Here is a 230686-nt window from a genome sequence, read left to right on the forward strand (position 1 = left end):
CAGTTGAACATTGTGGAAGGACTCTGGCAATGGCTTAAATCCAGTGTGATCAACAATGTGTTTTATTCCACCGTTGCTCAAATTCGACTGCGTGTCAGGCAATTCATGGAAGAAATTATGAAGCATCCTCATGTAATCATTGATCGCCTATGTGTTCGGCTTTGATTGCTAGTTTCTTTCGTTCAACTTATATAGATACTATTCCTGGTGAATTATTAAACCGTTTAGACATAGAACTTCGTCTGACAAAAAGTTTAAATGCTGTTATAGCGCTTGTAGACAAGGCTTTAAGCGATTCAAATAGTAAGCATGTCCAATTTGTGCAGATTGAAGCTGACATCGAAATAAGGGGCATTCACAAGCCCTATGGCTTCTATGAGAGCAGGAGGGAATGGCATTCCTCTGAACCTCAATATTGGATCAACACAATTGGAAGAGAAGGATATCAGGTCTGCAGATTAATTGAGGAGAAGATAAAAATTGAGGAGGTTATAGACACGTTTCAATCCTTAGAAAAAGCTAAAGCCGTATGTAAAGCATTAAAAGAGGGTTACTTTTACAGTAAAGATAATGGAATCGAATGTTATATCGAAAGAACCGAACGTCTTTATAATAGTTAAGTGCAGTACTCTTACGCAAAGGGGAACACTTGGTTTCCCTTTGTGTTTAGATTATGATTTATTACTAAATCCATTAACATTTTCCCCTTGAGCTTGAGAAAGTCCACCTATTATCCTTTCAAAATCTGGGTTTTGATTAAAAAAACTGAGCTGATGAGTTTTCAGTTCAGTTAACTCTTCCACATTACAAAGTTCAAAATATCGTGCCCAATTTTTACGTTTTTTCAACAGCTTGTGATTTTTCATATGTGCAATGTACTTCCCCATCCATTCTAAACCATCTATATGCTTTAACCAGGTTGAACTCCAATCGTTTAATTTGTTTGCCTTATCAGCGACTAATAGACTGATCAGGAACATACTTCTAGAAGAGACTGAAGTTAAGCTGAAATATTTATAGATTTTTAAGATCTTTAATGTTTGGTTATCATATACATCGAAGTTAATTAGGACCTTAATTACTCTTTCAAGTATGTTCATTTCAGTTCGTACCTTCTCTAAATCATGGTCAGTACTAAGTTTGATAGCCGACCTTATTGCTTTCACATTTAATATTTCTTTCATGTCATCAAAAATAGAATCATCTGTCGAAGAATTGAATGATGATGTCCCCATGGTTTTATGTAAAATCTCACCAGCTGCCAGTTCACCTGTAGTTGTTTCTAATGAAGATCCGTGCCATATGCGGTCTTTCAAATCTGGTGAAAGGATGCTGAATATGACGTTGATTGAGGTTGAAACGTCAGACATTTTCTCTGACGAGAAAATTGTCTTTTTTTTATTAAATCCGTTAATCAAGGACTTCTCTATTTTTAAAAAGCTTGCTACCTTTGTCTTTAACGCCTCTTCAATTTGTTTGAAAACACCACCTAATAAAATTTCTTTTATAAAGTGGGATTCAATCTGTCCTCCGCGTAACCATACATCTAACAACAACCCATTTAGGTTTCTTGCACTTTCCTTGGAAGTCAGCAACAACTGCAAATTATCTTTTGCGGATTCTGGATATTCTGAAATTGATCCATTTACTTTTAAAGTATACTTCTGTTTTGGAGCAGGCAATATACCGCATTTGTGCCAGCGTTCGATCTGTGAGTTTGTAACTTTATACCCCAAACTCACTCCGTAATTAGTAAGTTCTTCTCTATTCAATTCAGTCACCTCTAGGGGTTTACTAGGCTGCGGTACGCGAAACTGGTCAAGTTTAGAATCCACCTCTGGTATACTCATGATATGTCGAAGGAGGTGAGAAATGATGAAATACTTAATTGGGGCACTGATCTTAATTGGAGCAATAATTAAAATAAGATCTGCTTATTCAGATTTTAGTAAGTTAAGCAAACTGTTTTAATGAAACCGCCTTTTCTACCCACGGAGTATCTTCGTGGGTAATCTTTTATTTGAGATATATGCTGTTGAAACAATAGTCAGGTTACATATTAGTATTCTCATAAATGAAGTCAGGTATTGTAAGATAATTAATCCCTAACTCAGCAGCAACCTCATCTCTACTCTTCCCTAGCTTTATCTGTTCTACCATATAAGTGTTTCTTAGTTTTCTCGGATGCACATGGATACCTAACCTTTTTGAAAGAGTTTCGAATATAAGATGTATTGTTCGAGGGCGAATCTGTGTACCTTTACTTGTGACAAATAGATACGGACTCCGTTCACCCTCTTGTTCGCAAATTTTCAAATAAGTCATGATTGGTTCAGCAACATCAATCGACATTGAGATATGACGAGTATGGCCTGCCTTCACAACGAAAACTATACAATCATCGTTTACAATTACATCATCTCGTAACAAATATATAGCTTCCGGCAAGCGAAGACCTGCTTTTAAATATAATGTTGTTAAAGCAACATCTCTAAAGTATTTTTGTGTATCCATCTTGTCCCTTAACAATCTCATGCCTGCAATTAATTTCTCCAAATCATCGTCGCCTAAATAAAATCTTTCCTCATCCTTACTCAATTTTCGATTGCGTTTTATTTTTACAGCTGGATCATAACCAGCGAGATAATTTTTCTGCCAAAGAAAATCAAAATAGGATTTTAATATACTGATTTTTTTATTGATAGTCGTTTCTACTTTACCATCTTCTTTTTCATCATTTAGATAATCTTTGATCATGGATTGGGTAATACGATAATACTCAAGGTGTGGATACTTCCTACTAAACCACCCCATAAAGCAGGCCACTTCATTTATATATCCATAGACAGTTAAATCCTTCTTCTTTTGCTCTATCTTAAGATAATGTTCATATTCATTCTGCTTATATACTGTCATGTTTTCACCCCACTCTACTGTCTCCAGAGCTTCTTATTAAGTATAAACCAGTACAAATCAAGCGTAAAGAATAAGCTGCGTAGGAGTAAATAGGTGATTCTAACGTGGGGAAATTCTAGATAAAACAAAAAAAGCATAAAGCTGAGAAAAACAAAAAAGGTAATGTCAGATGACATCACCTTTTAAAAGTAATCTTATTGTTTCAACCAACCGTCCCCAACATTAGGCTGATTCACTTCAGGATCAATTCCTCCTGAAGCTGTTGCATCCATACCATCAAGAATAGTTATGCCGCTTGATTTCATATACTGTGCAACCAGGAAGGATACTCCTACCGCAAGCGCAATCCCTCCCAGCATCAACATCCCATTTTCCGTCGTTTGTGATGCCGATCGCTCCTTTTTCATCCACCGTAAAATATATCCAAACATAAACCTCAATCCTCTCTTTTAAATTAAGTAACAATGGGTAAATGACTAATGGTCAGAAGAGCCATTTCAACACTAATCCCAGAACACCCAGAACAATCGAAATAAGGGGCAACATTAATAATGCATGTTCATTTGCTGCTGAAGACGAGACTTCATTTTTTATCCAATTAACGACAAATGCCGTCATCAAATTTTGTCCTCCCTCTTTTAGTGCTGAATTTTATAAAAAAATGGCTCCCCGATCTCAGTGATCAGCGGAGCCATTTTTTCACAAACTATTGCTTCAGCCAACCATCGCCGGTGTTCGCTGGCGCAGAATCGGGATCAATGCCGCCCGCTGCTGTCGAATCCATACCATCGAGAATCGTTGTACCGCTCGATTTCATATATTGCGCAACCAGGAAGGATACCCCTACTGCCAGCGCAATGCCGCCCAGCATCAACATCCCATTTTCCGTCGTTTGCGATGCCGATCGCTCGTTTTTCATCCACTTCAAGATTTTGTTCTTCATTTCCTTACCTCCAGGTCTACTTGCTTTATTCCCTCTCGCTACGATAGCGCCAGAGGTAACCGTGCTTTTCTCGATGCCGTTAAAATTATTGCTTCAACCAGCCATCGCCGGTGTTCGCTGGCGCAGAATCGGGATCAATGCCGCCCGCTGCTGTCGAATCCATGCCATCCAGAATCGTTGTACCGCTCGATTTCATATATTGCGCAACCAGGAAGGATACGCCTACCGCCAGCGCAATGCCGCCCAGCATCAACATCCCATTTTCCGTGGTTTGTGATGCCGATCGCTCGTTTTTCATCCACTTCAAGATTTTGTTCTTCATTCTTCTCACCCCCTACTATTCTGCTTCATGTATCTCGCACACGTGGTTCGAACCGCTTTCGCCGTTTCGTGTGTTTGTGCGTTTCGTTTACATGTATTATCATATCGCGTTTCGTTTTTTTTGTAATTACCCAAATGGGTACTTTTAGTTACCCGTTTGGGTAAATAATAATGGATTTCATACATAATCGCTTCTGGATGAGGAAGTCAGTCGATCTAGTTATCACAAATAACCTCGACCATCCGCTTGCCCATGAGTTTACAGTCTTCAAACGTTAAGTTGATTTGTTCCAGTTCTATTCTCAGCCTTTCCAAAGAACTTCTGCAGCAACCCGCTTACTAAGTCTACTGTTAACCTCAATACGTTAAGTTCGAACTCTCGAACGAGGTACTTAAACCAATAAGAACGCGCAACTGCAGGATGAACCTAAAAAGGTTGGTCATTTGACCAACCTTTAAATTTCACTCAAGCTGTTATAGATGTAATGAGCACATTCAAAGTAATCCTATAAACGACATCCCTTAAAATTGGTGTAGAAATTTGCTAGTGTTGCACATCCTCTATTGTGATGCACAATCATGCAGCACAATAAATTTCGATAATTAGGGCTTGCAACAACTTATCATTACAATTTAATCATTAAAGAGCAGCTCCTTAAATAGATACCCCGCAGACACCTTCATCTTCCCTCTTATTTTTTCATCCGAAAATGTTCTTGTCAAAGCTGCTTCATATGCGTGATAAACGAGAACTTTGGGCCCTTTACTTGTGACTAGCAAAAGGTTTATTATATCCCGTTCATTTATTTTTTTGCATTTACTAATTTGCACATGGTTATTCCAATCCCAATTGGAGATAGATAATGCCGCTTTTATTTCCTCCGGAGACAACTTCACTTTTAACGCCTGCAAAGAGTAACCAACTTTCAACATTGCTTCACCTGCATATTTTCCGTTATCACTCATAAAATCAAGCTGCTTATCCATCCATTCATATTCCGATTTAAGTAAATTATCATCCCTACTTTTAATTCTTTCTCTTTCAATGTATCTCAATCCCAAGACAATATCATCAAGAATTTCCGCTACAGTGAAGCTGTACATCTTTATGATTACTATCGCTTGTGTCCATATCCTACGTTGCATTTGTCTTTTTTCAATATCGTTCATCTCATATAAATTCGCTTCAATATCGATATGTCTATGACAAAAAGAAAGCATTAATCCCTGTATTCGATCTAACCTTAAAAATCTCTTATCACGTTCAATGACATTTATGTTTTCACTAGTAGGTGACATAACCAACACTCCCTGACGAAGAATTATATATTAATTATGATACTATATTTATCAAACATGTAAACCAAGATATACAATTTTTGCACCATTTGATAGAATTGTCCCGAGCATTCTATCAAAAACCAGTGAATCATGTAAATCTTAAAGAACAAAGGAGTGATTTGAATTGAAGACACTTATTTTAGCTGAAAAACCTGATATGGGAAAGAAAATAGCTCAAACCTTAGGACAATTTAGCTCAAAGAATGGTTATCTGGAGAACGATAGTTACATCGTAACATGGGCTATTGGCCATCTACTCGGTCTTGCTGAGCCAGAAGCATATGATGATCAATATAAACGATGGGATATGCAGCATTTGCCCATTATTCCTAAAACATTTCTTCTAGAACCAAACCAGAAAACGTTGAAACAATTAAAGATTATTCAAACTGTGGCAAAACAGTGTTCACAAGCAATAAATTGCTGCGACGGAGCCCGTGAAGGGGAATACATTTTCAGACTCATTTATCAATACCTGAGACTTACAATACCAGTCAGAAGGCTGTGGATCTCCTCTCTCACCCCTGATGCAATCAGAAAAGGATTTAAAGAACTACGAAACGGAAGTGAGTATAACAATCTATATATGGCAGCACGATCTCGAAGTGAAGCGGACTGGTTAATTGGAATGAATGGTACAAGAGCCTTCTCTACTAAATTTGGTGGTCATGGGAATGTTCTTTCTATCGGCCGCGTTCAAACGCCTGTTTTAGCAATGATAAGTGACCGCCATGAAAGTATTGATAAATTCCAGCCCCAAAACTACTTCGAAGTTGAGGCCATGTTTCAACAGGAATCACTTAACTATAAAGGCATTTGGCAATATAACGAACAAAAAATTCTAGATCGCACTGTTACCGATGCCATCGCTCGAAAGGTGCAATCTCAAATCGGAACGATCATATCGTGTGTAGTGAAAGAAATTAATGAACATCCACCGGCCTTATATGATTTAGGAGCATTACAGTCTGAAGCAAATCGAAGATTTGGCTTCTCAGCTCAAAAAACACTAGATATTGCTCAAGAACTTTATGAAAAGCATGAAGCAATTTCTTACCCAAGGACAACTAGCAATTATGTTGCTGAAGATAACATTCCAGTCATGCATTATGTCTTCAATCAATTTAGCGTTACTCAATATGAGGATTTAGTTGCCGGCGGAAACATAAACTTAGTTCACACTAAAAACAAGAATCTTTGTAGACCTGATAAAATTGAGGATCATCATGCCATATTTCCAACAGGCAAAATCCCATCAGACTTAACAAAAGAACAAGAATTACTGTTCGACCTTATTTGCAGGAGATTTTTATCACACTTTTATCCTGCAGCTCAGTACCGCGATCATACCGTTTATACGGAAGTAAAAGATGAAAAATTTAAAACTAAAGTAAAAGAATTAAAAGACATCGGCTGGAAAATCATTTACGACAAAACTGAAAGTGAAACGAAAGAAAAAGATGATCCAGAGGAAATCAAAACTAATTTTAATATAAATACGGACCAATTAGCATTTTGCGTGAAGGCAGAAACAAAGGCTAAAGTAACCTCTCCCCCATCTTGGTATACAGAAGGAACACTAATTGATTCTATGAAGCGGGCTGGTCGAAATATAACGGACGAAGAACTTCGAGAAGAACTCAGTAGCTTACAATTAGGCACTCCAGCAACGCGGGCTAATATAATCGAAAAACTAAAGACTCAAAAATACATCTACCTTGAAGGGAAAAAGTTGAAAGCAACTGATAAAGGAAAAAATCTAATTGCAATTATTCGGGGTATGGACCTCCATGTGCTCACTAGTCCAGAAATGACCGCAATGTGGGAAAAACGCCTAAATGAGATATCCAAAGGTCAAGCATCCGAAGAAAAGTTTATGGTTCAGGTCCAACAATTTACAACTAAGATTATCAACAAAGTCAAAGAATCAACAGGAATTTCTCAAGATTCATTTGTAAATAGTATAGGAAATTGTCCGGCTTGCGAAAATGGGAAGCTTATTGAGAGTAATAATGGATACGGCTGCTCTCGATTTAAAGACGGATGTAAATTTACAATACGGAAAATTCAATTCGGAAAGACACTATCCATAAAACAAATTAATGAACTACTAACCAAAGGAAAGACTGGCGAACTAAAATTTAAGAGCAAAAAAGAAAACGCTTCGGATTACACAGCAAGATTAGTGTTAAAAAACAAAGGTACAGGAGAAATAGGCTTAGAGTTTTCAAACAAACGAAAAAATAGTAACACTAACAAATCACCAAAGCCCAACCGAAACTAGAATCAACAAAAATCCATGTAGTCTACGTTTCTGGAACTCAATTCACAAAGATCTTTGAACGTAGACTACAAAAACAAAAAGAACAGACTTATCGTAGATTCAATCTACGCAAAAACGTCAGCAACGTAGCAATACCACCCCGAATAAACCGCCTAAAACAGTATCCCTTAATCACGCCACATCGAATAAGCAGAAAAGATCTTTGCAACACTTAACGTAGATTACGATATAGTATAGTTTTATAAATACAGCGTAGCCGTAGTCATTGTATAGTTTAAACTGCAATTTTACACGTAGACGTTGCTATCTGATAGCTACTTCATCACATTATACGTAGATAAATGTCATCGTTATATTTGAAACGACATTCTTACCGTAGATGAAGCTTTCAAACATCTACGTTTGCGAAATTAGCAATTTTATTGCAAAGATTATTATCTACGTTATAATACTGATAGTCTCCGGTCCGATAAACTCTATTTCTTGTTCAATTAACGTAGACTACCATTCAGAAATCGCGATGAATCATCACGTAGTCGTTGTATTCCGAACGTTTGAGTAAGCTATCGTCAACGTTGATGTAGATAAAACTATAAAATAGGGTATAATTATTAATAAGGCGTTATTCACGGACCGTGTTAAGAGGAGGAGAGGTGGTTATTATGCCGGAAAATGGAGATTTAGGAACCAATTTAGTGAACGACACTAAATTAAAGCTAAAAGAAGAGCTGCTTGATTACTTTTCTAATCAAGATCCTTTATACTCGCTAATCAAAGGGTTTGAGCATGAAATAGTTTCTGATGACATTATTGAACTAGATCCGCAAACTAGGTACTCTACTAATGATGTGACCGCCATACTTCAAAAATACACATATCTGTATGATGTAGAAAATGAAACATCATACATTGCCGATCCCAGTCGGTTGCGTTGGTGGTTGCTTGAAAAACAAGAAGATAATTTATTGGCTTATTTAAGCGTGGCAAAGACCGGAAAGAATTGGACATGGGACATTCACGCGATAGTTAGAGCAAAGATTGTCAGCATTTTGAGGTATATTCATGGCTATACTCAAAAAGAAATTAAAGTATTTGCGCTAGGAGTGTCCGCTAAAACAACATCAAGAATTACAGATACTAATATCGAGTCACTAATTAAAACTGGTGAGCTTAATAACATACAGAATTTTGACGTTTTAAAAGATGCACTTATTCAATATATGAATTTCAATCAGAAGCGTTTCGAAGAATTAGCTCAATCCATTGAATACTTTGCTACTGAGTACAGAAAAGATCATGAATCAACATTATCTACGATTAAGAATTCTGAAAATGAGTTGAAACGTAGAACTTTGTTAACGGATCTACGGTTAAGAAAGATTCATCAGAAAAGACTAATCGCATTGGAAGCAGAACAAGCCTGGATCAATCGTGGTAGATTTAAAAACATGATGGCTTCTAAAGAAGCTAAAAGATCTTTTATCGAATCATACATTGAACAAGGAATGAAAACCTTTCTAGAGGAAGAACAGATACTTACTAACGATGAGCTGCATAATTTAAACGTAGAAGGAAATAGAAACACTTCTTCAGATGAATAGATGCAAAAAAGACCATCTACTTAACCGTAGATGGTCTTTTTTGTGTTTCAGTTTTTAAATCTCAGATTAAATCTTTAGAAATCGTCATCAAGATCTGAGTAAGAAGCAAGAGGAGCGGGATTTTTGTTTGATCCACCATCATCCAGATCAGAAAGAGTAGCTAAACCGGAATTTCTGATCTGATTTCCATTTGTCGTGAAGAAGTCATCAAAACCACTCAGCTCCGATGAATTTTCCTTCAAGGCTTGCTTCTGACGCTTCTCGATCTCAATCCATTCATTTAATTCCGACTCCAATTCTTTAATTCGTGACGGAGGATTCGGAACTACTGCTAATCCAAACAATAACAGTTGATCTTTCATATTATCATTTTTAGCAATAGCATGATTTACCCTTGTATTTAATATCTCAGAGGCAATACTATAGATTTCATCAGCAACTTGCGGTGAGATAAGTCTGTTATTCGGAAACAGCACAGCCACAGCTCCTGTTAGAACATTTTCAATGGAATTATTGGCCAAAACCTCATTCTTCTTGAATAAATCATTCAGTTCTCCGTAGTAATCAATCGTTTCAAACCCATTAGCGATAATCTTTCTGGAAATTGACATCCAACCAGGTGTAGACCAAGCAGATAAGAGCTCTGTTTTATCAAACACTGATCTACCTTCCAAGAGTGGAAGGGCGGAGGTTTCGAATAAAGTAGATGCTACAACCATATTAGTATAGGAACGAGCGTCTATACCCATCCCAACCTTTGTAACAAGAGGCGTCTGCTCATAATAATCTTTTAATTTCTCATTATCTATAACGAGAGCTGCCCCCATCTTACCTTCTTGCATAAATTGCTGAATCAAGTTAATACCAGCTAATGCATTCCTCCTGAATGCCGATCCTCTTTCATCCTTTGAAGGCAAAGAACAAATTATGCCGAAAGGCACCTTACCACCTGGTAACGCTCTACGACTTCGAATTTGAGAGAGATACTGCATAGCTACTTTTAAAGCTCCGTTACCAGATCCGCCACCGAGAGAAACATTAATCCAAACAAAGTCCGCTTCTTGAATCTCCTGTTCAACAGCAACTCTTTTATAGAGTTCCTTGTTTTCTACAGCAATTTCATATCCAAGTTGAGCATTTTTGTCTGTCCCTTCTAAACCTGCAAATTTAATAGATTTTGTTTCAATTCTTCTAGCATCAGGTATGAGCCCCTTATGCTCATTTAAATCACTTTTAGAACTGTTAAATAAATAAGTCGGGTATCCAAATCGCGAAAACTCAGCAGCCATTCTTCCGCCGCCCTGTCCCAGTCCAACAAAAGCCATGGTTGGTAATCGATGCATCTCATCCTTTACACTTTGTGACTCAACAAAAGGGGAGAGCAATAAACGCAGAGCACCTAACTGTCTAGTATTATCAATTTTCAATTAAATCATCCTTCCCATAAGGGCATAATTTATCTTTTTCTTTCATCCAGGAGAAGTTGTACAAGCTGCATACCTCTCTTAGTGACATAGTAGGGGGCCATAGTGCCATTATTCTTCTTTTCTATAAAACCTTGGGCATCTAAAATTGTAAATGACTGATCATAAAAGAATCTCTTTCCACGATAGTTTTCAAGTCTCGTTTTAACTGTGCCAATATGATTACGATTATCTCTAACTATCGTTCTGAACACATTTAGAGTAAAATCATCTAACTTTTCTCGAAAGAATTGTAGTTCCCTTAAATTAAAAAGAAGTTCTGAGGAATCCTCACCTTCAGAAGATGACTCCGAATTCACCTTTATCACCCCAAATCCATCCAATTTAGATGCACATTATGTGCCTATTATAGAGTATATAGCGTGAAATAGTAAAGAACTTTATGCAGCACAATTGTGCTTCTTTATTGTGATGCACTTAAAAAAATGAGAAATTTTATTCAGTAAACCCTTATAAAATAAGGGATTTACCCGTCCCTATTGTGCAACACGATTGTGCGGCACAATAGGGACGGGGTAATTATAATAAAAAACTGTTGGATTTCTCCAACAGTTTTATTTTAGGGCATTCTTATATCTTTCAATGGCCAGAATACTAATTCTGCTTTACCTATAATCTTATCTTTAGTAATCGAACCAAAGTCTCTACTGTCATAACTATTGTTACGATTATCTCCCATAACAAAAATCTCGTCGTCTGGAACAACATATGGTCCGAAATTATTCATAAACTTTTTCCTACCTTCGTCAATCGCTCTTTGACGCAGCAGCTCAATATAAGATTCTTCTACTAGAACCGAATTCACATAAAGTTCATCGTCAATGATTTCAACTGTTTGACCTCCAACTGCAATTACTCGCTTAACGTAATCCTGAGATTCATCTCCATGAAACGTGATAATATCCCCAGCTTTAGGATCTTTGAAATAATATATGAACCTGTTCGCAAAAAATCTTTCCGAATCAGACAACGTAGATTTCATTGAGTCACCAATCACTACGGTTGGTAAGATAATAAAATTTTGAATAATAAGGACGACAACAATACATAAACCAACCGAGCATATCCAATCTAATAATGCTTTGAATCTCTTAGGCGTATTGATTTGATTATCTTTGGCTACGGTTTGATGGACATCTTTATCTTCGTCTACTTGGAATTTAGAGTAATTCATCTGAGTATTCTCCTTATGCGCAATCAATAACTACGCGTAGATTAAAAATGCTTACCCATATAATATCCTACATTTGTTTCTTCACAACTAGTGATTTAAAAACAATCGTCAGTTTAAGTTTCAACGCCAATCTACGCATGATCTTAACTAATGACCAACTATAATAGTTTGACAATCCCATTAGAATCCATTAGTCTAAATTTCAACATTTGAATTAAAAGGAGAGACTACCGATGCCGGTAATAAATAGCCAAGGCCAAATTACATTTCCTTCAGAGTGGAAAAAATTTATGGGAGGAATTAAAGTAGGGGAATATATCTATTATTACATTCAACAATCAGAGCAAAAAATTATTATCTCTAAGAATTGCGTGACATTTGATGCACGCGCTCCATTTTTAAAGAACAACTTAATCACAATCCCTCATAACATTCGTAAAGTTTGTAATTTGCAAAATGGAGATAGATTAACATTCACATATGACTTAATAAAAGATACTGTTTATATTATGAAAGCACAAGATACATTTGAATGTGAAATTTGTAATGAAGAAGGAAATCTTCAAGGATATCCATGTATCGTCTGCGAAGGTAAAGGGAGGTTCAAACTAGAAACTTGGTCGAATGAACTAACCAGGCTTTTTAGGATGGGTTACAAGTATGGCATCAATATCTCCATAATAAACACAAATACAATACACCTACCAGATAATGAAGTTGCAAACATTTTCCCTGTCATACAAATAGAAAGCTCTAATTTCCCCATAGAAGTGCTAGAAAAATTTCAAGACTATTATCAAAAGAGAGCTATCCGCGTGAGGGGAGAAGAAGAGAGTCAAGATTTTTAAAATCTCCTTGAATTAATTCATATTCAAAAAAGATAAAATTATCTCATAGCGAATTTCGTCCATAACGGATACTTTATCATTAATCCGGAGCAATCGAACAGAGCTAAACCGCCATTGTGATAGTATAAACCCCAAAAGCTATTAGTAGGATCAGTTTTAAACAGGCAGTACGTGAGCAAGGAATCTCACTTGTGACTGAAAGCCAGTGACGACCCAGAAGCAATGCATCCGACAATTGGTAGAGTGAGTAAAGTTTGTGCATGACGATGGCTCGATAAGTGCTACCATCGAGCCATCAGGCAAATTTCAAGAAGCAAGCGATATGTACCACCTATACGCGGGTATACTCGTCGAGCTTGACGACCAAACACCTTTCGCGCCTCGTTTGTTGTACAGCTGCATATTAAAAAATAAAATGAACAATCGATGTGCAATGAATAGATAGATCCTCTCAGGATGCGGATAGCCGGGCAGTAAATGAACTGATTTATCGACCAGATTAATAAGCAAAGGATGAAGAATAATGAGCACAAATTATTATTTTAGAATCGATATTAACACCGGGTCTTATCAAAGCACACAAGATATTCATATTGGTCAATACTCTGCCAATTCTTGTTTGCTTATGCGTCAAGATCAGTGCTACAAAACTGTTGAGGAAATGCATACTTTCTATAATCACAATAAGGAAAAATTGAGCATCGTCAATGAATACGATTTAGTACTAACCTGGGAAGAGCTACAAAATAATCTTTTAAGCCAACCCGCACGTATTAGCGCTCGATATCATTTGGACTCTTTTGGTTATGCTTGGTCTGATGAACCCTTTTGCTAAAAAAGTTTCACTTGAATCAGATAAAAAAACTTTATGCATCGACTAGATCTATAAAATAAGATTTAAAATCATTTTACTCTTGCTCAAATTAACAGGGAGGCAACAAATCAAATATGGATATAACGTCCGTAATAACAAGTAGTAAAAATAAAATAAACAATAAGCCGCAAAGAAGAGTTTTCTTCAGATTTTCTCTTGTAGGCTTATTGATTCTTTTTATTGTATTTATCCTCAGCTTGATTCCAATTGCCAACCCCAAAATATATGAACTACCTGATAAATTGTATCCTGCACAAACAATGTTTAAAAATGTTTATGATGATGGAATTTTCATCCCTTCATCTGTAGATAAGAAAACCGATAACATATTGTCATATTTGCATTTGCGTTTTTTCTATGATAAAGAAATACTTCGGTTGTTTGAGAAAGCTACAGTTACCACTGAAAATCACTTAAATGGTTTTTCACCAGGACATGTGTATATAAACAGTACAGAAGAGGGGCTGCTGTATTCAGTGTTACCAGCATATATAGCAGGGCATAAAGAAGCTCATGTTTATAAAACCTTTTACTATCAATACGAAATAATTTCAACTCCAATTGATAATAAAGAATTGGAATGGGTATCAGGCTATACAATTCAAAAGGTAGATGGACATCCCATTAATATCAATGAAATTAATAGTTTGGTGAAAGATAGAGAAATACACGAAATTGAACTTAAAACAATTGAAGGAGCACTAACCAATGTTAGTACATCATTATATGGTGTCAATATTAAAATACATTATAGCATTGATGATCTCTGGCGCTTAAATGATATGCTTCACTTGGATGTAGCAGGTGTAAAAGGTAACTCTGGTGGAGCCGCGACTGCTTATGAGGTTTTTCTAAAAGCAAAAAGTGAATACAATCAGAATGGGAGATTTGTTATAACTGGGACAATAGATATTGAAGGTAATATTGGCAGCGTTGGATCTATTAATGCAAAAACGTATCTAGCAGATCAGCATGGAATACCCGTTATGTTTGTGCCAAATGGCGAGAATCATAAGGAAGCATTAAAAATGAAGGAACAATTAGATAGCGATATTGTTATTGTCCCCATACATAAATTGGGAGACATCGCAGCCTATTGGAGGGATTTGCACAATCATTCAGATAATTAATATCCAATGAAAATAAAGTTGTTAGCGACGAAGCTGTAGCTCGTGCTACTGTTTGTCCTACTGGAAGAACCACCATTAAAGTTCTATTTGTCCCTTTTTATTATTATGGTCCCTTACATGTATATGGGAGTGATCATTATGTCAAAGTTGGAAAATAGTTTTGTGATTATGTGGGATGACTGCCACCTTAGAATTGCTTATGCTTGTAAGGATGAGGTAGAAATGCAACGACTGCTAACTGAGGAATCATGGAGAAGCACTGAGTATCTTTGTGTTGAATGCGATGACAATTCGGAATTAGATGAAGAGTAGAAAAAAAAGCACCATTCAGACTGGAAGATCCTTAACGGTGCTTTTTTTGTACAAACAAAAAAAAGTTGTTGAATTATGTTTTGAATAGATACAGCAGCAGGAATAAATTGACGACCACAACGGCCGACTGTCCATTGTCGCTGACATAAATTGTGACCACCGGCTCTGTCCCACTTATGTCACATATAATCAATAAAGAAAAAAATTAAAGGCGTCTGATAATTAGATTATCAGGCGCCTGCCAGGGCATCTCTTCTTAGCGAAGAGTAGCTATTTAAATAATATCACAACAATCAAATGAATTCCAACATTAAATAAAAACAAGTATTTGATATCCATAGAGCAGCTGCTCATAACAGCAACTTCCAAGAGAACGACTAGGAGCAAGCCAAGATGCCCGTGTACTTTTGATACCAAAACGAATCTTCAGAAATAACCAAAAGCAATACAATCTGCAGGTTCACCCTAAATCTTTAACGATAATACCCTACAGAATATTGCAGAAGGGATGGATCAAAAAGATCTAGTTTCTAACGTGATATGGGGAATAAGCCTTAATTTTAAGCGAAAAAACTGCAATATCAATTATTCCTATAGAAAAAATGCATGCATGCAAGACACCTAGTATATCTGAAATAATCTCACTTTCTACATTTGGATACAAGAAAAATAAAGCAAAAGATAATATTGTATAAACAATGCAAAAAGTCCTACATTTTTGTAAAGCTGAAATAGATAAGTTACTCTTAAGTATTTCGAATATGATCACCAACACGCACCACTCCATTTTCCACAAATTATTACTGAACAAATTAAACAAATCAGCAACAAATCAATCTTAGCATAAATTCTTGTAAATAGGATATCTGTATGGTACTTTTGAAGTATTCAAAGAACGAAAGAATGATCATTAAAATTATCCTCCGTTAATTATCCGGAGTCATACATTCGCTCATCTTCGAGAAAAATGAGATTAAAGTGTAGTTTAGCATTATATAAAACAGGGCAAAAATTAGTAAGAAAACTGCTCCTAAAAAAGCAGTATATCTTTTTTTGAATCAAGTATACTAAGAGAATACTAATATACTTAAGAATACCTATTAAAACGAAGGATGTGGAGTATACAATGAATGATACAACAATAAAGTGTTCGACCCCGCAAAAAGAAGCTATTAATAATATTGTAACTGAGCTGGGAGCCAATATGACTCAAAAAGATGCAATGGAGTATCTTCTCGGTCTGGATAGAATAAAAAAAGAAGAAGCAGCGGGACGTGCGATCCCCAGATTAGATGATATTAGACATTTATTCAATAGAATCGAGGGGATTTATGTTGAATCCGTCTTAAGTGCTCGTGATATTGAACAACAATCCCAGGATATAATTTCTCTTAATAAGAACCAAATTGATGATTTGAAAATTACATTATATGAACTGAGGAACGAATCGGAGAAGTATAAAATCCTTGCTGATGAACAAGTTGAAGAAATGAAGAAAAAAGTTGAAGTAATTGTAGTAGAGAAAGATGCAGAAATTTCAAAGGCATTAGCTGAAGCAGCTCTATTTAGGGAACAGGCTACCAAGGAGCTCGCACAGATGGAGCTTTTGGTTAAAGAGTCGAATAACTCAAAGGAACAAGCTACTAGGTTGGTAGCTCTAGCGCAAGAAGCTGCTGAGACTTCAAAACAGAAAGCAAATGATCATGAAAAAATGGCCAGTCAAGCTGCGCTTCTTTTAGATGAGAATAATAATTTAAAATTGGAATTGGAACGTATAAAGCATACAATGCATTCGCAAGTAGAGAGCCATACTCAAGATGTTGATAAACTAATATCAAGTAATGAAGTCGCTATGGCAAAATCGTTACTTGAGGCAGAGAAGCAATACATGAATGAAATCCGTCAATTAATGGGTGACATATCAAAATTAAAAGAAGAAAAAGCAGAACTCCAAATCGCACTTGAAAGAAAAATACAAGAAAAATAATAAGACTAAAATTAAAATCTCCATCTTGATATGTCACTGAATAAATGAATACCTATAAGGAAATGAAAAGAACGCACCCACTTCATTTTGAAGTAGATGCGTTCTTTTCATTTCCTTATCAGGTTCGAATTTTAGAAACCAAGAAGGGCGAGAATTTTAAGGGAGAAGGTACATCTTAAGTTCATTCCACATCAGATACCAAAGAAAGTCAAAGTTTATTTACTAGATTTCTTACTAAATCAATAGAAAATTCATAAATATAGAATACTAAAGAAGAGTATTGAACACACTTTCCATTAAAAGTCGCATAGTTGCGGCTTTTTCGTTATTATAGGCTTTAAAGGATAACTCTCTCATTAGGACCAAGAGTTTCTATTTCAAATTAATCATTTTTGAAAAGAGGATTTTAGTGGACGAATTCATTTATATGCCGAATCGGATCTCGCCGGGCGAACCAGAAGTCATGAGTTGCTGCAGCGCAGCGACCCTGCCGCCGCCGTCCGGCCGCGGCCGACACCGGCGCGCTGCTCGAGTGCGGCTTGCAACCGTTGCCGATCTGAACCGATCCAGAATACTTGCATGCAGTGTCATACATTCGCTGATTCCTTGGCCAATGAATTGAGGTGGGGTGGATGAGACGGAGTCTGAAAGGCACCTGGGGCATCGCCCAGAACGGTATATCCAGAAATTAGTAAGAATTACTACATAGCTATCCTTGGAGTTTGAGGACGATTAAGGAGTATTAATTGATGAAAGAATTGCCTAACGTTACGATTGGATCTGAAGCGATCCGTAAAACTTTGACAGCACTTATTAATGAATTTATCCGTGTGGAAAATTCAGAAACTGGATTGGAGTATCAGGTACGTTCAAATTATATTCGTGGGCAGATCGATTTACTCACCACAATGATAAATGAAAAATGGCAAGTTAAAGATACAGGACAATCATATTATGAGCACTTAAATACTTTGGTTCAGGTTTATTCATTGATGGGAGTGTGGCAGATTGATAAACTCCAGCCTGCAGCAGTTACAGGGAAGCATAAATTTAGATGGAGAAAATAGCGGAGACTGAGCGGATAAGACGAACCTCAAAAATGTGACACTACAGCGAGGAAGTAGATAAAAAAGTGATTGTGATTCATGGAAACGGGGAATTTTATGAAAGGTATATCGATTTGTTGTAGCTGAATTTAGAAAGGGGGCTAATTATGGTAGAAACAAGCACTATCTATATAGCCAGTGTAGTTGCAATACTAGGGCTTCCGGTATTTATCAAGTCTTTTAAAAATAAAAAGGCAGCTATTATTTCAATTAGCATTCTTTTTTATGCCACCTATATATTTTCTTTAATTTGGTACATTGCGGAAAAATACTCTTAACCTATTTTTTGAGTCATCGATAGCCGCTGCTTTACTAATAACTATGAAATAGGTGAGCATTTGTCAACTTTGAATAAAGCAATTGAAATAGCTGCTAAAGCACATGAGCAGCAAAAAGATAAAGCCGGCCATCCGTATATATTGCATCCTCTACGAGTAATGTTGTCACTTAATACAGAGGAAGAGCGTATTGTTGGAGTTTTACACGATGTATTGGAGGATTCCAGAATAACAGCAGATGATCTAAGGACGACTCTTCCTTGAAACCGTTTATTCTGTTTTGATCCTGTTTAAGGTGCATGGAATCGAAATCTTCTAATTTTACAACCTGCTGGTCTGTCGCTCGGAATGAAACTCATCGCTTACACATGATTATCTGCATTGAAGGAGCAAATTCTGATAAGACTGCCAACAAGAGTTCCATGTGTGGCTCTTCATCCGAATTTACTTGAATCACAGATACGGGGAGCTCTAAAACCTTCATACATGCAGACCAGAACGCCCAACCCATTGCAGACTGATCAGAAATCGTCAAATTATCTGGCAAACCTTCAATCGCAATGCCTGTAGATTCAAGATCATTCGGTTGTGTTAAAACTAGTGAAGCATTCCAATTGGTCCAACGTTGTATTTCATACAAGAATGCAGCGGATAACCGCGAAAAATCCTCTTCAAATTGGTTACTCAGCGTTTCTTTAAAGTTCAGAATTTCTCGGTTTAATTTCTCTATAGTTGCAAATTGCTCAGACTGTAGATCCTGTAAAAATTTCAATCGTTCTTCTAACCTAATTTCTTCATTTTCACTAAAGATCAAAAGTTTCCCGATTTTTGTATCCTGGAGCTGCAGGAGCAGTTCTTCAATCAAATTGTTCATTCGATCTTGATTCTCTTTCGCTACTTTATGTTTGGTTCCCAATACCTGAAGCTGCTTTCGATACTTCATGCAATCTGCGGATGCGTCCCACAACCGACGACGCAAGGTTGAAGATAAGTCAGTAAAGCTAAATCGATCAGCAATTCCCCAAACTGCAACTCCGTCAACGTTCAGAATATCGCTCAGCAACTCACGAATATCTTTTAATCGGCATGGCATCCAATTGAGACAAAATTCGCTTTCCCTAGTTCTAAAGTATCGCCGTTTGATGTTAACTGAAAACCAATCCACAGGTAATTTCTTTTTTGTGTTGTCAAATTCGATATTAACTTCGGTGAAATTGAGAGCAACGTGCTCATTATCTCCAGCAAAAATTAACTCTTCCAGCTTACGACAGCCAAGTGCATTTAACCGGTTGTCCATGAGTGCCCAACGGAGTGCAGTAAACAAATCTGAGGTTTTGTTATCAAGCAATATCTCTAAGCCAGGATGTAGGTTAATCACTGACCGTTCAAAATATGTACGAAAACCATAGAGGTCAAAACATTTAATGTACATAATTTTTCTCCTTAAATTTAGGGAATCATTTCATGTAATCAGCAGGTACTAAAGACAAGATCTATTCAATGACAATTCGGAGAAGTATGTCGCGTATGTTGTGATTACCAAAGCCCCTTGCGAACCCAATTTGCCAATCTAATGGAATAAAGGATCATGGACTCCAATTATACTGTGGTTAGTGTTGAAATGCTAATAGAAGCCACTAGAATCACTTGAAACACGATATATGCTACTATCTCCATCATTAAAATAAACATGCAAGCCAACGTCACGGATCGGCTGGTTCCATTGGCTACGACGAACAGATAGGGGCAATCGGTACTTCCGAAAGAACAATTACAACTAGGAGCGCGAGTTGTAGTTTCACCGCCGGTTGGAAGTCGGATTTTTTGGAGTCAAATTCTTTATTTTTAGGAAGTGCTTTGAATCGGAGCTTCAGGATTCCTATTTATTAATGGTTCATACTCAAATATTCTGGGAAAGATTAATAATGTTTGAGACAAATAAAGGAGATGAACTTATGTGCGGACGTTTTACCCTGGCTGCTGAACAGCATCAAATTATAGAAACATTTAAAATTGAAAAAGTAAATTATATACATTCACCACGATATAATATTGCTCCAACACAAAATATTGCTGGAGTTATTTTAAACGATGGTAGACGCACTCTAGACAGCTTCTATTGGGGGTTACTCCCAACATGGGCTAAGACTCGTAAATTAGCATATAGCACATTTAACGCCCGTTCTGAGACGTTACAGAGCAAACCTGCATTCCGCTCTATCTTTACTAAAAAACGTATGATCATTATTGCAGATGGTTTCTATGAATGGTCTCACGAAGGAAAGGAGAAACAACCCTATCGATTTAAGGTTAAATCGACAGAAGTATTTGGATTTGCCGGGCTTTATGATAGATGGCAAAGTCCTGAAGGAGAAGAAATTCAAAGTTGTACCATTATTACTACAGAGCCAAATCAACTTACTGCAAAAGTTCATAATCGTATGCCGGTTATACTAAGTGAAGACGCGATGAATCTCTGGTTGGACCCTAGCATTGAGGATAAAGAAATACTTCAAGGCCTTCTTAAGGCTTATGATCCGGAAGATATGTATGTTTACCCGGTAACGAAATCAGTTGGTAACGTACGAAATAATTTATCAAACCTTATCGAGGAGATTCCACTAAATTCAAAGTGAAAAGCAGATTTTCAAGTATTAAAACGAAATATAAAAAGTATTAGACTGGAGCAGCAGGCGGCGAACAGGAACTTAGTAAGAACAACCTAAATGAGAGTTTGGGCTTCATTCAGAGAAGAGGGAGTTCCATTTCAGTGTGGCGGGTTAAACCGAGAAATTAAAGAATGTTTGATGATACGCGGTTTACAGCTTTTGAAATAGTCAGCCCGGCGAGCAGCTGACGGCTAGTGCCCCCGTCAACAAACCAGTACAGTTGGAAAGATAACCAGGAACATGAGATGCGGATTTCCTAGGCAGTCGCCCGCTCATGAAACCGACTCATCTATTTCAGGTTCGAGTCAATATTTCATGTGAGAGGTATGCAGAAGCTGCAGGAATCGTCAGCTTTGCAGAAATAAGATTTAGACTGGATTACAAGGTTCCAACCTGATTGCCGTCGCCGGCAGCGGTGCCTCACGCACCGAAAGAGGTCGCTTTCAGATCCACACGAACTGAACGGCTGCTCTTCGCCGGCGACCTGATCGTGGTATCCCGGATTCCAGGTGTCATTCTGAAGCACGAGCTTTATCTGCACAAGCCAGAGAACTAGTACCTTGACCGCGCCAAACACAAGGTTTGGCTTCACCATAATAATGCCCAACAAAAATTGACACGTTAACCTCCATAATCCTATAGTGAATACATGGATAGAGAGAGCGGCGATCCTGCAGTCTTGAGTACTACTATAGATTATTGAAAGGGTGCATAAGACAATGGCTGGACCATGCCCAGCTGGATGGAAAAATATGCAGAGCGTTTCGTTCGTAACAAGATGATTGGAGCATAACGTCATGAAAATACCGGACATTTTAATAATTTTGGACGATTGCAACTATTGCGGAAAAGAAGCGCTGTGCATGGTAATAAATCCTATTGGCTGCGTTTGTAAGGACTGCATGAATAAAACTTTTGAAGAAGATGAGAAAGATCGTCAAAATATGCGAATCAAGTAAGACGAATATGGTGGAGCATGTGATGTACGGGCTCGAAAGGGCCAATTTCAAAACACCCTTAGTTTAATACATTGCTAGACAAACACGACCCGCATCGGCTAACAGCTGTAGCGGGTCGTGTTATTGATCCAAACGATAATTAGTATTAGACGCTGTAGTAGCAACAAGCAGCTGATTTGAGATTAATATTACTCGAAAAAACACTTCTATGGTATTTACAACGCTCCCCTTGGAAACGAACATAAACGAATGCCAGTTATATTAAAGGAGTTACCACAATTGGGCAACTCCTTCGACATTCCTTATTACTTATACTGTTCTGGGTAGAGCTCTTGGTTAAGTTCGCTTGTTGCTGACATGAACTGATCAACCAAGGACTCACCATCGGCAGATTTGTTCAATGCCTGACTTTGTGCCTTGAGCTCAAATTGAGCAATCAATTCACCTTTTTGCTCCAGTTCCTTTAAAACCCTTTGAACGGCCGGATCTTCAGAATCCTGCTGGTCAGCATAATAGGCACTTTCAATTGCATACAAATCTTTGTATCCCGCAAAAACTTGGTTAAATTCGTCAAGCGCACTTTGCGGATTGAGCTCAGCCTCTAAATCTCCAGATTTGCTCGCCAGCTCCTTTAACTTCTGTTCTTCTGCAGTTGTTGCTCCTGGGGCATCAGCAATCTTCTTTTGTGCTTCATAGCTTTCAGTTGCATAGTCAACCTTCTCTTGAAGGGAAGGGACATTAGCTTCAGCATGGTTAGAACCGATGTTCCCCCATACAAAACCTCCAACCGCTAACACACCGCAGACAGAGAGAATCATCCACGTTTTTTTATTCAACGTTTCCCAGCTCCTTTATAACTTAATTTTGATGGAAACAATCCACGAGCCGTATGCTACGTATGATTTTAAAGAGATGTCCTTATTCCAAGTCCCGCTATTAATAGAATGTTGAGCAACCTTTAGATCGTTGCCAGGGCCGTAGCCATTAACAATCTGAGAATGAATAGTATGTCCGCCAGAGTTAACATGTTGGACAATATCTCCCCGGTACAACTCATCATATATCGGCTGGAAGTCATTGCTTAATTCCTGAGAAGTATATCTTGTTGCTTTGTATGCTTTCTTCCCACCAACACCATTGATAACGGCAAAATGCTCCCTGAATTGATGTGCTCCTGTCCAAGAAGAAGTTCTCGGATTAGTAGCAGGTGGAACATTTGGTCCATAATAGTACCAGTCTACTGTGTTTCTGTTGTAGCCTTTGGTTCCATTAAAAGCTAACCCACCTCCTTCATACAATGCTTGAGACACGAAGTTCGTGCAATCACCACCATCACTGTTACTACCATAACTGGCGTAAGCAGGATTTGATGACGTTGCCCATGTTTCTGCGTAATCGGCGGCGCTTGCACGACTAAATGTACTGTTAGTAGTGGATGAGTTCGTGAACATTACGTCTGCAGCGAATGCTTGTGAAGATGTTAAAAGAGTGGCACCAACTACAGTGGCAACAATTGCTGACTTCAACTTTCCCTTCAACTAAAATTCAGCTCCTCCTGCTACTCTTGGTTTTGCTGTGTCGTAAAGTTAGATAAGTTAGGTTATTCAGGTTGTATGCCTCACTTTAGCCAAACAAAGAGTGCTAAAATTTTTATCATAACAGATGGAGGGAGGTTGTTTCCTTGAGGGAATCAAACTCCTAAAATCTGATACAACCAGTCTTCCTATTTATATAGACGCACAAATCAGTAAAAAGTTACAGAAATTTCTTTTTTAGATTAAAAAAAGTAAATCGGCTAAAAATACGACTTAGTGACAATATAGACAATTGCATTTACTGTGCGGGGAAGTTGAAGTAAACGCATAGTTATTCCTCTGAAAGAGTCTGTGAGGAGTGATCGGTACGTTGGTTACTTGATACTCAAACTGAATTTGTGAAAAAGAAAAGTTGGCGGAGTGGAACACCCTTGAAGAGTTTGAATTGACGAGGTCCGCCAACAAGTGCTGGAGATTTTAGCTTTGAGGGCCCGTGCAATACAAAAATTGAAGAATGGGGTAAAGAGAGGCTTTAAATTAGCTGGCCGACAGGAAGAGCAGGCAGACGAAGCCACTGCCGGCTACTTCTGGCCTAACGAGAAAAAGCATTAGCCTGGCACGCCAACTGCAGCAGCGCCGAGCAACTGATAGTTAGTGAACCCGGCTTGACCGACTGCACTAAACTGGCGAAAGTAGCCGGCGGCTACAGGAACTTTCGGGAGGAACAACCAGGAAGCGTGTTCCTCAGCTAGCAGCAGCATTCGCTGGTATGCCGATCGAACGGGTCCCGAAGAAAAACAGGCGCTGGCCAAGGCTTAGCCTTCGTCTCAGTCTACAACTTTTTTGCCTATAGAATACATGTGCCCAGCAAGCCAACGGCACCTTCACTTGCCGACTTGAGTCGTTGATTAACCGCTCACGCTGAATCAGTCTTCCGAGAACAATCGGGAGTACGTGCTGCGGATTTACCGCCCAGGAATCGCTTTGAATCGGCCCATCGGCTGGCTGGTATGCCCATCGCACCGATATGTTTGTACATGCAGGCACACGTCCACAGCTTTGCCTCCGTCTTCGTCTAAGGGTAAGCGTGAGAAGACGCTCTCCAGTCTACTTATATATCTTAATTGTAATTTATCTTAATTGTTCAATTGGCCGATATAGATATAAAGGAGATGGGGAAAATGGAAAATATGTTCATTAATAAGCAAATCACTGCTAATATCGATACAAGTAAACAGCGGGAAGAGTGGAGAATCTTTGTGAATGGAAACAGGGAGATCATTCAGAAAGTGTTTCATCAATATAATATAAAAAAAGGGGGGAGAGCACTCTTACTAGGAGCTGGGAATGGAAACGACATTGATATTCTGTTAATGGAAGAACTGTTTGACGAAATCGTATTGGTTGATATCGATGAATATGCATTGGACAGATTTTTGTTGAAGACTAAAAACAAAAGCAAATTCAAAAAAGTAGTTCTTGACCTTAGTGGTGTAGGGGCTAAAGCCCAAAATATTTCTAATATGACGGAGCAAGACAGGATTACATATTTAAATAATCTGCAGTCAGATCTCGATTTTCCAGATTTTCCAAGTGATTTCGACTTTGTAATGAATTGCAATTATACAACACAATTGATAAGCCCTTTTTTTATGAGCCAATTAAATACGAGAATTTCGAGTGAAGCAATAGCTGCTATTAATTTATGCGCAGAGAGAGTTATTACAAAAATCTTCAAAGAGATTTTTAAAATTTTAAAACCTGGTGGGGTCTTAATTCACTCTACCGATGCTATTGAATACAAGCATGACAAAATTAGAGGATCATTAAACCCAGCCGGGCAGATTATTAATGAAACCACTCATGGAAAAATCTTCGATTTGCACAATCATCCTCAAGTGATGTCGGAGATTATGGCCCGAGGCTTAGGGATTTCAGGTTCTACAGTTCCAAAAATTGCTTTTGAAAAATTCATAAAAACCCCTCATATATTTTTCAATTACTGGCCTTTCACTAATACTCCAGAAGAACTTAGAGTTTACGTAGTTTGTATATATGTGTTTGTAAATTGATATGGTTAAATATCCATTAGCAGCCGGCTGACGAACGGCTGCTTTTTTTACACAAAATACTGAAATTGATTTGTGCAAAAAAAGTTGGCGGAGACTAACACCCTAGAAGAGTTTGAATTGACGTGGGTCTGCCGACAATACAGTGCTGGTGATTTTAGCTTTGAAGACCCGTGCAATATAAAAATTGAAGAATGGGGGTAAAGAGAGGTTTTAGTTTCGCTGGGGGACAGGAAGAGAAGCCGATAAAACTTGAAATAAAGTAATTGCACAGGGATTTGGCCACACTGTTCGAATCCATTAAGAAACATAAGAAAATATAATCTTACGGACACTCTATGTTTGATATAATAAAATGTACCCATTTACTACAGTTGCAGAGGTGTATATTATTGAGCCACATTTTCCCGTTTGATGAGTTCTCCGAGATTTGGAAGCAAGAACCGATCGTTTACCTGATACAAACGCCATTTTGGATCTATACCGCTATTCATCTACTACCTCCCAATATGTTCTAGATATATTGATCCGAATATCGGAGCATGTTTGGATTACAAACCAAGTCAATGCCGAGTATCTGAAGCATTACCGCGGAGTGATTGAGCGGGAGAAGATCAAATACCACGATGTCACCAACCAGGTTCATTTGATTACGCAGAAAGCGAAAAATGACATCATAAACCGATTCCATCAGTACAAGGGTTTTCTGTTCAGAGAAAATAAAGTAGTAGACTGTCGGTCTTGCTACTAAGCCATATTTTCAAAACAATGAACGTCAGCTTCTGGAAAATAAGTATTAGACTCAGCTCATTTTCTTTCCCTCAATCACTCGAAAAAGAAAAATAAAGTATTAGATTTAGCACAACCGTTATAACAATCTATTTAGAGGGTTTTGTCCTAAAGAATCTGTCTAATGCAGTCGGTCAATGGCTCTTGCCATACACCTTTAAATCCCTTAGATCACGATCCCTCATCCTCTGATGGAAAAACTCTTTTGGTATATTTATCATGACTGAATTCAGGCAATAATCTATAGGAAATTGGGCAACCAATCTACCTTCCCAAAGCTCGTTAACCGTGTAATCCTCGAAAAAAGTACACTCATCATCGCGCCACACAAAAATTCTCGTAGTATCCTTAGCTCTAAAACTATCTATATGCAGAGAACCGCACTCCCCCTTGTCAAGACGAGCTAATGATATCTTCTCTCTCCAATGTTGAGGTATCCTTTCTTTTATACCATCGTTACGACTAGCAGTTCCTATGTAAACTTGACAATACTCATCTAAGACCATAACATAGTGCCCGTAAATACCAGCTACAGAATTAAGATCTTTAATTTCATAAAACTTATTTGAAGCTACAAACTTATGCAGTTCTTCATTAAATTTCTCTCGAGACAGTGACTTAAAGTATTTCATATTGAGATCAAAACGAGTCATAACCTTCTCTAACTTAAGCTTTGATTCTTCAAACGAAGTGGCATTATCTTTATCACTCGTCTTCACATAATTATCGGCGGTTAGTTTATATCCACCGTCTTTATTGTGTACCTTCACTCCAAAATGCGGGATCATATATATTCCGTCCTCCTATCTCTATCCCTAAAAAAGCCCACCTAAACAACATTATATATTGTAGATGCTGGATAGAGGAAACCCGAGGTTTTATGTGATTCTTTGCTTGCCTGATGTCATTATCTTTCCTTATCATTTTCCCGACATCTCGCTCGAAACATGCTTACACATTGGGCTAAACTCAGAACATTCGAGTTAAAAAGTCTGCCACAAGAGAGTCAGTCTAATACTTTATTTTCTCAGTCTAACACTTTATTTTTCTGTCTAGTACATTATTTTCTTCTGACATTTTCATTTTCCGAAAATTAATGAACTCACTGACATCATTGAGACTAAGCTTGCTGAAATCGAAACCGAAGCTACCCAATTTCAGGATGTCATCAAGGATGAAATTGAGATGAACAAGTCCATGCTTGATACGGGGAACGTTAAATTGTTTATGGATCAGCTGGCCACACAGGAAAAGGTCGGTCAACCGTTTTCCTATCGCGAAAAACTGGCTCTTTTCACAGAAGGAGATTCTAGATTTTTACGGAAACTCCCTCAAGGCTACATGGATGAAAAAGAAAAAGATAAAAAAGACGAGACCAAGACGCAAAAGTTCGGAGATTTAATCGTTTGGAAGCAACAGCTATTGTTTGCGGAAGAAAGCGGGCGCCCCGTAGTTTTCATAACAAACGATAACAAACCCGATTGGTGGAAATTAAACCAGGATGGCAGACCCGAGTCACCACGGCCCGAGCTTATCGAAGAGTTCAGCTGCTACAGCGATCAATCTTTTATCATGGTCGGAATGGGTGAGTTCTTAGATCACCTTTCTCAAATATTCGACTTTGAAAACTCACTCGCTTATCTCGAACTTAATGCAGAGGAACTCGTCGATGATCTGATGACTTCTGCAGGGTGGCAGGAAACGCTGGACGAAAATGTGAATTTCACCAGCTATCTTATCCATAGCGGCGATCTGCAATTTGCAGTCGGCAACCCATTGACAGATGTTGAAGTGATAGAGTTTTCCCAAGGTGTGATTGACATCGAGAGTGTTGTATATGACGGAACAATCGCTTCGCTGGCTGGTACTTTTTCTATTGAGGCGGAGGTCACAATCGAACAGTACGGTGATCAACCAGTAGAAGGCGAAGTAAAGGTGAGTGGCATGATTAACGTGCAATTTGAGCTTGATGCTGAGAATAAAGAGGACAAAATCAAGCAGGATACCGTAAAACTTCAACTTGGCGGATTCGAAGTAACGAAATTTGTCGAATATACTGATGCTGAAGATTCGGTGTGGGCAAGTGTTGTACAGTGACACAAACTTTACCTCTTGCTGAATCCTTATTTTATAAGGATTTTTTATTATTTAGTGAATCTTTGTGTCGCATATTTGTGACACAAAGATTCACCCTTTCGAGGATAATGACACAAAGTTTATCCCTATAGAGGAGTTTGTAATATTTCGAGCGGCGAAAATACTATTCGAGTATATTACGATCGTGATATGCATAAGCCTAAGTAGGACGTGTTTGTTGCTTACTTGTCAAAAGAAAATAAAGTATGTTCTTAGTGCTTAGCTTAAGATAAGTCCCCTGTAAAGGAACCAGGAACGTGAGCGGCAGTCAACCCTAAGGCACAGCTCGCTCCTTTAACCTGGTCTATTGCACAATGTAACGAACTCCTTCCCCGATTTTTGATCGCTTCCTTGTTCAAGATTTGAAAATATCGGCTCATAGGTGGCTCAAGCTGCTGAAGACATGAGGGATTTTACTAAGCAGCGTCCAAATATCGTTCACGACATTCCATTTTGAACCCTTTTCTGTTATAATTTTGTAAAAGTGTGAGGAGGGGAAGGTAATTGAACAAAAACAAGCTATTTTTGTGGAGCTGTATTTTTCCGCTTTCTTCAATTTTTTGGAGCCAACTTTATCAAGATGGGTATCGATTATTTAAATTGGGGTTTCCATTTAATTTTATTACGTATCATGGTTTAGAGGCTCCCGCTTACAACATTCTCATTTTTAAAAATTTCTTTACTTTAACGTCATTTAGATTAGATATCTATACATTATGTGTGTTAGCCACCTACTTTTTCCTCATTTTATTAACTAAAATGAGGAACCGAATCAAATCACACACTACATGATTTACATTAGATATTGGTAACTAAAAAAGACGATCACACCTCAAAATCGAGCTGTGATCGTCTTAACTTTTTAATAGAGACGTAAACTAGCATTCCATTCATCATTCAACGTAGCTCCAATAGGTATGTTGTTCCAAGTAATACCTAATAGATAATAACCCAGTGTTTTAATCTTCATCGTGTCGCCAGGGCTATTTGTAGTAGTAAAATTATATGAGTGATTAGTCCCGACCCACGTATATATGTGTATACCGCCTAAGTAAGAGGTAAAATTGGAGGCACTTGTAAAGTAGGCATTTCCGTTAGCGTAAGAATAACTATAATCATAAGCAATATTACAAGTAATAGTTATTGCAGTGCCTCCCCATAACGCATTACCTGGACACCACCATGAATTCACGTGAGAATCATTATAAGTTGTAGCAGCTAGACTACTAAATGAGTTCAATTTACTTTGTGGGCTTACAGGAATAAGGATTTCCTCTTCAGCATTGGACTTTGCGGACTGAATGGATTTTTTAAATTCTTTAAGTTGGATTTCCAATTCTTCGAGGTTGTTTATCTTTAGTGTTTCATTCGCCGTTGCAATAATCGAACTGTCTTGGGTAGCTTCGAAACCATACTTATTAAGTAAATTAATCAGATCTTGCTGTGAACTAGCTTCTTCTTTCGCACTTGCGACAGAAACGCTGGAAAAGAGAAACATTAAGGTGAACATAATAGAAGCAAACTTTTTCATAATAACCTCCATATAATATATTGTGTTAGGCGTCTGGATATTCTATGAAGTAAGAGTTTCTAATTTGTGGTTCCTTTGGATAATACCTCCTTACTAATAACATATCACATTGCATCAATTTTGTTAACATTTTTTTACATCTAGATGGAATAAGTTTTTCAGAGATGCTCCGCTATAGAAATTGCAAGTACAAAGTTTTTCATAATCGCAACGCAATATATACGATACTCTTAAAAAGCCATTCGAACATAGACAGGTGGTAGGAGGGAGGTGCTCAAAATTCTGAATAAAATAAAGAGGCTTCCTAATTGGGAAAGTGCATTGTGTTCTGAATAGGGTACACCTTCAATAACAAAGAAAGCGTACTGAGTTTAAAGCGAGTAGTTTGCAGTATAATTAAGGGATGAGAGGCTTCATTGGATTAGGCATTAACGCAGCTGCCGGCGCAATTCGCTGCCCGCCGCTTAGCTGAAACGGATAACTACTATAGCCATGCTCTGCTGGAACGCCCACTCGATCTAGCCAGCTCAAACTATTTACACCAAGGTAAGCACCGAGAAATTGAGGAATATCATTATTTCAAATCCATTAGAAACTACATAATAATCAGATAGGATGTTTAACGATTCAGACTATGTTATCTTTTAATAAACGTGGCATACACACATCATTAGGAAATTTTTGAACCAGACTTCGATTAAGTTTGACACTTTGTTTAATGACACAAAGATTATCCCTTATGAGGACAGTGACACAAAGTTTATCCCTAAGTAGGAAATGTTGGTGCAACTTTAATTTTATGCTTGAAATACGGGTGAATAATTGTGTCATTTTATCTAAAGGGGTAAAGTTGCTGTCAATATAGGGATAAACTTTGTGTCACTGGACAAGTGTTGTGGACTGACGTTGATGGTAGACTGGTACGTCAGCTACAGTTGCACCGAGAACTGATGGTGTGAAGTAAGGCTGAAATGCTCTCCACAAACCATTGAAGGCACTTCAAACGTTTTGTAAGCATTCTCCGCAATCTGACTATGGCGAATAAACAATCCCGCTACCAATGGTAGCGGGATTGTTTTGTATAAATAATATTGTAGACTGGCGATGTTTATATTAGAATGGGAAGGTTTGACCGCTAAGGAGGATATATGTTCATGTCCTTGAGGAGAGAGAAAGAAAATATATCATATCCCTAAAAAGAGTGGAAACACAGAATTATATTTTACTTCCCAAAATAACGGTTTCGAGAAGTAAAATGTGTGGTATTATGATATAGAGGTGATTTTATGGAAAATGTTGAAAATAACAATATGGAACAACTAATTGACTCATTCACTATTTATCTAGAAGTAAATAAAAACTATTCTCCAGGAACAGTCCAAGCATACAATGGTTCTTTAATTAAATTGTATATCTGGCTCAAAGACACTCGTAACATAACATTAATACAAGATATAAATACAAATGATCTTCAATTGTTTTTGGGAACCTTACGCCATCCTCAGAAGATTAATAACAGTAGTAAAAACCATCCTAAGGCCGGGAAAATATTTGAAGCTACCACACGAGCTCGAAATATATCAGCTATAAAACAGTTCTTCAAATGGGCTATTAAACAACGCTACATCCAGTATGATGTATCACAATACATTGAAAATCCAAAAATGCCATCACGTCTACCTAAAAGTCTTACGCTGCAGGACGCAGTTAAGTTCGAGGAATCATCAACCAATCGAAAATTCAAAGAGCGAGATCATCTCATAACAGTGCTTTTTTTACTCTTAGGTATACGTGTCTCCGAATTAGTTAATATTGATCTTCACCATATTAATTATGATGAAGGTACAATCTCAATTATCGGAAAAGGAAACAAAGAACGGCGTTTGGCCATTACACCAAAAATTATTAATGGCTTAACAGTTTACTTACCTTTAAGAAAGGAAGTTTTAATTAAACGAAATAATATTAAAGAAACTGCTTTATTCATATCGTTGAAGCGTGGTCAAAGACTTAATAGGAGATCTATTGCTCTTATCATTGAGGATATCGCTGCAGAAGCGGATGTAAAAGCAAACAACTTAAAAGTATCTCCACATAAACTAAGACATACCTGTGCGACGGTTTTATATAACGACGGTCAAGGGGCAGATTTATTAGCCTTAGCCGACCTACTAGGTCATGCAGATCCAAAAACAACAACAATCTACACAAAAGTTAATACAGAAAAAATGAGAAATATAATTACTTCAAATCCGTTAGAGTTAACCTAATGGATGTACATGCTAGGGAATAATAAAGACAAGAACGCACTTATGTTTGTAAATGCGTTCTTTTGTCTATCCATGCATAACAATACTTTATCGCTTTAACGCACTAATGAACAAAATTGGTTTTTTGTTCATATGTATATTTATTCATATATTTGATTTTTTATTCATAGATTTAAACCTATCAGCATTCCGCCCGGCTAGCTTCTACGCCCTCTCTGCTACAATTTTCTTAAGACTGCACATTAAATTTTATCTTAAGCCCCTTCTCCCTCCTGCAAAAGAAAGTGATTGTAGCAGTAAGGAGAAAATTAAGTTATAGAATTAGGAGTTCATGAACACAACGTCTGGCTGCGCGGCCCGCTTTCATACCTCACCTATCCTTTTGCCTGTTTGACGGAAATGTCATTAAAATAAAGAGAGACAGCACATTGGTGCTGTCTCCAAACTCCTTCTGATATATGAAATGTGATGGATTAGCCTTCACAGTAAAGAAAACCGTCTTCTGTGTACCAGAAGGCGAAATCAGTGCCTGCTTCCATTTGTTCATGAATGTATGACATCCCGCCGATGGCGTGGATGATTTTAGGATTAAACAGGTGTGACACCGATTCAAGCGCATCCAGCTAACAAATGATAAGCTTGGGGCGTTGTTCTGAATTATCGGTATTCCAACGTGCATTTTCTAATATGTATGCGTCTGCAGCTGACATGTTTTCTCTCCCTCATATTTCAAGATGAATTTGCTGACCAAAGAAAATAAAGTTGTAGACTGACATAAACGTCCTTATATTATTTATACCCCTTGGATCTTATGCTATTCTTGTACTGATTAATGGTAGCTGAAAGCGTAACTAATGACAATATCCAAAGAGGAATATCCTGAAAAAATCTAAAGATGGCTGTAATAAAAATCAGAACGCCAATTATGAATTTTCCTGTTGTATTGAACAAATATATCGCCTCCTTAAATAAATTCGGTCCGCACTTCCCCCGATTGAGAAAAACAATAATAGAATTATCGAGGAAGTGCCCTTCTCTTCAATTGGCTACCTATTGCGGCTTCCTTCATCACCGAGAGAACCTGATACGTTAGCTGCAGTTGCTCGTGCCGGCCGCCATCGATGTCGTTCAGCAGTTCATTTATAGCAGATCATAAAACTCACTACTTTGGATCATTACAATTCGCTCTTTATCAATTTCGCAATCTATCATACTATCAAGCATCTTCTTTTCTTCTCCTGGACCGTGGTAATAAACCTTCCAATTTGCCTTTTTAGAAGTTTTAAGATCTATTTCTTTAAAATAAGGAATGTCTACACCAGAGAGTGAATGTCCTATAACAATGATTTCTTCAATTTCTTTACCTCGCAGACTGCTGAGCTCATGCATATACTCGCTAATATCCTTATAGGTTTCTGTAAGGTAATTTATCAATGTGCGAAGAATGCTCATTGCCTTTTCATGCTGTGAACCTTCTGCTTCATCGCAATCCTCTCTCATGCGATCTATTTTTCCTCGATTACCATGTCCTAAAACAGGAGCTATATCGCCTTCACGTATAGAGCCATGGATGTGAATGACTTCATATGGGTCAATTTGATAGACATTTTCCAGAACCTCCGTATAGTTAAATGTTATATAAATGGCTTCATTATCTGGATTTATTAAAGTCGTTCTAGGTCTAGCATTATCAAGGTTAATAGTTTTTGCCCATTCTAATAGATAGAGGGCTAATTCTTTTATGTATTGATATTCAATTGCGTGATGTTGTTCCAACGTATCGAGAATGTCATATTCATTCTCCAATCCCAAGTTCATGTGAACTGCGTCTTCAATAATCCGGTCTGAATCAATGTTTGCCAAATTTGTTTCCAAGTCATTCCAAAACATTTCACCTACGCTTTTTGTATGTTTCTCCTTTTGATAATAGGGATCAGATAAGTCAGGTTGGTATATAGAATAGGTTTCTTCGAAGGACATTAAAAATTCCCAATGCTTCTCTTCAAGATATGTTCGAAACTGCGAATAAGTCGTAGGTAAACCATGCCCTCGATCAAAACCATTCCCAATAATAAAAAGTTTCAAGTTTAAATGCCCCCATTTGATTTTCTCAGATCAATTGTTTTAAATACACTTGTTTTGCAATTGGATAAGGCCTAGCGCTCATCTATAGTGTAATTTCCATGGTTCACGCATGCTGCCTCTCGTTTAACTCTAATTATACTATATCCCCTATTTTCTAGTCCTGCTTAACAAGATACTTTTTCAATCCCCGGTCCGTTCAGTCGCATGGTCAGCGAGCGACAGCAACTAAGCCGTTAAGCCGCTGTCACCGAGGTATTATTAGTCCAATAAGTCACGAGAATCTTTGATTGATTACTTCGTATCTAGAGAAATCTCATCTAGCAGATCGGATGAATGATTCCGAACATTTCCTACTATTTTCGATACTGGGTAGGCATACATATCATTTGAATCATAAGGTTTAAACAGCCTTTGGAGTAATTCTTTATCAACAATCTCAGAGTCCAACCAAATTCTCATCTCTTCTTCGCTTAATATGACCGGCATACGGTCATGAATTTTACCCGTTAGTTCGTTAGGTGTTGTTGTGATGATTGTACAACTCTGTATTTCATCACCTTGATCACTTCTCCACCTGTCAAAAAGTCCGGCAAATCCAAATACTTCACTAGATTTAACCCTTATTCGATATGGTTGTTTATTTTTCCCATCTCCAGACCATTCATAAAATCCATCCGCAACGATAATTACTCTGTTTTGGGGAAACACTGAACGGAATATTGGTTTGCTCTGTAACGTCTCTGAACGGGCATTAAACGTGTTGTAACCAATTTGCCGAGTCTTTGCCCATGATGGCAACAGACCCCATTGAAATCCAGCTAGAGTGCGTTTCCCATCGATCGAAATAATTCCAGCAACCTCTTGGGAAGGAGCTATGTTAAATCTTGGTGAATGTTCATAATTCACAGTTTGAATTTTCATCGTATCAAGAATGGTCTTCTCTTCAACTGCTAATGTAAAGCGTCCACACATAGAGTTACCTCCCAATTGTTGTTTATTATCTGAAAATCGAATACTAATATTGTTTCCTGCTGCTGGAACTTAAAGTTCATCATCTACTTTCTTTTTAGTATAAAGGATTATTTATATGGCAATGATAGAAACATACCTAGCTATTGGATGAAATCAAAGTGGCGGTGGCATTATCACAGAATAGACGGCAAAGTTCTATGATTGCTACCGCACATTTTTCACAAGCTTCAGACAATCAAAACGATTACTTTATTTTTTACCGTATCCTAAAATCTTTCCTTGGCGAAGTAATCCTGTATCAGTCAGTTCAAGTGCTGATATTTGTACTGAAAATGAACCCTTTAACCACACTACATTAGAGTTTTTCAATCCACTCGGTACTGCCTCAAAAGGGCAATTTCCTTTATTGATGATTAAATATTCTTGTAGAATTCTTTTTGATGCTTGATCCAATACCGAAACTTGGCCAATATATCTATTGTCATATCGAAGAATTAAGGTAGATACTCGATCCTGTTTGAGCTTGATGCCCACAGCTTCAGCAAACAATCGTATTTCCTTTCTTTTTTTATACCAATATTGATGATCCTTTCCTTCTACATATGGACTATCAAGTCTTTTTGAGATTATGCCCTCCCAACCTCTCTCCAACACCCAATTCCACAATCCAATACCATCACGATGTAAATCTGAGACAAACACCCGAGGGTAATTAACTGGAAATTTGGATTGCAATCGTAAGTAGCGCTCTTCAAATTTTAATTTTCGGATGTCTTCTCCGTCATCTTGAAGCAAATCAAACATGACATACATCAAAGAATCATCAAATTTTTTTCTATTTTTCCCTACTAATACACGTTGAAAGTTTGGCTTTTCCCCATCGAAATAGAATATTTCACCATCAGTTATGCAAGATCGGTTTTTTATTCCGCTTAGTAGCTCCACGATTTCTGGAAAACGATCATTACGTGGCTCTACTTTTTTTGAAAAGAGTTCGATTTTTTTTCGTTATCCCATCTTGCCAGTGTACGGACACCATCCCATTTGATTTGGTAACCCCATTCTGGCCCAATAGGAATAACCGGGGAACTAACTGGCGCCATAGGTACGTTCGGTAGATTGAAGATCATGAGACATTTCCTTTAGTATTCTTACGTCGTTTATTTTTAGACGCAGCGGGAGTTGTATTCTTTTTCGTTGCTAATAAGCTTTCTTGCAAAGCGGTCATCAAATCAATTACATTTGACTTTCCTTCAACAGATGGCGCTTCAATAATATCCGGGCTTTGACCCACAATTTTGGATTGAATAAGCTCAGTTAATGCGGAGCGGTAATCATCAGAATATTTTTGAGGATCAAATGGCTCACTAAGTTGCTCAACAAGCATTTTAGCCATACCGAGCTCTTTTTCATTTACCTCTATCTTAGAAGGTAGATTTGGAACCTGACTTATGGCGCGGATCTCATCAGGAAAAAACATCGTCTCAAGAGATAAACAGTTATCAATAACTCTGACAGCTGCTAAACTGCTCTTACTTCGAATCGATATTTTAGCAATACCAATTTTATTCGTTTCTTTAATTGCAGTAAGCAACAAACCATATGCCCCCGCTCCGGCTAAGTCTGGAGATAAGAAATATGTTTTTTGAAAGTAAAAGGATCAATCTCGGTCAAGTCAACAAAATCAAGAATTTGTATAAGCTTTGCTGATGTAGGAGCGATCGCTTCCAGTTCCTCATCTTTAATAATTACGAATTTGCCCGGTTCATATTCATAACCTTTAACTATTTCATCCGAACTAATAGCTTTATCACAGTGCTGGCATTTTTTCTCGTTTTTTATGGGCATACCGCAGCTTTTATGTAAGGTACGAAAGGAAATGTCTTTATTTTCTGTTGCTGCATGCATCTTTATTGGGACATGAACAAGCCCGAAACTAATAGCACCTTTCCAGATTGTTTGCATACTTTAACACTCCTCATTTTTGTTCATATCATGCCAGTCAGATAGATTATTTAATCGAAGGATACCCATTTAAAAGCAGAGATATACAATTAGTTGAATATTATGGAGCTATAAATTACCCGTGAAAATTCGGTTGCTACTTGATGTAGACATAAGAAAAAGTTGAAACAGGGAGATGGTCCGATGCACATCTCCCTGTTCAAGATTAATTGTTAGATTTGAGTTGTTCTTTAATAATGAAATAACTATGAATTGCTTCATATTTGAATTGAAATTACGTATTTGAAACGATCCATTCCGTATATTCGTGTAGATCCTACATGTCCACCATTATATCGATGTAATCAAGTTAGAATCTCTTTTGATAATAATTCAAGATTTTCAGCCAAGTGTGGTCATTATTCAGTTGTTCAGTTAACTGCGCTTCACTTATCCCAATCTTACGAGAAATGATCCAAAAACATATTAATTTCAAGCTATGGTTCAATCCAATCATGGCATAGTCGCTAATCAAATTATTAGGCCTATCCCCAAAATGCGTATAATAATTCCTTTCAGCTGTTATCATTTTTGCGAAATCCTGAATTTGCTTACCTAAAGTAGCTTTCTCAGCAAAATAATGTGGTAATGCCCCCAAGGTATCTTTAATTCTTGTACTAAAATAAGTATTCTTACCAGATCCAGGATTTTGGAATCGATGTAAACTCTCTATAACCCTCGCATAACCCAGAAATTTTTCTTGAATTGTTTTTCTGTCATTCGGAATGTTTCCAATATAGGTGTAGAGAATTTCTTCATGCTCGAATTGATACCAATTATTTAAAATGTCAGAAATATTTTCGTACATGATTTTAATTGGCATTTTAAAGGCATTAAATTCTCGATCAGTTTTATGATAGTCTGGTAAAGGAATCGTACATATTGAGACAAATTTAGATTTATCACCATAAAATCCTTGCATAGAAAGAACGTAGTCTAATGAGTCCGTATAAATGGATAAAAAGTGTTTGAATTTATTGATTCTCTTTAAGAACCACCCTAATGTTTGAGGTACTTTCGTTTCAAATAAAACTTGAAACGTATATCTTAAACCAACTGTATCGTGCCGATTAGTAATATCCTCATAAGAAATACCTGATTTAATATTCATATTAAACTGTTGTATTTGTAGATTAATATTATCGATTTCATGTTCTTTATACTCTAACTTACCGAAATAATGGAGAGAAAAAGGTGCTTGGTCCATCCAGTGATTTAGGTTAGAAAATTCAACGTACATGGACTGAAAGCACAGATCTGCAGGTGAATAAAAATGTTCGCCAAACAGTGCAAATTCAAATACCATCGAAACTTTCTTTTTTTGAATGCCCGCAAAAACATCAAATCTCATTCCTATCGATTGATCTAGACATGAAACTAAAGTGACTTTATCGTCATAACAATCTCCGAGTACAATTGGAAAATCAGTAGACTCTGAATTTAACAGAGAGCTTTCAATTGGAGCATCACCTATAACTTCTAGCTTAATTTGTTTTCGTTTCGAAATTATTAATACACCATAAACCTTCTTATCTTCTTCTCCAGGCACCCACCAACTGCCTCTGTATTCAACGTTTTCATATATCCCAACTTTTTTGCCCATTCGTTGTTCACCTCTTCATTTATATAGAAATATCGTTGATTAAAAATCCAAAGAAAACGTCCGAAAAAATAAAGGATTAGACTAAGGATGCTGAATTGACGCGGAACGTCAGCATTTGGAAAATTAGACTGGAACTTATATATCATACTCGTGCCAATCGAAAAAGAAAACTAAAGGATTAGACTACAGTCGCCCGGGCGCGGTCGTCACCGGCGCGCTTCTCGAGTGAGGCTTGTCCGCCAGTCTACAACTCTCGACCGACTCCGGACTAGAGACCCTGAAGAAACAACCAGGATCGTTCCGCTACTCCGCCGATCGGCTAGTCGCCGCCTTCGCAGGCCTGGCAGATCGTGCCAGACTGCAGTGCCTTCGGTAAGAACAATAGGAAGCGCACCGCAGAGCATATTATTTGTATGATCCCTAGCCCGCCTAATACACAATCATTACCTTGTTTCAATTTCCCATTGAGGTTGATGCATATTTAGTGTTAAGGCGCTACAAAATATTCAGGTAACAATCAATAAACACTAAATAGTATCAAGGAGGAACAACCGAATGTCATGGAAAAAACTTAAACCACCGAAAAAATACCGGAAATTCACTAAGCCAAAGTGGGCAAAGGATGTACAAGAATCTGTTTCTAATGAATTTGCAAAATTAGGTATTGATATTAATACTTTAGACGATTCATTCAACAACAAGGTAAATGATCTGGCAGCAGCGTACAAAAATGAAAAAGGTGCCAGTGGAGATTATGATGATTGTGTTACCGTAGTGGCTGCAGGAGCAGCAGCAGCTGGTGCAGCATATGGTGGACCTTTAGGTGCAGCCCTAGGGGCCGGTGCTGGAGTTCCATCGGCTAGAATAGCTTGCCGCAGGATTTTTCCAGAATAAATTCTCTTTGTTTGAGGGGGGATTTGATGGCTAAGCCTGAAGAAGTGTCAAGAATGAATGCTTCAATGTTCAAAGCAATTAATGGAGAAAATGGTACTTATCATGAATGCGTTGATGAAGTAGCAGAAAGAAATACTTTAATGGCGAACATTTCTCCTGATCTGATCCATTTGCGTATTGGGAAGGGTATTCCATATGCAGAGAAAGCATGTCGTAATGAATACTCAGAATAAATACACAGGAAAATCCGAAGCAGTTGGTCGTGACTGAGGAGCTTCGAGAGGTTACTGTCCTATAATGACCAATCGCCGTGATGGGCTGCCATCCGCGCTTCTGGTTGTTCTTTTAATACCTTCGGTTTGACGCGGTCTTTTCTCCTCAGACTGCTCTAAGGAGTAAATGAAGTATTAGACCGGAGCTATTGACCACAACGGCCGGAAGCCTATATCCGTGCCCGGTACGTACCAGGAGTGCGAGCTGCAGCAGATCGCGACAGCTACCGTCTCCGTCTTGCCGAGGTTTATGCATTTTGAAAAAAGACAAAAAAAAGAACCCTTTTATCAAGGGTTCTCTTCCAAGTATTTCGAAGCGCTTATGCCTACCTTTTGAACTCAAACTTTAATCTAAAATCATTTTATATTGTTATCACTCTTTATTGCATTAATAGCCAATTCGACATTTTCAAGTTCTTCTGTTAGCTTGCTGATTTTGTTTTTTGCTCCAAGAATATCAGTTGAGGAAGCATAACCGCCCCCTAAAATAGCTCCACCCATATCAACGATTTCTCCCTGGAGAGTAATCAATTTATGTTGTGATTCACTACAATTAGATATCTTTAAAGCATTCTCTAACGTATCAACAATGATGACGTCATTGAATAGAAAATTGAATAACGGCTTATATTTATTTTCGTAAGAAACAAGATCTACCGCATGCCCTAAAAATCCTTCGTAGGTTACTAGAGAATGATAAGAATCGTTTGGGACATACTTTTTCAAGCGATTCAGTGGTATAAAACCTGCACTCGTCAAATTCAGTTCCTTCAAATGGTTAATTGCGGCAAGAGCATGCTCTTGCCCTTCAACAACGATGTACTGAACTGATTCATTAAGTAACGCTGAGTAAGAAATTACGTACTTTTCACTCACGCAGCACAATTCTCCTACAGGACCAAGTATCCCAGTTAAGTTAGAACGTTTTTTTGCGATCATAATTCTCTTTACTGAATTTGAATAGTAGGAAAATGATTCAACATCTTCATTAGTGGTATCTCTTCTTGATCTAAGCGAGTCTCTTCTCCTAAGGAGATTTGAGAGATCTTTTAATTTGTCGCTCTGCAATTGTATTTCCCCCTTAATTTATAGTTTCAATTATGACGAATTCAAAAGTAAAGGCTAAATGTGACTCTTTAGCATTCTCTAAACATCTTGACAAGGCTATTTATCGTGAAGATCCAATAAGAACGTACATATTGTAAATGGTAAATTTCCTCTCTCTCTTTTTGTTTAATAATTCCAATAAATTGGCACTTTCCTTTTCTCCCCAAGAACTTATTTTCCCGGCAAGCTTTATCAACTTAGCGTCGATTTTTGCAATTTCTATCTCTAAGTTCTTGATTAGACTTCGAATACTTTGCTCACTTAACATACCTGTATCCTGTAATTTCTCAAGCTTCTCACCTTGAAAAACTACAAGTTCAGATAGACTTCGATTTATTTGTTCGTTTAGATTTCCTTTATCAAGATCCTTAAATTTCGCAAACAATTCAGCTCCAAATTCTGCAACATCAATAAGGTTAAAGGAATCTACATTTTCTCCATCAATACTCCAAACGTTAACTCCCCATTCCTGTGTGACCTCGATTGCGAACCTATCGTACTTTTTTAGACTATCCAAATAAAAAATAACATCACTATATTGAACCCCTTTTTCGGAAGGTTCCGCTTCTTCATAAGTAAATAGATTAATTCCGAACAACTCTTGTGTATATCTTTCCATAACTTCACCCTATTCTCTGAAATTTTCAATCAAATTTAATAAACAAACCAATCGTCGAAATGTTAATTTCAATAATTACTTTCTCATTTCCTATGCAGTTTAATTAAACTATCTAAACTTGTCATATTTCGAATTATTCCAATGACTCTTAGGAATTTGGAGTTCCATTATCCAACCATTTCTATAAGGACAATTCGTGAAAACACGAATATAATCTCCCCATTTTATCACCTTTCTTGAATCCAAAACATTTTTTAATGCTGCCAAAAATATCACTCCTTCGTTTTGAAAAACTCATACGTATCCAATAGGATTAAATGAACGTTGCATCTGTTCATTTAGACATAATTGTACTTAGAAAATGACCATTGAGAATATCATCCTCAATGGTCTCCGTAACAGAAGGTTTTAGTCTGAAATTTTCTACTTCATAGTAAATATAGTCTAATATACAATCGATTTCAATTAGCTATGAATTTAACTATCTAAAGCGCAACGTTGATTGGCCAGAAGAGAATGCCGCTTCCCAGCGATCATGTAATGCCATTTTCCTTTCTTCTTTTGATAGAGTCTGTATTTCTAGTCTTCCTTGTACTTCTTTTGATACTTTTTTAGCTAAGGCTACCGCCTTTGCTTTATTTAATCCACAGTCGCGGCTCTCGTTCTCACCTTCTACTTCAACGGTCCATTTATAACAACTTTCATAATAGACGCGTACAATGGGCTTAAACACAGTTGCAGGGTCATTCAGAATCTCATTCTCTGCATGATTAAGTTTTTGTGATGCCAATTCCAATGAATTTTTAGCTTGCAGAAATTCTACAGGTTCGATAATTTCATCACAGTTATGCAAGGCTTTTAAATCTTCTAGCTTGCGTTTATAAGATGTTACTAATGCCATTAATAATGAGTAAGTAATCATTATAATTTCTCCTTTGGTAGTACGATGATTCTATCATCGTCATGTTTTTTTATACTGCATTCAATTGATTTTTCAGCAAGACTAAGTTTAAGGCTTGTTGCGTTGTTAAAAATGGTTGCCGGTCATGTATCGCTTGAAAATTAGTACAAGCTTGAACCGGGTGTGGGTAACCATAAGCCACCTCTCCCTGCAACCATTTATCCGTACAGTCCTTAATATTTTTACAAACATCTAATGGCATCGAATCCATTAAATTCTGAATATTTCCGCTTAATACAGGATTAAGCCCCATTAAAATCATCCCCTTCTTATTGGATAAAACAGCCGCAGCCACCAATATCAAAAAGATCTAATTGATATGGTTTCTTTTGTTCGTCAATATGGAATTGATACAGTGAATAAGGAATTGATCTAGCCATTCCAGATTCCAGAAATAATGCTCCTGTATCATCGTATAAAGGTGAAACAAATTCAGGATTAGCTTTCTTCATGAAACTGTACATTCGCATCTCCATGTTCACTGAGGAAGCCGCGGGATGAATGTACAATTTAGGCCGTTCTGCGCGGTCGTAGAAATAATCACGGTACGCATCATCCAGCTCTTGCAGCTCCCTTTCTTGCACATCTAGAGGAATAATATCGTCTGGATGTATGGTATCTTTCGGGCTGTTTCCGTAAATAATGTATCTATAGCTCGATACACACATGCTCAAATGATATTCCTGCTCCATAAGTTTTTTATAGACTTCAGGCATCTTTCTTTTTAAGTTCCTATAGTGCCCTTGCCCTGCTTTCACACATCTACCATTGCAGTTGTTGTGTGAGAATTCGAGGTCATACAATTCGGGTTGTTTAATATTATAGGTCTTCAAACTTTTTCGAATATCAATACTTTCCTCTATTAAGGGCATCCGCACTTTGAAAGGTTTCCAATTCTCGACGATCGGTCCCTCACGGTGTAATTCCTCAATTCCAATTCCAAAATAAACCGTTGCGTTAGTTATGAAGTCAAGGTTTTTCAAAGAGGCTTTATTACGCCAGGTTTGTATTTTGGGAATTTTATTTTTCTTTAGATAATCGGCAGCTACTCTCATTTTTAGGTATTTAGAACAATCTGCCATTCGACTGTTATACATGATCTTCTTTTCAAACATTAATTGAATGGGATTAATCCCTATGGAATGCGTTAGCAACGGTAATTCTAATTTATCAGAGGATTCATTAATAAAACGATAGGAGTCCTCATTTTCCCATAACGTATCCGTAAAGTAGAGCAGGATGTTGTCTGCTGGGTATCTCTCTTTCACATATGCCGCGACAGCAAAAGAAGCCTTACCTCCGCTAAAAAAAATAATATGGTTTCTAATTTTCGATGTCTCCTTTCACATAAAAGAAAATGGTTAATCGCATTGATCTGCAATTAACCATTCTTAAAATCCTAATTAATAGTTTTTTTTCTTAACTCGTAACCTTCAATACGATATCATCCTTTTAAAAACACATCTCAATTTGTTTCACACTATTACCTTCAATCTCTCTTTGAATTTCCTTTTGTCGGGCTGACAAAAAGAAATGGAGTAGTTCTGTTTTCGAACAGTAGTCAGGTAACCATACTCCCGTAAACTGTTTAAACATTTCTCTCCAGTAAGGATAGCTAGCAGCTTGGTTCATCCAATTGTATTCCTCACGAGTCACCAACATATGTTCCCGCTTATTCAAATACAAATAGAGCGGTTCATAATGAAAACGTGATAAATACCTAACCGCATCACTTACTTTAGCTGATAGATGATTGGGATAAGTTCGAAGATATTGTTCAATATTTTTTAGCGGAATCTCCGCTGGTTTCTCACAATCATCAGATGCAAGAACGAGCTGAGATTCTGAAACACTCATCGCCTTCAAATCATATTCCATACGAACTACTAAAACGTTATCGTTGTATCCGCATGATATTGCAAACGATTCTTCGCCGTCTTCTTGCTTAACCAGTACACGTACTCCTGGTGTAGAAACGGAAATCACATCTTCTTGACCCCATAAATCGACTTGGATAACATCCTTAGAAACCTCAGTAAAGTTCAGCATTTTATTTAATCTTCCTCTCTAGTTGGCATAATAAAAACCCCTATTCAGCTACGAGAGCTTCATACGAGTGTCCTCTTTAGATATCCAGTACAAGTTGTCTACCTTCGATTAATTTATCCTTAAATGTGACAGCCTCTATATCGTGTATGAAGGCAAGGGATATCGTGACTGATTCTCCAGATATATTGAGAGATAATTGTTGAATATGACCAAATTCATTCCTAATTATCTCTGTACACTCCCCATAGAAGGACGTCATCTCTGTTAATATACGAACTGATTGGCCCACTTTTAAAGTAGCTGCTACGCGAGAAACACCTTCGAAACGTTTAATCCAGATGTTGTCATTCTCCGTCATTCTGTCTATTCCTACAGATTTTGATTTAATTTTTGTACCATCATTGTCTACCAGATAATCTGGCTCCCATACAGGGTGAAATAAAGACGATGTAAATGGTCCAGGTGTAATGGGCAACAATTGAAATAAAGCCTCCCAAAATCGATCTGGAATCGCCAATCCCTCTTTTATTTCACGTTGTCTAACCAACTTTGTGATAGCTAAAATTTCTTCTTCCTTCATTGGTACTCCTAGTCGAGACCAGTGATTCAGAAGAATCGTTCGCATATCAATGGTCAGATCACCATATCCAGGTTGGAAAGTGCCTGCTTTCCTACTTCTCTTGTAGCCTGTAAAACCACCATATCGTATATCCTGAGCTGATTTTAGGATGTTTCTCATCTCATACAGGTGACTTAATTCTTCTGGATAAGCCTCTACAAGATTTTTTAGCGAGATATCTTCCTTAACAACCGTACAGGACCAACATCCAAAACGTGCTGCAGATCCTGAGCAACTCTTTATGGCATCATTATCGTTGGTTATCATTGCACCAATCGGACATTCCATCATGCCGGCTGCAAAGCCGTAGATGTTGATCAATTGATAATTTGAATATTCTTCTGTCCATGGTGAAGGATGCCTAGCTAAAAATGTAGCTACATCCGTAGCAGACCAGTGACGAATAGGTGGAGCTGTTCGAATACAGCGAATAACATGGACTCCATAAAAATCATCTCCAAAATGATGATTGATGGATCGTGTTCGATTAGATGATTCACTCGATCTAACACCAAGCGCCTGAACAATGATCTCCTCATCTGAGAAGCGCATAAGATCAGTCCGTGCCGGCCCGACTTTGAGCCGTGAAATGCACCAGCGAAAGCTTTGAGTTGGCGGTGAAAAAGATTTACCGAAAATACAGGTAACAAAGTTATCCTCAATGAGCGGTTCTACAATGACATACCGCTCTTCTCCAAACCCATTCTTAAACCGCTGATTTAAGGTGCGAAGGATAACGTCTTTCATCCTCCGAACATGCTGCTCGATAATTGGATTTTCAACGCCTGTACTCGCACTGATAATGTGTAACTTGTCTTGATATTCAGGATTTTCAAGGGCAAACTCGACACACATCTGAACAATGACCGTAGAATCTTTCCCTCCCGAATATGCACAAATTACTTTTTCATTCTCTTCGAACATTTTACGTATAGCCTGCCTGGATACTTCCAGAACTTCATCAGGCACCTTATCTTCAATGCCCATGTATTCCTGATTGCCACTGTTGTGTTGATCAGAGTTTATAGGGTCCATCGATACATCAAAATCAAAAATGGATTGTTTAATGTATTCCGTTTTCTGTGTAAGATCTGGCCATTCAAATGGTTCCTTTACGCCATAAGGAGAAATTTGCTTTTGCCCGATATATACTTCGAGCAGCAAACAAAATTCATCAGACTTGCACCATATCATTAGCTTGTGCTTGGGTGAGAATAAACTCTGACTTACCTTTCCGGACAATACTTCCTGCTTAAAGGCATCCGTGAATGCTTGCTGCGGAATCGTAACACTCATCCCAAAATGGTTTTCAAGGCCATATAACAATGAGGCAACTTGAAGATTAGATTCACTCAATAAGAGCTCCTTCCAATTAAACGCTAGCTCTGGAGCTCCTATCATCTCATCCTTAGGTTGATCAGTAATAAAGTGATGAACGGCCACATAGTGTGTGTCACATCTAAATACAGCTGTCCATTTGCGTACTACACCATAATAAAACCACCCCTTGCTTTGTAGGTGTTTCCAAATTTTTCGAGTCCGGTTGTTATGCTTTTTCAAATTTGCTTCAGGGGAAATTTTATTATCCACCTGAATGAACTGATAATGAGAAGATTCAATTGTTGATTCTTCAATATCATCTTGATCATCTTTAAGCAACGTTTCTCAGCTCCCTGATGTATTCAGAACAACAAAAAAAGCTCACTTCATCTTAAAGATGAAATGAGCTTTTCGTTAGAGTCCTGAAGGACATTTATGAATTTTTAAATAAAAACAAATCTTTCAAAACTAAACCAATGTCATCAGAATGGCTGAGTACGTAGCAAGCTACCATCACATACCTAAACTAACAACATCTGTTCCATTACCAGCTTCACATCGTAGTCAGGATTATAAAAGTCTACGCTGCGTTCAAGGCCTCATTTCAAGTTTCTTCTAAAACGAATCAATTCTTGATTCATCGAAGTCCGCTGCTAATACGTTTGAACACTACCATCGCAAAATGCGTACATAGCTCAAGCATCAGCTCTTAAAATGAAAATGTATTGCATATAGATATATTGTACAACTTCTTATTAAAAAAAGAAACATACAAACATAAAATGAACGGGACACACCTTTTAAGTGTGTCCCGTCCCGTTCTGTACGGCAATTCGTTCATGAAGTTTAATTATTCTTCCGATAATACGTCGCTTATGATTTTTTATCTTGTATCCTTCATCGTGGCCAATTACTTTCCAGCTGGTTTGCGGGTACTCCTCATACCCTGTGGAATTTGTTAATTTAATACAATGGATCTCATCAGTACCTTGAATATCGAAGAAATACAACCAATATTTTGGTGCAATTTTCTGATAACCTAAATAAGGACGTTTTGCTGTTTCACCGTTCAGTCCATTTACAAACAGGACAATATCGCCTTTATTTAGTGAACTGATTTCTAAAAAAGGCAGCTGTTCCATCGGTAGCTGTTCTTTAGATGATTCATTTTCCCCAGACAAATTTTTTATAATGAAAGTTAACAGATCAAGAAGCGTTCGAATAAAGCAATAAGTTATTGTTGCAATTGCAAGAAACACTCTTTCCATTTTCATATTTCACTATCACTCCAATACTATATTTTCTTGGCCATAAAGAAAGGAACCATGAGAATTGAGCTTCTCTTGGTCCCCTATTAAAAAATATTTTCTTCAAAAGCAATACCTTCATTATCTATTCACATTTAAAACATTCTCTATATAAACTAAAATATTGTAACTTATAGGATCTTTCCTTTCATGAAGGATAATATAATCCCATTCCCCTTCTTTCACAAGATCAGAAACAGTATTTCTTATAAAATCTGAGTTATTTAGATGTGTTTCAAATGCATACTCCAATCCAAGCAGAGCTGTTATGCAATGCTCCTCGAACAAAATGTCACTATAAATTTCCTCTCGAAAGATTTTTGCAGTTGGACTATTCTCTCCAAATCCATTTTCATAGACAAGAGTTATCCGATTTTCTTTTGCAATCTCAGTCAATGCCTCTTCAGGCGTTAATTTCATCATTACACATGACTCCATTCATCTTTTTATAACGTATATGGTCTTCATATTCTCCTATAATTTGATTTTCTTAATCGTTCCATTTGCTGCTTCTAATTGCAATCTATAGGTTTCAATTTGAATAGCCTCTCTTAGATCGAGGTCATCCTTAGCTTGCTCCCCTAGTTCTACAATTAACTCAAATAGTGAGCGGTTCTTCAAAATGACATTTTCATCAGTTGGAAACTCAGTTAAAGAATTCTTTAACCAACTTAATCCAATTTTATTTTGATTCGATCGCAAAAAAAACTCTAGCCCTTCAAAATTATTCTCCCCAATGAATGCTAAAATTTCCGATGACCTATTTTTCTCTTTCATGATTTGCTCCTCGAATCAGCGGATTAAATCCAGCTATCATTTATTTTACTTAACTCCTCAAAAACAATTTTGAACGTATACATAAACCACTTAATATTTCTAAAGATCATTTTTAATTATTTGGAGCATACTCTCTTACCTGCCTTGTTTATTATAACCTTTAGGCCACACACAAATAGAAAATATTTAATACCTCTATCGTTAAAGCGACTCATAAATTGAAAAAGATTAAAATCTCACGACAGCACCAGGGTCAATCACCTTAAGCCTGCCATTCGTATCTTTCCCGATATTGTCGGTACCAGGGTCAATGAATTGAATCATCATCGAGCTCAAAAGTACCGTTAACTTAGTGACATCCGAATCTGAAATATCCTTAGTTATAAGTTTTGGATAAATTTCTACTCTTATCAAACCAAACTGTTTTTGACATATAGGTTGATTGACGTATTCGGACTCAATAACTGGCTTAAGGATTCCCACACCGAGCCGCAAGATCATTCCTTCAGTGATTTCAAACACTACACTGCCGGTTCCAGCACCTAGAGGTTTAAGATACAAACATCCTTGCTCGATTAAATATGATCCAATCGAAGCTGCTAAGTTATCCCTTTCTATTACTTTAAGAATTTCGTGAGCGACGACATCTGGAACCAAGCCCCATCGGACTGAACGTTTCATTTCTGATAAACCTTTTTTTAATTCAATAGACATTGTAATCTTCCTCTTATTTACCTGTCTCCAATTCTCACTATACCGTTAAATCACTAATTCTTCTCCAAGTCTCAGTAATATAAATTTCATATTTATGAGGTATTGGTCGATTGGACTTAAGATATGAAAAAAGAGAATTTAACAGATCCCTTTCTAAGGTTGTTAAAGCTTTCCGGTTTCGGTGCTTTTTGAATTTTGCAATCCATTGTAACCAATCAACGCCTTCGTTCTCGCTTCCTGACTTGGACAGTGTTTTAATCAGACAATATCCAATCGCTCTCCCCAAACTTACTGGGACAGCATTACCAATTTGGCGGTATTGATCTTTCATATCTCCGATAAATACATAATCATCAGGAAACCCTTGTATTCTTGCACATTCCCTGATACTTAAACCCCTTGTTTCTTCAGGGTGAGTAAGTGTACCATGTTTTTTAGTTGTTAAAACCGTGCAAATTGTAGGACTTGGTTTATCCCACGACAGCCTTCTGTAATAACTTGTTATGACACCTAACGTGTTACGAAAATCCCTAACACCGCAATTTGGACATACGTTATCATATTGAGGTTTATACTCCTTTCTACAGTTATTGCATGTCCCTCGGTAGTCCTTACTTAGGGCAAACATCGCCGTATCAATATCAAGTACATTCCAGCACTTTCCTGGGGCGATTTTATTCATAATTATGCCATCTTGAGCATCAAATGCTGCATACGCAGACGGCTCAATACCCTTAAGCTGCTCACGCAACGTTTTAGGTCCACTAATCGGTTCTAGAAAGGAGAAAGGATTTGGTTGCCAATCTTGCCGTCCAATCATAATTACTCTCTCCCGATTTTGTGCAACGCCATAATCTAATGCATTTAGTACTTTATGTTCTAATTTTAGTCCCGTTTGTTCATGTAGTAATTTTTTAAATGTATTAAATGCAGGCAGATGCTTGGCACCAACCATATAACTTACGTTTTCAAATACGATAATTTCTGGTTTTAATTCACGAACCACTCTCAAATATTCGTAAATTAGCTTACCTCTTGAATCTTCTAATCCTTGTTTACCACCCGTCTCCGTTTTGAATGTACTCCAGGATTGACATGGGCTCCCGCCGGCTAGAATAATTTTGACACTATGCCCGATTTGATCACGAATCATCTTTCCAGTTATCAATTTAATATCCGTGCACCATACAGTTGTTTCTGGATGGTTCGCTCGATAGGTTTCCGCAGCCCGCTCATCTATCTCTATAGCTAAGGCAATATGAAGGCCGGCTTGCTTTAAGCCCTCACCTAATCCTCCAGCACCTGCAAATAAATCGACTACAACCACTTCTTGCACATTTTCCTTACTATTCATTTCTTATCGCCCTTTCGATTCTCAATTTATTTGAGTCGAAAGGGAAAACCATGAAACGTGCGTCATACGCTAGCTAAGCGCATTGAGGGACGAATAGCGAACTTATGCATTGGCCCATACCTGATTTCATGTTTTTACGAATGCCTGAGTTAAGCATAACAAGAGCTAATCCTTGTCTATCGTCCACGTTCGATATCAACCCGCTACCGCGGGAATCGATAAGAAATTGAGGTGTTTTAGATGCAAATTAATCCCTCCACACGCTAGTGGTAATTTGTAGCCCAAAGATGCGTTTTTAGAAAAAGATTCGTTTCAAAGGTTTTTGCATAAATAATTTGTCCGCTTTCCATACGTAAAAACAACTTATACCCCTCGTTACTCCCCGTATGGAAACGAACTTCCTGAATTATACCTTCCTTTTCTTTTTTCAACTCATGCATTTCATCTATGGAATACTCCCAATTTTCCAAGATAGCCTTACCATCCTTCAAGGCCTGATTGATAAGCATGGAGAGCTGTATGCCATTTTCTTCAAATGCCATGTTGACCCATTCACTTTCTTTTCTTAAAAATTGAATGAGATCCGCATAGCAAACCTTTGTTCCTATCATGAGAAGTTCCCTCTCTTCAGTTATTTAAGAATTTTCCTGCATCAAAGATTGTAGTCACTTTTAGATCACTATCTGGCGTTGACTCAATACTGTTTATAATGATTAAATCTCCATCAATTGGTCCATCACCAGCTACACCGCGAAGCAATTCCTCATCAGTTACTTGATTCGCTATCACACTTTGAATACCGTCTAATGTGAGATCCTCACTTTCTACCTCAATACTTCCTACAAGCATGTAAGTCACGATTACTTTCACTTTTGTCATCATGTTTTCTTCCTTTCCGAATATTGCTAGTTTTTTTATATAAAAAAAGGCACCCTTTAAAAGAGGCCACTGAAAAAGTCCCCCTTTTCTAAAAATAACTAAATAGCTGAAAAAACGAGCCTCTAGAATCGCTTCTAAGGCTCGTTTTATATGTAGGGGGCACACTTTTTCAGTGGCCTCCCTTTAAAAGGCACCTTTTCTTAATATTATTCAACAAGATATGACTATAAAATAAAGGGGATCTCATTTGCTTTTACTTCAAATACCCAATTAGTCTCCAGCCATTCACATGTTATTTTCACATTATGACTTTCGTTAGTGAAAATAATTATTTTCTCTCCGGTGGTATATGGTCTAACATTAAAGGTTAATGATCTGGCCTCTCCAGCCTCATAAAGATCAAAAACACAATTTTTGTACCAACCTAGTTGAGCAGGTGGAAAATTCTCTAATGAAAACCAACCCTCTTTATTCGTATCTAAACGAATAATTATTGATTTTTGAAAAGGTTTAAGAAACCGTTTCAATTCCGAATTTTGAATTGAGTATAGAGTTGTTATCTGTTTAGGATGATATTTTCTTATTTTAAGGACCAATATATAAGAACAAAAATTAAACAGACCTTTAATTTCTTTATCTATTTCCTTCGTGTCCCAGATATCAGATTCGTTCTTAAGCAAGTCGTGTTCTACCACAACAAACTTACGACCAAATCCTCTATCAATACAGTAAACATCCATTTCCCTTTCATAGCCCACAAGTAAGGTAACATTCATCCCCACTTGCAGTTCATTTAATAAGGTCATTATCTGCTCCTTATTTGATATCATCGATATTCGCCTCCAATTCTATTTAACACTAGTAGCAATAATCGTTGTAAGACACGACAGCATACTTGTTTAAATCACTTATAAAGAAAACATGAGAATAATAGTCGCGAACGCCGAATGTAGATCCATACGTGTCGCAAGTACTATGGTAGGTATTCCCATTTTCATTAATGCAAACACCTACTTCTGGCAGAAATGATCTGGACAAAGTAAGTTCAGCACTTGAATCAGACAAGAATATGGAGTAATTGGGCCCGTCTGCATCCGCAATTCTCTCGAATTCAATAAATTTATTCAATACATACCACTCAAAATTGGTGATATGATTAGCTTTGACAGTAGTACGCTTCAACTCTGGTAGAATTTTCCCCCTAGCCCCTATAAGTTGAATATTTACTTCAACCTCATGTTCTAATGGGGATGGGTTCCTAAGCATTCCATATAAGCATGCGCTTCTATCATTTTCAAAACAGGTGCCCTTAATAAGCGCTTGTTCAATGATACTGTTGAAAAATACAATGGAACTCGGAATATTATGTTCGGCCATGTATGCAGCGAAAATTGGTCTTTCACGCATATCCTTTTTATATTGAACTTCAACTGTATCCGTGTAGGATTCATGATGAAGGACTCTTGCGAAATAGTCGGAACTATCCTTAATATCCAAAAAAAACTCTTCCATGAACTCATTTTCCATTACGCTACAACTCCCTCAGTTTTCTTAATGTGGTCAAGAGTTTTGTTATTATTCCATGTCGGGTAAGATGTCATAAGACACCACAGCATACTTGTTTAAATCACTTATAAAGAAAACATAAGAATGATAATTTCGGACACCATATGCTAGTCCATATATACTACAAGTACTGTGGTAAAAATTCCCTTCTTGATAAACACAAACCCTTTCTGGTAGAAAGGATCTGGATAAAATAATAGCAGCACTTGATTCATACAAACATACTGAGAAATTTGCTGCGTCTTCATCCCTAATTTGTTTGTTCTCAATAAATTTTTTTAATACATAAAACTCAAAGTTAGTAATGTGACTGGCTTTGATTGTAGTGTACTCTTTCTCGGGTAAAACTCGACCTTCTGTACCCATAAGTTGAACAATTACTTCAACATCATGAGCTGTTAGGGATGGGTTTCTAAGCATATCAAATAGGTATGCCTTTTCACCATTATCGAAACATGTATTCTTGATAAGCGCTTGTTCAATGATACTGTTGAAAAATACAATGGAACTCGGAATATTATGTTCGGCCATGTATGCAGCGAAAATAGGACGCTCACACATATCCTTTTTAAACTGGACTTCAACTGTATCCGTGTAAGGTTCAAAATGAAGTTCTTCAGCAAAGAGTTCTGCTCTTTTATTCATTCCTACCAGAAATTCTTTGATAAAATCATTTTTCATAGCAAATCAACTCCCTCTTATTTGATCAAAGGTTTTTTAAGTCAGCTTGTCAGTCAACTAAAAAGATTTTTGGAGCTCCGAAAACAAAAAAAAGAGCAAAAAACCCTGAAATACAAGGTTTCTTGCTCTTTTAGAAAATGATTATCGGTTATTACATTTTAAGAGAAAATCGATCAATCACGTAATGATTAACTTTGCCGGACAAGGTAGCTACGCTACTGCTGTTATCCATAATAATTAACCAAATGGTATCTTCGCAAAAAATTGCGTTCATACCTGCACATCCCAATCCTTTAATCTCGTTGTTCAAAATGAGAATTAAAGTCCACTTCAGACAAGCGTCCCCATCTTCGAAAAAATTATCGTACATGGGATTTGTGCTGAACAAAATGTGCTAAAAATAAATGATATGTATATTGTACCTTATAATTAATATCTCCTCAATACCTCTATTTAAAGATCTAAGCCTCCTCTTGATTGCATGCCTCTTTCCCTCCTGAAATCGATAAAAAAAACCCTCGCTATAAATATAGCGAAGGCTTCTACCTTTATTCAGACGATTATTTTGTTTTATTCAACAGCTACTTTAATTACCACTGGTTCACTGAACAATGAAATACCACGTTTCCCTTTTACAAGAACGGTATATTCACCAGCCGGTGTAATTGAGCTGCCTCTACGGTTTGTGAATTCCAAACGGTTCTCCTTAGCCGATCCCCAGCCAATAGCGAGGCGCTTATTCGAGGAATCATAAATCTCAAACTGATAGCTTTCAATTTCGTTTACGAGATCATTCAGGACAGATGCACGGAAAACAACATTTGTACCTTCACGCGTAACGGTAACTCGAAAATCCATTGGAGTAGGTGCAGCCAACATGATTTCAGATACTTGTACCGGCTCCGTAGTGCTGTATGATGATACTTTATTTGTAGAATCATACGCCTCAATTTGCACTGTGAAATTTCCTCCCTTTGCGAAACCATATGTCTTTTCTTGCAGACTGGTGATTGACGTGCGTGATACTAATGCACCTTTATCACTTTTTACTACAAGATAAAGTTTGTAAGCGGCATTACCTTTCCCAACCGCTTTAAGGATACCCTGCTCGTTAACGGATGCAGAGATTAGGGTTGGTATTTCTGGCATCACGACTTCAAAGGTAGTGCTCTCCAATGAAGTTGGTTCCAGATACAATGTTCCTTTTTTAGGAGTGATGCGGTATTCATATACCGTATTCAGACTCAAGTTCGTGTCTTTGTACTTAATTGTCGTTCCAGTTAATGTGAAGGTTTTCATGACTACGCCATTCACAAGTCTTTCAAGTTTATAATAGTTAGCACCTTCGACTTTATTCCAACCAAGCTGGATCGAATTCTTAGTGGTAGCAGTAACTTCAAATCCTAAAACATTATTGTTCGCGGTAACCATTTCTTTCTTTACTGCAACAATACGTTTAACTAGGTTGCGTTTTTCCATAGTTTCCGGAAGAGCGTTCACTAGAGCTTCAGCTGAAGTTACATCGGCCTGGAGAAGTGATGCTTCTGCAATCTCCACTGCCTCTGTCGCTACCACTAAAGCATTATCTTGATCATCGATTTCGGCTTGAATCGCATCCAAACGTGTATTTAGAGGTCCTTTTTCTGTATCCTCCAATGCATTTACTAATAGGCGAGCTGCATCTACATCATCTTGCGTTCTTGTTAACTCGGCTTTTTCCACCGCTTCAACAGCAAGTGTTAATTTGGCCTGATAAGCATCAGCATCGATTTCCTCTTGAATCGTATCTAGTCGAGCTCCAAGAGCAGCCTTATCTACTGCATTTAATGCGTTTACTAATGGTCGGGCAGCATTTACATCATCTTGTGTTTTAGTGCTTTCTGCTTTTTCTACGGCTTCAGTAGCCGCAGCCAGCTTCAACACATAATCATTTAAGGCGTCAATCGCGGTCTGTACCGCATCTAATCGAGTATTAAGCGACGATTTTTCTGCTGTATTAAGTGTATCAACCAGTATACGTGCTGCATCTACGTCGTCTTGCTTTTGCGTTCCTTCTGCCTTTGCTACAGCTTCCGTAGCAATAGAAACTTTTAGACCGTAATTAATGCTTTCCTGGACTCTAACTAAACGATCGTTCAAAGCAGCCTTATCTGAATTGTTCAGTTCATTTACCAATGTACGAGCTGTATCTAAATCTACTTGACGCAAAGAGCCTTCTACTTTGACAACGGCTCCAGTTGCTTCAGTTAATCGCAATTGATATGCATAGGCATCAATCATAGCTTGAACGATATCCAATCGCTCGTTTAAAGATTCTTTAGCTGCAGGCTTTAGCGAATTCACTAAATGACGTGCAGTCTCTACATCATTTTGAGCAATTGTCATTTCCGCCATAGCGACAGCGCTTATTGCCTCATCCAACAACAATTGATAAGCACTTTCCTCATCAATCAGCGCTTGCACAGCATCGAGGCGCAGACCGTATGCTTCTTGATACTCAATAGCTATATAATATAAAAGAGCACGAGCGTCTGATACATCACTTTGTAATAATGATTCTTCAGCTTTAACTACAGCTGCGTAGGCTCTTGCGAGATGTAATTCACTGCTTAATCCGCGAACCGTCACCTCTACCACTTCAGACACATTCCCAGCAGCATCCGTACTTCTTGCTTTAACATTACTATCTTGTGACAATGTAATTGGTCCATTATATACTGACCAAACATCTCTGATTCCATACTCTTTGATAAACGCGTCAGAGGGATAAGTAATGGTCACGGTTGCGAGCCCATCCATCGGATCGCCGCGGTCAACTGTAAACGTTGGGGCTGCTGGCGGAGTTTTATCGATGTTTGTTATAGAAATGGTTTTTAAAGACTGATTTCCAGCTGTATCCTTTGCCCATACAGTAAAAACATTATTTTTAGTTGCCACAAAAGATCTCGCAGCTGTAATATCCGTACCATTTGCAGCAAAAAAACTTTCAGGTACAATTCCGTTAGACCATTTAATAATTTGAACGCCAACATTGTCCGTTACATCAACGTTAACCTTCACATCTTGATTTGTTAAAGTTGTTGTATAAGGAGTCAAGAGAATTGTTGGAGGTTCAGTATCAGGAATAACTTCCTCCAGTGTAACACCTGTAATTAGGGTTGGCGTATATTTATTTGTTCTATCGCCAGAACCAAGTTGCCCTCCGACATTATATCCCCAACCCGCAATTGTTCCATCTGTTTTCATAGCCAAAGTAAAAAGGTAACCAGATGAAACTTGGCTTACATTTGTAATACCAATAGACTTCGGTATGTTAGAATCAGTTGTACTACCATCACCTAATTGGCCATAAGTGTTAGAACCCCAAGTCCATACCCTACCGGTTGTGTCCAAGGCACTACTGTGCATAACATCAGTACTAATAGAATTAATAACCGGTAAACTAACTTGGACAGGTAGATTTCTGTTTACATACGTACCGTCGCCTAGCTGCCCATTCGCATTCCAGCCCCAAGCCCATACCGTTCCATCTTTTTTCAAAGCTAATGAATGACTTTGGCCGGCACTAATTGATTTGACATTCGTCAACCCAATCTGAATGGGCGTGGTTCTGTTTGTATACGTACCGTCGCCAAGCTGACTAGCACTATTGTATCCCCAGCTCCATACCGTTCCATCTGACTTTAATGCTAAGGAATGCTCAGCCCCACCAGATACAGCTATTATATTTGTTAACCCACTGACTTGAGAAGGAGTTGATTTTGACTTATCAAAGCCACTTTCACCATTACCGAGTTGGCCTCTAGAGTTAGAGCCCCAAGTCCAAACAGTCCCGTCACTTTTCAGTGCGATAACATGTCCCGTTCCGGTCGAAATCGAAATTACATCAGAAATTCCAGTAACTTTTACTGGATTGCTTTCCTTGTTATTAAATGAAGCAGCGCCCAATTGATGATCAGCATTTTTCCCCCATGCCCAAACCGTACGATCAGACTTTAATGCTACTGAGAATCCAGCACCTGCAGTTACATAAGTGACATCTGATAAGTTAGGAACATACTCAGGGGAAAGCTTACGATCAAGTTCACCACTTGATGGAACTCCAATTTGTCCGTATTCGTTGCTTCCCCAAGATAATACCGTACCATCAGACTTCAGCGCGATGCTATGATCTGCACCTGCGTCAATCATCGGTGTTACATTCGAACTTGCAAATGCTGAAATAGGAGAAAAATTACTAACAGATACAATTATTGCTGCAATTGTTACAATCGCAGTCCACTTTTTTAAAAATTTTCTCATTCCGATACCTCCAGTTTGTTATGTTCTACTTTCTCTTACTTACGGTTTCACTAGACATAGAAAAGGCTCTGATCATTTTCCCAAGATCAGAGCCCCTTTCTTCAAGCCAGCTGCTTTGCGCAATTATTGCTTCAACCAACCATCGCCAGTGTTCGCCGGCGCAGAATCGGGATCAATGCCGCCCGCTGCTGTTGAATCCATACCATCCAAAATTGTTGTGCCGCTCGATTTCATGTATTGGGCTACCAAGAATGATACCCCAACCGCCAGCGCAATACCGCCAAGCATCAACATGCCATTTTCCGTTGTTTGCGAAGCTGATCGTTCGTTTTTCATCCATTGCAAGATGTTGTTCTTCATTTTCTTTACCTCCCGGTCTAGTTGTTTGATTCCCGCTCGCTTACGATAGCACCGGAGGAACCGGTGCTTTTCTCGCAGCACATAAACCATTATTGCTTCAGCCAGCCGTCGCCGGTGTTCGCCGGCGCAGAATCGGGATCAATGCCGCCCGCTGCTGTTGAATCCATGCCATCCAAAATCGTTGTGCCGCTCGATTTCATGTATTGCGCTACCAGGAAAGAGACGCCTACCGCCAGCGCAATACCGCCAAGCATCAACATCCCATTTTCCGTTGTTTGCGAAGCCGATCGTTCGTTTTTCATCCATTGCAAGATTTTGTTCTTCATCCTCTTCACCCCCCATTATTCATCTTCATGTATCTCGCACACGTTGATCGAACCGCTTTCGCCGTTTCGTGTGTTTGTGCGTTTCGTTTACATGTATTATCATATCGCGTTTCTTTTTTTTTGTAATTACCCAAATGGGTACTTTTAGTTACCCATTTGGGTAATATTTAGAGAGAAGAGTATATTAAACATAAAAAAAGACACTGTTACAGGGAAAATAACTGTAATAGTGTCTTTTTAGCTTACCATTTAAACATTGCTGTAACATATGTTGCTGCCGCTGAGGTCAATGTCTCTTTGACAGCATAATGCTCTTCTTTCATGATGACATTTTGTTTCACTAACATTTGAAACGCTCTTTTGCTTGCATCAATTTCAACATATATTGTTAGAACATGAAATACGACTATAATCAACACTAAGCATATAAATAACAGAAAAATAGCACCTCCGAAAATTAGGGCACTTATGAGCAACACCGGCATAATAGCGACTAGAAAACTAATGTATGGACCCAGGCGGGATCTAACTTTCATTATCATCTTATTTTGCTGATCACATTTGGCGTGCCCTACTTCATGCGCCGCTATAGCCACTGCTACCAATGAATTACCGTAGTAAATATCTTGTGATAATCCAATTGTTTTTTTATTTGGATCATAATTATCTGTAAACTCCCCATCTGCTATGATAATCTGAATACCCGATAACTCATATTTTAACAGTAACTGTTTGGCAATTTCTGCACCCGTCATACCAGACTGAGATACGAAATAAGACCATTTTTTCATCTTAGCCAAGTAATTATGATCTAACCATATTAATAGGAGTATGACCAGAAAAATTAACAAGATAAATATCATTTGTATTCCACCTTCTCCGGATTTTTGTACCCGCCCTTCAGTTGAATATTTAAAGATTGTGCTATTGCTCTCGCAACAGGAACAGCAACAGCATTGCCAACCATACGATATTGTTGGGAAAGTTTTATTCGATTTGGAATAACAAAAGAATCTTCAACCCCCATAAGTCGTAAACATTCACGGACGGTTAACCTTCTGTTCTCTTCTGGATGAAGATGTTCTCTCCCATCTTTAGAAATATGACTTGTTATCGTAGGACTCAACTTATCCCAAACTAATCTTCTCATTCCTCTCCACTGGTTACGTGAAGTAGCGATAACGTCTAATAATCGCTCTGGAGTTGGGCTTGTCCAAGTTGCAATATGGTTAGGTACATTTTCGATTTCGTCCACTTTCGTGGGCAATGGTAAGTCGCTTATTGCATCTCGAACAGATTTCGATCCAGAGTCTCCACTAGGAAATTCATATTTGAATCCCAAATCATCACGAATTCCAACAACAAATAATCTTTTCCTCGATTGTGCTACTCCGTAATGAGCAGCATCTAAAACACAGGTTGTAACTTTGTATCCACAAGACTCATATCCTTGAATCATCCGATCCAGGGTGTGCTTGTGGCGGTTACTTAGACCCAATACATTTTCAAAAACAAATGCTTTTGGACGATTATATTTGATTTTATTCTGATAGTCCCATACCAATTTCCCCGTTTCACCTGTTTCCCCATCCCCTTTACCATTACTGGAAAAGTCGATACAAGGAGGTCCCCCAATATAAACATCGCAAGAAGGAATCTGCCAAGGTGGAATTTTTTCAATATCTTCTACAAGAATATGATCAGCCACGTTATGCATATAACAGGCTGCAGCTGAAGCATTTATTTCGTTTGCCCAAATGATTTCAAACTCTTCCTTAAATCCAAGATCTAAGCATCCCGCTCCTGAGAAAAAACTACAACAAGATAATTTAGGTTGCTGTTCAATGAATTGCATTTATGAGCCCTCGTCTCAAATGAAGCTCACAGCTCCATAGAGGGCAACCAACAAAGAATAACGCTGGGTACGCTATCCTGCACTTGCTAAAAGAGGCATTCGCCGCCCGGCCTCCAGCTGCAATGGTTTTATGGACTACTCAAGATCCAAATAACATCCACATTTATTGTACTGTGGCAGAGAATGCTATTTGTTCACCCAACCTGTTAACCAGGAAATGCAATGTTACTCTTCCGCTCTTTTCGTTTTGCTTTTTGCAATTCAAACCAGGAACTTTCCTTAAAACGATCCCGATCTTCTTCACCACATGCAAAATTCGCATAACATGCGGCTTCCCCATATACTTCACAGTCCAAACAATAATTCTGTATAAACGAATCTGCTTCTCTGGCTTGAATGAGATAGGTCTTATCTAATGAAATTACACCGGTGAATAATCCTTCGTTTATATATGAATCGACATCACATCTTTTTATCGCAAGAACACCAAGCACATTCTCACAATGAAAGAAACCACCTTTCAATAGAAGGCCATGCCTTCTACCATCTATTAGACCCCTGTTAAAGAACTCTGTTTTCTTCTTGCCATCCATTTCACAGAAATAGTATTGATTTTCACTATGAATGATTTCTTGAAATTTTAGATATTTATTCTTAGCAAAACTATTCACATGAAGTTCTATAGGTCTAGGTTTGGTCAAGCCCTTCACCTCCTTTCGTGATCCTTTTTAGATCTAACCATTAAATGATTTCTTTTATCTCAATCACAATAACCTCTTCCATTTCTTTATCATCAGAGATAGGATTGAGTAATTTTGAATGGACAGGGATATTGTTTAAGGCTATCAGATTAAAATCACGTAACGCTTCTAGTCTACGAACCGCCATATCCATTGAGTGGCCCCACCCAGGCATGATATTACTATCCTCTGAAATATACTCAGCACGAAAATAATTTTCCGCAACTTCAATGATTCGAATTCCTTTTTCCCTCAATACTTTTCTATTTGTTGAGTGTTCTAACCGGTTTTTTATAGATATTAGACTGCAAATAAGTCCATTCTTTTGAGTACGTTTGGTTCTTTGAGCAATTTTCCACTTTGCATGTTCTAACGAATACATCTTTCTTATCGTTTTTCTAAGCAGGTATCCTTCATACGTTGGTTTTATTTGATAACTTTTAGCAAGATCCATTAGAAGTTCTGTCGTAGCATTAAGTGGTGAATTGCTTTTTTGAAGTATCATTGTTACCGTGCTATCTATGAATTTGGCAAGTTGATCGATAAACAATTGTGTTGATTCTTTTTCAAATAAGTGTTTATCCGTCATCTCCAATCCTTCCATTTCAAGAGTAACGGATTTAAATGGCCAAGCTTTATCGTAACCTGGGACAAAGACGTTCCGATCTAAATTTAATGATATTTTGCCTAATGCTATGCGATGGGATTGGTCGCCATCCACTATATTTGCTCCAAGCTTAATCAAAATCGCTACTAGATTTTTAATTTCTTCTTTTATTTGCTCCATGTCATTTCCCACCTTTTTTATAATAGAAAAGCGGACGCTCGATTGAGCATCCGCTTACTGATTAAATGAATAGAATTATATCGTATGATATATATTATATTGCAGCTGAGATTGGCGTAATTGCTCCTTTATAAATGAAGCAATATCCATTTCCTGATCCGTTACTTTTGACATGGCCAACCAAGAATCCCTGTTAAGGATAGCCTTCTGACTACTCCAATCTTTCATTGCTTTCATGAGGTAAAGATTGGAGCGGGGTGATCTGCTCTTCTTCAATCCGAAAATTGTACTTGGTCCGCCACCCAGCGCCAAATAATCATTGTCAATCCAGTCGTTGGAAGACCCTCTTAAAAAGAAATGATTAATCCCATCATCAAAGGAAATAGTAAATGGCTCACTTATTTTCAACGTATCTTTGAGCTGCACGCAAAAATCATCTCGTGCTATTACATCCTCCGGCATATTAATATCACCATATAAGACAACGTGAAACAATGAAAACATTTTGGATATGAACTCTTCCTTCTCATCATTTTTGAAACGAGAATAAAGATGAATACAAACCGATCCGAGATATAGCTGCTCTAATAGAACATCCTCACAGATAAGAAAACTATACATATCAATACTCAAATGAGGTTGTAACAGTTCCGTTAGACTTACATCAGGTATTACATGATAATTACCATTTTTAATTTCCATTACGACATGGGGACTTACTAATCCAATCCGAAATTCGCTATAATAGGAAACTTCAATCGGGTAACAAGATTCAAACGACATTTCATTAGGAAATCCCATAAATTTTCACCTCATATGAATTTTATATTGATACACTTCGAGTTTGATACGCCATACCTTCTCGAAAAAACGGTTGTTTTATATGGTTTTTAATTTCTCTTCGCTCTTTTTCAAGCCGTGCATTTTCAGCTTCTTTAATCCGTTTTTCTTTAAGCATCTCTTCTTGAGATTTTTCAGCACGTCGGAATATCTCATAGAGATATAATCGATTTACACCTGCAACTTTACCATTCAAGCGTTTGTACTGATCAACAGGATGTAAGTGCTCTGTATCCAGGTTCCCGGTAATTTCGACCCAAGGTCGCATTATATCGTTTAGTTCTGAATGATAACGACTGTACCAAATGGAACCATCAGACTCATGCTTTATTAAGAAATTTTGCTTCGATTCATCTTCTCTTTGAAAGCCAAGATCATTCAAGCCCGCAAAAATAATGACAGAGATATCGCACAGGAATAATTTAAAACCTAAATCAGACATGTAAATCCCTCACTTTTTTTATTTTTATATATAGATTGAATTTCCCGGAGAGCCTTTGTTTAAGTAAATATATATAAAAAAGACGCCAGGCTGCTGAATACAGCAACTAGCGTCTTTGGATATCCAATGGATAATTAATGTTCATTTCGTGTTAAATGTTAGCAGGCATATTGTGCGAGTGGTTCAATTTGATCGAGTGTACATGGAAAGAACTCCATCATCATTATCGAACAAATTGGCACACTACAAATCGTGTCATCTTAACCATTAATAATGCATAGTAGAGTACACACGTGCTCTCTCCATCCTAATAAGTCCACCGCACCTTATGTTTATCCGTCATCATATCAGAATGTACACGGATTTTATAACGTACAAGGAAAGAAGCATGATTCACTAATATAGTTAATTCTAACTCAATTTATATAAATTCTCAACATAAAAAAGCCGTCCCTGTAAGGAACGACTTATCATTTAAGTTTGATGTCATTTAGCTTGCCGGTGACGAGCCTCTTCGTTGGCATATGATAGCCTGAATCTTCTCCCCATGGCATAACTTCTCATGTTCTATCTGCTACCACATAGGAAATGACGAGGTGTTTCTTTCTCCTTTCAACATTTCAAGCAGATCGTCGTCGAACGCCCAGCCTTTTAAACATCCTTCGTCCTGCTCCACTTTTACTCTATCTAAAACTTTGTGCACCAAAGTTTTAGTAACTGCTAAGGACCAATATACCGATGTTTGATTGGCGTATTCGATTTGAGGGCCTTCGTCATAATGTGTTTGCATCTTTATACGGTCAATCAAATGGATCTTATCAAACACTTTGAAACTGAACGGTTCACTTAACATGAAATCAATATCATAATAGCTATGCCATTCACCTTCAATATCGGGAGAGCTGCTAAGTTGATTCACTATTACTTCGGTAATTTGCAGCTGCTTAACCTGACGTTTATCCACTCGATTTCCTCCTTAATTTTTGTACTATCGAATCATTCACAGTACGGAATGTTCTGGTGCCACCGAATCTTTCCGTACTCCATAATTCCCAATCAATCACGATCTTTCATCAGCTTTCTGTTCCAAACGACGTGCCAGAGCCATAAGCTGCATCGCCTTTGTTCGGTTATTGCCAGCTCGATTAAAATTACCTCTCACCGATGCTTACTTTGATCTCGTTTCCCATAAGCCAGCCCTTTCGTATTCAAGAAATTTCGTATTCAATCGGCTCCCAATCACCAATGTCCATTTTCATCAGTTGATCGAACTTACCAGTCTTTCGAAAATAATCCACCTTAGACCGGAGACAATGCTCTGTTCGTCCAACCAAGAAAGCCAAGTTCTTAACGTCACCGCGTCGGTAATTCTGAACGATATATGCACATTCTTTCAGGCTGTAAGGCTTCTTGTGGTTGAAGTGATAGTCTGGGTGGTATTTCATTCTTCCCCATTTGTCATACTCAATCGGTGCTTCCTCCACTGCTGGCATTTCCAGCACCTCCCTATGCAACTTAATATTCAGCGATTGTTCGCCGCTTCGCAGTCCTTGCAAATGCTTGAATCTTCCCCATGACGGCACATATATCCAGCGCGTACCTTCGATCTTGCCCATCGTGCGAATGTTTTCTTAGAACAGCCTAACGTTGCTCCTGACGAAAACCATCTGCCTTTATCGGTAATAAACCCAATCTCGTACTTCAATCGTTCCTCGCCGCCAGTTCCTTCAAAGAAACGAACAATCTTTCTCATCTGATCATTGTCATTCGAGTAGATCGAGAATATGAACATGTCTAAAAATTTCAAATTTGCACCTCCTCATGTCCTTCCGTATTCAGACTGTTCCTTGTAATCTTGTAGCAGCGCCCTAATGTCGCTTATTTGCCTCTTTTGATTGCTTGAATCCTCGTCCTCCATAATGACTTCAAGCGACATACTAAGGGCATCTCTGTAAGTAATTTTATTTTTCTGTACATCTGTATATAAATTGAATGCTTCATCAAACTGAGCATCTGTTACTTTTATATAGCCGTTATCAGTCATTTCTTGATCCGTTTCATCTGGATCGCTAACCATCCTATATTCTTTATTATTTATTTTCAAAAAATTTCTTCCCATGATTGACCTCCTTATGTACGGTAATATTCATTGAAGAACCTGGCTGCTAATCAAGTTCTTCTTCGTTTTCCCATTCATCTTGACTCATGGGAACAGTATTACTTTCTTGGCAGCTAATCAGGTATAACTTAAACTGCTCCTCTAGCTCCAGTTCCTTCAGGCAGACGATGCACACATCATCATCGTCATCCTTACTTACAAAATTACAGCCACAACGTTCACATTCCATTATGATCACCGACTATTCATTTTGTTTCCTTGCAATGCGGATAGCACCATTTGCCTTTCTTCATTCCCCATCCACGTAAGCGGACATAATATATAAAGGCTCGTTTGTTACTCGCAGACTCTTGGTGCCACTTGCTACAATAACCACACCAAACAGTAAATTCTGTTGAAATTTCACCTTGCACCAGCTCACCGCCCATGGTCAATTGCTATTCAGATACTTAGTCTTCATAATCGGACCATTCATCCATATCAACCTGTTCATCACATTTACCGCAGTAAATTATATCCTTAAAAAAATTATCGCGATTATCCGGCTCAACTGCATAAGCCTTTCCATGTCGAGCACCCTTTTTTAAGTCGATTCTTTGTTTAGCTTTTACGGATATATCGAAGTAAAAGAGTCTAGTTTCACCGCATTTTTGCAGGTGTATTCCATTGAAATTCCCCCATCTTCAAAGATATTCATTGACGAACTTGAACTACTGTTTTGCCATAATATATTGCATCGGCTGTAACTAAAACACCGTCTTTTAACGCATTTTGCATCGTGTTTTTCAAATCTTGGGCACAAGTGTCACATTCGCCAGCAACATTGGAATTGAATGTTTTTTTACTGATTCTCTTCCCACAAATTTCACATTTCATATAAACACCTCACCAACTGATTTACTCACTGTATTACTTGATCGTTGTGAAGTGATACAAGAGTTTGCACTTTACTCTTTGTGGCTACAATGTCCATTGCAAGTGGAGCATTAACAACGACATTAGTTTTATGGTCATTCATGTGCCATTCACATGTTTCTTTATCTGGAATGTTCTTCCCAGCATATTTATTCATCCATTCAGGCATAGTCCATTTATCCACTTTATTTCCTCCTAATGATCAAAGCTATTTATTTTGTTGCAAGAGAAGCGGCAAGCTTTTTGACTTCATACTTCTGCATAGCCTCAACTTGCACACGTTTGTATCCCTTACCTAGTAAAAGTTGATATGCTCCTCAATAACTAAAATTCGGCATTTGATTACACACTCCCAATTTATTCAGATAGTTTCTTCTTTAAACGAACCCCTAGGAAATAAAGCGAAATTACAACTGGAGTATATCATAAGATCTTAGAAATAAAAGGGTATCATCAGCGATTTGCCACAGTACATAGTCCTCTGATAATTCAAGCTTCAAAATAAGAAAGGTTCCCCATTATCTCCTTGCGGAGATAAGATATTTTTGGAATCATCTACTAATGCTTCACCATTTTGCAGCACTGTACTGTTACTCTCGGTGTCATTTATGGTTTTACCATCAGAAGATAAACTTGATGACACAGCAGTTAAACTATTAACTTGCTCCTCTGATGACTTACGTTCCTTGGCCGCGTGAATCCTTTGTTCAATTCGGAGATCCTCATTTTCTTTTTCTTGCTTATCTCTTCGTTTCTTATTACCAATAATAATCCACTTTGGATCATCATCAACGATCTCCCAGCGACCTTCGGCATTTTTAGAAGCATAAACATGTATTGTTTTCCCGATGGAATGCCAGAAAATATCTACAAGATCCCTTATTTCTCTTTTACATTCGTTAATAATACGTGTCTCTAAGTTATTAAAGACATTCTTGTGATTTGAATTATTAAGATACCATAGTGCAATATCACCTATCTTATCCTCCATGCTGGCTAACGTCTCACCATCACGTTTCGGAAGTACAGCTGCATCTTTTTGCCCATCTCCCTTATTCACACCGTAGGTAAAGTACCAACCTTCTTTTCTTTCCTCAATAAAACAATACATGCTTTCACCGATTCTATTTTCCATATCATTCTCCTTTCTTTATTCAAAATTGGGAAATGTCTTTCCTTTTTCTTTGATAGATGAGAAAGAGAGAGGGAATCCCCTCTCTCTTTACGTAGTCACTATTATTTAAATGTAGCACTTGTAATTTTTAATTGAACAATTTCTTCATATGCCTTTTCAACAACCTCCCATTCACTTGAATTTAACGGATACATCTTAACTCCGTTTTTATAGCGGTAGAAAAATACATCATATTCAGGTTCTTTTTCATCTTTAACAGGAACTAGAACGACATAATTCTTGTTCCTAACAGTCATTTTAACCAAAATACGATATTCAATAAGACTCGTAGATGATTCTTCTCTCATTGTTAAGAGATCCCCTTCCTCCAAATGACGAAGAGTTTCTTCTGTAACTTTGGGAAGAGCAGGGAGACTTATTGAGTTACTCACGATCATTTCATTTACTTCACGAATGAGCTGATAAACCTCTTTCCCTTCAAATGGAAGGCCTAATTCAGTTGCCATATTTTTTGCTTCATCATAGGTTTCTACAATGGATACTAATTGCATGGGAGTAACCACCCTTTCTTCTTTATTAGCTTTTTTGAGTTAATGTTAGCTTTTCACAACCAGTATCAGTAAATTGATATACACTAATCTCGTTCTCACTAAACTGACCCAAGTATTTATCACGCATCGCTTGAAGCGCTTCTTCAAGCGATGCGAATTTTACTATGGCATTACTATCTTCATAATCCTGAATAAATATTTGTACCGCCATTTTCCCTTCCCATGGATACGTATAGTCCCAAACAAAAACATTAGATGTATTGAGGCTAGGGTCTGTATATGAGAGCAATAGGTAACCGCCATCATCACGCGCAGTAATTCCAGCAGCCAAGAGATTAGAAATATTCTCTTCATAGGAGAGTGCCATAAAGTCAATGATAAGTTCATTTCCTCTATAAAGTTCACCCTCCACATTAATACAGTGCCTTACGGCAGTTAGTAGATCGAGAGATTTGATTGGATAAGGAATAGAACCTTTTTGTGCAATTTTATACATGATTTATTTCTCCTTTTATTTAAAATATGAAGCCAAATTGACCGCTTTTTTCAAGTGTGATCGCTGTATCATGAATTTCATTTCTCACTTGAATTGAACAATCATCACCACCACCAATGCATTTGACCTTATACCACATGGTAGCCAGTGTATTGGCGATGGATTTTATTATGCGGCAGTCAACACTTTGACCTATCATCTCATACTGACGAATCTTACCTATATAATCTGGATATTCAAACCAATCGGGTACTGATAGGATTCTTCTGATTTCATCAATAGAGAAAAATCGGAAACTTTGTTTATCCTCCGATAATAGATAAGTCGAAGACGCCGACTGCCCAGTATATCGTTTAGGAATACATTGAATCTCCGTTGCATCACGATCCACGAATGTTTTTGTTAAACTTCGGTCTTTCCAACTGTTCCCTTTTTCCACCTTTTCGCTGAAACTTTTCATCCATTTTTCTAAAGGCTTCCAAGCATGTTGAACGTTTTTGCCATCTAGATATTCCCTTAACTTTTTTCTGCGAATATTTTTAGGAGGTTTTGGAAACTGGAAGTTCAAAAAGTCTTCCCTGTGCCTGAAAGCGACCGCATATGTTCGATTTCTTCGAGCTATTGATCCAAAATCCAGGGCTTCAATATTTTCTTCCTGCCAATATAGAAAATCATTTTTCAATAATTCCTTCATGCTTAAATAAGCATCAGTCTTATAAAAACTAGGAACATTTTCGAAAAAGATGGTTCTACACTGAGTAGCCCTTATTAGATCTGTTGCTGCAAGCGATAGATTGTTAAATACCCCACCCTCAGCGTTGCCTAAAGAAGAAAATTCATTGCAGGGCAAAGTAACAATTGCCACATCCGCCTTAGCAACGGTGCTACAGTCCAGTAGGTTCCCATTAAACAAGAATGTTGATGGGAAGTTGAAATTATAAACCGCTGCGCTATCTTCTTCGAGTTCAACTGCACCCACAGATGAAAAATAACCTGTGTCCTGGAACGCGGCACTTACGTATCCGGCTCCACTGCAAATCGTAAAGGTCGTTATTCGTTCATCATTAGGTCGCACCATTATTTCTTTTTCAAACATTTGAAACTTTAATGGTTGAACTACAACCATACTTTCTGCTCCATCACGATAAACTGAGATTTCTATTTTTTGCTTGATATCAATGATTGAACGATAACTTTCTTTTGCTGTGTCCACGATAGGCCGCAGCTTCCCTGATGTTTCATTTTTACGGGAAGAGACATGAACCTTATCATCCGCACTGCCTATAGGTACATTTTTAATAGTAATTTGCTGATTGCTTTGATCTGAAGCTATGAACAATTCATCTCCAGGCTTAAAGCCCGCAGCTTCACAAATTAATTCATAAAGCCATATCCTTGGTCGTTCTTGTTTTTTGGTGACAGTATAAACTTTCTTCAGAGCTAATAACATATTGCTCTCCTCCTTTATATTTTGGAAAATAAAAAAACGTGTTTGCCATATCGGCAGACACGTTCTCCATTTGTATATAAAAAAAGCTTGGACCTTGTAGCCCAATCTTCTTATATCTATTACTATTTAAAAAAAGTGATACAGACAATCATCTTCCACATCCGATTTACAGTAGTACGAGTAGTGCTCGAAACAGCGCTATTAGAAGTACATACTAGTTCATCAGAATATCAGCGTTTTCATTGGCACAGTAATGAATGTATACGCCCCTCAATTACTATCCTCATCAAGTGAGTCCGATGCTTAGATTATTAAGAACCATCCTCATCTTTTAGATGTACATGGCAAACCTAAAGCTTAGTCATGAGTAAATAAAATGTATAACTCCATATTACTTTATTTCTCGCAACATAACAACAAAAAACCCCATCTACAATTTAAATGGGGTTTAAATGAATGTGAGCGTTGAGCGATGTCCAATTCTAAAAATTCACATTGACTTTTGGTTGCTAATTCAATACAGTTACATTTATAGACCCTGCATTTGGTGTTTTATCGTTCTCGCTAAAAACCTTGCGACTTTATAATCTACAGCATTTTTTAACATTTCAAATATCGCAGTCCTGCTACCAATAAATGCAAACTCATCAGGTAAACTAAATAGTCTTGCTGTTTCTCGCACGGATAAATACCTATTTAATGAAGGATGAAAAAAAATATCATCCTGAACGTGAGTAATAACCGGTGCACAAGTGTTAAAGTTAAGCCTTTGGCAAAAATTTGTAAACTTTTTGTTAGGTGCTCTAAGATGTTCTGGAACATCTTTTATGTTACCACCAGGAGGGACATGTTTCATTCTCTCCAACGTTTTATCTGTTGGTGTAAAATATATATCTTGTTGATTTACCCCCTCTAACCCTTCAAACGCCTTCCCTACTGTCATACATTCACTTATATAAGGTAAATCTAGATTTGGTAGTGCATTCTTAAATCCTAGAATAAAGGCACGCTTGCGGCGCTGTGGCGATCCGAGTGCAGTGGCATCGATAACCTTAGAAACTATTCCAAAATCCGGAAGCATTTTTTTAAATCTTTCAAGCAACACTCCTCCTTTTACCGTCAGAAAATTTTCAACATTCTCAATTAAGAATCCCTTCACATTGCTCCATTTAATAATATCGATCGTCTTTTCCACAAGCGGATGAAAATCAGACAAACTATCTCTAAAATTATTAATTGTATTTAACGCTGATAGTTTGACACAAGATATCCCTGCTGTTAAAAAGTTCGCTTCAGGTATATCGCTTTCCTCAAAATGCATTACATCCCTCATGAGAATGTGATCTCCAATATTGTATCGGTACGTCTGAATATGTGAATCTTTCATGGTTCTTTTATCATAACGATCATTAGCAAAGATAATTTGATAATCTTCGTCCAAAAAGCCTTTATCTAGTGCTCCACAACCTGAAAACAAAGAAAGCATCTTAATTGATTTCTCTTCTAATGTAGGTGGTAAGGAACTGTTTTCTGTTTTAGTTCTGGTTCTAAATAAATCAAATAGATCTATTTGTTCATAATTAACAACCTTAGCGAACTCACTTACGTCTACGGCATACTTCTTTTGCTGTAAAAGAACCTTTTCGTTCCTGATACTCTCTAAATCAATAACTTTTTCTACTATTTGAACGGCTTCCAATACAGTAAAAATGATCTTTCCATTTTTGATTTCTACTTCAACATTCTTATTATTTGCAAAAAAGGAACGCACTTCTTCGGCCTTTATATCTATAACTGGTACTGTCTTGCCTGTCTTCTGTGTTGTTTTGGCTACATGTTTCTTGCTTGTCTCAGTCTTAAAGACTGTAATCGTCTTTTTCTTATGATCAATCCTATAGCTAATTGGCTGTCCAATAGCAAAACCAAATTCGGTTAGATACTGGGCCTCTAAATATAATCTCTCTTTTAGCTTGTATAGCCTTTTCATTACCGTTTTCATTCTCAAAATCACCAACCTAGTTTTATATTAAACGTCCTAAACAGAGAATACTCGACTAATTTTTTCAATTGTTGGGTACCAATAAATATCCTCTATAAAAGGATCGTTATCATAGAACAGAATGATGTCAGCACCAGGCATTCCGTGATGCAAAGAATCCAACAATTCATTGAGCTGAAGATGCTGCTCTTTTGTATAATACACACGGTATAAATTTTTTCCCTGCTTATAATATGGCGGATCAACAAAGAGCGTCGCCCTATCTTGATAGTAAACTTCTTCAATTAGTTCACATGCATCAAGATTTGTAATTGTAATACGGTCACTCATGGAGTGAATAAGATTGATTCTCTTACAAAGAGAATCCGGGTTCCATCGTGATAATAGTTTTGAAGAATCTCCATTCCGCCCACCTAATGGATTTGCTTTAAATATTCCAGAATAGGCTAAGCGGTTATTCAGAAGCAGAGCCCAAGCAGCATCTAGAATGGTGCATGAGTTGTAATCTGATTTGAGAACCTCTTGTGCACAAAAATAATCCTCGTGGGTTGGCTTGCTTGTTTGAATCCGATAAATTAAATCATATGGTGCATGTTTAATCGTCCAAAATAACGCATATACTCCGAAATCAAAATCGTTTAAAATTAAATTTTCAACGATACCTGCATTTAGCATAGCTAATTCAATACTAGCTCCTCCAGCAAAAGCTCCAACTAGTGTTTTAACAGCGTCTTTTTGCATTTTCGCGTAAACATACGGGATTATTTTGCTTTTACCTCCAGCCCACCGTAACGGCGAGATTCTTTTATTAAATTTAATATCACAAGCAGGCATTTCCACATTTTTCGCTTGTTTATCTTCAAGCAATAAGGTGAATTTGTGCTGGTTACCCTCGTTAGATAAATAGGTATATCCATCACAAACACACCAAAAACCCCTTTGATACTCATCAATCTCCGCTTCTTCCAGCTCAAATTCAGCACCGCAAAATTGGCATATTAACATATAATCCCCTCTAATCAAAGTCACTTATAAATAATAAGCACCGCAGGTAATCCCTACGGTGCTCTTACTTATTAATTTAGGTTTGGCTATCACAAGTTTCAACTTAACCATCAGTAAGAAGTATTAATCGTCCCTGTTATTTTCCAGAATCGAAAAATACTATTGGAGCGATCACTCGCTCATTCTTTTTTCATATTCAAGAATTCCTTCGTAAGTCAACCGTTCCGGTTTCTGCCCTTCAGGAAAGGAATTGTAAATCGCCTTCATCCTCTCGATATGCTCCTTCACGTTCCCGCAGCATAAATGCTTCTCATTCCTATTTCCAAACCCAAGGTAGTAGTCACAGTCGCTTCTTAACCTGCTCAGCATCATGTAGTTAAACCTGTGCGGGTTCTCTGCATACTTCGAAATGAAAATCACAACCAAGTCGCTCTTGATTGGGGAGCACGGTTCGCCACCGAAGTCATTCTCACAACTATACAATACAGGTTTGTCGCTCTTGCCTAACTCTATGTCCTTCCATAGAGAGCTATTTTCGATGCACTTATATACGGGTCTTTCCCAGAAGTCTAGACCGATATATTCCATCGTTCTTACGTTTGCTTTTGCTTCCATATTACCATCTCCATTCAGTCGATTTAGAGGAAGACTCCTCTTATCAAAGACGTTTATAAATAATAAGCACAGAAGGTATAATCCCTACGGTGCTCGTATTTAATAAATTATGATTGGCTACCATTTTTTTTAGCTAGTTTATCGCGTAAACCCTTTATCTCTAGTTGCTTCTGATTAACAAGCGATTGCAATACACGATTGTCAATCAATAGTTGCAAATTTTCCTTAAGCAGTTCGTCATTCTCTTTGATTATTTTTTCAATCCGAAATGAACGCATTATTTTGATTTTAAAAATTTGTTTTATTTTTTTTAATCCTTTCACGAATGCAACATCCTCTCATGTTATTTTCCACTATATGTGCTGCGTAATTCGATACGCTTCAATCCGTTTAACTCACGATCTGCCGGCAAGGTAAGTACCTGACCCATAAGTTCGAAAAGTAATGACTCGCACCACACTTTTTCACATTGATCGCAGTAATACGTATATCGCAGGTCATATATCCTTTCGACAATAGGGCGTACAATATTCCGCGGGGAACAATAATAACACTCTTTTATCACATAATACTCAATGGGATGAATAACAATATTAACGGAATTAGGCGTCTCGACTTCCTCTAATTCTGCAATATGATACTCTGTACCATATTCGTACCTACATTTACTAAATGACTTTACAGTCACCACATCGCCTTCCGCATACAAGTTCCTGAGGCAATTTATTTTATGGATACGATGGATACCTTTATGAATTATTAACTTTTGTCCTACTTCGGTAGCAAGTGTATCCATATACGCAACAATTTTGGCCAAATTAAACCCTCCAAAGTGATTCAGCATTAGTGTCTTCAAAATGGCATTGAGCCCAATGAGAATTTATCTCCATTCCAAACATACATATTTGGTGTTATTTGCGGGGTTATCAGATCCCAAGCTCTAAAATAGTGGGTTAGCTGGCTTATCGGCCGCGTTAATTGATCCGTATTTCCTTTTTCCTCAGCAGCCAGATAATCGTACATTGAAGTAAGAATCCTTTTCACCCTGTTGTCGTGCAACGATATGTCAACAGACTTTAAAAAATGTATAACTTCAGCGGCTGCTAAATCATGACTTTTCTTACTAACGTATTCCCACAGTTTTTCGAGCACTGATTGATACACATTTTCCGCTTGAATATCTATCACATCATCAATGCAATAAGACCAGCCCGTATTATGCTCTATACGGAACAGCAAGGCCACATTCTGATTTGGAAAGACAACAGTGTCGAGACGATATGGAATGCCAGAATTAACAATATCCTCTCCTAAAACGAGAGAACCCGTCTTGACAAAGTAGTCTTTGTAATAAATAGCATTTTGCCACAACCAGCGTTTTATAACTCTTGATGTATCCGGGTATTTCACTGAATTGCAAATAACACTATTTTCTGCTTGCTTATACTTTAAGATTGTTGCCTTTAACAACTCGCTCAATTTTCGTTGACCTCCTCTTGTGTATCGCTATTCATGATGAAACTAGCATCACCAGAAACTTTGACCCAAACGGAATCGACATTTGCAACCGCAATAAGCTCATATGTAACATCCATAAGCAGCGGAGAGCCAATAAGTTTTTCACTTATTAAATCTAAGAATTCATCCAGGTTAAGTTCAAGCATTTGATTGAAATCAACCTTAATAATTCCTTTGATCATATTATTTGCACCAATACGATCTTTTATCTGGGACAATGTCAATGGATAAAGTGTGCCCAATCGGTTAATCATGTCTTGGGCTATCTCCCATAGTATTCGTTTGACTTGTTCCCGATCATTATGGTTTTTGTTCCCTGATAGATAATCATGTTCGTTTTCTTCCATGACTATCTTCATACAGATTTCTAGATCCCTTGGCTGGGATATATCGATATAAAAACTATTCTGAGCACCTGCAGCTTGACACAACCAATAAACCTTAATGCCGGTAACTGTAGGTATAAAAACAAAACCAACCATGTTTTCGCCACTTATACTCTCACGAGTTTTGTAGTCGATTAAATAAACTGTATCAAAGCGGATTCCATCTTCCAAAAGCCTCTGTAATAAAACGACTTGACCTTGGTATTGATCTAATGTTTGCATCTTTATTCCTCCTAAATAGATTTTTATATAATCAGCCTCAGAAACAAAAAAAACGCATTCCCCTGATCGAGGAAATGCGTCTTTAAGTTTGCTGCAGCAAGATTAGCAGCTTATATTTTCTCTCTTTAAAATAATAAAAGCACACTTCTCCTATTGTTCAGGAGAAAATGTGCTTTTTAGACAACGATCAATAACTTTCAAAGTGAAAATCCATCAGTAATTACAGTGTTCATCGCTAATAGTCGATCATCACCCATAAAAATCAATGGTTTTACCTAATAACGTCATCGCTTATTATTGATAGCGTTCACGTTCACTCCTCAACTTCCACCCCCATGGGAATGTCCTTCATTTGTATAATGTCCGTGTCTTCTTATAGATAAGTACACGCGAATAAACAAATCATAGTCGGGAGTATAAATGTATTACATACTGTAATTATACTTTGACTCCCCCTAGTAAATCAATAAAAAATCAATCATTCATACATTAGAATAGATAATTGATTTCAGGATTTTTCAATCTTCCAGTGAAAGTAGATCCATCATTTCACATGGAATCCAGTCATCGCCTGTCATTTGAAGTAATAAATCATAAGAATCTATCGTTGACTCGAAACAATTCCACTTATTCTTTTTCATACGGTGTTTTGCACTCTTCAGGGCTAAAAGATACTCTTGTTTCTTTTTTGCCTCTTTATAAAACCAAATTGCTTCCATGTAGTCCCCATCACTTAGGGCCAAATCGATGCTGTTTTGACATGCTTCTAAATACTTGACCGCATAAATCTCTTCTAGGGGTAGAAATTTTTTATCAACTGACAATTGTAGGAGTAGCAGCTTTCCACTCTTGTTATACCCTACTCTTGCAAAACCCGCATTCAAATAATTGCATCCAGGGTTATCACTTCTGAGTGCGGATGATTTCACATAAGTAATGTATCCATCCTTTGGTAGTTGACTTCCCCACTCACAATAGGTGGCAAAGATAGCCCATTTCACCAGATCTGAGCTCATGTATGATGATTCATTTCTAAATAAGCTGTTCTCCCAAGCATCTAGACCATCTTTTCGCCATTCGCCATAATAACTCACCCATACAGCGTCCCCTTCAGCTGTTCGCAGCACTAAGTTTCGTTTACCGGGACGTGTAAAATGAGGAGAACCTACTGTTTTTCGTGAGTAATGGCGATCGGCAAGTGCAGCTCCAGCTTTATCTGCACGTTGCGTGACAATCCAAGGTCCATATTGATCGAAATTTGAATCAAATTCCATCATTAATTGCGTGTCAATATTCATGCTTTGCTCCTCCAAATAAAAAAACAGAGAGCTCACTTTCAAAGTGGCCCTCTGTTTATTAGTTTACGTTTAACTTGATACATTTTCTTTAGGTTTATTTGTCAGCTGACTAAACTCATTTAACAGTTTATCGAGTTCTACTGATTTTTCCAAGACTTCATCTATATTAAAATTAAACTGATGAGATGAAGCAATCTTGTGCATTTCTTCCCGCTTAATAGCAATTAACTCCTTTAATTCATCTTCAGAGGTATTACTCATAACAAGACCCATTTGCCGTTTATTTCAGTAATACTGAAACTTACATTTTCACCAATTGATAAATCTTCTAGTTTAAATGTGTTGCCAGATTCAACCGATTGAATCTTATGGCCGTCCTGGTACCAAAGAAGCGCCTCCGAGATATCTAGTGTTGAGTCTAAAATATCACAGATATACTTATAAAGTAGGTTGTGTTTATCCTTTGCTTCAACAAAGAGTGAAAAGTCATTACAAAATGAATCTTTTCCATCTACTAGGTAGTCTCCTTGTCGTAATTCCCTTCGCAAATCTTCTTTAACAGCCATTACTTCATCTCGTGTAGCATCCTGTCCAAAAACAGGCATCCACTCATCCAGAGCTGTTGCTACTATTCTGAAAAATTCGTAATTAGCTATGTTTTGTTTTTTGTTTTTTCTACAGAACATTGTGGCCTGCAGTGCAAAATATATCATCGTATTAATTGAATATTCCCCTAATTTTGTTTTCATATATTTTCTCCTTTTGGCACTAAACAATCATAGTGCTGATTTTTTTATAATTCGATATTGTTCTCTACTCGTGTCGTACGCACTTTCACCTTACTCTGAAGAGTCACATACGAGTAATGATTAGATATGGTTCCCTCACTAAAGAGTTCATTGAAGTATGAAATTACTTCTAATGCAGCAAATTTATTAGTCAGCAGCCGTTGAGGTTCTGACATTACAATTGCTGAACAACTCAACTCTGAAGGTGCAATGGAATCGGTCATCTCTTGAGTATCAGGAAACAAATCACCAACAGGGGATAACAAAGTCTCCCCATTCCATCTCACACCACAGACGACCTGGCCAACCCAACCAGAGTTCTTAAACTCATCATTTTCCTTTTCTGTCCAATCCCTTTTAACACGTCCATCTTGAGGCACCTTAGCTCCCTCAATACCAACGTCAATATAGATAAGACGTTCAGATCTTAGAAAATAGTTATGCATGATCTGCCGGCTAAAGTTATTATCTACACACCCTATGAGAATGGGAACAAACATTGATGATCGATAGGTTCTACTGTAATACTCCTGGGTAAATAAATTATGAATCATCTCTTCATTTTCCACATACTCATCCGTATAACTGGAAATTTGGAGATTATAGTGGCTGCTATACCTACGAGCGAGCACAGAGGCTTTCTTTTTTCCGACATCTCCAGGAATAAACAATTGGTTTCCCAGATTTTTAGTTTCAACAATGTCAGGATCTGCTATAATATAGCGTCCATCACAATTGAAAATATTCATCATCTGCGCAATCTGCTGCAGGATATAAGATCCATTGCCGCCTGCACCAAGCTGTGAGAGAGCAAAATAAGGCTCATAGTCTTTAGGAAGAGTTATCATAGGATGTCCTCTATTCCTGACTCTTGATTTGACCCAATTACAACACTATCTGGTAAGGGGTTATCTCCCCATACAGATAGGGAAGGAAACGGAGTTTCAAAGATTGACGTTGTTTTTATATCCATAAAATCACCATCAATATGAATACGACAAGTAACCTGCGGCATAATTTCATCTAATTTGCCCACTATAGCATAAAGGCAATTCCCGGTTTCACTTCTATCATCTTGAGCCGATGGTTTTGCATCCCAAAAATGATGTGAATGAATTTCCATCACTTTTTCCCACTCCCAGCTCTCTGAAGCAATATTAGATAAATGTTCTTTATCAGGTAATACATGGCCTTTTGTGACAATTTGTTTTGGATATACGATTCTGTATTTTTTTTGAGTGTCATTCCAATGGATTTCTCCATAAAACTCGACGCAGTACTTAACTGCGTAATGCCGAGCAAGTGAAATAAAAGTATGCAAAAAGGTCCACGGAATCAACGGCAAATTAAACGTTACTCCTTCTCTAATTGAATCAACTAAGGGAACAACTTTCGCAATTCTACATACAGTGTATATACTACCTTGTCGGACTTGATATACATTTCCGTCTCTACTTGGAATGTACATATTTCTACGTCTGTTTTGCGTAGCATCATACATAGAAAGATATACACCGTTTCTATTATCTGTAGCTGCATTCCCTTTCTTTCTGGCATGTATAATGGGTATCACCAAATTCGGTGTTTTAAAAAACTGCATCGTGACATATTCCTTTTCGCTCATTTCACCGAATTCATCCATTAACCGAAGACGTAAGTCCTCAGCGTTAATTGGCCGCAGTGTTATCGATTCTTCATTATCCTTATCAGGAATACCTTCATCAATCTCTTGGGGAGTAAAATATTCTGTAAGAGCAATATGATCCCCATCATATTTGATACGTGTTTCGACATTTACTTCAAACTTTTCTGTTTCCGCTTTTGCCGCTTTACTTCCAACGTTCTTTGAGGTGTTTGGTGGGTTGACTACTTTCCCTTTAGGCTTATTTGTAGGTGGATTTATTGGTACAGATCCAATTCCAGCTGCATCTACAAAAGCAAATAGATCAGATTGCTCAAACTTTTCATTACTCATGATGTTGCCTCCTAGTTTTTAGATATACAAAAATAACCCCATCTAATTGACGGAGCATATGCAAACCGATTTTTATTCTTTAGAATTTATCAAAAAAGTTCTCTAAAGTAAGGTTTTCAGATATTAACCATTCATCCGGAAACTCTTTTCCTTTCATGCTTTTGTAGAGTTCTCTTAAATCCGTAATCTTAGACAAGTTACGGCTTGTATAAAAACAATTTGAACTTGGAGATCCAAAGAATAAGTTATGCATGGATAGACACTGAGAAAGACCATTTACTGTAGGTAAAACATTACTACCCATACAGATTAGCCCGGTACCTTCATACACATTAGCATAAGGATATTTCCATAGCTTAGTATCGGATTTAATCCTTTCTTCACCTTTCAATGCAAAACAGTACATGGAAATAATTTTCCCCACTTCAGAGACTTTGTAAGCAAATATCATCCTAGGATGCCCAACAGTCTCAAAGGGCGTATTATAGTAGTATATATCACGATGTTTTTTTGGAATCTCACAAACCACAATATGATATTTTTGATCCTTCCTGTGAATATGTTTCATCCAAGAACCAACCATTAATGGTGATTCTACACGAACTAAAGGAGAACTCACTCGCTTCCATCCAACAATGGTACTCGGTGAACTCATTTTTTTATGTCCTACTACAGTTTGAGGTTTCAGCTCACGCATTTCTGAATCAATAATGATTTCAGCGAAATCATTAAAACTCATTTCATATTCACCAATGTTAATGCCATTATCTCCTGTAACTTGCACTCTGCAAGAAGGGATAACTTCTCCAATTTGTTCATCCCAATTAACTTGGAAGCTTATCATTTTTTTTTTGCTCCTTCCAATAAACTGGCATTGCCAAAACTAACAATTGATCAATCGTTTGGGCAAGTTGCAATATTTTTTGTAGAAACTGACCATAATAGTATATGGATTCATGTATTTCAAAGATTATTGAGTCGTTTTCAATTTTCATTATCAGTTCTCCAGAACCAAAATCGCAGTACTGGATTTTATAAGGATTTAAGATTTTATTCAACCACATTGGGTCAAACATACTGGAGATGATTGAAATATCTTCAGTCTGACAGGTTAACGTAAAATACCTGTACCTATCTGATGTGACTTCATTAAAAATACAATCACCGAATATTCTAGCGAGGCAATCACAGAATAAATCCTTACCACCAGTATAAATATTAAACTGGTATGAACTAATCCACATCCCCATATTTTTAACATTGTAACCGGCATCATGTAATGTTTTCATCATTAATAGATTATCCATGGAAGTACGGATATCTTCCATCTCATCACTGCCCATAAGCTCCCCCTTTTATTAGATGAAATCATCATCGTTTTTAAAAGATTTATGCTTTGTAAGAAATAAGTGGCATGATACTTGAGTAAATTTTGTATATTGATAAAACAAATTCTCGGAATTTGATTTATATATATCCCAAGTATCGTCGTCTCTATAACAATTATCTGTTGATTCAAGAACAGTAGCTTCGTTAAATGCCGTTTCAATATCTTTTAATGTAAAGGCATCAAAATCAATATCTGAGGCCATTTCGTAATTATTGAAATAATACATGGGTAACAAAAACTGTTTAGGAGTGGCTCTTTTGAATGGATTAAGAGCGTTCTTCTCTTTTAGCCCATTAATAAAACGGTTTGTATTAATAAGAACTCTACTCATTTCCAATATCATCGCCTTCTGTTTTATTTAAGAGAGAGTGCTTTGCACCCTCTCATGATTATGACGATTAATTAGAACTCCGAAAAGGAAGGATGATTTGATAATCTAAATCATCCTCGTCATCCGGGCGAATAACGATAGGTTGGACATTGCTTGTAAATGAAAAATGTACATTTGGCGTAGTCTTAGCTTCTAACGCTTTTATCATATATTCGGTATTGTAGCAAACCTTCAATACCTCACCAATCAAGCCCTTCACAAATATTTCTTCTTTTATTTTTCCGACATCAGAGTTGTCATCCTCCACAAGAATTGATTCAGCAGCTGGCTGAATGGTCAAAGTGGATGCAGCTGATCTCTTTGTTCCTTTTGCAATCAAATTTATCCTTTCTAAGGATGCAATGAATTCTTTCCTATTTAAAATAAAGTGATATTTTGCTTGGTCTTTAGGTACCAGGATCTTAGAGGTATCTGGATAAATTCCTTCAATTACAGTCGTACAGAACGTCATGCATCCTGTCTTAACAATGAATTTATTATCCAAAAAATAGAGATCCGCAGAATCTTCTTCGTTCACAACTTTCGAAAAGTCGTCCAATACTGAAGCCGGTACCACGATACCGTTACCTAGCTCTTCAATTGTATCGACTTTCGTAGAAACAAAGGCCAGACGATGCCGGTCAGTCGAAGTAAAATTAAGGGAACCGTTCTTTATACAGATATGCACACCAGTTAGGATTGCCATAGATTCATTAGTCGAGGCTGCAAATACCGTCCGTTTTATCATAGAGGTTAGTACAGCTCCACTCATAGTTAAGGTTGGCTTCTCATTTGTGCTAATGGATATTGGATATTCATCAGTACACAAACCCTGAAGCTCTATTTGTGAATTGATTTTTTCATCGGTGGAACAAATTTTTATTAATTTACCAATATCACTTGTAGTGTTATTTCGGACCTCAATCCGAACGCCTTTTCCTAATTTCTTCACCATTTCCATGAAGACTTTAGGGACCAGAACGCTCCCTTCTTGTTCTATGCTCACAGATTCGCCATCTCCCACTGGAACTTCATAGGAAGTCGAATTCTTACTGTCATCAGTCGTGAATGTCACAACCGAATCGGTAGCACAGATCTTTATCATATTGAGTACGGGTATGTGACTAGATGAAGGTAATGTTTTTTGGACTTTTGTTAATGCTCCTGTTAGTTGTTTAGTAGAAATTTCGATAATCATACGATCTACTTCCTCTCATGTTGTTTTTTTATATGACACCCTCTCGGGCTAGTCAACGAGATAAAAAAAAGGACTTTAACTCTTAACGAGTCAAGTCCTTTTCGCTTTTAGGAACATCATGCATCAATCGTTTTACCGATCTAAACATCCCTAAAAATTTTATGATTTCAGTTACGGTAATGAAATAATGCGTATACCGTATCAGCAAACCATTTTCACGGCTAGTCGAGAAGACCAGTCTACCTCTGTCTAAAGCAATACCAGAGTAAATAAGTACACCCTGGGGTAAGTTATATTTGTTTTCACAAATTACTTTCAAACAATTAACGGTGTAAATATCATCTTCCGTTAAGAGTTGAATTGCTTTCGATTTCATCTTAGTAATCACCAGTCTACCTCCCCATTTTGAAATCGCATAAACGCAAAAAAACGCATGACCTTCGCTGTAAAAGCGAATATCATGCGTTTTGGATGGTCTAAGCGATTTGAAATTTTTGTTGTGGTTCTATAGGAGAAACTAAGATGTACGAGGTTAGACAGGGGATGCTCCAAAAAGATGCATCTGCTCAAGTCACCAACGACAATCCAAAGCTGTCCTCGCTACATAATAATCCGTGCGTCCACAACCAACCATCTTCTTCCTGAATAACTCAGTCCCGTGCTCCAGTAAGAGATTGTTATCCTCACATATAAATGTGTACATAACCTACAAGAGCTAGAAGATGTGTCTTTAAAATTTAATATGATTCTAGTTTACTGGATTTTGAGCAAAAAATAAAGCCCTATCTAAATAATAGGGCTTTATGGTAGTAAAAACACTTAAATTGCAGGTTCTCAGGTTTTGCTCTAGAGAACTTTTCGTTTTCTCTCGTTGATAGTTAACCAATCTATATCCACTTCTTTACTGATTATAAATGTTCTTTAAATCAGCTGATAACATATTTAATATTCTTCTCAGCTCATTTTCATCTTTAGCCGGCGAATCAGTCAGGATCTTAGTAAATTCGTCAACTTTTTCTGCGGCCTCTTGTTTAATTATAGCTTTTCTTGCTTTTTCTAATTGATCTATCTCGTATTCGATTTGAGACTTAGACATAGTACTTGTTTCACTATTGGGCATTTTGTTCTCTCCTCAGATTATTTTTAGTAAAGAAATGAATCAACCATAGCCTCTTGATTTTCATTAATTAGTTTCCTTTAGAGTGGCTTAGCACTCTCTGTACCCAAGGAATGCACCTCTTCACGATTCAAGATACTTATCAATATCAATCATATCAGATAGATCACATAAACGGCTAGACATAGCATCCTGTAATGCGATTTCCTGTTGTTCGTTAGACAACCCATTATTAAGTAATTTTTGCCTTACATCTTTTTCAATCGCTTCCTGAACATTTGGAGGAAATAGATATATATAAGTTGCTTTGTTTAAGGAAGACATAATAAGCTCCTTTGAATAGTTTGTTATTATAAATATGAGTCCGCCAAAGCATCACGATCTTCACAAATTTCCCCATCATAGTTTTCATAAATGGGAAGACCATTCTCCCAAATCATGAGTTTATTTCTCTTATGTGAATAAGTCGCATATCTCTTAACATCATATGAGTTAATAGGGTATTCTTCACTCGCATATTTCGGTTCCCCATTTTGTTCATAAGCCGTATAAGTCGTGAGGTCGAACTTCAAGTTAGTTATTTCTTCCCCCTCACGTAAATTCACTATGGCTAATATCTTTTCGTAGATAACCTTAGCTTCTTCAAGTGTTATCCTGTAGTTTTCAATAAGAACAGTATATCTTAGTTGTGAAAAGGTAATCATCCCATCCTTCACAATGTAAGATTGATTTTTCAACTCCTCATCTGTTGCAAACCTTTTTAGAGCATAGTTTACAGGCGTTAGCCTGCATTCAATTTCCTTTATATCTTCGCGCTCATTCATTTGCTCCAAAATGAACTGCAAACCCCATTCAGAAATTTCTTTAACGGTCATGCTTTTGGGATCTAAAGTCGCCCCATTACTCTCCGAAAAGGTTTTTTCAAGCATAAATTTCCCATATTTGAGTTGAGTAAATTTTTCTCCATCAATTAAGAACATTCTCATTTATATTCTCTCCCTTTAATAATTTTATTTAGGTAACTGGAAGTGTGGCAAAACAATTTGTACCATATTCCGCTTTTTCTGACCGTTCTATTTGTTCAATTATAGCATTAATTTTTGGAATTTCTCTATTTAAAAAGAGAAGGCTAACTGACGAGAAGAAACATTTTTATTTGCCGTTGCTGGAACAAGTTGAATAGGTTTTACTGCATCAAACCCACTGACTTCTCCAGGGCAGGCGTACCAAGGTGCGTACCAATACATCTGAATACGACATAGCTTAAGAGCAATACTGGATATATCCTGAGCGTATCCTCGAAGATAATAGTTTGAGGCCGGTAGCAACAATGCTCCGCAGCCTACAGATGGATCTAAAACCGTTTTACGCTTCAAATCCTCTCTATCTCCACCCAAATTAGTCATTTCTACTAACATTTCGGCTACGCTAAACGGTGTTGGGAAATAACCTAAACCCGATTTATAACCCTTTCCGGTTTGGTCACATAATAGATATGACATATGGTCATATGGATTATCCAAAACTAGAAACAAATCGAATTTACGATAATAGTGCTCATTTAATTTCTCTGATATACGTGGTACCTCGTTACTAGCAGCCATGCCCCATAAGAGCCAGTCTGAAAAGCTGTCTATACTGGCATCATGGTGATTAAGGCAATTTTCAAGCATTTTTACCGTCTCTAATGAAGCTTTTGAATGGTTGTTTTTCCATTCAATTTTCGGAATAGGACCACTTCCTTCTAGTGAACCTTTCTGGAGAATATCAGTCCAGTACGCCCACCGACCCCAAAGGAGATCATCATATGAAAATAGATATGGTAGTAACCATCCCCTCTTCTCAAAAACCTCTTGGTGGTTTTTTGGTAAGCCGCCAATCGCTTGTGCGCATGACACTACTGATTGCGATAACTTTTCAAGTTGCTCTACCGAAAAACGACCAACACGATAAAGATTATCTTTATCTTCTTGTTTAGGCATACTCTTTTCCTCCTATTAATTCCCCTAACAAGGGGATAGATATTTTTCGCAGCATCATAATTCATTTTTTGTTATCAGCAAAAGAGCTGCGGGGTAGATTTAAGATCAGAAACAATCTGCTCTTCCAAACCGATTTAAATAAAAAAGCGTGTTCTGCCGTTACTCGGCATGAACACGCTTTTCTTGTGGTCTAGGACCATTTTCATATTCTATTCGTTCTCTTAGAGGAATATATCGATCAAGCCCCCTGGGTTCGATTACGTCCTCTTCATCCTGGAGTTCATTTGGATTAAACACCCCCTTTAATTGGCCAAGCCTCATTTGAAGATTCGTATTGTTGCATTTTTTCAAGTATGTCATTTATCATGAAGGCTTCGTATAATACCATCCAATCTTTCCTCCCTCAACATACCTTCATTCCCTTTTCTGAATGGGCACTCCTTACATGCCTTTTTAAGTGAAAATAACCTTTTGACATCCATAATTCATTACCTCCCGTGTTTTGAGCATAAAAATAGCGCACCCCGCCTCAGTCGGCATGAATACGCTTTTGTTTAAGGTGAAGGACCTATTTCTACAAATTTAAACCACTTGAATAAGTGAAAGTGTTACTGCATTAAGGTTAGAGTAAGATAATTGGGACTCGTCAAAAATTCGTCTGCACAATTATCATAGCTCATAACTATACTGTCTTCGTTATATGAAATAACGTTCACAGCAAACATCTATGCTCTGGTCAATAAAGCAAACCGTCCGACGTTCATCTTTCCCTATCTTCACTAGTATGTGTGCATAGGCATTTTTGAACAGCAAGATGTTGAATATGAATAACAATCCCTAAATTATACACTTTATTCTAGCTGATTAAAAGAGGCCAATCCAATTACAGTTCATTCAAAAACAATAACCAACGCTCTCAGTTAATCATTTTAATCATTTATTCGTACATGTGCTCGCTTAACAGCTGCTCCACTTTTCATTTTATTAACCCATGGTATGCTTAGCTCCTTAGTAAATCTATAAAATTGGAGGCTTACTTATGCATTCATATAACAAGCAAGATTATATATACAACCAAACAAAAAGGCTTTTAAGAAACTTTCGTCGTCTCATTCATACTGGTAATAATTTTTTTACAACGGGTATGGGCAGTATCATTCAAATTGTGATGATAACAAATAATAAGGTAGTGTATGAAGTTGCATCAACTAAGAAACAGCACACCATTAAATTAGAAAAGTTTCGCATGGCTATATGGCATATGTTCTTACATCGAACAGCAACAAGAAAAGAATTAGAAAAATTCTTTAATTTTAATACTCACCTTATGGCATTGCTAAATGCAGCATTTGGTTCAAAACTTTCTAAAATTCATAAGATGCCTAATCGCATGTTACGCTTAACATTAAAGGGGACACGTTATTACTTTTCGGGAATGGAATACTCTACCGCCGATCGCATATTAGTTAGTCAGAATGGTGGACGTTTTGTTCTTTTCAGTTACTTTACACTACGGGATTTAAAGCATGAAAAAATTCTTGAAATATTTAAGCACTGTTGGAAACTCAATCTAAGAATAATAATTGATTCTGGTGCCTTCAGCATAATGAAGGCACATCGAAAATCACCAGATTCCTACAACATGTTTAAATATCGCAAAATTTGCCTGATTGAATATAGTCAGTTTCTTATTTCATTTCAAAAGTACATTCTCGGTTACTTTAATTTAGATGTAGAAAGTGACCTCGCTGCTACATCTGATAATCTAACCTTTTTAACGAAAACAGTTGGGATGGTCCCCTACCCCGTTTGGCATTTTGGTATGGGTTGGGAGGAACTAGACCGTCTTGTAGTATCTTGCCAATACTCATTAATTGGTATTGGTGGTACAGTCTTTATTAAATCAAGTAAAGAGAAAAGGAGTTTCTTCACTGAATTATTCGATAGGTATGGTGAAATGCAGCCCTTTCATTGGCTCGGCGGTTCAAGTCAATTATTAAACGATTTTGAATTTCTAAGTGCGGATTCTACCGGCTTCAACATTGGTCGCCGCTTTCGTAGATTAATCCCTTTATACCGTGCTCAAATCGAAGCGCCACTGAATATGAATACAATTGATTGTCTCACTTATAACATTAAACAAATGGCTAAACTTGAAGAACCTTATTTTGACATGCAAATGGAGATCCCACTTCCCTATTCTGCACCCTCTACAGTGTAAATTAAGCACAAAAAAAGGCATGCAACCTTGTACAGGATGCATGCCTCTCTTATGTAACTTATATTAAATGGCCAATGACTTTCCTTTAGGCGTGTATCGCCAAACACCACGAGAAACACTACTAAACTCTTCATTAATTTGAAGCGTTTGGCGAATTTTCTCATGCCAGTGTTGATTTTTCTTCGCCCTAGCTGTATTTTCAATAACCTCATAGAGCTCTTTTAACGAAGCAGCTCTTCCAATTTGTTCAAACGTTGCTTGAATGAGGTCACGCCAAGTAACCTTTAATGATTCCCTAAGGTCTTGTTGGAAATTTTGATTTATTTTTATTGGAACAAACCATAAATCATCTTTACGAAATATTAAGAGATGCTCATGTACAATGGGAATAAAACTCCCTGCATATTGCTTCCGATTGGATTCGCAGTTATGCTGCGTTTTTATGATCCAGGAATCTAATTTGCCAATCAAAGCCATGTCTCTCGCAATACTAAAGTATTCACCTTTACGGCGAATATCTCCGGTTAATATAGCCATACGCCCGCCCTTACGAAGACTTGCGTACATTTTTGCATGAACATGGTTTATTTTCCTCAAAAAATCTTCATATGAAGGGCAACGAGATAGATCATCCTTGTGAGGTTTTCCCCACATGTTCCCACTATACTTAATAATGTCATGATAAGGATCATGAGCAAACAAAAAGTCGCTCCCCTCTGGCATCTCATCTTCTAATGCATTCCAATTTCCGAATCGAGGATTGAGATCCAAATGGATACTATTTTCATAACCCAATTCCCTAGCAACGTCATACCCCGTCCCACCGCCGGCAAAAATTTCATGAAACTGGTGAGGTTTGAAATGTTCTAGTAAATCGCGGATAACATAGCCACTACAGTTGCCACGGTAACGAGTGTCTCCCCATTTCCCTCTATCAGGATAGTTCATTATGCTAGTTAGATTCAAAATAATCCCTCCTCTTTTTTGTAGTAAACACGTTTTTGGAAACAAAACACATTCTCCGTTTCGAAGATGGGTAAGTGACTTTCTTCATCTACAAAATGATCAACTTTAAACGGGTTGTAATAACCAGTCGAAGAAAGCTCTAGTGGACAGTCATGATTAGATGAAACAAATGATCCTATTGCAAAAGCATGTACATTCCGGCATTTTTCTTTTCTTGCCTTTTCTTGCCCCGATTTTCTAACACGAAACTCCACTTCATTGAGTAAAACGGATTCCGCATATGCGACAACTAAACCTGTCTTGAAATCTTGAATGGAGAATCTACCCATCATATTGAGATTCAAGTATACTCTTACCTTTTGACCAGGTACGAGTGTGCGATTTTTTACCATTTCCACTTTTATTACCTCCAGTAAAATACCCTCTCACCAATTAACTGTGAGAGGGTATTCGTTATTATAAACCGAAGTCAAATGCAATCTGCTCTTGAATTAATAATTCACTTGAGCCACGCAGCTTCGTTTTAATTGTGTTAACTGTCAAATTAAAGCTAAAAAGATCTAGCTCCCCGACACTTTCCGATAGTGGACCACTTTGCACAATTTCTGTCGTATCGAGTGGTACAACTTCTGTTGTCACGAGATTACCATCAAATTGCACTAAATCTGTCACACCACATAACCGTTTAGTTTCGGCAGTAAGGCGTACAAATGCCTCCTTTATGGCATTTTCATAGTCTTCCTCATTTACGATTTTAAGGTTTGCGTCCATATCCTTCTCAGCTGCGGTTTTCCATGTTTCTGTTAGTTCTGTAGCTGAGAAACTGCCGGCCAGATCTCTCGTTAAATTAGAAGAATCATCATTTGCATATTGAGCTAAATTATCCGATCGCTCGATTCTTCCTTCAACCAGAAGTGCCTGAATACGCCGGCGCATAAGACGTTGAAATTGGGCCATTTGTTGGGTCTTCTCGCTTACATAATAGCGTACCCGACATTCTAACGACTGACCAATACGCCAAGCCCTTCGACTTGCCTGGCGAAGTACATCAATATTATCGTTCATTTGCCAGAACATTAAAGTCGGCCATTCCAGCAAATCTAAGCCCACTTGAACCAAAGACGCCGACATGATTAAGACCTTTGTACCTTTTTCGCGATGCTTTTCTAGCCATTCGAATCTTCCTACACTAGATGTTGTATTAACATCTAGAATTTCAGACTCAATTCCCTTTTCCCTAAGAATTTTTTGAATTCTTTGATTGGTTCGAAAAATCCCAGTGTAATGTGTAAAAATAATGCAGCCTCTGTTATCCTTTAGTTCGTTTTTTACATCATCTATTAAGCGACGTTCAGTCGAGGTCAGGTAATCTTCTGGAAACGTTTCGGCTTTAACCGTGTGAAGAATTGTTCCATTCTCATCAACAAATTCCACAACATTTTCCAACTGAGGCTGTGCTGCATAATTTAATGTTGCTGGATTAAATTTTGCCCAAGCCTTACTCTTCAACTCTTGTTGAAACTCTTTACAGGCATTATAGAGGCGATTATGAAATAGTTGGTACGCAGCATCGTGCTCTTCATCAAGTGGAACTATTATAGGCTCTTCTTTTAATCGAACTAAAGGAAGTCCTAAATCTGCCAGCTCTACAAAAACAGACTTGTGAAGTAAATGACGTGCAACCAACTGTGGAGCAATACCAGGCTTTTCTGTCACTTGAACTCGTTCTGACCGCCTGTTTGTTGTACGACCAATAATACCTTCACTTTCCTCATCCAAATAGGTAATCTTCTCGATTACCCCATATTTTTGGGCCCACAATTCTTTCGTGGTGTTATGCTTAAACCCCTCCTCAATGAGAGATTTTGAGTCAGACCGCCATAAAGTTGCCTGAATAGAAGACGATGCTCCATTGGTCAATGTCCCCGTCAAAAACATTGCTTTTTTACACGACTTCAGTAGCTTGTGAAAAGCTAACCCTCGGCCGCTATCTGATGCCTTCATCTGTTGAATTTCGTCAAACAGACCAACATGGAAATGATTTTTCAAGTGTTTTTGGAATATTTCCGCGATCATCCACCGAGGTTTATTTCTATCCTCACCTCGATCTTTCACAGCTGGTCTTGCCATAGTGCAAAACCGTTTTCGTTCCTTTTTCTCACTATCAGCTGATTTTTTATGAACAATCACCGACTTCTCACCACTCTTACACAAACATTCAAACTGGCGGATTAAAGAGGTGTATCTTTTTATATAATTTAATGGCAAACCGTTTGCGCCCATAGTACCATTTAGGTAAGCCTCACGTAGTTCTGAGCGATTAGGTGGTCGAACTGGCAATTCAACTGCATCTTTCCATGTAGCCATTACATCGTCATTTGTTTTTGATTTTGGTGATTTCAATCCCCTACCACAATCTGGACAACACCATAAGTTGCGTTGATGCTTCCAAATTGCGCCCAAGACAAATTTATTTGCTGTTAATTTCATACGATCTGTCGAAACAAGAACAAATTCGATATGTCCCTTGGGTACTCGATAACCAGATTTTATCTTTTTTACATACTGTAATGCATCCTCCGTACTATTTATTATCGTACAGTGTACAATTTGATCACCAAGTATTTTGGGAATTTCTTGACCGGCCCATTTAGGAATAATGATGGACGGTGCTATAATTAACACTGAGATTCCGTCCTGTGCACCACTTGCATTTCTCTTCTTCATGAGTGCAAAAACGGCCGTAAGCGACATCTGCGTCTTACCGCTCCCCATGTCACCAATCAAAAAGACACTATATTTCCGTTGTAACACTGCTAACACACCCATTACGGCTCTCGCCTGTGCGGGCAAACTAATACGTTTGGTTTGCCCTAGAAACGGAGAATAGGTATGTCCCTCATATAACGGCTTTAAATACTGATCGATTTTCGTGGCTAACATTTTTCCATTGGTACGTAAGTACTCTTCTGTCGTCATACCTTCAGTAAGTATTGCAGGATCTCCTGTTTCACTGAATACATTTAGCCGTCCATTCATAATCCCTTGATTGATTAATGCTAATACCTCTTCTTCCTTCATCGATTTTATAACGATCGCTCTTACCTTATGACCTTCTCCAGCCGAATCGGTATGGACCATTTTTATCTCAGACCAATTATTGTTTGGAATTAAAGACAGGTATAGATCTGCCCAATCTTTCGTTTTAGGCAAACTATACTTTTGAGCCAAAAACTGTCCGGCTAATTCTTCTACATTCCCATCTCTAGACATGAGGATTCGGTCTGGGTGAATTTGATTAGAAGCATCTGCCTCCATACAAACTTCCTTATACTCTTCAACAATAGCCAGACGCGGCAGCAAGAAGGTATGACAAACCTTATCTATGATTTCTTCAACCCGGCGATATTGAAAGTTGGAGTAGTACTTTGTCGTTTTTTCCGTAATTAAATGTGTAACGAAAATTTCACGGCTATTGTAAAACAAGGCATGGATAGCCCTGCATGCTGTGAAATTACCTGTAAAATAAATACCAACAATGGTCTCTTCATCAGAATCCAACATTATGGTTTTAACATAAGCTTTAAATATTTTCCCATCATTTTCGAAATGAATTTGTTGTATATTGGAGATCGCAAACTCCAATACATCTTTTAACATCTCAGACGTGGGTATCAACTTTGAACCTAATTTTATTTGGCTCAGATCTTCTAAGGTTTTTGCACCAAAAAGATATTCCTTAATTTTATCCCATAACTCTTCAGTTCCTATTTTCAAATAAGAAGTGAGATTATCCATTTTCATTTGAATACTAAGGCGATTCATTCGACCGCTGTTCCTATCAGACATTTGTAATAGTTCTTGCACCTTAAGTAATAATTTCTCCATGATGAATGCCTAGAACAAAAAAAGGGCTAACCCTTTTTTTGTTCTAGGGCTACCCTCCTTTGTTGTTCGGTTATCTCTGCAAATTTCTCAGAAGAATACTATTCTTGGTGTGTCCTGTGTATTCAGATTTCGATAATCATGCGACGAGGCCTACATAATGCCTCATATTCGCTCACTGCAATTCGCAGCGCTTTAATAATTTCGGCATCATCCAGACCCTCAACGTATACATTTCTAACTTCTCTTGAATCTTTGAAAATATCGATACTAACCGTAGTATAGGTTGGGAGCGATGTCCAATTCATATCTGAAGATTCTTCAATGCTAACAGGCTGGGTACCTTTAATAACTGCTACAAATTCATATTTACTTAGATCACTCACTTACAACACTCCTCTTATTTTAAATCAATATGCCCATTGGCCGTAAAAGTTCGAATAATGGATTTTCTTTTGAAATGTTCTATCTGTTTACTTTTTCCCGTTTCTTCATCGACTTCGATGGTTTTTGTATGGACGGACTCATCTTTTGCAACTAGTAGATGAGTCCCCATATGTTCAGGAAGTGCGCCGGATTGTATCGCCTGTACCTGATGTGTTATTTTAAGTGGCATCGCCGGTTGTCTTATTGCACCTGTTTGTAAATGAACATCTTCAACTTGGGCAAATACCCTGCTTAAGAAATCAGTTTCAATTGCAGCATTTTCATAGCTAACGATTGTGGTGCTGAAGATGTCAACCTCTCTTTTTTGAGCGGGAACAACATAGTGAATATCATCCCAATCCGGATAACTCAATTCAGGAATCATTGATGGGTGTACTTTACTCAGTGCAGTCATTTCGCTTTCTATCTCTTGACTACTCCCTTGCCCAGGAGGCTTTCGGTAGCCATAAACGATAACCTGTTCATATTGATCAAAATTAGCATCTGTGAATCGATAAACCTTCACGTCTTCTAACCTGGATGCGATAAGTTTCGCCACATCTGAAAGTACATGCTGCGGAATATTCAGAATGACAAGTGAGCCAATAGACAGGTAGCCTTCTGGCATCGTTAAGTCACGAAGGAATATCGTTTCTGCACGTCCTCCCCTATACTTCATAAATGGAGGATTAAGATACAACATACTAAAAGCATCATGTGACATACGAGATTCTTCATATCCGCACGCTATCACATGATCAATTTTATCCGCTGCAGCTTCTGCTCTTGTTTTCTCAATTTCAATACCATACGTAATTGGTTTGGTATTGAATAAATGTAAGTGGGTTTGGATTTGCTTTAGAGCATCGCCATTCCCTGCACACGGATCGAGAATACTCACCGTATCTCCTTCTGTAGCTTTCACTCGTTTGAGTATAAGTTCCATCTCCACTTCAGGAGTAGGATAAAAGCCACCCTTTGCTTCACTTTCTAATCTTGCCACTGTATCCCTCCTTTGATAAATAAAAAGCGGAAGAGTGCTGCTGCACACTTCCGCTTTTAACATCATCTCTAATTAAAGAAATGATAGATAATTAATGAGAAGATAGAAACCAACATAAAGAATAGTGGTATGTCTTCCCATTCATAATGAGTCTTGGTAATGTTTCGTTTTCCTAACTTTCTCATTTTTCTTGCCCCTTTATCTTCGGTATTTTCAATATCTGCCCTGGATGAATTAATGAACTTGTTAGCCCATTTTCTGTTTTAATCAAGTAAACTGCCTGTTCGGTAGGACCATTAAATTCTCTTGATCCAATTGCGAATAGGCTGTCTCCACTTTGAACAACATAGTTTTCATAGTAAATTGGTGTCGGAGAAAAAAACTCCACTACACGTAAACCACCTACAGAGCCCACAAAGATAAATACAGATAGAAAAGAAAGAGCTGCTACATTTCGTTTTAATCTTGGGTTCATGACTATGGCCCTTACTTGAATACAGAGCCATTCAATCGTACAGATCACCACTAACATACTCATTGCAAAATAGCGAATTAATACGTGTTTTTTCATTTTAATAACCTCACTTTACTTGTTGTTTTTTATTTACCCGATGCCCATCCAAATAACAATGATGCCATTGAACGTTCACGCGAAGTAACCATTTGAAAACCACTTAAATCAACATCAATAGCACCGCGGGGATGATCATTTAACCAGTTGGTCTTGTTTACATCTGGCAATCCATCACAGCGGATATCCGATGCTGGTATCACATAATGCTCTTTGTTTTGATGGTCAATAAATTTTTGAATCGTAACTGTATCCCCTATTTGATGACCTTTGAGATATAGAGTGAATTTTTGACCTTGGAATACATCTACAACCTGACTTGGTTTGATCTCTTTGGTTAGTGTCGCTTTAAATGTTTCAAGAAGCGTCATCGCAATTAATCCTCCTTTTACGAAAAAAGGCGAAAGTCCTCATAAGAAGGAATCCGCCTTTTTCACGATATTTTTTTTGAGTGAAAACAAAAAAAGATGTGTTCAAGCTGATTTATCAGCTCAAACACATCTTTTGTATATTCCAGAAGGAACTTTATTTTCACCTTTTAAGCAAACAGCACTTCACTTCATTACACATGTAAATAGATATTTAAGTCTGGAAGTACACGGTAAACGTCATCATCCATACATCATACCTACCCATTTGCGTCATCATCAAACCGTTCGCATAAAAAGTAATGGTCGAACCGTTGAATGTACACGCCCTCTATACACAATTCCCCACCCTGTCGATGACCTATCGAATCAAGGTTAGTCCTTACTCACATTGAAATAATTATCGTCATCGACATGATGTACATAATTTAACGTGAGTGTGTGTAAGAAAAATAAAAAATATATATCCTATAATACTGTATAATGCAGCACTTCTCAAGTAGAAAAGATTTAAAGGCAGTCTACGCTCAATATGAGAAAGAAAATCGGAATCAGTTTTAGTATAATACTTATGAGGTGAATCATAACATGAGCTTTAGTAAGATGTATTTCGGGCTACAACGTTTATCGATAACTGAATTGAAAATTTTGCTCCATTTTACGAAACAATACAGAGTGAGCTCCAGCCTGGATGTTTTCTTATTCCTTTCATATGCTGATTTCTCTGAAGCAATTGGGCATAAGCGTACAAAGGCATATGAAATAAATATGGTCCTTCAAAATCTCGCATTAATGTCAGCCGATATCCAAATAGGTGATTTGACCATGAAGCAGCCCCTATTCATTGAAAAGAAAGAACAGTCTTCAAGCATCTCCATTCTCTTCAACCGTTTATTTCTGGTTTATCTAATACGAATGTGTAAAATTGTGAACGATACTGAAATTGACCTGCTACTAAAACTTAAAAGTAGCTACTCCATTATGTTCTATATTTTGATTAAAGATCACATTTGGAGCGGTGACAGTTTTGACGTTTCGGAAATAAAGCAACTAATGGGTGTTATGCCAACCGAGTACCCGTTATACGGTAACTTTAAAGCACGTGTCCTAAATCCAATAATAAAAGAACTTCCTCAAACGTTAGGTATTATTATAGAATTCATTGAACAAAAAGAGAGCCTTAAGGTTACCCGCATTCAAGTCGAAATAAGAAGGCTCTGGCAATATCAGCACTTGGATGAAAATGAAGACGAGTGGTATGATTTAGTAAAAGAGAAAGCTGCGGAGTTCGATATTGATTTATCGAAAGCCTTATACAAGAAATGGTTATCGTTTGGAGACTATGCCATTTTTGCTGCTATAGATCATGTATCCAAGTCTCTGTTTATTAAAAACCAGATAGGTTACATGGATACGTTATTAAAAAGCAATATTTTTGGCGAAAAATTATCAGGGGTCACATACGAAGAATATCAGTGGATTAATAATTTTATTGAAGGGTTGCGTGAAAACACCTCCGTTCTTTCAAAATTTCTAATTGAAGATCATTTCATAGAAAAACACCTGAGTAATAGCTTATCTAAGTTAGAAAAACAAATCATTTGGAATAAAGCTCAATTCAAAATCATGACAGATCTAGAGAACATTCGCCGGCAAAACTTAAATATTCGAAGAAATCATGAAACATAAAGGCAAGCAGGCAAGGTGCCTATAACTGTCCTGGTTGAACGTCTGCGCTGGAGCTTAAGTCTTCTCGTTCGCCCAGTTCGATCCGGTCTGTCTCTAGCCGGTAAAACGGCGACTGGCTTGTCAGGCACGCCTGCTGGGTCGCTGCGCTCCATCAGCAGATAACTCTTATTTCGCCGGCTGCACCGGTGCACAGATGGCGGTTATTTCCCATACAGCTTACTACTTTATTTTTTCGGACAAATAAAAAAGGTTCCTCTTCATCAGAGGAACCTTTTTTATTGCATTTCTGAGATAAACTTAAAAACATCTCTAGCATAATTATCATCAAAATCTTCAAGTGTTAATGGTCTTCGTCCTAACTCTTTCCGAGCTGAAAGCGATTTGTTTATTTCTTCTAAAATGTTCTCGCCCATTTCGGTTTCTAGATCCGGTGGCGGATCATGTAGCTGCTTTAAGCGACCATAGAAATGAATATGCCGGCGTATACGTTCATTTAGCTGCAAAATGGAGGTATGCATATCTAATTCGTCTTCTTCAGAGAAGCCCCCACTAGAACAAACATAATTTTCTCTAATTGCTCTTACAATATATCCGCTTATATTATCTACATCTTCATTCCTTTTGGTTTCATATACATAACGTATGTTATCTTTGACCCGTTCTTCACCATAAAGCTGTATCAATTCTAACGCGACAGATTTGTGCACCCCAAACCTCTTCAGGAATTCCAACGGTGTAGTTTCATCTATCCCAGTGTCACTATCCTCTGGGTCAAGAAGCTTGATCTTTCTATCCTCTTTGATTAAGCAAGTTATAGATGTCACTCGATTACCGATTTTAGTTTCCTCAAAATCAAATGAAATATCTGTTTTTCTTGCGAGCTCTTCTTGAGCTTTTAAAAGCACCCTGGATTTGAAATGGCCATAATGAGTCAGCTTATCTGGTTCTATTTCTAATAAATATCGCAGCTGCTCTAAAGTAAATCTACGTTTACCTATCTTAAGATATCTCTTCAATAGCTCGTACATTTTGATCGAGTACTTACTTCTCAGTAAAAGAACATTACCTAATTTATATTTAGTAAAGTCTTTTTTTAGTTGTAGGAGATAAGGCCTCAATTGTGGTGAGAACTCAAGCTCTACAATTCCCTTTTTATTATGATAACGAGCAGCTGATAACCAATTCACTTTCAAAGTGGTGTCGCCGTTATTTTCATTAATTGTTAGTGTTTTAGAGAGAAGTCTATCGACCACAAGTTTAACTTTCTTGTAATAATTCTTTTCGTCAATTTCCAAAATCTCCGCCATGCTTTTAACCCGAAGTACCACTGTATTAAATTGCTCGTCATCTGGCTGGATTAAAGCAATCATCGCAAAAACAAGGCGGTTTTCATGCAAATCTAAATATAGCGGGGTTTCTATAAGTATATTTGATTTTGTTACTATATAATCTGGTGATACTCTTGCAGGCTCTCCAAATTCAATCTCCATTTGTACTGCGCTCTCATTCAATGAAACCCCTCCCTACAAATTACATCATAAAATATTCGCCGGATGTTATCCACTCCTTTTTATGTGACAGACTTTATCTTCTAATCTATTCAAAGTAGTCAATAGTCTTTAAATCTGCTGAAAATACTGTTCTGTCACAAAAATAGGACTTCATTTAAGGATCAATACCTACAATCTGTCACATGATGAAGAGTATCATTGTTTTGAAAATGATCTGAAAATGGAAATGAAGTAGAGTATTGTTAATCCACTAGGCACTTCTGTCACATTTTGAGGAGTAAATTTTAAATATGCTTCATTTCTGTCACAAGAAGAGGAGTATTAGATAAGTTCCGTCACAAAGCGAGGAGTAATGTATCGCAACATTTCTGTTTCTGTCACAAATGCAGGAGTCAAATTTACGTTTCTATTGATTGTCTGTCACATATTGAGGAGTACTCGGCTATACCTGATCATTTCTGTCACAATAAAAGGAGTATTCTCATGCAAAACTGTACTATGAATGTATTTCTGTCACACTTTGAGGAGTACCAAGATTAAGAAATACGTTTCTGTCACAAAAGAAGGAGTCCAATAGGCATTTATTCTAAGATCCGCGGCAACTCTGTCACATAATGAGGAGTTTTTAAACGAAAATAGAATGTCTGTCACAAAAATAGGAGTGTTTTAATTTTATTTATAAAGATGCTTCAGCTGCAATTGGAGTTACCTGTCACAAAATGAGGAGTATTTTGATAAAATACCTGGTTAACACCACTTTATATGCGCTGCAGATAAGCAAATGAGCTAATTTCTGTCACAAAAATAGGAGTATTAAAGCGATTTAACCGATCATATGATCTATCAGGTGGGAGAATATTGGTTAATCATTTGTTTGAACACCCTTCTATAACATTTCCGGTTGAATTCTCCTTAATCCCCTCCTCGTTTTGTGACAGGCAGACTCCTTTTATAGTGACAGAAGCCTCCTCATTTTGTGACAGACTAACTCCTCGTTTTGTGACAGTTAACTCCTACTTATGTGACGTCGTACTCCTTGTTTTGTGACAGTAATCGCTAGAATCTCTTATTCTATCTAGTATTATAGCCTCCTATAACATATATTCATTTAAAACAAAGAGATAAAACAATAAAAACAAATAATAAAACAAATAGATTGTTGTCTGTGAATAAATATCTGATCCTCATTATTTCATCTTGAAATAAAAAAGAGACTGCTTTCGCAGCCTCTTCGAAGAAAAGATTCCATTACCTTGGTTTCGTTTCTTAATAGCTTAATCCCAACGAATTAACATTATTACGAATCGATGATACTAAGTTGGCAGCTATTAATTTTATCATTTTTACGTTGACTGAATTACCTAGAATCTCATACCGATGACTCTTTGGAACGAAATCAGGAAATTCAAACCAAGTTGGATAATCTAAAATAGATTGGATCTCGTTTGGTTTCAGTAGGGACCATTTTTCTTTTTCGGGATGTTTAATATAGGACTGGGTTACCTGTCTTCTTAAATATCCACCCGTGATACAATTTATCTGTTGAGAATCCAATCCTACAAGAGTGGAATTATGAGCTGCTGTAAATCCTGTTTGAGCATACTTCAAATTATAAAGACCTAACAACTTTTCCATGTAACTTCCTGCAACATCAAACCAGTCTCGTCCTTCTAAGTTATCTAAATAGTCCCCCAATGTCTTTCTAGTTACTTTTTTCTCAGGTTTAGGAAATTGAAAGTTAGTATCAGTACGTGTTCCTATTGCGTATCCTCTAGGCCTTCTATCCAATGTTCCAAAATCCCATGAATCAAGTTTGGCTTGATGCCAGCATTTAAATAGGGGCGCAAGCATCCTCTTTATCCACAGAAATGTCTTGCTTGTAAAATATGCAGGCACATTTTCAAAAAAGATAGCTTGAATGCCCGAACATAAAGCGATACGAACAATAGCTTGTGCAAAATGCTCAACAATGCCTTCCATTTTCAAACCTAAATTACTATATTCCAAGCATGGTGGAGATACGATTAAGAGATCAGCCTCCAAGATATAATCAGGGTGTACACTTCGTACATCACCATAGAAAAACCTTGTTTTCGGAAAGTTCTTACAGAACGTTTCTACAGTGTAAGCCATGTAGGATGGCTTACGCCCTCTTTTAGCATAAGAAAATGGATTATTTGCGGCCGTATCAATATCAACGGCCATCACACTCTCACAACCCTCTTCGACAAAGCCGGCAGTCATTCCACCAGCACCCGAGAATAAGGAAATAACTCGTAACAGTCTTTCTGGATGAAAAGAATTGTCTGAATTCGACATGATCTTAATCATATCAAAAGTTAGTTGTTTGAATGCATATAGTTCTTGTTCTTTTACAATGACATCAATGACCACATTAACACCTAAAACTTTATTGATATTCGCGTTACTTAAATCTAATATGGGTTCTCCTTTCTTCTGATGTAAGACATGTGAAGGGGTTTCGACGCAAAGTGCAGCTCGAACATGAATATAATCTTCATAGCTTGTTACAACGATACCATCTCCACCTTTAAAGTTACCTGCACGTAATACGGCTTTTTCTAGCCATAATCGCCCCACTTTTTTCTCCTTTCTTTTTTTGTAACTTGTACGAAAGCTTCTTATTATTTTTGCACCCTGTGCTATAATTGATAATGGAATCATACCTATTTACCTCCTTATAATAAAAAACCCAATTGTCCATTTTGATTTACTTCAACTGGAATAGAATGGTCCACTTCGTAAGCTTCAACTTGCTCCCTAATATCAATCTCCATTAGACCACAAACGATACACGATGCTATCGCCTCCACTACTCGAACATTTACTGAGTTACCTAGTAACTCATATAAACGAGTATCGGAAACATCATCTGGGACTTCAAACCATTCCGGATATTCTAACATCTTCATGATTTCATTTGGAGTAAACTTCGACCATTTTTGCCCATTCGAATGAATCAAATAGGATTGGCTCGATTGTATTTTCCCATATCCTTTAGTGATACAACTTACTTCTTGATCATTCACAGAAACGAGCAATCTTTTGTTTTTATCAGAAGTAAATCCTGTATGAGCAAACCTTGTATTATGTGAACCTAAAAAACTACCTATTGTTGAATTTTCAATATCTCTCCAATCGCGATCGACTAATTCATCAAGATAGTCTTTGACTTTCCTTCTACGAGATTTTGCTGTCTTCACTTTACTAGGAAATTCAAAACTGCAGCGCTTTTGAAAAGCAACTGCATAGCCTCTCTCCCGGTGATCTATCGTACCATAATCATAACTATCAATATTTTCCATAAACCAACATGGAAAAACGGATAGTAACATTGATTTTAATAATGTGTAAGTGCGTGATTTATAGAAATTTGGAACATTTTCGATAAATATTGCTCTCGCTCCGCTAGCCAATACAATTCGAACAATGTGCTGCACAAAATGTTCTACCAAACCTTCCATTCTCAGTCCTAGGTTTGAATAATCAACACATGGTGCAGAAATGGCTACTATATCCGCAGCAGGAATATAACAATTTGAGACGCAACGTAAATCTCCCCAATACATGAGGGTATTTGGATTGTTCAAAAGGAATGTTTCGATGGCCCAAGCCCGGTATTCTGGTTCTTTCCCTTTTTGCTCATAGGAATAAGGATTATTTTCAGGCGTATCAATCTCCACGCCAAAAACGGATGTACAGGATTCCGTGGCTGTAAAGCCAGCGGTCATGCCTCCAGATCCTGCAAACAAGGAAATGACCCTATACTTTCTTAGATTATCGCTACAAAACTGAGGTTTTTCTCCCATCAATGTCATTTCAAATGACATTTCTTTGTATATATATATCTCCCCAGGTTTAACGATTATATCAATCTTTATTCCTACTCCAAGGACCTTATCAATCTCTGCATTACAAATATCGAGAATAGGTTCCCCTTTTTTCTTATGAATAATGTGGCTAGCACTTTCTAAGACTTTAGCCATCCGGATATGAACACAGTTTGGTAATACACTAACGATTATTCCAGCGCCAGGCTCAAATGACCCGGTTCGCAATACAGGCTTTTCTAACCAAAGTCTTGTTATGCGGCCATCCTTTCTTGGCTTAAAACTGGTTCGATAATTTCTTATCATTCGTGCTCCATCTAAGATTGCTTTTAAGTTCATATGAGCTAAGTCCCCCTTAAAATGAATGCTTAAGATAAAAAAAAGAGAAATGCATCCTCTTGGGATTGTGCATTTCTCTTTTTCGTTATGATTTAAATACATTTAGTAAGCTTTCATTTGGAAATCCGGTGATTGTGAGCAAACCGGAATCTAAAAACGTAACTTCAGTGTCTCTATTTTTAAAATCTTCTTCACAGTATTGATCTGTGAAGAAATGCATCGTCTGATTGTTGCTTCCGTGAAGTCCTTCTTGCGATATTTTATTTTCAACAAACCGACCATCAATTAAAACATCAATTTCATTGAGTATGGCTTGGCCATACTTTAACTTTATGATCTCATGATGATAAAACCCGGAAAAAATAATGATCGGTAGACCTAATTTACGTAACTCAACGGTTAAAGTTAATAGGTCACTTTGTTGTAAAAATGGCTCGCCTCCACTTATGGTAATCCCATCAATATCTGATGGAATAAGTGATTTAATGTCCTCAACAGACATTTCCAAGCCATTATCCAAAGAATGTGTCTCGGGATTAAAACAACCAGCACACTGAAATTTACATCCTTGAAAATGGATCACCATCCGTTCACCGGGTCCATTTACAGTAGAATATTGGGTAAATGCATGAATTTTCATGATTTAACCTCTTAAATTTCGTGAATTATGATTTTGTAATTGTACACGTACCTGATATTCAGGCTTATGACTGCGCTTTTCAAGTTGCCCTAAAGCCTGTTCAAAGGCTTTGGTTGCCTCTTCACAGCCTTGTCCTTTAAACCCTATTGCTTCGATGGATACAGATCCATCGTTCTTAAATGTAAATTCAATTTCTTTCATATTGATATTTCTCCTCTCACGTATAAAAGTTAAGCTTTGGCTGCTGTTTTCACATTCAGAGCAAGGCTGCAGATCACCTCAACGCCTTACCTGAACCCTCAATTTTATCGTACCATCAGATGCTTCGCGTCTGATAACTGTTTGACCCTGGCGGCGTGCTTCCATTGTGACCACACCAATGTTGTATTCCTGCATTAAGCGGCCGGCATTCTTGCCAATTTCCCTTTCGACATGTCCAGCCCACCAGTCAGTCTGGAGATCATAGGTACCATTAGATTGTTTGTTCAAAGCAACGTCATAAGGACCTTTTAATTGGATGACATAATCTGCTTTCATATTTTGTTGCTCCGTATAACCCCGACAGATTCCATTTTCAATAAGAATAAGTTCTAGCTGCTTTACTGCAACCTCTAGTGCACGAATATTTCTTATTTCCGTTTTTACTGTTGAATAATGAGACATGTTTATGTCTCTCCTTTCTTGATTAGCGATCGATGTTCACTTCAATTCGTTTTTTTATTGTGGGACACGGCGAAGTATCGTGTTTTCGTTTCGTACTGGTTGCTCTATAGTTTCCCCGGCTGAAGCATTACGAGCTCTTTCTTTAGCCCATGCTCTCATTCCACTTATTTCAGCTTCTCTTAATTTGGATAGAGGAACAGTGGATCTCGCTGCTTCAAGAAGATCGTTATTTGTTAATTCGTGGTTTTCGGAAAACGCAATACTAATTGCATCGACAACCACCTGTTCAAGTTCAGCTCCAACAAATCCCTCTGTCTTTTTAGCAAGGCTGTCAATATCAAAGGTTTGAGGGTCCCGATTTCGCTTTCTTAGATGGATAGAGATAATTTCTTTTCGCTCGCCAAGTTCGGGTAGGTCGAACCAGAATAGTTCATCAAATCGACCTTTCCGTAGTAATTCTGGAGGCAAATGATTGATATTATTTGCTGTTGCAATAACGAAAACATCACTAGTTTTCTCTTGCATCCAGGTTAACATTTCCCCAAGAACACGGGCGGTTACGCCACTATCCGTAGCACCTGATCCACCTGCACCGGCAAATGCTTTTTCTATTTCATCAATCCATAAGATAGATGGAGAAATTGTTTCAGCCATCCTTAATGCTCGGCTCATATTGGCTTCGGATTCACCTACTAAAGAGCCGAAAACATTGCCTATATTAAAACGTAAAATAGGCATTTGCCATAGGTTCCCTACAGCGCGAACCGCTGCGGATTTTCCACCACCGGAGATCCCTAACAAAATAACTCCTTTAGGAGACTGAACACCAAACTCTTTAGCTTCCTTTGAAAATGATTTTCGCCTCGTATGAAGCCATTTTTTAAACTCACTTGCTCCCCCAATATCATTAATCGTATTAGAAGGTGCAATGAACTCTAACATTCCAGACTTTCTAATGATGTTGGACTTTTCCCTTTGAATGGTTTTTATAGCTTCATCATCGAGTTTCCGATGAATCGTAACAGCTAAAGCAAAAGCATTTTCAGCCTCCGCACATGTTAGACCAAGTGCACTTTCAAGTACACGTTGACGGTCATCAATCTGAATTTTATCAGAGACTGATGAAATAATACTTTCTAACGTTTCATCAAGTTCTTGAATATCAGGCATGTCAACCTCTAGCACGGTTATATCTTTTTCTATTTCAATAGGTAATGTGACAACCGGCGATAAAAAGACCAATTGATTTCCCTTTTTTTTGAGATGTGGAATTAAATCTTTTATCAATTGAATAATCATTGGATTCTTATCTTCAAGATAATAATGAAAGTTTTTCAAAATATATATGGTGAAGCTAGTCTTTTCTTCTTCTAAGATGAAATTGAGCGCGCTGATAGCGTCTATAACGCTTGACCCTTTATCATAATGCTCATCATTTGGATTACAGAAACCCTTCGTGATACTCCATACCATTAAACCAAAATTAAGCTCTTTGGCCAGTGTACTAAACATCGAGCATGCTTTGTCTTCCTCATAAGCTTTCACCCAAACTGCTGGGTAACTTGCTTTCAGGTAATTACTTACCGTTTCGATACTCTTTTGTGTACTCATTGAATAATCTCTCCCTTTGTAGAATGAAATAAAATGAAAAAAGAAGCCATCCCCACAAGGTTGGCTTCTTTTTAATCATTCAAATAGACGCATTTGCCTAGTTGCATTCTCTTTTGGCTTATGGTCTTTTTTACGAGCAGCAACTGCCCGGAGCATTCTCTCCATATCATGATATGAAGATTCGACATCGCTGAGATCGGACTTTAATAAGTCCTTATAATCATCAATGACTCTAAAAGCAAGATTACTATTCTCAACGACTGCCGTAATGTCGGACGCAGAGATGCTTTCGTCATTATATGCAGCCTTTAAGCGTTCATGTGATTCATTAACTTGTTTCAGTGTTGCTTTTCGAACCATATCTATGGTGTCATTGGTTTTTATAAGAGGAATAATCTCTGCCTTACTTTGTTCAATTAAATTGACCAGTTCCCTGAAGGCACGCAGCTCTTTTTCATACTTAATAGGGATAAAGTATACCCCCCCTGAAGCTTTAACGAGAACAGGCGACATATGCCTAATAATATCAACACACATGGAGCGTATGGCATTATCATCATGAGTCGTTTTAAACAATTCAAACAACTCAGTCACCCGCTCAACTAGAGGTCTGACCTCTTCATTAATAACACTTGTTTGAAGCCTATGATCATGAACTCGGTTAAGCGTGATAATAGCTTCTTTTGTATCATATTTCAAAGGCTCTGAATTATCATTGGAGTCAATGACTTCCTTTACAATATTTCTTTGCACTGTTTCGCGTGTAGAACTTACTTCTTTCACCAGATAAGTAATTGAACCTTTCCCGGTTTCAAGAGGACGTTTACACTCAATGGCTTTAGTGGCCCGACGATAAGCATCTATAATACGAATCTTGTTTGGCATATACTTCTCAGCCACACCTGATAAATTAACGTACTCTTGCAGCAAATTACGTGCGATAAGCTTCATCCCAATGGAGTACCAACAGAGGTATCCCACCACTTCAACTGTTCCTTTGTCTTCCATTCCGACCGCTGTGAACTCTCCTCGTAATCCAGCTCTCATATTATCCCTCCGAAATTCTTTTGAACCACTCATTTATTGTGAGTAGTCTTTGTGTATTTTAGTTATAACTGAAGGTCATTTGCTCAACATCATGAAGCTTTGCATCCCGGTCTGGATGACCATTAATAGCTGATGGGGCTTCTGTTGAAACCAAATGGAAATTTGGTTGTAGACTTGTTTTCTTTTTTAAATATCTAGATTCATTAAATAGAGCTAATTTCATAATTTTAAACTCTGTAGCAGTTCCCCCTTCATCAAGGTTGTAATACTTAACGTACCCTGTTCGAAGACTAGCACGCCATTCAATACCGCAGTCTGCACAGTACCAAACTCTGCCTCCTAGTTGAAAGGGCTCGCCGTATACTTCATGTGCTGTATTTTTGGGACAGCTTCTTACTGAAATAATGGGTGATTCAGAAAAATTCAGATAGAGTTCACATTGACTTTTTCCTGTCTCACCACTGTAGGCGCTATTTACCTTAATCGTCTTAATTGGCAAGGTACGCTCCTCCTTTAAATAAAAAAAGGAAAACCCCTGATAATGAAGGCTTTCCTTTTAAATAATTTAAATGTATTTATTAAATTCTTTTCATACGTGACTCGGCACGCTTTGTAATGTTGAGATTCCATTCGGTCCCATCCGCGCAAAGAATTTTGCATAATCCGTCGCCTTCACGAGAGATTTCTGCGAGTTCATTACGGCGATCTTTTCCATGGACTAAAATATCGAGGAGTAGCTCCTCTAGTGTGTCTCTATTCATTTCAGTGTTTTGGTTCTTCTGCATTTTGTTATTCCCCTTTTATAGTATAATATGTAAAAAAATTCAAAATGGTAAATCGTCCTCAGATATATCAATTGGACGACCATCATCCGTGAAAGGATCTTTGTTATCAAAACCTCTTGATCCTGCACCAGGATGCCCACCTCTCTGACCACCATTACCATTACCATTTCGAGACTGGTTGCTGTTGCCGTTTTGTTCAGATTGTTCTTTGGACCGTGCGCTTTCGAGAAAGCGCACATTATCCGCAATTACTTCCGTTACATAGACCCGTTTACCCTCGTTGTTTTCGTAGTTACGCACCTGAATGCGCCCCTCTACAGCTGTTAAACGGCCCTTACTCAAATAATTCGCACATGTCTCTGCAAGTTGTCGCCATACAACAATCGGTATGAAATCAGCTTCACGCTCCCCATGCCCACTTGTAAATGGGCGATCAACAGCGAGACTAAATTGAGTAACGGCAACTCCTGCAGGCGTGTATCGAAGCTCGGGATCACGCGTTAAGCGCCCTATCAGTATCACTCGGTTCAACATAATAATATTCCTCCTCAAATTTATCGTCAAGCCGTTTGGCTTGGTGATTGTAAGTTAGCATTTAAATAGGCTTGATAAGACGCATCAACCCACGCCTTCACACCGATAGCCCACTCAGGGGGTTTATCACCGCACCCATAGGCATCAAAAACTTCACTCAACAAGTTATGCCCTATGGTGCGGGACATTTCTTTAATTTCCACAATAGCTGTTTGGTATTGATCTACCTTGATACCAAACATTAGCCTTGATAAGGCTTCGCTGCGCTGTTGATTCAAGAACGAGTTCCATTCTAACAGAATCCATTCATTGGTTTGATCACGAAACGCTTGATCCATTGAGGCGAAATGTTGCGGCCTCAATCGAATGCCAATGAATTGAAGTTGTACTGATGTCAGTCTCTCAGCTGGATGTTTTTTTGCTTGCTTTTGCTGATATTCCGTTTCGTTAATACCAGCTTGTTCTCGTAATTCTTTTGTGACTGCTTCTCTTGATTTATTCTCAATTTTACAGATGAAATCAAGCGTTCCACCTTTTTCTAAACAAGTGAAACAGCGAAACAGTCCGTCTTTACGATTAAGAGTAAGTTTAAACTTACCTCTAGATAAAGAGTCTCCACACCAAGGACAAACAAAAAGCGTTTGGCTATTGTTAATGGTCCTGCGGTTTACACGAATATCTTTCGAAAGAGCATATTCTACTAAATCAGGCAGTATGCTGCTCATGAGTCCTCACTCCAATCTTTTCAGGAATTTGGATCTGCCTCCACTCTTCACTCATAGTTACCTTACGGTAAATACTAATAACTTCAGCATCATCCAACTCACTTTTATAAAAATAAAAGTTCTTTAGAGCATTAACGGCAGCTGCTGTGTGCCAGCATGTTTTTCTAACTTTAGCAGCTGGGCAGTCATGCCCTACGACTATCTTTCCTTTGACAAAAGCTGCTGCTGTTAAATACCGTCCTTCACCAGAAGAAGACGGAAGCGCGAGAATGACAATAGTTTCGTCGTCAATTGTGAACATGGCCTGAATTTCTTTTTTTGTATCCATATTACACCGCCACTCGGGTAGGTAACATATGGGTAACAATGAAGTATCCATTCCTATCCTCAAAACTCATGTCAAAGCTAATTATGTTGTCAAAATTTAGAGAGTCAACATACTCGAATAGTGTCTCTACTGCAATTGCATCGAACACTTTATTGGTATGCAGTTCCAACAATTTAAGGTTATAGTAAGGCTTATTAAGTTGGTCAAATACATCCATTTCACATTCTAATACTTCATACGAATAGTACTCTGGAGGCTCTTGCCTACCATTACGGTGGTTATTCGACTGCTGCTGACTGCTACCATTACGGTGGTTATTCGACTGCTGCTGACTGCYACCATTACGGTGGTTATTCGAGTTGCTGACCGCCACCATTACGGTGGTTACTAGACTGCTGCTGTCCACCGCCATTACGGTGGTTACTAGACTGCTGCTGTCCACCGCCATTACGGTGGTTATTCGACTGTTGCTGACCGCCACCATTACGGTGGTTACTCGACTGCTGCTGTCCACCACCATTACGATGGTCATTCGACTGCTGCTGACCGTCAGTGTTCGGATTTCCGATTTCGGAATCAGGAGTCAAGAGATCTTCAGAAATAACACTGCTTCCTAATAGTCCATAACCTAGGAAACCTAGAGCACGCCCAATGGCAATGCTTTCGACCCCTTGTAGATCGTATCCTCTGAATCCCTTATTAGGATTAAATTGAGCGCTACCCATTGCTTGCCCTAAAAATTCGGAGACAATCGTAACGATCACATTGTTTCCTGAAATCAGTGTTGAAATATCTAACTTTTTCTCTTTCTGTCGATGTTCATCACGAGCCCATAAGACTCGACCATCTACACCGAGATAAGGTTCTGTTACCATTACAAATGTTCCGTCTTGGCCATGACCCATGCTCAGTTTAACTGCCTCATCATCTAGTGCAACAGTTTCTTTACAGAGAAATCTTTCTTTCGAGATTTTAATTAAAAATGCTAGATATTTTTCTGGAATACTTCCCTTTGCATACGAAAACTTTCTATTGGCTTCTTCATGAAAGGATTTTGCCTTCTCAAGTAAATGAAGGGGTGTTTTGTTCTCCATAGTAATTCCTCCTCGAGAGATTTGTATATGGGTAAATGCCCACCCCTTATATAAAAGGGTAAACATGAAATCATTAAATTTTCAAAGAACAAAAAAAGGCCTACAAACCCGATTAGGATTGTAGGCCTTTCGAATCATTCCTGTGAATGGAATGAATTTATATGTATTCAGAGTAAATTTCAAAAATGATTATGGTACTATTATCTTTACTGAAAGAACGTTCACGGATTCGCATACACGATTCGTCTTCGTTTGCACATCAGGGATAATCGCCCGATATTGTCCTCATTTGTTAGGGGAAAGAATCTTTACCATAACTAAATGTACACAACCACATCAATATCTCCTTACCAATACAAAAACAACCGTATCGAGAAAGTCCAATGCTTTTCTTCTTACATTAGTTATCATCGTTCGCATCAAACGTACATAACCAATAGAAAAACTTGAAATTGATGTTGAAATAAAAGCATACATTTATTATATAGTTAACTACTCCCAATTTCAACAGCAAATCGCTTGAAAACTAATAATCAATAAATTGATAAAAACAATAAAAAGCCAATTGCACGTTGGCAATATGGCTTTTTATCTATTCCGTCGCATGCAAAGTAAGTTCTTCATGTTCAACCTTTTCTTGCTTCTCAAAAGGCTGAATATACTCCGGTACCCATTCCCCGTTTTCAATTTTGCAAAAACTATTAGATAGGGTTTCCTTTAATAAGTTGTGATCGGTTGTTACCCGAAAAAGATGGGCCTGATCCTTGATATCAAGAAACTTGTTACCATCCTCCCAATCAGGTACGACGATTAATGTTCGCATCTGCTCTTCCATAAACCGAATGTGGTTATATACCTTATCGCGTTGTGTTTTTTCGCGGAGGGCCACTATCCGGAAAGGCTGCTCCATTATGGTGAAGCAAGCATCAAACGGCGCTGGGAATACTTCTACTGTTGTAGTCGGATCAATTTCATTAAATCTAGTATAGAACTGAAATACGAGCAGCCGTTTTAAAACTTCAATGGTATAGACTTTTTCGAAGCGAGGAAGCCCAAAATGTTCCCTTGCCGGGTTAGAAAGGCCGTAGAATGGTACAAACTTGCCATTCTCCCTTCCTGTCATGGAGTGAGCAATTAAAAAGCCCTTATCCGTTAAAAAATCGACATTTTTTTTCCCTTTCCGAAGGTTGCCAGGATTCAATATTTTGGCCAATTGAACTTTTGAAGCAAACTGCAAAACGCAGAGTTTCTCAACGACTTTTGTTTGATTGGTGTTCAGACTATGAAAATTAAGCTTGTTACCGTTAAACTGCTTTCCCCACGTAATGACATATTTATTATCCATGTGAAAGGGAGATAAATCGAAACTAGTAGACATATGTTCACCTCATTATCGTTGAAATAGCCTCTACAGTAGAGGCTATTTCAACTTGTTTTTTGGATTATAGCTTGTCCTTAATCACGGCGGTCATCTTACTCTCTTCCACATTGACATCTTTAATCCGGACTTTAACACGATCATTCAGCTTTACTCGACCAATGTTTGGTTTTGGATGCGGGCATAAAACGTCTACCCCTTCTTCAAGATTTACGAATACGCCATATTCCACAACGCCAGAAACAACGCCTGTATAGGTATTGTTCTTTTGATAACGCCGGGTGCACTCAGGCCATGGATTTGCTTTCAATGCTTTGACACTGACGATCAGTGTTTTCGTTTCCTTATCCACTTTCATTACTTTAACATGGATCGTACTTCCGATTTTATAGAGCGAATGCAGATCCGATACCCAACCGTAGGAGACTTCTTCAATTGGCAGATCTGTGATAATAGCACCAATATCCAATTTCACAGATCTGTTATTTACACGTACCACAGCAGCCTCAAAGATCCTATTCTCCCTAAGGATGTCCCAGCTGAGCCCTTGCAAATGATCAACAGCTAGGCTTCGAGAAGCTGTGAACATCTCCGACTCACGGTCCAGATTCGTTACTTTGTAGTAAATGTTTTGGCCAATGACCTCTTCCAATTGATAGGCTTTTTCATAGCCGGAATGTTCCAACGGAATTAGGCCTTTGATGTGACCGACAAAGACAATGCCGCACAATTTGTCTCCATGTGTTTCAGTTCCGCGTAGCTCGGATTGCATAATCGATCTATTTTGTCGCGCTTGATAAACTTTCTCCCATGACTCCTGCTCCGACTGCTTTTGATAATTATCGTCTCGGATCTCGACAGCTTTTGCCAATACATCCGTTTCATTAAATTGTTTCATTTCGTTCATTTTCAAATCCCCCTAAGAATCATTAAATTTTGAATGACTATAATCTTGATTTGACGGTACTTTCGGACTTGCTGATTTTGTATTTGAAGTTGCCGGCAGCTTCCAAAAATCATCGGATGGTTTAGGCTGCTTACCACTTGATGAAGCTTTTATATTTTGTGACGACGATGACGTTTTCAGCTTCGTACTTAGAGACGAGCCGGATGAACGTGTTGAACTCGCACTATCATTTTTGGTGCGATTTGTGTTCAATTGGTTGCGCGTTTCATTAATGAATGGAGGTGCTGGATTAGGGATAGAGGCAGAAGTAATTGGCGGGACCTTAACCGGTTCTGCAATCGTAACCTGCTGCTTTTCCAGATTAGGCTCCTGAATAATTGGTTCTGAACTAGTACCCGTCTCTTTGAGATCAATAATGACAAAAGCTGCAGGTAGAATTTCTTCAACCTGTTGATCTTGATTTTTTTCCAAATCGATTTGGGGCGGGGCCAAGAGGTAGAGTTTTGGTTGGGGCTCTTCTGCTTCGACAGGTACTTTAATGATTCGCTGTTTCAACCAATTAAATCGCTCTCTCCCCCATAGACAGGTTGATTTAAAATGCTTCAGCCACCAATTAAATTGCTCACGCCATGCTTCATTTCGATCCTCCAGATCATATTTGAAATCTTCCCAGGTATATTCGCGTGCAACTGGCGATTGCATACCTTTTGTTAATTTGATATAGAATATCGAACTAAAAACGAGTCCAACCAAAGCAACAATGGCTGCCAATTGAGGAATACTAGAATCTGTTTCAGGTGTGATTCTCTGCAGCACTTTTCCGAGAAGAGCACCAACCATCCAATCCGCGGCAAGTATACATGAGATTAATGAGAGTATACCCAGTCGCTTAGTAAATAAAAATTGCACGATATGGCCACTAAACGAGAAACCTAAGATAATCAGTGGAATTCCAAAACCTAAAGGGCCAGTACCAAGATACATTAATCCACATCCAACGATGGAGATAGTGAAAAATGTGGGAATATAAATCTTAGTTACAATTGGAAGGATTTTATCGATTATATGCACGGCATGAAACCTAATCTGCTTCCTCATAAATTTTGATCTGAACTTCTGACCCGATTTGCAACGTACTTAGCAGCTGTGCCCAAACCTTCAGAGATGAACCAATTTCACTCTTCATCACCATAAACAAATGTTCCTGTTGCGGTTGTGTAAGGCTTCTGCAACTTTCAGTGATTTCAGGATTATCCGCAAAGTTTACAATTTGCTGTAGTGGTTCGAACAAACAGGTATTGCCATTCAATTTTATTACCTCCTCTTGCCTTAATAATTGCGTATTCGAATTTCATGGCGAACGTATTAGATAATGGTTTAGGAGACCTTTTCAATCCGAACCAGGTTAACGTTACCGTTATTGTTCGAATCGAAAATTTTATACCCCATACGTTTCAGAAATTCATTGGTCCCAGCCCCATTTACAGCGAAAGCTGTAGAGATCTTTTCCTTAAATTCTTCCTCCGTCATTTCGTGCAGATCAGAATTCTGATAAGCAACAATATTTGCAAAGCCGCCTACAATAAGGAAGAGGTTTTTGTTCAATACGCTATCTGTAACTACCTCAAGATCAAGACAAAAATCAGCGATTCCTAACTCGTTTTCAAAGGAAGGAATATAGTTTCGTCCAATATTCACCAAACTAATGACAGCTTTTTCGGCATTGCTGCCTTTTTTAACAGAGAAAATTTTAAACATGTGTAGCCCCCTCCCTAGCAGTATTTTTTAGAAATCTTAAGCTTGATTCCACCGTTAAATCCGAGTATCCGAAAAATAAAAACGGCATGTAGGAAGCTGAAAAGGATATGTTCCTTATTTCAGTTTCCCCACGCCGAGTTTCGGTAGTGTGAATATGATGGATCTCGTAGTAAATATGGTTCCCTTGTTTCAAGCAAGTACGCTTTGTAATACAAAAGAAGTATATCATGAATTACATTAAGAATTCAATAGCGATTACATCAATTGTTTAAGATGCGGTATTCTTTGATAACGATGGTTAGACTGTGCTCAAAGCCATCATGTTCTGTTGTACCGCTAAAAGCTATGACTTGACCTGCTTTCAATGCTTTAATCACCTTAATATCTTCATCAGAAGTAGCAAAAATTTTACCTCTTGCAGTTCCTGTTTCATCGGCTAGCATGAGATCGGCAATCGTATTACCATTATTGCTCAGTTCCTTAATCTCCAGGTTAGTGATCTTCGCCTTGCTTATCTGTACTCTTTCATGCTTTGTGATTTTTCCGAGTACTTTTACAGTGGGCATGTTGAATCCTCCTTCAGATTATCTTTTAATGTTTTTTTGGATTAGGATTAATTGTGTAGTAACTTTTTCACGAATATGCGGGTTGCTCATCATGTTGCGATAGAATTCTGGATCAAATCTGCTTATCACGTTATGTGCATCTCTCTTTCCAAATAACATATCTAACGCATCCGCGGCTTCCCCTTTTGTCCATGAATGATCATAAGCGATTTCATACCGGGTTAATTGTTCTTTTTGCCCCTGAGATAAGGGGTATTTTCGCCAGCGGGCCTCCTTCGTCATTAAAGGGTTCTCTACACTTTTAAGAAAGTTTTCAGCAATCCCTTGGGCATATTCAATGACAATTGGTTCGTGATATAGAGGGAATATCCTCTTATCCGTATTTTCAAAAAGAGCCCACCAACTTCGTGTAAATTCGTCATCTAATAAAATATAGCAAGCCCGCTTATCACCCATACTAATATAATAAGCACGATCCGTAATCTTAATCCATCGGTAAATGGATTGTTTGGTGAACAGGTTCACCTCAAACATATGCTGTTGGTACTCTTTTTTAGAGGAATGAACCCGTTCCTGTAATTCCATGACACTTTCATTATCCCGGAGTTCCAGTGGCTCTCCATCTAACTCATCCACTTCAGGTTCATTTGAAGAAAATAGCTTTGAGAGGGTCATTAAGGAATGGTTCTCTGTGACACCTACAATATCGAGAACCAAGCAGTCCACTTTATCTGGATGTAGTCTTATACCGCGACCAATGCATTGAACATATAAACTTTCACTTTTGGTTGGACGTGCCATAATCACGCAACTAACGCTGGGCTCATCAAATCCTTCTGTCAGAACCATGCAGTTGACTAGAATATTGAAATCATTTGCTGCGAAACTTTTCAGTAGAAGTTCTCGATCAGCACCAGGTAGTGATCCATCAATTCCCTTAGCTGCGATTCCACGTTCATTAAACCTCTCTGCAATTGCATACGTATGATGAACGTTTGCAGCGAATACTATCGTCTTCCGCTCTTCGCCATATTCAATATAGGCATCGATGACACAGTCGATAACATCATCTTGCGTCATGGCTTCACCAAGATCATTTTGGTCGAAATCGCCTGCTATCGTTTTCAAATTATTTAGGTCTAGAGATTCGACAACAATTCGCTTTGCTCTAATGTCGCAAAGGTATCCCGCGATAATAAGATCAAGCATCTTTTTCTCATATACAATTTCTTCAAAAATATCACCAAGGGCAAGCTTATCTGCCCGGTTTGGAGTAGCCGTGATACCTAATAATGGCGGACCATCTAAACGAAAACAACCTAAGTTTTCAAGTACTTGTTTTGAGCCTTTTGAAGCACTATGATGGGCTTCGTCATAGATGACTAGACCAGGTTGTACAATTTCCCTACCTCTAACCAATGTCTGCGTAGAGGCTACGATCAAATCAACATCCTGCTCATTGTGAGCTCCCTTTACCCGACCAACGCTTACCCCTTCCCACACTAACTGCATTTTATCTGCAGTCTGTTTTAAAAGTTCGTCACGATGTGCGATAAAAACAATGGGCTGGCTAGAATTCACTTGCTGATGGAATCTTTTTGATATCGCAGCGGCAACAATGGTCTTTCCTGCACCGGTAGGCAAAACTAACAATTGACGTCTTACGCCGGGGCTAGCTAACTTTTGAAAGAATGTATTTACACATTCTTCTTGATAGTCTCTTAACGCGATTTCCATAACCTACGCTCCTTTCTATCGCGAATATAATTGTAATATGATTATGCAAAATGAAAACCTTGGCGCATTAAAGCCAATGATTTGTCTCAATATCATCCGCTGCCGTTACGCCATATTTAGCACGAATCTCATCGAGCTCGATTCCGAAGTCCGGATTCCCCTCACGAATACGATCCTTGTAATTCCGTTCTTTAAAATAGAAGATTTTATCAATAATGGCTGCGTCGAGATAATCGGAAATGACAAGGGCCTTTCCTGGATCAAGCCGGCGTACTTCATCAGGAGTCATGGCTGAACGCTCTGCATAAGATTGCATGCGTTTGTCAGGCATAAAGGAAAGAAAACCTCTTGAGACATTTTCTTGTTCAATGGTAGCAGTACCACAGAACTTCGAGGCATATTCGCATGACACAAGCGATAAACCAGATAAAAATATTTTCGTTTTTAAGTTATTCAATAGGTTGTCTGCTTTATCTTCGCCATATTTTTGCTTTAATTGTTCTACCCCTTGCAGGCCAATGGCCAGACCCATACGCCTAGAGCGTGCTGTTGCAGCGACTGTATCAATAATAGGGATTATTCCTAGGTTAGCGAATTCATCTAAAAAGAACATGACGGGATATCCATCCATAATATCTTGCAACCGCTGAAACAACTGTTGGTAGATAACGGCCATCAAAGGAGCTGCGTACAGAGATTTTGTTTCGGGTACAGATATAAATAAGACTACCGGCTTTGTATTTTCTTCAGACATGCCGTATCGAAGCTGAGAGGGTTTTATATCGTGCCGTTCTGCGAACCTAAGCACCTTGTCATCCATAAACAATTGCATATTTGTTGCAATTGTTACTTTAATACTTGCAAGGATTTTTTCACTTCCAGCAGCTTGTTTGAATAACATATATTCGCGCTTAGCTAGCGGAACACGATTAAATAAATCCTCCATTTCATCCATACTTAAATAGAGGATTTTTTCTAATGCCTGACCGATTCTTGGGTTATCAGCCTCCATATGTTTTTCATAAAGGAACGCAGAAACTAGAAGTGGTAAAGACATATTCAGCCATGTAGAATCACCACCAGATTTACCCTGTATCTCAAATGCAAGGCCACCATTCAATAAAATGAGCTGAGCTACCTCTTTAATCTCTGCATAATCTTTTGCAACAGCCAAAATGTTATAACCAGGATAGTGTCGCTCAAATGGCGCAAGCCTTATCGTTTCGAACCCGCGAGCTCGAAGATCCGGACCGGTTTTCCAATACAATTCTCCTTTTGGATCTGTGACAACTGCCGATGTACCGGGCTCCAGTTCCATAAGATTAGGGATGAAAAAAGTACTGGATTTACCAGAACCGGTAGGCCCAATAAGTCCAAGATGCTCAAATGATTTTTCTTGCTTCATTTGTGCCTTCTTACCAAGTACGAATCCGCCCTTCCCTAGAATTGGACGTAACGCCCTCTTATCTTGGACCGTAGCGGAGCCTTTATTATTTTTCCCGAGAAGTTTTGCTAACAAATTTCATCATCCCTTTTCTTGAATTTTTCCACAGCAAAAAGGCGTCTGCAGCAGATTCTCCTGGCATTGCTTGCCATTGAGAATCCGCTTCAAACGCCTTCACTGAGGTAGCTTGATTGGAATTCATGATATACATATTTGTATAGATAATATCATACACCATGTTGGGATCAATGAATAGGTTACTCTTTACTGTTCATTCGGATGCGATGGTGTAGGTTCTAATCAAACCAATAGACATGGATCATTCTCTCAAGTCAACCCCATATTCCTCTATTCCTATGGAAATTATTTTTTTGTATGCTGTCCAAGCTTCTGTTGAATACGTATTTAGCATCCGAATGACTTTTGTATATTCAACTGGGAATGATATTCTTAAATTTCTATCGATCTGATAATGATTCGTTTTATCGATCCGATCAATGTAGTTTGTGAAAAGCTCGTCCATTTCTCTAAAAAGACGAAGGATATTTTGTTTTTCACTTTCCAGCTCCTTATTGAAAAACAGATATGTAGGATCACCATCGGTATGTTTAAGTTCTGCTATCATGTCTGTAAACCTTTCATGAAAGGAGTTGCCGAAGTCCGTTTCATCGCAATAATACTTCATTTCTTGAACAGGTAATATCTCGACCAGTTTTTTAATGAGTTTTACATCATGTAAGCGAAGTTTATTATTTTGCAACTCCTCTTGTTCCAATTTCACATATTGCTCCCTAGCCCCGTGCAACTGTTTTTCATAATAAAGAATTTGTTTATCGTATTCTTGTTTCAACTTAAGCCCTTTCGTTGATATATATATAAAAATCCCGATAAAACAAACAACAATGAAATATAAAATGGCGATTAGCAATCCCCAAGAAAGTTTCGAATCTAAAAAAATTCTGATCGGTCCTGGTTCACCATTTTCTCCGAGGTGTTCTGTTGTATACATAACGATACCAAAAAAAACGGCTAATGCACTTATGAAAAACAGGCTGCTTTTGAAAATTTTCACAAGATTCTGCCACTCCATTTTACTACCATCCCCCATTTGCAATAATTCTATTGTTAAAAATTAAATAAGCGTCAGTCAAGAACTAGACAATCAAGTTAAGACCAACGCTGTTTAATTCGAATGTATTCCTACTATTATCATGAAAATAACAAATTTTTGTATGTCTCAAGCAATGTGTCGTAAACGAGATCACCATGGCCTCTTTTTGTTTTTATATGAGCGATTTCGTCTATAATAACTTCTGCAAGTAAATCCCTTTGTTTCGGCAAAAACTTCATAGCCGCATTGATACTTTTGTTATTAAATTTAGGGGTTATGTTGGATTGTATTATCGCAGCGGTAGAAATCCAAATTTCATTTATCTCCGGAAAACAGAATCCATATTTATTTTTAAACCTTACTGGATGGGGGATAAGAGATTCCCTTTGTGCTAATTGTTTTTCATCAAAGATTAACCAGGTAACATCCTCCTCAAATGTTTCACCTATTTTCAGCATCACTTCCGGAATTTTGATCTCTAACAACGTTTTATACATCGCGGTTACACCATCAAGACAACTAATGTTTGTGTTCATTTCCTCAGTTCCTTTCCTATATCTGTCCTTAATATCATATAACGTTTTTACTGCATTTTCCATGTTAAGAATGAAAAGATGGTACTATTTAAGACGGTTGATGCCAGTGTTTTTTCCTCGTTATATAACCAGATGCTGAGAGCAAATGAGGATCAAGTTAATCCTTATTCCGGTGATTACCCTAGAATCTTTTTTTAATTCGAATTTCTTCAAACAAAAAAGGAGTCAGATTTGGTAATTCCAAATCATGCTCCTTCTTGCCATCACTGCGATGACTTTCTTTTAAGAAATTTTTGAACGGTCCATTTAATGCCATTCATTAGTTCTAATATGACCACCGTTCCAATCAGCATGATAAACATAAGTTTCACATCTATTTTTATATCCATGATAAAAGAGAGGAACCAAACGCAGGTCAGGTAAGCAGCGTAATTACTGAAATAGTCCCATAATCTATCCTTCAACCATTCTCTATTCATAAATAAACAACTCCCTCTCCGTTATCATTAAACCACATTACTAACTTGTGGAATGAGATAATAGCCACTCTCTTTAGAAGCTTGAATTGGCTGTATGCTTTGAAGCATTCGGAATTCGGTGCATTGTTTATCGTATTTTTTCAATAGCATGGGAACGATGTCAGGAGCTATTTCTGGTGTGAAAGAAATACCTGGATTTATGAATACGGACCATTGTCTTTCCAAAATGCCTTTATTGATGTAACTAAATAGGGCTAAATCTGTATTCTCAGATTGAGCAAGATCATGTGAATGAAACGTACATAATATTACTTGCTTATCATCAAACTGGCTACCCATGTAAGCGGGCTTTCTGATTTCGATTTCCTCAATGAAATAATCCTTCTCAATAAAAACACTATCTCGATCATAAAAGGCATGGCCGCGGATAAAATTGAACGGAATGCCTTGAGCGATACAAGCCATTGCCATCGTCCGCCAAGCCTGGTAGGCTCTTGCGTAAGCAGTACCTTTTTCTTTTAGCGATTTGTTCTCAAGCTTATTGATAAATTCTTTGTACGTATAAAATAAAATATCATACCGTTTATGAGGAAAGAACTTCAGCTTTTCTTTAATCTCATGAAGCAGCTGGAAGTTTGGTTTAAAACTGACGTTATATACATCTTCGATATGATCACGCAGCTGTATGGAAACCGGTTTGTTTTCGATTTCTTGAAAGCAGGCAAGTAAAGTCAGCTCCCCTTGCACCCAATATTGATGTACAGTTGGGACCTTCACATTCAAAAATTCTTTACCTGTTCCAGCGATCCATTGTTGCTCTGAAATGTCACGAACATCTTCATTTTCTAAACGAATGTCCGCAAGAATTTCAACCACTTGAAAAGTCATGGCATTTACAACGACTTTAAGTGAAGTTGAGCGCCCATTTATAAGACGATAGTCAGCTGTTACTTCAAGAAATGAATCTGCAGCTGCGCGTTCGTTGTAACGAATTAAGTAGTTATTGGTGTATTCAAATACTTTCATGATCATATCCCCTATCTGATAATAATATATCAGAAGTGAGCTGATCTCCATTCATTTATATTCAGGAATAAGCGGCCATTGTGTATCCGAAATTCCTATCCTTTGGAGTAACCATTCCATAAGCAGATTGAAGTTCTCCAAAGGCGTTGAGCTCCTTAGTAAAACAAGATACCGGAATAGAGCTCTCGTTCCAGTATCTTTCGTTTATAAGACTTATGAATGATTCCTAATAACTTGCTTTTTCGATTGCTTGAAGGCAATCGCGAAATACATCATTTACCCTGTCCGCCGAAAGATGATTAAGGATTTCAGGATTGTAGCCGCTAGTAAAATCGAAAGTATCGCGGAGTCTTTCCAACGCATGAAGTAGTTCGGGAGATGCGGCCATTAATCTAGCTATTGCCTCAGCAGAAGATTGTTCTTGCTGCGACGTAATATTAACCTCTGCGATTTTGGAGCTCAAATCAATTTCCGCTGTAAGCCTTGTTTCCTGATATGCTTCAGGAGTGGTAGGTTTTAAGGCGCGTATAATAGTTGGAGTGCCCGGGTCAACGGACCAATTTTGTCTGTTTTTCATATAAAGTTGCCTCCTAAAATTAAAAAATGGAGAAGACTGAAGCTCCCATTTCGAACCTGCAGCTCATCTCCAACAAATCATACACCCAATCGGTAATTTTACAAATCATGAGGAAATGAATTTAATAATATCATTCCATGTTGCTAGTATAGTTAACGTAATCATAAAAACGAATCCAATAAAGTGAACCCAAATCTCTTTTTTAGATGCGATCGGTCTTCCACGCAGCCATTCAACTAGAATGAGAAAAATACGTCCTCCATCAAGTGCGGGAAGCGGAAGCAGATTGAAAATAGCTACGTTAAGGTTCATGATACTGACCCACATGAAAAATGTAATGATATCAGATTGGCTCGCTACATCATAACTCAACTTCATTACGCCGGCAGGTCCAGAAACGTTATGAAGTGAAAGCTCACCAATGAATAATTGTTTTAGGCCATTAACCAAAATAGTTGATTGATGATAAGTTCTCTCTAAGCTTACAGCGATGATACGTAAGGGATTGTGCGTCACTTCAGGTTGAACGAATCGATATAAGTCGGCGGATACAAGAACCTTTTTATTCTCATCATCACGTAAAATCTCCATTACTGGAGTTGTTGGACTATCACTCCATTTCTTAATTAAATCATTCCAAGATTCAACGGCTTGTCCATTCAAAGAAAGGATCTTATCACTTGATTCCAAAGCATGGTTATTTTCAGTAAGTAAGCTTCCTATAATTGGTTCGTTGTTAGGTACCCCACTGTATGCGGTTATTCCTAACGTAATGAAAACAGCTAAGATAATATTAGCTAATGGACCAGCTAATAAAATGGCAATCCGTTTATGGGGCTTCTTACTTTGATACATTCGCTGATAAGGAAGAATCGGAATCCGTTGACCGTCATTGGCAATAATGCAAGCATCTTCTCCATAATGCACCGCGCATTTTGTTTGATCACTCACTTTTTTCAAATGTATAAGGGCTTGAGAATGGTCAATGGATTCTACAAGGAATGAAGAAGATGCATCACTAGTATTTTTCTCATACAGTTCAATAATTTTTTGATTTTGAAAACGAATTGAAACGACCCGGCCTTCTAATCGTAATTTTTCTTCTACACCTGCCATTTTGACATATCCACCAATTGGAAAAAGCCGCAACGAATAAAGTGTTTCGCCAATTGTAAATGAAATAACTTTTGGTCCCATTCCTATTGAAAATTCATAGCAAAAAACGCCAGCTCTTTTGGCCATGATAAGGTGACCACCTTCATGAATCGCCACCATAGTGGTAAATAGTAGTATTACCGCGAGTATTGATAACATTTGCACCGTTCCCCTTTTACCTGAAGAAATAAAAAAACTTCCGTTTAGCTCCCGTAGTCAAAATTACAACATTAAAGTTCTAAATATTTTGATGATGATGAGGTTTTAGTCCCGGCTTCGATTAAAGTATATGACGTGGAAAAAAGGAGCTCTGTAGAACACCATAACTAAACATCATCATCAAAACCATCTTTAATTTCTTTCTTAAACCTATTACTTAAAACCATTAGGAGCAGATCAGGCTGCCGTTATCATCATATGTAGCGCGGCTTAAGCATCTTAATTGAAAATCTATACAGTAGTCTTTTCTGGAAATAAACAATCAGCAGCCAGTTATCTACCTCAGATAAAGTATTACCCTGAGAAATAATAAAAACACACAGAGCCATACAATTTAGAGTCACAACCACTTCAATTTTCTCAACAGCATGATAAAAAGACTCCAGATTCAGATTATCGTTATCCACAACCAATAGGTGCATAAAAAAACGTCACCTATTAAAATAAAACGTAGGTTCGTGTTTTTCCTTATAAAAGTTTGAAGTAATTGGATTACAATAAATAAGGACATCGGGTTGTACTAGGAAAGTGCTCAAGTTCAATGTTTCAAATTGACTTTTTTCCAATGGTCATTCAAGCAGCTTGCTAAATCCTTCATTATTCTTAAGGAGATTGAATAAGCAACTTGATTTTCATAAATCGTTAGCCTCCCCTTATTAAATTGCTCAGTCCACATGATCTCTATTTTTGCTATGTCGGAACGTAATTTCTTTTGAATGGTTTTAGCATGAATGACCTCCTTGATACGGTCAGGGTTAATGCCATCTTCTCTGGCGTGTTTCTGTACATCCTCTAAATTTTTTGTGAACAACTCGTAACCGATAGAAAGAGATTCAGCTAAGTTTTTTTCAGCAGCTTCAGCGATCTTTCTAAAATAAGCAGATAATTCATTGAGCTGACTCTTTTGCTTAATCTCGGCATAAACCATGGAATGAAACGTCGTATTATCACTTAGCAGCCTTAACGTATTGCAAAAAACGGAATACGCCATTTCATAGCCAAGTTGCTGATAATAATATTCCATGACAGCTGCCAGTTGTTTTTTGGCATCCATAGATATAGCGTCTGCAACAAAACTGGCCTCGTCTAATTTTTGGGACACCCAAAGTAGAGCACCCTCACTCTCGTAGGCACCTTTTTCGGCAAATTCAGGTTGAATACCATTAACACGAACATACCATTCTTCGTTCGAATTTTGATTTAGTTCTAACACAAGATACTTAGCCGCTTTTTCGATAATGTCCTTCATCTCACCAACCGTGCGGATATTAAAATGCCCAGATACCCTATTTTGCGAGGAACCCGCGAGCATGTTTTTCAGCCTGCCGGTATAGGTTTTTCCTGGCAGGGAAACCAATTGTGCTAACATATCAAGAACAAAACGCTGTACACGGCGATCATCGACTATGAATGGAGCCTCTGATAAGAATTTATAGTCTTGAACGTATTTTTCTGGTTTAGCATCAGAATAATCAACCAATTTAGACATATCCATAAACAAACGGTCTGCTTCCTGTTTTAAGATGCCCGTATAGGTGAACTCTGAAATCAATCTTTTTAATGCTGAAAGTGAAACGCCTAGCTTACTTTTGATTTCATTTCTGGATAAAGGGATTTCTCCATTGTAAGCGGCCACTCTCCCAAGTAACATCTTAAATTTGATACCAAGCTTCGTATCATACATCGTTTCAGACGCAGCAAATAGGCTGGTAGAATGTTTCAAAAGGAACTCCTTCCAACCCGTACAACCTTGGAAAATTAGGGTAAATCAAACTAGAGGTTTTGCTTTGAAATTCGAAAAAAGTTATGTTACAATAAAGGTAACTGTTTTTCGTATTTCTTGCAAAACCCTACCCACTTCCTTCTCATAGAGGCGGTCGCTCAAAACTCAACCTCACTGAGAACCCGGTACGGGTTTATTTTTTTGTTCGGATCTCTATAACATTTTGTAATCTAAAAAACCGTACACGCCGAATAGCATGTACGGTCAGTAAACCCATTCCAAATGGGTAGGTTCTGGCCACAACATCATTCTTTAAATCGAATAGCAGCGCGCCATTTTCTTTTTTGTTGGCACACGTATCCCAATCCATGAATGAATCATGCTAATCAAATCATCCTGTTCCAAACATGAATTAAGCGCCTTTCGATTCTGCATGATGTTGAAATTCACGTATCTTCGATATATAATAGAGATACAAATTTCATATTCATGCCAATCAGCGGAATCCTCCTTGGTCCAACAAGGGGGATTTTTGCTATTCACAGTAAAGTACAGGAACTTTAGTCGAAAATTGAAAATCTCGTCAAAATTCGTCTTGAGGACAATTATACCAGTGTCGTTTTTGTAATTCAAGACATACATATGGGAATAATCTTTTTTCGCACTCCTACTTATCCTCAGATATGCCCTTCGCCCACTAATCTATCCACAATTCGAAGACTTTACATTCAGTTTTTCGAGTAACATATTCACATGGTCGCATCTCTTCATTGGATATTTCCGATGCTCCGGGCAGCTACAAATCAGCTGTTCTAAATCGATCATATATAGATGTAAATTGCTTTCATGCCATAGATAATGCTCTGGGCCGACTTGTTCCATCCAACCAATGCTCTCACTTCCGCTTTTCTTATTAACGATCCAGTAAAGATGGTTAGCTCGATTCCAATGCTTTAATGCAAGTTCTTTCAGATCGGCAGCCTTTTTCAAAATATCATGGTCATTGTCTATTATGTTTTCCACATCCTTATTAGAAGATGCCAGAATACATAGATCTTCGGCAGGGGTATTACCCTCCTCTGCACTCAATTCCAGCGTATAATTATGGATAAGATTGAGCTGATTCCAGGCGATTTCAAATAAATCAATAGAATCAGCCGCTACTTCACGATCAGCTTCAATTTGTTCGACAATATCTGAATGTTTACAAGTAATATCGATGCGTAAGATCTCCAATTGGTGAATGATTTCAAGTAATTCAATTAATGCACAATATACAGCTCTTTCAAAATGGGATTCTCTTATCCGTTTTGAAACTTCCCAAATAGTCATGCCAGAAGGATCTTCAATAGAAATTCCTATGCTCATTGAATCCGGAGAATGTGCAGCTGCAAAGCTAGCTTTATGCCTTAAGTTTCCGAGTTCCTTATTCTCATAAAACCGGAGTTGACGATTCATTGTGCTTTTCTCCCTCTCTTAAATAGATTGTGATGGATAAATTAATCGGTATGATCGATGTCAAATTGTACATCAGTTACTAACCATTTCTTATCGATTTTCTCGAATGACAATCGGCCAGTCATTATTTGATCGAAGTCCTTATTCGTATCAGTCCCCTTCTCTTTATAATGAACCCAAACAACTGCAGAATCCTCGTCGATTTGGATATCTTCTGCTTTCACATTAATATCGTAAGGAATAATGGTCATTTTCCTACCGGTAATGATCATCTTTGTTCTTTCAGCGCCCTCTTTTAAGCTTTCTTGAAAACCTAACGAATACAAATCTAAATTGCGATATCCAACATATTTGTCGTCTAAATAAGAGGCTGTCCGATAGGATGCCACAACTTTAGCTGCAAGTGATTCCAGCGACTTCAGGTCATTTGGATCGGACACCGAATCTCTCCCAGGAATTGTTGGCTCTTCAGGCTTTATTTTTATCGGGGTGCTAATGGGTTTAACTGCCGGCACCGTTGTCTCACTATTGTCCGAACTTACAGCTGGCAAACTGTCTTTGTTACTGTTCTTTGTTGCTGTAGAAGGCAAAGGACCTTGTAAGGCACAACCTGTTGTGAAAAGAATAACTGAAGTTGTTATCGCAGCAAATATAATACTTCTTTTCCCCATACTGCATCTCTCCTAGGCGTACAATTTTTTAATGCAAAAAAGAATGCCTTCAGTGGGCATTCTTTTTTGGAAGCACAAAAGGTCTTTTCGAAATTGGCCTATCTTCAGGTGATAAAGCTTGCAGCTCAGAAGGGCTTATAAAATAGGAATGAACGGGTCCAGAACCCATAGTGAACATCTTATTTTTATCATGTTGCGGAACAATAGTTCTTTTTCCCGTATTAGCGAATCTTCCTGCAATCATCATATAACCTCTTCCTGAAGTTTTTTTGTAGAGGTAACGGCCTACTTTAACTTATCCATATACGTTTTAAGCTCGTTAGGTATGATTAAATCCGGATCATTATCCTCTGCAGCTTGCTTCAGCTGATAATTACTACTTCTCCCTACCTTTTGTATGCTTTGATATGCGACTTGTACTGAAGATGAATAAAGTTCAAGCATGCTTTCAGGTATAACGGAGGTTTTTCGATCTAATAGGTGAACGCCCTTCATAAAATGTTCTGCATGAACTACTGGCAGCCAAGAACCTTTTCCAGAAAAATAGGATGTCAGTTCTATGCTTTGAATCACACCAGAACGGGTGCTTATATTCTCAATCGTTTCAAGCAAAGTAACTGCTGGAGAAAGAGCTAACCAAATTCCAGATCCATATTTTTCACTCCAACTTAACATGGACCATTCATTTTTAATAATCAAATCATTCAAGCTCGGCATTCGCCGCACCTCTCTTATTATGTAGTCATCCATTATATTCATTTCAGCTTGCAAACCGTACAAGAAAGTGCCGGCCGCATGGCAGAACCATTGTTTAGGAGCATGCCTGCTGCTAGGTTGATTAGCCAAACGATAACCGCGATCGTTATGACCAGGCAAATGGAGTAAAAAAAGTAGCTGCATAAATTGTAATACATGATTTACATATAGTCAAAATAATAATATAATCAATATCAATAAGACATATCAAATCGGTGTTATTAGGTATTCAATGAAGTACATTCGATTCTAAAATCCCTCAGATTATAAGGATAAAACGGTTGACGGGCGCCATAAGGTCTGTGATAATTTGGCCTTTTTACCCGGTTTGTTTTTAGCCAGAGATATGCGCAGTATTTTAATACTGCGCATATCTCTGGCTTTGATTCGTTTGTAGTGCCTCATTCTATTCTTAATCTTCTAATTGAGCCGGCCTGAATTCAAACAAAAAAAGAACGTCGGCTCTCGCGGCAAGAGACGCTTCGTTCTTTTAGTTGTTTCTATCTTTATTCATTTACTCTGATTATAATATGATCCTTCGTTTCAATCCTTACAGACCAAACACTTTCTAACTCCAGCATCCATGTAAGTTCTCCCACTTCCGCAAACGTTGCATTTCATTCTGTCAATTCCGGCAAAAAATTCAGCCCATGCCTTCTTCGCTTTGTCATAGGCTTCCTTTCTCAATTCAGAATTACTTTTTACCTCCACCACTATTCCCCCGTATCATCGAGTTGATTACCGATATGCAGCCGCAGCCTCTCTTCGACTATCTAACGTAGAAAACAGCAAGTATGTGCTTAAATACAACGTGCTCATATGGCTCTTGTATCCACCCGCCAAGGCTTTACACGGTTTACAGTACTTAAGTTACAATGACCAGTCAATTTTCCCTTTGTCTTGAGGAGCGCTTCTTATTAAGGTGTATCTAACCTGGAGGGCAAAACATCGAATTCATTGACGTGATACCAGTTGTAGTTTTCAATATCAAGCCACCGAGCTAGTAATGAATCGTCAATCTCATAGATTTCTGAATGTTTAAAAAAATCCTGCCGATTAGTTTTAACTACTTTAGGATATTGATGAAATAGAATTGTCGAGATCCCGTCCGGAATCCCTTTCATTAAAAAAAAGGGAAATGGACTTAATTGCCCCGAACCAATGGCACGTTCACTAAGTTCAATTTCAATTTTTGAAGGTGGAATTCTAAGATTTACATAGATTTCGAGACGCCCACTATCCATAGTATCTTTTATGTTATTTCTTTTTTTTTCATTCATGAACTCAATCAATTGATTGTTTGCCTTTGCTCTAATGTTTGCAGGTATACTACGATCAAAAATGATTTCATTCATTCTCTTTAAGCATAAGTCATCCAAAAAAATCATTCCTTTCCGTGGATAGTCTGCAATCAGGAGTCCCTAGTATAATCGATCGCAGGATAGTTAATCTTCAAATACTTTCAGTTCGTGAAATTCTTCTGTCTCACCAATTGCAAGCAGACAATCATTCGCTGCAGCAATAAAGCACTCCGGCTTATAGGGGTACTCATTCATTAATTGACCATTTAGAAACAAACCAACTCATGCACGCTCCCTATTACAATATGTTGTATCAGCGTTAAGTCGGAATGCTAAGCTACTCCAGTACGGCAGTTGATAAATTCCTAATCATTTCTGCCACTTCCTCGTTATTGGTCTCTGCCCATTCATACACCGCATCCAATATCTTATGTGAAGGATTTTGACCTTCGTAAACGGATATTACAGCCGTCATATTGGGGTTTCCAAGGATTTCGTCTATTTCCATATGCCCCACCCCAGCTTTTAATTCCTGCACTTGTTTTGCTAATGATTCAAGAATTGACTTTTCTTTACTCATTCTTTCATCTTCCTTTCTTTTTGGAGCAAGTCCGCAACAAAGCTAACTCCTTTTTTGTATTCATATTTTTCAGCTTAAATAATTTATTTATTTCCTACCAACGAACAGTACCTTTTGACCATTTACAGAATTGGGCTAAGGAACAGTTGCCTATTCTTCCAGTTGAGTCGATATAATTTACTCCATTATTGTCGTCGAATCCTGTAACCTTTCTGGTTTTATATTTGTCCCCCTCCTGCCCGTTATGAAATATTTCTCCCTTAATTACCGCTGCAGATTTCATGTTTTTTTTCCTCCTTATTAATATCGATTATATATGCTAATAAATGGTGCAAAGCTCCGCATTCAGGCCATGGATTTGCAAAGTGCTGCTTTCCAAAATCTCTTGCTCCCAAGAGCTTAATTACTTGAGCCATCCAGATGGCGCTTGCTTCAAATCCATCAATCTAACTCCAAGGTTACAATAATCGACGAACTCGTTTCTAGGTGAATTCCTATCGAGTGCGTTTTCAGTGTTCACATAAACCTTGAACGCTCCATTATTTCTTACTACGAAATCAATACATGTAGCTGCTTGATAATCAGTGAGTTCACCTGATGAATCTATTTCTCCTTCTTCACCAACCCATCCTCTGACAATTGTGTCTTCCGGCATTGTTTTTAATTCTTTAACTGACTTAATAAATGTAAGATCCATCTTTAAACACTCCTATCGTATAACTATGCTGGATAGACATTAGTAAGTTTAAAAATATCTAAATTTGAAGCATATGTTGCATAACAAACTCTTGGTTTCATCTGCACTTCCAAAACCTCGTACCACTCTCCGCTTATCTCAATTATGTCACCAATTTTAGGCTTATAACTTAAGGTTGATATAAACGATTCTTTATGGTGCTTGTGAAACATTTTCATTCCGTAACCCATGTCATCTTCACCGTCTTTTTATTGAATTAATCATATATTGAAATTTCAGAATCAGTCACATGCTAAATTTTCCCGGCGACAGACAACCCGCCGTCATCATCCTCTTCTACATAAACTACGTATTCGTGAGCAGCTAACTCGGGTAGTTCTTCCAATGTGTCGAACAAAACAGCGTTGCCAATATTATCTGTAAAGCAATCATCGCCGTATTTTGCACGCATATACTCTTCAGATCCATTTGTGTCCATCGCTACCGTATACTTACGTACTTTCGGCTGCGATGGGATAATAATTGGAGTCCAATGTGTGTGATAGTCTGGCCAATCTGCGTCAAGAGGAGATCCACAATAGGGCGGTTCTTGAATCGGGAAAAACCACCACAACACGTCTCCTAAATCATCATGCCATTCATCAAGTGGCCGTGGTTTCGTTGAATCCTCCAAATGCAATAAATTTGTGTGCATCTGTGATAAGTCATTTTTCAATGGAGTCCCTTCGCTTTCAGCGACAGGATTTTGCAAATCCCCCCAATGTCCGTTACGCTTCATTATCTCAATAACTTCACCCGCATAAGGCTCGTCTCTGTTTATAACCAAGTAGGTATTTTTTGACTTGCCAATCGCTGCACGATTCATATTGAATTCCTTCAAGATGTTTTCAAGCTCTTGTTGCCGGAATACGTCTAAAAACCGTAGGACTTCTGAATTTTTTAGCACCGTGAATTTAAATTCCATATTCTAAACCCCCAATTGTTTATTAATTTCGCTGAATGTGACTGGATCTCCGATTTTCGAATCGACCTTAATATGAGCAACAGCCAGGCGTACGCAAACTGCTGCACTTCTTTTGACAACTGTGTAGCTAGGGACAATGAATAGGATAATGGTATGACAGAAGCTTTTAGCTTTGCAAGTCAATACGCCATATGGGAAAAGAACCTTCACCTGGCTCGCTTAACGCGTAGCAAGAACCTTCCGATCCTACATCTTCAGGCGCTTCTTTATACCATTTGCAATAATCTTCCTGAACCATTTCTAGAGCCAACTCTTTATCCAATTCAATAGCTTTGCATTCTTCTATGGCGTCTTCTAAAAAAAGTTCTGCAGAAGCATAGTCCTCTTTCGGTGCAACAATATCGGTCTCATAACCGTGATTATCGAAAACCATTAACCCCATTTTGCTTTTGCTCACGTTGGTTTCCTCCACTTAGTCTTTTACTTTTCCCAGTATCCTATATAGCCAAGTACCGACAATAGAGCAGCCTTGCAAATGGCCTCAGGAGCAGTTTCCCCTCGGGCTATAACCTCATCAAATTTAGTTGGGTCAGGATTACTTACTCTGCACCAATAACTCCATCCTGTCATACCTTTAAAGCGCTTAATTGTTACTTCATGCTCTAGTGCCTCCACTACATCCCATACTACTGATTCGTCAGTGGAATAACCCTTTACAACATGATAAGCGCCTTGATTGTCTTTGTACTTTGGTAATTCATGTGACCAATGTACTTCAAGCATTCGCAATACTAATTCTGCAACTTTCGCATCGAGTTCTTTTCCAGGAATCATCGCGGAAACTTATTCTCTTGTCATTTTGTCATTCTCCCATTTCTTATTTCCAAATCGCTAACTGTTTTTTTAAATTACCTTTTCTATAATGGTAATTCCAGCGAAAAGGTGACTTAATTAGCTCATACCTTTCAAGACTACAAGACTGATGCCGGCATTTTTGTTTAACTACAGTCGGGTGGCTTTTCATAAGTTGATTTACCTCCCTTGATTTCAATATTTTGCGCTATTCCAAGTTCAGAGAGAACACTTTTAGCTTTTGCAGATGTCGCGTATGGATCTTTATCTGCAAACATCTTCAGTGCAACGATAGCTTTTTCCCTCTCTTGCTTTAAATTATTTATTTCCTCATTGAACGCATTACATATCCTTTGCAGCTCTTCACTTTCTTTGTTCATTCCGGATGAATGAATAACATTTGTTAATCTGGCAAAATCTCTAGTGAGTTCTATTTGTGTATTTGGTTCCAATAATTCAACCTCCTCATGTCCAATGTGATTAGGAAAATATCAAAGGACCTTTCCATTACCAATCAAATCTGGTTCCAGCATATGGAGAAGTCGGTCTGAAGCTGTTGATGTCCTCTGACCTAACACCCACATTAATCGCAGTATCCTACTCTAAAATTTTCTTATATTTGGATTTTATCATAATCTATGAAAAACAAAAGAACGCCTACATATTTCTAGTAGACGTTCTTAAAATTTAATGATGAAGTGAATCTTACATCTCAAACCACATATACAATTTCCCCTGTAACTTTCCTTTGTCTATTTTATATTTTCACTCAGAAACTTCGCTTGAATTTGCGTAAATTGTAGTGAAAGCCATGATATCAGCCCAACCACCCATGATTAAAGGTTCTCTTATATACTTTCTATTAGGGTACTTTGAACGATTTGCTTCAAACGCTGCTATGATCTTTTTGCTTTTAACAACGCTGTATACATTATATTTTCCGCGATCTATTTGGACGTTATTACGATTTATGAATACATGCGAAGAACGAGTAAAGGTATGACAAAGCAGAACTTCGTCTGTCCGCTGATCGATATAGTACAGCCCTTCTTTCAAATTTTCTTACCTCCTAATGTTCAAGCGTATTTAGACATGTTCTACAAACCAAGCAGGTCCGTCACTCTGACCGTGAGGTATTGGTCCTCAAAAATACCCTAACTGTTTTTGAAGATCCGCGATCTGTGATTCAATCTTATGTTTTACCAGCGCAACCGCTTCAGTCTTAGCTGCTTCAATTTCTTTATTTTCGAGCTTTTTAGATAAATCGATAAAGCTACAGCTCATCAGCCATACATCTGGTGCATAATCTATATGCCTGTGTATCATGATGTCTATTTTGCCGATAGTAGCGCCCCATGCTGTAGGATTGATTTTATCTTTGTTGCGCTGACTATATCTGGTTACGTCTATCCAATTCAAATTCTCCATTTGGTTCCCGTCCATTCAGCACGAAATTGTTCAACCGCTCAAAGCATGCTTTCATTACTTTCGCATCCCAAAGTGCATGATGTTTATGCTCGTTTTCGGTCAATAATAATCCACCGTTTTGGGCGAATTTTTCCCAACATATGTCTGGATCAATACCATACATCATGAATAGATTGCGAATGTCAAAAGGGTTGCTATATACATTTCTTGGGATATTGAAGGCATGTCCAAACAGTTGATTAAAAAGTACCCAATCATATGACAAGTAGTCCGACCATACTTCGATCATATCGAATTTTCCCAGCCACTCACTGAGTTTTATTCGAATTAAAGCAGTATCACCAAGATAGATAGCATCAGTATCTGTAACACGGTAATAATGTTTTCGCTTTGGATGAATGATGAGGTTGTCGATCACATTTTTCTGTAACCATTCGTCAACATGGCTCTTATCATAATTCGTCAATTCGGCATAAAACGTTTGCCCATCTTCCGTAACAAGACCGATGCTAATAAGCGTCATGGACTGGTGCAGCATTGTGGATTTTGTATCTAAAAATACTCGGGTCATTTGCTTTCTCCTAGTACGCTTCATATTCAGCTTAGTTCATTAACCAAGGTTTCGCACAGCGCTGCTGCTTTACTTACAATTGGATTGTATCATTCGGATGAAGACGTCTGAGGCCAACAGACCGGGCTAAGCCAGAGATATAGGGAGTACAATCAATATCATGGCCCGCAGCAGTCTAGCTCCGCATCTTGCCTCCTAGTCTATGGTGATGCTTGCACCAATCGTGCTCTAGCGATAGGACCACCAAGCTCACGAGATGCAGTTTCGCAGCCGTTTTAGTCTTCAACCTTATTTATTTGCTCAAGCTGCACATTCGGAAGAACATTCAGGAGCCATGTGTAATTATTTTTGGGGAGAAAATGTTCCAACAGCCTCTTGTATAGCAACATTGAAATCTTCGTTATTGTATAGCCGCGCTACTAAAAACCCTATCACTCCGATGATTTGATCCGTATTAAGCTCTAATAAAGATTCAATAGTTTGCTTATTTGCTTCATTCGGTACATACTTTTCATTTTTGGCATCCATCCAACGCTTGTCTCCATAATGAAGCATTAGCTCCAGCAGCGTCGCTTGAGACTGCTTTTCCAACCCTGAAAGTATATCCACTATTTTCCCTTCTTCTTCACTCAGCTTCTTGTTCAGCATTTCCTCCATCATTTCAATCGAAATTTGCTTATTCATTCATATTCCCCTTTAAACCAGATTTAATATAACCTGCCTTTGTTTTGCTCATATTCTTACAATTGGATCTTATCATAATCTGTAGAAAACAAAACTTATCCATCTATGCACGATTATCAATGACGATCGTACGGGATAATGGTTTCGAACGCTCTTACTCCGTTGATAACATCAGTCCGAATTTGATGCATCTTACGAACTGCTTTAGGCTCTAGCTGAATCTTGCCGCAATCTTCATATAAGCAGATTAAAGCAGGAACATTAATAATTGTAAATTCCCCTTCCTTTATTACCCGCTCCACATCCGTTGTCCCATTCGACTGTCTAGCCCCACAATGAGTACAATACATTCGGCCTCCTCCTTTCATGAGATATGAAATCATTAATAAAAGAAAAAACCGGTAACTATTATTAGCTACCGGTTTTCTTGTGTATGGTTTTATTTTTCAAGTTGTCTTTTCGGATAAACGCAAATAAACCGCATACCTTTGCCAGGGACCGGTTTATTAGTTCGGATACTGTTGATCAAAACACATTTCCACATTCAACATTGAAATATCTCCTGAAGAAATAAATCTGCCCGGTACTCTTGCCAAAAACCCAATGATGGAAAACGTGGTTTACACAAGACCCATTTTCTACTGCACTTCAAGCAATTAAATACTGTGCATTTATGATGTAACTCTTCAGCATATCCCATGATACGATAGATGATGAAATCGGCTAAAAATGAATTTAAAGCCTCATATTTTTGTCCAGAATCAAACTCATTTACCTTTGGCCATAAAGAACAATAACACGTTTGATCAGGTGCATGTATAATTCTAATTATTGATTTTGTATGATTATATTCTAAAATGAAGTCTGCTTCAGATAAGGATATCCACTTTTGCCATCTTCCATCCTTTTCCTTCACGCAGTTCAAATTGAAAGGTACGAATGGTCCGCTACTCCGGATTAACAATTTGCTGTCCAATCGTTCTGTGACGTCAAAGCGTAGCCCTTGATATTGGACAACCCAATTCGTACTCCCAGGCTCACTTAATACGAGCATGTATTTTCTCGCTCCTCCTATGTTTCAATTCATCCTGTATTTCAAATGAAATATTATAAGATCGCATCACATTCTGAAATCATAACAGTCAGTTCCTCAGACAAATCTCTTACGAAAAATTCTTCTAATGTTATACCTTCCGAATCTTTATAAACACGCACCTCTGGTCGTTGCGGGATATTACGATTATACCCTACGACAACACCGGTTTCTCCAGTGTTAAGGAGTACAGTGACTCCTATTGGATATAGGGCTATACTGTGTTTAAATGCCGTTACAACATCAATGTCAAAATGCGTATGGCTGCTTGCCCAAATGATTTCCATCGCCTCATGCGGAAGCATAGCAGGTCTATAGACTCGATTCGTCGTAAGTGCGTCAAACACGTCGGCTACTGCCATGATTTTAGCATATAAGTGTATTTGATTCCCTTTAAGCCTTCTTGGATACCCTGTGCCATCCAGTTTCTCATGATGCTGATAAGCACAGTGAGCTGTCACTACTGAAATACCAGGATCTTTACGTAAAAAATCAAACCCAAACTCGGTATGCTTTTTAATTAATTCAAATTCATGAGCATCTAGCTTCCCCGCCTTCTGCAAGATTTCTTTTGGGAGGAATAGCTTTCCTACATCATGTAACAAACCACCAACACCAATTTCAAGAAGTTGTTTCTGATTGAAACCCATTTTTATTGCGATCGCAACAGTGTACAAGGTTACATTAAACGAATGGGTAAACAAATAGTGATCCTTTATCTGGATATGAGTTAGCAGCCGCATTAAATCTTTATTTCTTTGAATCTCTTGTAATAACAATCTAAATACTTCTTTAAATTGATTAACGATTTCGCAACTGAGCATAGCTTTACTTTTATGTATACCCAATTTAATTTCAGTAAATATTTTTTCAATCGTTTGTGTAGCTTTAATGCGCTGACCCATTGGAATTGAATCTTCCACCATCAAATCCTCGGTTATTTTATCTCCACCGATATAGAGAGTCGTTACATTTAAAGATGTAAGTCGATGAATAAATGTCTCAGTGAGTTCAGCACCAACTCCAAGCAATAAATTTCCATTATCCGTATAGATGGGTTTGGCCAACTGCATGCCTGGCGTACATCTGTCAATCGACACTAATCTCATGTCTTTTACTCCGTTCTATTGTTGGTATTATCCTAACAAATACCGCAAATCACATTTCTTCTGTGGTTCACGATTCGAGCGTCATTTGGTTTGCCAATGAAAATCCCAGTTTCAATATAAAATCCCCCTACAAATGTAGAGGGATTTTTTAAAGTGATTGTTTACTCGCTATATATCGCTAATGCAATAATACCACTGTAATTCATGGTTTACAATTACCCAAATGGGTAATTGTTTAATTTAAATAGATAGACTAGGAGAAGAAACGTCACAATAGCGGCAGCTGTCTCCTCCATCGCCTGAATACCCATTGTGCACTGAGCCCCAAAGAACAAGCAACGTATGGCTATTGCTACGCTACGATCTTAACCATTTTCCAACATTGTAGTCAGCTGCGCTCATTTAATCTCACAGTTCTTAATTCCATGCTATTGCCTACATTCGAAAATAAATGAATCGATTAATTGTATCTCCAACTACAACAACACATTATCGCTCTATATTTTTGTGTTATTTGCAGCATAATTGAAGTATACACCAAGTGATATCAACGTTAAATGACACTTATACCATAGGCTAAGTGCCCTCCACGATCATCAAAATCTACATTATCCAATATTCGTTTGTCACCAAAAATGCTTATAACCTCAGTATCATTTGGCAGGAAGGGAATCATGTATACTGGAATCAGCATGATTGTTTGGCTACTATTAATCTTATATGCTGAAAATCCTAACCGTTCCAGCTCATCCTTGCTAAAAGATGAAAAATCCATGTTTAAATCAAAACCATTCATAAATCGTTCGAAAGCTTCCTTCAACTGTCCTTTTAATTTTTCATCATTCCAATTGTACTTTTGCCCTAAGGCTACAATGTTGATCAAGTAGAACATATTCTCTCTCAATAATTTATAATCCATGGTCAACTTCCTTTCAATTTTGCTGGTAAATTAAGATTATCTTTGTTCCACTAAAGAGTTCGTCATCATAAAAAACTCCTCTAATTTGTTTCCAGTAAGTGGTCTACTGAATAAAAAACCTTGCATATTCGTACAGCCGATGCCTTTTAAAAATTCCATCTGTTCGAATGTTTCTACTCCTTCTGCCGTAACATCTAATTGCAATGCTTTAGCCAGAGCCACAATAGCTGTAGCAATAGCTGCATCATCTTGATTTTGGGTAATATCATCTACAAAAGACTTGTCAATTTTCAAGCAATCAATCGGCAAACGTTTCAGATAATTGAGTGAACTATATCCGGTTCCAAAATCATCTACTGCAATGGAAATCCCCATTTTTTTTAATTCATTTAATCTGGAGATTGCGGATTCCACATTTATAACGCCAAAACTTTCGGTTATTTCTATTTCTAACAGTTCAGGCTTCATGCCAGTCTCCAACAAAACGTTGGAGACCATTTCAATAAATCCATGTTGTTCAAATTGAATCGTTGAAAGATTCACCCCAATAACCATGGGCGTCATCCCACGTCGTGTCCAGCGAATGTTTTGCTCGCATGCAGATCGAAGTACCCATTCACCAATAGAAACAATTAAATTCGTTTCTTCCGCAAGCGGAATAAATTCGCCCGGTGATACGACTCCTAAAATCGAATCATCCCACCTTAATAGAGCCTCTGTCCCCACCATTGCACCCGTATGGACATCAATTTTGGGCTGATACATGAGATAAAGTGACTCGTTAGAAATTGCCTTCCTTAGCTGCCGCTCCATAAGCCCTTTTCTTTCTACTTTTTCTCTTAAATCCTCCGTATAGAAACAGTAATTGTTTTTACCAAGCTCTTTAGCTTTATACAGAGCCATGTCTGCATTTTTAAGTAGAATATCCGATGTCTCACCGTCTCTGGGGAATATGGATAAGCCCATACTTGCTGTAACGATCACTTGCTGCCCCATGATTGTATAAGGTTCAGCCAAGCTCACGATCATCTTATCCATAAAGGGGATTAGCTCCAACTCTCTATTGGAATTTTGAATGATAATCGTAAATTCATCACCACTCATTCGACATAGGGTTAGATCAACGAAATGATTAAAGGATAACAACCTAGCCGAAACCGATTTTAGCAGCTCATCGCCAGCATGATGACCTAATGAGTCATTAACATGTTTGAAACGATCTAAATCAACAAACAGGACGGCCATATTTTGTTTTAATTTTTTTGCGATATCCATCGCTTTCTGAAGCTCTTCATAAAAATAAATTCGATTGGGAACACCGGTCAATGAGTCCATAAAGGCTATTTTTGAGATATCATCATGGTCCCTCTTTAGATCATCCATTAAGTATTTAAACATGTGATGGATATCATCCAGCTCGTCTTTCCCCTGTGTAAGATGAGTTTTCAAAGACCTACTCTTTAATAGGTTTATTAAATGCTTTCTAAATGCGATAATTCTCTGATAAATGGATTTATGCAAATACACAAATAAGATGCAAGCGACTAACGACAACACCAACAACATTGTCATATTCATTCTTACATCCTTAACCCCCGAATTTGATACCATTATTATATAGATTGCTAAGAGGCTAAGCTGAATGATTCCCAAGGTCGTCATGTACTTCAATCTTAATTTCAAGTCGATCACCTACGCTTTCAGAGTAATTACCAGGTTGTCGTTCTAGAACGCAATTGGTATTTCCTATCGACTTCAGTTCCGAACAGATATTCCAGCTTTTCTTTGCGAACTAAGCCATCTAAATACACGCACACCGGTATATACAGGTGTGGCTTTCCAGTAATAAAAAATTGAACCTCAATTTCTTTTTTACTGAGCTCCACTACTAGTCGATCAGTCATTTCGCGGGCACTAGTAATTCCCTCCTGCAAATAAGCATCTATCCACTCGCCGTACTCAAAATCCAAATGAATTTTATGACCTGCCAAAGCGTTTATCTTAACGCTACTGCGGTGTGGTCTTGTTGAATCTGGTTCATACCCTTCATTAAATAAATCCATTTGCATGTAATCGTTCATCAAAAAGCACCTCCCATAATCAGTTTAAGTCGTCATAGCAAAAAGACAACCAGTGTACGTTCAATCACTGGTTGTGTTTATCTCCAAGTTAAATACTTTTCATTTCACTTAAAACTTTATGAATTGAGCATAAGGGACTTCCTGTTAAACAGAAAACCTTTCCTGACAGATCGGAAACAAACAAAGTAATTATAACCCAACAAAAAAATATTGTAGTAACGCTTAAAATTAACATCGCCATTAAAAATGACATTTTCGAATGCTTTAGAGCAAAGCCTCCGGACATCCAAATAAAAATAGCCTCAAAGAAAATTACTACGGATAGACAAAGAACTCCATCCATCAGAAAAGAGGTTTTAAAAAAAGGAAAGTTCACTTTCATCTGAATGAATGGACCGAGTGGCGCTCCAATATGTATAAGGATGAACAAAAAAATAAACGAAATCAGAGCAATCGAATAGGCTATAAATTGGATTGTACGGATAAAACCAATCTCAAAGACTCCAACATTTTTTTGCACTTCCACTTAAGTACCCCCATACTAGCTTCGAATTAAGCATTAGCATTTGTTATGATCAACTATAATCACATCACTTTGGAAAGAAACTGTTCAGCCAATGCGCTTATTCGGCTTTTATCTGTAAATCTGGCTTCAAATTGTCGTCCTGGATCATTAATCCCACTAGCCTGTGATGATTTAATACCTAATAGCTCGACCATTGGAGGATCAGACCCTTCATCAGCATTTAGATAAACGGCAGTAAGTTGCTCCACCTGACCTTCACGGTTCAATCGACCTATGACCTGTTCATGCACTTTAGGGGACCAATCCAGTTCTCCAAAAATAATTGTCGAACAACGGTACTGTAATCCATCTAAACCAGCTCCACTGCGCAGCGATAGAATAAATACATCCGTTTCGCCCTCAACAAATCGTCTGACAGATTCTGATTTCTGCTTTTCACTTTCGCTACCTGTATACATTGCTGGACAGCAATCCTTTAATTCACGAAGCCATATATCGTATACATCTCGATGCCAGCCTACGAGCAAAATAGGTATACCTGCTTCAAGGAAGATTTTAGCGTATTGAGCAACAGCAACTGCCTTAGAAACACCTGTTGCATGACGCATCAACAAATCCAATTCCCTTCCAGCCCGCCCACGCTCCAAAAACGATCCGATGGTCGTTTTTATAGCCAGCTGCTTCGCCAGATCTTCTACTGATTTCAGTGTTACACTGTCCGGTTCTATCGTTTCAACTATTGTATTAATTGGCGGCAACTGTTGGCCAACTTCTCGCTTTGTCCGACGCAGCATCACATGGTGCTCACGCAAATAAGTTCCTAGAGCATCTGGATCACGTACTTCCTTTGAACCAATACACCATTCTCTAAGAAAATCATGGTTGGAACCAAGTAGTGAAGGATCTATATATTCCAATATATTCCACAATTCTGCCCCGAAATTATACACAGGTGTCGCTGAAAGTCCCATACAAAATTTGGCCGATTCCGACAGCCTTTTGGCTGCTCTCCCTTTCCCACTATCAGTTCCTCTTCTTAATTCCTGAATTTCATCATAGACAACGCACTTAAAGAAACCATCTTCAAATAAATCGACCCATCCAAGAAGTTGACTATATTTAAAAAGGTATACATCTGCTTCAGGCAGATCGTAAGGCCGTGTAACTTTTATCTTATGGACGCGCAGATTAGTAAATTCCTCAATTTTCTCCCGCCACTGATCTTGAAGATGAGTTTGCATTACAACAACGGCTGGAAGAGTTCTTGTATCTAAGAAAGCCGCGGCAGCAGTATAGGTTTTCCCTAGGCCTACATCATCACCAAGTAACTGACATGTCCTTGAGAGAAATAATTCAACTGCCTGGGCTTGATAATGCCTAACAGACTGACCTTCCTTTAGTCCTACGCGAACCGGAGGAGCATAATCGGGTAGCAGTATTTCTTCCATTCGTACCTGATTACGTTCAAATATGTCACGTCCACCCTCCAAAACCAATTTGTCTTGTTCTGTCATTTGCAAGGGATATCGAACGGTGAACCATGATAAATCTGCACAATGGCTTGTATCATTTGGAAAAGTAAAGGTTCCTGTCATCCATTTTGGAATGCGAGGGAACAGTTGTTTTAGCCGAATTACAACATGTGGCGGAACACTACTCATTCTCCACTTGCCTTCAATTAGTAACAATTCACCGTATGTTTTCATTAAAGCCATCCCTCCCCTAAAGAGACGAATCTACTTGGCTTCTTATTAATTTCAATAGGAAGACCCATACTCGTTCCCGAAAGTAAGATTAGGCCATAGACAGATTCATGAGATGCATACCGCTCAAGTTGCCGGAAAATCTGCCTTTTCGGACATCTTATTTTCACTTCCAAGACAAGGCTGCCATACTGACTAGTTAAGAAAAAATCAGGAATATCACGTTCTGAAAGCCTTTTCTCGCGTTCGAATGAATATCCCGCCGAGGTTAAATATAATTCAACTTCGGATTGTGTCTGTTTTTCTTGCACAGTGTGGAATCTTTGCAGCTTAAGTTGTTCTATAATCTGATGTTGAAATTCCAATAATCCGTTTAATTGATCATTCTCAACGGGCATCATCAAATTCTTCCTTTCTAAAATAAAGATGTGGCTAATTTACACGTATAATCTTTATTTCAATGCATCCATAATATCCAATGCATCATCGTTTTCCAATGCATCAATTACCTCATCGGGTAAGTCGGTTTCGTTCTCCCAGGCTTGATCTAAACCTGTATAACCACCATTATCTTTTACATATCGCTTGGTATAAGTAACACCTTTGTACTCCAGTTTTTCAGTCATACCAATGTTCGTAATAGTGCGAGTAAATGAGTTCATCCTAAGTACCTCCGCTTTAGATTTAATATCTAAACTTTATTGTCATTCATATTCAAATCTACCAGAAGAGGAATATCCCGAAGATCATGAATAGATGCAACCATCCGCCATATTGTCCAGGTATCATTATTTTTAGAGCCACCCTTTGCCCACGATTCCATTTTACTAATGCTAACCGAAGGGAAACGTCCAATGATCATGTTCGTAAGTATTTGCCGGTTATTAGGTGTGTCCAAAACGTTCCAGCTGCTACCACTTTCTTTTTCCTTCTCAAGCTCAAAACCAAGATCAATTAGATCCTGAATCTTGTTTAGCTTCCTTTTCTTTTCACTTACTGGCTTATCATTCAGTAATGCATTGCTGCTGGCATCAAGTGAAAGTGAAAATTCCACGATAGCACTACCCCAGCCTGAAAAAGTTATTTCAGAAACATGAGCAAAACCCTTTTCTGTCCACCAGTTGTAGATCGTATCGCGTAAGACACGAAGCTGCTGCTGGACTCCATCAATTGGTTTACTTGATGCAAGTTGATTTTCCAAATCACGGACCTGTTGGTTTACTCTACGAATTTCAACGTAGCGCTCCTCATGTTCTTTCATTAAATGACTATCATAATCGAGAGCCTTGCCGATAGACACAAAATGGCTTTCTATTAAACTTGGAAGAGTTTTAGCCATATTATCGCTCAATTTATTCTCCTTCACCCATTCATGCAGTTGTTGCGCTGCAAAAAATAGAGCCTTAGTATCTTTAAGCAAAACCGCTTTCTGATCCTCGTTAAATTGAAGCATCTTCTCTTCCCCTCATTTTTGCGGATTCACACTCACACAACAAAATGTAAGTACGTTATATGACCCGATTAGGAATGCAACAACCCATATATTGAAAAGGCAGTTAAAATTGATTTAACCGCCACTTCTCCATATCAAGTATTCTGGAATACGTAAAAAACCTGCCGCTGCAGCATTTCTCTCAATAGACCACAACGTTTCCCCTTCCTGGATGAGATGATGAAATTTTTGATCAATCTCACTAAACAAATCCGGTTCGATATCCTCACTTTGCACATCCTGTTCTACGGCATTTAGAATGAATTCATACCTACCGTTCTCTTGGATATAACATGATTTCCAAATTTCCAGCAGTTCTTCATCCTCCAGATAGGACAAGTTAAATAAAATATCCTGATTTAATGCATTATTTTCAATTCCAATGAGAGCTGCAACTCTGTCTTTTTCTTTCTCCCATTCTTCGGCTTGTTGTTTCCTATATAATTCGTATTCTTCGTCATCAGCAGCTTCAGTATCAACTTCATGAGAAGTTGTCTCCGGTGTGGACACAGCCTCTTCTATGATTCTCTCCCATTGGGACTTATCAGGTTGTAGTCCATTTTGTGTAAATCCAGCATTTATTGATTCAATCAACATAATATTTTCAATTGGAACATGAGCTTGAACAGTAGGGTTATCGCGCACGTCTTCAATGGGCTTACCTAACCCTTTCTTTTCGCGGCCATTACCAACACGATCAATCAATAGCCGCTCAGACCAAGCTAAGCCAGCGCTCTTTTTTCCTTCAAGTTCAAGACTATATGTGTACTTCATAAGCCACATATGCATATACCTTTGTCGTTCAGAACTCATACTAATTGAAATGTCATGATAACGTTGATAGAACGCTTCATCATGCCCTGCCCCTAAACTATCTCCTTCATGGGCAATTTCGTGTTCCAACACATTAAAGATATAGGAGGCCGTTTTAATGGGATTCCCCTTCAATTTCTTTACAACATCGACATTGAATGCAATGTAGGATGAACCATCTGTCCAAGCTTCTGCCGTATTGGAATATCCAACAAAGATTTCAAATCTATCTTCGTTATATGCCAATCTTCCACATTTGTACATTCTCTTGCCTAGACAAGCACCTGCATATTGCTGGAGACACCACCTTAATGCGGTCCATACTCTTTGGGTTTCACGATCCAAAACTTCTTTTTCTTTTAGAATTTCTAGCTTTTCTACAAACGAATCGCTCAATAAACGATAATCAATTAAGGTAACCTTTTCAGTATAATGTTCTCCATATCCTATGTTATGAGTTTCCCGATATTCGCCAATATTCGCCAACACTATCTCTAAGGACTCTAAAAACTGTCCTGGCGTATATGCTCCGAATCGAGCCATTGTTTTAGGGTGAATAAACATGGATAGTTTAGCGCGACCCATTGTCTCCGCTTTTGGAACGTCAAAATCATTCTCAACTACGCAGCATTTCATTTTGTAATCATATTTAAGCCTACGGAGAAAATAGTCCAATGTAACATGTCGGTTTGGAAGAAGGGTAATTACTTCCTCATTTCGATATATTTCTTGAAGGTTTCCTTCCGCACTTAACAAGCTTCGAACTGATTTTTCACGCCGGGCTTCTGTTTTACGTTTAGAAATTAAATTTTCTGTGATGCGATTAACCAAGACTTGAAATTCTTTAGCAATGACTTTCCAGACCCCACAGGTTTTTCGCAAGATCTCCGTTCTCGAAACATTTAATGAGATAGCTTGTTTCGAGACGATAAGCCCTCCAGCTCCCCATAAATGAGAAGAGTCATGCCGTACTAGAACGCCTTGATTATAAATTGAAACAGCTCCTTCTAATCGAACTCGATAGTAAGCGTAATCATCTTCATAATCCCAATTCTCATCTGCGGGATTCCGCGTTATCGTTTTATCATTGAGAGTCACACTTGCCGGCGTATACCTTACTAAGTCTCGAATTTCTTGCAAGGTGCTCATTAACTCAGTTTCAGAAAGCTTGTCGTACCAGCTTCCATCGATGTGGCAGCCTGGTAGTCCACCTTCCAAATTAGATTCAGACAGATCGTAGTTATAGCCCATTTTCTGTGTGTCCACACTCATAATGAAAGTGTTGGATTTCCATGTCGTATAAGCATGTGCCATGATTTGACCCCTACCTAGCCGAAACCTTCCATAAGTAGCGTCCCCTTCTTGATGTGGGGTGCCAAACCGTCCAAAGTAATTGAGGACATCATTTTTGCTGGAAAAACCCTTTCCATCATCCTCACAAGTGAATCCATCTTTAGTCATTGTTATCTTTACTGTTTGCGCGCCTGCATCCACTGAATTCATGATTAATTCAATGATGGCCTTTCCGATTGAACCTGCCTGATGATGAATAATATGATGAATGATTTGGGGATCTAATTCGAATGGAAGTAACATATTTCTTTGTTCTCCTTTTATATTGATTTCGATGAGGAAAATTCAACACATCACGAAAATACTTCATTAGATTCATTTACTAATTTCTTTATTGAATTCAATAGTATGAATACCATTATCTCGTCCGCTTACCTTGACGAGTTGACCAACCTCCAAAAACTCTAAATCATATAAATATTTAGATAGAATATACTCTTTATTATCAATCGTTAGATACGTTGTTTTGACTAGAGGATCACCCCACTTTGCTAAGGATTTAAATTCATACCTTACGTTTGTAATTTCACCATGTACCTCAAAATTTGAAGTATTGGTTATAATTAATTGCGCCTTATTAATTTCTGTTCCCCATGCATTAGACAATAACCAAGTCCCCACTACTATAGCTAACAGCGACCAAAGCGCATATAAAATGCTTAACCAATCTTTTTTCAAAAGCGCAGATGAAATGCTTGAGCGATCCTTTTTCAAAATTTCTTTAATTTCTTGAAACAAAAACTTTCCCTCCCTAATGCACGTAAAAATCTTCAGCACTGATCCAGCATTCTTCGACCCCTTTATTCCATGAAACTCTGATATCAAAAGATGCGTTTCCAATTGAGTCATAGGACGTAGTTAAATCCAATACCCGGCCTACATCTCCGCTATAAAGTCCAGAGTCTTCATAACTACTGGAACACAGTTCTACCGTTTCTCCTTTATCAAACGGTGGTTCCTGTAAAGCTCCAACAGCTTTGACCAATTCAGCTTTATGACTACTGACAGCTGCTTTAACAATGGCCGGGACATCTTGGTTACGATTTTGCCATTCTATTAACTTCAGAATATCTTCTTGCATTTCACGAATACGTGCTTTCATTCAAACCCCTCCAAAATGTAATATGAGTATTTGAGTCCTAATTAATAAGCGTTCAAGTAATGACTGGTTAAACATCGATCTCGACAATTGGACCCTCAAGCGTCCAATATTGAGTGGCATAAGTGCTTTTGAACGCCTCATCCATAATTATTTGAATGCGTTCATAATGTTCGGGTTTCATACACTTGTAAGCGCGTGCGTCCCAACCTTCATACAAATCATTGTTATTTTCATTTTCAATGTACTGTTCAACCATTTTTTTAGCATCTGGAGCCCATTGCCGCCCAGTAGCGACATACCAGGTGATTTCAGATGTATATTCACCATCAGCCAACTTCTGCCGTAATTCCTCTGCGGTCAACGTGTACCTTGCATCCTCGTATCCTAAAATCGTGTCAGCTGCCAATACAGATAACTTTATGGATTCACTCATATTTCTTCCTCCTCGAATCTTGTACATTATGGAATAATGCTGGTTAACGCCATTCTAAAGCAATGTTAAAACACAAAAGTGAACATAATAGACAACCCAGACTTATTTTCAAGAGAGTCTCCGAGTTGGACTCGCCATTACGAAGCCTATCGACAACTATCAAAATCAGGATTCCACAAGCCAAAGTAAGAATTACACCCATTATCCCAAAAGTTATAGAGATATTAATGCGTCTAAGAAGACCAATTAACGAGTTCCTTTTTTCATTGTTACTTTTATCCATTCGATTCATCCTTCCGACGAACTATTCATTTTATTCGTTCTTGAATGGCTCTACTTTCACCATTCTGAAGAATGAAGGCTCGTAGTTAAATTCCTGCATCCACTCATTAACCACTTTTTCGATCCGTTCGGATAAAATTTTCTCATGCTCCGGTTTCACATAGGATAAGAAATCCGCAGCTGGTTCTCCGCACTCGTCAGATACTGTCTCCCTAATATCATCGAGTACACGCTCAGGATCTATCACTATAGATGTTGAATACGGCTCTATCTGACCAACATACAACGTTTTGTACTCTTCTGGTTGGTAATAACTCTTCCCCTCCGCGATTGCCGCGGCTTTTGTATCGTGATAACCCCCGGTGTTCCAAATGCCGTCTGACTGGTGATTAAACATCCATTGACCAGCTTTCATGTTTATAGCCCTCCCATGTTCTTCGATATGCCCTCTTGTTCTCTTCGGTAACCTGTTTCGGATTCCAGCCAATCAAACACATCCTTAGCAGTTCCGTAGGGCATATCAAAATCTTGTAAGGCTTGTTCGATGCCTTGAAGACGTTTAAGCTCTCTTTCCTGATCTAGTTTTTCCGAAATTTCCTTCTGCTGAATCTTATTGTGAATAACTAGATTTTTTTTGTGTATTTTTGCCGAATGAATGAAGAATATAGTTAATGCTGCAACAATATATAGCGAAGCAAAGGCCGCTATATATTCCGTACTGCTTGGTTGATAGTTAAACATTTCCTCACTCCTAATTATTCATTTACCGCCAATTCATCTCGATGTCTTAAGAAAACTATCCGCCCAATCTCCTGACTTGATTTGTACGGCGTAAAAAAACTCTCCCGAATCTTTAATGATGTGCGTAAAACCATCGTATTCATTAGCAATTAGGTAAGTTATCACAGAAAGACTTCCGCTCTCTAAATCTTGATTTAGGCCGGCCATATCGCTCGTATCCGCTGGTCCTGCAGTACTAATTGCGAATCGCTCTGTGATAAAGAGGTCATAATAGTTTCGCGTAAAGCTGTCTACTTCAATTAGTGGAATAGCAGCATGTATACTATTTCCTTCTGACATAATTACAACCCCCATTTACTTCGTTCCGTTGGCTTCAGCAGCCTTAACCTCTGACTCGCAAATGTCACAGAGTTCTCCTTTGTACTGTGTTGGGTTGTCACAAACTACACATTTAAAAGGTTTCTTTTGCTTCATGTACTCTCACTCCTTATGGTCAATTTTATTCATCAAGTATCCTTACGCTCGGAGCCAAAGAAAACTATATATGCTTTAAACCAAGAAAGAATCAAAATCAATGTCCCCCAAGCATAATATCGAGGCCAAAAAATAATCAGGCCGGGAATGATTATTAGGGCCGAAATTATGACACACCATTCAAACAGGCGCTTATTCTTCATGCGACCTCCATATTCAGTCATGTCCGTCGTATTTTAGCCAGTAGATCTTTGTCTTCTCACAATGTTTTCCACCCTACCGCTAGCCACTTTTACGTCCAAAAACCCAATTCATGTATCCGTAACGTTTAAGAATAATATTTAACTTTAAGATTTCATCATCTGTTATCGTTCCGTGTAATACCTTTTCCTTAAAACCCACCAGAGTATGCTGATCAAGAGTTTCAGCCATACCACTCGCTGATTTAAATAGATGAGCAGCCACTTTTTCTAAAAACCATATGGTTTCATAATTATATTGCTGCATCTTGCCTTTAGATATAGGTAAGTACTTGGGTTGAAAAAGCTTTCTCATCGATAATCCCCCCTCATGTTCTTAAGTATTCATCAAGTTACATCAACTATTTTCACTAAGCTTATATGTACTTTATTTAAAATTATCAGCTCATTATTCAAGGTGAATTCTCCCATGCCACTCGCTCTGTTTAACAACCATTTGGTAAGGAATTCAATAAAACCATTGTCATCAGTTTGGAAAATCCAACTTGTTCCACCCACAAGATATACAGATACTTCTTTCAATTTAATTCCCTCCATGTTCAAAGTTACTTAGTTGCGTCAAGTCGTCGTTCAAATCCACCGCAACTCACCAGGTCGTCTTCCAAATACTCAGTTCGCGGCTCGGCATAAAATGGCTTAGATGTACAACAACGCTTCCCGTCCTTGACAAAAAAGAACCGGCAGTCTTCGCATCTATCCTTATCTGCATCAGGGCCTTCGCCGTACATTTCTGCGCACGCTTTACTGTCTGGCACAAAAAACATACATCTGTCGCCAGTTATTGAGCATGTCGTCCCGTTCGCTACCGCACAACCCATTTCGGATTCCCCTTCTTTCGCTATTAGCATTATGAACCTTCGCTATTTGCACTCTCTGCTCATTTTATCGAGAATATAAAGCAAATATCCGCCCATAATCACCATAACAGCGTAGATCAAAAAATCTCTCATTTTATCCCCCTAGTACGCTTGCTATTCAATTTCGATCATGTCCTCAGTTATGGTTCCTGCAACAGCCGTTCTGCATCCAATTGAATGATCTTCCCGATCCAGCCAAACCAATAATAAGAATATCTCCGTTCTTGATGATATCTTCATTGTCTTTTTTAAAAATATCTAAGAAAAAGGGCATGTAATAATCACGCTCCATATCCAACTCTGCTTATTAATCGCTTAACATCTTTAGGTGTTCATGTTCTTCACGCTGCGCAACTTCAACGTGTAGACGCCTTCCCTTCATTTTCTGTATCCTCATCTATCAGTTCAGCAATGATCTATGGATTAGTCGAATACGATTCTCATCCTAAACAACTTAAAAATGAGTTCTATGTCATACCATCCAAATACAAAACTTGCTACAAGAAAAATAAGACCAGCTGTAGAGGCACAGAATAAACTAGTGCCTCTATCTGCAAAACAACCATATCTGTTCATGCAATAGAATCCTACTACTGAGATGATCCCTAACATATTCCATAAAACCAGCATTCTTAGTCCTCCTAAAATAAAACAAGCTAATCAAAGGATATATAGAATGCAGGATGTAAACGCTAGAGCACTGCACCCTCAACTATTTTCCCCTGTACCCATCGCATTAACTATTTTATATTCGTCCATTCTCCATCAATGTGGAGAATTAAAATCATTTCGTTTCACTCACTCCTCGTGTATACGTAAATTCGTTTAAAAGCAAAAGTCCATCAAATGCAACTGAACCCTCATATGTCTTGATTCCGCTGCTGGAATAAATAACACCAAACCCGGATTTTTGATCTTTTGAAATTGTACCTTTAAATATGAATCCGTCAGGAAGCTTAAGTTTCCCTTTTGTTATGATTTTCTTTCCGATATCTCCTTCATAAAAAATGCTACCATTACGCGCAACCGTTCCAGATTTCAGATTTCCTTCAGCAAATGTTCCAGTAAGAGTGATTTTTTTTGAAGTATCGATTTCAATTGTCCCCTTACCGTGCGGCAGACCATTTTTCCAACTACCTTGATACAAAATGGCTAACGAAGGTGAATACAAAGTGCCTTCTCCATGTGGTATTTCATTATGTGTCATCTCACCTATGTATTTTGTCCCCCACGAAAATCTAAGCCCCGTATTACCTGGTATCGGTTTGCCATCCTTAATAAAGATTTTGATTTGCTCCATAATGCCATCATCTATAATATTCTTGAGCGTAATTTGTACCGTTTGATCTTGAGACACCCAGCTCTGAGATCCACCAATACTTTCAACAAATGAAATGGGAACGAACGTTTGATGATCTATCATCATAGCCGATTCCCCCATATCCTTTCGCTCACCATCGATAACAACGAAGTTGGAGCCTTCTTTATCTAAACCACCTGCATGAAGCAAAATGGTTGTGTTTTCTTTGCTAATAAGGACGTCCGATGTTTCGTCTTTGTACTTAACCGCGGCCCCCAGCTCTTCGGTCACCTTCCGGAGCGGAATCATAATAGTACCATCCTTTTTAAATGGAGCGCCGTCATTAAAGCTTTGTAATTTTCCATTAATGACTATTTGGATTGGTGGACTTTCCTTTGATGGTAAAATGGATTTTACTTTTTCGGCGGAACATCCTGTTACGAGCAAGAATAAAGATGTGACCCCAGCAATAATCATTACTTTGTTCATCTTAACTATCTCCTTCATATCATTTTACGAACTAACAAAGCTTTAAAAGCTTATTACACTTCAATAAATTGAGTATGATATAATTGTACTTCATAACGCAATTCATGTAAATCATGGTATACATTTTAAGTGAAGACTTAAGAAAGGTTTGGTTGCATTGTGGCTAATAGCCACAAACGATTATCAAAGAGTATGAAGTGTTTTTAAAAGTGCAGTAACAATATAGGAGGAAATTATATGTCTATTGTCACGATTTATTATGTTCTGATAATTCTCTTATCCATTACGCTAATTGGTTTTCATTTTCAAAGGATGCGGGGTGTTGCTGCTGCAAAAGGACTACATATGAAAATTTTGTGGCCCGATATATTGCAAGCTTCACTATATGTTATCCCCCTAGTATTATTTATACAGTTATCCTTTGGTAACCGGTGGGAAGGTCAGTACATTCTTCCGATCCGTAATCTTCACATCATCGCTGAAGATAGCTTCTCTCCGGTTAAGATTCTTATACTGGTTGTCTTAGCTGTGATGATGTTGTTGATCAGCACCTTTCGTGGGACGATGGCTTTTCTAAAGTCATTATTTAAGCGAAGAGTTTCTGAATCGAATCGTGAACACATGCAACTTGCTATCATGATGGCAGTTGTCCTTGTAGTAATCCAAAGTTCATTTCTTCCCAATGGACTTTTTGACTCGATGAATGCCGCTATACTTGATATTCAAAAACAGAAGACGGAAGAAGTTAATGACTCTTACCAAAAAAAAATCGAAGCTGCATCTAAATTGAGTGGTAGTATTTCCGATAAATACGAATGTGTAAATTGTTCCCGCACAGATGGTTCACCCCTTTGGATTGGACGAATACCTATGGTGACATCCTCTGAAAAAAATAGCTTATATCTAATCAGGGTGAATGATACAGTCTTTAGCATCGATAAGAGAGAATGGAAGAAATTACAGACTGGAGATCGGGTTACAGTGATATTTACACAGCGTAAAGTAATGAAAGTCAATCTTGAATAAAGAAAGGAATTTAGTAAATCATGAAGATCATAGATTTAATACTAATATGCTTCACAATACTAGGATTGATTGGGGTTTGTTACTTCTCGATAAGGTACATATTTTTCAAACCAGAACCTATTATCGGAATTTCTACAACGGATTCAATTATTGAATGCCACAATAACTTCAAAAAAAAGTATTTGATGAGTCAAACAGTAAATATGCTGCGTCTCTTCCTGACTGGAGTGACGTTCTATCTTGCGATTCATAAGGAAGAGTTCAACGCAACCATCCAACTATTTATCATTTTAATTGGTTCCTCCTATGTTGTTTGGAGCGTTTTAGGTGCGATTGCATCTTATCGTAACTATGTTAAAAAGTGATATCCATCTCCTTTGCGGGCGGTTCCAGCATCGCGTTACTTCCCAGGTGATGCAAAATGAGCATTTTATTGGACTATCCCCTTCGTGCTGTCTCCAGCCCCGCGTTCAGAATTGAATTCCTTCATGAAAAACAAAAAAACCATCCTTTCGAATGGTTTTAATAATCACTTTGTATTTTTCACAGCAGCATTAATCAGTTTTCCTCATCATCATACTTTGGTCCATCATTAGTTCCTGAGCAACCCGGACTTGTAGGCATGTCATCCTGGTGCTCACCGCATACATCGCATCCTTTGGTCTTATTATTTGCTTTGTATAGTTCATCGGAGAAAATCTCACTTAACCACCAGTATCGAATAGGGTATACATTAACAACTTTTATTAGCGTATGTCCCATCCATTCATTTCCCCATCATTATTCATTCAAAAGTTACGTCAAAAAAGAAATGAATTAATAATTAAGAACATCCGTCGATTATCTTCCCTTGGAGTGTTTGCACATACAATAAGCTGTAAAATTTTTTCACTGGAATAAAAATGAGTGTTTCGTATATAATAAGAACAAACGTTCCTATTTGGAGGAGTGACATGGAAAAGTACATCGGACGGTCTCTTGAAGTAATCTATATGGATAAGAAAAAACACTTCAGTCACCGCCGCATTAAAATACGGTCGGTTAATGGTGAATTTATTGAAGCCATTTGTCTGGCCTCGAATCAGTTTAGAAAATTCCGTATAAGCAATATTCTTTCTTACCAGGTGATAACCCATGCAAAGTAAGTCTTGGATTGCGTTAATTGACATACAAGCATTCTATGCTTCTGTAGAAAAATCTCATAACCCTCAGTATGCAAACAAACCTCTTGTAGTTGCAAGCGATCCAGCCAGAAGAACAGCCCCGGTTATAGCAGCTTGTCCGCTTGCAAAAGCCAAAGGAGTAAAGACAGGCGATCGAATTGGGGAAGCCTTGGCAAAATGCCCGAACTTGATTATTGTTCGTCCAAGAATGGAGGAATACATAAAAATATCAATGCAAATCACGAATATTTATAAATCATACACTAATTTAGTGGAAGTATTTTCCATTGACGAACAGCTATTAGACATTACTGGTAGTTTGCACTTTTTTAATTATGATGTGATTAAGATGGCTACTGATATCCAGCGACGGGTTTTCATTGAGACCGGCTTGGTAGCAAAGGTTGGATTATCATCCAGCAGCAAAATTTTAGCCCAAATGGCGACAAGTTGCTTTGCCAAAAAAAATGCGACTGGCATATTTATTCTGGAAAAAGAAGATCTTCCACATACATTATGGACACTTCCAATCGACCAAATGTTTATGGTGGGATCGCAAATGAGAAAGCATTTCCTGCGCATGGGAATATATTCAATTGGTGATTTAGCCAACACCCCCCTCCCCACACTAAAGAATCGATTGCGGGCAAGATTGGGGAAAAATTCAGATATTACCGCTGAACTTTATTGGCGGATAGCCAACGGTATCTCGCAAGACAGCTTTGTAGACCCACATACACATGAGGCTACACCAAAGTCAATCTCAAACCAAATAACTTTACCTTATGGCTTAAACAGGGAAGATGTAACTACCCCCTTATTGGAGCTAGCAGAAACAGTTTGTCAACGATGTAGGAATAAAAAATTAATGGGAAGCACCGTCAGCCTCTCTTGCCAGGGCTCTGATTACGAACGGCCTACTGGCTTTTCATCGCAAGTACGTCTGTTAGATCCAACGAATATAACAAATCAAGTATTCCGTGCTGCTGTCCAGCTGCTGCATACAAAATGCGATAATACATTGATTCGAAGAGTGTCTTTAAGTTTATCAAATCTTGTAGAGGACAATGGGTATCAAATTTCCATCTTCGATGATATTGAGCGACCAAGGGCTTTAGAAAGGATAACGGATTCTTTAAAACAAAAATATGGTGATACGATTATTATGAGAGCATCCTCCCTCCTTCCTGCCGGCCAAGCTAGGGATAGAGGGCAGAAAATCGGAGGTCATTTTAGATGAGTAAAAAATTGTTTGGTAATGGTTTATGGGAATCAAGCCGGTTCATAATCCCTGAACATCGTGAAGCGATTAACAAGAGTCGCATCGAGGAAGGGATTCGAGAATGCAAAGTTTTAGATGAACAAGAAAAAGAATTTTTTGAACAACAAATCTACAACTCGCTTTGTGGCCGACAGCCTATCAGAATAAAAATGTATCATCCATATCAAGAAATAGAGATAGCTGGCGTCGTTGAAAGAATAGATCCACTACAAGGTCTTTTTCAAATTAATGGCGACAAATTCTTATTTAGAGAAATCGAGGGCATATGTGATTAACGACGCTGAACAATTTGCTTTTATATCAGACGATAAACTTATGGTTGACAAAACACAAGCATCGTAGTTATTATTATCATATGGTCGTAAGACTTGGTCGCTTCCAATTGGTCGCGTGGATTGAAACAAAATAACTTTTCTAATAAAAAACGGCTCGCTAACCATAATGGTTAACAGGCCGTTTTTATTAAAATGATGTTGGATAAGATCAGATTCTTTCTCCTTGCTCACGTTCGTGTTCCACCGCTTCAATGAAACAGGAATCCGCGCACCTATATTCCATAAACTGCTCATGCTCTATTTCGTTGAAATGAGGCCCCCAGATATTGTTTCCAATCATCATATCCTTATGTTTCTTCTCCCCGCACTCCACACATTTTCTTAGGTCTCCCATAATATTCATTCCCTTCAGTCCAAATCATAATGGTTTTAACTTTCCAGCTTACGCGCCCATTGATGACAATTGAATCTTTTCTGACCTTCGTCATAAAATTTATAATGGTCATTTATCCAATCAAGTTGCGCGATCGTTACACCTTGAAATTGAAATGAAGAATGCGTGATATTACCGTCTCGTTCGCCTGTTAAACGACTAGAAAAATATAAACATCCAAACTGTACGTCCAACGGGATATCGGCCAGTACAAGATTATGTTCGGCATTTCCACATTTTAAGAAAGTTCCATCAGGCATTAGTACCCCACTCAATCCTTTGGCTTCCTCAAAATCATACATTGTGATAGTTGCTTTTCTACTGATGATATCGTCAAAATCCGTGGGCTTCACTATCCAACTTTTACAGTTTTCGCAATAGATAAATCCTGTGATATCTTGCCCCCATTTATTGTCGTTTGAGCAAGCGCATAAGCTCTCCTCTAAAGCTTTATCCCAGATTTCATCAAGTGCTATACGTCCCAACATCAAGGTAACCTCCACTCATTATTAATACATTAATATCGCACCTTATTTTTCTAGCTTATCCTTCTTCAATTTACTTAGTTCCTCTTTCATTTCAATACGAAGATGGTCATTTAACTTATCAAAAAAGGTACTGTAGTGATAATCCCTTATGTCTATCCATCTAGAAGCATTTGATTCAAATTGTTTAGCTTTTATCCAGGTCAAAGCAATATCTTGCATCTTAGCAAATTCTGTTTCCACCCCAGATTTGGGTTTACCATCCCGAAAGTGTCGCTCCAATTTCTCTAGATGCTCAAAAAGTGAAAAACGGATGGAAAGTGCCCATGTAATTTGTTTTTCGCTCCCTGTCAAAGCTGGAAGCCCCTTTTCCTTTTGGAAATTTAAAGTTTTCACCTTTTCGTTATTAGTAGAACACTCAGGACATTGTGATCGCTCAGCATAATTGACTTTCTGTTCCCGCTCTTTCTCCTTGCCCCAAAGATCAAGTACTCCAGGATGTCCACACGTATATGTAACAGGATATTTTGCCATTTTTATCATTCTCTTTTTTTAATAATGGGTTACGTTCAACTTTATGAACTTAATATACCATTTAATTTAATTATCACAAGATAACATCAAAACACGAATCTGTAAGCGGAATTGGCATGGTTACTGGCAAGGCTCTTCGGAGGAGCAGCTTGAAGGCAAGTCTGATTAGATACTATTGAGCTTTCTTAATCTAGCCATAATAAAAAAAGCTGAACCAGTAACGTTTCAGCTTTTTATTATGGCTATTCACATGCAATTCCGTCACCATCTTTGTCCAACTTGCTACTATATCCAGGTTGCCCCTTATGTATAGGGGCAGCACCAGCAGCTCGAACATCAGAGCAGTTATCATATACAACACTTCCTTGAAGTAACGCTTTTGCTTCTTCTCCTAAACCGTTCTCATCGCCAAATAAAAATAAGACTCGTGTACCGTCAGAGTAATCCTCTAACTGATTACCAATAAAACTACCCGCTCCGCGGTTGTCCTTTGGGGTCACGTACATGATATCAGCACCTTCTCCCCCCTCTTCACAAATGGCCATCGGCCACTCATCTCGATCGAATCCTTTTTTCGTCGCTACGCCGCGAAGTGACAACGCCCGATTACGCTCAGCTCCTGCGCGATCAAGGGTACAAATTGAGGAATGACCTGCAGCAATTGCCTTAGCAATATGGGCAAAGGTTTCAGGGTATCGATCGCTAGACAAAATAAGTACTTTGTCATACTTAAGCTTCGAAATAGCTCCCACGGAAAAATTGCTACTGTCAGTCGATTTGATGACTGTGCTTTCGTGAATTTGATTAACATCTGAACATCCTGATAATAACAGGCTTAAGATTAACCCTGCTAGTACTAAATTTCTCATTGATATATCTCCATCAGGTTCCTCCAAAGTGCAGAATGTATATTTGCTTGTGGTCTCATTATTTTTACTTGGCTATACGCTGTATTTAATTCTACTATGTTGTTGGAAACGGCACCAACAACACAAGCAACGGACCTGGATTGCCCCTTATGACATGACACAACTGTAGGTATTCCTGAGGCGAGAAGTGTTTTTATTTGTGCAATAGCATTCTCCATGACTGGAGCTGCACATGAATCTCCATCTGCGAACGGAAAAGCTTGAATCGTCATATGCGCTGGTGCGCTTATTGAAACATTCCATGGCATATCCTCACGCAAATCAATCCATACCTTTGCAGGAACCTTTAAATTTTCCTGTTGAAACCAATCGTTCACTTCGTCCTCACTTCCAACCCAAACATTTCCCCAAACCAGTGTAGGATATGATGAGTCAATTCCTTCCCCAGGATAGCGAACAAATTGTATGGCGGAACCATGATTTAAGTTGAATTCACTATTAAATACTTTTCCGAGAAGCATAAAACGCTGATTATAACGAATGAAGGAAACCTCTGTCAAAGGAATAGAACGCGTTTTCAATAAATAATCATTTAAAATTTGGCCATGATCCCCTCCGCTAATAATCAGTTCCTGAAGCTGAACACATTCTTTATCACTCAAGGCAATAATCGGTGAGTATCGTTTCATAGCATCCCCTTATTCCTGATTTAATGGCATAATGTTATTTGTATATTAAGAGAACCAGTCCAACCGTAGAAAAAATTAGATCAGCTGACCTCTCAATTCGTACAGTCAATCAAACGTATCCCATTGTCATTCCCCAAAATTGAATTACACTATCTTTATTAATAATCATAATATTAGAAATACAGGAATTCAAGCTGTAAGGGAAGGTGAAGTATTATGACATGTTATTGATTCAATTCGAGCATCACTATCTTAAAGAAACGAAATAAAGATTGATTTAAGATGTTTTTAAAGTTATGGTTTCTATATAAACACGTACGCGTAACCGCACTAATTATTGCATTTGTTCTTTTTATAGTTGGTAAGATGTTTAATATTTGATGATCTGATGATTGATATTTAAAGGAGAATTAATAGAAATGGAAAAGAAATTGCCCCAAGTATTGTTTTTATTAACTATTTTAAAGGTTCTTGATATTATGATAGGTCTAAATCTTTTAGATGATTCGCGGGACTATACTCCGGCTGCAATATTAATCCTTGCATTTATTTACAAGCTATTTGTGACCCCCACCTTCTTCTTTATTATGTCAACTATCACGGTTGTTTTTCTAATGATTAAACTTCGTATGACAAACACTCCTGAACGTGAAAAAAGTACGACTTCTTGTCTCGCTGCAACACTATCCAGTATGTTGTGTTACGTTTTAATCCTAACCTTTTCAGAAAATCTAGAAGCAATGATTCGTTAAACGTCTCAAGACAAGCAATCAATAATAGTAGGAGGAAACACGATGTTATCGGATAAGCACGCGGCCTTAATAGCCTGGGGTGTTACAGAGCAAGGTTGTATTGAAATTTCACGCGCAATCGAAGAGCGCAAAAAAATATTGATTACTGGGAATCTACGGACGGGAAAAACAAAATTTCTCAATGAACTGATTCGATTGAAGGCCCCCGATGAACATTTTGAGTATCAAGCGAGACTACCAATGGATGAATACCTTTTGGAGATTGATAATCAAAGTAAATTGGCAAGTAGCTTATGGGGCGCTGATTATTTAATTATAGATGAGGGCCCCATTCCACTCCAAAAGTATTTAGATTATCCGCAGGCACTAATTGCAACACAACTGACAAGTGATATTCGGGACATTAAGTACTTGGAGAAAAACATTTATCCGTTTTTTGATTTAATCGTTACGTTAAACAACTATAAAAGTGTCTGGAGCGTTACGACAATAACTGTTCATGACAAGCTACTTTATCAGGCGTACAACAAATTTGAGGCTGTTCAAGCTCCTCTTGATGAATTGTATTCTCCATTCTTAGCTCCCTTGGAGCTTGTCCGAATTGAATGGTTAAAAGAACTGAATCCAGCTGAAAAAGCAGCTGTTCAGTTAGGAAATTTAAATCGATCTGTCGAAAATGGCGGGTTGGCGTGTTGGTATCAAGCTGAAGGGATTATGCCTAAGCAAGATATTCCTGACTTACTTGATCTTTGCAATCTCGGTGAAAAGCAAGGTATCCCCTTCTATGTTTTTCTGAAGGAGTGGCTCCTAGTTGTCCAAACTCAGTACAAAAATACTTTTGTGAATAACACTGCAGCTAATATCGATGCATTACAAAAAGAGTATTGGAGTAGGTTAGAGCGATATTCTTGTTTTGATCTTTTACTTGAATATTTGCTGAACGAAAAACTGTAAAAAAGTTATGGTTTAAAAAAAAGGAAAGCCGTTGACGCCTAATGTCTAGGTATCAACGGCTTATTATGAGGTCATGATTATTGTCTTCTATTGCATTATTTTCAGAAAAGATTAATATTACGTATGCACCTGAAACTACCTAACTGTTGCTTTTAATAATGCTGCGGCTTTAATCACCCTTTTTTTTCTCCCTACTGACCAACGAAATACTTCGTCTGCCGTTACGAATAATGTACCCCTTGCGCTCAAGCATTTTTATGACGTGGTGTGCAGTAGACAATGAAGAGTACCCGAGTGCATCCCGAATTTCTAGTGTAGATGGACTGTAATGCTTACGGCGTGAGAAATCACTGATGAACTTATATGCTTCAGATTGTTTTTCGTTTAACGGTTCGAGTCCGGTAGGAGGGGTTGGTTGCCCTAATTCAGCTTTCAATTCTGCATTCTCCTGCTGGACACGCTGTGCATGTTCATACCAAAGCTGTATTTTGCCATGAAGCTCATCATTCTGCAGAGTTAGCGATTCTACTTTGTCGAGCAACCCGGTAATCCATTCCCTAGCGTCAACGATGAGAGAGGCATCTTGGACACTTATATCGTTGAAGATTCGCTCCCCTATCTCATTACTGATATCAACTTTTCCGTGACTCTCGTTCTGAGTTTTCCATAACCCCCAGGATGTAGCTGCTATGATAGTCCGAATCCTCTGCCTTTCGGCTTCGTTGAAGTCAATCATTTCATTTCCTCCATAAACAAATGATTCTCACCCTACCCGAGTTCCCTATTTTCACTAAGTTTTAAGACCGCGTTGGAGACTTTTGATTAACTCTGAGAACTCTTCCTCCTCCTCATTCCACCCGTTTAATTCTTCGTATGCCTCGATTATACTCATACAGGCCGAAATCAGTTCGAACCATTTCCAATCTACATCAAAATCAGTAGTAATGCCATGAACGATGAGATTACGCTCATTGTTATAATCTAAAGCCAAAAATCCTAAACGTTCACCTAACGTCAACTTACCATGAGGTCCTTTAAAAATACGTGGCCAGTCTTCAACGGCCAAAAGTTGTCGAAGTGATGTTTTTTCTTGGATTTCCGCATGATTATCCATTTTTAATTGTTTTTTTCTCTTGTCAAAAAAGATATTGTGTTTTGCTGCAATCTGGCGTGCCAATTCCCAAACAAGCCCTTCATTCTCTCGGATCATTAATGTTATTGCTGCACGTTTGAATCCGGCTTCAAAAGCATCTATTGCTTCTATAATAGCATCTGATTGGCTTTTATTTTCTAAGCTGAACGAACCATTGCTCAAATACTCCTTCAATGAATTCATAAATCTCGGTATATGTTTAGACAAAATAGTCAGATCTTGCGTATTTATAATTTTGAAATAGTCTCCTGCAGGTAAATGTTGCATCCATTGAAAGCGCTGATCAATAACTTCGGGCGAATACATCTCCGCAGGCGGGAAATAATCAATAAAATAATTATTATACATATACTTAAATTTATAGGTGGACAGCTTTAAGGATGCATAAAGCCTCAGATCCTTGTCTTCTAAATACGTTTTCACTCTTTTAATCAAGTTTTTAAGATTTTTCTTATTATCTTGTATCAGCTTTTTCTTATATGCATGGTCTGTTTTCTGGAATAAGTCCGTATTCTGTCTTTGTATGAATTTATATTCCTTTAACAGATTATTTAAGTAGTCTTTCCGGTCTTGACGAAAGTCGCAGAACTCCTTGTACCGAAATTTAAGGATAACATCCCTATATTCAGAATGTGTTGTCTCTGGCTCACTCGGAAATAAAGAAGCCAGGAGGCTTTTAATATTAACTCTTTTTATATCCTCAGGTAATTTCCTTTTCGCCAAAAATCGTCTTATGTATTCATGGACAAAAGCATCTGCATCATCATCTACATAGGATATAGCTTCACCATGATCGCTTAACGTGCTGTGCGGGATAAATTCCGGATTGTCCAACAAAATTTCACGTTCTTCATCGGTCAAATTATAGAAACAATTCAGTATTGCATTTTGAGCACTTCTGTCTTTCGGGATCAGATTCAATATGTTGGGCTTATCTTTATCAGTTGCCTTTCTGCTATTCATGGTATTTCCCCTTTCATGACATATTGAATAATTATAGCATTACTAAGTACAGAAAGATTGATACTACTGATTTTTCAAAGATTTAAAGACCTATACTGAATGGAGGCGAAATATACGACGTAAGCAGAATCAAGACCGCAACCAGAGCACCGATTGTAGCCGGCAAACGAGGAGTTATGAACTGCTGCTGCTCAGCGATCCGCAGGCAAACCGCTTGATACAGAATGGAATTCGGAAGAACCAGGAGATGAGCTTCAATGTATAAATCACGCATCGCCGTCATTGGCTCTTTGCTTGAGTGTGGCTTGCCCGCACGTCCGTCTACAACGGTATGTTATCGGGTCATAAAAAAAGCCCTCATCATGAAGGCTTTTGAAAGCTTATAAACTTATTACATAAAGATGCCCGTCCCTGGGGTCCGCATGACTTCAATCCACTTTTTAAGCGTTGACCGATCAACTTGATCAACCGGATACCCACGGGCAATCCTCACTTCATCAGCACTAGGAGAAAGCCTGCTGCTGGTTACGATTAAGCCTCGACTCGCATTTTCATGTATAACATCGGCGTATAAAGCCTTGACTACGCCCGATTCGACCATATCTTTACGCCGTTTGCATTGAATCAAAATGGCTGGAGGACCGTCACTATTAGGATCTTTCAGCCATGCTCGGGCATCAATCCCTCCATCATTCGATCCAGGACCTATTTCGACATAATAGCCATGGCGTTCAAAGAACTCGCAGGTCAGACCTTCAAATTTTCGCCAATGAATGTCGCTGATTCGATTGAAGTTTTGACCTAAGTAATCAATAAATCGTTGATCAAAAAACGCGCCATACTGCGTTTCTAATGACCGGCTCTTGAACAAACTTGCAAGCTCAGTCGTATCTGTCCATTCTACACTCCGAACACTTGAATAGGGGCTAATATGCTGCTGTATCATCATGGTATCTATTATTTCCATTGCCATTTCTAAACCGGGTAACCCATGCTTTGTTATTACGTTCTTTAAAAAAGACGATGGGTCAATTTCCTTGTTAACACTCTTCTTATTTTGATTCATCCATTTTCTTAAGAATTCGGTCCATCCCTTCAGAATATCTGCATATAGAGTATAACTGGATGTTTTCATATACTTTTTTGAAAGGGTGACATTTGGCAATATGTCTGGGCTTGATATATTGCCCAGCTTATAAAGCAGCTCCGCGATCAGACCATCGTATTCCTCGGAACGAATACGCAGCAGGTCTTCATCATCACCTAGCCACAATTCTCTAAAATCTTTTGGCATAATGTCGTCAAATTCTTCTCTCGTCAATGCAAGACCAGCTTTGTAACCAATCATTTCGGACGTTTGTCTGACGATTACCCCTCGCGTTATCCAAATTGCACCCATTTTAAAAACAGCTCCTTTTGACCATTAATCTCTTACTCCCTTTTTAGATAATACGGCTGCTTGCTAGAAACGTTTCTCACACTGCGGCTTATCGAGAATCGCGTTTCTTTCCTCCAGTCTTTGTATTTCGCCCTGATACGCGTTTGAAATTGCTGTTTCTCTTATGTAATAGAGTTCTCATCTTTAGCAGCATTCGCTCCATGTCACGTGCCTGGCGAGAGCCGATTGAATTGTTGTTCTAATGCCCCCCGCCCACTGGTTTGGGTGCTCCACGCCTTCAAAGGTGTATGCTGTCTCCGGCATTGCCTCGTCCGGCACGATCCCGCTCACGGCTGTTATACCCGCAATATCGTTTTCCACGTTATACCACGCCGGCAATCGAATGTCACGGATTGGTACCAAACCTTTAATTACATCATCGCGAACGGTGTGCCCGTCGAAATATTTGTTCCTCCCCCGAAGAACTCCAAGTGTGGCGGTCTCCGTGTCGCCATTAAGGGTGTAAGGTCATCAGCAGTCTGAAAATCCAACAGGCGGTGCATGGCGCTTGGTGGCGGTATATTCACACATGTTGCGGTGCCAATCAAGGTGATTAGGCGAGAGGTTGGTAATATCGCCACATGAGGAGAGCGTGTCATGTCCATCTGCTGGAAGCGGCATCGATCTGGCGGATGTCAGTATTGATATGCCAATGTTAGCGCCTGAATGCACTATACGCCCGCCGTTTACCAGCATGTCTGCAATTCCGTTACCGACGTGGTGGTCTTACCGTCCCACCCGGTCACATCATAAATGGGACAAGGACACAATGTACAGAACTCCTCCATCTCACTGGTCTCACGGCTGCCGCCAGAGCAGACCGAGTCGAGCCTCTGTTGGTCTAGACACATGCGAGGAGTGTGGAATACAATACTCCTTCTGGGGCAAATCCGGATTGCTGCGGGTGTCACCAGCTCCGATGACGGTCACTTATCAACCGGTTCACACACATCTTGAATTTCATAATAAAAAGGCCGCTCCAGTTATACTGAAGCGGCCTTTTTAGAAAAAGTTTAGAGAAAGAAATGTTTTAAACAACGTTTACAAATTGGATGATCGCTGGTTTGATCCCCCTTATTCTACGAATCAATAGAAGAAATAGGCATTCGTGCGCTTTAGTTGCATAATAAATCCCGGCGAGTACCGCGCTTCGATTAAATGCATTAACAAGTCCGTTCTAGGCGAATGTAGAATCAATAATGGCCTTATTCAACTGGTCGATTTCATTTTTAACTTCTGCCCAGCATTCAGGCACCCAGTCCTTAACTTCAGGACCACGGTATGCCTTTATAACTTCTGTTTGTTTTTGCATTACGACTAGACCACATCCGAATTCAGCGCATTTCCACCCTTTGTAGTTACCGATGCCCTTATAAACTAAATCTATTTCATATTGGTTCATTAATAGCAGCCCTCTCCAAGTTTAATGCTCTCATGCAGGCATGACAGAAAGTTAGTCCATATGTTTGCGGTACTAGTGTTTTAAAGCCACTGCCACTTGGTATTAGCTCTACCTTATTACATAAACAATACTCCGCTTTACACTTTCGTTCCTTATACCATTCAACACTCACTGTGAATTTCAAAATCCCTATACAGATCAAGATTTGTTAAAGCTATTTTATTCCTCATTTGAACATTCGCTAGTCGAGTATCACCACCGAAGTTACGATATTCCGTTTCGTTCGCTTTATCAATAAAGAAATCTTTCGCCCATTGAGCAAATTGCTCTACAGGCATATCATTAGCAATCGCTTGAGCAGCAACATAAATGAGTGTTGCCTTATGCTTCTTGTGAAAGATCGCTTTCTCGATCTTAACATTATTATAAGTTAAGACTACCTCCTCCAGGTACGCCCCGATTTTATCTAATAGAAGAATAGATTCGCCACTAAACTCATTTTTCAGCAGCATGTTGTTTATTGTATCTTCTTTTAGGTTTATCTCATTCTTGGTGTTAATTAATGCAAGCCCTTGAAGGATGGGCTCCATATGCAATGACTTTTTGATAGGATCTGGCTTAAAACCAATTTGCGAGAAACTCATAGACAGCAACTTATTAATGGTTATCTGCATAATGGTCGACATGTGAGACCGCTTCAATTCGCTAGAAGAGTGCGGCTCATAGTTGTTCCAGCGATAAAACATTTCATTTTTTAATTCGTCGTCCATATCATATATATGAACCTCAAATGGGTAACCATGAATGCGATTTTGGAATATGGTAGGAAGATCATTGAAATATGCGCCACTAAGATCGATTAGTATCTTCTCATCATTTAAAAATCCAAAAATATACGTTTCTGGCTCCAGGGGATAAACATTTTTAATATAATCCCGCTGAGAGATTAAACGATTTCCTCCATCAACAACATTCCGAATTAATTTTTTGTTGAACACTTTCTTTTGTGCTTTAATCGGTCCAAGTTCCATTTGCATCAAGATTGATGCAACGCCCTCGGACATTTTTCTTGCTGACCAAGCCTCTGTCCCGCGCTGCACAGGATCATCAAATCTAAAAACCGATCTGCGTTCCAGATACTTGGCAAGTGTATAGTCTTCTTTGGTGAATTCGATTCCAAATAACCATCCACTCTCGTCATAATCAAAAGTCTCTGTTTCCGTTTCTTTCTTGACATCCAAATAGCTTATCACTTTAAGGTGTTTATATTTCTCTTGATTAATCATCGCTAACAACTCCCTAGATAATTGAAATGGATTTTATTTGAGCCAAGATTCGGTATGCATTTTTAGTTTAACCACATATCCAACTGCTTAGCACTCGATTCATATTAAATCGTTTCTCTAAATTTTTATAAGTGAATTTTATCATATTATTTGTAATACAAAAATCAATCATCACGAGAGCACCAGATTTACTCCTCACTTCCGGAAATGCAAGCGAGACATTATCAGACATCCATTTCTCTATCATGCCCTTCACTTTAAGTTCCAAAATCCCTAACCAGATATTCAACAGTAAATAGAAAATATGAGGTATCTTGACTTCCTTTTGGATTCAACTATTTACATATTACACTAAATTCGGCACGTGAAATATGAAAACGTTGCTCAAACAGAGACATATATCTTTCTTTTTCCTGATCATTCAGCCTTTTGATTAAAACTAATATTGATTCAAGATAATTTTTGTAATTGGTAGGATCATTGGCTACCAATTTGTTTTTCAAAAACTTAAAGTGAAAATCAATGGCCGGCATTGCTTTTCCAAGGACATGCTTATGGAATGAGTCAGCCCCCCACATTTTAACATATTCGTCAGGATCAATGTCTTTTGGTAGCGGTGCTACTTTAACATCCACCTCGAATTGTTCTAAGACACTTAGCGCCTTCGTCGTTGCATCCTGTCCTGGCTTATCTCCATCATAACAAATGATGCCCCGTGTAGTTATAGAACGAACCAAGCGCGTCTGAGCCTCTGTAAATGTGGTTCCTAACGTCGCGCAACCTACATTACAACCTGCTTGCCAAGCAGCTATCACATCCATATAGCCTTCAAAAAAGACCAAAGGTTGACCATCTACAATTTGGCCGGCCGCTCGATTTAAATTATATAAATTCGAGCCTTTATAAAAAATAGGACTCTCCGGTGAATTTAGATATTTGGGTTGGATCTCCTGAGACATAGAACGACCACCAAATCCAATAACTCTACCGGCTATATTGTGAATGGGAAACATAATACGACCGCGAAAGCGATCATATATCTTACTGGCATTTGTTTGGTGTTGAATGAGCAACCCAGCTTCAACCATCAGCTTAAGATCATAGTCCCGTTTTAAAAGGACTTGAGTTGTATAACTATAAGAATCTGGTGCGAATCCGATCATAAATTCATCTATTGCTTCAAGTGTGATCCCACGATTCGTGAGATATAACAATGCATCTTTACCCGTGTCGGTTTTCGTTAATATATAATGATAGATTTTAGACATTAACTCGTGAGCCTTATACATTTTTTCCAATTGACTGTATCTTTCCGATTTTGGATCTAATAGATGGCCAATATCATTACCAATATAATTTTTAATAATGAGTTTGACACAGTCTGCATGTGTGAAAGATTCACTCAATCTCCTGTTAAATCTCAATAAGAACTCGAAATAATCTCCTTCCACATGACAAACCCCGCACCGGAAAGATTGTTTTAACTGAGATACTTCAAATGAAGGGCCAGTACTGTTACCATGACCCATATCATGGAAAGGGCAAATACCAACAAAGGAGGAACCGTTTTGTTTAAGCATTAAATACTCCTCTATAACTTCAACGATATCTATCTTGGTTTTGGATTTTTCAACCCACTCTAAGAACATTGCTTCATTGGAATCACCCATCCTATTCCCACCTTTTTCCTCAATATATGTACACGACATTTCTTTAACTCTCCACATAAAAAGGGCAGGAGTTTTAATTCTCCTGCCCTTCACGTACTAAGCAACTACGATCATATTCTTAGCCTTTATAAGAATACTTTGGGTTTCATCTAAATACTTTTGGACAGCAGCTTCTGCAGTCCGGACATCTTCAGTAGATTTTTCAATTTTTTCGAATGCTACTTTAAATGCGACTTCGGCCCGTTCTTCAAAAGCAGCATCTTTCATATTGTTCTCTTCCTGCATTACTTTCCACTGCTCGTATTTACGCTGAGAAGAAAGAACTTCTACTTTCTTTTCATCGATGGTTTTGAATGCCAGCGTTTTTTGTTTTTCCACTTCAGTCTTTAACTCATTGATTTTATCCAATTCATATTGGATTTTATCGACACGTTCGATAAGAAAATTTATATTAGATGACTCGTTCATGCTCAGCTCCATTAGTTTTTCCAAAGCAAATTTTGCAGCTCCGTTTGACTGACTTGCTGAATTAACTGAACGGTTTGTTTCAATTACTACTGTTAACTTTTCAACTGTAGTAATTACTTGTTCAATTTCTTGTTTAGCAATTTCGACTTCCTGTGAAATTTCCGATAAATCAATTCCCATGTCTTCTGCCATTCCATGTTGAAATTCCTTTAGATCTTCCGGCATCTTTACGGAGCTGTTCACATCATTTTCACTGCATCCTACTAAGCATGCAAAACTAATTGCTGTCACCATCAAAACACTCACTATTTTTTTCATTGTTATTTCCTCCAATTTATTTTTTATTAGTTGATTTCGATACGATTGCTTAAATCATAACTTGGATTTCAGCATTTGCAACTTATCTTACATTGATATCCAAACAAAAAAAGCGTTACTTTAAAAGTACGCTTCTCTTAAGGACCCTGAAAGGTTATTTAATTTCACTTGAAAATTTTAAATTCTAAGATTACCTCAAAATAGTATAACTTCATTTCTATTCGATCGTGTACACAGCCTACATACAACAACTGTCCTCATGTTCGATTAATGAAGTACTACTGTGTTGCCTTCATTTCAAAAGGATAGATAAACTATCGAGTGCCTTTTGAAACGCACAACCACATCCCTTAATTCTCACGAAGAGTCCTTTCACTCGTCTCAAACGTAAGTCCGATGCATTTAATACGAATCTGTCCTCATGTTCATCATGTACACAGAATGAATTAAATACCTATCAGGAATGCTACAAATTAACTCTTATATCCATTTTACAAAAAGCTGAAAATAATGTAAATAGGTAAATCGTATTCTGATTAATTTCACATAATTAGAACTATTAAGTAGATTGATTTACAAAGAAAGTTGATCTAAGGAATCGACGCCCTCACATCTATAGATATTTCCTTTGCGGGTGTTCTTGTCAATATAACATGATCCTGGAGTGAGAGGTTGTTCCACTTTACCTTTAAAGCCGATGTTGATGTTATCTGTAAATTTTACTGCTACACGACCGGGAGTAATTCCCGCTTGCTTTGCTTTCGCCCAAGCAATTGTTCTGCACATTGAACCAGATCTTTCAAATCCTGAATGTTCAACCAACTCGTATTCTTCCGTAACAAGCTTGATAAATACAACGGTCTTCTTAGGATTCATACCGGTTATCATTACATTGATCTCTTCCCCTGCTGTCCGATCAGTTGCACCATCTTGTAAAATCGCAATTTTTCCTTGGATTTTTGCAATAAGCCCTTTTTGGCCTTCAATAAGTTTAACAATCATTCAGACTTTTCTCCTTCATATCTTCAAATTTCACTTTAATGAACCATGAGCCTTCGTAAGATTCTGAACAATCATAAGATAGATTTAATACGTCTAACGTATGACATATAATGCTTTTATAATCGTCAGAAAGGGCATAAGCATAACCATTTGCCCACAATGAATGGAATGCAATATGAAGTGGCAAAAGAAGTTTGCTCAATTTTTTCACTACCCTTTTTTGGATTTGGCTGGCGCAAGTGTAACAGCCCGATCAGGAATCATCGTCGAGATGGCATGTTTAAATAAGAAATGCTGTTTTCCGTTGGATGCATTCAACAGAATTGAATAATTATCAACATGCGAAATTTTACCCTGCAGCTTTTTACCATTCACCAGGAATACATCTATTGTCACTTTACTTTTTCGACACTGCGATAAAAAAGTGTCTTGCTTATCATCAGCATACAATTTATCATCATGCGGAACACAAACTGGAGTAGTAGGATTAATAGTTGCAATCGCATGTTTGTATACAAATGACTGTTTCCCATCAGCATTCATGATGATTGAAAATGTATCAAAATGAACAATTGTCCCGGTCATTGGAACGCCATTATTAAGAAAAAGAGTAATGACTGTTTTATCCTTACGACATTGATTTAAAAAGATATCTTGGAAATTAATTTTGTTATGTTTCATAGACTAGATACCAGCTCCCCTATTATTAGTTCCTCCAGTTTTCGTTTTCCAATATCTCTAATAGTACAACCACATTTTAAAAAGACAACCAAATAGTTGGCGTTGACATGATAATAAGTAAGTTTTATTCATACAGCAAAAAACAGATCAAGAATGATCTGTTCCATGGTTGTCTCTTCAGTTCAGATCACACCATTGAATAAAAACGGATCAGTTATTAACTGCCGAATTCATCCGAATGTTTCCTAAAAATGATTACTCTTTTTTAGTTTTCCTGCAATTCAATCCCCTCTTTCGTATTTTCAGACAGGCCCCTATTTTTATGCTTTGGTGTAAAAAGGTCAATTAACCCCAACCTTATTCCTGCATAACGTATTCTAGCAACAACACGGTCTACAGCAAATGATTCAATTTCTTCAATACGTTCATCACTTTTATTAAGGTGCCCCCATAAAAGATGATTAATTTTAGAAGTAATAACAACGATTACATCTGCTTTATTTACCTTAGCACTTATTAATTCAGTGTTCTCATCAAATGGATTGTGAAAATTCACAGATAGTCCATGTTTCGTCAAACGTGATAAAAAATCATTTTGTGTAATGGAGCCTATAATTAGCACATTAAAATTACCGAAGTAAGGAAAATAGGATTCCTCATTATTTGGGGTGTTGATATGACTTTTCCTTGCAATGACCCCTTTTTCACTAACCTTTTGTCGCAAAATCACATCATCAGAATAAGTTTCTAAGAGGTAGGCATCTCCATCTGCAATTTTCACTTTTGCCGGAAGATCTGACTCACTTGTTTCATCGTAATCTTTTAATGAATATTGCACATTTAACAAACTGTAGAAATACCACTCTTCATTTCTCTTCGTTATATATCCGTAATTTTCTTGTGACCGATCTACATGCTCAGGGCTTATTTTTCTTATCGCTAACGGCTTTCTTGCTATTCTTCTTTTATATAGTGTCAATTTCTGTACTTCTTCTGTGAGTTGATATACTGGATAGTATTGATCAACTGTTTTTATTGATAGCTCTTTTTGTAGTCGTAGCAGCATTGAAACTACTGTTGGATTCGATAGTCTATTTATTGATTCTCGTAATTTTGAATCTGACTTCTTTAAACTAGCAATTTCATCTTCATATTCTTCAAGCCTTGATTCTAGTGATACAATTTTATTTTTATATGACCGCAAACGAGTTTCTTCCGTTAGATCTTTTATTTTTTTTTGATATTGTTTAATCTTTTTAGTCACTTTTTCATATTCGATTTCAGTAACTTTTAATTCTTCTTCTTTATCACTCAATTTTTGTTGAATTGTCATGATTAAATTACTTTTTGATGTTATTTCAGAGTGAGAACTTTCCAACATTCTCTTATTATTTATGAGTTCATTTTGATTGTCCCAAAGTTTTTTAGACTTATCTTTTAACAACTCTTTTGTTACACTGTGGGCCTTACGCTCAACCAGCCCTGCTTGCTTTGCAGCTGCTAAATCCCTTTCTAGTTTCCTAATTTTCCTTTTCATTTCTGCAAGCTCTTTATCGTTAGAAGTATCACTTCTGTTATTTTTACTAGAATCATCGGCATTGCTTCTCTTATCTTTATTAGTATTAAGTGATTGGCTTTTAATTTTTTTTAAAAGCTCGGCCTTTTTTTGCTTTGATTGGTCTTTATCAGGATTCCGGTTTTTATTTCTTTTATCAAATGGATTCATTTTTCTCTCCTTAACAAACAAAATAAAAAGAGCGATAAATCGCTCTCAACTCCTGCTAGTTATGAATAGCATTTCACTTTTTGGCTCTTTAAAAAACTAGCAATTCTAAGAGGAAAACTTGAAATTAAACCACATTGACAATTGTACCACAAAATAAAAATGAATTGAATTATATAAGGCAATAAGGCGAAGAGGGGAATCAGGGATTTGCAGGACAATGGCCAACCTACTCATTTGCAGCATTTATTAACACTTCAGGCTATCAAAAAGTTCATAATAAAGATGAGGGTTCTGGAGGGTTGAATATAATTTGTTTAGCAACTCTTGTTCAGATATACACTTCTCATCAGTGAGCTTCTGCAGCTGATCTAAATAAATATTGCACAGATTCATAACCTGGGTATTTCCATCCGGGATATTCATGATTTCAATGCAATTCCTAAAACCTTTAAAGAACGAAGCAATGCTAGAATCAGCTACATAATAAGAGAGACTGTCATTTTGATCATACAATGTAGAATTGACAACGTTCCTAGCTCCTATAGAGATAACTGTCCCACTGAGCTGCGCCCACCAATGTCGCCAAAATTGAATTTCATAAAGAAAAATTCTATCATGATTTTTTGTACCATCAACCTTATTTAAAGGTTGATGCTTAGAATTTTCGACACTGATGCACTCTTGATGCGTATATAGTAATTGCGCATAACGTTCAATCAATAGTTCACAAATCATAATTAAATTGATTACATCACATAATTGAAACCGAATATTAAAATGCTGTGGTTGTCCAATTAAAAATTTACGATCTAATAGAAAGCTACCAACAGCTTTTTCTTTTTTAAACTTTTCTAACGAAACGATTTTACTGGATTGCATAAAATTAATACCTTCCTAACAGACTGATTTCTTTAATCAACTGATATTCCTCTAAATGAATGATCAAATCGAAGTACTTCACTTGAAGATCGAGAATGAGATTCTCATCATGCCCTTTTAAATGTAAGCAACTAGCTATTGTTCCTTGCATGGACAGGTCTTTTAAATACTCCACAATATTAATCATATGTTCCCTTTGAACATCATCAATTACAAAAAAATGATTCTTACAGGCTTGTTTGAGAGGATTAGATGAATAATAGAAAGATTTCGTTGATAAGTCTAAGGTAGTTGCCAGTCGGACTAAATCAGATGGGTAAATCTCATATTCCGTAATCGCGCCTCTCCCAACATAAGCAAATTTCTCCTCTTGAGCGGTCATAGAAATAAGTTCTTTTAAAAGTAGCGTCTTCCCTCTACCCATATCGGCAGCAACCAGAATGTTGCGTTTATTTCGGATGCAATCAATAATTATTTCTGAAATTTCCTGGTTCGCTCCCCATTGATATAAAATCTCAAGTTGATCCTTCGGATACTTATCTACCAAATGTATCAAATCTCCCTCCAAAACCTTAGTAGTATGAAAGTAAACACATCCTTATCTATCCTATATCTGAAATTTATTTTTACAAGGCGGAATGTCCCGTTGATTATGATTCTATACTGAACCATCTTCCATCAGGAAACTTCTTATTTGCTACAACCGAACAATCTTTACAAAAGTACATTACTCCCGTTTTTAAGACCCTATCCGGTGATAATCGGTCCGCCACATAACTGATTTCTGAAGACGGATCTTCGAATTCTTTCAAACAATTTGAGCACATTTCAAAATCATCAATATATTCATCGCATGACGAATGCAGATCATAATCATCATCAATTTTCTCATGGTCGTCCTCTAGCTTGCACCATCTTCCATGGGGGAAATTCCTATGAGCTGAAGATGAACAATTTTCACAGTAGTACCGCACCCCAGTCTTCCGAACTCCATCAGAAGAAAAACGATCCACCACAAAGTGTATCTCTGCAGCTGGATCTTTAAATTTAATAGAACAGCCTGAACAAAATTCATCTTCATCAAAGATGTTACTATCATTTCCACCAATGTCTGCAGTTATAGTACTCTCCCTCCCATCGTTCCTGTTACTCGTTCCGTAAAACTTTATTGCTAATAACGATGAAACCCCAATTCTAAAGAAAACTGACTTCTGAGTTCATCCATCGTTTTCCCAACCATTTCAGATCTGCCAATTGCTAAAGCATAAGCATCTATAACAGGCTGCACTTCTTTGTTACGTACAACTTCATCAGATACTTCAACTAGAATTCGCCGGCAATATTTTTTTGGCTTGGGTACAACGGGTAAATATTTATCATCATACAGGACTACCATTCTTTGTTCGACTTTAACTTTCGCCATTCTTAAATCCCCTTATCTATTTATGAAAAATTTCATATTTGATATTTAGACGTGTTCTAAACAATAATCATAAGAAAGAATCATTATTATGTTGATTGTTCATACCAGGATTCACGAACATTATAACGCTTTCTTTTTTCATCGAATTTAGGTTCAAACTTTAGACACTGAAGTACTTGTGTACTCGAATCCCTCTCGAATAAATGTCGATAAATAATCTCCATTTTGTTATTAATAGATACTTCAGTAATAGTGTTTATCATCCAACCGTTGTTAGATGGAATAATGGATATTATGACTTCTAAAGATGCGGCAACAATCTGCTGGAGCATCCTTTCATAATGTGGAAGATTTAAATGATCTTCAACAGGCATCAGTTTCGCCAAACGTTCTATAGCATTTTTGGCATCATCTGAAACATACGTACTCATGCCACCGTTATGCCCTTTTGAAAGTATTTCTAGATATTCTTCAATTTCATCTCCTCGAATTTCAGACATGATAATCCGATCCGTTTGCATGTTAACCGCTGTTTGAATGAGATCAATTTTATCCTTACTCGAATTTGCATACCAAACAGGCGTATTTGTCCGGCCAATATCTAACGGTAGTTTGCTTTCTATTACTATCATTCTCTCTGCTTCAGGAACAATATCACCTAGTGCATTTAGTAATTGGATCTTATTCACATTACGAGGTCCTGTAACAAGAATATTAACCCTGGCCCTTACCGCAATACGTAAAAACCAAGCAGCTGCTAAATCAAGATGCTCTTTCATAACAAGAATCCCTAAGGAATCATTCATAAAATACTCACTCCACCTTCATTTTCTGTACTTAATGATTTACAGTACCACTTAATCACTTTTAGACTTTCCAGTTATAGCTTTTCTAAATCCACCATTTATTGCTTTTGGCGGCATAGCCATACATTGAGCCAATATCTCTGAAAAAGAAGCCTCATTCTGCACAAATGGCCTGATTGGCTGCACAGGTGGCTTTCTGATCACAATTAAATGGTCAGATATTTTCATGACAGTCATCTCCTTTTCATTAACATCGAGGACCTATTTTTGTTACTTGTTATGTTTTAATAGAATTCAAAATACGGTAATTAATATTGTACACCATGATTTACATATGCGAAAGAGTTTACCTTAATGGTCTGATGCACAAATAATAAAAAAAGAACCTTCATGTTCCTGAAGGTTCCATTACATCAGATGAAGAGCCCTTTAGCTCAATTGTACAAAGAGTATCATTGTGATTACCGCCATGAGCAATCATTAGGATCTTTTTCATTTCAAAACCACGCGTTATTCCAATTCCCTGGGTATTCCACCCAAAACAAATAACTTTTCCTCTTGGTTTTACGATCCTTGCAATTTCAATTTTAAGCTTGGACCAAAAAGAACTTTGAGTCGTTTCTTTTCCTTTGATTTTCAGTCCTATCCCTTGATAGCACTCCTTGATTTGTCTAGCGCTGTATGGCGGATCAAAAAGTACCCCATCTACTGAATTATCATCAAACAACTTAAGAAATTCAAGCGCATCCAAGTGAAAGTTTGTATCGTATTCTGAATTGAGATCATTCGTAATCTTAGCCCATTTACTATTATTCGCAAACGGGTCAATCCATAATTCGTCAGACTGAATCTCATTTGAAAGCATACTTCGAACAGGAGCCATGCTAAAGGTGTTTTTATTTGGCATACACCATGCACGTTCGAATTGTATACTATCCGATTTTGTTTTAATCTATAAATGGTCTAGTTGTTTTTTCATTTAGAATTCCTCCTTTGTTCAATTTGAACTCATTATATAATTGCACTTAAGAAAGACAAGACCATACTGTCATTTGAGAACTAATTTAACGGAATTAAATGAGCTCGGAGAGAATCGAACTCTCATCAGTTGGTTTTAGAGGCCACTGTCTATAGGCCAATAGCGAGCCCTAATTAGAATAGCTGCTGCTGCTGTTTTAGTTTTGAATATGTTAAGGGAAGATGGGATCGTTTGTACCTTTTGCTATTGTAACATCTCAATTGCTTTATCAAGCGCGCCGGTCCCGCCAAATCCCGAATGATAATTAATTTTCTTTCCTAGTTTTTCAGCCATCTCCCTTACAACCCACATAGACTGATGTTTAAGAGCTCCTTCAAGAAGAATAATTACATCAGCTTTATTAACGAGTTTACGAAACGCCGTTTCTACTCGCCCGCCGCCAGTTTTGCCATTATGATGTTCTACTTTAACCCCTCTCTTTGCTCCTAACTTTTTGAATGTATCGGATTGCATGCCTCCAATAATAACCACAGTTTTCATAGTTGTTTCTCCTCTAATGTATCTGGATTCAGGATCTAATACCCCGTTGAAATAATCTTAACTCCAGAATTAAAAATGACAAGAGAACTACGGTAGATTGAAGGCACTCTCCTAATTAAGTATTTCTATGTTCAATTTGAAGCTTGTCTGCTATTAGAGCTATGAATTCCGAATTCGTTGGTTTTGATCTGTTGATGTTGGTTGGATAGCCAAATATCCTGCTTATGGCATCCAAATTTCCTCGTGTCCACGCAAGTTCGATGGCGTGACGAATGGCCCTCTCTACTCGGGAAGGAGTAGTGGCATAATTTTCTGCAATTCTCGGGTACAGGATAGTAGTAATTCCATTAATAACTTCTAAATTATGATATACCATCGAAATTCCATCTCTTAAATATTTATAACCTTTGATATGAGGTGGAATACCTATTTCATGCATAATACTAGTGATATTCATATCCAAATCCTTTGATTTGTCGATCGGATTTATGAATAATCGTTTACTTTGCCGAACAGTAGTGGTTGTTTTCGTAGTCGTAGTAGGTATTGGAATACAAAGTTCTCTTACTCTCTGAATCAATATCTCCATATCGAAAGGCTTTAAGATATAATACGATGCTCCTAAATGAACAGCTTTATGAGTAACATTTTCTTGGCCAAATGCAGTCAACATGATTACCTTTGGCATGGGAGATAATTGAGATTCTTTTAATTTTTCCATAACACCAAGACCATCTAAAACCGGCATAATAATATCTAATATAAGTACATCTGGAGCTAACGCTGAGTCATCCAGGAGTTGCAATACCTGCTCCCCATTATATGCAACTCCAGTCACAGTCATATCCTCTTGTTCAGAAATATATTCATACAACAATTCAACAATCTCTTTGTTATCATCCGCTAACATAACCTTAATTTTCTTCATAATAAATCCTCCCTGATTGAAAGATATTCACATTATAAATTATTCGACATTTTTCGTCAAATACAAGATGTCGAATAATATTCGATGCGAATATGCTTTTCTGGATCAATTAGTTAACATAAAGCTGGGGCTCTATCCCCCTAGCCAACAGCATCTTCCGTGATCGGCTACCGTCAGCCCCTCTAACCGGTCGAGCTAGATCAGTGCTTCTGGAAGAACAAGTAGCACGCCCGCAAATTCATCGTGCAGCAAAAACCAGACCATGTAGCTTAATTCGCCGGTGCTGGCGGTTTATTTTCAATGCAGCCAAAAGAAAATAAACAGATAAAAGCCCATGAGCAGCGGCCTATTGCTGCTCATGGGCTTAAAATTACTGTACTCGGATAGAAAGAGAACATTTGGATAGTCTTAGTATAAATTTAATTCGGATAAGTTTCAAGTAAATCTTGGTATACACTAAGATTTTGTGCGATTAATCATACTACTAAGGAACCCTAAAAGATTCTTTCTTTCTTCGTTTGTTAGGAGCTCAGCATAATCTGCTATTTTCACTACGTCTAAAGAGTACCTTTTATTTTCTTCCTCGAAAAATTGACTCATGCTAATATTTAAAGCAGTACAAATTTTCATAAGACTGGCAACTGATGTCTTATGAGTATCTTTTTCAATATCAATGATAAGGGATTTTGAGACTCCGCATTCCTTTGCCAATTCACCCTGAGTTAATCCCTGAAGGTTTCGTAGATATTTAACTTTCTCTCCAATTTTCACATCCAGTCCCCCGATACAAGACTTATTGCTATATCATATTCGTATGTTCTAATAATACCATGAACTTCCTGCACACAAGTAATTACAAAAAAAAGCGGGTGAATTATTCACCCACTTTTTCAACTTTTCTTTTCATCTCGACTGGTAAAGGCAACATCACTTCAAACAAAATACAGTCTTCAACTTGGGAGACCATAACGGCACCCGAATATTCTGCAACACTTTCATTAACGATCGCTAATCCTAGCCCTGAGTGCTCTCCTTTTTTCTTTGAGTACCCAGGTTTGAAAACTAGATTAGTATCTTCAAGTGTACCCTTGTTTTTTACCATCAAAAACAATTTACCATGGGCTACACGACCTTGAACTTCTATCCAACGATCATCCCCTGATTTGTTGCCGGCCTCCTCTAAAGCATTATCAATAAGATTTCCTAATATTTTCACATAATCGGTCGCTCTAAAACCAAACTCTAGGCGATCCATATTTAAAAATTGATGAGAAAAGCGAATATTCCTTTTTTTAGCGATTGAGATTTTAGTTTGTATTAACGACGATAGGACTAAATTTCCAATATTGATGATGTCATTAGTGAGGCTTATTTCGCCTATTAATTCCATCATGTAATTTTGGGCTTGCTCGTATTCCTCCTTATCAAGCAACCCTTTTATCACCATTACATGGTTTAAAAAATCATGTCGTTGCGACCTAATATTATTAAACATCTTATATATATCTTCATTATCTGTATTATGAGTTGAAGTTTCTTCGTTTTGATTGAATTTTCGAATCAATTGAGAATAGATCCAGAATAATATCATATGATAGAGAATAATACAGCTTATAATTACCCATAAGCCGGATAGAAAACCTTCCCCTCTATTTGGAATTGTTACGATATTATCAAAGGATATTTCGAAAAGAATAGGAATTAATATGTTGTTGCTCACGTTGTGTCAAACCTCCTTAAGCAAACCTGTAATACATAATTCTCATAATATGTAAACTATGAGTTACTTTTAGAAAGAGTATATTCACTCATCTATAAGAAGCGAACGTTCTCAAAATAATTCAACTCCCTACAAGAAATTCGTTAGAATTAATTTGATTTGAACTGATTCTTTAGTTTGAAAAGCCCTCCTCAAATCTCAGTATTCTCATAATTTTATTGTAACTGAGCATAATGGTTTTACAAGTGGAAATCAAAGTCTTCTAGCTTTTTAGCCATTATTTTTTTACAATTTGCATCAACAATCATCTTCCTTCCCATATTCTAAAACACAAATATATTATAAGGTCCCTTTTAATATTTACAAGTTGAATGTAACTATCATTTAAAACTCAATCGATTGGTATAAATACAAAGTTATGTAAGAGATCCGAAACCGCCCCCGCTCTACACCATACTCCCATACTAGAGATGCTTAATTTAAGCATCTTATACAAGGTATGCAGATCCTGGTTTGAATCGCTGCGAGCCAGGAGTCATATGCACTACTAACGCGAGACGACTAGCCGCCTCCGTTGTACCCAATTGAGAAAGGATAGCGCGCTGGATATGAGCTGCAGCGTAGATGTTCAGCCCTGTCCGTCTACGGCGTCTTGCTCAAGTCCAGGCTGCCCGCCCCCGCTACGCAGAAGCACCTGAGTTGCCTTATGACATCCCTTAGGCCCAAAAACCTCTCAATCGTCTTATTAGGAGACAATTGAGAGGTTCCTGCGCTTATTATACCTTGCTAAAAATTATTATTAAGGACGGAGCAGCTTTTGATAACCTTCTATTTGTTGTATTTCACCATCGAAGTGTCTGCGTACCTTGTAGATACCATATACCCTACCTTCTTTAATGATCTCTGTTATTACTCCTAGCCAAGGACCAGGTGGAGCCTCGGACCCGTTCCAACAACTAAATCTAACTTCTGTACCCACTGTAGGTTTAATAAAATATGGTTTTTCAGTCTTCATTTCCTCAGTAATCCAGAACCTATTCGCTGCAAGCCCCCTTTTCTTTCGATGTTTATTGTAAGCAGAACGTGATAAGTAAACAACGACCTCAAAGCTATCGTCAATCCACGGATTTACAATGGCCCAATCTAAGGGATCATCGGATCTCCGCGGTTTTATCCAATGTTGCAAAACATCAGGAAGCTCGTTTATTTCACATCCGCATAAAAATGCTAATTGACTTGGACTTGTAGGTCTAAAAAGAACAGCTACTAGAGCTTCGCTACCACTTTTTACACAACGATAGGTATATTTTTCTCCTTTCACCTCAGTATATAATTTAATCTGAGAATGACGAAGGTCTCTAAAATGAGGTTCTTTCAAATTTAATGTTTTAAAACGAATATTTGTTGAATCATCTCCTACTGAAGTAGAAATAATTGCATCTTTATTATTTTGCACACTGTTTAAAAACCACGTGAAAATTTTATCCTTACTAAGATAATATTCACGCTTCATGGCCAACTGAAGCATCATGACGTAATTATAACGAGCAATGTAGCGCTGGTCATACAATAATTGTTCGGCCGATCCGATTTGTGTAGCCTTAACACTTTGCAATTGTACAGCATGTTCTTGTAAGTCTGAATCCTCTTTGTTCAAACGGGAACTATCCATGAAACTTAAAAAATGTACTCCTGTTAAATCCGATGGCGAAACATCTAACCTCATAATACTTTCTTTTTTATATTTACTGATGTGATCTAGCGACACTAAGAATTTATTACTCGAATCATGGGCTGATACTAGATTCAAATAACGCTCTGAAACCATAGAGCAATATCGTTGCTCGATCCATAAATTATCTCCATTTGACTTATTCTTCAAGAAAGGAGCTATCCCCTCAAAACTGGCATCTTTAACGGATACCTTGGAAGCGACTAACGGCAAATAATTACGAACTACTAAATGCTCAACTCCTTTGATTAATGCATCATTGACATGCAGCATCTCTCCTGTATAAGAAAGTTCTTTAGTCTTAAAGCCCTTAGCAAAAAACTTATCCCTTATCAGCTCAAACATCATTACCAGCCATATTATCTCACTCTCACTTAGTTCATTCAGTTGCATTCGTGGTACGGACTGTTTTTTATGAACAACCAGGCCTTGTTCTTTATGAGGAGGTATGTAGGCCTCATCGTCAATGTATGTAACATTGAGCAAGGAATAAGGAAAGTGATTTTCATCAATCCTCTTAAATACCGATCTTGCTTTACTCCTGGCACGTGATTTATGCCGTTCCAAAGGATTTATAACCTTTTCTTTATCTGTAAGGATTGAAATCGTTTGACCATTTCGAATTGCAAAGGCAAAGAATGAATCATCAGCTTTAGGATCGCGAATAAAATTCAAGGAAATACCATTTCGCATCTTAGTTGCTTCTTCTATGAGACTATTGATATTCCAGTACTCATGTATCGTTTTATAATAAGAAGGAGTATCATCATCCGGTTCTCCTTGTAGAAATTGATACACCGATAGGTTTACCATTGAGCGAAGGGCATCCCTCCTTAAAAAGGCTATGTTGCCCGGATCTTGAATTGCTTGAAAAATACCTGGTTCATTAATTTCATAATGCTGCATTGCCTCTAACATGGAGTTAATAAAATCCTTTTTAAGTAATCTAATTTCTTCCATTTCAAGAATTGAATAAATTTGGCGACATTGTTGTAAGTATTCTGTCATGCCTGCAAAGTCATCTAAAATGGATTGGACTGTGAAGGTTCGTTCTTTAAGATATATTCTGACATAATGGTCAAGCATCATAATCGTAGTAAGACAAGTCGGATCAATCTTTAAAGATTCGGATAGAGACTGGTTATTTTTATAGACATCCCAATCATCCTTGTTATAGTCTCTTATTTCTGGATTAACACCCGTTATTTTTATCCATAGATCTAAAGCTTCAATGATTTGTTTCATTTGTAACACTCCGATCATTATTTTCATTCCAATAACACTCATTAAAGAAATCATGAGCAATATTGTTTTCCATCATTACATATATGGCATCATCTGTATCAGGATCGAATTTGTATTTTGCAAGCAGCTCATCAAACTGCTCATGTGACCATCTTTCCTTACCCTCGTTAAACACTGTAATAAAATATTTGCTCGTATCTAATTTAGTTATGGGGAAGCATCTACATTTGACTGACTTCTTTTTCTTGGAGTCCCACGTGAACTACCAACCACCTAAGAGGTGGCGGCTTCTTGGTCAATAGAGCTACTGCTCTAAGGATGGTGTTTTGGATAGGGTGCAGGACTTGATTCGTCCAGTGAATGGACGGTGCAGCTTGATACGAATTTTACTTTTTAGTTTCGGAATTCGTAGAAATCCATCCTGGGCGGAAATCGTTCCTTTTTGGTTATTCGTTGTGTAGCTATTGTTATTCGTCTTCTTGCTCTTATACTTTGGAAAGCCAGCCTTTGGATCACGAAAAAAGTTCTTATACGCCTTGTCTAAGTTCAGTTGAGCGTTGGCAAGCGCAAGACTATCCACTTCTTTCAGCCAATCAAATTTCTTTTTGTATGGAGCAGGTGTATTCTTGAGCATCGTTTCCGTTTCTTTGTAATGGTTAATCTTGTCTGCAAGCATCCGATTGTAGATGAATCGAACAGAGCCGAACGTTTTCGCCAAGTAAAGTTGCTGTTCCCTATTCGGATAGATGCGATACTTGTAGGCTTTCAGCAATTCCGTTCATCCTTTCCTGAAGCGTGATTTTGTAGGTTGGTTGATTGGACTCAAATATCTCTTTCGGGAGTCAAAGTAGATCAGACTGTTCCCATTCATCCCCCACTTTAGAAGATGGGGAATTCTGAAAACTAACGGTTAAAAAAGTGTTTACCTTCTACTAAAATGCCAAATTGAAAGCGAAAGACTTTCCCACAACTATATTCATAAGTTCCGTATATAACTTTGAGGGTTTTATTTCCGCATGAGCAAACTGTACGACCAGGTGTGTTTGGTCTACGTTTCCCTTTACGTACAAGCGGCTGACCCAAATAATCATAAAGCAAAAAATCGCCACCTCCCTATAGGACTCTATAATTTAATTTTATTACATAAACAAAAAATGACTAGCTAACAAGAAAAGACCGACTTGATATACAAGGCGGTCTTTTCTTAAAACTATGGCGGTCAAACGTTACGGTTGGATACTAGAATACAGGTCATCTGTGCTTATACACTTTGTGCTTCCTAATCATCTATACGCAGATTCGCAGTACCGTCGCTCTGATGCTGGTGTGTGCCGATCTCTGGTAGCAGTTCCATTAAATCGGGCGGTTGCAACAGTTCGATAGGAGACTTTCCTTTATCAAATAGAAAAGAGTCTCCTTCGATGACGACTACATAACGGCCATTATGTTTGGCAAAATGTAGCTTTGTGCCAAACTCCGCTAACAGCCCCTTAACCATTACGCTATCAAGTTTGAATGTAAACGGCAAATCAGGCTTTTGATCTACAAGCGCGGCCGATGCCGATGCCACCTGATCCAGAGACCAATATTCATGAATATCACGTTTCTCGCTATGGGCCCATACTTCAATCGCATTTGCTTCCTCATGCCGCTCGGTGCTCTCCGTCACACCATCCCACTTGTCGTCCATATATTGCTGCACCATACCCAGCAGCTGGTCGCTCATCACTTCTGGAAGAGGTTTTTCATACGATACGAATTTTAGAAAGTCCTCAAAATAACGGGCATGCGAAGCCTGATGTATCTTCAGTTCCCAATACTCCAGCATTCCCGCTTCAGGCATATGAGGATATTGAATGGACTTAATGCTGCGTGCACTAATCGCCATTTCCACTTGCGATATCAAATTGCGTTCATCAGAAATGCGAGCGATATTTGGTTCAAAATCACATTTTAATAGGAATAAAAAGGGCTCGTCAAAATAAGTATTCAGCTTCGTTCTAGCGATAATAAATGCACCACCGCGCACTGCGCTTGCATCCATATAAATCTGTACCAGTTCGTCAGCAATACCGATATAACGCTCTTTATTTTCTGCGTCGCGTAGGCGCTGGAACAAATTGTAGTTCGGATTGCTGTTCAGCTCATAGCCAGGTTCGATCATGAAGCGCCCGATTTTAGTCGGTGGATTTTCTGAGTTTGGGTTCCGCTCTACTTTACGTTTAACGATACGGGCAAACTCTCCATCTAAAAAGCGCTTAATCTCGCTACCTTCATAGTCCTCTTCCTCCATCGTCTGATAGTGCTTAAAACGTTTGGAGGAGCTACTGTCCTCTCCTTCAGTAACGATGACAAAAAACGATAAATACTCCATCATAAAATCCATTCTATGGCCCTCCTCTGGTCAGTCAAAAATTTTTAAAAATATTACTTCACCTTAGCAACTTGTAATTACCATTGATTTCGTTTTCGTACAATTCTAAGCTGTTCTTTTGTTAACTCTACTTCCTTTGTTACATAGTTCTCTTTTATAGAATCAACAATGTTGTTGAGGGGCAAAGAAGTTAACTCAGCGTAAAAATCTTCAATATCTTTTGGCGTTGGCTTTTTTAAATCTCTCCGTATGATTAGCAGAGCATTTGCAAGGTTTAAGGTGTCTGAAGATTCATCATTCCAGTCAACACAGTCAATTCCGTCAGGTAAATATCTATCTGCCTTGTTCTTCGCTCTAAAGGCTATTGCAAAAGTGCTCAAATAGCTTCCTCCTATCTAATATGCAGTTCAATTTACTTCTTCATTCTTAATACCTCCTCTCTCACGAAAATGGTAGCATTATTTGCTTTTTTTATCGGAGTGAGGGGTTCCTTTTTTCATCAATCTAAATATGTTTTGTTGGATGCAGCCTAAAATATCCGCTGCCTCAATTGTAAACACGATATGTTCCCGAATGTTCTCTCTATATCTAACTCATTTAACATTTGGAATCACCCCTTTTAAATTTTCTTTCAATTAGAATCTTTCCTTCATATACTTTCACTTTGTAAACTCCTGTATTCGTTGCAATCCAATCACCTATATTTAGAGTTGATTTAGCCGGATCTTTTTCATCTGCATCTACCAAAATCGATTTCCATGTAAAACCTTGATCCGCACTCACTCTTAAACGAATGTAATTAATACCTGTTTTTTTTAGGTTAAAACGTTCATAGATACATGCAAAGATATATGTACCGAGGAACAGGAACATAATTAATAGATGTCCATATACAACTAAGTGAAAAATATTATGATTAGTTGATGCGATTGATAATGCTACCCAAAAACTAGCAGCCCATAAAATCCATATACTGCAAAGCGTCCCATCCGATATGTTACCAATTGACAATATTATTCTTTTAGCAAACACCTTTTTTATTCCTCCTAAACTCTTAGATTCAAATATAAAGTGAGGATCTACAATTTATCCAGCTCCGATGCTATAACATTACTAGCCGTGCCGAGACAAAAACAAGTAATTATTATTTCGTATAGTGTTATGGGTTCAATACTGAAAATTCTAAAAGAAAAAAGAATAACAACGATAAACAATCCAAAAAACGAGATGTAAGTCATGAGATACAAAAACAACACAACTATATCCTTGAACTTTTTAGCCATTAAATCAATTTTTCCAGACCATTTAGACATGTTCTCATCACTCATTTCAACATTTGATTATTAACAGCTGAGCAAAAAAAGGTAGCAATTGAGATATAACAGTGGTTGCTGCTAAAAATAGCATAGTGGTAGCTCCCGTCAAATATCCTGCAACAATTCAGGATTATCCCAAACGTTACCAATGATAACCATTCTCTCGTTATCAGGCACATCATGTTTATCTACCAATGGAAACAGCTTTTTCCCTTCCCACTCGAAATAAACACCTGTAATGGATGCTCTTTCGATTTCCTCCGAAAATGGTGGGTCACATTCAATGTCTCGAACTACAGTACCAATCCTCACAACAAATCTCCGCTTCTCTCCTTCGACCTCTAATTCGGTAATGTCTCCATCAAACATCTCATTACCGAAACGATCTGGAAGCCTGACGCCTTGTCTTACGGTCTCTGGACGCACATAATAAGCAAAAGGCACACCCAATTCACTTGAGATGTAATGCCCTTTTTTAAGGGGTTCCCCCCTTTCAAGTGAACACAGATAACAATGCAGTATAGTAAGACTGCCCGCGTGCCAGTTGCCATCAAAGTCCTTACCTTGAAAGATATTATTCATGTGCATTTTCTTATCCTCAAACGTTTTTTCATCCCAATGATCAGTAGGAATAGATCCGTTGTCAGCCTGTTTAGCTATTTTATTTCCATTTTCCATCCTTCGTTTCAACATTTTTGTCACAAGATAATTTAAATATCCAAATATCATTTCATATATGCCTCCGATTTTTTCCTCATATGAAATCATGATTATGAAGTAAATATTCTTAATCTTCCAAATCTATTTCTATTTTTGCCAGCTCAGAAAACTTAAAAAGGGGATGTGGCTTGTTTTCCAAAAGCGACAATGGGTCAATAATAACGCATATATCCAGAATTACTTCCGAAGATTCATCAATAACATTCTTCCTTTCTAGTTTTTTGACATGGCGATTTAATGCTTTAATTATCCGCCTATTGATTTTATCTTCATGTTTTCTGCTATACCATGGCCCTAACTTCAATTTTTCATTGTTGTTCGCGCTAAAGCCGAAATCCAAATTAAATCCATGATATAGGAATATTTCATCTTTAAATCGATGAAAAACAAAGCTATTTTCTTCATTGAGATCTACAGAAAAAATCAAATATATATCAATTGTAAATATTGAATCGACTATAAAAATTGTCGGGATAAGATCCCTTTTAATTGCGACATCAACTAAATTTCTCAAATGTTCCTTCAATTATCGAAGCCTCCCACTAATCTTTCATATAGCAGATTTAAAACGGATTTTAAATTATTATTGGTTAACATCGTCTCGCTCTTCACTTGCAATTTTGGCACGATTGAATTTTCTATTTTCGATAAAAAAAAGCAGCACAATTGCAATCATTATTCCAACAAAAATGCCTAATACTCCATCCAACAGGTGTCTAACCATGTTTTCAGCTCTTCCAAAACTAATAGTAGTAATTGCACACAAAATTAAAGTAAACGAATAACCTACTAAATAGATCTTCCAAGAAGAACGAATATTTCCCCTTATTTTATTCAAGACAATTTTATAGATCATTTCTGCAAGCCACCAACCTTTCGTTTGATTTAATAACTAAGTGCCTATCTCAAATGTCTCACTTCGGATACCAGCTATTTCGATCCAACAATCAACAGTGTCAATTGCCCCAACCCATTCGGTTAATATTTTTGATGCAGCATCCCTTTTCCACCCGCTCCATACAATCTCTGTATAACCAAAACGATATAAAACAACTACCTCATGTCGTATATTGCCATCACAATGACCACATGAACGGCATGCCTCAACTTCATAACCCTCAACCTCACCACATACAGGACATTGCGCTTCGAATTGTTCAGCAAACCTCCTTAATCGATCTATTTGGTAGCTCAAGTTGACTCCTTCAATTTGCGCTAATATCTCAGCACCTTGATTTGGGTTGTCAATGCCCTCTATTAATTCGCCTTCATAACTCACATTGGCCCAATTACTTGGATTAAATACCCCATGGGGAACATCAGAATCGTCTCCAAGCCACATGCGTGCGCGAAAATCAATGAAGTAATTGTCCGGAAGCACAATCCAAAAATGAAGACTAAACCGTTTGCCGGTAACAATATTTTGCATTGAACCAATTGCAATTTTATGAGGAATATTTGCGCCGGTAAGAGCAGAACTAATCACACGAGTTAATCCATCACATTCCAATGCTAAATTTTCAAAAGGTAACAGATAGTTTCCTAATGTCGATGAATCTGGCCATTTCAATTCCAGTTCATGTTGAGTTCCCTTGAATCTGCTGCCGTCCATTGCTTCAAAGCAAATGGGACAAAACGCTTCATTGGAATTAATGTAGGACCAGTAAGTATTAACTTTAAACATTGGAGCTGACCACCGATTCATGCATGAAACGCACCGATGACGAATCAGTTTTATAAATGCTTTATTGATCATTAGATTAACGTCTCCTTTATCGGGGATAAATCACTTGCTTCGACTTCGTATTAAAAATAGGTTAATTGGGTTTTAAATTAGGGATATCGATCTCAAGCAGCTCAAGATCAAAATCCAACATGCGTTCAAACAACTGATCGATTGTACAAGAGACACTTTTTTCTTCTCCATGCCGATATAAATAACATTTCTCATTTTGCCTTTCCAATATCCAACAATCACCTTCCCCTACACGAAAGGGAACAGGTTCATTTGTATAGCTGGTACTCATCATTACATATTCCAATTTCTTTGCTCTTTCATTGCCATAAAAATTTTCAATGGCTTGTTTTTGTCCCATGCCCTTGATAAATCGAAGAGCTAGCAATTTGTTTGCCTTTTTTATATGATTGACGGTATTTTTAAACTCTTCCTTGCTCGCAGTTTTCCGATGTTCTTTAACAATATCTGAAACCGTTAGTGTTACCACTACCTCCCTCAATCGAAATTGAAATGACTCTGAAAAAGAAATTCCACTCTTAAATATCACTTTTGTTAATGCGTCCATAGTTAGTTTCCTTTCAATCAAAAGTTAGTAATATTTCAATTGCTTTCAATGTACTGGTAACGCCCTTTCCCAACTTTAATAATATTGGTATCGTACTCCATTATGAGTTTCATGGTATTTGAATTGTTTTTGTAAGTTATTTTGTATTTAGCCTCCATAATCGCGAAAATTTTACGAAGTGTCATAGGTCCAGTATCTTCTTTCATTATTTCAATGATTTTTGGAAGAATTTCTTCCTGAACATTACGATATGATTTTTCGTATATCAACGAATCGTTTTCGCTAAATCTTTTCAAAGCTGAGGTCAAGTCAATTATTTCAGCATCTAGACTGTTCGTGGAACGTAGATACTCTTCTGTTAGTATGCGTTTTTTTGAGTTCACCTCTTCCAATCGCATAACTATATTTTCATGGGTTACAATTTGTATAGGCATTGTGTAATTTCCTCCTTATCAATAAAGCAGCAATCAATAACATTTGTTTGTATTATTACTCTCAGTTGAAATATTGATTGTTTGAAATAAATGATACAAAAATGAAGGACACCGATATGACTATCGGCATCCTTAAATTTTTCAAATAACTATTACAGATACCTACATTCAATGTCCTCTAACGTCTGATCTGTTGAACCTTCCCCTATTGAAGAGAATTCCCAAGTTTCATTATTACGATATAATTCCGCCACGATCATAGCGGTTTTGCCGCTATAATTTTCAGTCAAATTGAATCGCACTAGTTCATGACCATTAGTCGGATTTACAATTCGAATGTAAGCATCACTTATGCGGCTGAAATCTTGCCTTCTTGTTCTGGGCGAAAATATATTTACCACAAACAGTATTTTTTCCACTTCGTTCGGAACCTTAGCTAATTTGACGTGTATGGTTTCATCATCTCCAGCACCGGCACCTGTTACATTGTCCCCACTATGGCGTACACTTCCACAGGGACTACTACTTTCTAAGACGCGAAAAGAAACAACAAATTTTTTGTTAATGAACAATGCTTTTTTTCTGAATATCTTCCCATTCACATCGAGCATGAATGCCGAGGCATCCAGATCAAAACGTTCTCCAGGATTAGCTGCCGGTCTCCATCCAAGCCCCACATTTACTTCTGGTAGTGGACCATAACTTTTTGACAGATTAATAGCTTGTCCTTTATCCAAATTCATATATGACCCTCAATTCATATGTAATGTAATAATTCAAATATGCAATCGAATAGATGCTATAATGTAAATCATGGTGTACATTTAATATAGCATTATCGCTTCTAGTTGTCTATCAATTATCGAGATTTTGATCTACCCTATAAAACAATAGTACTTCTTGCATATTTAAATTCTTCTCTGCTTTAATTGAAGCAACCTACCGTCAATTATGTAGAAATCATATATTTTCTCATGAATTATGACCGCAAAATTTCTTATCGAAACTGAATAAACTCTTTGACGAAAGTACTCCTCTCTTCTTAAATTGTTTTTCATAGTTTACATTTATTCGAAATTTCCTTATAGTAAAGCTATCTTAAATCAGTGGAGGTTATGAAATCAGTATGCACATTGACTTTCGTAAATCAGTTCTACAATTATGGAGGAGTCTATAATGAACACTACTATTCAACAGGATCTTGAACAAATTTATTATATCCCCGTTATTATTTTGGTCTTTTTATTTATACTGATTATCGTTGTAGAAGCTTATCAACGTCATTTCAGAAAAGTGAAAAATGATAAAGAGAAGACTACATATACTTTTCGTAAGAATTTTGCTTTTTGGATGGCTTTTATTCCAATCGCTACAATTTATTCAAGTATTATTTCCCTCCTTATCTATTTAATAATCATGGCATTCATAAACTATTTGGTTATTACTTTGTGGGTTCTAGTTGCAATAATTGCTTTAACTTGGTTAGTTTATGCATTAGATTACTTCGATTTATTTTAAATTGGGTAACAAATTAAGTAAACCTGACCTTTGCTAGTTCAATTAGCAAGGGTCAGGTTTACTTAATTTCTGTTCTTATTTCTGGTTCTAGATTGACATTCAAAGCTGACTGTCTAGGCCAATAAGCGGAGTACTGGAGATTCCAGAAGGACAACTTGGACGAATGGATTGCAGTTAGCCTGCCCCGTATTCAATTTGCTCAATATAAAAGTTACGAATTGTGTTTCTTTACGTTGATGGTAAGATAATAAGTAGAAATCTTAGTTTTGAAAGGGTTGTTGATATGAACTTAGGAGATGAAGTTTATCTAAAAGCCTACGGCAGCAATATAAAACGTCACGGTACAGAGTTGATCAAGGCAACTGTCATCAAGAAAGGACGCCTTTATATTGAAGTGAAACTAGAAGACTCAATACAGACCGCAAAATTCAAACTCCCTACGATGCAACATCATAACAACGGTCTATCTCCGGCGTGGGAATTTTTCTCTTCAAAACAAGATTGGCTAGATCATGAAGAGAAGCTTGAATTAATTACGGATTTTAAGCAAAAATTTGAGCGTGAATCCCATACTTTAACGATTGATCAGCTTCGAAAAATAAAAGAAATTTTGCAATAAATTAATTCCACGGTAAATGAACAAATTATTTAATAGAAAAATGAGGAGGATTGTATGCATCCGTTGAAGACACAAGCATCAAGGAAGTTAGGAAAATTATATGCTGCTGTAAAGGTTGAAAGAAAAGGGTTCAATCTTCATATTATTCAATCAGGAGTATGCATGTCGAAACCCAATACACTATTTGCCGATTTGCCAAAAGAATTTAATATTTTCAGCATCGATGGGAAAATAATAGAACCTACAGGTCGGTTCATGATATCTACCGAAACCATTGATCCTTACCATATCATTGTAGATTGGCATTAAACAAGATAAAAAGAAGCCCGAGCTGACGCGAGGGCTTCTTTTTATGACTCATAGCAGATTAAGACGCATTCATCTTTTCGTGAAGTTCATGTTATATGGTCATCCGGTTTTTCATTAACTTCTTCCATGCTCTCATAAGAGATTGTAATGTATTCGGTCTCACCACGAACCTGTTCTGTACCGGACAAATTTTTCACATCTACACTAGAAGCTCCTAATGGGTGAATACCATCATATGTTCCAGGAAGGCATGGTATATCAACACTTCCACCCTGCTCTAAATGGAGATTAAACTGCTTGTCCTTCTCTGAATAGGGAATAACTATCTGGACCATTAGACTACTGAAAAATATAGCAAATATACAATATGGTAATTTCGAGTCAACATCCTGTTTTCTGAAAAATAACTGATATGTTATATGATGAAACACATTAAATCCAGGCGTATGTCGTATTAACGCATAAAGAGTAATTTGTTTTGGTACATGTTCTTCCTCAAGTATCCAGCTAATAGTATCTTTAAAATGAATAATCTCATCCTCCGGCATGACAGTGAGTGCCATCTTAACAAAAGCTTTATACACTGCCATGGGTACATACGGACCTCGTATCCCTGGCAAAATGATTGTTCTATCATCAGTATTGTATTCAGCTGCAGGATCAGTAAGTAGGTCCCCAATTTGGAGTATCCCATTGTCAGCAGCAACGACTATATCCTTCTTGTATTTGGGTTTACCTCTTTTACCAGGGATACTAGAAACGGATCTCCAGAACAGCGTGAAGTTACCCAAATCATTTTCGAGTTGGGAAAACTTTTCATTACATTTATCGCATTCATAATTTGTAAGCAATTTTTTGTTACCTAGCATTTCTGAAATCGCATGAGCATTTTTTTTAAAGCTAGTCATTGGTTTGCCGAGGCCGCAAAATCGACATATTCGATTTTCCTTAGGTCCAAGAATGACTTGATTTTCCCAATTTAACGGCACAGTAATCCATTCATAATTATCTAGAAAGAATTTCATAAATACACGCCCCTCATAACTTTATTTATGAAACTGTCGTTGAAAGGAAGATCCTCGTACATTTCGAATTTTGATCCAATTACTGCTCCGAATCAGAACCATTAGGCCGCATTTCATAGCATAAATCCAAAAGTTTTTTCATCATGCCTTTTTCTACTGGACCTCCTGTAATATGTCTGCAACGCATCATGTTAAATTCAAGCCCCTCGTTATAGAAAAGATGGCTTTCTTCTTGTTCAATAAGATAATTCCGTTTTCCAATAAGAAGGAACATATAGTCCTTTCCACTAAGCATAAACGTATACCCAGCAGATCCAGCCCCGCCATGGCTTCCAGCATAAGTAGGATGGGTTTTACCTAATTCAAGAAAATTCGTAGTGATAACTTGAAGAATAGAGCCTAGATCACTTTGGAGGCCAGCACTAAGCAGATGTTTAGTAATACTTACTTCGCCCCTTCTTATTTGGTCGATAAGTTGTTGTATAATAAGTTTTTTATCCCAATAAAATGGTAACGTTAGGTCTTCTCCATATTCCTCCTGTATGGCCCGATGCATGCATAAAGTCAAGTTTTTATCATTGTTTTTACTATATCCTAATCCCTTCTTAAACACCTCTAATTCATTTTTATTAAGGAATTCATACCCGCATTTAACTTTGTATTTTTTAAGCTCGTTTATAAAAAATTCTATAGATTCTCTATCCTGGTTCGTTAACTTCATAATTTCATGCAATGTATACATAATTTCCTCACCCCTATCACATTCTATAATTCTATTTAATTAGACTAGTCTGATTATACTCTAAACCAAACACTAGATCCATGGCACAGCTTTTAAGGACTAAATGCTTAGCACTTACTTGAATGTCAAATTGAAGTTTGGCATTAGTTTAGCGCATGAATAAAACAAGCCCTAGCCTTAATGGCCGACTTGTTCAAAATCTGCCGGCTAGGGGAACTCTGGAACATACATGATAGAGTGACTTGACTCAATAATATTAGTGGAGGGCATCTTAAACGAAATTGAATACGAAAAATAAGATTGAATGCCCGCCATACTTTACAATGATTGTATATTATGGTAAACTGTGTTGTTAAATGACCTACGAAGCACACAGCAGCCCGCACCCATATTCGCCGTTATTATTGGCGTGGATTGGGGTGCATGGCTGCTTTTTTTGTTGAAACTGGGTTTGGGGAAGGATGAAATTACTAATGAACGTTATTATTGATCCAAAGGAAGGTTTCCCAGCAAGCGATGAAGAACGTGCCGTGTATGGATCTGGTGGGAACGGATTATTAAACGGAGTGGTTTATTTCCCCCTAGGATCAGGCAGCATTCCTGAAGAATGGATTGGATTGACTGTGACTGAAATGAATGGTCAGGAAGTCTACGCCGTTCCAGAATTAAGGCTCTTTGTAGATACCACTACGAATAGCAAATTGTTACAGAAACATAAAGTGCAAATGCATCTTCAGTTACATAACGTTCAAGGCATCATCTTGGTTCATGGGGTACTCTGTATTCGAGACCAATGGCCAAAACCATATCTGATTGAACAAACACTAAATCCCTCGATTCACTTTTCAACAATCCGAGCTTTGTCTGAGTCGTCCGTAGTGATGATCAATTTATATAATCGATGCAATCATATAGAGACACGATACATCGAAAATCCATACCGTGAACAGGCTCAGGCAATCGTTCAACAATGTAGCGATCTGCCATTTCAAGAGTCTTCAGACTTCATGCAAGCCAAAAGCAAATTTGAAGCGTTGGTTAACTTGGAATATCAGAATTTCAATTTTTCCAACCTGCAGCAAGCGGTGCTCTTAAACTTCACGACTTTCTCTAAGGAAGGAAAGAAGGACATACGCCCAAGTCTCCAGGCAATCAAGCATGGCGTTTCTATCCGGCCATATGCAGGGCTACCTGAAGTATTAGAACCATACCACTTTTATATTAGTGAAAATGGTCACAGTATTATGTGCGTCTTAGAAACACACTGGCCTGTAGATATTCCGGATGATTGGGAATTCCCTATACCAGTAAAATACGTTCTGAGTAAGGGTTGGAGAAGCGAAAACGGCTATATTATTGTCGAAGCCCCTTTTCACCCTACATTTGGGGTAACAATCGACGAAGAAGAGTATGAGGAATATTGAAAGCCCAAAGTCAGTTAAAAACCAATTTTATAAAACGCTCCTAGTCCACCTAGGGGCGTTTTATTTTCTATTCCGCCGTGGCATCTTAGACAAACCGCTGGGTCCAGAGCTAAGGTGCCGGGAGAAGACCAAGAACCACCTGCCCGCTTCTGCCTTTGCCTGTTTACCGATCGCAGAAGCGGCTAAAGGGCAGTTCGCCACACGAGCAGCCGATTCAGTATAGTTCTATATTTTCTTTTGACAGATGGCGGACCACCACCTTGTACTCATGTTGTTCATTACCCGCGTAATCATTTATGTATGATTAAAGCACAAAACCCGTAAGAGATCACTTTTTAAGTGTCCATCTTACGGGTTGCAGAGTAGCTGTTTTATATTATAACTCCTCGTTCTAATTATGAACTTAGAGTACTTTTCATATTTACAATAATCGAATAAATCAGCCAAATGGATTGATATGTTATTATGCTGATACTTGTGAATAGGAGATTAACGCGGCTGCAAAGGCAGCTATATCTTGTTGTTGTTCATCCGTTTCACGTTCCATGACTGGTACCGCGGCATTATCCTCACCTAGAAATAGAATATGGAGAGCAATTGCTCTTGCAATAGCGATTTGACGTTTATTAGGATCTAGCGAACGCTGAATGCAGATATAGCGGTAGCCATGTGATACACAGGCAATACCCATAAACATGCCTTCTGGCAAATCAAATTCATCATCCATCAATTTAATATCTTCTTTCGCAGCAATTTCCATTAAATCAGTAGTTTGGATTTTCTTCATAAAATCATGTGCCTTCTCTTGGATTGTCATATTTTAATTCCTCTCCTCAATAATCTCGGTACTGTATTCAAAACCGTGACTCAAGTGACTCAAGTATGATTAGTAGTGGTCTGTAAGTACTATTCTATCACCTTTAAATTGGAATTTGTACCAAAACTCGTCGGGATAAACAACTATTCATCAGGATAAAGGCACCTTTATCCTGATGAAACCTTCGAATGGTTCGGAATATGATTTTTCACACAATCACTGTTTTTTAATCCCATTAATATCGACTGGAACCAAAATTGAGAATATTGTTTGTTTATCAGAGGATTCAACCATGATTTCTCCATCATATTTATTTATTACTTTCTCCACAATAGCCAACCCATGACCACGTGATTGACTAAGACTGGTCGAACTTAGTTCTTTTGTTGTAAATCCAGGCTCGAACATTCTATCTTGAATCTCATCCGGAATGGCCTTACCTGTATTCCAAACTACAATTTCATAGTATTTGGTTGTCTTTTTGCTTATTTTGACTCCTACTACTCTGCTTCCATCAAATGTCTTCACAGCATCAATAGCATTATCAATTAAATTGGAGAGAATTTTTATTAAATCTGTGCTTTTGATTAAATCAAAATTATCTTGACCGATATCTGATTCAAAACGAATCTTCAAATTTTCTGCTATGGTGGCCTTATTTAAAATAAGCACGCCAATAGCCGGGTTTACTGTTCTGATATTTTTAACTTCCATTTTTGCATAATCTTCATATAACTGATCCATATACATTTTGACTTCTTCATACGAACCCATTTGCATCATTCCATGCAGTACGTTCATATGATTTCTGATATCATGCCTAGATGAATCGACAGATAATAATAATGACTGTAATTCTCGCCGATAAATTTGTTCTGTTGATTTTAGATCTTCTTGTGCCTCTTTATTAATTTGATCAACCATCTTTTTCATGCTTATGGTCATTACATTTATACCATCAGCTAAATTATCAAGTTCATTTTTTGAGTTTAAAGATATTTTGCCGCTTAAATCACCGTTCGTTACCTTCTTAACGTGTATAAGAATATCAGCAATTGGAGCTAGCCTTCTCCTAATACTAAACACAATCCAAAATGTAGTTAGAATGATAGCAGCTCCGAAAATAATAATAAGATAATTCCGAATGCCTGACTTCAGTTGATTGGCACTATTTTCGTTAAGGACTACGATTACTACCTGCTCATCATTAATTGGAATGATGTTTTTCCTAAGGATGCGATTGTTTGAATCATGAATATCTGTAACTATCGTTTCATTTTTTTCAATTGCTGATCTTATATTGCGTGTGTCCTTTGACTCTGAAAAGTTATACGTACCAAATAGCACTTCCATCTTTCTCGCTGGCCTATCTTTATCAGCCGGAATTGCTGCATTTAATACCGCAATTTCTTCTATTTCTGAATTACCAATCGTTATATAACGTAATATTTGGTTGGTATAGTGTTCATCCTTAATCTGCAACCCTGACTCCGCTTCAACGACTAAATATCGGCTTATATTTGTAATTGAAGCCAGGTCAATATTTAAACGATTGTTTATGTAATTCCCAGCGTTTAAATTCATAAACAGTAAACATATGACCAAACATATTAATAAGAATGATACGATTTCAAAAGTAAGCTGTATAAAGAGGTAATGTATCTTATCACGGATTTTTTTGAATGTCATGGCTGGTCAAGTCTCTTTTCCTAGACAATTAACTCTTATCATCATTAAATCGTTTCCAAGCTGTCATAAAATCTTGAATGCGATCATCGGGTATTTCCAAAGTATCCGACCGATCAAAAAATAAAATTTGATTATGCATAACGTTTTTTATGCGGTTCAGATGTACAAGAATTGAGCGTGACACTCTGTAAAAGTCCTGCCTATCTAGATAGTTTTCATAAACTTTAAGCGGTACTAGTGTTATAAAGTCATCCTCAGCAGTCCATACGATTGAATGCTTAATTTCTTTTTTTGTCTCTATACAACAGACTTCCGATGGATAAAGTTGTTTAATATTATTATTATCTATAACAGGAATCATAAAGCCGCCGTTTAAGACAAACTTTTCGTAATTGACATGAGTAGAAAGCTTATTGATCGCCGCTTGTAATCGATCAATTGTATAGGGTTTTTCTACAACATCGATAATGCCCAAATCATAAGTATCCGCCCCTTCTGGTTTTGACCCTGTTACCAGTATGGCGGGTATCTTAATACCACGAAATGTGAACCGTGCATAGGTGTCTAGGCCCGTACGGCCACCACCCAATTCAACGTCAAGAATGAGTGCATCTAATTCATCTTTCCACTCAGTAGCTAAATTGATTAGTTCTTGGCTGTTTGAGGCTATCCCTTTAACATTAATGTTTCCTAAGCGCTCTAGCTGTGACAAGATCACTTGTTGCTGCTGCATGTCATCTTCAGCAATCAATACATTCAACTTATCACCAGTCAACTTACGCATGAGTTCTTCCCCCTAATTATGATCATGCTGTGATTTCATTAGATTTTGTAGTAGAGTATGGTTTTTTCTTGCGATATAAGCCATTTTACTAAATTCAGTTACGTTATTTTCAAAAAAGACCGTCCGACTTTTTTGGTCATAATGTTTAATCGCAGGTATTCGAACAAAATTACTATTATCCATCCTCATCATTTTCATTTCTCTTAGGTGGCTACTACCTTCAAAGTCTTTGAAACTTTGGGCCGCCTCATATTTTTTACCATCAGCATGATGATAAGTAATCACTCTATTGACAGTTTCGATGAACCAGCAATCTTTGATGTTTATATTTAGTAATTCACCAGGTTTCTCAGGATGACGTACTAAAGCCATAAGTTCCAAATCAACACCTCAATTTCATGTGCATATTTTTTAATCTGTGATCATAGTTTATCATCAATAGGTTCATTAAACCATGACACTTTAACGCTTATTCTATTGTTTACAAAGCTCTGAGTATTCTATATAATGTTACGCCCAAATAATAAAGGACACCCCTTCTTATTCGTTGGGAGTGTCCTCTAATATTTTTTGTAATTCAATTATAAGTTCTTTGATTTTTCTTTTATGCTTTCCGGATACGTTAACAAGATCAGTGGAATTGTTGAAAGAAAGCTGGCTCCACTTTTCATCATAACCTTTAACATGTTTCCAGTTCACGACAAAGGGCCTGTCGGTTTTTACAAACCCCTCAATGTACTCAAAATGAGTAACGTTATGTGGAAATAGAAATACTTCTGTACTTGTATGAATCAGCACTTTGGCGGTTGCAAAAGAACAAAATATGATCTCATCCATTTCAAGAAAGTAGGGTACATAATTCCCTCTTCCTTTTTCTCTAAGGACAAATATTCTGTTTGACAACTATTATCACTCCAAGTCTCTTTATGATCGCCTGCCTTTGTAGGGGTTACGGAAAGGATTAGCACCTTTCCGTAACTCGGATGTAATAAATAGCTGGCGTTCAATTACTTAATTAGTTCTTCCGGAGCTGGGGCGCTATAGAGGAAAAACTTGAAAGAAACAGTGAAGAAAGCGGCTCCGAGCCTCATTGAGCTTGCTGCATGAGTAGCTACAAATCGGTTTAATTTCACAACAAAACACCTCCTCTCGGTATCATCCTATTTACTTCTTAATTTTTATAATTGGTAACAGTGTACAAACTTGCAGCATAAACGTCATTAGGAGCACTTCGGAATCAATAAAATATCCAAACGATACAATGAGAATGGATAAGACTTTATAAACAAGTTTTTTTCTCATACTAAATTTCATATCACCTGGTATTGATGGAGAGAATATGAGAACAATGATAACAATAGTTGCCCATATATACGGCTGCCAAAGTACCGGCGGGACCAATAAAGATGAAGACATTATGATTAATGTAGAAACAATAATACATTGCAGCGGGGTACTCATATGATGTCCACCAGAGAAGAATCGCAAGATACCTAACCCTATCAGGGACAACAATACTTCAGTCGTATGTTGAAAAATAAGTCCCAATAAAAGTGAAAAAATAATGATCGCGATAATTGGGATCGTATTTAACAAAAAGTAGCGGAGAACATTCTCGCTGACATGCTTACCTTGATTATTTAAGTATATCCATCTTGCAATACTATCCGCAATAGTTTCAATTATCGACTTTTGTATGCGGGATTCCTCTTCCGACTCGTCTTCATATTCTTTCTCGTAAGATAATCTAAATAGGAGAACGAACATAACTAACATAATTAGTACTGTGCAATAAAATGCTGTAAAGTTATGAGTGGTAACTGCGAAAACCGAAAAAAGAAAAATTCCAAATGTAAAAATCGCATGTATTAGAATTTTTCGATTGACACCATTAAATATCACAGCTTCTCTCGGTGAATAAGGTACATAAGTAAATCCTATGTTTAATCTACGTAGAACATACAATATGAACAAGGATAATCCTACGGTTAGGATTTGTAGTATGTATGCTTGAACATTTAAAGCAGATATAGCATAATCCAGTTCATACATTTTTACGGTTGTCAAAACAAAAGCAGCTATTGCCTGCAAAACAGTAAAAAGAGCGACACCTTTAATAATCATACAACCGGCATAAAAAAATCCTACTCGATAAACGAATCTAAGTATTAAAAACAAAAGGACACATTGTACAACCGTATCCCAACCTTGTAAATGAAACTCTTCTCTGATCTCGTAGGAGATATATGAGAGAACTAATCCTATTAGGACCATTGAATTATAATATATTTTTGTTTGAAATCTGAATAACCTAAAAGTAAGAGACAAAATCATGGTAATCTCTAAGGTAGATAAAAAAATGGAAATGACTACTGATAACCAATATGTCATGTTTTTTATGTGCCTCCCTTGATTATCTGGGACGTAAACATAGATATTCACATCAAATTAGATTACTTTTTTACCCCTAGATACCGATAAGATCCAACTCCTTTAACACCGTACTTCATCATTTACACAAGACTATATTCTGATTATACTGAAAAATCAATACTTGTAAAGGTAAACGAAACTCGTTTGTTATTTAAAAATTACAGTATTCTGATAATAATTTTGATTAATTTCCCGTTCAAATAAGCACAGTAATCAAAAACTCAGTGTTTGTAAATACAAGCAAACATCCTCAATTTCCCTGAAAGGTACGGCCGTTCCAGCCCGCATTGGCATTTTCACAATCTAAATAGGCTGCAACAAAAACAGAGCGTTCCATCCTAGAGATACGAAACGGCCAGAGATTCAATTCAAAATGATGCTATTTTAGAAAATTAAAAATAGACATTACAAAGTGAATAAACTAGTTCTTAAGTTCGAAAGTAGTCAATTCTGCTTAGTTTAGTCTCCTCTTTAAACTGTAAAGTGTTTAAACATTCTAACAACAAACAAACCCTCCCAAAATAGTGAGGATTTATTTGTTTTCTTATTTATTAATTTGGTCTAGTAGGGTCATCGGTCTTACCAAGTAGAAACTCTTTTGTAGTATTCAGCTCAACTGCAATTTCACGAAGTAGTCTTTCATCAGGCATCTCTCTTCCACTTTCCATGTAGCCATAACGCAACTCAGTAATAGAAAGTTTTTTCTTCATTTCCATTTGAGTTTTCCCTATTGAAACGCGGAGCTCTCGAAGCCTCCGAGAAAAAATAACCTGAACATCTTTCGATTCGCCAAATATTAAAGCTGTCGGTGGAGCTTTAGACAAATCCAAATGAGGAGCAGCGTCAATTAACTCATGTGGATCTAAGTCTAAGGCCACCCCAATCTTATATAAAGCGTCAAAACCTGGCTTCCCAGAATTTTTCTCAGCAGATGAAATTGTCGAATGTGAAACACCAGACAAAGTAGCCGTTTTAGTAATTGTATACCCTAATCGTATTCTTGCTTTGTAGATCATTTCCCCAAAATTACCGTCCACGATTTTCAACTCCTCAAGCGCATTATATCACAAATGAAAGTAAGACTAAATGCTCAGAGATGGATAATACCCCCAATAAAAGAATGGCATTGGTCCATCCCTAATCCTTCCTCTTTTCATTTTTACGCATATGGTTGAAAATATCCTTACTTCTATTCCTTCCTTCTTTTCGCCCAAAGTTGAGGCGGCGTGTGCGGGGTTGAGGAAAACCTTAGATAGTTCCAAGTAAAACGAAATAACAAAAGCATCCAGTGATTAATAATCATAATATAAAATATCGACCAGACAGTCTCCATAGTTTGCGCAGAACTTCCTACTATTCCAAAATCCACACTGTACGTAGGATGATTTGATATGAACCTAACAAGAAAAAACGCGCCGAAGTAGATTGTCCCGACATATTTAATATACTGAATCATTGAGTGAAACATACTCCAAATATAGGTCCAAACTGATAAAGCGGCACGTTGGATAAAACCTTCCATTAATATGTTCTCTTCCTTACAAATATGGTACGCCTTAACCCAGGCATCCATTTCATGCCCGACAAGTAATAGTTTAGGTAGAATATGTCCTTTACCCGCCAACCTTCTTATGGTGCTCATCAGGTGTGACTTGTATTGACTACGGCGCTTGTATTGATAATAATGAGCAAGTTCGTGGGATAAGATAAAGGTTTCATCCTTTTCTAAGATTGCTATGTTTCTCGGAACCGTTATATATGAGTTATTTACTAAAGCATACAAGAACTCCGGTCGGCGTTCATTTTCCAACTCAGTCACTTCCATTATTGGAATGCCCTCTTTTTTTATACGATCAATAATTTTTGAAATCATACTCTTCCTCCTGTTTCCTTTTTTTCATTAATATGAACTACACGATGAACCGCAAGATGATCCACTGGATGAACTGCACGACGAACTGCTTGGTGAGCTGCTAGTTGAAGCGCTCGATGAACTGCATGACGGGCTACTTGAAGAGATACTACTATCTGAACAGCTTACATCTTTGCTTTGAAGTGTAGAGGAATGCTCAGATGATCTCCCTCCAGAATTTGAATCAACCCATACATATTGAGTCCCATTTAAAGTTTGATTATCGCGGTTAGTTGCAGTACTGGTTTGCCGCTCAGCTGAATGTCTGATTACAGCCTTGTTACCTGTTACATCCGCTTGGTGAGGTAATTGTCTTTTTACTTGTGTTGAGCTAATTAAAAAGGAAATAACAAAGAATATGATTTTAACAGCTTGAGGTGATGGATTCACTCTAAAATAGTCATTCATGATTTCAATCTTGCTTAAGTTTTGTAAATCATGGATAAATGACTTAGACAACATGTCAGGGGAATAAGTGAATTTCCCAAGCAGCTCTAAGTTCTCGGGTTTTATTTTAAACAAGGCCCGGTAGCACTGCTCAAATAAAACCCTATCCGCATTAACGTCATTATGTTTTAATATCGATCCGATACGTGGCTCATGATGAATAACACGACCCGCATACATCGTACAAAATTGCTGATATTCTTTAGTAAAGAGTATGGCTTGATGCCACACTATATCTACTTGACTGGAGTACATCCCGGTGTTCTTCATTATTTCGCATAAGATAAAAAAGCGTTTGAGTTCATGCAGCAGCCAGTTGAAATCATTATCATTTATTTCTGGATGAGATTCTTTTACTTTGAATCTCAATTTTGATTCAAAGTCGGTAGCAGACAAAGCTTCATTTAACTTTTGTTCCATTTTTATAAAGTTTTCATCCGATCGTAGCCAATCAACTCCGATTGGTGCTTTTGACTTTGGTTCGAACGGAGATGCGATTGGATGCACCACTTTATTTTCTGAAATCCGTAACGAGCGGTAATATTCTATTTTTTCCAATATTTTTTCCGCGACAAAAACGATGATAATTAAGGCGGAAATAATAAAAACACAAATTAACAAGGTATAGATTAGTGCTTCTAGATTTGAATCCATAAGAACAACTCCTTTATCATGTTATTAAAAGTTCAGCTTAATTTTGTGATTTAGCAGTCCAAAACAAATCGGGTAGTGGCATTTTTAAAGAAACTTTTGTCGTGTAGGCATTCGATTGTGATTTAAACTTTTCTCCTTTTATCACAAAAGTATATTGTCCCGAAATGGTTAGTTTGGCCAACTCGACATCGATTCGAACTTCCGCTGTTTCGTTTGATTTATGTGTATACCCTTTTCCGATTTCTTTCCCGTTAGGCGCGATAATTTGTACGAAGTACTTCCCCTCATCACTGTAATAGGGTACTGCTGTTTGAAATGAGACAACATCGTCATTGTTATCTTTAAATACCCCAACAGACACTTTGCTGTTTACTAGACCTGGGGTAGGAGGCAATGCATGTTTGGCGGTAATCTTACAAATCGCTGCAGTCGATCGCTTCAGCGTATTGAATTCGTCGTCTTTCGCTTCAATATAGATCGAATAGGTTCCTGGTATGAACTCTGCTGTTACACCAACTGCCGGCTTAACAATAGACCGTTGAACTTGTTTGTTGTTGGAATCATAAACATACATAGTATTCAGTTTTGATTTTGACGAAAAATCAAATTCACAATAGCCTTTCGGATTTATTCGCAAATTGCTTATTACTGGCGTTACCGGCTGCGGGGCCTTAATATCTGATGCTTTAATATTTTGTTTAACTGTACTGCTTAGGTTACCGTATTTTATTGCATGTGCTTTAATCGTATAAACGCCTTGAATTACATCAGTTTCTTTTAAACGGAACTTATAGATAATTTCATCCTTTAACTTATTCCCGTTTGCTTCCTTCACTAGTTCACCTAAAGGATCATAGAGCTTAAAATTGACAGTCGTTTCTTCGCCAGGAATTAAATCAACCGAAGCGGTCAGCACATTGTATTCACCATTTTTCATCGCGGATATGAATAGATTTTCCGGTGTTTGCGGCATTAGCATGGCTTTGGTTATTGTGACATTATATCCAATGGTAAACTGCGATAATTTACTTACACCGTCATATGATTCGCTTTTGACGGTATAAGTACCTGGGGTAAACCCCTTTAATTTGGATATGCTACCGCTTTTCAATACTTTTTGTCTGACAACGATCTTATTATTAGATGTATCTATTATGTTAACAAATAATGTTTCAGGTCCTTTCACATTAACAAGTATTACACCGTCCATATTTACTTCTACTTCTTGAGAGAGGTTTTTTTCTTCCGCGGCTAACGTACGAGATACGGGTAAACTCTGATATCCCCAAATTACAAAGGACACCACTAATATCCCCACAACAGCTTTCATCGTTTTTAATAAGTCCATTCTCACATCGCTCAACTCCTCTTGTTTATTTGTTTTCCCACAATAGAAAAAGGCATCATTTCGTTTTACGGAAATGAGCCTTGATGTTATTGATATGAAGGAAAACAACGATGATTTACAATTTGTCGCCATATGTGTAAATCATGGTTTACAATTAATATAATACATTTAATGCAGCGGGGCGTCAATTATTATTTTGCTACAACACTTAGTCCATTTGAGCCCGCTGCACCAAGATAAGCAAAATTTCCGATCGTTTCAGTCTGTAAATTAGTTTTCAATTGTTCATTTTATTTAAGGCTAATGATGATATCCAAATAAGCCCTGTTCCGCTGTCTAGTCCAATTTTCTCCTCTGCATGTTTAGTTCTATTCAAGCGAGCATCTTGTAGGGCTAATGATGATCTCCAAAAAAAGCCTGTTCCGCTGTCTAGTCCAACTTTCTCCTCTACATGTTTAGTTCTATTCAAACGTGCCTCTAATTTTTCTTGGATAGGTTCTTTGCCCATTACTTAGTCCCCTCTTTCATTAGTATAAGATTCAACAGATGCTTTTCTATTACCACTATATCCTCCTAGACAAAAGTCGTCCACTGGCTAAACCTGATCCCTAAACGTCACTCTTCACTCATATTTCTCTGAAACGGCATTATTATTTTCGCATTGTTAGCATTGAACCCCGCTTCCGTTAAGCGTATTTATGCCATTGGGATGGGTTGAACGTAATATTAAAAATCCCATCCCCAATGTTCACACATTCAAAATAAAATTTCATTTCGACTGCCAGCTTCCTGTAAGATTGCCCAATATCAATAACCGAAAAAAAGTCCCCTCTCCCGATTCGGTTAATTACTATTTGACGATGAATCTTGGATTGGTAAGTTGGTATATTAGCTAAAGCTTGATCATTTATATCTAAAGTATTCACTCCTGGGATATGAATACCTAGGAGATTTAGTGTGTGGGTTGCTGCGTATAACTGATGGGAATCAGTATCTTCCGTATCGCTTTTCGGAATAAGCTCTCTGCATAATTGAATCACATTATTAATCTCCTCCATCGTAATGAAGAGTCCATCTGTTGTATTAAGAAATTCTGTCTCTTCCCTATCAAGAATGCCTAGAAGACTTAAGGTATGCGTAGCTGCTTTTAATTGATGTTGCTCAGGATCATACTTAAGCTTGGTAACCTTTAGTCCTTCACAATATTGAAAAACATCACTTAGTCTATCAGTGCTTATCGAGAGCCCTTTACTCAATATTTATTCATCTCCTCAATTAATATGAAAATATTCTATCTACTTCATGTGGCAGTTTCTTTGATTTATACACAATATACATCAATATTCAATCATATTTATAAAAAGCGAAGTATAACACCCGATATTCTACTGACTTTTATACACTCAATTGTATATTGAAAGAAACAAAATTACTGAACCATTACTGGCTTGCGTTCTTTTCGTCTAGCCAATCGTACTAAACTTCTTAGCGAAGCTTTTCATCGGACTTTTTGCCCACTTTCAACCCTCACCTCCTATATGTTTTAGAACAATCAGTATTAGACTAACGTAGTTGTCGCAGCTGCATCTCAACTGAAAATGCTGAAGGAATAGTAATTCCTTTTCCCCTGCCAACTAGTAAACCAAACTTTAGTTATTCGATCACCTTTGAAATATATCATGAACAAATAAAATGAAAAGTTATTATGTCTTTCGGTAAGGAATTCATTCATTGTTTTCTGAAATGAATCTTGCGCCAATGTGAATGGTTAATAGAATAAATAAGAGTCCAATTAATGCAACCCATAGACGAATTTCATCCGTTGATGCAAATGCAATACATACTATTGCCACGTTCTCAATGAACACAAAACATCTGAATTTTCGACTCATAAATCGCATTTTTGTAAATAGTACGTCAGCAGGTTTCTTTAATGCGACACCAAGTATAATTAATCCAATAAGTGCAATCCATCCTTGAAGCGATTCTCTTTCTAGAAATCCAAAATGTTTCAGAGCGGCTATGGCCAAAATGGTGTATATCAAACTAAATTCATTAAGAATGGCGTTTTTCATGGACATCACCTTATCTCTCGTAATAAATTAATGATTCCAGAACTTTGAAGGACCCGCGGGCGCGATTCGATTCACTGTCCTGCTCGGACGTACTCATTAAAGTCCAGCTCACTACAATATGGATTTATATGCCGGTCTGGACATCAGAGCTACAAACTCTCCCAATGAATACTCATTGCAGCTGCAGGTCAATTTTGAACAAAACAAAAAAGCATATCGTCAAATTATTAGTTCGACGATATGCCTTATTGAATCTTTGAAGACTAGAAAGCTAAGTACTACTCCACAAATTATCATTCTTTCTTTCCATTTGATCTGCAGAATCAAGAATGAACGCCGCAGCTTCTTCTATATTAAATTTATTGAAGAATTTTGAGAACTCATCATCTTGAATATCACCTATCCAAAATCCCCACAGTACTGAATGATAATACACAAACAATCGTTCTGAGAAATACTCTCTGCGAAATAACTCACCCTGTTTCTCAAGAAACTCTAGTTTTTTAATTATTTTTGGAATCGTTAATTTCATCATCTGGGGTGGATGAGTAAACCACCCCTTCTTTCCACATCCCGCACATGTAGTGCTTTTCAATGGTCGCTTCGACGATACAATTTCATATTTGCATGTTACATCTGAGCATATCCATTTCATTATCATTTTCCTTTCTAGCTTCTCAAACAAAAGCCTGTTATTTATCACTCATAGATTCAGAACTCAAAATACGAATAACATCTTTTGCAGTTTGGAGAAGCCGCTCCTCTTGAACCCCAACCTTTCTAAATTCGAGTTTTCGCCTCAATTGACTATTTTCATTTTTAAGATCAGCAATTTGACTTATATAAGTTAAATGCAAATCACTAAGATATACATTGTTTTCTTCTAGCTTTGCTATTTTTTCATGAAGCAGCTGAATATCGCCCTTTACCTCATCACAATCATGTTTGCTACAATTATCTTTTAATTCGGTTGGATCTTTCGCAACAATATACAAATGACAGTGGCCACAAATTGCCTCCGTACCCTTACCTTTTTCGAAGTCCCTTGTTATACCGTCGTTACATTTGATTCTCAGTTTCACTGAAATCAACCTACCTATCATTTAATGATACTTAATTAAGTTCGCTTACTATTCCATTAAGCTCGTTTATTAATCCATATAGCCAAATCCAACTGCCACCATCTACATAAATTCTATAAAATGAACCTATATGCTGTCCTTCTAAGTCCATGTACCGGACTTGTTCCAGTGGAAGCGATGGCATAAGTACTTCCCAAAACATATCAGGCCGCAATTCAGTGGCAAGGATAAAACGATAGCGGCCTTTATCTTCAGCCGTTTCCTCATAGCTTTTTATGAATAGAGGAATTTTTGAATCTTCAATAAATACCTCCATATTACGTTTTGCTAATTCAAAGCCATTATCAATGGTAGGGCCGCTTCCTAAATTAATCATCAAATCCATTTTTCCGATACACTCCTTTATATTTTGTTTCATAATGTGAATTTTTTCGTCTGGAGCAACTAGCGGTCTTATTGATACAAGGATATCAACACTTCTTCTACTAAACAAGTCGGCTCCACCAAGTCACAGCTTTTCCTTAGCCATTTGCTCAATCTTGCAAATAAAACCATCCATAGAAACCGACTTTCCTTGTTTTATACAATCCCTCACATAGAACTTTAAACCTTCACCAATATCAGCTAGCCAATCCATTCCAATTCCTTCATTGTAAGCCTGCTGTTCGAATTCCTCTAATTTTTCGAGAAATTTTTCTGCTTTCAAAAGAAAACCACCTCGTATTCAATGAAATTGGAAGCGCCCTGACCAGGTCGTTTTATTTGATGACCCAACCCTCTAATTACAAAAATTCAACTACCTACAAAGAATACTATTGACATTCTGTACAAGGTTTCGGCTCAATAATATCACCATACCCTTCCTCATCAGTAGCCCACTCAATTTTGGTGCCTCCGCATGTTCCGCACATATATATACACCTCCAATTAATAATTTTGTATTGAAATCGGTAGCAGTCAAGTACAGTAGGAACGGCCTAATCAGTATCAATTAATTAGATGAATTGTTCCGCATTTTTTGTTTTTCTCGAATCTGCCGCAACCGTTGATATTCCTCTGGCAGCTTAACCTGGCTGTGTAGACTCATATGATGCGGGCATAAGTCTCTATCTCTTCCAACATTCGTCGCACATTTGTCGCATAAAGGCAGATCGCAAGTCTCGTAACTAATTGCTGAGTTTGCATCAACGAAATCCTTATAATCACGGAAGAAAATGATTTGATTATCGTAAGCAACCACATAATCACACCATCTTTTTACTGGATTACGCCTGCAAATCGCACATACGCCATCTATACTGAACGCCTCTATCATATTGGCCACTACACTCCCCTACCTATCTGAAATATTGCTTGAAGATAGCTGTGTTTCCGCGGGTTTTCTTACACTTAAATGGAGCTGGAGGATTTGAGACTCACACTCTAGTAAGTAATCAGACCAACTCCAATACGAGTCATCATAAGTAGGATAGTTAGATACTAAATGCACATCCTGAATACTGTTCCCGGTGTAGTCATGAAGCATCTTTAAAAAGAGCTCAACAATATTGGGAAGACGTAACCGGGTTATATCATGAAAGAACCAATGCTGACATGCATCTATCAGTTCAACCTGCCAATCAGAGCACTTATCCAAACGTAAGTCAATTTTGGCATTTTCACTCAGATTGTAATAGCATGCAAAGCTATTCTTTATATCCCCGCTGTGATCGAATCTACTAAGATGGAAAGCATATTGATGCAACTCATGATTGTTCTGTGCGGCTAATGCTATTAAAAAGCCGTTTAGGATATCAAGAGAGAGTATCGAATTTACCTTAGTAGTACTAGATGCGGTTTTCATTTGTTTTTTTTCTGCCATGAGAGTATTTTCAGTTTTATCCATACCATCTCCCCTTCCATCATTCCTCATACCCTTAATTATAGGGAGATTTATAGAATGTAAAGCTTTCGTTATAGAATTCCCTGACACGAAAAATCAGCCAAAATATAGCCGGCATTTTATTCAACAATAAAAAAAAGTACACCATGGTAATTACCCATAGTGTACTTTTAAACATATATTAATGTGAGCCCATCCGTCTGAGGAATGATGGTTTGCCGTAATCCGCTTTGCGCTCGTATACAACGGTAACTACACGATCGTCACCATCTGCTGAAGGAGCTCTAAGTTTCACCTTAGCATCGGTAACTGTACCTTTAACTGTTACTATACCTGGTCTCCCCTTATTAATTCTGCTCATTCAACTCACCCCTCAAAAAGATAATTTAACGTAGTTAGTAATTCATGATTTGCTAAATCTAACAAGGCAAAGTTCTCTTCAGATATTTCGAGATTACCTCTAATGTGGAGCGAAACAACTAACTCCTTACCCAAAGGATAGCATAGAACGTACTCATTGGCAAATGCTGCACGCCCATAGTACGTGAATTGAACTTTACTTTCCAAGTAACTGTCAACGACTAATATTCGTTCTTCACCTTCATTTTTATCAGCATGATCTGCAAATAAATAATAGCGATCACGTCCAATTGTCCCCGCTACGAACCCGATTCCTTCCGTACCATTGGCTTTCCATACAGCCCCGCCGCGGACTTGAAAGCCGTTAAGCGAACTAAGATCATAGGAATTTCGAAGACCGTTATACAAGTTCTCATAGCGGTTTTCCAACATCTCCGGATCAATAAACTCGGTAAAAAACTCCAGAAGTTTATTCTTAGCCATTATTTCCTGATTCAACACACCTATTTCCTGAAGGGGATCATTAAATATCCCCTCACTTGCTATCGATGTTTTGATTACGTGGCAAGCAACATTGACAGCTGCGCTGTAGTTCGAATCATTTCTGATTTCGTACTGAAGGATATTCAGCCCCGATAAATCAGAAGGAACATGAAAGCCATCAGCATTGAGATCCTCGACAATCTTCGAAGTGTCATTTGGTATTATGCAAAACACTCTTTGTCGTCTTAGTTTACCCCAAAAGAGACCCATTTCAAACACACTGTTATCCCGCGGGGACAAAAAAGTCTTGCCACGCATATTTACCAGATCATCTGGAGAAAATACAAATATTGCAAAGTCATTCGAATCCACTTGTGCTTCTAAATCTTCCATCGGGTACCGGTTAGCCTGGAATGCACCGGCAGACCATGGCGTTACTTCTGCTATATAACTCAGCTGCATGTGGATCTCATTCACATAATGAATACTCTCACGCGCTGAGCCAATAAAAACACGCGGCTTTCTCAAATAATTCTCCCCTTCGTCTTTAATTAAAGTAGTTCGCCTACTTAAATATAGCACAATTACCTATATTTGCACGAAGCATTTACAGCGATAAATAAAAGCACGCATGACCTTCGCTGAAGAAGCGAGTATCATGCGTGCGTCTTTGGTGTATAAGCTATAGCAACTTATGATCTTTAATACCTTCTGATTTGAATTTCTTAACCAATTCACGCGAAGAGTTAATCTCTTCGAAGTAAATAGTCTCGACTGACTCCCTTACCTTTAATAGTTCTTTTTCAGCCTCTTCCAAATTGTTAGAGGTAAGTAGCACTTTCTTAAGGGATTGTATTGAATCCCAAGAAGGAAGGGCATATACAACATCAACTGTGTTTTCTTCTTGACTCTGTTTTAACTTTCCTACGATTCTGTATTTCATATTATCATCGCCCTTTTCTTTACAGAAGATTAATGTCAATCTGTTGACCGCCGAACAATATCATGGTGACTTTCTAGTCGAATCAAAAGATAATAATTAAATTCCTCTATGTAATAAACATAGAGCCTAAATTTGTCCTTTGAGCTAAGTTGTGAACCATTAGAGATTAAGTTATCTTTCACGCAATCAAAATACCTCCACAAAGTGTGAGGTTCGTAAGGAATAAAGTCTTTTGCATACTCATAGCTAAAAGAAATTTTATTATGATTTAAACAAATCAAAGTTTCTACCCAATCATAGAAAGAAATAACCGGAACAGGCATTTTCACAATATATTTGCGCTCTTTGTCGATTACCTCTCTATCATCGTCTCCGCTTGAATCATATTCATAGTTGAAAGTTTCCATTTTAAACTGTGTTGTTATATGATGCAGGGATGAGGGTAAAATATTTAGTATCTCGTTCATTTATAAGCTCCTTCACTTTAATTTGGGGCAAGATATCAATCTTGCAACTGATCATCTAACATTGTGGAACGTTCTAATTGATCCGGCTTACCTGCCTTCACAAAGTCGCTTGCGAGCTTCATTTCGGAATGATAATCTTCCTGAAGCTTTTGTGCTCCTACTTTTCCTTCTATGTTCGTTTCCCAACCTTCATCGGAATTAAAGCTTCCCGACATCTTCTTAACCCGACCTGCATATTTTTTTAAAATTTGTTTCATAGTTGCCACAAGTTCCACCCCCATCAGTTATTTGCTTTAACAGCAAAATCTTCATACTTGAACAGTATCGCGTTTCGTGATTATTTTTCACCAATCTGGAGAAGTAACGCATTACTCTTACATCACAGAAATTTCACGAGTGTGGAGTGCATAAACGCAAAAAAACGCACGACCTTCGCTGTAAAAGCGAATATCATGCGTGCGTTCTCAAAGCCCTAAGCGATTTAAAATTTTTGTTGTGGTTCTATAGGAAAAACTAGGATGTACGAAGCTAGACAGGGGATGCTCCAAAAAGATGCATCTGCTCAAGTCAACCAATGACAATCCAAAGCTGTCCTCGCTACATAATAATTTGAGCGTCCACAACCAACAATCTTCATCCTGAAACCATTCAGTCCTGTGCTCAAGTGCTAGTTATCATCACATACAAGTGTGTTCATAACCTACTAGGAGCTAGAAGATTTGTCTTTGACAAGAAATATACCCTATTCTAAACCAATTTAGACAAAAAAGAAAGTGCTTTAAGCAGCAAGTTATAAATGCCTTGGAGGCGGGCAAACAAAAGATCAGCTCAAAACAGCAATCCAAGTTCTGTATGTTATTCGCTTGGCAATTTTGTCCGATGATGGATCTACTGGAACTGAACGACCGAGTGAGACAGATATCAGATACGATTTATTCAGAATTTCGAGATAATTCTAAGCGATTCTCTAGAAAACAAAATCGCTTTTCATTATTCTGGGAACGATATCGTTTCGCTCCTGAACTACCATCTTCAAAAAGTGTTATCAACGTGATTCCTCTTTTGCAAATAGATCAGGCACTTTAAATAAAGTTAAGTTATATAAAGCTATAAGTGTCTTGAATGTTGCTTCGCAATCGCTTAGCGCCCTATGAGGAGAATCATTTATGATACCCAACTTACTACATAACGTATCTAACTTGTAGTCAGGCGTTACTAATTGAGTTTGTTTAGCCAGTTTTTTTGTACACAGCAGCTCACCTTTCCATTTAGGAAGATTAAATCTATTTAAGAAATTTTGAAATAACTCATAATCAAAACCTGATATATTATGTCCAATTAATACAGGGGAATTATCGATAAATTCAATAAGCTTTTTCATGACAGAATAACCTTTAGGTGCAAGATCTACATCCGCTTGTTTGATCCCGGTTAAAAGGCGAACTGCTTTCGGTATTTTCATGCCAGGATTACATAAACTATCGAATCGGTCAATAATTTGACCATTTGATATCTTAATTGCACCTACTTCAATTATTCTTGCATATTTAATGTGTACACTTGTTGTTTCAAAGTCAATAATGACTGCATTTTCAGGCAGCATTACTCCCTTATAAGAAATAGCAGCAGTTTGAAGCTTATTAGCCTTAATATCGCTTTCTAACGTTTCTTGTCTTCGCTTCAAATCGTCCATGCTATAACCATATAATTTGCCTTTGGGTCGATTATCTAATGTTCCGATTGTATTTACCAAATGAAGGGCTTCATGGTAACGGTCCATGGTCAAATTATACGAAATAAACATAGAGAGAAGGAGTTCAATTTCTGATTTAATCTGCGGGTGAATAAGAGAGAGATAGATGTTTGGCATCGCCAGATTCAGCGAGTGATGCTTATAGTTCTTAACCAATGGTTTAAGAGCTGCAAGAATGCTTTTTCCGATAGCCTCTTGGTGTGAGACATTTCCATGATCAATAAACATATAGCCTCTCTTTTTATCCTCGATATCGCAATACATAGACATTGAAAATCGATTGTCTTCCTGAAATAATTCAATCGCCAGAGTGATGAGCATATATAGAAGCCCCTTCCTATCTGCATTCACAAATCTTTATGTTAAATCTAATGAGGATTACCCGCAATATCTGATTATTCATATCCTATCAACTTTGCTGATTCTATGTCATAAATTTTTGAAATTTAAACAAGACATTCTCTGAACAAAACCACGACTATCAGACAATGATTTTCTGCTTAGATAAGTTTACCCATCTAACGGCACCTGGAGGATGAATGTATGGAACAGGCTTACTTAGCCTTTGTGTATTGGTAAACACCCAAGCGTGAGGAGTAGAGTATGTAATATGTGTGGTCGAAGGTACACGATGAAAATCAAAATGACTTGCAAATTCTTCAAGCGTTATCGGAATACTTTGAACCAACTCAGTAGTACCTACAATAAGCCCTGATCCACTTCTAATTAACGCAATCTTTCCTCGAATGTTTGTATTTCTTCCTCGAATCTCCCATACTTTCAAGCCATTCAGAATCATTTCTATCCATGGTTCTCTTATTAATAGACCGTTCAATGATTTAACCTCCATCTGACTAATTTGTATATTGTAGATTCATTCTATCATTGCTATAGCGTTTCACAATTTAACTAATCTCTATTTCATTGTTTAACAGGATTTATTAGTCGTTCTCACATAAGCGAGATCCAGCAGCAATTACGTTGAGTTATATTACCTCCATGGATATGGTTCCGTCGAATGCATTCACACATTCCTTGATATTATGTAGCATTCAATTAATAGAAAGCCCCTAGTCGATGACTAGAGGCAGGCTTTAATAGTTAGGTGCGGGTGCGGGTGCGGGTGCGGGTGCGGGTGCGGGTGCGGGTGCGGGTGTTGAAATAAACTATTGAACAGCATGTAGATGGAAATGTATGACTTTACCCTCATTTGTAGATACTTCTTTAATCCCAAGAGACAGTTGCTCACCTTTTTTTGCAGAGGTGATAAAATCCTGTGTATCTGGCATCCATAAGCCATACTTTTCAACAACATATCGAAATTCTTCTAGATCATGTCCTTTAAACTTGAAAACAGGACGGCCATCTACTGTTGAAAGTTTGGAATTTCCGTCTTTATCGATCTGGGGATCAATGTGGCAAAGTTCGTGAAAAATAAGGGCTTCTTTTTGATGTTCACTTAAATAAGGCCAAATTTTCTTATTGATTAGAATTAAAATTTCAGCATTTGTTTCGAAACGCTCAAATGCTGTCAGCACCTTAGCTTTCCCATAAACAACTCTACCTTTAGACATCCATGAACCTGTTCGGAAGCGGGCTATAATGTTTCCCCGCTGCAGATAACGGAATTCTGTTTCTTTGCTCAACAGTGTTTTTATGATCGTATCAATCTCTACAGCCTCTTCAAAAGAGCTAGACATGCGGACTCCTCCTTCCAAGAATCAATAAATTACTTAATAGAGAGACATAATGGCACCTCTTTCCTCCATAAAAAAACAGCCCCTGGAGTGCGGGCTGTTTAGGTATTTATTATATAACCTTTACTCTGTAAAAAAGGCGTAACGATCATAAAACGGGAAAATAGAATTGTATTGACCGGCTGCGTCAATTAAGTATAGCAGCTCGTCAATATTCATTTGATGCCTTCCATCAAAGCAAATCTCTTCAGTAACAAAATCAAGCATCAACAACTACTTATACACGTGAACATCCCCCTTTTCAATTACCTCTAATTATGAAATGGTTTTGCTTACTGCTTCTTTAAATCAACTTGCTTTATTATGTCTTTAATCTCTTTAGAATTCCTGTCCAGAGACCAATGCTTTGATATCTTATCCATTCTTTCTTTTTGAACACCAGTAAAGTCAGACGCATCCGCTACTTTCCATCCTTCCTCTGTGAGAAGTAACAGTTCGTTTTGTATGGAGTAAGAAGCCGGACTACTACTCCCTTGAATCTCGAAGTGTGATACATAAACAATAAATGCAACATCGTAATAGCTATATGATTTGATGATCTTGGCGATATTCATGTTTAGGATGTTCTCAGATGCATATACGTTCTCTAAAATACCTTCTTTGTATTTAGTAGTAAGTCTTGACGTTCTTAATTTTTCTATACCCACACCATCTTGACTCATGATCCTATCCAGATATAATGCTAAAGTACTTTCAGGGGACTCCATCCCTAATTGTGTTACAAGATCTGCAGATCGTTTCATCTCAAGTGATTTATCCGTTCCAAAATAACTATTTATTGAACTATGCATCGAGATAAAGTCTCGTTTTGAAGAGAGAGTGAAGTAGGGAGCAGAAGTTTCTTTTGAATTGAGATATACCCGATACCCACTATCAACATTAGGAAGCCATTCTACTAGCTGGACAATTCCCTCTTTAGAAAATACTTTATCTTTCAGAAATGCCGATTTTGGATAGACAATAACCGCTGAATTAGTATCCGTCTCTATTCTAGAGATCGTATCTACAATTTGATAAGGCGGGATAACACCAGTTGCAAGTTTCTCATCTATAACCGTTTTTAACTTGATCCATCCACTCGTATAGTTTTGAAAATAGGTGAATCCAAAGAGTATCCAGTAGAACGATAGTGAACTGATAATGATCATCTTAAGATGTTTCTTAAGCGGCTTTTCTTTGTGTTTAAGCAAGACTAGATATAGGATCATCAAAACAAGATATATGGCCAAGATAATAAAGTAGGTACTTGCGGTTACAGCTGTGGCGGGTGAATAAAGTACATTAATCGTTCGCCACTTCATAAAAGAACTTAATGCCAGCAAATATAAAAGATGAACAAATGGAAGACCTACTACTAGTGATAATAGGTTCCACATCATTTTGTGACGTGCTGCACGGGCCTTCTCTCTTTTTGATAAAATATGAATTTGCATTACGTTACCTCCAAAATGACATTATTATTAAGAACAAAGCCCTGAATACTCCATTCTATTCATTCAGAAAAAGCGGCCCCTATATAATATAGGAGCCGCTGCGGGTATGATGATAATGAGTCCGCACATCGAGGCGGGCAGAATAAAGCAATTGATTATTTAAAAATAGGGAACATGACCGCAAGAGCAATAGTAACTAGACCTAAGCCCATAATAATGTAGCTCAAAGTCCTTTTACTCATAACCTTATTGTTTTTACTCATATTCTCTCCACTCTCCTTCACATCAAAATTGTAAATCATACTTTACATATTTTACTCTATTACGATATACAATATCAAGATGTTTTTATGACCTTCGCTGCTCTCTATTATTAAATATCAGTCTTCTTCAAACTTAGGATCAATTTCTCCCTCCTCCCATACATTCTGAACGGTGTAATCCCAGATTCCATTTAAGGTGTATTGATAAATCATTATGTTCGCCACAACTGCGTCCGTACCAAGTTCTTCATCGATCAAAGTCTGAGCCATATCTTTAGTGGGAAAGAGACACTTTTCAGAGAATTTGAGAGTGAAATCTTTCGTCTCGTTGTCCCAGAAGAACCCTTCGTTATATTTGTCAACAATAACAATCATACTAATCATTCATTATCCTCCTATGCTTAAGAGCCGGTGCGGGTCATTATTATTTTCGATTAATATTTGAATCATTTTATTTCTGTGACTCCTCTGAATTGTTGTCTTTAAGATCATCTAGTGATACCCAGAATCCATAAGGTCCTTGGTTAATGCGAATACCATAGACACCAGACTCCTCATGTTCAGCTATCCAGGAGAACGCAGCGTCAGTCGGAATAGTTACGTAATATACGGGAGCATCTTCCTCTAATACTAGTCTTGCTGATTGCCGTAACTGTTCCAGGCTGGTGTATACAAACATCCAAACAGTTCCTTCTAGTTCACCGAAATATACCGTATCGCTATCCTGCGGGTTCATGAGGATAAAAACCTCATGAAGCAACTTCACTTCTGTTACTAAATCAATAATTGCCGTTTCAGATTCAGACTTTTTTGCCTTCTCTACAAGCACATTAAATTTCATCAGCTCACAACCTTTATTTTTTTGGTGACTCGCTCAAAGTTCTTCGTTTTTGTCCCGCTATTCTTTCGAGCCCAATTAATACACAAGAATTGTGCGGTAAGAACGGTGGAAACGGAATGAAATGGAACAGCAATGGTGAACCGAAATACACGGTAGTATTTAGAAACGAGTTGAATGCATCAGAATGAAGGCTTCTTCAAACTGATCGTTTTTTATATGTGTCAAAAGAAAATAAAGTGTTAGACTAATTTCGAGTTTCTATTGGATTACGTAAATCAGTTTCCAATTGAAACAGCGTATCCTCCCACAGTTTGTCGGGATCTGTGTCTTTGCCATGAATTTTGCAATTTCTATACAAGAGGATAACAGATTCATTAGCTTCTATTACAAAATCAATAACCCACCAAAAATGGAGGCTTCCTGCAAATCCTAGTACCTCTTTATAATCTTTTGTTTTCTTGATGTTTATCGTTATCTTTTCTTTTTCGTTTAGATCAGCTTCGATGATTGCATCTCTTATGCTGAATAGGGTGCTAAATTTCCCCTTGGAACTCTCCAGCTTTTTTATTGAAATGTACTTCTCCCAAGTGTAATTTGTAATTTTCAAAGTAAAACCCTCCCCTTCGTCTTCTTCTTATACAAAAGGTACGAGAGCTTATTTAAATCCCACGTTTTTTGGTGACTCGCTCAAAGTTTTTCTTTTCACCTCCAACTTGTGCTCCAAATACCTCATCGCAACGGTTTCATATTCGAAGTGTGTATATTTTTCAAACTCCCGTTCTATGTCAGGACGAAATCCACTCCAGGTTAGAATGATTAGCTTCTTCCCATCACGTTTATACTCGTGCGGATTATAATTCATAATCTGTTTACGTATTTTGGTCTTTTGAGACAACAGCTCTACAATGTACTTCCTTTCGCCCTTATGCATAATCGTGTATGGAAATAAACCGTTAACATTATAATTAATTGTTCCGTACTCACGGTAAACCTCAGCTATGTCATGGGCAGTAAACATAGTCTTGAAGAGAATCATTCCAACATCTAGAGGCAAGCACATCACACTAGACCTGATTCGAACTTCTTCTTTTTTGATGACTCGCTCAAATTTATCAAATGCTTCAGGTGATTTGCACAATATAATGACGTTCTCTATCATTACGTGCTTTTTTATCTCCGTTATTATCTGAGCAACCGTTTTTTCTTCAGGGTCGTTTACTAGCAGATACACACCATGCTTTTCTAAGTCAGGTGTAATAAGACAAGCTTGAATAAGACTGTTTCGATCCAATTCGTATGCAGCTTTAACTTGGCGGCTGTCCCATAGCTCATATCCATACTTATTGAGTTGAACATACAGGTTATTCACCATATGAGCTTGTATCATCCTATGTCCATCGAGCCTTAAGTCTTTCGTGTATGCAATTTTTTCAATATGCCCAGCTGCATGCAGTGATTCGATAGACTTCGCGGTCAGGAAATAGGAGTGAGTAACTTTTCGACCGTTTTCAACTACGGGTTTTGAAATGATGTAACCGTCATGCCTCAATTGATGCATTCGCTTCCAGCAATAGTCCCGTTTTTTGTTTTCTGAGAAGAACAATTCATGTACTTGTGGTGTTGTAAAGGTTCTGTATCTATAGAGCGAAATCAAAATACTCCAATCTCTTTTAGTTAAGTTTTTAATTTTATTTGCCACTGTTTTACCTCCTCTTATGCTGAGTCCTTTTCATTTTTGTTATTTTGGCGACTCGGGTTGTTAAACTTTTCTGCTTAGCATTCGTTTACAGCCATACCGATTCGACCTCTTAAATCCACCAGTTCGTGAAAGAAAAGAAGGGATAGCTTACCTGCTCTGCCGCAGGTAAACTCCCCTTCTTTTCCCCTTTTTGACCATGCCTGTTAAATTGATGATTTTATAGCGCCATACTTCGTACAAAAGAGAATTTTAGGGTCAGTCCGTGAAATCCCTTATTTTTGATTCGGGTCAGTTGGTAAACGTCTTGATATTAAAAGATATTCACTTCTTATAAATTCAACAAACTGGGGTCAGTGCCGTAAGGTCAGTCACATATAGAATTTCTCATGAGAAGGCACTGACCTCATTTCATCAATGAAGGGACTGACACAGAAATTATATACATAAGAGAAAATCTCGATTGCATCTCGATGATCACCAACAAATATTTCAGTATGCGGATTATTTGAATCAAGTTCTCCGGATTCACAAATCGTTACGTTTTGCCAGTTATCATCAGGTATTATAAGAGCTGCTCGAAGTGAATCAGAAACAAATTTCCTCTCTCGATTATCAAAGTCCCGTCTTATGTTATCCGGAAAGTATTGAATGATATAAATAATAGCCTTTTTATATGATGGCCTTTCTTCTAAAAGACTTGATAAATCATTAAAAAGAAGCGTATATTTCTCCTTTTGATCTCTGATGAATCTACGCACTTCGCGTTTGTATCGTTGATCAGCTTGATAAGTAGGAAGTATGTCCTTTATAGAAAACTGAAGAAAATATCGATCTGTATTCGCCAGGTTATGGCACCTAATCCGACCTTTCTCATCAGGTACAAAACCATGCATAAGCCTCAAATGCCTCATCCCCTTATGAAAGAAGATCCCATGAAATATTGCATAGTCTCATCAATAGCTTGCTCTCTTGATTGATCAACATTATTTTCTTCAGCTTGCACATCAATTACAACAAAGGTTGCATTGGATTGCTGAGAAGCGTCTGTAATCATTTCATTTGGGTCGATTACTTGAATGTGGGATGCTCCATTTCTTAATAATTCCAACAAAATATCAAGTTTTTCTTCCATCCGGTTCAACTGCATTGGAACGTTTTCTGATGTATAAACATCTAATGCATGCCGGATGTAGGCACTTCGTTTACCTTGTGGTAAAGATAATAAAAGCGTTTCTTGTTCTTTTGATGGCCGAAAGTTGATCGATTGGATATTTTTATCAGCCATGTATTACACCCTTTCCTTATGAAATTGTTGGATTTGTCGCTATATTTTTAACTTTCGTAATACAAATCTGTGCTACAAATGTAGCACAGTTCACTTTAGTAAATTCCGTGTAATACATTTTCTTTACTTTTCCGTCAAAACACCTTTGCTTTCTGTATAAAACACGTATTACATTTGTGTAACACATTTGTCTTACATTGCTTTGAGTATCGTGAATCCAGCGAAATTTAGGAATTAGAATAAACCTCGCATCATTGGGGCCTACTGAGGCTGCCAGAGGCGAAAAGTCCAACCCTATAAGTAAACACTTCCAGAGTATGATTCAGGAAACCAGGAGGTGTCACGCTAGCCTACACCATCACCTAAGTGCCGATCGCATCGAAACGGTGATTGCGGACAGACAACATTCGAGCTGCAGCTTCATCGTTATCTGATGAATTTCATCTGCCGCCTTCTCTGGAAATACAAAGAGACTCAAGCCTACATTACAGAATTTTATTCATTTTTGCTTTATATTCTTCTATCCGTCCATGAATTAAATAACCCACTGCATCAGCAAATTGACTTTCTTCAATAATTTCTTGATTATAATGAAAGCCTTCCAGATGTGGACGTAGTTCTTCAGCTCCTCCTCCACAAAAGAAAACCGTATGAATAAAGGATTGCTGGCTTCCCCATTTACTACGGATATGATTAAGAATTACTTGGGCGAGTGTTGCCTTAAATGCACTGATTTCATCGCTAATATCCACATTAATTCCTTCAAAAGTTTGTTTTCCTCCTTTTTTTAATATTGCTTCGATTTGTGGCATCGTTAACCGTGACTTAGTCTTTTGAAAAAAAGCTTCTCCAGCCATTTTTCGCAATTCGGCCATACCTACCTCTGTATCAAGTGAAAAAGAGAAGCCCTCCTCTTTCGGTTCAAAAGTTTGACCCGCCTGAAAAACTATGACATCAAGCGTATAAAAGCCCAGGTTAACAACTGCTAACAACTCACCGCTCCCTAATAGATCTCTTCGTTTGGGCATCCCATGTACATCCATTAAACAAGGATAGATGCTGGCACCACCCTGGAGATACACTGTAACTTTATCAAATTTAATATTGGCACGATGTCCTTTGAATTCGCCGGCAAAGTGTTCTAGTGCTACATAGAAGTTTAGTAGTGACTCTTCAAACTGGCGTTGCTGAGTTATGTAATAATCCAGCGGGAGTCCGGTAATAAGATGTATGGGTTCATTTACATTAGCTGTGAGCATACTAGCTGCGGTTGCAAGAAGCATTTGAGTTGACTCAGTGTCTATTTTGTTTTTATCGAAGGAATAACTAGCCTTTGATGATTTCAGCGCAAGATTGCCCATAAATAGATCCTTCTGTACCCCGTTACCATTAGCGTAATTAAGGATAGTATGAATATCAGCCGGATCTTCCAAAACGCCAAATGCTGATGTGAAATTCCTCTCAAATGCAGGTGCCACTAAGCTAGGAAAACAAATACGGTCACCACGATCATTTATTCCTTTAACAAAACCATAACCAAGATCTATTGCAATTTTAAACATAAAAAATACTCCTTTCTCTTGGGAACATCCCTCAACTAAAAACAAAAAAAGCGTACAGAGTGTAAAATTCACTCCGTACGCTTTTTTGTTTTTGATTATCCAGATGAAATGAGCTTGGCCTCTTCAATTTTAAGATTTGTACAGAAGTTCAAAAATTCATTCATCGTATCCGGTTTGACGCTCACACTTAAAGTAATCGTGTCCCCATCCTTTTCACAAGTAATGAATTTATAAAGTCGTGTTACGTTAATAACGAATTTATTTGCATCAGTAGCATTGTTAGAAACGATGTACTTCTTCGTCATCTCAATACCCCTGATTTCACCGTCATGTTTTTTCAGCCGATAATCGTCCTGCCATTTTTCAAGCAAATTAGTTAAATGCTCTTCACTAAAACCATTTCCATTACTCATTTTTGCCCCTCCTCATGGACTAGCTGAAATTTACTTTTCAAGGTGTTTATCAATAATACTATTTACTATTGATTGATCTTCTTCTTTAATCCATAAAACATATTTCAGTATAGACAGATCACTCATGAGCACGTTGTTACGATCGTGTAATACCGCAGCTGCTCTTAATAAATTTAATGAGTTTTTTAATCTACGGTCAGATGGAAAAATGTTGTGCTCGAATAATTCTTCCCTTATCTCTACCATACTGTCTATGATACTTTCCGAAATTTCGACCATCTTAGTGCTTGCTTTAAGCTTTTTCAAATCACTAATGGAAAGTGAGCCCATGTCCTCAATCGAGCTGCTCCCTCCTTTAAGCAGTGATTTAAGATTAGCTGTTTCCTTAATGTAATCAATTCGTATCCGAATGAGGAAACGATCATATAAAGCTTGAATATTATCATCATCTGGATAATCGTTCGTTGCACCAAACAAAGAGATCAACGGAGCAGTTAGAGACTTTCCTTCTTGCATATAACTTCGTTCATTCAATATTGTTAGCAAACTATTTAAAGTTTCACCAGTTGCCCTTAAAGTCTCGTCTAGGAGAGCTATATGGGCCTCTGGCAGCTTATTCGCAGTGATTCGCTTAAGTAAACCGTAGTCTTTCCTAGCCTTATCATACGGTCCTAAGAGTTCGTCAGTGGATGTCTCATTGTTCATTGTCCATTTAAAATAGACTACTTCCCTCATATATCCACAAATATCATCAAGAACGGATGACTTAGCTGCACCAGGTGGGCCGATTAAAAGCATGTGCTCAGAAGCAATCATACTGAGTAAAGAACAATAAATGATTTCGTTTCGTTCATAATATTTAGATTGAAGGTATGATTGAATGAACTGAACTTGGCGTAACGCATGCTGATCTGTTGTCATAAACGCTACTTCCTTTCTGTTAGTTAGAGCTAAGATCCTTAACGAGTATGATTCATAGAATTTTTGAAGAGCTCTTCTTTCGTAAAGGGCTGCGGTTCATCCACCGAAGCAGCAATTTGTTCAATCACCCATTTTGCAAGTTGAGCCTTCCCATCTATACCTAACTTTTCATAGATCGTACGTGAGTGCTTTCTAACCGTTTCTTCGGTTATAAACAATGTGCGTGCAATCACTTCTTTTTCAGCTCCAGCGAGCAATAACCAAAGTACTTCCCTCTGTTTCTCACGAAGATCACATCGAAACATAGGTTCTTCTAATACTTGTCGAATAACGGCTTTCATCTTACCAATCGCCTCCTATCATCTTCATAAAAAAACAGCCTAATACAAGGCTGCATTTTATCAATATGGGTACCAAAATCGTATGGTTGTTTCCTAACTAGAGTCATTACTATGTAACCAAAGAGCAATAAAGGACAGAACCACAATTGCTGCTTTGAGGATGTTCTTCGTCAAAAATGTTTTTTTTCATATATGCTTGATTCACTCCTTCGATAAAGGAAATAGGACATTCATCTTCTGATAAAAAGAAAACAGAAGAGTGATTAATCACTCTTCTGCCAAGGTTTGGTTGTGTAATGGAGGTTCTCACTTCCGACGACGCAGAACGTCTTCGATATATTTATTATAAGGCAATAATGTAATTCTTGCAATACATTAAATCAGTTTAATGCTTTCTTTTCACACGAAGGTTGCTGCATTTAATATATTTGAGCTGCCATTTGCTGACTGCCTTGAACGGTTAAGTAAATAGAATCTCCCATCGATTTTTCGAACTTATCACCGAAAACTCCAAAAGCCTTAACCTTATACTTACTTGAAATATGGAATTGAACAATGCCAGGTGCACGAACAAGACCTTCGGTATGACTCATGTTCCAATCCTCTGGTTTAAATCCCTCAGAATCAAGTTTTCCGTAAACCTTGGTTTCCACATCTGTTGTCCAGCCACCACCCGACGCCATTTTTTCTACTGCGAAATCACTAACCTCTCTCGCCTTCCAAGACCATTGGCCATAAGAGACCATATCCGGAACGAAGAACAAAAAGAACATCAATATGAACATCCAAATCAGTTTTTCTGGTGTTTGCACTTCGGCATACTCCTCTCAATTTATAATGCTTTCATATAATAATAAAAACCGACCCCTCGTAAATAGGTCGGTTTAGCACCCCATCATATTCAGATCCATAAGACGTAGTGAATGAAAGCCAATCCAATAAAGGTGAATAATTGGAGTCTGTAATGAATCACATTCGAAAATTTCAAGTAAAGCTTTAAACATAAAATAAAACTATTCACATACAAAACCATTATACCCAGAGCCGGCAAAGATTGAAGATATAATGGTTTTTGTGACATAAATCCAAAAAGAAACACCCCAACAATATACCAAGACATGGTGCCGAAGAATACCATTAAATAAGCTAAGCTCAATATACTAATTAACATTCTTTTTTCTTTCACTCTCACGCTCCCCCTTAATTATATAAGAAAAAGCGCCCCAATTCAGGAGCGCTAATCTAAAGAATCTCTTAACTATGGCATCAATTAGGATTACCCGAAGTTCATTGATTTAATGAAGTTTAATCCAATAATTAGGATTGGGACTAACATTACGAAAACGAATACGCCGGTACTAATAAGCTGGAGTCTACCTGGACGCTCCTTTATTACCTTTCTTTGATTTTGAATCCGCATGCTGCGCATCAGACTGGATTGTAACATAAATATTTCTTGAGCCTCGCTTTTGTCCATTTGAATAGCCTGTTTCATAGCAAAGCAAAACCTTTTCGCAGCTGGAATACCTACGTTTTTCGCGAAACGATCTAAAGCATGACTTTCTGACATTGCGTCCAAATCATTAGAAAGTCGTTCGCAGTCTAGCCTCAGTCCTAAAGGTGCCTGTTCAGACGCTTTTTTTATCGCATTATAGGGGGTTAATCCAGCCGAGAATAGGAGAATCAACAAATCAATAAAATCCGGTAATTGCAACTTTGCCTGTTCTTCCTTATAAGCAACTGCCTTTTTTAACCTGGACATTGGATACAGATAGAAAACAAAACCAACTACCAACGCTATAAAGAAAAAGGGTAACGATTCGATAAAAATTGCGAAGAGTGTTAAACCCACGAGTGATAAACCACCAAACAAAAGCTGTTGTGCGGCAACATCTTCCGGTGTTTCCTCCCACCCTACTCGATATAACATAGACTCCAGGTTACGTCGTTTAGTTTCAGAAAGCTTGACTCTATTTTTTGCAATGACCTCTAACGTATCAGCCATTTGCTTCCATAGAACTTTGTTAGAGCCTGTAACATAAGCCTGAGACCGGTATTTTTTTTCCTTCTCTAACATAGTCGAGAAAGACCAATATAACAATAAAACCGCTAAAACTGCTAAAATATAACCAATCAATTCATTTTACCTCCTTCATGCTCTTTACCGTTATTTCAGAAATCAGTAATATATTTAGAAACAACGATAAGGCCTGTGAAACTAGTTACCGTACAAAATGAATACATTAAAGCTTGGTCATTTTATTAACCTTGTGGAATGACCAAAGAATGTAGATAAACATGGAAGTAAGCAGGATTTGACCTAGTATATTTTTCATCATCTCACTATATTGATCAGGTTGCGCAAATCTAAAGAAGAGTACAATTGCGATACCTATTCCTACGTTCATTCGATGAGCTTGACGTTGCTGAGCCATCTCTGCCTTACCTTCTTCTTTAATAATTCGCTTACTCATGATAACTTTAGCAACTTGTTTCATTGTAGTACTCGCATCTCCACCAGTACGCTCAACGACTACCAAAACGGATGCAAACTCCTTGAATTCATTAACGGGGATGTTTTTGGCCAACTCAGCAAGTAATACTTCAAGACTTCGCCCCGAAATATACTCCGCCATTAGCTTCTCCCATTTACTTTTCAATGGTTCCTCAAGGCTTTCTGATGCTCTTTCCATTGCCATGCTTAAGTTCCGATTAATTGCGTAACCAGAACTTACAGATTGAATTAATACTTCAACTTGTTCCTCAAAGTGATCTTCGTACTGCTGTGTACGAATGTTAAGATAAAACCAAGGGGCCCAAATACCACCAATAGCACCACATACCATTACAATAGGAGACTTCATTAATACACCTATAAGTACACCTAATAGCATACAACCATAAAGAATAAGCGGTGCTCGTGTGCCAACGAGCCAATTGATTGATTGGGCTGCCTGTTCGTAATGGGAAGGCGAAATATATCTCAATATCCCCCCTTCGTTTTTCTTACTAACTTCTTTTTCAATTTGATCCTTAACCTGAACTTCATCTGCTTCACGTTTAAGCATACTCCAGGAACGGTACCGCTTTTTAGGCAGTAAGAATAAGACAATAACAACAACAATAACAAATAGTATTGCAAGAACTCCATAATAGAAAAAATCAAAGTTTGACATTCCTTACCTCTCCTTTTTGATTAAAACACGGTATATTGTATCAAGCTGTTCGACAAATTGTTTTTCATACAGACGAGCACGAGAGTTTAGAAAGCAACATAGAGCTACAATAGAAGCAATAACGTCAATATAAAGCAAATCAAAGGTTTGCATTTCTTACGCTACCTTTATCTTCTTAATCCATGTGGACATTTCTTCTCGTGATATACCTTTTGTTAATAACTTGGAAACAAGATTCGGTGAAAACTCACATTTTTCGCCGACTACGTGCTCACCGATTATTTTCATCTTACCTCCAGACACTGCCGTGTCCGTAACTTCAAATTTATATAGATGGTTTACAATAGGACTTTCATCTTCAAAGCCCAAAACTTCAACAATTTCCTTCACCCGACGAGTACCATCCACCAATTTATCAACAAAAATAATGATATCAAACGCAGTGGCCACCATTTTCCCGATAATATTGACACCTAATGGCAAACCGTTCCTCATTATCATTTGGTTCACCCTTGTCATGGCGTCTTTAGCTGAATTCGCGTGTAAACTACTCATTCCACCATCATGACCGGTATTCAATATTTCGACCAAATCGAATGCTTCTTTTGATCGAACCTCACCAACAATCACTCGACTAGGGTACATCCGGAGTGTTGCCTTTAAAAGTCTACCAAGGTCAATGTTAGTATTCTCTTTATCTGTAAATCTGCATTCCAGAGAGACAATGTGTTTTTTCGGGTAAAGCTCTTTCAATCTCATCTCTTCTGTATCTTCCAATGTAATTGTTCGCTCTTTATCCGGAATCTCTTCGCACAACCTTTTTAGTAACGTTGTCTTTCCCGTTCCCGTTCCGCCGCACAACAAAATGTTTGCCCCACCTCGAACCAGAAGCTTCAGACAATTTAACATATCCTTAATCATTAGGCCGGATTCGAGCATTTTTTCTTCCGTCATATTTACAGGTGGGAACTTCCGTATGGTGATTGTAGTCCCCGTGCGGGCAACCGGTGCAATGACAATATTAATACGACTATCTGGTAACCGAGCATCACAAATTGGATGAGCCTCATTAACCGTTTCATTAGCCAGATTCAACATTTTCCGAGCTATAGTTAGCAAATGCTCTTCGTCTTCAAATTGAATGGGTACCAGTACCATTCCGACACCGCTTTTATCCACAATTACTTCTTTATGGCCATTGATCATAATTTCCGTTATACTATCGTCGTGTAATAAATCATCAATCGGGCCTAAACCCACAATTTCATCAATCATCATTTTTGACTGATCTTTTATTTCCAGACCATTAACTTGTAGTTTATGTTGCATAATATAGCGCCGTATATGACTCTCAATTGTATTGCGCTTTTCTACGCTAAAAAATGCCCGTGCCAAGTCATTTCCATATTCAAGTATTAACTTCTCTCTTACAAATTGGATTGCATCAACAGATACGATAGTATCAAGAGACTTTTCATTATGTGTTTCTGTTCCGGTCGGATTGTGCATAGCTACCATATGAGCCTCACGTTCGAGTAAGGCTTCATAGTAACCAGCTACATTTTCAGATGCATTAGACATATACTTTATTGCCCCTTTCGGCTAATTTAAGTTATCATCTTATAAATAAAAAAAGACCCCGTAATAACGGAGGCCACTGAAAAAGTCCCCCTTTTCTAAAAATAACTAAATAGCTGAAAAAACGAGCCTCTAGAATCGCTTCTAAGGCTCGTTTTATATGTAGGGGGCTGAAATTCATGTTTTTTTCAAAACTCACACTTTTTCAGTGGCCTCTAATAACGAGGCCTTTTTTTATTTTAGAATTATTTTCTTCCACGACGTAGAAAATTAAAGAATCCGCCGCTGCGCGATTCATTC

The 230686-nt window shown here is 37.7% G+C and carries 255 protein-coding genes and 4 pseudogenes (1 of these 259 cut by a window edge); 29 read left to right on the top strand and 230 right to left on the bottom strand.

The features are described 5' to 3' along the window. Positions 1 to 161: 161 nt before the first annotated feature. Positions 162 to 620, top strand: a complete 459-nt coding sequence (locus ASF12_RS28960; RefSeq protein ID WP_155973537.1) for a hypothetical protein — start codon at positions 162 to 164, stop codon at positions 618 to 620. Positions 621 to 671: 51 nt separating this feature from the next. Here the strand turns inward: ASF12_RS28960 and ASF12_RS28965 are convergent, their stop codons facing one another. The 7 genes from ASF12_RS28965 to ASF12_RS28990 all read right to left on the bottom strand — a co-directional run bounded on the left by ASF12_RS28965 (position 672) and on the right by ASF12_RS28990 (position 5479). After that, positions 672 to 1772, bottom strand: a complete 1101-nt coding sequence (locus ASF12_RS28965; RefSeq protein WP_056042112.1) for a hypothetical protein — start codon at positions 1770 to 1772, stop codon at positions 672 to 674. Between the two features lie 280 nt (positions 1773 to 2052). Beyond that, positions 2053 to 2916, bottom strand: coding sequence for a tyrosine-type recombinase/integrase (locus ASF12_RS28970; RefSeq protein WP_056042114.1), 864 nt, complete (start codon positions 2914 to 2916; stop codon positions 2053 to 2055). Positions 2917 to 3110: 194 nt separating this feature from the next. Next, on the bottom strand, positions 3111 to 3347 hold the full coding sequence (locus tag ASF12_RS28975; protein WP_056042116.1) for a hypothetical protein: 237 nt from the start codon (positions 3345 to 3347) through the stop codon (positions 3111 to 3113). Between the two features lie 52 nt (positions 3348 to 3399). Then, positions 3400 to 3534: a hypothetical protein gene (locus ASF12_RS36240; RefSeq protein WP_268795474.1), complete on the bottom strand. Its 135-nt coding sequence runs from the start codon at positions 3532 to 3534 to the stop codon at positions 3400 to 3402. Between the two features lie 88 nt (positions 3535 to 3622). Next, positions 3623 to 3859, bottom strand: coding sequence for a hypothetical protein (locus ASF12_RS28980; protein WP_056042117.1), 237 nt, complete (start codon positions 3857 to 3859; stop codon positions 3623 to 3625). Between the two features lie 85 nt (positions 3860 to 3944). Further along, entirely contained in the window at positions 3945 to 4181 is a 237-nt protein-coding gene (locus ASF12_RS28985) for a hypothetical protein (RefSeq protein WP_056042117.1), read from the bottom strand. Positions 4182 to 4813: 632 nt separating this feature from the next. Further along, positions 4814 to 5479 carry a hypothetical protein gene (locus ASF12_RS28990; protein WP_056042120.1) on the bottom strand — a complete coding sequence of 222 codons (666 nt, stop codon included), beginning with the start codon at positions 5477 to 5479 and terminating at the stop codon, positions 4814 to 4816. Between the two features lie 166 nt (positions 5480 to 5645). Here ASF12_RS28990 and ASF12_RS28995 point away from each other — a divergent pair, with 166 nt between their 5' ends. Together ASF12_RS28995 and ASF12_RS29000 are read left to right on the top strand one after the other, a co-directional pair. Further along, complete coding sequence (locus ASF12_RS28995; protein ID WP_056042122.1) at positions 5646 to 7805, top strand: type IA DNA topoisomerase; 2160 nt, start codon at positions 5646 to 5648, stop codon at positions 7803 to 7805. 662 nt (positions 7806 to 8467) lie between these two features. Further along, positions 8468 to 9406 (top strand): hypothetical protein, encoded by a 939-nt coding sequence (locus ASF12_RS29000; protein ID WP_056042124.1) that lies wholly within the window; start codon positions 8468 to 8470, stop codon positions 9404 to 9406. A 74-nt stretch (positions 9407 to 9480) separates the two neighbouring features. Here ASF12_RS29000 and ASF12_RS29005 read toward each other — a convergent pair whose 3' ends face one another. The 3 genes from ASF12_RS29005 to lepB form a co-directional block, all read right to left on the bottom strand. Further along, positions 9481 to 10833 carry a cell division protein FtsZ gene (locus ASF12_RS29005; RefSeq protein WP_056042126.1) on the bottom strand — a complete coding sequence of 451 codons (1353 nt, stop codon included), beginning with the start codon at positions 10831 to 10833 and terminating at the stop codon, positions 9481 to 9483. Positions 10834 to 10862: 29 nt separating this feature from the next. Next, positions 10863 to 11189, bottom strand: coding sequence for a hypothetical protein (locus ASF12_RS29010; RefSeq protein WP_056042975.1), 327 nt, complete (start codon positions 11187 to 11189; stop codon positions 10863 to 10865). Between the two features lie 260 nt (positions 11190 to 11449). Continuing rightward, complete coding sequence (gene lepB / locus ASF12_RS29015) at positions 11450 to 12064, bottom strand: signal peptidase I (RefSeq protein ID WP_056042128.1); 615 nt, start codon at positions 12062 to 12064, stop codon at positions 11450 to 11452. A 233-nt stretch (positions 12065 to 12297) separates the two neighbouring features. Between lepB and ASF12_RS29020 the strand changes: the two genes are divergently transcribed. From ASF12_RS29020 to ASF12_RS34095, 8 genes and pseudogenes are all read left to right on the top strand, one after another. Continuing rightward, positions 12298 to 12912 (top strand): AbrB/MazE/SpoVT family DNA-binding domain-containing protein, encoded by a 615-nt coding sequence (locus ASF12_RS29020; protein WP_056042130.1) that lies wholly within the window; start codon positions 12298 to 12300, stop codon positions 12910 to 12912. Positions 12913 to 13435: 523 nt separating this feature from the next. Continuing rightward, on the top strand, positions 13436 to 13747 hold the full coding sequence (locus ASF12_RS29025; RefSeq protein ID WP_056042132.1) for a hypothetical protein: 312 nt from the start codon (positions 13436 to 13438) through the stop codon (positions 13745 to 13747). Positions 13748 to 13860: 113 nt separating this feature from the next. After that, positions 13861 to 14916: a S16 family serine protease gene (locus ASF12_RS29030; protein ID WP_056042134.1), complete on the top strand. Its 1056-nt coding sequence runs from the start codon at positions 13861 to 13863 to the stop codon at positions 14914 to 14916. Positions 14917 to 15054: 138 nt separating this feature from the next. After that, complete coding sequence (locus tag ASF12_RS35965; protein WP_155973541.1) at positions 15055 to 15228, top strand: hypothetical protein; 174 nt, start codon at positions 15055 to 15057, stop codon at positions 15226 to 15228. A gap of 1126 nt (positions 15229 to 16354) precedes the next feature. Continuing rightward, entirely contained in the window at positions 16355 to 17215 is an 861-nt protein-coding gene (locus ASF12_RS29040) for a hypothetical protein (protein WP_056042138.1), read from the top strand. Positions 17216 to 17964: 749 nt separating this feature from the next. Further along, complete coding sequence (locus ASF12_RS29045) at positions 17965 to 18282, top strand: hypothetical protein (RefSeq protein ID WP_056042140.1); 318 nt, start codon at positions 17965 to 17967, stop codon at positions 18280 to 18282. Positions 18283 to 18428: 146 nt separating this feature from the next. Further along, the gene (locus ASF12_RS34785) at positions 18429 to 18599 is read left to right on the top strand and encodes a hypothetical protein (protein WP_155973542.1); all 171 of its coding nucleotides are present in this window, start codon (positions 18429 to 18431) and stop codon (positions 18597 to 18599) included. 60 nt (positions 18600 to 18659) lie between these two features. Further along, positions 18660 to 18848, top strand: a pseudogene (locus ASF12_RS34095) (GTP pyrophosphokinase); the annotation flags it as partial. 106 nt (positions 18849 to 18954) lie between these two features. Here ASF12_RS34095 and ASF12_RS29050 read toward each other — a convergent pair. Next, a complete protein-coding gene (locus ASF12_RS29050; protein WP_056042142.1) occupies positions 18955 to 20031 on the bottom strand; it encodes a hypothetical protein in 1077 nt (358 codons plus the stop codon). Positions 20032 to 20524: 493 nt separating this feature from the next. Here ASF12_RS29050 and ASF12_RS29055 point away from each other — a divergent pair, with 493 nt between their 5' ends. After that, positions 20525 to 21235: an SOS response-associated peptidase gene (locus ASF12_RS29055; protein WP_235533318.1), complete on the top strand. Its 711-nt coding sequence runs from the start codon at positions 20525 to 20527 to the stop codon at positions 21233 to 21235. Positions 21236 to 22532: 1297 nt separating this feature from the next. Here the strand turns inward: ASF12_RS29055 and ASF12_RS29060 are convergent. The 3 genes from ASF12_RS29060 to ASF12_RS29070 form a co-directional block, all read right to left on the bottom strand. After that, complete coding sequence (locus ASF12_RS29060; protein ID WP_056042144.1) at positions 22533 to 23063, bottom strand: hypothetical protein; 531 nt, start codon at positions 23061 to 23063, stop codon at positions 22533 to 22535. A 15-nt stretch (positions 23064 to 23078) separates the two neighbouring features. Continuing rightward, positions 23079 to 23765: an amidase domain-containing protein gene (locus ASF12_RS29065; protein ID WP_056042146.1), complete on the bottom strand. Its 687-nt coding sequence runs from the start codon at positions 23763 to 23765 to the stop codon at positions 23079 to 23081. 605 nt (positions 23766 to 24370) lie between these two features. After that, positions 24371 to 24574: a hypothetical protein gene (locus ASF12_RS29070; RefSeq protein ID WP_056042148.1), complete on the bottom strand. Its 204-nt coding sequence runs from the start codon at positions 24572 to 24574 to the stop codon at positions 24371 to 24373. A gap of 369 nt (positions 24575 to 24943) precedes the next feature. Between ASF12_RS29070 and ASF12_RS29075 the strand changes: the two genes are divergently transcribed. Together ASF12_RS29075 and ASF12_RS36710 are read left to right on the top strand one after the other, a co-directional pair. Further along, positions 24944 to 25834 (top strand): hypothetical protein, encoded by an 891-nt coding sequence (locus ASF12_RS29075; protein ID WP_056042149.1) that lies wholly within the window; start codon positions 24944 to 24946, stop codon positions 25832 to 25834. 427 nt (positions 25835 to 26261) lie between these two features. Next, positions 26262 to 26582, top strand: coding sequence for a PIN-like domain-containing protein (locus tag ASF12_RS36710; RefSeq protein WP_162241947.1), 321 nt, complete (start codon positions 26262 to 26264; stop codon positions 26580 to 26582). Between the two features lie 172 nt (positions 26583 to 26754). On the opposite strand, the gene ASF12_RS29080 is transcribed toward ASF12_RS36710, so the two are convergent. Beyond that, complete coding sequence (locus tag ASF12_RS29080) at positions 26755 to 27408, bottom strand: hypothetical protein (RefSeq protein WP_056042151.1); 654 nt, start codon at positions 27406 to 27408, stop codon at positions 26755 to 26757. Between the two features lie 322 nt (positions 27409 to 27730). Between ASF12_RS29080 and ASF12_RS29085 the strand changes: the two genes are divergently transcribed. After that, positions 27731 to 28717: a PIN-like domain-containing protein gene (locus ASF12_RS29085; protein ID WP_268795481.1), complete on the top strand. Its 987-nt coding sequence runs from the start codon at positions 27731 to 27733 to the stop codon at positions 28715 to 28717. A gap of 901 nt (positions 28718 to 29618) precedes the next feature. Here ASF12_RS29085 and ASF12_RS29095 read toward each other — a convergent pair. Continuing rightward, a complete protein-coding gene (locus ASF12_RS29095; RefSeq protein ID WP_056042157.1) occupies positions 29619 to 30287 on the bottom strand; it encodes a hypothetical protein in 669 nt (222 codons plus the stop codon). 1286 nt (positions 30288 to 31573) lie between these two features. Between ASF12_RS29095 and ASF12_RS29100 the strand changes: the two genes are divergently transcribed. Beyond that, entirely contained in the window at positions 31574 to 32557 is a 984-nt protein-coding gene (locus ASF12_RS29100) for a tyrosine-type recombinase/integrase (RefSeq protein WP_056042159.1), read from the top strand. A 1140-nt stretch (positions 32558 to 33697) separates the two neighbouring features. On the opposite strand, the gene ASF12_RS29105 is transcribed toward ASF12_RS29100, so the two are convergent. From ASF12_RS29105 to ASF12_RS29130, 5 genes and pseudogenes are all read right to left on the bottom strand, one after another. Continuing rightward, positions 33698 to 34642, bottom strand: a complete 945-nt coding sequence (locus ASF12_RS29105; RefSeq protein WP_056042161.1) for a bacteriophage abortive infection AbiH family protein — start codon at positions 34640 to 34642, stop codon at positions 33698 to 33700. A 291-nt stretch (positions 34643 to 34933) separates the two neighbouring features. Next, positions 34934 to 35614 carry an SOS response-associated peptidase gene (locus ASF12_RS29110; RefSeq protein ID WP_056042162.1) on the bottom strand — a complete coding sequence of 227 codons (681 nt, stop codon included), beginning with the start codon at positions 35612 to 35614 and terminating at the stop codon, positions 34934 to 34936. A gap of 249 nt (positions 35615 to 35863) precedes the next feature. Next, positions 35864 to 36613 (bottom strand): ATP-dependent DNA ligase, encoded by a 750-nt coding sequence (locus ASF12_RS29115; protein ID WP_081419116.1) that lies wholly within the window; start codon positions 36611 to 36613, stop codon positions 35864 to 35866. Positions 36614 to 36740: 127 nt separating this feature from the next. Then, positions 36741 to 37579 (bottom strand): annotated as a pseudogene (gene ku, locus ASF12_RS33355) (non-homologous end joining protein Ku). Between the two features lie 349 nt (positions 37580 to 37928). Beyond that, entirely contained in the window at positions 37929 to 39221 is a 1293-nt protein-coding gene (locus tag ASF12_RS29130) for a HEPN domain-containing protein (protein WP_056042169.1), read from the bottom strand. 555 nt (positions 39222 to 39776) lie between these two features. Between ASF12_RS29130 and ASF12_RS29135 the strand changes: the two genes are divergently transcribed. Together ASF12_RS29135 and ASF12_RS29140 are read left to right on the top strand one after the other, a co-directional pair. Further along, a complete protein-coding gene (locus ASF12_RS29135; protein ID WP_056042171.1) occupies positions 39777 to 40115 on the top strand; it encodes a hypothetical protein in 339 nt (112 codons plus the stop codon). A 26-nt stretch (positions 40116 to 40141) separates the two neighbouring features. Then, positions 40142 to 40348 carry a hypothetical protein gene (locus ASF12_RS29140; RefSeq protein WP_056042172.1) on the top strand — a complete coding sequence of 69 codons (207 nt, stop codon included), beginning with the start codon at positions 40142 to 40144 and terminating at the stop codon, positions 40346 to 40348. Positions 40349 to 40744: 396 nt separating this feature from the next. Here the strand turns inward: ASF12_RS29140 and ASF12_RS29145 are convergent, their stop codons facing one another. The 57 genes from ASF12_RS29145 to ASF12_RS29430 all read right to left on the bottom strand — a co-directional run bounded on the left by ASF12_RS29145 (position 40745) and on the right by ASF12_RS29430 (position 86521). Further along, the gene (locus ASF12_RS29145) at positions 40745 to 41455 is read right to left on the bottom strand and encodes a hypothetical protein (RefSeq protein WP_056042174.1); all 711 of its coding nucleotides are present in this window, start codon (positions 41453 to 41455) and stop codon (positions 40745 to 40747) included. A gap of 100 nt (positions 41456 to 41555) precedes the next feature. Then, positions 41556 to 42113 (bottom strand): hypothetical protein, encoded by a 558-nt coding sequence (locus tag ASF12_RS29150; protein WP_056042175.1) that lies wholly within the window; start codon positions 42111 to 42113, stop codon positions 41556 to 41558. 481 nt (positions 42114 to 42594) lie between these two features. Beyond that, positions 42595 to 43035 carry a hypothetical protein gene (locus tag ASF12_RS29155; protein WP_056042177.1) on the bottom strand — a complete coding sequence of 147 codons (441 nt, stop codon included), beginning with the start codon at positions 43033 to 43035 and terminating at the stop codon, positions 42595 to 42597. A gap of 49 nt (positions 43036 to 43084) precedes the next feature. Further along, positions 43085 to 43327 carry a hypothetical protein gene (locus ASF12_RS29160; RefSeq protein ID WP_056042179.1) on the bottom strand — a complete coding sequence of 81 codons (243 nt, stop codon included), beginning with the start codon at positions 43325 to 43327 and terminating at the stop codon, positions 43085 to 43087. A gap of 16 nt (positions 43328 to 43343) precedes the next feature. Continuing rightward, complete coding sequence (locus ASF12_RS29165) at positions 43344 to 44402, bottom strand: phosphoadenosine phosphosulfate reductase domain-containing protein (RefSeq protein WP_056042183.1); 1059 nt, start codon at positions 44400 to 44402, stop codon at positions 43344 to 43346. A gap of 124 nt (positions 44403 to 44526) precedes the next feature. Beyond that, positions 44527 to 45123, bottom strand: coding sequence for a hypothetical protein (locus ASF12_RS29170; RefSeq protein ID WP_056042185.1), 597 nt, complete (start codon positions 45121 to 45123; stop codon positions 44527 to 44529). A gap of 76 nt (positions 45124 to 45199) precedes the next feature. Beyond that, positions 45200 to 47401 carry a phosphoadenosine phosphosulfate reductase domain-containing protein gene (locus tag ASF12_RS29175; protein ID WP_056042187.1) on the bottom strand — a complete coding sequence of 734 codons (2202 nt, stop codon included), beginning with the start codon at positions 47399 to 47401 and terminating at the stop codon, positions 45200 to 45202. A gap of 461 nt (positions 47402 to 47862) precedes the next feature. Then, the gene (locus ASF12_RS29180; protein WP_056042189.1) at positions 47863 to 48336 is read right to left on the bottom strand and encodes a hypothetical protein; all 474 of its coding nucleotides are present in this window, start codon (positions 48334 to 48336) and stop codon (positions 47863 to 47865) included. Positions 48337 to 48450: 114 nt separating this feature from the next. Further along, a complete protein-coding gene (locus ASF12_RS29185; protein ID WP_056042190.1) occupies positions 48451 to 48792 on the bottom strand; it encodes a hypothetical protein in 342 nt (113 codons plus the stop codon). 51 nt (positions 48793 to 48843) lie between these two features. Then, positions 48844 to 49146, bottom strand: a complete 303-nt coding sequence (locus ASF12_RS29190) for a hypothetical protein (protein ID WP_056042192.1) — start codon at positions 49144 to 49146, stop codon at positions 48844 to 48846. A gap of 228 nt (positions 49147 to 49374) precedes the next feature. Next, positions 49375 to 49860, bottom strand: a complete 486-nt coding sequence (locus tag ASF12_RS29195) for a hypothetical protein (protein ID WP_056042193.1) — start codon at positions 49858 to 49860, stop codon at positions 49375 to 49377. 37 nt (positions 49861 to 49897) lie between these two features. Continuing rightward, positions 49898 to 51214, bottom strand: coding sequence for a DNA cytosine methyltransferase (locus ASF12_RS29200; RefSeq protein WP_056042195.1), 1317 nt, complete (start codon positions 51212 to 51214; stop codon positions 49898 to 49900). Between the two features lie 263 nt (positions 51215 to 51477). Then, the gene (locus ASF12_RS29205; protein WP_056042198.1) at positions 51478 to 51825 is read right to left on the bottom strand and encodes a hypothetical protein; all 348 of its coding nucleotides are present in this window, start codon (positions 51823 to 51825) and stop codon (positions 51478 to 51480) included. Positions 51826 to 51841: 16 nt separating this feature from the next. Continuing rightward, the gene (locus ASF12_RS29210; RefSeq protein WP_056042200.1) at positions 51842 to 52258 is read right to left on the bottom strand and encodes a hypothetical protein; all 417 of its coding nucleotides are present in this window, start codon (positions 52256 to 52258) and stop codon (positions 51842 to 51844) included. Positions 52259 to 52317: 59 nt separating this feature from the next. Next, the gene (locus tag ASF12_RS29215) at positions 52318 to 52923 is read right to left on the bottom strand and encodes a hypothetical protein (protein ID WP_056042202.1); all 606 of its coding nucleotides are present in this window, start codon (positions 52921 to 52923) and stop codon (positions 52318 to 52320) included. 28 nt (positions 52924 to 52951) lie between these two features. Continuing rightward, the gene (locus tag ASF12_RS29220) at positions 52952 to 53620 is read right to left on the bottom strand and encodes a hypothetical protein (protein ID WP_056042204.1); all 669 of its coding nucleotides are present in this window, start codon (positions 53618 to 53620) and stop codon (positions 52952 to 52954) included. Positions 53621 to 53668: 48 nt separating this feature from the next. Then, positions 53669 to 54340: a hypothetical protein gene (locus ASF12_RS29225; protein ID WP_056042206.1), complete on the bottom strand. Its 672-nt coding sequence runs from the start codon at positions 54338 to 54340 to the stop codon at positions 53669 to 53671. Between the two features lie 570 nt (positions 54341 to 54910). After that, positions 54911 to 58642: an RCC1 domain-containing protein gene (locus ASF12_RS29230; RefSeq protein WP_056042208.1), complete on the bottom strand. Its 3732-nt coding sequence runs from the start codon at positions 58640 to 58642 to the stop codon at positions 54911 to 54913. A gap of 123 nt (positions 58643 to 58765) precedes the next feature. Continuing rightward, on the bottom strand, positions 58766 to 59002 hold the full coding sequence (locus ASF12_RS29235; RefSeq protein WP_056042210.1) for a hypothetical protein: 237 nt from the start codon (positions 59000 to 59002) through the stop codon (positions 58766 to 58768). 89 nt (positions 59003 to 59091) lie between these two features. Further along, complete coding sequence (locus ASF12_RS29240) at positions 59092 to 59328, bottom strand: hypothetical protein (protein WP_056042211.1); 237 nt, start codon at positions 59326 to 59328, stop codon at positions 59092 to 59094. A 242-nt stretch (positions 59329 to 59570) separates the two neighbouring features. Next, positions 59571 to 60191: a zinc metallopeptidase gene (locus ASF12_RS29245; RefSeq protein ID WP_056042213.1), complete on the bottom strand. Its 621-nt coding sequence runs from the start codon at positions 60189 to 60191 to the stop codon at positions 59571 to 59573. Continuing rightward, positions 60188 to 61183 carry a DNA cytosine methyltransferase gene (locus tag ASF12_RS33360; protein WP_063892688.1) on the bottom strand — a complete coding sequence of 332 codons (996 nt, stop codon included), beginning with the start codon at positions 61181 to 61183 and terminating at the stop codon, positions 60188 to 60190. The genes ASF12_RS29245 and ASF12_RS33360 overlap by 4 nt, the downstream gene beginning before the upstream one ends. Before the next feature lie 206 nt (positions 61184 to 61389). After that, positions 61390 to 61884, bottom strand: coding sequence for a hypothetical protein (locus ASF12_RS29255; RefSeq protein WP_056042215.1), 495 nt, complete (start codon positions 61882 to 61884; stop codon positions 61390 to 61392). Between the two features lie 40 nt (positions 61885 to 61924). Beyond that, the gene (locus ASF12_RS29260) at positions 61925 to 62710 is read right to left on the bottom strand and encodes a hypothetical protein (protein WP_056042217.1); all 786 of its coding nucleotides are present in this window, start codon (positions 62708 to 62710) and stop codon (positions 61925 to 61927) included. Positions 62711 to 62785: 75 nt separating this feature from the next. Further along, positions 62786 to 63511 carry a hypothetical protein gene (locus tag ASF12_RS29265; protein ID WP_056042219.1) on the bottom strand — a complete coding sequence of 242 codons (726 nt, stop codon included), beginning with the start codon at positions 63509 to 63511 and terminating at the stop codon, positions 62786 to 62788. Positions 63512 to 63533: 22 nt separating this feature from the next. Next, a complete protein-coding gene (locus tag ASF12_RS29270; RefSeq protein ID WP_056042222.1) occupies positions 63534 to 63992 on the bottom strand; it encodes a hypothetical protein in 459 nt (152 codons plus the stop codon). Between the two features lie 574 nt (positions 63993 to 64566). After that, on the bottom strand, positions 64567 to 64956 hold the full coding sequence (locus ASF12_RS29275) for a hypothetical protein (RefSeq protein WP_056042225.1): 390 nt from the start codon (positions 64954 to 64956) through the stop codon (positions 64567 to 64569). A 244-nt stretch (positions 64957 to 65200) separates the two neighbouring features. After that, positions 65201 to 65485: a hypothetical protein gene (locus tag ASF12_RS29280; protein ID WP_056042227.1), complete on the bottom strand. Its 285-nt coding sequence runs from the start codon at positions 65483 to 65485 to the stop codon at positions 65201 to 65203. A 29-nt stretch (positions 65486 to 65514) separates the two neighbouring features. Beyond that, the gene (locus tag ASF12_RS29285) at positions 65515 to 65799 is read right to left on the bottom strand and encodes a hypothetical protein (RefSeq protein WP_056042229.1); all 285 of its coding nucleotides are present in this window, start codon (positions 65797 to 65799) and stop codon (positions 65515 to 65517) included. A gap of 12 nt (positions 65800 to 65811) precedes the next feature. Then, complete coding sequence (locus ASF12_RS29290) at positions 65812 to 66111, bottom strand: hypothetical protein (RefSeq protein WP_056042231.1); 300 nt, start codon at positions 66109 to 66111, stop codon at positions 65812 to 65814. A gap of 693 nt (positions 66112 to 66804) precedes the next feature. Then, positions 66805 to 66987 carry a hypothetical protein gene (locus tag ASF12_RS29300; RefSeq protein ID WP_056042236.1) on the bottom strand — a complete coding sequence of 61 codons (183 nt, stop codon included), beginning with the start codon at positions 66985 to 66987 and terminating at the stop codon, positions 66805 to 66807. Between the two features lie 25 nt (positions 66988 to 67012). Beyond that, positions 67013 to 67210 carry a hypothetical protein gene (locus tag ASF12_RS29305; RefSeq protein WP_056042238.1) on the bottom strand — a complete coding sequence of 66 codons (198 nt, stop codon included), beginning with the start codon at positions 67208 to 67210 and terminating at the stop codon, positions 67013 to 67015. A 312-nt stretch (positions 67211 to 67522) separates the two neighbouring features. Beyond that, a complete protein-coding gene (locus ASF12_RS29310; RefSeq protein WP_056042240.1) occupies positions 67523 to 68161 on the bottom strand; it encodes a hypothetical protein in 639 nt (212 codons plus the stop codon). A gap of 101 nt (positions 68162 to 68262) precedes the next feature. Next, positions 68263 to 68712: a DUF1292 domain-containing protein gene (locus ASF12_RS29315; RefSeq protein WP_056042242.1), complete on the bottom strand. Its 450-nt coding sequence runs from the start codon at positions 68710 to 68712 to the stop codon at positions 68263 to 68265. 25 nt (positions 68713 to 68737) lie between these two features. Then, positions 68738 to 69208, bottom strand: a complete 471-nt coding sequence (locus ASF12_RS29320) for a hypothetical protein (protein ID WP_056042244.1) — start codon at positions 69206 to 69208, stop codon at positions 68738 to 68740. A gap of 19 nt (positions 69209 to 69227) precedes the next feature. Continuing rightward, positions 69228 to 70658, bottom strand: a complete 1431-nt coding sequence (locus tag ASF12_RS29325; RefSeq protein ID WP_056042245.1) for a DNA cytosine methyltransferase — start codon at positions 70656 to 70658, stop codon at positions 69228 to 69230. 529 nt (positions 70659 to 71187) lie between these two features. After that, a complete protein-coding gene (locus tag ASF12_RS29330) occupies positions 71188 to 72657 on the bottom strand; it encodes a DNA cytosine methyltransferase (protein WP_056042247.1) in 1470 nt (489 codons plus the stop codon). Positions 72658 to 72693: 36 nt separating this feature from the next. Then, a complete protein-coding gene (locus ASF12_RS29335; protein ID WP_063892689.1) occupies positions 72694 to 73662 on the bottom strand; it encodes a DNA adenine methylase in 969 nt (322 codons plus the stop codon). Positions 73663 to 73833: 171 nt separating this feature from the next. Beyond that, the gene (locus tag ASF12_RS35970; protein WP_056042250.1) at positions 73834 to 74277 is read right to left on the bottom strand and encodes an LPD11 domain-containing protein; all 444 of its coding nucleotides are present in this window, start codon (positions 74275 to 74277) and stop codon (positions 73834 to 73836) included. A 107-nt stretch (positions 74278 to 74384) separates the two neighbouring features. After that, positions 74385 to 74600: a hypothetical protein gene (locus tag ASF12_RS29345; RefSeq protein WP_056042252.1), complete on the bottom strand. Its 216-nt coding sequence runs from the start codon at positions 74598 to 74600 to the stop codon at positions 74385 to 74387. A 20-nt stretch (positions 74601 to 74620) separates the two neighbouring features. Then, complete coding sequence (locus tag ASF12_RS29350; RefSeq protein WP_056042254.1) at positions 74621 to 75094, bottom strand: hypothetical protein; 474 nt, start codon at positions 75092 to 75094, stop codon at positions 74621 to 74623. Between the two features lie 35 nt (positions 75095 to 75129). Next, positions 75130 to 75756: a hypothetical protein gene (locus ASF12_RS29355; protein ID WP_056042255.1), complete on the bottom strand. Its 627-nt coding sequence runs from the start codon at positions 75754 to 75756 to the stop codon at positions 75130 to 75132. Beyond that, positions 75753 to 76403, bottom strand: coding sequence for a hypothetical protein (locus ASF12_RS29360; protein WP_056042257.1), 651 nt, complete (start codon positions 76401 to 76403; stop codon positions 75753 to 75755). Before ASF12_RS29360 ends, ASF12_RS29355 begins: the two co-directional genes overlap by 4 nt. A gap of 518 nt (positions 76404 to 76921) precedes the next feature. Beyond that, positions 76922 to 77701, bottom strand: a complete 780-nt coding sequence (locus ASF12_RS29365; RefSeq protein WP_056042259.1) for a hypothetical protein — start codon at positions 77699 to 77701, stop codon at positions 76922 to 76924. Between the two features lie 69 nt (positions 77702 to 77770). Next, positions 77771 to 77962: an aspartyl-phosphate phosphatase Spo0E family protein gene (locus ASF12_RS29370; protein WP_056042261.1), complete on the bottom strand. Its 192-nt coding sequence runs from the start codon at positions 77960 to 77962 to the stop codon at positions 77771 to 77773. Beyond that, on the bottom strand, positions 77959 to 78450 hold the full coding sequence (locus ASF12_RS29375) for a hypothetical protein (RefSeq protein WP_056042263.1): 492 nt from the start codon (positions 78448 to 78450) through the stop codon (positions 77959 to 77961). Before ASF12_RS29375 ends, ASF12_RS29370 begins: the two co-directional genes overlap by 4 nt. A 44-nt stretch (positions 78451 to 78494) precedes the next feature. Further along, positions 78495 to 79337, bottom strand: a complete 843-nt coding sequence (locus tag ASF12_RS29380; protein ID WP_063892690.1) for a ThiF family adenylyltransferase — start codon at positions 79335 to 79337, stop codon at positions 78495 to 78497. Beyond that, entirely contained in the window at positions 79334 to 80464 is a 1131-nt protein-coding gene (locus ASF12_RS29385; protein WP_056042264.1) for a hypothetical protein, read from the bottom strand. The genes ASF12_RS29380 and ASF12_RS29385 overlap by 4 nt, the downstream gene beginning before the upstream one ends. A gap of 79 nt (positions 80465 to 80543) precedes the next feature. Further along, the gene (locus ASF12_RS29390) at positions 80544 to 81308 is read right to left on the bottom strand and encodes a hypothetical protein (protein ID WP_056042266.1); all 765 of its coding nucleotides are present in this window, start codon (positions 81306 to 81308) and stop codon (positions 80544 to 80546) included. Beyond that, the gene (locus tag ASF12_RS29395; RefSeq protein WP_056042268.1) at positions 81289 to 81807 is read right to left on the bottom strand and encodes a hypothetical protein; all 519 of its coding nucleotides are present in this window, start codon (positions 81805 to 81807) and stop codon (positions 81289 to 81291) included. The genes ASF12_RS29390 and ASF12_RS29395 overlap by 20 nt, the downstream gene beginning before the upstream one ends. 15 nt (positions 81808 to 81822) lie before the next feature. Further along, positions 81823 to 82191, bottom strand: a complete 369-nt coding sequence (locus ASF12_RS29400; protein ID WP_056042270.1) for a hypothetical protein — start codon at positions 82189 to 82191, stop codon at positions 81823 to 81825. A gap of 61 nt (positions 82192 to 82252) precedes the next feature. Beyond that, positions 82253 to 83422, bottom strand: coding sequence for a DNA polymerase III subunit beta (gene dnaN, locus ASF12_RS29405; RefSeq protein WP_056042272.1), 1170 nt, complete (start codon positions 83420 to 83422; stop codon positions 82253 to 82255). 82 nt (positions 83423 to 83504) lie between these two features. After that, positions 83505 to 83810, bottom strand: coding sequence for a hypothetical protein (locus ASF12_RS29410; protein WP_056042274.1), 306 nt, complete (start codon positions 83808 to 83810; stop codon positions 83505 to 83507). 513 nt (positions 83811 to 84323) lie between these two features. Continuing rightward, a complete protein-coding gene (locus ASF12_RS29415; RefSeq protein ID WP_235533320.1) occupies positions 84324 to 84542 on the bottom strand; it encodes a hypothetical protein in 219 nt (72 codons plus the stop codon). 120 nt (positions 84543 to 84662) lie between these two features. Next, a complete protein-coding gene (locus ASF12_RS29420; protein ID WP_056042276.1) occupies positions 84663 to 84863 on the bottom strand; it encodes a hypothetical protein in 201 nt (66 codons plus the stop codon). Between the two features lie 26 nt (positions 84864 to 84889). Next, positions 84890 to 85525, bottom strand: coding sequence for a hypothetical protein (locus ASF12_RS29425; RefSeq protein ID WP_056042277.1), 636 nt, complete (start codon positions 85523 to 85525; stop codon positions 84890 to 84892). A gap of 129 nt (positions 85526 to 85654) precedes the next feature. Continuing rightward, a complete protein-coding gene (locus ASF12_RS29430) occupies positions 85655 to 86521 on the bottom strand; it encodes a type I restriction-modification system subunit M (protein ID WP_056042279.1) in 867 nt (288 codons plus the stop codon). Between the two features lie 1039 nt (positions 86522 to 87560). On the opposite strand from ASF12_RS29430, the gene ASF12_RS29440 reads away from it, so the two are divergent. Further along, positions 87561 to 88742: a hypothetical protein gene (locus ASF12_RS29440; protein ID WP_056042283.1), complete on the top strand. Its 1182-nt coding sequence runs from the start codon at positions 87561 to 87563 to the stop codon at positions 88740 to 88742. 63 nt (positions 88743 to 88805) lie between these two features. Here the strand turns inward: ASF12_RS29440 and ASF12_RS29445 are convergent, their stop codons facing one another. The 7 genes from ASF12_RS29445 to ASF12_RS29475 all read right to left on the bottom strand — a co-directional run bounded on the left by ASF12_RS29445 (position 88806) and on the right by ASF12_RS29475 (position 95964). Then, positions 88806 to 89708: a DNA methylase N-4/N-6 gene (locus ASF12_RS29445; RefSeq protein ID WP_155973544.1), complete on the bottom strand. Its 903-nt coding sequence runs from the start codon at positions 89706 to 89708 to the stop codon at positions 88806 to 88808. After that, on the bottom strand, positions 89705 to 90100 hold the full coding sequence (locus tag ASF12_RS29450) for a hypothetical protein (protein ID WP_442952566.1): 396 nt from the start codon (positions 90098 to 90100) through the stop codon (positions 89705 to 89707). Before ASF12_RS29450 ends, ASF12_RS29445 begins: the two co-directional genes overlap by 4 nt. Positions 90101 to 90164: 64 nt before the next feature. Continuing rightward, positions 90165 to 93596, bottom strand: a complete 3432-nt coding sequence (locus tag ASF12_RS29455; RefSeq protein ID WP_056042287.1) for a helicase-related protein — start codon at positions 93594 to 93596, stop codon at positions 90165 to 90167. Between the two features lie 122 nt (positions 93597 to 93718). Next, on the bottom strand, positions 93719 to 93979 hold the full coding sequence (locus ASF12_RS29460) for a hypothetical protein (protein WP_056042288.1): 261 nt from the start codon (positions 93977 to 93979) through the stop codon (positions 93719 to 93721). Positions 93980 to 93993: 14 nt separating this feature from the next. Beyond that, a complete protein-coding gene (locus ASF12_RS29465; protein WP_056042289.1) occupies positions 93994 to 95022 on the bottom strand; it encodes a DUF6094 domain-containing protein in 1029 nt (342 codons plus the stop codon). A 181-nt stretch (positions 95023 to 95203) separates the two neighbouring features. Further along, on the bottom strand, positions 95204 to 95593 hold the full coding sequence (locus tag ASF12_RS29470; RefSeq protein ID WP_056042291.1) for a LysM peptidoglycan-binding domain-containing protein: 390 nt from the start codon (positions 95591 to 95593) through the stop codon (positions 95204 to 95206). 29 nt (positions 95594 to 95622) lie between these two features. Next, complete coding sequence (locus tag ASF12_RS29475) at positions 95623 to 95964, bottom strand: hypothetical protein (RefSeq protein WP_056042293.1); 342 nt, start codon at positions 95962 to 95964, stop codon at positions 95623 to 95625. Between the two features lie 585 nt (positions 95965 to 96549). Between ASF12_RS29475 and ASF12_RS29480 the strand changes: the two genes are divergently transcribed. Then, positions 96550 to 97650: a replication initiation protein gene (locus ASF12_RS29480; RefSeq protein ID WP_056042295.1), complete on the top strand. Its 1101-nt coding sequence runs from the start codon at positions 96550 to 96552 to the stop codon at positions 97648 to 97650. A gap of 275 nt (positions 97651 to 97925) precedes the next feature. On the opposite strand, the gene ASF12_RS29485 is transcribed toward ASF12_RS29480, so the two are convergent. The 64 genes from ASF12_RS29485 to ASF12_RS29850 form a co-directional block, all read right to left on the bottom strand. Beyond that, positions 97926 to 99161, bottom strand: a complete 1236-nt coding sequence (locus ASF12_RS29485) for a replication initiation protein (RefSeq protein WP_056042297.1) — start codon at positions 99159 to 99161, stop codon at positions 97926 to 97928. A gap of 1266 nt (positions 99162 to 100427) precedes the next feature. After that, a complete protein-coding gene (locus ASF12_RS29490) occupies positions 100428 to 101846 on the bottom strand; it encodes a DNA cytosine methyltransferase (protein WP_056042299.1) in 1419 nt (472 codons plus the stop codon). A gap of 14 nt (positions 101847 to 101860) precedes the next feature. Then, positions 101861 to 103351, bottom strand: a complete 1491-nt coding sequence (locus ASF12_RS29495) for a DNA cytosine methyltransferase (protein WP_056042304.1) — start codon at positions 103349 to 103351, stop codon at positions 101861 to 101863. A gap of 85 nt (positions 103352 to 103436) precedes the next feature. Continuing rightward, positions 103437 to 103991 carry a 4Fe-4S single cluster domain-containing protein gene (locus tag ASF12_RS29500; RefSeq protein WP_056042306.1) on the bottom strand — a complete coding sequence of 185 codons (555 nt, stop codon included), beginning with the start codon at positions 103989 to 103991 and terminating at the stop codon, positions 103437 to 103439. 3 nt (positions 103992 to 103994) lie between these two features. Next, positions 103995 to 104192, bottom strand: a complete 198-nt coding sequence (locus ASF12_RS29505; protein ID WP_056042312.1) for a DUF2997 domain-containing protein — start codon at positions 104190 to 104192, stop codon at positions 103995 to 103997. A gap of 78 nt (positions 104193 to 104270) precedes the next feature. Then, positions 104271 to 104654 carry a DUF1257 domain-containing protein gene (locus ASF12_RS29510; RefSeq protein WP_056042319.1) on the bottom strand — a complete coding sequence of 128 codons (384 nt, stop codon included), beginning with the start codon at positions 104652 to 104654 and terminating at the stop codon, positions 104271 to 104273. Positions 104655 to 104708: 54 nt separating this feature from the next. After that, the gene (locus tag ASF12_RS29515; protein ID WP_056042321.1) at positions 104709 to 106265 is read right to left on the bottom strand and encodes an AAA family ATPase; all 1557 of its coding nucleotides are present in this window, start codon (positions 106263 to 106265) and stop codon (positions 104709 to 104711) included. Positions 106266 to 106340: 75 nt separating this feature from the next. Then, on the bottom strand, positions 106341 to 107312 hold the full coding sequence (locus ASF12_RS29520) for a DUF6744 family protein (RefSeq protein ID WP_056042322.1): 972 nt from the start codon (positions 107310 to 107312) through the stop codon (positions 106341 to 106343). A gap of 58 nt (positions 107313 to 107370) precedes the next feature. Continuing rightward, the gene (locus tag ASF12_RS29525; RefSeq protein ID WP_056042323.1) at positions 107371 to 107811 is read right to left on the bottom strand and encodes a hypothetical protein; all 441 of its coding nucleotides are present in this window, start codon (positions 107809 to 107811) and stop codon (positions 107371 to 107373) included. Between the two features lie 79 nt (positions 107812 to 107890). Next, positions 107891 to 108097 (bottom strand): hypothetical protein, encoded by a 207-nt coding sequence (locus ASF12_RS29530; RefSeq protein ID WP_056042324.1) that lies wholly within the window; start codon positions 108095 to 108097, stop codon positions 107891 to 107893. A 39-nt stretch (positions 108098 to 108136) separates the two neighbouring features. Further along, a complete protein-coding gene (gene ssb / locus ASF12_RS29535; RefSeq protein WP_056042325.1) occupies positions 108137 to 108631 on the bottom strand; it encodes a single-stranded DNA-binding protein in 495 nt (164 codons plus the stop codon). 26 nt (positions 108632 to 108657) lie between these two features. After that, positions 108658 to 109356, bottom strand: a complete 699-nt coding sequence (locus tag ASF12_RS29540; protein ID WP_056042326.1) for a hypothetical protein — start codon at positions 109354 to 109356, stop codon at positions 108658 to 108660. Then, positions 109337 to 109684 (bottom strand): hypothetical protein, encoded by a 348-nt coding sequence (locus tag ASF12_RS29545; RefSeq protein WP_056042327.1) that lies wholly within the window; start codon positions 109682 to 109684, stop codon positions 109337 to 109339. Before ASF12_RS29545 ends, ASF12_RS29540 begins: the two co-directional genes overlap by 20 nt. 350 nt (positions 109685 to 110034) lie before the next feature. Then, complete coding sequence (locus ASF12_RS29555) at positions 110035 to 110778, bottom strand: hypothetical protein (protein WP_056042331.1); 744 nt, start codon at positions 110776 to 110778, stop codon at positions 110035 to 110037. A gap of 592 nt (positions 110779 to 111370) precedes the next feature. Further along, positions 111371 to 112156, bottom strand: a complete 786-nt coding sequence (locus ASF12_RS29560) for a hypothetical protein (protein WP_056042333.1) — start codon at positions 112154 to 112156, stop codon at positions 111371 to 111373. 64 nt (positions 112157 to 112220) lie between these two features. Then, the gene (locus tag ASF12_RS29565; protein ID WP_056042335.1) at positions 112221 to 113063 is read right to left on the bottom strand and encodes a S1 RNA-binding domain-containing protein; all 843 of its coding nucleotides are present in this window, start codon (positions 113061 to 113063) and stop codon (positions 112221 to 112223) included. A gap of 12 nt (positions 113064 to 113075) precedes the next feature. Then, positions 113076 to 114047, bottom strand: a complete 972-nt coding sequence (locus ASF12_RS29570) for a hypothetical protein (RefSeq protein WP_155973546.1) — start codon at positions 114045 to 114047, stop codon at positions 113076 to 113078. A gap of 97 nt (positions 114048 to 114144) precedes the next feature. Beyond that, positions 114145 to 114372 (bottom strand): hypothetical protein, encoded by a 228-nt coding sequence (locus tag ASF12_RS29575; RefSeq protein ID WP_056042339.1) that lies wholly within the window; start codon positions 114370 to 114372, stop codon positions 114145 to 114147. 68 nt (positions 114373 to 114440) lie between these two features. After that, positions 114441 to 114821, bottom strand: coding sequence for a hypothetical protein (locus ASF12_RS29580; protein WP_056042343.1), 381 nt, complete (start codon positions 114819 to 114821; stop codon positions 114441 to 114443). A 260-nt stretch (positions 114822 to 115081) separates the two neighbouring features. Then, positions 115082 to 115387, bottom strand: coding sequence for an OB-fold nucleic acid binding domain-containing protein (locus tag ASF12_RS29585; RefSeq protein ID WP_056042345.1), 306 nt, complete (start codon positions 115385 to 115387; stop codon positions 115082 to 115084). Positions 115388 to 115405: 18 nt separating this feature from the next. Next, positions 115406 to 117124, bottom strand: coding sequence for a DEAD/DEAH box helicase (locus tag ASF12_RS29590; RefSeq protein WP_081419119.1), 1719 nt, complete (start codon positions 117122 to 117124; stop codon positions 115406 to 115408). A 67-nt stretch (positions 117125 to 117191) separates the two neighbouring features. After that, complete coding sequence (locus ASF12_RS29595; RefSeq protein ID WP_056042347.1) at positions 117192 to 118643, bottom strand: type IV secretory system conjugative DNA transfer family protein; 1452 nt, start codon at positions 118641 to 118643, stop codon at positions 117192 to 117194. 244 nt (positions 118644 to 118887) lie between these two features. Then, positions 118888 to 119658: a YrzE family protein gene (locus ASF12_RS29605; RefSeq protein ID WP_056042352.1), complete on the bottom strand. Its 771-nt coding sequence runs from the start codon at positions 119656 to 119658 to the stop codon at positions 118888 to 118890. A 119-nt stretch (positions 119659 to 119777) separates the two neighbouring features. Then, positions 119778 to 120215 carry a hypothetical protein gene (locus ASF12_RS29610; RefSeq protein ID WP_056042353.1) on the bottom strand — a complete coding sequence of 146 codons (438 nt, stop codon included), beginning with the start codon at positions 120213 to 120215 and terminating at the stop codon, positions 119778 to 119780. A gap of 506 nt (positions 120216 to 120721) precedes the next feature. After that, a complete protein-coding gene (locus ASF12_RS29620; protein ID WP_056042355.1) occupies positions 120722 to 121720 on the bottom strand; it encodes a hypothetical protein in 999 nt (332 codons plus the stop codon). A 226-nt stretch (positions 121721 to 121946) separates the two neighbouring features. Next, a complete protein-coding gene (locus ASF12_RS29625) occupies positions 121947 to 122297 on the bottom strand; it encodes a hypothetical protein (protein WP_056042357.1) in 351 nt (116 codons plus the stop codon). A 105-nt stretch (positions 122298 to 122402) separates the two neighbouring features. Further along, a complete protein-coding gene (locus ASF12_RS29630) occupies positions 122403 to 123611 on the bottom strand; it encodes a M50 family metallopeptidase (protein WP_056042358.1) in 1209 nt (402 codons plus the stop codon). 598 nt (positions 123612 to 124209) lie between these two features. After that, complete coding sequence (locus tag ASF12_RS29640; protein WP_056042362.1) at positions 124210 to 125394, bottom strand: hypothetical protein; 1185 nt, start codon at positions 125392 to 125394, stop codon at positions 124210 to 124212. Between the two features lie 702 nt (positions 125395 to 126096). Further along, positions 126097 to 126852: a reverse transcriptase-like protein gene (locus ASF12_RS29650; RefSeq protein ID WP_056042365.1), complete on the bottom strand. Its 756-nt coding sequence runs from the start codon at positions 126850 to 126852 to the stop codon at positions 126097 to 126099. A gap of 41 nt (positions 126853 to 126893) precedes the next feature. Next, entirely contained in the window at positions 126894 to 127523 is a 630-nt protein-coding gene (locus tag ASF12_RS29655; RefSeq protein ID WP_056042367.1) for a hypothetical protein, read from the bottom strand. Between the two features lie 49 nt (positions 127524 to 127572). Then, positions 127573 to 127770: a hypothetical protein gene (locus ASF12_RS29660; protein WP_155973548.1), complete on the bottom strand. Its 198-nt coding sequence runs from the start codon at positions 127768 to 127770 to the stop codon at positions 127573 to 127575. Positions 127771 to 127808: 38 nt separating this feature from the next. Next, positions 127809 to 128240, bottom strand: a complete 432-nt coding sequence (locus tag ASF12_RS29665) for a hypothetical protein (RefSeq protein WP_056042371.1) — start codon at positions 128238 to 128240, stop codon at positions 127809 to 127811. A gap of 956 nt (positions 128241 to 129196) precedes the next feature. Further along, positions 129197 to 129634, bottom strand: coding sequence for a hypothetical protein (locus tag ASF12_RS29670; RefSeq protein WP_155973550.1), 438 nt, complete (start codon positions 129632 to 129634; stop codon positions 129197 to 129199). A gap of 283 nt (positions 129635 to 129917) precedes the next feature. After that, entirely contained in the window at positions 129918 to 130160 is a 243-nt protein-coding gene (locus ASF12_RS29675) for a hypothetical protein (RefSeq protein ID WP_056042374.1), read from the bottom strand. A 94-nt stretch (positions 130161 to 130254) separates the two neighbouring features. Further along, positions 130255 to 130443 carry a hypothetical protein gene (locus ASF12_RS29680; RefSeq protein ID WP_056042376.1) on the bottom strand — a complete coding sequence of 63 codons (189 nt, stop codon included), beginning with the start codon at positions 130441 to 130443 and terminating at the stop codon, positions 130255 to 130257. Between the two features lie 120 nt (positions 130444 to 130563). Continuing rightward, positions 130564 to 130857 (bottom strand): hypothetical protein, encoded by a 294-nt coding sequence (locus ASF12_RS29685; RefSeq protein ID WP_056042378.1) that lies wholly within the window; start codon positions 130855 to 130857, stop codon positions 130564 to 130566. Between the two features lie 292 nt (positions 130858 to 131149). Then, positions 131150 to 131821, bottom strand: a complete 672-nt coding sequence (locus ASF12_RS29695; RefSeq protein ID WP_056042382.1) for a hypothetical protein — start codon at positions 131819 to 131821, stop codon at positions 131150 to 131152. Positions 131822 to 131987: 166 nt separating this feature from the next. After that, a complete protein-coding gene (locus ASF12_RS29700) occupies positions 131988 to 132278 on the bottom strand; it encodes a hypothetical protein (RefSeq protein WP_056042384.1) in 291 nt (96 codons plus the stop codon). Positions 132279 to 132301: 23 nt separating this feature from the next. After that, positions 132302 to 132655 (bottom strand): BC1872 family protein, encoded by a 354-nt coding sequence (locus tag ASF12_RS29705; RefSeq protein WP_056042385.1) that lies wholly within the window; start codon positions 132653 to 132655, stop codon positions 132302 to 132304. Between the two features lie 164 nt (positions 132656 to 132819). After that, entirely contained in the window at positions 132820 to 133125 is a 306-nt protein-coding gene (locus ASF12_RS29710) for a hypothetical protein (RefSeq protein WP_056042387.1), read from the bottom strand. Positions 133126 to 133438: 313 nt separating this feature from the next. Next, positions 133439 to 133729, bottom strand: coding sequence for a hypothetical protein (locus ASF12_RS29715; protein ID WP_056042389.1), 291 nt, complete (start codon positions 133727 to 133729; stop codon positions 133439 to 133441). Positions 133730 to 133816: 87 nt separating this feature from the next. Continuing rightward, positions 133817 to 134101, bottom strand: coding sequence for a hypothetical protein (locus ASF12_RS29720; RefSeq protein ID WP_056042391.1), 285 nt, complete (start codon positions 134099 to 134101; stop codon positions 133817 to 133819). Next, the gene (locus ASF12_RS29725; protein ID WP_056042392.1) at positions 134064 to 134672 is read right to left on the bottom strand and encodes a 3'-5' exoribonuclease domain-containing protein; all 609 of its coding nucleotides are present in this window, start codon (positions 134670 to 134672) and stop codon (positions 134064 to 134066) included. The genes ASF12_RS29720 and ASF12_RS29725 overlap by 38 nt, the downstream gene beginning before the upstream one ends. A 342-nt stretch (positions 134673 to 135014) precedes the next feature. Then, complete coding sequence (locus tag ASF12_RS29730) at positions 135015 to 135356, bottom strand: hypothetical protein (RefSeq protein WP_056042394.1); 342 nt, start codon at positions 135354 to 135356, stop codon at positions 135015 to 135017. 116 nt (positions 135357 to 135472) lie between these two features. Further along, positions 135473 to 135706: a hypothetical protein gene (locus ASF12_RS29735; RefSeq protein WP_056042395.1), complete on the bottom strand. Its 234-nt coding sequence runs from the start codon at positions 135704 to 135706 to the stop codon at positions 135473 to 135475. A 757-nt stretch (positions 135707 to 136463) separates the two neighbouring features. Beyond that, a complete protein-coding gene (locus ASF12_RS29745) occupies positions 136464 to 137558 on the bottom strand; it encodes an HD-GYP domain-containing protein (RefSeq protein WP_056042399.1) in 1095 nt (364 codons plus the stop codon). Between the two features lie 553 nt (positions 137559 to 138111). Beyond that, positions 138112 to 138477, bottom strand: a complete 366-nt coding sequence (locus tag ASF12_RS29750) for a hypothetical protein (RefSeq protein WP_056042401.1) — start codon at positions 138475 to 138477, stop codon at positions 138112 to 138114. 36 nt (positions 138478 to 138513) lie between these two features. Further along, positions 138514 to 140055, bottom strand: coding sequence for a putative bifunctional diguanylate cyclase/phosphodiesterase (locus tag ASF12_RS29755; protein WP_162241948.1), 1542 nt, complete (start codon positions 140053 to 140055; stop codon positions 138514 to 138516). A gap of 131 nt (positions 140056 to 140186) precedes the next feature. After that, positions 140187 to 140558 (bottom strand): DUF3895 domain-containing protein, encoded by a 372-nt coding sequence (locus ASF12_RS29760; protein ID WP_056042406.1) that lies wholly within the window; start codon positions 140556 to 140558, stop codon positions 140187 to 140189. A gap of 88 nt (positions 140559 to 140646) precedes the next feature. After that, positions 140647 to 141084, bottom strand: coding sequence for a hypothetical protein (locus tag ASF12_RS29765; protein ID WP_056042408.1), 438 nt, complete (start codon positions 141082 to 141084; stop codon positions 140647 to 140649). Positions 141085 to 141143: 59 nt separating this feature from the next. After that, a complete protein-coding gene (locus ASF12_RS29770; protein ID WP_056042411.1) occupies positions 141144 to 142790 on the bottom strand; it encodes an SNF2-related protein in 1647 nt (548 codons plus the stop codon). Continuing rightward, positions 142790 to 143188: a hypothetical protein gene (locus ASF12_RS29775; RefSeq protein WP_155973552.1), complete on the bottom strand. Its 399-nt coding sequence runs from the start codon at positions 143186 to 143188 to the stop codon at positions 142790 to 142792. The genes ASF12_RS29770 and ASF12_RS29775 overlap by 1 nt, the downstream gene beginning before the upstream one ends. A 51-nt stretch (positions 143189 to 143239) precedes the next feature. Further along, the gene (locus ASF12_RS29780) at positions 143240 to 143449 is read right to left on the bottom strand and encodes a hypothetical protein (protein WP_056042414.1); all 210 of its coding nucleotides are present in this window, start codon (positions 143447 to 143449) and stop codon (positions 143240 to 143242) included. 29 nt (positions 143450 to 143478) lie between these two features. Further along, positions 143479 to 144240, bottom strand: a complete 762-nt coding sequence (locus ASF12_RS29785; RefSeq protein ID WP_056042416.1) for a hypothetical protein — start codon at positions 144238 to 144240, stop codon at positions 143479 to 143481. Positions 144241 to 144354: 114 nt separating this feature from the next. Continuing rightward, positions 144355 to 146688: an ATP-binding protein gene (locus ASF12_RS29790; RefSeq protein ID WP_056042418.1), complete on the bottom strand. Its 2334-nt coding sequence runs from the start codon at positions 146686 to 146688 to the stop codon at positions 144355 to 144357. A gap of 72 nt (positions 146689 to 146760) precedes the next feature. Further along, on the bottom strand, positions 146761 to 147183 hold the full coding sequence (locus ASF12_RS29795; protein ID WP_056042420.1) for a hypothetical protein: 423 nt from the start codon (positions 147181 to 147183) through the stop codon (positions 146761 to 146763). Between the two features lie 13 nt (positions 147184 to 147196). Beyond that, positions 147197 to 147547 (bottom strand): hypothetical protein, encoded by a 351-nt coding sequence (locus tag ASF12_RS29800; protein WP_056042421.1) that lies wholly within the window; start codon positions 147545 to 147547, stop codon positions 147197 to 147199. 67 nt (positions 147548 to 147614) lie between these two features. Continuing rightward, entirely contained in the window at positions 147615 to 147980 is a 366-nt protein-coding gene (locus ASF12_RS29805; protein WP_056042422.1) for a hypothetical protein, read from the bottom strand. 313 nt (positions 147981 to 148293) lie between these two features. Continuing rightward, a complete protein-coding gene (locus ASF12_RS29815) occupies positions 148294 to 148677 on the bottom strand; it encodes a hypothetical protein (RefSeq protein WP_056042426.1) in 384 nt (127 codons plus the stop codon). A gap of 2 nt (positions 148678 to 148679) precedes the next feature. Then, positions 148680 to 149003 carry a hypothetical protein gene (locus ASF12_RS29820; RefSeq protein WP_056042428.1) on the bottom strand — a complete coding sequence of 108 codons (324 nt, stop codon included), beginning with the start codon at positions 149001 to 149003 and terminating at the stop codon, positions 148680 to 148682. A 33-nt stretch (positions 149004 to 149036) separates the two neighbouring features. Further along, the gene (locus tag ASF12_RS29825) at positions 149037 to 149342 is read right to left on the bottom strand and encodes a hypothetical protein (protein WP_056042430.1); all 306 of its coding nucleotides are present in this window, start codon (positions 149340 to 149342) and stop codon (positions 149037 to 149039) included. A gap of 417 nt (positions 149343 to 149759) precedes the next feature. Next, on the bottom strand, positions 149760 to 150032 hold the full coding sequence (locus tag ASF12_RS29830; protein WP_056042431.1) for a hypothetical protein: 273 nt from the start codon (positions 150030 to 150032) through the stop codon (positions 149760 to 149762). 32 nt (positions 150033 to 150064) lie between these two features. After that, positions 150065 to 150259 (bottom strand): hypothetical protein, encoded by a 195-nt coding sequence (locus ASF12_RS29835; protein ID WP_056042433.1) that lies wholly within the window; start codon positions 150257 to 150259, stop codon positions 150065 to 150067. A gap of 1119 nt (positions 150260 to 151378) precedes the next feature. Beyond that, positions 151379 to 152383 carry a stalk domain-containing protein gene (locus ASF12_RS29850; protein WP_056042439.1) on the bottom strand — a complete coding sequence of 335 codons (1005 nt, stop codon included), beginning with the start codon at positions 152381 to 152383 and terminating at the stop codon, positions 151379 to 151381. 237 nt (positions 152384 to 152620) lie between these two features. Here ASF12_RS29850 and ASF12_RS29855 point away from each other — a divergent pair, with 237 nt between their 5' ends. The 3 genes from ASF12_RS29855 to ASF12_RS29875 all read left to right on the top strand — a co-directional run bounded on the left by ASF12_RS29855 (position 152621) and on the right by ASF12_RS29875 (position 156129). Then, positions 152621 to 153409 (top strand): hypothetical protein, encoded by a 789-nt coding sequence (locus ASF12_RS29855; RefSeq protein ID WP_056042440.1) that lies wholly within the window; start codon positions 152621 to 152623, stop codon positions 153407 to 153409. A 1134-nt stretch (positions 153410 to 154543) separates the two neighbouring features. Beyond that, on the top strand, positions 154544 to 155812 hold the full coding sequence (locus tag ASF12_RS29870) for a DNA polymerase IV (RefSeq protein ID WP_056042447.1): 1269 nt from the start codon (positions 154544 to 154546) through the stop codon (positions 155810 to 155812). Next, positions 155809 to 156129, top strand: a complete 321-nt coding sequence (locus ASF12_RS29875) for a YolD-like family protein (RefSeq protein ID WP_056042448.1) — start codon at positions 155809 to 155811, stop codon at positions 156127 to 156129. Before ASF12_RS29870 ends, ASF12_RS29875 begins: the two co-directional genes overlap by 4 nt. A gap of 429 nt (positions 156130 to 156558) precedes the next feature. On the opposite strand, the gene ASF12_RS29885 is transcribed toward ASF12_RS29875, so the two are convergent. The 5 genes and pseudogenes from ASF12_RS29885 to ASF12_RS29900 all read right to left on the bottom strand — a co-directional run bounded on the left by ASF12_RS29885 (position 156559) and on the right by ASF12_RS29900 (position 159139). After that, on the bottom strand, positions 156559 to 157050 hold the full coding sequence (locus tag ASF12_RS29885) for a hypothetical protein (protein ID WP_056042452.1): 492 nt from the start codon (positions 157048 to 157050) through the stop codon (positions 156559 to 156561). 42 nt (positions 157051 to 157092) lie between these two features. Continuing rightward, entirely contained in the window at positions 157093 to 157581 is a 489-nt protein-coding gene (locus ASF12_RS29890) for a hypothetical protein (protein WP_056042454.1), read from the bottom strand. A 242-nt stretch (positions 157582 to 157823) separates the two neighbouring features. After that, a pseudogene (locus tag ASF12_RS35975) lies at positions 157824 to 157922 on the bottom strand (excalibur calcium-binding domain-containing protein); the annotation flags it as partial. A gap of 72 nt (positions 157923 to 157994) precedes the next feature. Continuing rightward, positions 157995 to 158450 (bottom strand): annotated as a pseudogene (locus tag ASF12_RS35980) (NucA/NucB deoxyribonuclease domain-containing protein); the annotation flags it as partial. Then, positions 158447 to 159139, bottom strand: a complete 693-nt coding sequence (locus tag ASF12_RS29900) for a protein-tyrosine phosphatase family protein (RefSeq protein WP_056042457.1) — start codon at positions 159137 to 159139, stop codon at positions 158447 to 158449. The gene ASF12_RS29900 and the pseudogene ASF12_RS35980, both read right to left, overlap by 4 nt. 419 nt (positions 159140 to 159558) lie before the next feature. Here ASF12_RS29900 and ASF12_RS29905 point away from each other — a divergent pair, with 419 nt between their 5' ends. Together ASF12_RS29905 and ASF12_RS29910 are read left to right on the top strand one after the other, a co-directional pair. Next, positions 159559 to 159891, top strand: a complete 333-nt coding sequence (locus ASF12_RS29905; RefSeq protein ID WP_056042458.1) for a hypothetical protein — start codon at positions 159559 to 159561, stop codon at positions 159889 to 159891. 42 nt (positions 159892 to 159933) lie between these two features. Further along, positions 159934 to 160845 (top strand): hypothetical protein, encoded by a 912-nt coding sequence (locus ASF12_RS29910; RefSeq protein WP_056042460.1) that lies wholly within the window; start codon positions 159934 to 159936, stop codon positions 160843 to 160845. Positions 160846 to 161014: 169 nt separating this feature from the next. Here the strand turns inward: ASF12_RS29910 and ASF12_RS29915 are convergent, their stop codons facing one another. The 32 genes from ASF12_RS29915 to ASF12_RS30085 form a co-directional block, all read right to left on the bottom strand. After that, positions 161015 to 161581, bottom strand: coding sequence for a LexA family protein (locus tag ASF12_RS29915; protein WP_056042462.1), 567 nt, complete (start codon positions 161579 to 161581; stop codon positions 161015 to 161017). Positions 161582 to 161635: 54 nt separating this feature from the next. Continuing rightward, positions 161636 to 162961 (bottom strand): hypothetical protein, encoded by a 1326-nt coding sequence (locus tag ASF12_RS29920; RefSeq protein WP_056042464.1) that lies wholly within the window; start codon positions 162959 to 162961, stop codon positions 161636 to 161638. A 391-nt stretch (positions 162962 to 163352) separates the two neighbouring features. Continuing rightward, on the bottom strand, positions 163353 to 164360 hold the full coding sequence (locus ASF12_RS29930) for a restriction endonuclease (protein ID WP_056042467.1): 1008 nt from the start codon (positions 164358 to 164360) through the stop codon (positions 163353 to 163355). A 1216-nt stretch (positions 164361 to 165576) separates the two neighbouring features. Further along, positions 165577 to 165801 carry a hypothetical protein gene (locus ASF12_RS29935; protein ID WP_056042469.1) on the bottom strand — a complete coding sequence of 75 codons (225 nt, stop codon included), beginning with the start codon at positions 165799 to 165801 and terminating at the stop codon, positions 165577 to 165579. A gap of 161 nt (positions 165802 to 165962) precedes the next feature. Beyond that, positions 165963 to 167087 (bottom strand): hypothetical protein, encoded by a 1125-nt coding sequence (locus ASF12_RS29940; protein WP_056042471.1) that lies wholly within the window; start codon positions 167085 to 167087, stop codon positions 165963 to 165965. A 335-nt stretch (positions 167088 to 167422) separates the two neighbouring features. Continuing rightward, positions 167423 to 168757, bottom strand: coding sequence for a DNA primase (dnaG, locus tag ASF12_RS29950; protein WP_162241949.1), 1335 nt, complete (start codon positions 168755 to 168757; stop codon positions 167423 to 167425). A 96-nt stretch (positions 168758 to 168853) separates the two neighbouring features. Further along, positions 168854 to 169543 carry a hypothetical protein gene (locus ASF12_RS29955; RefSeq protein WP_056042476.1) on the bottom strand — a complete coding sequence of 230 codons (690 nt, stop codon included), beginning with the start codon at positions 169541 to 169543 and terminating at the stop codon, positions 168854 to 168856. Positions 169544 to 170116: 573 nt separating this feature from the next. Further along, positions 170117 to 170545 (bottom strand): hypothetical protein, encoded by a 429-nt coding sequence (locus ASF12_RS29960; RefSeq protein ID WP_056042478.1) that lies wholly within the window; start codon positions 170543 to 170545, stop codon positions 170117 to 170119. 210 nt (positions 170546 to 170755) lie between these two features. Then, positions 170756 to 171226, bottom strand: coding sequence for an RNA chaperone Hfq (hfq, locus tag ASF12_RS36400; protein ID WP_056042479.1), 471 nt, complete (start codon positions 171224 to 171226; stop codon positions 170756 to 170758). 265 nt (positions 171227 to 171491) lie between these two features. Continuing rightward, on the bottom strand, positions 171492 to 172952 hold the full coding sequence (locus ASF12_RS29970; RefSeq protein WP_056042481.1) for a hypothetical protein: 1461 nt from the start codon (positions 172950 to 172952) through the stop codon (positions 171492 to 171494). A 246-nt stretch (positions 172953 to 173198) separates the two neighbouring features. Next, a complete protein-coding gene (locus ASF12_RS29975; RefSeq protein WP_056042483.1) occupies positions 173199 to 173831 on the bottom strand; it encodes a hypothetical protein in 633 nt (210 codons plus the stop codon). 4 nt (positions 173832 to 173835) lie between these two features. Next, positions 173836 to 174378 carry a hypothetical protein gene (locus tag ASF12_RS29980; RefSeq protein WP_155973556.1) on the bottom strand — a complete coding sequence of 181 codons (543 nt, stop codon included), beginning with the start codon at positions 174376 to 174378 and terminating at the stop codon, positions 173836 to 173838. A gap of 624 nt (positions 174379 to 175002) precedes the next feature. Then, on the bottom strand, positions 175003 to 175254 hold the full coding sequence (locus ASF12_RS29990) for a hypothetical protein (protein WP_056042488.1): 252 nt from the start codon (positions 175252 to 175254) through the stop codon (positions 175003 to 175005). An 86-nt stretch (positions 175255 to 175340) separates the two neighbouring features. Beyond that, complete coding sequence (locus ASF12_RS29995; protein ID WP_056042490.1) at positions 175341 to 176060, bottom strand: ATPase, T2SS/T4P/T4SS family; 720 nt, start codon at positions 176058 to 176060, stop codon at positions 175341 to 175343. 51 nt (positions 176061 to 176111) lie between these two features. Next, entirely contained in the window at positions 176112 to 176288 is a 177-nt protein-coding gene (locus ASF12_RS34790) for a hypothetical protein (RefSeq protein WP_155973558.1), read from the bottom strand. A gap of 160 nt (positions 176289 to 176448) precedes the next feature. After that, positions 176449 to 176967, bottom strand: coding sequence for a hypothetical protein (locus ASF12_RS30000; protein WP_056042492.1), 519 nt, complete (start codon positions 176965 to 176967; stop codon positions 176449 to 176451). A 315-nt stretch (positions 176968 to 177282) separates the two neighbouring features. After that, positions 177283 to 177579: a DUF2325 domain-containing protein gene (locus ASF12_RS30005; protein ID WP_056042496.1), complete on the bottom strand. Its 297-nt coding sequence runs from the start codon at positions 177577 to 177579 to the stop codon at positions 177283 to 177285. 115 nt (positions 177580 to 177694) lie between these two features. Continuing rightward, complete coding sequence (gene spo0A, locus ASF12_RS30010; protein WP_056042499.1) at positions 177695 to 178507, bottom strand: sporulation transcription factor Spo0A; 813 nt, start codon at positions 178505 to 178507, stop codon at positions 177695 to 177697. Between the two features lie 456 nt (positions 178508 to 178963). Beyond that, complete coding sequence (locus ASF12_RS30015; protein ID WP_056042501.1) at positions 178964 to 179278, bottom strand: helix-turn-helix domain-containing protein; 315 nt, start codon at positions 179276 to 179278, stop codon at positions 178964 to 178966. A 103-nt stretch (positions 179279 to 179381) separates the two neighbouring features. Then, entirely contained in the window at positions 179382 to 180227 is an 846-nt protein-coding gene (locus ASF12_RS30020) for a sensor histidine kinase (protein ID WP_056042503.1), read from the bottom strand. Between the two features lie 799 nt (positions 180228 to 181026). Next, on the bottom strand, positions 181027 to 183204 hold the full coding sequence (locus tag ASF12_RS30025) for a hypothetical protein (RefSeq protein ID WP_155973561.1): 2178 nt from the start codon (positions 183202 to 183204) through the stop codon (positions 181027 to 181029). Positions 183205 to 183508: 304 nt separating this feature from the next. Then, positions 183509 to 183976: a helix-turn-helix domain-containing protein gene (locus tag ASF12_RS30030; protein WP_200931689.1), complete on the bottom strand. Its 468-nt coding sequence runs from the start codon at positions 183974 to 183976 to the stop codon at positions 183509 to 183511. A gap of 507 nt (positions 183977 to 184483) precedes the next feature. Next, positions 184484 to 185590, bottom strand: coding sequence for a DUF3900 domain-containing protein (locus ASF12_RS30035; RefSeq protein ID WP_081419126.1), 1107 nt, complete (start codon positions 185588 to 185590; stop codon positions 184484 to 184486). A 65-nt stretch (positions 185591 to 185655) separates the two neighbouring features. Beyond that, positions 185656 to 185958 carry a hypothetical protein gene (locus ASF12_RS30040; RefSeq protein WP_056042507.1) on the bottom strand — a complete coding sequence of 101 codons (303 nt, stop codon included), beginning with the start codon at positions 185956 to 185958 and terminating at the stop codon, positions 185656 to 185658. A 217-nt stretch (positions 185959 to 186175) separates the two neighbouring features. Next, a complete protein-coding gene (locus ASF12_RS30045) occupies positions 186176 to 186610 on the bottom strand; it encodes a hypothetical protein (RefSeq protein ID WP_056042508.1) in 435 nt (144 codons plus the stop codon). A 389-nt stretch (positions 186611 to 186999) separates the two neighbouring features. After that, positions 187000 to 187623 carry a hypothetical protein gene (locus ASF12_RS30055; protein ID WP_056042511.1) on the bottom strand — a complete coding sequence of 208 codons (624 nt, stop codon included), beginning with the start codon at positions 187621 to 187623 and terminating at the stop codon, positions 187000 to 187002. A 58-nt stretch (positions 187624 to 187681) separates the two neighbouring features. Next, positions 187682 to 188140, bottom strand: a complete 459-nt coding sequence (locus ASF12_RS30060; protein WP_056042513.1) for a hypothetical protein — start codon at positions 188138 to 188140, stop codon at positions 187682 to 187684. A 57-nt stretch (positions 188141 to 188197) separates the two neighbouring features. Continuing rightward, the gene (locus tag ASF12_RS30065) at positions 188198 to 188470 is read right to left on the bottom strand and encodes a hypothetical protein (protein ID WP_056042515.1); all 273 of its coding nucleotides are present in this window, start codon (positions 188468 to 188470) and stop codon (positions 188198 to 188200) included. Between the two features lie 36 nt (positions 188471 to 188506). Further along, entirely contained in the window at positions 188507 to 189298 is a 792-nt protein-coding gene (locus ASF12_RS30070) for a hypothetical protein (RefSeq protein ID WP_155973562.1), read from the bottom strand. Between the two features lie 133 nt (positions 189299 to 189431). Further along, on the bottom strand, positions 189432 to 189917 hold the full coding sequence (locus ASF12_RS30075; RefSeq protein ID WP_056042519.1) for a hypothetical protein: 486 nt from the start codon (positions 189915 to 189917) through the stop codon (positions 189432 to 189434). A 35-nt stretch (positions 189918 to 189952) separates the two neighbouring features. After that, a complete protein-coding gene (locus ASF12_RS30080; protein WP_056042520.1) occupies positions 189953 to 190351 on the bottom strand; it encodes a Rok-like winged helix domain-containing protein in 399 nt (132 codons plus the stop codon). Positions 190352 to 190503: 152 nt separating this feature from the next. Continuing rightward, positions 190504 to 191094 (bottom strand): TerD family protein, encoded by a 591-nt coding sequence (locus ASF12_RS30085; RefSeq protein ID WP_056042522.1) that lies wholly within the window; start codon positions 191092 to 191094, stop codon positions 190504 to 190506. A gap of 433 nt (positions 191095 to 191527) precedes the next feature. Between ASF12_RS30085 and ASF12_RS30090 the strand changes: the two genes are divergently transcribed. The 3 genes from ASF12_RS30090 to ASF12_RS30100 all read left to right on the top strand — a co-directional run bounded on the left by ASF12_RS30090 (position 191528) and on the right by ASF12_RS30100 (position 192797). Continuing rightward, complete coding sequence (locus ASF12_RS30090) at positions 191528 to 191869, top strand: hypothetical protein (protein WP_056042524.1); 342 nt, start codon at positions 191528 to 191530, stop codon at positions 191867 to 191869. A 283-nt stretch (positions 191870 to 192152) separates the two neighbouring features. Then, positions 192153 to 192488 (top strand): beta barrel domain-containing protein, encoded by a 336-nt coding sequence (locus tag ASF12_RS30095; protein ID WP_056042526.1) that lies wholly within the window; start codon positions 192153 to 192155, stop codon positions 192486 to 192488. A 63-nt stretch (positions 192489 to 192551) separates the two neighbouring features. Further along, positions 192552 to 192797, top strand: coding sequence for a hypothetical protein (locus ASF12_RS30100; protein ID WP_155973564.1), 246 nt, complete (start codon positions 192552 to 192554; stop codon positions 192795 to 192797). 86 nt (positions 192798 to 192883) lie between these two features. Here the strand turns inward: ASF12_RS30100 and ASF12_RS30105 are convergent, their stop codons facing one another. Both ASF12_RS30105 and ASF12_RS30110 read right to left on the bottom strand, forming a co-directional pair. Further along, positions 192884 to 193822, bottom strand: a complete 939-nt coding sequence (locus ASF12_RS30105) for an HNH endonuclease (RefSeq protein ID WP_056042529.1) — start codon at positions 193820 to 193822, stop codon at positions 192884 to 192886. 79 nt (positions 193823 to 193901) lie between these two features. Next, positions 193902 to 194564, bottom strand: coding sequence for a hypothetical protein (locus ASF12_RS30110; protein WP_056042531.1), 663 nt, complete (start codon positions 194562 to 194564; stop codon positions 193902 to 193904). 473 nt (positions 194565 to 195037) lie between these two features. On the opposite strand from ASF12_RS30110, the gene ASF12_RS30115 reads away from it, so the two are divergent. Further along, positions 195038 to 195988, top strand: a complete 951-nt coding sequence (locus ASF12_RS30115; protein WP_056042533.1) for a hypothetical protein — start codon at positions 195038 to 195040, stop codon at positions 195986 to 195988. Positions 195989 to 196451: 463 nt separating this feature from the next. Here the strand turns inward: ASF12_RS30115 and ASF12_RS30125 are convergent, their stop codons facing one another. The 42 genes from ASF12_RS30125 to ASF12_RS30330 all read right to left on the bottom strand — a co-directional run. Continuing rightward, complete coding sequence (locus ASF12_RS30125; RefSeq protein WP_056042537.1) at positions 196452 to 196805, bottom strand: hypothetical protein; 354 nt, start codon at positions 196803 to 196805, stop codon at positions 196452 to 196454. Between the two features lie 216 nt (positions 196806 to 197021). Then, the gene (locus tag ASF12_RS30130) at positions 197022 to 198494 is read right to left on the bottom strand and encodes a sensor histidine kinase (RefSeq protein ID WP_056042539.1); all 1473 of its coding nucleotides are present in this window, start codon (positions 198492 to 198494) and stop codon (positions 197022 to 197024) included. A gap of 28 nt (positions 198495 to 198522) precedes the next feature. Beyond that, entirely contained in the window at positions 198523 to 199278 is a 756-nt protein-coding gene (locus ASF12_RS30135; protein ID WP_056042541.1) for a LytR/AlgR family response regulator transcription factor, read from the bottom strand. 12 nt (positions 199279 to 199290) lie between these two features. Next, positions 199291 to 199650: a LytTR family transcriptional regulator DNA-binding domain-containing protein gene (locus ASF12_RS30140; protein ID WP_235533334.1), complete on the bottom strand. Its 360-nt coding sequence runs from the start codon at positions 199648 to 199650 to the stop codon at positions 199291 to 199293. Positions 199651 to 199818: 168 nt separating this feature from the next. Continuing rightward, positions 199819 to 200181: a LytTR family transcriptional regulator DNA-binding domain-containing protein gene (locus ASF12_RS30145; protein WP_056042544.1), complete on the bottom strand. Its 363-nt coding sequence runs from the start codon at positions 200179 to 200181 to the stop codon at positions 199819 to 199821. 261 nt (positions 200182 to 200442) lie between these two features. Then, positions 200443 to 201669 (bottom strand): accessory gene regulator B family protein, encoded by a 1227-nt coding sequence (locus tag ASF12_RS30150; RefSeq protein WP_056042551.1) that lies wholly within the window; start codon positions 201667 to 201669, stop codon positions 200443 to 200445. Positions 201670 to 202262: 593 nt separating this feature from the next. Further along, on the bottom strand, positions 202263 to 202748 hold the full coding sequence (locus ASF12_RS30155; protein ID WP_056042553.1) for a helix-turn-helix domain-containing protein: 486 nt from the start codon (positions 202746 to 202748) through the stop codon (positions 202263 to 202265). Between the two features lie 152 nt (positions 202749 to 202900). Next, positions 202901 to 203584 (bottom strand): hypothetical protein, encoded by a 684-nt coding sequence (locus ASF12_RS30160; RefSeq protein WP_056042555.1) that lies wholly within the window; start codon positions 203582 to 203584, stop codon positions 202901 to 202903. A 27-nt stretch (positions 203585 to 203611) separates the two neighbouring features. Next, positions 203612 to 204724 carry a hypothetical protein gene (locus ASF12_RS30165; protein ID WP_056042557.1) on the bottom strand — a complete coding sequence of 371 codons (1113 nt, stop codon included), beginning with the start codon at positions 204722 to 204724 and terminating at the stop codon, positions 203612 to 203614. 37 nt (positions 204725 to 204761) lie between these two features. Next, a complete protein-coding gene (locus ASF12_RS30170; protein ID WP_056042559.1) occupies positions 204762 to 206078 on the bottom strand; it encodes a hypothetical protein in 1317 nt (438 codons plus the stop codon). A 271-nt stretch (positions 206079 to 206349) separates the two neighbouring features. Next, on the bottom strand, positions 206350 to 206580 hold the full coding sequence (locus tag ASF12_RS30175; RefSeq protein ID WP_056042561.1) for a hypothetical protein: 231 nt from the start codon (positions 206578 to 206580) through the stop codon (positions 206350 to 206352). A 178-nt stretch (positions 206581 to 206758) separates the two neighbouring features. Next, positions 206759 to 207328 (bottom strand): hypothetical protein, encoded by a 570-nt coding sequence (locus ASF12_RS30180; RefSeq protein WP_056042562.1) that lies wholly within the window; start codon positions 207326 to 207328, stop codon positions 206759 to 206761. A gap of 468 nt (positions 207329 to 207796) precedes the next feature. Further along, a complete protein-coding gene (locus ASF12_RS30185; protein WP_155973565.1) occupies positions 207797 to 208147 on the bottom strand; it encodes a hypothetical protein in 351 nt (116 codons plus the stop codon). Positions 208148 to 208418: 271 nt separating this feature from the next. After that, positions 208419 to 208742: a hypothetical protein gene (locus ASF12_RS30190; RefSeq protein WP_155973567.1), complete on the bottom strand. Its 324-nt coding sequence runs from the start codon at positions 208740 to 208742 to the stop codon at positions 208419 to 208421. A 97-nt stretch (positions 208743 to 208839) separates the two neighbouring features. After that, on the bottom strand, positions 208840 to 209229 hold the full coding sequence (locus tag ASF12_RS30195) for a hypothetical protein (RefSeq protein WP_056042569.1): 390 nt from the start codon (positions 209227 to 209229) through the stop codon (positions 208840 to 208842). A 31-nt stretch (positions 209230 to 209260) separates the two neighbouring features. Next, on the bottom strand, positions 209261 to 209722 hold the full coding sequence (locus ASF12_RS30200) for a hypothetical protein (RefSeq protein ID WP_155973569.1): 462 nt from the start codon (positions 209720 to 209722) through the stop codon (positions 209261 to 209263). 15 nt (positions 209723 to 209737) lie between these two features. After that, the gene (locus ASF12_RS30205; RefSeq protein ID WP_056042573.1) at positions 209738 to 209935 is read right to left on the bottom strand and encodes a hypothetical protein; all 198 of its coding nucleotides are present in this window, start codon (positions 209933 to 209935) and stop codon (positions 209738 to 209740) included. Between the two features lie 285 nt (positions 209936 to 210220). Continuing rightward, complete coding sequence (locus tag ASF12_RS34795; protein ID WP_155973571.1) at positions 210221 to 210553, bottom strand: hypothetical protein; 333 nt, start codon at positions 210551 to 210553, stop codon at positions 210221 to 210223. Positions 210554 to 210562: 9 nt separating this feature from the next. Continuing rightward, the gene (locus ASF12_RS30210) at positions 210563 to 211114 is read right to left on the bottom strand and encodes a hypothetical protein (RefSeq protein ID WP_056042574.1); all 552 of its coding nucleotides are present in this window, start codon (positions 211112 to 211114) and stop codon (positions 210563 to 210565) included. A gap of 363 nt (positions 211115 to 211477) precedes the next feature. Next, entirely contained in the window at positions 211478 to 212482 is a 1005-nt protein-coding gene (locus ASF12_RS30215) for a TIR domain-containing protein (protein ID WP_056042576.1), read from the bottom strand. A gap of 154 nt (positions 212483 to 212636) precedes the next feature. Then, on the bottom strand, positions 212637 to 212897 hold the full coding sequence (locus ASF12_RS30220) for a hypothetical protein (RefSeq protein ID WP_155973573.1): 261 nt from the start codon (positions 212895 to 212897) through the stop codon (positions 212637 to 212639). Positions 212898 to 212932: 35 nt separating this feature from the next. Beyond that, entirely contained in the window at positions 212933 to 213364 is a 432-nt protein-coding gene (locus tag ASF12_RS30225; RefSeq protein WP_056042580.1) for a hypothetical protein, read from the bottom strand. 35 nt (positions 213365 to 213399) lie between these two features. Then, a complete protein-coding gene (locus ASF12_RS30230) occupies positions 213400 to 213630 on the bottom strand; it encodes a hypothetical protein (RefSeq protein WP_056042582.1) in 231 nt (76 codons plus the stop codon). A gap of 779 nt (positions 213631 to 214409) precedes the next feature. Beyond that, positions 214410 to 215438: a 3'-5' exonuclease gene (locus tag ASF12_RS30235; RefSeq protein WP_056042585.1), complete on the bottom strand. Its 1029-nt coding sequence runs from the start codon at positions 215436 to 215438 to the stop codon at positions 214410 to 214412. 160 nt (positions 215439 to 215598) lie between these two features. After that, positions 215599 to 215952 (bottom strand): ASCH domain-containing protein, encoded by a 354-nt coding sequence (locus ASF12_RS30240; protein WP_056042587.1) that lies wholly within the window; start codon positions 215950 to 215952, stop codon positions 215599 to 215601. 331 nt (positions 215953 to 216283) lie between these two features. After that, positions 216284 to 216817 (bottom strand): putative metallopeptidase, encoded by a 534-nt coding sequence (locus ASF12_RS30245; RefSeq protein ID WP_056042589.1) that lies wholly within the window; start codon positions 216815 to 216817, stop codon positions 216284 to 216286. Between the two features lie 329 nt (positions 216818 to 217146). Further along, positions 217147 to 218307, bottom strand: coding sequence for a hypothetical protein (locus ASF12_RS30250; RefSeq protein ID WP_056042591.1), 1161 nt, complete (start codon positions 218305 to 218307; stop codon positions 217147 to 217149). A 380-nt stretch (positions 218308 to 218687) separates the two neighbouring features. Beyond that, positions 218688 to 218954, bottom strand: a complete 267-nt coding sequence (locus ASF12_RS30255; protein WP_056042593.1) for a hypothetical protein — start codon at positions 218952 to 218954, stop codon at positions 218688 to 218690. 67 nt (positions 218955 to 219021) lie between these two features. Then, positions 219022 to 219411: a hypothetical protein gene (locus ASF12_RS30260; RefSeq protein WP_056042594.1), complete on the bottom strand. Its 390-nt coding sequence runs from the start codon at positions 219409 to 219411 to the stop codon at positions 219022 to 219024. 244 nt (positions 219412 to 219655) lie between these two features. Then, positions 219656 to 220018: a hypothetical protein gene (locus ASF12_RS30265; RefSeq protein ID WP_056042596.1), complete on the bottom strand. Its 363-nt coding sequence runs from the start codon at positions 220016 to 220018 to the stop codon at positions 219656 to 219658. Between the two features lie 48 nt (positions 220019 to 220066). Further along, complete coding sequence (locus tag ASF12_RS30270; protein ID WP_056042597.1) at positions 220067 to 221110, bottom strand: replication-relaxation family protein; 1044 nt, start codon at positions 221108 to 221110, stop codon at positions 220067 to 220069. 368 nt (positions 221111 to 221478) lie between these two features. Next, positions 221479 to 222012: a hypothetical protein gene (locus tag ASF12_RS30275; protein WP_155973577.1), complete on the bottom strand. Its 534-nt coding sequence runs from the start codon at positions 222010 to 222012 to the stop codon at positions 221479 to 221481. A 5-nt stretch (positions 222013 to 222017) separates the two neighbouring features. After that, positions 222018 to 222395 (bottom strand): hypothetical protein, encoded by a 378-nt coding sequence (locus ASF12_RS30280; protein WP_056042601.1) that lies wholly within the window; start codon positions 222393 to 222395, stop codon positions 222018 to 222020. A 485-nt stretch (positions 222396 to 222880) separates the two neighbouring features. After that, a complete protein-coding gene (locus ASF12_RS30285; protein WP_056042603.1) occupies positions 222881 to 223957 on the bottom strand; it encodes a ParM/StbA family protein in 1077 nt (358 codons plus the stop codon). Between the two features lie 95 nt (positions 223958 to 224052). Next, the gene (locus tag ASF12_RS30290; RefSeq protein WP_056042605.1) at positions 224053 to 224370 is read right to left on the bottom strand and encodes a hypothetical protein; all 318 of its coding nucleotides are present in this window, start codon (positions 224368 to 224370) and stop codon (positions 224053 to 224055) included. 30 nt (positions 224371 to 224400) lie between these two features. Beyond that, on the bottom strand, positions 224401 to 225291 hold the full coding sequence (locus ASF12_RS30295; RefSeq protein ID WP_056042606.1) for an AAA family ATPase: 891 nt from the start codon (positions 225289 to 225291) through the stop codon (positions 224401 to 224403). Between the two features lie 38 nt (positions 225292 to 225329). Next, entirely contained in the window at positions 225330 to 225632 is a 303-nt protein-coding gene (locus tag ASF12_RS30300; protein WP_056042608.1) for a response regulator transcription factor, read from the bottom strand. Between the two features lie 419 nt (positions 225633 to 226051). After that, on the bottom strand, positions 226052 to 226444 hold the full coding sequence (locus ASF12_RS30305) for a hypothetical protein (protein ID WP_056042610.1): 393 nt from the start codon (positions 226442 to 226444) through the stop codon (positions 226052 to 226054). 464 nt (positions 226445 to 226908) lie between these two features. Beyond that, positions 226909 to 227769, bottom strand: a complete 861-nt coding sequence (locus ASF12_RS30315; RefSeq protein WP_056042613.1) for a hypothetical protein — start codon at positions 227767 to 227769, stop codon at positions 226909 to 226911. 106 nt (positions 227770 to 227875) lie between these two features. After that, positions 227876 to 228808, bottom strand: coding sequence for a type II secretion system F family protein (locus ASF12_RS30320; RefSeq protein WP_056042614.1), 933 nt, complete (start codon positions 228806 to 228808; stop codon positions 227876 to 227878). 156 nt (positions 228809 to 228964) lie between these two features. Next, positions 228965 to 230389 (bottom strand): CpaF family protein, encoded by a 1425-nt coding sequence (locus ASF12_RS30325; RefSeq protein ID WP_056042615.1) that lies wholly within the window; start codon positions 230387 to 230389, stop codon positions 228965 to 228967. 242 nt (positions 230390 to 230631) lie between these two features. Next, positions 230632 to 230686 carry the end of a hypothetical protein gene (locus ASF12_RS30330; RefSeq protein WP_056042616.1) on the bottom strand. It continues 863 nt past the right edge of the window, so only the last 55 of its 918 coding nucleotides appear in the window; its start codon lies off the right edge, out of view — the gene reads right to left on this strand; its stop codon occupies positions 230632 to 230634.

Origin of the sequence: Paenibacillus sp. Leaf72 (genome assembly GCF_001422685.1) — a bacterium.
In the GTDB taxonomy this organism is placed as follows: domain Bacteria; phylum Bacillota; class Bacilli; order Paenibacillales; family Paenibacillaceae; genus Pristimantibacillus.

Excerpts from the sequence above, each read along its gene's own strand:
- ASF12_RS29900 (WP_056042457.1), bottom strand. The coding sequence starts at position 159,139 with ATGAAACGATACTCACCGATTATTGCCTTGAGTGATAAAGAATGTGTT.
- ASF12_RS29930 (WP_056042467.1), bottom strand. The coding sequence starts at position 164,360 with ATGGGTGCAATTTGGATAACGCGAGGGGTAATCGTCAGACAAACGTCC.
- ASF12_RS28985 (WP_056042117.1), bottom strand. The coding sequence starts at position 4,181 with ATGAAGAACAAAATCTTGAAGTGGATGAAAAACGAGCGATCGGCATCA.
- ASF12_RS29790 (WP_056042418.1), bottom strand. The coding sequence starts at position 146,688 with ATGTTACTTCCATTCGAATTAGATCCCCAAATCATTCATCATATTATT.
- ASF12_RS29185 (WP_056042190.1), bottom strand. The coding sequence starts at position 48,792 with ATGATGAAATTAACGCCTGAAGAGGCATTGACTGAGATTGCAAAAGAA.
- ASF12_RS30260 (WP_056042594.1), bottom strand. The coding sequence starts at position 219,411 with ATGAAATTTAATGTGCTTGTAGAGAAGGCAAAAAAGTCTGAATCTGAA.
- ASF12_RS29990 (WP_056042488.1), bottom strand. The coding sequence starts at position 175,254 with ATGGCGAAAGTTAAAGTCGAACAAAGAATGGTAGTCCTGTATGATGAT.
- ASF12_RS28970 (WP_056042114.1), bottom strand. The coding sequence starts at position 2,916 with ATGACAGTATATAAGCAGAATGAATATGAACATTATCTTAAGATAGAG.
- ASF12_RS29170 (WP_056042185.1), bottom strand. The coding sequence starts at position 45,123 with ATGCTGAACTTTACTGAGGTTTCTAAGGATGTTATCCAAGTCGATTTA.
- ASF12_RS29910 (WP_056042460.1), top strand. The coding sequence starts at position 159,934 with ATGTTATCGGATAAGCACGCGGCCTTAATAGCCTGGGGTGTTACAGAG.
- ASF12_RS29270 (WP_056042222.1), bottom strand. The coding sequence starts at position 63,992 with ATGTCTGATTTAGGTTTTAAATTATTCCTGTGCGATATCTCTGTCATT.
- ASF12_RS29855 (WP_056042440.1), top strand. The coding sequence starts at position 152,621 with ATGTCTATTGTCACGATTTATTATGTTCTGATAATTCTCTTATCCATT.
- ASF12_RS29890 (WP_056042454.1), bottom strand. The coding sequence starts at position 157,581 with ATGGCAAAATATCCTGTTACATATACGTGTGGACATCCTGGAGTACTT.
- ASF12_RS29520 (WP_056042322.1), bottom strand. The coding sequence starts at position 107,312 with ATGAGAGCTGGATTACGAGGAGAGTTCACAGCGGTCGGAATGGAAGAC.
- ASF12_RS30070 (WP_155973562.1), bottom strand. The coding sequence starts at position 189,298 with ATGTTTAAAGTTAATACTTACTGGTCCTACATTAATTCCAATGAAGCG.
- ASF12_RS29955 (WP_056042476.1), bottom strand. The coding sequence starts at position 169,543 with ATGAAAAAAATAGTGAGTGTTTTGATGGTGACAGCAATTAGTTTTGCA.
- ASF12_RS29785 (WP_056042416.1), bottom strand. The coding sequence starts at position 144,240 with ATGCTTCAATTTAACGAGGATCAGAAAGCGGTTTTGCTTAAAGATACT.
- dnaG (WP_162241949.1), bottom strand. The coding sequence starts at position 168,757 with ATGGGTGATTCCAATGAAGCAATGTTCTTAGAGTGGGTTGAAAAATCC.
- ASF12_RS29730 (WP_056042394.1), bottom strand. The coding sequence starts at position 135,356 with ATGAATAAGCAAATTTCGATTGAAATGATGGAGGAAATGCTGAACAAG.
- ASF12_RS29975 (WP_056042483.1), bottom strand. The coding sequence starts at position 173,831 with ATGCAATCCAGTAAAATCGTTTCGTTAGAAAAGTTTAAAAAAGAAAAA.
- ASF12_RS29685 (WP_056042378.1), bottom strand. The coding sequence starts at position 130,857 with ATGGATCTTACATTTATTAAGTCAGTTAAAGAATTAAAAACAATGCCG.
- ASF12_RS29225 (WP_056042206.1), bottom strand. The coding sequence starts at position 54,340 with ATGAAAAATGATTTTATCAAAGAATTTCTGGTAGGAATGAATAAAAGA.
- ASF12_RS29390 (WP_056042266.1), bottom strand. The coding sequence starts at position 81,308 with ATGATAAGCTTCCAAGTTAATTGGGATGAACAAATTGGAGAAGTTATC.
- ASF12_RS29675 (WP_056042374.1), bottom strand. The coding sequence starts at position 130,160 with ATGAGTAAAGAAAAGTCAATTCTTGAATCATTAGCAAAACAAGTGCAG.
- ASF12_RS29150 (WP_056042175.1), bottom strand. The coding sequence starts at position 42,113 with ATGGAAAGATATACACAAGAGTTGTTCGGAATTAATCTATTTACTTAT.
- ASF12_RS29720 (WP_056042391.1), bottom strand. The coding sequence starts at position 134,101 with ATGGAGAATTTGAATTGGATAGACGTAACCAGATATAGTCAGCGCAAC.
- ASF12_RS28980 (WP_056042117.1), bottom strand. The coding sequence starts at position 3,859 with ATGAAGAACAAAATCTTGAAGTGGATGAAAAACGAGCGATCGGCATCG.
- ASF12_RS30090 (WP_056042524.1), top strand. The coding sequence starts at position 191,528 with ATGAACACTACTATTCAACAGGATCTTGAACAAATTTATTATATCCCC.
- ASF12_RS29095 (WP_056042157.1), bottom strand. The coding sequence starts at position 30,287 with ATGAAAAAGTTTGCTTCTATTATGTTCACCTTAATGTTTCTCTTTTCC.
- ASF12_RS29490 (WP_056042299.1), bottom strand. The coding sequence starts at position 101,846 with ATGATTCCATTATCAATTATAGCACAGGGTGCAAAAATAATAAGAAGC.
- ASF12_RS29805 (WP_056042422.1), bottom strand. The coding sequence starts at position 147,980 with ATGAGTGAATCCATAAAGTTATCTGTATTGGCAGCTGACACGATTTTA.
- dnaN (WP_056042272.1), bottom strand. The coding sequence starts at position 83,422 with ATGATTATCGAAATTTCTACTAAACAACTAACAGGAGCATTAACAAAA.
- ASF12_RS29940 (WP_056042471.1), bottom strand. The coding sequence starts at position 167,087 with ATGATTAATCAAGAGAAATATAAACACCTTAAAGTGATAAGCTATTTG.
- ASF12_RS29050 (WP_056042142.1), bottom strand. The coding sequence starts at position 20,031 with ATGTACATTAAATGTTTTGACCTCTATGGTTTTCGTACATATTTTGAA.
- ASF12_RS30225 (WP_056042580.1), bottom strand. The coding sequence starts at position 213,364 with ATGAACGAGATACTAAATATTTTACCCTCATCCCTGCATCATATAACA.
- ASF12_RS30000 (WP_056042492.1), bottom strand. The coding sequence starts at position 176,967 with ATGCCAAATAAAAACACCTTTAGCATGGCTCCTGTTCGAAGTATGCTT.
- ASF12_RS29545 (WP_056042327.1), bottom strand. The coding sequence starts at position 109,684 with ATGGATACAAAAAAAGAAATTCAGGCCATGTTCACAATTGACGACGAA.
- ASF12_RS30135 (WP_056042541.1), bottom strand. The coding sequence starts at position 199,278 with ATGCGTAAGTTGACTGGTGATAAGTTGAATGTATTGATTGCTGAAGAT.
- ASF12_RS30300 (WP_056042608.1), bottom strand. The coding sequence starts at position 225,632 with ATGAAAGCCGTTATTCGACAAGTATTAGAAGAACCTATGTTTCGATGT.
- ASF12_RS30235 (WP_056042585.1), bottom strand. The coding sequence starts at position 215,438 with ATGCTCATCACTCTGGCGATTGAATTATTTCAGGAAGACAATCGATTT.
- ASF12_RS29820 (WP_056042428.1), bottom strand. The coding sequence starts at position 149,003 with ATGTTTAACTATCAACCAAGCAGTACGGAATATATAGCGGCCTTTGCT.
- ASF12_RS33360 (WP_063892688.1), bottom strand. The coding sequence starts at position 61,183 with ATGCAATTCATTGAACAGCAACCTAAATTATCTTGTTGTAGTTTTTTC.
- ASF12_RS29395 (WP_056042268.1), bottom strand. The coding sequence starts at position 81,807 with ATGGGCAGTGATGAGATGGAAGATATCCGTACTTCCATGGATAATCTA.
- ASF12_RS30025 (WP_155973561.1), bottom strand. The coding sequence starts at position 183,204 with ATGAAACAAATCATTGAAGCTTTAGATCTATGGATAAAAATAACGGGT.
- ASF12_RS29100 (WP_056042159.1), top strand. The coding sequence starts at position 31,574 with ATGGAAAATGTTGAAAATAACAATATGGAACAACTAATTGACTCATTC.
- ASF12_RS29800 (WP_056042421.1), bottom strand. The coding sequence starts at position 147,547 with ATGAAAGCACGTATTCGTGAAATGCAAGAAGATATTCTGAAGTTAATA.
- ASF12_RS29020 (WP_056042130.1), top strand. The coding sequence starts at position 12,298 with ATGCCGGTAATAAATAGCCAAGGCCAAATTACATTTCCTTCAGAGTGG.
- ASF12_RS29570 (WP_155973546.1), bottom strand. The coding sequence starts at position 114,047 with ATGTATCTTGGTACTGGCCCTTTAGGTTTTGGAATTCCACTGATTATC.
- ASF12_RS29725 (WP_056042392.1), bottom strand. The coding sequence starts at position 134,672 with ATGACCCGAGTATTTTTAGATACAAAATCCACAATGCTGCACCAGTCC.
- ASF12_RS29905 (WP_056042458.1), top strand. The coding sequence starts at position 159,559 with ATGGAAAAGAAATTGCCCCAAGTATTGTTTTTATTAACTATTTTAAAG.
- ASF12_RS29425 (WP_056042277.1), bottom strand. The coding sequence starts at position 85,525 with ATGAGAATGTTCTTAATTGATGGAGAAAAATTTACTCAACTCAAATAT.
- ASF12_RS29025 (WP_056042132.1), top strand. The coding sequence starts at position 13,436 with ATGAGCACAAATTATTATTTTAGAATCGATATTAACACCGGGTCTTAT.
- ASF12_RS29770 (WP_056042411.1), bottom strand. The coding sequence starts at position 142,790 with ATGAAAACATACGGTGAATTGTTACTAATTGAAGGCAAGTGGAGAATG.
- ASF12_RS30220 (WP_155973573.1), bottom strand. The coding sequence starts at position 212,897 with ATGAAATACAGAATCGTAGGAAAGTTAAAACAGAGTCAAGAAGAAAAC.
- ASF12_RS29875 (WP_056042448.1), top strand. The coding sequence starts at position 155,809 with ATGAGTAAAAAATTGTTTGGTAATGGTTTATGGGAATCAAGCCGGTTC.
- ASF12_RS30285 (WP_056042603.1), bottom strand. The coding sequence starts at position 223,957 with ATGTTTAAAATTGCAATAGATCTTGGTTATGGTTTTGTTAAAGGAATA.
- ASF12_RS30250 (WP_056042591.1), bottom strand. The coding sequence starts at position 218,307 with ATGCAAATTCATATTTTATCAAAAAGAGAGAAGGCCCGTGCAGCACGT.
- ASF12_RS29655 (WP_056042367.1), bottom strand. The coding sequence starts at position 127,523 with ATGGGGAAAAGAAGTATTATATTTGCTGCGATAACAACTTCAGTTATT.
- ASF12_RS29380 (WP_063892690.1), bottom strand. The coding sequence starts at position 79,337 with ATGATAACTCTTCCTAAAGACTATGAGCCTTATTTTGCTCTCTCACAG.
- ASF12_RS29755 (WP_162241948.1), bottom strand. The coding sequence starts at position 140,055 with ATGAATATGACAATGTTGTTGGTGTTGTCGTTAGTCGCTTGCATCTTA.
- ASF12_RS29430 (WP_056042279.1), bottom strand. The coding sequence starts at position 86,521 with ATGCCTAAACAAGAAGATAAAGATAATCTTTATCGTGTTGGTCGTTTT.
- ASF12_RS29040 (WP_056042138.1), top strand. The coding sequence starts at position 16,355 with ATGAATGATACAACAATAAAGTGTTCGACCCCGCAAAAAGAAGCTATT.
- ASF12_RS29565 (WP_056042335.1), bottom strand. The coding sequence starts at position 113,063 with ATGAACGAAATGAAACAATTTAATGAAACGGATGTATTGGCAAAAGCT.
- ASF12_RS29280 (WP_056042227.1), bottom strand. The coding sequence starts at position 65,485 with ATGCCAGCAGTGGAGGAAGCACCGATTGAGTATGACAAATGGGGAAGA.
- ASF12_RS30105 (WP_056042529.1), bottom strand. The coding sequence starts at position 193,822 with ATGAAATTCTTTCTAGATAATTATGAATGGATTACTGTGCCGTTAAAT.
- ASF12_RS30295 (WP_056042606.1), bottom strand. The coding sequence starts at position 225,291 with ATGACAACAGATCAGCATGCGTTACGCCAAGTTCAGTTCATTCAATCA.
- ASF12_RS29850 (WP_056042439.1), bottom strand. The coding sequence starts at position 152,383 with ATGAACAAAGTAATGATTATTGCTGGGGTCACATCTTTATTCTTGCTC.
- ASF12_RS29630 (WP_056042358.1), bottom strand. The coding sequence starts at position 123,611 with ATGTTATCAATACTCGCGGTAATACTACTATTTACCACTATGGTGGCG.
- ASF12_RS29045 (WP_056042140.1), top strand. The coding sequence starts at position 17,965 with ATGAAAGAATTGCCTAACGTTACGATTGGATCTGAAGCGATCCGTAAA.
- ASF12_RS30320 (WP_056042614.1), bottom strand. The coding sequence starts at position 228,808 with ATGTCAAACTTTGATTTTTTCTATTATGGAGTTCTTGCAATACTATTT.
- ASF12_RS29360 (WP_056042257.1), bottom strand. The coding sequence starts at position 76,403 with ATGCAAACATTAGATCAATACCAAGGTCAAGTCGTTTTATTACAGAGG.
- ASF12_RS29480 (WP_056042295.1), top strand. The coding sequence starts at position 96,550 with ATGAGCTTTAGTAAGATGTATTTCGGGCTACAACGTTTATCGATAACT.
- ASF12_RS30160 (WP_056042555.1), bottom strand. The coding sequence starts at position 203,584 with ATGATTTCAAAAATTATTGATCGTATAAAAAAAGAGGGCATTCCAATA.
- ASF12_RS29760 (WP_056042406.1), bottom strand. The coding sequence starts at position 140,558 with ATGAACGATTACATGCAAATGGATTTATTTAATGAAGGGTATGAACCA.
- ASF12_RS29500 (WP_056042306.1), bottom strand. The coding sequence starts at position 103,991 with ATGAAAATTCATGCATTTACCCAATATTCTACTGTAAATGGACCCGGT.
- ASF12_RS30325 (WP_056042615.1), bottom strand. The coding sequence starts at position 230,389 with ATGTCTAATGCATCTGAAAATGTAGCTGGTTACTATGAAGCCTTACTC.
- ASF12_RS29745 (WP_056042399.1), bottom strand. The coding sequence starts at position 137,558 with ATGAGATTAGTGTCGATTGACAGATGTACGCCAGGCATGCAGTTGGCC.
- ASF12_RS29650 (WP_056042365.1), bottom strand. The coding sequence starts at position 126,852 with ATGAATCGTCAACTCCGGTTTTATGAGAATAAGGAACTCGGAAACTTA.
- ASF12_RS29375 (WP_056042263.1), bottom strand. The coding sequence starts at position 78,450 with ATGAAAACAAAATTAGGGGAATATTCAATTAATACGATGATATATTTT.
- ASF12_RS29290 (WP_056042231.1), bottom strand. The coding sequence starts at position 66,111 with ATGGGAAGAAATTTTTTGAAAATAAATAATAAAGAATATAGGATGGTT.
- ASF12_RS29885 (WP_056042452.1), bottom strand. The coding sequence starts at position 157,050 with ATGTTGGGACGTATAGCACTTGATGAAATCTGGGATAAAGCTTTAGAG.
- ASF12_RS30065 (WP_056042515.1), bottom strand. The coding sequence starts at position 188,470 with ATGATCTATAAAATTGTCTTGAATAAAATAAGGGGAAATATTCGTTCT.
- ASF12_RS30115 (WP_056042533.1), top strand. The coding sequence starts at position 195,038 with ATGAACGTTATTATTGATCCAAAGGAAGGTTTCCCAGCAAGCGATGAA.
- ASF12_RS29055 (WP_235533318.1), top strand. The coding sequence starts at position 20,525 with ATGTTTGAGACAAATAAAGGAGATGAACTTATGTGCGGACGTTTTACC.
- ASF12_RS29510 (WP_056042319.1), bottom strand. The coding sequence starts at position 104,654 with ATGTCTCATTATTCAACAGTAAAAACGGAAATAAGAAATATTCGTGCA.
- ASF12_RS29920 (WP_056042464.1), bottom strand. The coding sequence starts at position 162,961 with ATGAATAGCAGAAAGGCAACTGATAAAGATAAGCCCAACATATTGAAT.
- ASF12_RS30150 (WP_056042551.1), bottom strand. The coding sequence starts at position 201,669 with ATGACATATTGGTTATCAGTAGTCATTTCCATTTTTTTATCTACCTTA.
- ASF12_RS29610 (WP_056042353.1), bottom strand. The coding sequence starts at position 120,215 with ATGAACACAAACATTAGTTGTCTTGATGGTGTAACCGCGATGTATAAA.
- ASF12_RS29450 (WP_442952566.1), bottom strand. The coding sequence starts at position 90,100 with ATGGTAAAAAATCGCACACTCGTACCTGGTCAAAAGGTAAGAGTATAC.
- ASF12_RS29750 (WP_056042401.1), bottom strand. The coding sequence starts at position 138,477 with ATGGATTATAAATTATTGAGAGAGAATATGTTCTACTTGATCAACATT.
- ASF12_RS29660 (WP_155973548.1), bottom strand. The coding sequence starts at position 127,770 with ATGATGATTGCAGGAAGATTCGCTAATACGGGAAAAAGAACTATTGTT.
- ASF12_RS29560 (WP_056042333.1), bottom strand. The coding sequence starts at position 112,156 with ATGTCTACTAGTTTCGATTTATCTCCCTTTCACATGGATAATAAATAT.
- ASF12_RS30055 (WP_056042511.1), bottom strand. The coding sequence starts at position 187,623 with ATGATATTTGGATATTTAAATTATCTTGTGACAAAAATGTTGAAACGA.
- ASF12_RS29325 (WP_056042245.1), bottom strand. The coding sequence starts at position 70,658 with ATGTTATTAGCTCTGAAGAAAGTTTATACTGTCACCAAAAAACAAGAA.
- ASF12_RS29580 (WP_056042343.1), bottom strand. The coding sequence starts at position 114,821 with ATGTTTAAAATTTTCTCTGTTAAAAAAGGCAGCAATGCCGAAAAAGCT.
- ASF12_RS29670 (WP_155973550.1), bottom strand. The coding sequence starts at position 129,634 with ATGAATGAAATCATTTTTGATCGTAGTATACCTGCAAACATTAGAGCA.
- ASF12_RS29735 (WP_056042395.1), bottom strand. The coding sequence starts at position 135,706 with ATGTATTGTACTCATTGTGGGGCTAGACAGTCGAATGGGACAACGGAT.
- lepB (WP_056042128.1), bottom strand. The coding sequence starts at position 12,064 with ATGAATTACTCTAAATTCCAAGTAGACGAAGATAAAGATGTCCATCAA.
- ASF12_RS29220 (WP_056042204.1), bottom strand. The coding sequence starts at position 53,620 with ATGGAAAATGAGTTCATGGAAGAGTTTTTTTTGGATATTAAGGATAGT.
- ASF12_RS29245 (WP_056042213.1), bottom strand. The coding sequence starts at position 60,191 with ATGATATTTATCTTGTTAATTTTTCTGGTCATACTCCTATTAATATGG.
- ASF12_RS34790 (WP_155973558.1), bottom strand. The coding sequence starts at position 176,288 with ATGAAAATATCTGACCATTTAATTGTGATCAGAAAGCCACCTGTGCAG.
- ASF12_RS30245 (WP_056042589.1), bottom strand. The coding sequence starts at position 216,817 with ATGTCTAGCTCTTTTGAAGAGGCTGTAGAGATTGATACGATCATAAAA.
- ASF12_RS30095 (WP_056042526.1), top strand. The coding sequence starts at position 192,153 with ATGAACTTAGGAGATGAAGTTTATCTAAAAGCCTACGGCAGCAATATA.
- ASF12_RS28975 (WP_056042116.1), bottom strand. The coding sequence starts at position 3,347 with ATGTTTGGATATATTTTACGGTGGATGAAAAAGGAGCGATCGGCATCA.
- spo0A (WP_056042499.1), bottom strand. The coding sequence starts at position 178,507 with ATGAAGAAAATTAAGGTTATGTTAGCGGATGATAACAAAGAGATTGTT.
- ASF12_RS34785 (WP_155973542.1), top strand. The coding sequence starts at position 18,429 with ATGGTAGAAACAAGCACTATCTATATAGCCAGTGTAGTTGCAATACTA.
- ASF12_RS30185 (WP_155973565.1), bottom strand. The coding sequence starts at position 208,147 with ATGAAAAACGCCATTCTTAATGAATTTAGTTTGATATACACCATTTTG.
- ASF12_RS29585 (WP_056042345.1), bottom strand. The coding sequence starts at position 115,387 with ATGCCCACTGTAAAAGTACTCGGAAAAATCACAAAGCATGAAAGAGTA.
- ASF12_RS30255 (WP_056042593.1), bottom strand. The coding sequence starts at position 218,954 with ATGATTAGTATGATTGTTATTGTTGACAAATATAACGAAGGGTTCTTC.
- ASF12_RS29205 (WP_056042198.1), bottom strand. The coding sequence starts at position 51,825 with ATGATAGGAACAAAGGTTTGCTATGCGGATCTCATTCAATTTTTAAGA.
- ASF12_RS29915 (WP_056042462.1), bottom strand. The coding sequence starts at position 161,581 with ATGATTGACTTCAACGAAGCCGAAAGGCAGAGGATTCGGACTATCATA.
- ASF12_RS29230 (WP_056042208.1), bottom strand. The coding sequence starts at position 58,642 with ATGAGAAAATTTTTAAAAAAGTGGACTGCGATTGTAACAATTGCAGCA.
- ASF12_RS29825 (WP_056042430.1), bottom strand. The coding sequence starts at position 149,342 with ATGTCAGAAGGAAATAGTATACATGCTGCTATTCCACTAATTGAAGTA.
- ASF12_RS30130 (WP_056042539.1), bottom strand. The coding sequence starts at position 198,494 with ATGACATTCAAAAAAATCCGTGATAAGATACATTACCTCTTTATACAG.
- ASF12_RS29110 (WP_056042162.1), bottom strand. The coding sequence starts at position 35,614 with ATGTGTGGACGCTTTACATTAGCAGTTGAAGAGAAGACCATTCTTGAT.
- ASF12_RS29705 (WP_056042385.1), bottom strand. The coding sequence starts at position 132,655 with ATGATTCCTGGAAAAGAACTCGATGCGAAAGTTGCAGAATTAGTATTG.
- ASF12_RS29330 (WP_056042247.1), bottom strand. The coding sequence starts at position 72,657 with ATGAAAACGGTAATGAAAAGGCTATACAAGCTAAAAGAGAGATTATAT.
- ASF12_RS29180 (WP_056042189.1), bottom strand. The coding sequence starts at position 48,336 with ATGAAAATGGAAAGAGTGTTTCTTGCAATTGCAACAATAACTTATTGC.
- ASF12_RS29370 (WP_056042261.1), bottom strand. The coding sequence starts at position 77,962 with ATGAGTAATACCTCTGAAGATGAATTAAAGGAGTTAATTGCTATTAAG.
- ASF12_RS29300 (WP_056042236.1), bottom strand. The coding sequence starts at position 66,987 with ATGAAATGTGAAATTTGTGGGAAGAGAATCAGTAAAAAAACATTCAAT.
- ASF12_RS29620 (WP_056042355.1), bottom strand. The coding sequence starts at position 121,720 with ATGAAAGTATTTGAATACACCAATAACTACTTAATTCGTTACAACGAA.
- ASF12_RS29470 (WP_056042291.1), bottom strand. The coding sequence starts at position 95,593 with ATGAAAAAACACGTATTAATTCGCTATTTTGCAATGAGTATGTTAGTG.
- ASF12_RS30035 (WP_081419126.1), bottom strand. The coding sequence starts at position 185,590 with ATGGATTTTATGATGGAGTATTTATCGTTTTTTGTCATCGTTACTGAA.
- ASF12_RS29135 (WP_056042171.1), top strand. The coding sequence starts at position 39,777 with ATGTCATGGAAAAAACTTAAACCACCGAAAAAATACCGGAAATTCACT.
- ASF12_RS30175 (WP_056042561.1), bottom strand. The coding sequence starts at position 206,580 with ATGGGCAAAGAACCTATCCAAGAAAAATTAGAGGCACGTTTGAATAGA.
- ASF12_RS30005 (WP_056042496.1), bottom strand. The coding sequence starts at position 177,579 with ATGAAAACTGTGGTTATTATTGGAGGCATGCAATCCGATACATTCAAA.
- ASF12_RS29515 (WP_056042321.1), bottom strand. The coding sequence starts at position 106,265 with ATGAGTACACAAAAGAGTATCGAAACGGTAAGTAATTACCTGAAAGCA.
- ASF12_RS29310 (WP_056042240.1), bottom strand. The coding sequence starts at position 68,161 with ATGGAAAATAGAATCGGTGAAAGCATGTATTGTTTTATTGAGGAAAGA.
- ASF12_RS29780 (WP_056042414.1), bottom strand. The coding sequence starts at position 143,449 with ATGAACTCATTTACTCGCACTATTACGAACATTGGTATGACTGAAAAA.
- ASF12_RS29695 (WP_056042382.1), bottom strand. The coding sequence starts at position 131,821 with ATGGAATTTAAATTCACGGTGCTAAAAAATTCAGAAGTCCTACGGTTT.
- ASF12_RS30085 (WP_056042522.1), bottom strand. The coding sequence starts at position 191,094 with ATGAATTTGGATAAAGGACAAGCTATTAATCTGTCAAAAAGTTATGGT.
- ASF12_RS36240 (WP_268795474.1), bottom strand. The coding sequence starts at position 3,534 with ATGACGGCATTTGTCGTTAATTGGATAAAAAATGAAGTCTCGTCTTCA.
- ASF12_RS29235 (WP_056042210.1), bottom strand. The coding sequence starts at position 59,002 with ATGAAGAACAACATCTTGCAATGGATGAAAAACGAACGATCAGCTTCG.
- ASF12_RS29155 (WP_056042177.1), bottom strand. The coding sequence starts at position 43,035 with ATGATTACTTACTCATTATTAATGGCATTAGTAACATCTTATAAACGC.
- ASF12_RS29870 (WP_056042447.1), top strand. The coding sequence starts at position 154,544 with ATGCAAAGTAAGTCTTGGATTGCGTTAATTGACATACAAGCATTCTAT.
- ASF12_RS30125 (WP_056042537.1), bottom strand. The coding sequence starts at position 196,805 with ATGACAATCCAAGAGAAGGCACATGATTTTATGAAGAAAATCCAAACT.
- ASF12_RS30075 (WP_056042519.1), bottom strand. The coding sequence starts at position 189,917 with ATGGACGCATTAACAAAAGTGATATTTAAGAGTGGAATTTCTTTTTCA.
- ASF12_RS29625 (WP_056042357.1), bottom strand. The coding sequence starts at position 122,297 with ATGAAAAACAGACAAAATTGGTCCGTTGACCCGGGCACTCCAACTATT.
- ASF12_RS29995 (WP_056042490.1), bottom strand. The coding sequence starts at position 176,060 with ATGAATGATTCCTTAGGGATTCTTGTTATGAAAGAGCATCTTGATTTA.
- ASF12_RS29140 (WP_056042172.1), top strand. The coding sequence starts at position 40,142 with ATGGCTAAGCCTGAAGAAGTGTCAAGAATGAATGCTTCAATGTTCAAA.
- ASF12_RS29000 (WP_056042124.1), top strand. The coding sequence starts at position 8,468 with ATGCCGGAAAATGGAGATTTAGGAACCAATTTAGTGAACGACACTAAA.
- ASF12_RS30165 (WP_056042557.1), bottom strand. The coding sequence starts at position 204,724 with ATGGATTCAAATCTAGAAGCACTAATCTATACCTTGTTAATTTGTGTT.
- ASF12_RS29815 (WP_056042426.1), bottom strand. The coding sequence starts at position 148,677 with ATGAAAGCTGGTCAATGGATGTTTAATCACCAGTCAGACGGCATTTGG.
- ASF12_RS29030 (WP_056042134.1), top strand. The coding sequence starts at position 13,861 with ATGGATATAACGTCCGTAATAACAAGTAGTAAAAATAAAATAAACAAT.
- ASF12_RS29455 (WP_056042287.1), bottom strand. The coding sequence starts at position 93,596 with ATGGAGAAATTATTACTTAAGGTGCAAGAACTATTACAAATGTCTGAT.
- ASF12_RS29970 (WP_056042481.1), bottom strand. The coding sequence starts at position 172,952 with ATGAATCCATTTGATAAAAGAAATAAAAACCGGAATCCTGATAAAGAC.
- ASF12_RS29605 (WP_056042352.1), bottom strand. The coding sequence starts at position 119,658 with ATGGAGTGGCAGAATCTTGTGAAAATTTTCAAAAGCAGCCTGTTTTTC.
- ASF12_RS29505 (WP_056042312.1), bottom strand. The coding sequence starts at position 104,192 with ATGAAAGAAATTGAATTTACATTTAAGAACGATGGATCTGTATCCATC.
- ASF12_RS29240 (WP_056042211.1), bottom strand. The coding sequence starts at position 59,328 with ATGAAGAACAAAATCTTGCAATGGATGAAAAACGAACGATCGGCTTCG.
- ASF12_RS35970 (WP_056042250.1), bottom strand. The coding sequence starts at position 74,277 with ATGGAAGCAAAAGCAAACGTAAGAACGATGGAATATATCGGTCTAGAC.
- ASF12_RS35965 (WP_155973541.1), top strand. The coding sequence starts at position 15,055 with ATGTCAAAGTTGGAAAATAGTTTTGTGATTATGTGGGATGACTGCCAC.
- ASF12_RS30210 (WP_056042574.1), bottom strand. The coding sequence starts at position 211,114 with ATGGATAAAACTGAAAATACTCTCATGGCAGAAAAAAAACAAATGAAA.
- ASF12_RS29590 (WP_081419119.1), bottom strand. The coding sequence starts at position 117,124 with ATGGAAATCGCGTTAAGAGACTATCAAGAAGAATGTGTAAATACATTC.
- ASF12_RS29315 (WP_056042242.1), bottom strand. The coding sequence starts at position 68,712 with ATGCAATTAGTATCCATTGTAGAAACCTATGATGAAGCAAAAAATATG.
- ASF12_RS29130 (WP_056042169.1), bottom strand. The coding sequence starts at position 39,221 with ATGGGCAAAAAAGTTGGGATATATGAAAACGTTGAATACAGAGGCAGT.
- ASF12_RS29265 (WP_056042219.1), bottom strand. The coding sequence starts at position 63,511 with ATGGGATTTCCTAATGAAATGTCGTTTGAATCTTGTTACCCGATTGAA.
- ASF12_RS29540 (WP_056042326.1), bottom strand. The coding sequence starts at position 109,356 with ATGAGCAGCATACTGCCTGATTTAGTAGAATATGCTCTTTCGAAAGAT.
- ASF12_RS29200 (WP_056042195.1), bottom strand. The coding sequence starts at position 51,214 with ATGAATAGTAAGGAAAATGTGCAAGAAGTGGTTGTAGTCGATTTATTT.
- ASF12_RS29555 (WP_056042331.1), bottom strand. The coding sequence starts at position 110,778 with ATGGAGAACAAAACACCCCTTCATTTACTTGAGAAGGCAAAATCCTTT.
- ASF12_RS29415 (WP_235533320.1), bottom strand. The coding sequence starts at position 84,542 with ATGCCCAATAGTGAAACAAGTACTATGTCTAAGTCTCAAATCGAATAC.
- ASF12_RS30280 (WP_056042601.1), bottom strand. The coding sequence starts at position 222,395 with ATGGCTGATAAAAATATCCAATCGATCAACTTTCGGCCATCAAAAGAA.
- ASF12_RS29475 (WP_056042293.1), bottom strand. The coding sequence starts at position 95,964 with ATGACGCTTCTTGAAACATTTAAAGCGACACTAACCAAAGAGATCAAA.
- ASF12_RS29960 (WP_056042478.1), bottom strand. The coding sequence starts at position 170,545 with ATGATTGTTAAACTTATTGAAGGCCAAAAAGGGCTTATTGCAAAAATC.
- ASF12_RS29080 (WP_056042151.1), bottom strand. The coding sequence starts at position 27,408 with ATGATCCCGCATTTTGGAGTGAAGGTACACAATAAAGACGGTGGATAT.
- ASF12_RS29160 (WP_056042179.1), bottom strand. The coding sequence starts at position 43,327 with ATGGGGCTTAATCCTGTATTAAGCGGAAATATTCAGAATTTAATGGAT.
- ASF12_RS29190 (WP_056042192.1), bottom strand. The coding sequence starts at position 49,146 with ATGAAAGAGAAAAATAGGTCATCGGAAATTTTAGCATTCATTGGGGAG.
- ASF12_RS29215 (WP_056042202.1), bottom strand. The coding sequence starts at position 52,923 with ATGATATCAAATAAGGAGCAGATAATGACCTTATTAAATGAACTGCAA.
- ASF12_RS29680 (WP_056042376.1), bottom strand. The coding sequence starts at position 130,443 with ATGAAATCTGCAGCGGTAATTAAGGGAGAAATATTTCATAACGGGCAG.
- ASF12_RS30290 (WP_056042605.1), bottom strand. The coding sequence starts at position 224,370 with ATGAGTAATGGAAATGGTTTTAGTGAAGAGCATTTAACTAATTTGCTT.
- ASF12_RS29365 (WP_056042259.1), bottom strand. The coding sequence starts at position 77,701 with ATGAATATTGACACGCAATTAATGATGGAATTTGATTCAAATTTCGAT.
- ASF12_RS29335 (WP_063892689.1), bottom strand. The coding sequence starts at position 73,662 with ATGTTAATATGCCAATTTTGCGGTGCTGAATTTGAGCTGGAAGAAGCG.
- ASF12_RS29075 (WP_056042149.1), top strand. The coding sequence starts at position 24,944 with ATGGAAAATATGTTCATTAATAAGCAAATCACTGCTAATATCGATACA.
- ASF12_RS30110 (WP_056042531.1), bottom strand. The coding sequence starts at position 194,564 with ATGTATACATTGCATGAAATTATGAAGTTAACGAACCAGGATAGAGAA.
- ASF12_RS30140 (WP_235533334.1), bottom strand. The coding sequence starts at position 199,650 with ATGGCTTTAGTACGTCATCCTGAGAAACCTGGTGAATTACTAAATATA.
- hfq (WP_056042479.1), bottom strand. The coding sequence starts at position 171,226 with ATGAAACATAACAAAATTAATTTCCAAGATATCTTTTTAAATCAATGT.
- ASF12_RS29320 (WP_056042244.1), bottom strand. The coding sequence starts at position 69,208 with ATGTATAAAATTGCACAAAAAGGTTCTATTCCTTATCCAATCAAATCT.
- ASF12_RS29195 (WP_056042193.1), bottom strand. The coding sequence starts at position 49,860 with ATGTCTATTGAATTAAAAAAAGGTTTATCAGAAATGAAACGTTCAGTC.
- ASF12_RS29935 (WP_056042469.1), bottom strand. The coding sequence starts at position 165,801 with ATGAACCAATATGAAATAGATTTAGTTTATAAGGGCATCGGTAACTAC.
- ssb (WP_056042325.1), bottom strand. The coding sequence starts at position 108,631 with ATGTTGAACCGAGTGATACTGATAGGGCGCTTAACGCGTGATCCCGAG.
- ASF12_RS29775 (WP_155973552.1), bottom strand. The coding sequence starts at position 143,188 with ATGATGCCCGTTGAGAATGATCAATTAAACGGATTATTGGAATTTCAA.
- ASF12_RS29385 (WP_056042264.1), bottom strand. The coding sequence starts at position 80,464 with ATGAGTAATGAAAAGTTTGAGCAATCTGATCTATTTGCTTTTGTAGAT.
- ASF12_RS29665 (WP_056042371.1), bottom strand. The coding sequence starts at position 128,240 with ATGCCGAGCTTGAATGATTTGATTATTAAAAATGAATGGTCCATGTTA.
- ASF12_RS29830 (WP_056042431.1), bottom strand. The coding sequence starts at position 150,032 with ATGAGAAAGCTTTTTCAACCCAAGTACTTACCTATATCTAAAGGCAAG.
- ASF12_RS29530 (WP_056042324.1), bottom strand. The coding sequence starts at position 108,097 with ATGCAGAAGAACCAAAACACTGAAATGAATAGAGACACACTAGAGGAG.
- ASF12_RS29440 (WP_056042283.1), top strand. The coding sequence starts at position 87,561 with ATGCATTCATATAACAAGCAAGATTATATATACAACCAAACAAAAAGG.
- ASF12_RS30080 (WP_056042520.1), bottom strand. The coding sequence starts at position 190,351 with ATGCCTATACAAATTGTAACCCATGAAAATATAGTTATGCGATTGGAA.
- ASF12_RS29495 (WP_056042304.1), bottom strand. The coding sequence starts at position 103,351 with ATGAACTTAAAAGCAATCTTAGATGGAGCACGAATGATAAGAAATTAT.
- ASF12_RS28990 (WP_056042120.1), bottom strand. The coding sequence starts at position 5,479 with ATGTCACCTACTAGTGAAAACATAAATGTCATTGAACGTGATAAGAGA.
- ASF12_RS29260 (WP_056042217.1), bottom strand. The coding sequence starts at position 62,710 with ATGGAGCAAATAAAAGAAGAAATTAAAAATCTAGTAGCGATTTTGATT.
- ASF12_RS29420 (WP_056042276.1), bottom strand. The coding sequence starts at position 84,863 with ATGTCTTCCTTAAACAAAGCAACTTATATATATCTATTTCCTCCAAAT.